We start from the raw sequence: 223790 nt of genomic DNA on the forward strand, positions 1-223790 counted from the left end.
CGGATGCAGCGCCGGCTGCACGCCGAGGGCGGCTTCCTCGTGTGGGGCTTCGGCGACTGGATCCTCGGCACCTCGCGCACCCTGCACGGCGTGGCGCGGGAAGCACCCGCCAACACCCTGGACTGGGCCCGCTTCGACAAGGTCTGGCTGGCGTGAACGGACTGCGCTCCTGGGTCGCCCGCCGTCTGCTCCTCGGAGTCCTGCAGACGGCGGCGGTCGTGCTGCTGGTCTTCGCACTCACCGAGGCCCTGCCGGGCGACGCGGCCGTCGCCTTCGCCGGGGACCAGCCCGACCCGCAGCGCATCGCGGCCGTCAGTGAGGTGATGGGGCTGGACAGGCCCGCCCACGAGCGGCTCGGCGACTGGGTGCTCGGCCTGCTGCACGGAGACCTCGGCACCTCGCTCATCTCCGGTCGGCCCGTGGCCGGTTTCCTCGCCGACGGGTACGCCCCCACGCTCCTCCTCGCCGTGGTCACCGTGGCGCTTCTCGTTCCCGTCGGCGTAGGCCTCGGCGTCCTCGCGGCCCGCCACGAAGGGCGGTGCACCGACCGTGTGATCAGCTCGGCCACCCTCGGCGTCTACGCCGTGCCCGAGTTCGCCCTCGGTGTTCTGCTGGTGGGCGTGTTCGCGCTGCGGCTCGGCTGGCTCCCGCCGACGGCCCTCGGCCACGGTCCCGTAGCGCTCACCCGGCCCGAGGTGTTCGTGCTGCCCGTCCTGGTGCTGCTGGCCCGGCCGGTCTGCTCGCTCGCACGCCTGGTCAGGGCGGGCATGATCGAGGCCCTGGCCGCCCCGTACACCGCCCAGGCGGAGCGGTACGCGATCGCCGGCGCCCGCGTCCGCTACGCCCACGCCCTGCCCAACGCCCTCGCCCCGGCCGCCCAGCAGCTCGCCCGGACGGTGGACTGGCTGCTGTGCGGTGTCGTCGTCGTGGAGGCCCTGTTCGTGATCCCGGGGCTCGGCACCGTCCTCATGAACGCCGTGGCCGACCGGGACGTCCCCGTCGTCCAGGGCCTCGCGGTCGTGTTCGGTCTTGCCGCCGTCCTGCTCAACCTCGGCGCCGACCTGGTCACCCACCGGTTCGCGCCGCGCTCGGCGGTGGCGGCGTGAAGCGGCTCGCCGGACACGGTGCGGGCGCGGTCCTGGTCGCCGTCCCCCTCGGCCTCGCGCTCGCGGGCCCCCTCCTCGCCGGGGAACCCGCGGCCCGGTCGGCCTCCTTCACCCTCGGCGCGGGCCATCCGCTCGGCACCGACTTCGTCGGACGGGACGTCCTGCGGCAGGTGCTGCTCGGCGGCCGGTCCGTGGTCCTGGTCGCCCTGGCCGCGACCGCGCTCGCGTATCTCGTCGCGCTGCCGCTCGGCCTGATCAGCGCGCTCACCCACCGCCGGTGGCTGGAGGAACTGCTCATGCGGCCGCTGGACGTCGTCCTCGCCGTGCCGTCGCTGCTGATGATCCTGCTGGTGGCCACCGCGTTCCCGCCGGGCGCGTCCGGGGTCGTACTGCTGGTGGCCCTCGTGTCCGTCCCCGACGCCGCACGGATCGTGCGCGCGGCCGCGGCCGAGGCGGCCTCCGGCCCGGCCGTCGAGGCCCTGCGCATGCAGGGGGAGAGCTGGTGGCGCATCGCGGTCGGTCACGTCGGGCGGTCCGCCCTGCGCACCCTGGCGGCCGACGCCGGGACCAGACTCACCGGAGCGCTCCACATGGTGGCGACGGCCGCCTTCCTGGGAATCGGAGTCGCCTCGGACGCCTCCGACTGGGCCGTGATGGTCGATCGCAACCGTCCCGGACTGCTCATCCAGCCATGGGCGGTCGTCGTGCCCGCCCTGCTCGTCGTCGCCCTGACCGTGGGCGCCAACCTGCTCGTCGACGCCTCCACGCAGAACCGTCCCCCGCACAGGAAGCCCCGTCGCCCATGAGCCAGGACCGCCCCACGAGCCGGAACCGCCCCACGGACCGGGACCACCCCGTGGACCACGACCACGCGCTCGCCACCGTCACGGACCTGACCGTCGAGGTCGGCACGAAGGTGCTCCTCGACCGGGTCTCGCTCCGGCTCACGGCCGGCACCGTCACCGCACTCGTCGGAGCGTCCGGCAGCGGGAAGACGACGACCGGACTCGCCCTGCTGGGGGAGTACCCGCCCGGTGCCCGGGTGACGGGGGAGGTGTCGGTCGACGGAGGTGTGGTCGGGTACGTCCCCCAGCATCCGGCCGCCGTCCTCAACCCGGTCCGCCGCACCGGCGCCCTCCTGTACGACGTGGCCCGGCAGCAGGTGCGGCAACTGCCACGCCCGCGGCGTCGCGCCGCCGCGAGGCAGCGCGTCGGCGCGGCCCTCGCCGACGCCCAGATCACCGGCGGCGAGACTCTGCTGAGGCGCCATCCGCACCAGTTGTCGGGCGGTCAGCAGCAGCGGGTCGTCCTGGCGCAGGCGCTGCTGGCCGGCGCCCGGATCCTGGTGGCCGACGAACCCACCACGGGGCAGGACGCGCTGACCAGGCGCCGTGTCGTCGGCCGGCTGCGCGCGCTCGCGACCAGGGGCATCGCCGTCCTGCTCCTGAGCCACGACCTCGACGTCGTACGCGAACTCGCCGACGAGGTGGTGGTCATGCGCGGCGGCCGCGTCGTGGAACAGGGGGCCGCCCACCGGGTGCTCGACGCGCCGGCCCGTCCGTGGACCCGGGAACTGCTCGCGGAGCCGGGGACGGAGACGTGCGCAGGTTCCCGCCCCAGCGGTCAAGTGGTGCTGTCCGTGACGGACCTGGTGGCGCATCACCGGGTCCACGGGACCCGTGAGCGGGTGCTGGACATCGGCGGCCTGAGCCTGCGGGCCGGTGAGTTCCTGGCCGTCGTAGGCCGTTCCGGGAGCGGCAAGACGACACTCGCCCGCTGCCTCGCGGGCCTCCACCGCGACCACAGCGGCCGGTTGCGGCTCGAGGGCGCTCACCTGCCCCACGGCGTGCGAGAACGCGACCGCGAGCAGATCGCGGCCGTGCAGTACGTGTTCCAGGACGCACGGGCCGCCTTCGACGGACACCGCTCCGTCCTCGACCAGGTGGCCCGCACGGCCGTGCGCCTGCGCGGCACGGGACGCGTCGAGGCCGCCGCGGAGGCGGGACGGACCCTGGCCGGCCTCGGCCTGGACGAGGCCGCGGTCCGGCGAGCGCCGGGCGGGCTGTCAGGTGGCGAGTTGCAGCGTGCCGCCCTCGCCAGGGCGCTGCTGGCCCGGCCCCGGGTGCTGATCTGCGACGAGATCACCTCCGGTCTCGATCCGGTGGCCCGGCGCTCCCTGCTGGACCTGCTCGCCGGGATCGCCCGCGACGGGGACGGCCCGGGCATCGTGCTGATCACGCACGACCTCGGCACGGCCGCACGGGCGGCGCGGATCGTGGTCATGGACGGTGGGAAGGTGGTCGAGGAGGGACCACGGGAACAGATCCTGACCGCACCTCGCCACCCCTTCACCGTCGCCCTGCTCGAAGCGGCGAGCACGCTGGGAGCGGCCGCCCGGCCCTGAAGCGGAATCCCGCACCTCCCTCCGGACGTACACTCGGCGACATGAGTCGCACCACCGTCAGTGGGAAGTGCCTGCACCAGGCACCCCCCGGTGTGCTCGCAGACCGCCGTACCGCGCTCCACGGGCACGGCTAGCGACTTTCCGAGGTCACCCAGCCGGCCCGTCCGCCGTGCTCCCGCGCCCTCCTCGCGCGCACCGCGTCGACGTCGTACCCGCTTTACGTCACCACCGCAGCTCGGCGTACCGCCGCTGCCGCGCTCCGGCGACGGCCGCAGCGCGGCCCGAGCCACCCTCGAAGGGACCATCGTGAAGCTGAGCGAACTCCTGGCCGGACAGAACCACCGCATCCTTCAGGGTGACCCCGCGGAAACACACGTCACGGCGGGAACCGCCTTCGACGCGGACCGGGCGGCGCCGGGCTCGCTGTTCATCGCGGTGCCCGGCCACCTGGAAGGCGGTCCGGGCACGGTCGCCCCCGTCCTGGCCCGTGGCGCGGCGGCGGTCATCGTGGAGGACGGTTACGTGCTGCCGGGGACCGTGGAAGGTGCCTGTGTCGTGCAGGTCCCGGACGTCCGGTCGACGGCCGCCGTCGTCACGTCCCGTTACTACGGCGAACCCGGGCGGCGCATGGACGTGGTGGCTGTCACGGGCACCAACGGCAAGACGTCGGTCTCGTACATGGTCGAGTCAGTGCTGCGCATCTCCCAGGGCGTGAGGGCCGGGGTCATCGGGACGGCCGGGAGCCGGATCGGCGACGAACTGATCCCGATGCCCCGCTCCGTGCTGACGACCCCCGAGTCCCCTGACCTCCAGTACCTCCTGGGCTGCATGCGGGACCGTGAGGTCGCCACCGTGGTGCTCGAGGCCACATCGATGGGCCTGCTGACCCACCGGGTCGACCGCACCTTCGTCGACGTGGGTGTCTTCACCAACCTGAGCCAGGACCACCTGGACGACCACGGCACGATGGACAACTACCGTGACGCCAAACTACGCCTCTTCCAGGGGCTCTGCCGGCACGCCGTGGTCAACTCCGACGACCCGGTGGGCGCTCGGATCGCGACGATGATGCCAGGCGCGGTGACCACGTACGCCCTCGACACCGAGGCCGACTACCGTGCCACCGATCTGGTCGTGGACGCTTCGGGAACCCGTTTCACGCTCCACCACGGCGGCCGGAAGTATCCCGCCGCCGTCCCGGCCCCCGGCAAGTTCTCCGTCGCGAACGCACTGGCCACGGTGGCTGCCTGCCACTTCCTCGGGCACGATCTGGCCGGGCTGGTCTCCGCGCTCGAGCGCATGCCGCAGATCCCGGGCCGCTTCGAACGCGTCACGACCGCCGGCGGCACCTCGGTCATCGTGGACTACGCGCATTCCCCGGACTCCCTTGACAAGGTGCTCGGCACCATCCGCGACTTCGCCCGGGGCAAGGTCATCACGGTCTTCGGCTGCGGCGGGGACAGGGACACCACGAAGCGGGCCGAGATGGGCAGGATCGCCGGGACGTACTCCGACCTGTGTGTCCTGACCTCGGACAATCCACGCAACGAGGACCCCGAGGCGATCCTGGACCAGGTCGCGCCGGGCATCGAGGGGACGGGCACGCCGTACGAGCGCCTGGCGGACCGCCGCCGGGCCATCGGCTTCGCGCTCTCGGCGGCGGGCCCCGAGGACGTCGTCCTGATCGCGGGGAAGGGCAGCGAGCCCTACCAGATCGTCGGTGACGCCCTGCTGCCCTTCAGCGACATGGCCACCGTGCGGGAGCTCATCACCGTCAGTGCGGCTCAGGGGCTCCCCTCCCCGCGGTAGGTGAGTGTGACGTCGTGCGCCCGGTCGCCGGACGGGGTGTACGACCACGAGGCCGTCGGGCGTTCGGGGGCCGGGATCTCCGTGCGGCGCCCCCGCCCCACCACTGCCCGTTCGAAGCGTCTGCGGGCCTGCGGTGCCCCGGCACCCGGGCCCGGTGGTGGCGACGGCCGGCCGGGAAGCGCGATCCGGCGCCCACTCACCGACGAGAACCTCCAGCCGTGCCGTCATCTCCGCGCTCTCCCGGGTCACAACCTCACTCCGTGGCGATGCGGCGGTGCTTCGTCCCTCTGTGACACGCCTTGTGTGCGGCTCACTCCGGCCACGGCGAGTCGAGGATGGTGCGGACGAAGTCGCCGCGCTCGAACCCCGGCACGTAGTGCTGGAGCACGTCGGCCTTGACGTTCCCGAACGTCGTTTCCGGCTTCGTCCTGATGCCGTCGGTGAACGCCGCGAGGATCCGCCGCTTGAAGTCCGGCCGGGGGTGGAGCGCCACGATCGCGGCGCGGTCGGCGTCCGAGACCTCCCCGTAGCCGAGGCCGAGGACGTCGTACTCCACGCCTGCGGTCACCAGAGCGACCTCAGGTTCCATGAAGGCGGGGATCCCCGGGGTCGTGTGGAGGGCGATGGCGGTCCACACCCGGCGCACGCTGTCCTCGGGAACCCCGTGGGACCGCAGGAAGCGGCGTGCCTCGTCCGCGCTGTCCACCTCGAAGCGCCGGCCGCTGGAGCGGAAGCGCCCACCGAGGCCGAGATCGTGGAACAGGGCCGCGACGTACAGCAGTTCAGGGTCGAAGGAGAGGTCTTGCTCACGCCCTCGCAGGGCACCGAACAGATAGACGCGGTGCGAGTGGTGATAGACGAGGTCATCGGTCGTGTCCCGCACCAGTTCGGTCGCCTCGACGGCGAGCTTCGTATCGGGTACGCGTACGCCGGCTACCGGGGGCTGATCGGTCGGCATGGTGTCACCGGGCTTTCTGTGCGAGTGATCCGGACTCCCTCCAGGATCGGCGACCGGCGCGCCGGGCCCCGGGCCGACAGGCCGGGCGCCACCCGAGCGATCTCGGCGACGAGAGCCTCCACTTCCTCGTCGGGGGGTCCGCCGGGCATCGCCGACCAGGGGCTGTCGGCGCGCATGACACGGGCGTGGGCGGCGTTCGTGAGGACCGGTGATCCCGGGGCGCCCCCTTGCACCCCGCCCGACGGCCCGACGCGCATCTGGGACACGTCGGCAGGGCCGTCCGGCGGGTGGGACGCGTTTCGTGCACCCTGGCGCGCCGCGGAACCTCCGCTGCTCACACCCTGAGCGCCTGCCCGGACGGCGAGGTCCGCCGAATCCCCCGGCGTCATTGGCATGGACCTGCCTTTCGAACTGCACTACAGTCCGTAGCGGCATCTGAGAGCGCTCTCAGAGCGCTCTCATGTGCTGTGGTGCTTCCTGTTCCACCCCCACGAAGCTGGAACAACAGAAGGGGCAACTCCCTTGAGACACACGACGATGGTGCGGACCGGTCTCTCCGCACTGCTCATCATCGGTACATGGGCGACGGCCGGCCTCACCCAGGCCTCCGCGGCTGACACCCCCTCGGCCACCGCCGAACCCCAGGCCTCCGCCGGAATCATCGACGCCATGCAGCGCGATCTCGGGCTGACGAGAACTCAGGCGAAGGCGCGGCTCACCGCCGAGAAGGCGGCGACGGCGCTGGAGGGTACGGCGCGGGGCGCGGCCGGAGCGGCGTACGGCGGGTCCTGGTTCGACTCCGGCAGCGGCAAGCTGACGGTCGCGGTCACCGATGCCGGGAAGGCGCGCGCCGTCCGGGCGACGGGGGCCGAGGTCCGGGTCGTCGACCACACGGCCCGCCGGCTCGACACGGTCAAGAACCGGCTGGACGCCCTCTCCGCGCCCAAGGGCGTCAGCAGCTGGCACGTCGACCCCCGGGCGAACACGGTCGTGGTGAACGTCGTCGCGTCCGCAGAAGGTGACAACGATGTCCGCGCCTTCGTCGCGAAGGCCCGCCAGGCGGGTCCCGTCACGGTGGAACGGACCGCCCAGGCCCCGCAGACGTTCGCCGCGGGCACGGTCGGCGGCGACCCGTACTACACCGGCAACGTCCGCTGTTCCATAGGCTTCTCGGTGCACGGCGGGTTCGTCACCGCGGGGCACTGCGGTCAGGCCGGCGGAGCCGTCAGGGGCTGGGACGGCTCGGCCATCGGGAACTTCCAGGGATCGTCGTTCCCCGACAACGACTACGCCTGGGTGAACGTCGGCAGCGGCTGGTGGACCGTCCCGGTGGTCCTCGGCTGGGGCACCGTGTCCGACCAGCTGGTGCGCGGCTCGAACGAGGCTCCGATCGGCGCCTCGATCTGCCGTTCGGGTTCCACCACGCACTGGCACTGCGGGAACGTCCTCGCGAAGAACGAGACCGTGAACTACAGCCAGGGCGCCGTCCGTCAGATGACCAAGACCAGCGTCTGCGCCGAACCGGGCGACTCCGGTGGCTCGTTCATCAGCGGTGACCAGGCGCAGGGCGTGACCTCCGGCGGCTGGGGCAACTGCAGTGGCGGCGGCGAGACGTGGCACCAGCCCATCAACGAGATCCTCAACCGCTACGGGCTGACCCTGCACACCGCCTGACGCGAGGACTCCGCCGGCTCCGGACGAACCGACGGAACGTGAACGGTCTGCTGCGGCAGCAGGGTGGCCCCCTGCCGCAGCAGACCCATGCGCGGGCGGCCCTCGCCGTCCGCCGCTGACGAGCGTCGGTGACGTGGCCCGGCGCAGGGCGTGGCGCCCGGTGTGAACCCTCACGGCCGCGCGGCCGTGATCCGGCCGGCGCGCGGTCGAAATGGTGCCTCCGCGCCCGGGTCCCTGCCGTGCGGCGCCTGCTGTGCGGGTCCTGGGGATGCGGACCCGCGGTCATCTCCCCGGAGCGGGTCGCTCGCTCCCGGCCCGCCCCCTCGTCCGGCCCGGCGGATCCCCGCATGCACCGGAACGGAGCCGCCCTTCCAACGCCCTTGGGCGGAGCCTCTGTTCACCAACTATTGACATGTTCTCAGCAGCAGCGCAACACTGGCAACGCCTTCGGGAGAGCGCTCTCCCACAGTATTCGCAAGGCACGTTCGCGTTCCGCGTGCTCTTCCGAGGCGCGTTCACTCACCACGGCTCCCGCCGGGCGGTGCACCCCCTGGGGCCCGCTTCCGGTGCGGCGCAGCATGCAGCTCCACTCTCCCCCCGCCGCGCACCCGATGTGCGCGGTTGCAGAGCGGCACGGAGGTCCGCATGACCGAAAGATTCAGCAGAACCACCCTGATGTCCGCCCTCGTCGTCGTCGCCGCCCTGGCCCTGGTGGTCATGGGTCTCACCGCGATCACGGACGCCGGTGCGACGGCGTCCGGTGGCGCTCCGACGACAGCCGGCCGGCCGGCTGCCCTCTCACAGGTGGCGCAGGGGGGTTCGGGACAGCACACGCAGGGCCACGTGATGGCCGCGGCCGCTCCCGTACCCTCCGGAGACGACCCCGACGGCGACGGATACATCCCGGCGAACCCGCCGGTCACCGGGGTGGTGCCGTCGACGGAGATCCCGCCTCACCGCTACTTTCACGAGTTCCAGGCGAACTGCTCGGTCAACCACACCGGATCGGTCGACCCGATCGTCTATCCGGGGCAGACGGGCAAGTCCCACAACCACACGTTCATGGGCAACACGACCACGAACGAGAACAGCACCACCGCGTCGCTCGGTGGTGGCGGAACCGTGTGCAAGGCGCCGGGTGACCGGTCCGCGTACTGGATGCCGACGCTCTACAACGGCAACCAGGAGGTGCGGCCGGTCGGACCGCAGACCATCTACTACAAGGCGGGTGTCACGGACTACCGGACGGTGCGGCCGTTCCCCAAGGGGCTGCGCTTCGTCGTCGGCAGCCCGACCCAGACGGTCGACCAGTTCCGCGACCACCCGGGCACGGTCGAGGGCTACGAGTGCGGCGAGAGCTACCACAACTTCGAGTTCCCGGCCGCCTGTCCGACGAGCAGGGACACACAACTCAACCTGCGCATGCAAGCGCCCAGTTGCTGGGACGGCAGGAACCTGGACACGCCGAACCACCAGTCCCACATGGCCTATCCGATCGTGATGGGCGCCAACCAGGACGTGTGTCCCACCAGCCACCCGGTCGCCCTGCCGATGATCGAGTTCAAGATGGCCTGGCCGGTCAACGGTGACATGTCGCAGGTGAGGCTGGCCAGCGGCACCGGCCACTCGTTCCACTACGACTTCTTCAACGCCTGGGACGACGCCACGCTGGCCGCCATGGTCCGCCACTGCGTCGTGGGCGGGCTCCAGTGCGACGCCCGGGGCTACGACCAGAACAACCCCGGCGCGGGGGCCGCGCTGAACGCGAACTACGAACTGCCCTGACCCTCCGGCCTCCTGGGACCCCCCGGTGGGCGCGGATCGTCCGCGCCCACCGGGGAGAGCGCTCTCCTAGGCCGGGCCGCCGAGTCCCGTTCCACGAGGCCGGTGCGCGGAGGCCCGGCCTGCCGCACCGTCCCGCTTCCCGCTGCCGATGCGGCCGCAGAGTCCGCGGCGGGCCACGGAATCCCGTGGCCCGCCGCGGACTTCACGTACAGGGCGCCCATCCCGGACAGCGGGGGCCTCACACAGGTCGCCGCCGGCCTGCCGGGCCGGGCGCGGACGTGCGCTGGTCAGGCGGGCCCCTCGGAATTGTCGGGGCCCTCGTCGTCGGAGCTCAGCTCCTCCGCCCGCAGTGCCAGGTCCTGGAGCACATCGGCGGAGGTCACGTCGTGCTGGCCGGAGTCGTGGATCTGCGCCAGCGCGATGAAGGCCAGGGTGAAGGCGCCGACGAGCTGCTCGACGGCCCCGCCCACCTCGCGCCCGACCAGGACCGCCATCTCCTCGACGCTGGCATCGGCCGGAATGGCGATGTGCGGCATCGTCTCGTTGAGGAGGGTCGTCACCATGCCTCCGCCCGTGTCCAGATCGCCGCTGCCCGTGTCCTCCTCGGCCTGGCGCTGCATCTCGCCCGCCTCCGTGAGGATGCCGATCACTCGCTTGAGGACTTCGCTCTGCTCCATACGCCGAGCATATGTGCCGGGACCTCACGCTCCCCACGCATCCGGAGGGCGCCCCGAACGGCGTTCCCCCGGTGCGCGGACGCACGGAGCCCCGGTCACCAGCGGTCGGGCCGCTGGGCCGGGGGCGCGGGCTCGGCCCGGGACGGGGTCACACCGAAGTGCGCGGCCTGTCGCCGGAGACCTCACGGATGAGCTCCGCGTAGCGGCGTCCGCTGCTCTTCACCGTGCGGCGCTGCGTGGCGTAGTCGACGTGGACCAGGCCGAAGCGCTTGTCGTACCCGTAGGCCCACTCGAAGTTGTCCAGCAGCGACCACGCGAAGTAGCCGGCCAGCGGGGCGCCCTTGCCGACGGCGCGGGCGCAGGCGGCCAGGTGCTCCTCCAGGTACCGGGTGCGCTCCGGGTCGTGCACGGAGCCGTCGGCCAGGACGACGTCCTGGTAGGCCGAGCCGTTCTCGGTGACGTAGATGCGCTGCGCGCCGTACTCCTCGGTGAGCCGCATGAGCAGCTGTTCCAGGCCCTCGGAGTGGACCTCCCAGTCCATGTGGGTGTGCCGCGCGCCGGGGAGGTGGATCTGCCGGGCGTGCGGCACCGGTCCGTGGGGGTCCGCGGTGACGATCTGGCGGAAGTAGTAGTTCAGCCCGATCCAGTCGAGGGGGGCCGCGATGGTCTCCAGGTCGCCTGGCCGCACGGGCAGCTCGACGCCGTACAGATCGAGCATGTCCTGCGGGTAGCCGCGGCCGTGGATCGGGTCCAGCCACCAGCGGTTGATGTGTCCGTCCGCGCGTACGGCGGCGGCCAGGTCGGCCGCTCCGGCGCTCGCGGGCTCGATCGGGCTGAGGTTGTTCACGATGCCGACCCGGGCGTCGGGCGACCGGTCGCGGATCGCCCGTACGGCCAGTCCGTGCCCGAGGTGGAGGTGGTAGGAGGCGCGCACGGCGGCCGTGAGGTCGGTGAGACCCGGGGCCATCTTGCCCTCCAGGTGGCCGATCCACGCCGAGCACAGCGGCTCGTTGAGGGTCGCCCAGTCCTTCACCCGGTCGCCGAGGCGTTCCACGACGACGGAGGCGTACGCCGCGAAGTGCTCCGCGGTCTCCCGGACGGTCCAGCCGCCCCGGTCCTGGAGCGCCTGCGGCAGGTCCCAGTGATAGAGCGTCGCGAAGGGGGTGATCCCGGCCTCCAGGAGGCCGTCCACGAGGCGGTCGTAGAAGTCGAGGCCGGCCTTGTTCACGGGTCCGTCGCCGCCGGGCACGACCCGGGGCCAGGCGACCGAGAAGCGGTAGGCGCCGGCGCCGAGCTCCTTGATGAGCCCGATGTCCTCCGGGACCCGGTGGTAGTGGTCGCACGCCACGTCGCCGTTGTCACCGTTGTCGATGGTGCCGGGCGTGTGCGAGAAGGTGTCCCAGATCGACGGGGCGCGGCCGTCCTCGGCCACCGCGCCCTCGATCTGGTACGCGGCCGTAGCGACGCCCCAGGTGAAGCCGGCCGGGAGGGCGTTGAGGTCGTTCACTGACTGCCTTTCCTTGTCGGTCACTTGACTGCTCCCGCGGTGAGCCCGGCGACGAGGTAGCGCTGCAGGAGCAGGAATCCCGCGACGACGGGCACGCTGACGACGAGCGACGCGGCCATGACCTGGTTCCAGTACACGTCGTTCTGGGTGGCGTAGCCCTGGAGACCCACCGCCAGGGTCCTCGTGGCGTCGTTCGTCATCACGGAGGCGAACAGCACCTCGCCCCAGGCCGTCATGAAGGCGTACACCGACACGGCGACGATCCCCGGCACCGCGGCCGGCACCACGACCCGGAACAGCGCGCGGATCGGGCCGCAGCCGTCCACCAGCGCCGCCTCGTCGAGGTCCTTCGGGATGGAGTCGAAGTACCCGATCAGCATCCAGATGGAGAAGGGCAGCGAGAACGTCAGGTAGGTGAGGATCAGTCCGCCCCGCGACCCGTACAGGGCCAGACCGGTGCTGTTCCCGATGTTGACGAAGATGAGGAACAGCGGCAGGAGGAAGAGGATCCCCGGGAACATCTGCGTGGAGAGCACCGTGACGGTGAACGCCCGCTTCCCGCGGAAGGTGTAGCGGCTCACCGCGTACGCCGAGAACACCGCGATGGTGACGGAGAGGGCCGTCGCGGCCCCGGCCACGATCAGCGAGTTCACGAAGTACTTCGCCAGCGGGACGGTGTCCCAGATGTCGAAGTACGGCTGGATCGTGAGATTCCTCGGGATCCACTGGAACTTCCCGGACACGTCCTGGAGCGGCTTCAGCGAGCTGCTGACCATGACGTAGACCGGCAGCAGGACGAAGCCCGCGAGGAGGGTGAGGACGATGCGGCGGGTCCAGAGGAAGGACTGGGGTGCCGCCATGGGGGACCGGACGCGTGACCGGGCGGGGCTAGGCATCAGCGCCCTTCCTTCCGCGTGAGGTGAAGAACAGGTAGACGGCCGTCACGACCAGGAGGAACAGGAGCAGCAGGACGGACATCGCCGAGCCGCTGCCGAAGTTCCAGGTGACAAATGACGACTGGTAGATGTGGATCGAGATGAGGTCGGCGTTCTCCGGCGCGGACTTCCCGAACAGGACGTACGGGGTGTTGAAGTCGTTGAACGTCCACAGGAACAGGACCAGTACCAGGACCTGGTTGACGGGCCTGAGCGAGGGGAGCGTGATCCTGCGGATCTGCTGCCAGATGCCGGCACCGTCGATCGAGGCGGCCTCGTAGAGCTCGCGCGGGATGTTCTGCAGGCCGGCCATGAGCATGAGGAAGGCGAACGGCCAGCCCTTCCAGACGGAGACGATGATCAGCGCGTAGATGCTGTTGTCACCGATCAGCCAGAAGGACGGCTGGTCGGTCAGCCCGAGCTGGTCGTGCAGGACGTGGTTCACCAGCCCGTTGTCGCGCTGGAACATGAACGCCCAGGTGATCACGGCCGCGTAGACGGGCAGGGCGTACGGGACGAGGAAGACGGCCCGCAGGAAACCCCGGCCGCGGAAGCTCTCCTGCAGCATGATCGCCGCGGTGATCCCGAACAGCCAGGCCAGGCCGACGGCGAAGAAGGTGAAGACGCAGGTGACGAGGAACGAGTGGAGCAGCGCCTCGCCGATCGGCGCGTCGAAGTCGACGGCGATCCGGTAGTTGTCGAGGCCGCTCCAGGGCGCCCCGCCCCAGTTGTTGATGAAGAACTGCGTGAGCTGACGGAAGCTCATCACGATCCCGATGAGCATCGGGATGATGTGGATCAGGAGTTCGAGAAGGACGGCGGGGAGCAGCAGGAGGTAGGGCAGTCCGCCTTGGCGGATCCGGTCGGGGATGCGCGGCAGTCTCCTGCGCGCACCCCCGGTGCCCGTGCTCCCCACCCCGTTCGGCTTGTCGACCTTGGGATCGGTGGTCACGGCGGTCATGAAGAGTGCCTCACTACTGCTGCATCGTCTGCTGCGCCTTTTCCAGGCGCGCCTTGACCGACTCGGTCGTCACGGGGGTGCCGGCCGCGGCGTCCGCGAACAGCTCCTTGACCGCCGTGCCCACCGCGGTCTCGAACTGCGACTCGTTCGGCACCTGCGGCAGCGGGGCCGCGCTGGTGGCGAGGGTGTCGCGCAGGACCTTCAGCTCCGGAGCGGAGAAGGCGGCGTCGGACTGGGCGGCCTTGACGGGCGGGATCGACCCGTACGTCTTGCAGAGGATCTTCTGCTCGGCGTCGCTGGTCATGAACTTCACGAACTTCTTGGCACCGTCGATGTTCTTGGTGTTCTTGAACACCGCCATGTTGATGCCGGCCACCATGGAGTTGGTCTGCTTGCCCGCGCCGGGGGCTCCGGACGGGACGGGGACCGGAGCGACGCCCCAGTCCTCCGGCTTCATGCCCTGGGCGGCGAAGGTGGTCGCGGCGGCCTGCCAGAGGACCATGGCCGTCCGGCCCTTGGCGAAGTCGGTCAGCGACTGGTTCTGGGCGTACTCGGCGTTGCCCGGCGCGATGATCTTGTCCTTGGCCATGAAGTCGACGTACTGCTTCACCGCGGCGACGGCGCCGTCGGACGTGAAGTCGGCCTTGCCCTGCGCGTCGAAGAAGTCGGCGCCGTGCTGCTGCCCGAGGACGAAGGTCTGGTGGATGTTGTTGGAGAGGTTGGCGCCCTCGGCGCCGAGGGCCCACTTGCCGTCCTTGGAGAGCTTCTTGCCGTCCGTGACGAGCTGCTCCCACGTGGCGGGCGGAGTGGTGATGCCCGCGTCCGCGAACATCTTCTTGTTGTAGTAGAGGGCGTACGACAGCGAGTAGAGCGGCACCGCCGCCGGGGGCTCGCCCTCCTTGCCGGCCGAGGCGACCGCCGAGTCGATGAAGCGGTCACGGCCGCCGATCGCCTCGAAGTTCTTGTCGTCCCAGGGGAGCAGCGCCCCGGTGGCCTGGAGGGAGGCCGACCACGTGTTGCCGATGTTCAGCACGTCCGGGCCCTGTCCCGACGTGGTGGCGGCGAGGATCCGGTTCAGCAGGTCCGCCCAGGGGACGACCTCCAGCTTCACCTTGATCCCGGTCTCCTTCTCGAACTTCTTCAGTTCGGGAGTGAGGATCTTCTTGTCGGCCTCGATGCTCGGACCCTGGTTGGACGCCCAGTACGTCAGGGTCTTCGGGGACTCGTTGCTGCCTCCCGCCGACGACGTCCCGCCCCCGCAGCCGGTGACTCCGGCGGCGACGGACAGGGCGAGGGTGACGGCTGCTGCGGCTCTGAGGTGACGCATGAAAGGTGGCCCCTTTCCGGGGAGGGCGGGTTCGGGAGCCGAACTGCCCTTCCGCTCTTAATTTAAGATGTGATTTAAGAGGTGAAGAAAGTGCGCGTCAAGTGCTGGGGCCGGGGTATGTTGCCGGGACGAAGGGAGCACCATGGCTGAGCGCAGCAGACGGACCGTGCGTGACCTGCGAAGGGGCAATCGGGCGAGGGTATTGCAACGGTTGTATGTCGACGGCCCCTTGAGCCGTCAGGAGCTCGGCCCCGTGACCGGGCTGAGTTCGGGATCCATCAGCAACGTGGTCGCCGAGCTGGCGTCCGAGGGCCTCCTCGAAGAGGCCGGCATCGTCGACTCCGACGGCGGGCGCCCCCGCACCCTGCTGCGCATCGCCCCGGACAGCGGGCTGTTCGTGGGCATCGACATCGGCGAGACGCGCGTGCGCGTCGAGCTGTTCGACCTGTCGCTCACGGAACTCGCCCGCACCGACCGCCTCCTCGCCCAGCACGGGTACGACGTCGAGCGCATCGTCAGCCATGTCCGTACGGGCGTGTCCGACGTCCTGCGCGACGCCGGCGCCGACCCCCGCATGCTGCTGGGCATCGGGATCGGGGTGCCCGGCATCATCGAACGGGACGCCCCGGAGGCGCTGGGCGGCCCCGGCGCCGTCGTGCACGGCCAGACCATCGGCTGGAGTGCCGTGCCCTTCGAGCGGATGCTGCGTGAGGCCGTGGACGTGCCGCCCGAGGTGCCGTTCTTCATCGACAACGGCGCCAAGACGCTGGGGCAGGCGGAGATGTGGTTCGGCGGCGGCCGGGGTGCCGGAGCCGCCGCTGTCGCACTCATCGGCTCCGGCGTGGGCGCCAGCGTGAACCGGGGGAACGTCCTCGACGAGGACCTCTCCGACGCGGCCCTGGAGTGGGGCCACACCACCGTGCAACTGCGGGGGCGGCGGTGCCGTTGCGGCTCCATCGGCTGCCTGGAGGCGTACGCGGGTGCGGAGGCGATGCGCGAGCGCTGGCAGGAGGCGGGCGGCCCGCTGCCCCCCGACGCGGACGACGAGACGGCTCTGGCCGCCCTGCTCGCCGCCGCATACCCGGACACCGCCGACGGGGTCCCGGACCCCGTCGCGGTCTCCATCCTGGACGAGACGGCGGAATGCCTCGGCGCGGCACTGGCCGACCTGGTCAACCTCTTCCTGCCCGAGCGCATCCTGCTCGGCGGCTGGGCCGGCCTGCTGATCGGCCCGCACCTCCTCCCGGACATCCGCCGGTACGCACAGGAGTACGCCCTCCGCCACGCCGTCGCCCGCACGACGATCGACCTGGGGCACCTCGGCCCGGACGCGGTCACAGTGGGGGCCGCGACCCTGCCCCTGTCCGACTTCCTGGCACGCGGCGGAACCCGCCCCGCCCCCGCACGCGTACCGCTCGCCGCCGAGGCGCCCGAGCGCGCACCCGCCTCGATGACGCGCGCCCGCGGCCGCACGGCCACGGGCTGAGCCGCGCGACGGCCGAGGCCGGGTGCCGCCCCGGGGGAGAGGCGCGGCCTACGCGGAGTCCCGTACCACCAGGACCGGTTCGAAGACGACGGAGGTGACGGGGCGGTCGGGTGCCGCCAGCCGGTCCAGCAGCAGCCCGGCCATCTCGGCCGCCATGTCCTCGACGGGCTGACGGACCGTCGTGAGCGGCGGCCTGCACGCGACGGCGGCGCTGCTGTCGTCGAAACCGATCACCGCGACGTCCTCCGGGACCCGCCTGCCGTGATCCCGCAGCACATGGCAGGCTCCCGTCGCCATGAGGTCGTTGCCGGCGAACACCCCGTCCAGGTCGGGGTGTTCGGCGAGCAGCCGCTCCATGGCGGCCTCGCCGCTCTCCTGGGTGAACTGCCCCTCGACGGCGGGCGCGGAGGCGTGGCCGTGGCGCTCCATCGTCTCCCGGAACCCCGCGAGCCGTTCCTGGGCCGCGAGTACGTTGAGCGGCCCGCTGATGGCCGCGATCCTGCGGCAGCCGCGTGCCAGCAGATGGTCCGTCGCGAGCCGGGCGCCGTCCCGATGGGCCAGATCCACATAGCTCATGCCCACCGGCCGGGCGGGGCGCGCGTACAGCACCGCGGACAGCCCCGCGTCCGCGATCAGCGCCGGCAGCGGGTCCTGTGCGTGCGTCGACACGACCAGCGCACCGTCCGCACGGCCCTGCCGCAGGTACGCCACCACCTCCTCCCTGGCGTGCGAGGTCTCGGCGAACATCAGCACCGGGTGCATCCCCCGCGGCCGGAGGTAGTTGACGACTCCCGTCACGACCCTGCCGAAGAACGGGTCGGCGAACACCTGGGCCGTGAAGGAGCCCTCCGGAGCGGGTACGGCCCCGTCCTCGTCCGGTTCGGTTCCCGCGCCCGACACCACCAGGGCGACGGCGTCCGTACGCCGGGTGACCAGGGAGCGGGCCGCGCGGTTGGGCGCGTAACCGGTGACCGACACCGCCTGCCGCACCGCCTCCTGGATGACCGGATCGACGTTGCGCACGCCGTTGACGACCCGCGAGACCGTGGCGCGCGAGACGCCGGCGGCCCTCGCGACGTCCTCCAGGGTGGGCGCGGCACCGGTCGGCCGCAGAGCATCCGTCATGGGCGCATTTATAGCACCGAGCGGACGCCCGGATAGAGCGCTCTCCGGCACGGGGGCGTGTCCGTCACGACCTCGCGATCCCGGCCGGCCGAGGGGTCGTGCGCCGGGGCGCATGCGGGGCGGGTATCCGGGTTTCGCTTGTCACCAGCCTTTGCCTGCCCATACGTTGGCCGCTTGCGACGTGTCCTACTGCCAGTGGGGGAGCCTGATCATGGCCGCGAACGGACGGCACCGCAGATACCAGCCCAGCCGCATCAACCGTGCCTCGCTCACGGTGACGGCGGGAGGAGCGGGCATCGCGCTCCCGCTGCTCACCGCCGCTTCGGCCGGCGCCGCTTCCACCGATGTGTGGGAGAAGGTGGCCGCCTGCGAGGCGACCGGCAACTGGCACATCAACACGGGCAACGGCTACTACGGGGGACTGCAGTTCACCCGGTCGACCTGGGCCGCCTACGGCGGCACGGCCTACGCCCCCCGGGCCGATCTCGCCACCAAGGACCAGCAGATCGCCATCGCGGAGAAGGTCCTCGACGGGCAGGGCCCGGGCGCCTGGCCCACGTGTTCCGTCAGCGCGGGACTGAAGCGGGGCGGCGACGCCCCCGACGTCCACCCTCAGTCGCGTCCCGGCGCCGACCGCGTCGGGACCGCGCGCGACAAGGCCGCCGGAACGGCGAAGGACGCCGCCCGGGACGCGGCGGCCAAGGCGTCGCCGACGTCCGTGCCCGGCAAGCGTGACTCGTACACGGTGGCGCAGGGGGACTCCCTCTCCGGCATAGCCGCCGAGAAGCGCGTACAGGGCGGCTGGCAGCGCCTGTACGCGGCCAACCGCGCGGTGGTCGGCTCCGATCCCGACCTGATCCTCCCGGGCCAGCGCCTGTCCCTCGACGCCGCCGGGACGGCGAGGACCGCTCCGAAGCCGGCCACGGCAGCCCCTCAGCGGAAGGCCGCGGCGGAGAAGGCGGCACCGAGGCAGAAGGCCGGCGGGAAGGCGGCGCCCGGGAGCACTGCTCCGAAGGCCGTGCGGAAGAACGCTCCGGAGCCGGCCGCGCGCAGCGAGAAGAAGACGGCCCGGCAGCACTCCGGCCTGACCGCCCCCGTGACCGCGAGGACCGGGACCCCCTACCACCAGGCGGGTTCGTGGTCGAGCGGCTACCACACGGGCGTGGACTTCCCCGTTCCCACCGGCACCTCGGTGAAGGCCGTCGCCTCGGGCACGGTCGTCTCGGCCGGCTGGGCGGGCGCGTACGGCTACGAGATCGTCATCCGGCACGGCGACGGCAGGTACAGCCAGTACGCCCACCTCTCCTCGCTCCACGTCCGCGCCGGTCAGCAGGTGGGCGGTGGCCAGCGGATCGCACGCTCGGGTTCCACCGGCAACAGCACCGGGCCGCACCTGCACTTCGAGATCCGTACCGGCCCCGGCTACGGATCCGACGTCGACCCCCTCGCCTACCTCAGGGCCGGCGGCGTCAGCGTCTGAACGGCCCCCGCCGGGTCCGCTAAGTCGCCCCGGCGGGACCGGCCACCGGCGGCGGGCCGCCGCCCGGTGAACTCGACGCGTCCGCTGCCGTGGTCCAGGGGGAGGGTCAACGGCAGGGAGAGGGCGGTGGGTGCCGGAAAGGGGTCGGGCAGATGCGTGCCCGATCGAGCCGACGGCTTCGCCGGTTCCGGCAGCTTGACCGCGGGAGGCGCACCGGCCTCCTCCGCCTCGACGGCCGTGGGCTCCGGAGCGCGGGTGCCGGTCTCCGCGGGCTCCGGGTCACGCGTTCCGGTCTCCGCCGACGCCCGGGTCCGGGTGTCGGCGGTCTCCGCCGCGCGCCCCTCCCGGCCCACCCGCTCCGTGGTCAGCAGCACCAGACCGGACGCGGCGAGCGCCCCGCAGAGCAGCGCGAGCAGGGTCCCCGTCAGGCCGTAGCGGAACTGCTCCCCGAACAGGGTGATGCCGACCACCGCGGCGACCACCGGGTTGACCACCGTGACCGTGGCGAGCGGGGCCGCGAGCCCCGCGCCCCGGTAGGCCGCCTGCGAGAGCAGCAGTCCCGCGGCGGCGAGCACCGCGATCACCAGCAGGGTCGGCAGTCCCGAACGCACCGAACCCGAGGTCCACTCCACCGCCACGGTCTTCGTGAACACCGACGCCATGCCGAAGGCGATCCCCGCACCGGTCGCCAGCACCACGCTGCGGAACATCGGCCGGTGCAGCGCCTTCGCCGCGATGAGCACCACCACCACGGCTCCCGCGGTCGCCGCCGCCAGCATGAACTGCTCCGGCCCCGCCAGCGAATGGGACCCCGCGCTCCCCGTCAGTGCCAGCAGTCCGGCCAGACCGACCGTGGCCATCACCGCACCCCGCCATGCCGTGCGGCCCGCCCTCCGGTGCACGAAGACCGCGGCCATCGGCAGCGCGAAGACGATCGTGAGCGCGCCGAGGGGCTGTACGAGGCTGAGCGGTCCGTACGCCAGTGCCACCACGTGCAGGAGCGCCCCGACGCCGTTGAGTCCCACGGCCACCCACCACGCGCGGTTGCGCAACGGTGCGTACGGACGGCTGCCGCCGGCCGAGGCCACGCGCTCCTGGACGATCGCGCCGGCCGCGTAGGCGACCGCGGAGACCAGTGACAACAGCACGGAAAGCGCGAGGGAACTCATGTACACCACGATGTCCCGTCGGAGCCGCCGCGTCGTCGTCCCTGAGGCGGCGATTCGGCGTACTGCTCCAGTAGTACGTACATCACTCCTGGGTCCTCCTCTCGACGGTAGTCCTCCTGGCCCGAGGGCTCAGAAGTTCCCGCGTGAGGTGACGCCGTGCGGCCGACCTGTGACGCAAAGTTGCTGAAATATGGGCAAATCGCCCCGGCCTGGAGCGAGGGGCGTTCGGAAGGGCGGCGCGAGAGCGCTCAGGTACTGAGCTGGAACTCGGCGCGGATGCGCTTGCCCACCGGCACGCGCTCGGCGGTCAGCCGGTCGCAGAGCGCGACGACGATCTCCATGCCGTGACCGCCCAGGCGGCCGGGATCGGGGGAGTAGAGGACCGGGAGCGCCGTGCTGGTGTCGTAGACCGTGACGCTGATGCGCCGGGCGTTCCCCTCGAGCTCCAGCAGGTAGGGGCCGTGGCTGTAGCGGTCCGCGTTGGTGATCAGCTCGCTGACCGCCAGCATCAGGTCGCTTCGCGTGTGCTCACCGAGAACGGCGAGCCACTCCGACACGAGCCGCCCCAGGAAGCGCTCGGCCAGTGCGCGGGCCTGTGCGATGCAACCCGGCTCGCCGTCGAACACCTCGGCGGTGAGCAGAACCTCGGAGGACGGTGACCCCTGACAGGCGTCGTCCGGCCGTGAAATGGCCTGTTCGTTCATGTGCTCCAGCCAGGCGCCGCAGGGGAGGTCAGGGACCTCTTCTCGCCGTTCGTCTACCCGCGTCGAGAGATCCCACTCCGGGGGATCTCTCCAGATCTTACGCACGCGGCGGGAGCCGTACCACGCTCACGAAGAAGTCGTCGATCTGGCGCACCGCGCCGATGAACTGCTCCAGGTCGACCGGCTTGGTGACATAGGCGTTGGCGTGCAGTTTGTAGCTGCGCAGGATGTCCTCCTCCGCCGAGGACGTGGTGAGGACCACAACCGGGATCAGGGCGAGTTCGGGGTCCGTCTTGATCCGCTCGAGCACCTGCCTGCCGTCGTAGCGCGGCAGGTTGAGGTCGAGGAGCACCAGGTCCGGGCGCGGGGCGTCGGCGTACTCGCCCTGGCGGTAGAGGAAGTCCAGCGCCTCCTGGCCGTCGCGCACCACGTGCAGGGTGTTGCGGATCTTGTTGTCCTCGAAGGCCTCCCGGGTCATCAGCTCGTCCCCGGGATCGTCCTCGACGAGCAGGACCTCGATGGGCTTCACGGCGTCGTTCACGGGGCGTCTCCCGACCGGGGGGTCAGTGCGGCGGGGGCCAGCAGCTCCGCCGTCGTGTGGGTGGGTGCCTCCGGAAGGACGGGCAGGGTGAAGTGGATAAGCGTGCCCTCGGAGGGTGCCGGGTCCAGCCAGATCCGGCCACCGTGGAATTCGACGATCTTACGGCAGAGGGACAGCCCGATCCCGGTGCCTTCGTACTCGTCCCTGGCGTGCAGCCGCTGGAAGATGATGAACACCTTGTCGGCGAACTCCGGCGCGATGCCGATGCCGTTGTCGGCCACCGTGAGGTGCCAGTCGTCGTCCTCCCGCACACAGCCGACGGTGATCCGGCACGGCACGTCGGGCCTGCGGAACTTGATGGCGTTGCCGATCAGGTTCTGCCAGACCATGGTGAGGGACGTGGAGTCCCCGAGCAGCTCCGGCAGCGGGTCCTCGCGGACCACGGTGGCCCCGGACTCGTCGACGGCCAGGGTCAGGTTGGACATCGCCCGGTCCAGGGAGCTCCCGAGGTCCACGGGCTTCCAGGTCTGCTGCACCCTGCCCACCCGGGAGAACGTCAGCAGGTCGTTGATCAGCACCTGCATCCGCTTGGCGCCGTCCACCGCGAAGTCGATGTACTGCCTGGCACGGTCGTCCAGCTGGGCGCTGTAGCGCTTCTCCAGCAGCTGGCAGAAGGACGCGACCTTCCGCAGCGGTTCCTGCAGGTCGTGTGAGGCGACGTAGGCGAACTGCTCCAGCTCGGAGTTGGACCGGCGCAGCTCCGCGGTCTGCTCGGCGAGCAGGGTCTCCCGCTCCTGGGACTCGTCCAGCTCGGCCACCAGACGACGGCGCATGTCCTCGGCCGCCGCGGCCACCGCCGTGACGTCCGACGGACCGCTCACCTCGATCCTGCTCGAGAAGGAGCCCGACCGCACACGGTTCGACGCGGCGGTCAGAGCGTGCAGCGGCCGGCCCACCACGCGGTGGAGCAGCAGGCTCAGGGAGACGACGGCCAGCACGAAACCGGCCAGGAGTGCGACGAGGACCCGGTCGCGCGTCGTGCGCGCCTCCCCGAGCTCGGCGCGGGCCTTGTCCCGTGCGTCGTCCAGATGGCCCTGCTGGGCGGTGTAGAGGACGCGCAGGGCGTCGAACTCCGCCTTGCTGCGCAGGATGGGGCCGGACGACGCGCCGGTGGGTCCGCTCGCGCGCACGGCGGCGATGAGCGGCTCCGCGTGCTGCGTGCGCCACTCCCGGGCGGCCCCGGCGATCCGGTCCAGGTCCTCGGCGTAGGGCTGCTGGTGGTCGATCAGGGTGCGGACCCGCTCCAGCCGCTCCCGCTCGGCCTGCCTGCCCGCCTTGTAGGGCTCCAGGAACGACTGGTCGCCGGTGAGGGCGTAGCCGCGGACCCCCGTCTCCTGGTCGAGCAGCGAGTTCTGCAGCTGGAACGACGCGGAGCGGGCGGGCTGGATACGGTCCACCAGGTCCGTGGTGCGGTCGGAGATCCGGGAGAGGACGAGCCCGCCGATGACGAGGCACGCGCAGACCACCACGACGAAACCGGCGAGGATCAGATGGACCCAGTTCTGCACCGACAGCCGCGCCATGGGTCCGGGCCGCGTGCCCGATGGCTTCCCAGTGGTCATGTAGTGGCCCTCCAGCCCAGATGGAGGACAGCGACGTCGTCCGCCAGTCCGCCGTACGGTGCCGCGCTCGCGGTGGCCTCCGCGACCAGTGAGTCCACGAACGCGCTCGGTTCCAGCGCCCCGTTCTTCGCCGCCATCGCCAGAAGTCCTTCCTCGCCCAGTCGTGACTTGGGCCCCGTACGCCCCTCGAACAGGCCGTCGGTGAACAGGACCAGCTCACTGTCGGGGGACAGGTCCAGCTCGGTGATCGTCCAGCGGCCCGCGCCGGGAAGCAGTCCGAGGGCCATGCCCATGTCGGGCTCAACCCACCCGACGTCCGTGCCGCGCCGCAGCAGCAGTCCCGGGTGCCCGGCGCGCGCGACGTACACGCGGTCCCTGCTCGGCGGGAACACCAGCGTGGTCACCGTGGCGAACACATGGGGGTCGGACCGCTCGGCGACGAGTATCTCCTCCAGGAGGCCGATCTTCTCCAGCTGGTTGACCCCGGTCAGGACGGCCGTGCGCCACGCCACGCGGAGACAGACCCCGAGGGCGGCCTCCGCGGCACCGTGGCCCGACACGTCGCCGATCACCGCGTGCACCGCGCCGTCGGCGGTCTGCACCACGTCGTAGAAGTCGCCGCTGAGCAGTCCGTGGGCGCGTCCGGCCTCGTAGCGGGCCGAGACCCGGAAACTGTCGTCGAGCAGCAGCGGAATGGGCAGCAGGGCGCGTTCGAGCCGTGCGTTCTCCTGCTCGATCAGCCTGCTCGTCCGCAAGGCGGCGGCCGACCGCTCGGCGTGCTTGCGCTGGAGGGCGTACCGGACGGCGCGGCCGAGGGCCTCGGGGTCGATCCGGCCCTTCACGAGGTAGTCCTGGGCGCCGTGCGCCACCGCGGACAGCCCGGTCCCGGACTCGGCCATGCCCGTCAGCACGACGATCGCCGCGTCGGGCGCCGACTCGACGAGCCGGCGTACGGCGTCGGGGCCGTTCACGTCCGGCAGGTGGAGATCCAGCAGGACGCAGACCGGAGTGCGGCAGGACACCAGGAACCGCCGGGCCTCGGCCAGCGTCTTGCACCACGTGAGCGGGGCGTCCAGTTCGCTGTCGCTGAGCATCTCCTCCACGAGGAGCGCGTCACCCGCGTCGTCCTCGACCAGGAGCAGGGTCGCGTCGATGTCCCAGACGGACACGTCGGCAGGGGCGAGCGCCCTCTGCTGCTCCGGGACACGTCTCGGATCGGCCACACGCGCAGAGGTGTCCAACGGCTCGCTCACACTCCACCCCCTCCGACGGACGGCTCGGGACACCCACGGCCGTTTCGGCAGGAAGCATATGTGACTGAGGCCCGGCGTCAGGCCGGGCCTCAGTCATTCGGATTCGTACGCCCCGGATCAGGCTTCGACGCTCATGCCGGCCCGCAGGCGCGTCACGATCCGGCTGAGGAGCCGGGACACGTGCATCTGGGAGACGCCCAGCTCAGCGCCGATCTGGGCCTGCGTCATCTCCAGGCCGAACCGCATCTGGACGATCCTGCGCTCACGGTCGTCCAACTGCTGCAGCAGGGGGGCCAGCGTGTGCAGGTTCTCGACGCTCTCCATGGCCGGGTCGTCCTCGCCGAGGAGGTCGGCGTACGCGCGCTGGTCGCTGCCCGACTCGCTGTCGGCGCTCGGGGTGTCCAGCGATCCGGCCGAGTAGCCGTTGGCGGCGACCAGGCCCTCGATGATCTCTTCCTCGGAGAGGTCCAGGTGCGCGGCGAGTTCGGCGACCGTCGGGTCGCGGTCGAGCTTGCCCGACAGCAGTTCCTTGGCCTTGGCCAGCTCGACGCGCAGCTCCTGGAGCCGCCGCGGCACGTGCACCGACCAGGTGGTGTCCCGGAAGAAACGCTTGATCTCGCCCACGATGTACGGCACCGCGAACGTGGCGAACTCCACCTCGCGCGACAGGTCGAACCGGTCGATGGCCTTGATCAGGCCGATGGTGCCGACCTGGATGATGTCCTCGGTGTCGTCCCCGCCCCGGTTGCGGAACCGCGAGGCGGCGAAGCGCACCAGTGAGAGATTCATCTCGATGAGGGTGTTGCGCGCGTACTGGTACTCGTGGGTCCCCTCCTCCAGGGACTGGAGCCGGTCGAAGAACAGCTTCGACATGGCCCGCGCGTCCTGCGGGGCCACCTTGCCGGCGTCCTCGATCCACGGGAGAGCGGCCGTGCCGGAACCCTTGCCCGCCTCGTCGCACTGCGTCGCCGCCATGCCGATCGCTTCGGTGGTTCGCACTGCCGTCATGGTGTCGCCCTCCCTGGAACCCGATGTGGTGATCCGCGCATGCCCGGCTTCCCGGATCTCATGCCTGCCGATCCCGAAGTTTTTCTCCCCGTTCCCATTTCTCGGGGCCGCCTGGCGCCGGTGCCGCCATCAGATGGAGGGATTCGGCACCTTTGGCGCTGATTTATGCCGCCTGATTCGCGGTGACGTGTGAGGAGCGCCTCATTCCGGGCACGAGTGGTGTTTCCGGAGAGCAGAAGGAGGGGCCGTGAGCGACGTCGGCGCGGCAGGACAGAGGACGGTCACGACGAGGATCCCGGCCCGGCTGGACCGGCTGCCCTGGTCCCGTTGGCACTGGATGATCGTCATCGGGCTCGGCACCGTCTGGATCCTCGACGGACTGGAGGTCACGGTCGTCGGGAACATCGCCAGCAGGCTCTCCGAGGAGGGCAGCGGACTGCCCATCAGCGGCGCCCAGGTGACCGGCATCGCCGCCGCGCTCTACGTGGCGGGGGCCTGCAGCGGAGCGCTGGTCTTCGGCTGGCTCACCGACCGCTACGGCCGCAAGAAGCTGTTCCTCATCACCCTCGCCGTCTATCTGGCGGCCACCGCACTCACCGCGGTCTCCTTCTCGGCCTGGTGGTTCTTCCTCTTCCGCTTCCTCACCGGCTTCGGCATCGGCGGAGAATACGCGGCCATCAACTCGGCCATCGACGAACTGATCCCGAGCAGGTACCGGGGCCGGGTCGACCTCATCATCAACGGAAGTTTCTGGCTCGGGGCGGTGGCCGGCTCCCTTCTCTCCGTGGTGGCGCTGAACACCGACATCTTCCCCAAGGACGTCGGCTGGCGGCTCACCTTCGCCCTCGGCGTCGTCCTCGGCCTCGTCATCCTGCTGGTACGCCGCCATGTGCCCGAGAGCCCGCGCTGGATGTTCATCCACGGGCGCGACGAGGAGGCGGAGAAGCTCGTCGACTCGGTGGAGCACGAGGTCGAGGACGAGACCGGTACGCGCCTGCCGCAGGCAGAGCCCGCCATCACCGTCCGGCAGCGCGAGAGCATCGGCTTCGGTCTCATCGCCCGGACGGTCTTCCGTTCCTATCCGAAGCGGGCGGTCCTCGGGCTCGCCCTCTTCGTCGGCCAGGCCTTCCTCTACAACGCCATCACCTTCGGGTTCGGATCGATCCTGGTGACGTTCTTCGACGTGTCGAGCGGAACCACCGGCTACTACTTCGCCGTCATCGCGTTCTGCAACTTCCTGGGGCCGCTCCTCCTCGGCCGCTTCTTCGACACCGTCGGGCGCAGGCCGATGATCGCGGGGACGTACATCCTGTCCGGCCTCCTGCTGTTCGGGACGGCGGGACTGTTCGGGGCCGGGGCGCTCACCGCCGTCACCATGACCGGCTGCTGGTGTCTGGTCCTGTTCGTCGCGTCCGCGGGAGCCAGTTCCGCCTACCTGACCGTCAGTGAGATCTTCCCCATGGAGACCCGGGCGATGGCCATCGCCTTCTTCTACGCGGTGGGCACGGCCGCCGGAGGCATCACGGGCCCGCTGGTCTTCGCCGACCTGACCGGCAGCGGTGTGGTGGGCGACACGGTCCTCGCGTTCTGCATCGGGGCGGCGCTCATGGTCGCGGCGGGACTGGTCGCCTCCTTCTTCGCGGTCGCCGCCGAGCAGAAGTCGCTGGAGGACATCGCGACCCCGCTGTCCGTCAGTGAGGGCAAGGGATGACGGCCGAACGGAACAAGGTCCGACTCATGGCAGACTTGACCGGGGCATTCGGCCCGTGGCGCGCCGGCCCCCGCCGGCTTCCCGCCGGACCCCCTCCCCACCGAAGCCCCGCCGAAGCCCTGCGGCGGCGCGAGTGACGAGTGACGAGTGACAGAGGAACGGCGATGACGGTGACAGAGGACAGCCCGGAGCTCGCTCCCGGTACCGACGAGTTCGGTCCCGGTGTCGACCCGGAGCGGCTGGCCGTCTGCCTGAGCGTGCTGGACGAGCTGAACACCATCGAGGTGGACCACCCCGACGCCGTCGCCGTGCGCCGGGCCACCGCCGGCATCTACCGCACCGTGAAGCAGCGCCGCCGCCAGGAGCGGCGGGCCGCGAAGACCGCGCACGACAAGGCGGTCACCGAGGCCACGGCGACCGGTTCCGCCGAACGCATCGACGACGAGACGCAGGGGGTCCTTCCCTCCTCCTCGGCCACCGCCGAGATCGCGGGCATCCTCCAGCGCCCGCGGTCCTGCTACATCTGCAAGACGCGCTACGTCGAGGTGGACGCCTTCTACCACCAGCTCTGCCAGTCGTGCGCCAAGGAGAACCGGGACCGGCGCGACGCCCGCACGGACCTCACGGGACGCCGCGCCCTGCTCACCGGTGGCCGGGCGAAGATCGGCATGTACATCGCCCTGCGGCTGCTGCGCGACGGTGCGCACACCACCATCACGACGCGCTTCCCCAACGACGCGATCCGCCGCTTCAAGGCGATGCCCGACAGCGACGACTGGATCCACCGCCTGAAGATCGTCGGCATAGACCTGCGCGACCCGGCCCAGGTCGTCGCCCTCGCCGACTCGGTCGCCGCGGAGGGCCCGCTGGACATCCTGATCAACAACGCCGCGCAGACCGTACGCCGCTCCCCGCAGGCGTACAGCGAACTGCTCGGTGCCGAGTCCGCGCCGCTGCCCGCGGGTGAGCTCCCCGCCGCCGAGGTCATCGGGACGTTCGGCAGCGGCACGGTCGACCGCGTGGCCGCCCTGCCCGCCGCGCGCCGGGAGAGCCAGGGGCTCAGCGCGCAGGACATCACGGATCTCGCGCTGGTCACCGGGTCCGCCTCCCCGGCGCGTATCGCCGCCGGCACCGCGATCGACGCGGGCGGTCTCGTCCCGGACCTGCACGACACCAACAGCTGGATCCAGACCGTCGACGAGGTCGAGCCGATCGAGCTCCTCGAGGTCCAGCTCTGCAATTCGACCGCGCCCTTCATCCTGATCAGCCGGCTGCGTCCGGCGATGGCCAGGACGGCGTCGAAGCGCGCCTACGTGGTCAACGTCTCCGCGATGGAGGGCGTGTTCGGCCGCGGTTACAAGGGCGCGGGCCACCCGCACACGAACATGGCCAAGGCGGCGCTGAACATGCTGACCCGCACCAGCGCCCAGGAGATGTTCGAGAAGGACGGCATCCTGATGACGGCCGTGGACACCGGCTGGATCACGGACGAGCGCCCGCACCCCGACAAGATGCGCCTCGCCGAGGAGGGTTTCCACGCGCCCCTCGACCTCGTCGACGGCGCGGCGCGGGTCTACGACCCGATCGTCCGCGGTGAAGAGGGCGAGGACCTGTACGGCTGCTTCCTCAAGGACTACGCGCCCGCCGGCTGGTGACCGCAGGTCCCCTCCGGCCCGCCCCGGCCCTTGGGTTCCTCCCGTTCTTCCGGCCTCTCCCGCACCCTCGGTGTCCTCTGCACCGCAGGTCACGCGGGTGGACAGGTCACACGGCGACGACCCCGCGATTGCGGGGTCGTCGCCGTTCCTGTTGGCTGAAAGTGACCCAGGCCACACGTTCTGTCGAGCGGGATGGCGCTCATTTGGTTAGTCTGAGGTGAACGGACGCCACCAAGGAACCCACAAATCTTCCTCGGCCGTCCCGGGACAGGTCTTTATGCAGGCCGACGTCCCGCCCCGTACCGGCGCCACCGCGACCGAACTGTTTCTGCCCCTGCCCCCAGAGGGCGGTCGACACGGTTCTCACAGCCGCAGCGTCGCCACCGCCCCGGGGATACGCGACACGAAGGAGTCCGCGGTGACACCTGAGATGACCAAGAGCGAGACGCGCCCGGCCGACAAGGCCCGGGAGCGGAACGGCCGGCCCGAGAAGCTCCGCAACATCGAGGTCTGGGCCCGGTCCGCCCCGATCAGGCTGGCCGGATACGAGGACGACCTCGCCGAGCCGCACATCCTGCCCGGCATCGACTGAACCCTGCGGTCGCCCCGTACGGCGCTCGGCTCCGGCCCCCGTCCTCCGGGACGGGGGCCGGAGCCCTGTCGGGCCCCGGCCGTGTTCAGCGCGTCCCGTCGTCCGGCCGGAGCGGAACCGGCCGGGCCATCGGCCGCATGAAGTCGCGTACGTAGGTCCGCTCCCACCAGCGGCCGGTGGTGCGCAGTTCCCGCAGGTCCGTGAAGCGGTAGTGGAAGACCCTGGCCCGGATGTGCGCGGGCGGCCCCTCGGGGAACGGATTGTGGCCCAGGAGCCGCAGTGTGTCGCGGTCGCCCCGCAGCAGCCGCTCGACGAACGGCTCGAACCAGGGGCGCGCGTAGGCCGGCGAGAGCGCCGCGAACCACATCATCCAGTCCAGCCGCAGGTGGTAAGGGGCGAACTGGCGAGGAAGCCTGCGCGGGTCGCCGGGTTTTCCGCGGAAGCCGTAGGCGAGCCAGCGCGTTCCCTCGTGCACCACCGGATCGCGGGTCCCCTCGACCACCACCTCCAGGCGCATCCGGCTGATGCTTCCGAAGGCCCCGTAGGTGTTGACCAGGTGCAGCGGGTCGAAGGACCGGTTCATCGCCTGACGGCGGGAGACCAGGTTGCGTGCCGGCCGGTGGCTGAGCAGCACGACCAGTGCCGTGACCCCGCACACCACCACCTCGTACCAGAGCGGTGGCGCGGCCTGGGCGGGCGGGGGACCGGCGATCGGCGACCAGTCGACCGCGGCGAGGGCGAGCACGATCGTCAGCCAGTTCAGCCACGCGAAGTTCCCTGACAGAACCAGCCACAGCTGGGTGACCACCATCAGCCCCGCTGCGCCGCTCGCCACCGGCTGGGGGGTGAACAGCAGGAAGGGAAACACGAGTTGGGTCACGTGGTTGGCCGCCACCTCCACCCGGTGGACCGGTCTCGGCAGCCGGTGGAAGAACCAGCTCAGGGGGCCGGGCATGGGCTGTGTCTCGTGATGGAAGTCCAGGCAGGTCAGCCGTCGCCAGCATTCGTCCCCCCGGATCTTGATGAGCCCCGCCCCGAACTCGACCCGGAACAGCAGCCAGCGCAGGAGCCAGAGGACCAGCACGGGGGCCGCCGTGTCCGCGTTGCCGAGGAAGACGGCGAGGAAGCCGGTCTCCAGCAGGAGCGATTCCCACCCGAAGCCGTACCAGATCTGGCCGACCTGCACGATCGACAGGTACAGCACCCAGGGCACCGCCCACAGGGCCATCGCGGCCCCCAGGGGCAGATGCGCGTCCGCCCCGGCGAGCAGGGCGAGCGAGACCGCGGCGCCCGTCCACGCGACCAGGGCGAAGAAGCGGTCGGAGTAGTGCAGGCGGAACAGCCCCGGAGCCGCGCGCCAGGAGGTGCTGCGCAGGAGATCGGGCGCGGGCAGCATGCCCCGGGCGCCGATCAGCGCCCGGAACTGACGCGCGGCTGCGACGAACGCGACCAGATACACGGCGGCCAGGGAGCGCTGGAAGACCAGCCTGCTCAGCCAGTAGCCCTCGGCGGTGAACCACTCCATCGCCCTCAGTATCCGGCGCGCGCCCTTCCGTCAGGCCAACGACACGGAGCGCCGGAGCACGTTTCCGAGCCGTCGCGCGTACCACCGCTGGGCGAGCGGCACGAGCGGACCCGCGAGCCGGGCGTACCAGAGGGCGGGCCGCGAGAAGGCCGTCACGGTGAACCAGACGGTGCCGTCGTCCGAGAGCTCCACGACGAAGCTCTCCTCGCCGCGTTCGGGGTGCCGGGCGCGGGTGCCGTAGGCGAACCCGGTGCGGTGGTCCTCGTACGCCGCCCAGACGACCTCGCAGGGGGCGGTGACGCGGAACCGCCCGATCCCCGCCGAGACCTCGACGAGGACTCCGGCCGCCGCCCGGGCCGCGGAGGCGTTCACGCCTGCCCCCGCCGCCCGGTGCATCCGCCACTCGGTGACAGCGGCACCCGCGGCCTCGAACTCCGCCCGGCCCCTGCCGACGGGAGCCCTGTGGTGCAGGTGGTGGTACCCGTCCGGGAGGGGGCTGAGCCGGGTGGCTCCGACCTCGGGGTAGGTGAGGGTGCTCATGCGGGTCCGCCTTCCGGCCGGGTGAGGGTCTGGAGCCGGCGCCGGGCGAGCAGCGCACAGAGCGCGAAGCCCAGTGCGTTGCCGAGTCCGTGCGTGGCGGCCATCCAGGTCAGGGTGGGGTGGGGGAGTCCGGTGGCCTCGCCGAGCGCCCAGCTCAGCGCGAGGACCATGGTGGCCACGAGCACCGCCGCCGACACGGCGAGCAGGACGCCGGTGGTGCGGTCGCGGCCGGGGGCGCGGGCGGTGCGCCAGGTGAGCAGGGCGACGGTCCACATGCCGGCGGTGAGGACGACCGCCCCGGCCAGCTCGGTCCCTTCGCCGGTGAAGTAGCCGAGCAGGACGAGCAGTGTGCCGGACGGGACGCTCAGGGCGGCGAAGCGGCCCGCCGGCCCGTCCTCGGCGCAGCAGACGAGTCCGGCGACGAGGGCGGCCGCGAACCCGGCGAAGTGGAAGTGCGGCACCGTCAGCGCGAGGATGCCGAGCCCGAACCCGAACAGCGCGTGGCCCGAACGCTCGGCCACGAGGGCGAGCGCGGCGACCGACGGGGTGACGAGCGCCGTGAGCAGCGCCACCTCCGCAGGTCCTGCGCGGCGTGTCCGGACCAGGCGCAGCGGGGCGTGAGCCGCGAGGACCAGCGTGCCCAGTGCGTAGCAGAGGGCGAGGGTGCCGGCGGCGCCGCCGCGCGGAAGCCACAGGGACAGGGCCCCGGGGACGGCGAAGAGGGGCCACAGGCGCCGCACGCGGTCCAGCCGGGGGTCTTCGGTGAGCCGAAGGCCGAGGGGCACGATCACCAGCATGCCCAGTATCACGACGAGACCGACCAGTACGGACACGCGCCCACCCCGCCTCGCGTCGGCGAACTGAATTGAACGTGTTCAGTTCTCTTGTCGGCGAGCATAGGGCTTGTTCTGAACACGTTCAAGTGCCGGTCGCCGGCGGAATCGGTCGAGGAATCGGGCAAACAGTGGCAGAGTGGCGCATATGGATGATCGGGCGGGTGCCCTGTCACTCCCGGACGACTGGCCCGCCCACCCGGATCTCAGCCTCGCCCTGAACCGAATGGGCAGCTTCGACTGGGACCTGGACAGCGGCCTCATGCACATGGACGAGCCCGCCCTCGACGTGTTCGACCTGACGGCCGACGAGTACGACGACGATCCGGCGACGCTCGGACAGCGCGTGCCGGCGGACGAGGCGATCCGGCTCGACGGCATGGTCTCCCAGGCGCTCAAGAGCGGCCGGAACAACTACGGCGCGTACTTCCGCCGCAAGCGGCGCGACGGAACCCTGTGCTGGACCCACACCCAGGGGTTCATCCGACGGGACGCCACCGGGCGCCCCTGCCGGATCATCGGCATCATCCGCGACGCCACCCAGGAGCTGGCCGAGTCCACGGCCCGCCGGACCGTCGACGAGGAACGCCGGCGGCGCACCAGCCTCGTCGAGGGCACCACGGCCGCCCTGGCCCACGCGCGAACGGTCCAGGACGTCACCGAGGTGCTGAAGAGTTCCAGGGGTCTCGCCAACCTCGGGGCCACCAGCCTCGTCATGGGCCTGCTGGAGAACGGCCGGATCCACCTCGTGGCCGACGGCCCCGAAGGGGCGTTCGTGCAGGGCACCCGCTACACCCGGGTGGACGAGGCGTACCCGATGAGCGAAGTGATCCGCACCCTCACCCCCCGCTTCATCGAGAGCGCCGACGACTTCGCCACCTCGTACCCGATCCTCTGGCCGCACATCAGCCACCTCGGGATCACCGCCGCCGCGTACATGCCGCTGATCGCGCAGGCGCGCCCGATCGGGGCACTCGGGCTCCTCTACGGCGACAAGGCCGGATTCACCGCCGACGAGCGGAATCTGCTCGTCGCCCTCGGCAGCTCGATCGCCCAGAGTCTCCAGCGGGCCATGCTCTACGAGCAGGAGCACGACCTCGCCGAGGGCCTCCAGCAGGCGATGCTCCCGCGCCGCATCCCGGAGGTACCGGGGGCGCAGGTCGCCGTCCGCTACCGGTCCGCCCGGCTGGGCCGCGACATCGGCGGGGACTGGTACGACATCATCGCCCTCCCCGGCGGCCGGGTCGGTGCCGTCATCGGCGACGTGCAGGGGCACGACACCCACGCGGCGGCCGTCATGGGCCAGCTCAGGATCGTGCTGCGCGCCTACGCCGCCGAGGGGCACAGTCCGGCCACGGTGATGGCGCGGGCCTCCGTCTTCCTCCACGAACTCGACACCGACCGCTTCGCCACCTGCACCTACGCCGAGGCCGACCTGACCACGGGGGTGGTCCAGCTGGTCCGGGCCGGTCACGTCGACCCCGCGCTCAGGGACGTGGACGGCAGCTGCCGCAAGCTGCCCGTGGACGGCGGACTGCCGCTGGGGCTCTCCGCGGAATTCGGGCGGCTCGAATATCCGGTCAGCACCGTCGACCTGGACCCGGGCCAGACGATGATCCTCTACACCGACGGCATGGTGGAACTCCCGGGAACCGATCTCGACGACGGCATGCGGCTCCTCGCCTCGACCGTGGCCGACGGCCCCGAGGACCTGCAGAGGCTGGCCGACCGGCTCTGCGAGGTCGTCGACGAGCGGGGCGGCGAGGACGACATGGCGGTGCTGCTCCTGCGCCGCAACGCCGCCCACGCCCCGCACCCGGGCGGCCGGCTCCAGCAGCACGTCGCGCAGAACGACCCGGAGGCCCTCAGCTCGTGCCGCCACATGATCCGTGCCGCCGTGCGCGCCTGGGGTGCCAAGGAGCGCGCCGACGAGGTCGAACTCGCCGCCGACGAGCTGATCACCAACGCGCTGATGCACACCGACGGCGGCGCGATCGTCACCATCCGGGTGCTGACCGGACCCGAACGGCGGCTCAGGGTCGACGTCGAGGACCGCTCCAGCGCGCTGCCGCGCCGCAGGGAGGCGGGGGAGTCCGGTGTCTCCGGCCGTGGCCTCATGCTCGTCGACCGACTGGCCGATGTCTGGGGAGTGGAGTCCCGGGGGAACGGCAAGTGCGTGTGGTGCGAGTTCCTCATCGAGGGGCACCGGTAGCGCCGCCGTCCGGACGCAGAAAGACTGTAACAGTACGTAACATGCTCTTGCTTGACCGTAACCGACCTGTAGGGATTGACTTCGATCCCGACGTTCCGTTGTCGACGACGCGAGGCCCCGTTGAGTACCGAGCTCCTGGCACCTCTTGATCTGGCTTTCTGGCACCTCGAAACCGACGCCCATCCGATGCATCTCGGGGCTCTGGCCGTGTTCGACCCGGTCCCCGGCGCGCAACCGCGGGAACTCCTCGAACTGCTCGGTGCCCGCGCCGCCGCCATCCCCCGGCTGCGCATGCGGGTGCGTGACGTCCTGCTGCCCGTCGGCGGCGCCGCGTGGTTCACCGACAAGGACTTCGACGTGCACCGTCACGTCAAGCGGATCGTGCTCAGCGGGGACGACTTCATGCCGCAGGCGACGCGGCTCGCGGGCGAACTCATGGAGCAACCGCTGGAACGCGGCCTGCCCCCCTGGCAGATGTACCTGCTGGACAGCGTGGGCGACGGCCCGTTCGCCGTGCTCGTCAAGCTGCACCACGCCCTCGCCGACGGCATGCGCGCCGTCGCCATCGGCGCCGGCATCTTCGACCAGATCGCGTCCGCCGCGGCCGGCCGGGGCGCGGCACGGCGCCGGCACCCGGTGCCGCCCCGCTCGTGGCTGCCCGGTCCGCAGGAGGCCGCGGGGATGGCGCTGGACCGGCTCGGCGACGTACGCCGGGCGCTGGGCGTCGGGGCCTCCGTCGTCCGTGCCAGCCGGCTCGACCTCCGCGGGTCCACGGCCCTGACCGCGCGCTCGAGTGGGACGCGCCGCCTGGCCACGGCCGAGCTCGACGCCGACACGGTGCAGCGCATCCGCCGCACCGAGGGCGGCACGGCCAACGACGTCCTGCTCGCCCTGGTCGCCGGCGCACTCCGCCGCTGGATGCTCGAACGGGGCGAGGCACTCCCGGGCGTGGACCCCCGCGCCCTCGTGCCCGTGTCGCGGCGCCGGCCGGGGGCCGCCGCGACCGGCAACAGGCTCTCCGCCTACCTTCTGGGACTACCCGTCGGGGAGCCCGACCCTCGCGAGCGTCTGCGGCTCGTGCGCACGGCGATGGACCGCAACAAGGCGGCCGGACCCCTTCGCGGGGCCGGCGCGGTCGCCGTACTGGCCGATCAGCTGCCCGCGCTCGCCCACCGGTTCGGTGCGCCGCTGGCCGGAAACGCGGCCCGGATGCTCTTCGATCTCCTCGTCACCAGCGTGCCGCTGCCGCGGTCGGCCCTCTCCCTCGGAGGCTGCCCGCTGCGCGCCGTCTACCCCATGGCGCCGCTGGCCCGTGGCCAGTCGCTCGCCGTCGCCCTCTCCACCTACGGCGGCCGGGTACAGGTCGGACTCGTGGCCGACGGCAAGGCGCTCCCCGACCTCGACCGGCTGGCCGACGCCGTGCACGAGGAACTCCGCGAGCTGCACGCGCTGCTGCCCGCGGTGCCCGCTCCCGCGTGATCGCCGGCCGCGGTGCCGGACGTGCGCCCGGACGCGCCGACGGACCCGGCACGGCGACCGGGACGTCTCCCGGGACAACGGACGGCGGACGGCCCGGCGGGCGTCCGTCCGCCCGCTGCGGCAGGCTGGGGGCATGCCCGAACTGCCCGAAGTCGAAGCCCTGCGGGACTTCCTCGACGACCACCTGGTCGGCAAGGAGATCGCCCGCGTCCTCCCGCTCGCGATCAGCGTCCTGAAGACGTACGACCCCCCGCCGGCCGATCTGGAGGGATCCACCGTCACGTCCGTGGCCCGGCACGGCAAGTTCCTCGACATCGCGGCCGGCCCGCTCCACCTGCTCATCCACCTCGCACGCGCCGGCTGGCTGCAGTGGAAGGACAGCTTCCCCGCCACACCGCCACGGCCCGGCAAAGGGCCGCTCGCGATGCGCGTCCAGCTCGCCGGTGGCGACGGGTTCGACCTGACGGAGATGGGCACCACCAAGCGCCTGGCCGTCCACCTGGTACGCGACCCGGCCGACGTCCCCGGAGTCGCACGACTCGGCCCCGACCCGCTCGCGGACTCCTTCGACCGGGACGCGTTCGCGACGCTGCTCGGCGGGGAACGCCGGCAGATCAAGGGAGCGCTGCGCGACCAGTCGCTGATCGCGGGCATCGGCAACGCCTACAGCGACGAGATCCTGCACGTCGCGAAGATGTCGCCCTTCAAACTCACCACGTCCCTCGGCGACGACGACGTCACCCACCTCTACCAGGCGATGCGCACCACGCTCCAGGAGGCCGTCGAACGCTCCCGTGGTGTCGCGGCAGGCCGGCTCAAGGCCGAGAAGAAGAGCAGCATGCGCGTCCACGGCCGCACCGGCCTGCCCTGCCCGGTCTGCGGTGACACCGTGCTGGAGGTGTCGTTCAGCGACTCCTCGCTGCAGTACTGCCCCACCTGTCAGACCGGAGGCAAACCCCTGGCCGACCGGAGACTGTCCCGCCTGCTCAAGTAGTCCTGCGGTCCTGCGGTCCTGCGGACTCCCCGGTTCCCGCGGCCTGTCCCGCGGTTCCCCCGCTCCGCGCGGTCAGCCGCGCCGGCGTGCGCGCCCCCGCCACCAAGGCCTGTGCGTCCCGGCCTTCGGAGGCACTGTTCCCGCCGGCAACCGATACGAGCAGGCCACCAGCCGGTCCACCACCTCGTCGAACTCCCGTACCTGGATCACACACACGGAACACCGCGTCAGGTGCTCCTCGAAGCGAAAGGCGTCGGCAGCCCCGAGCACCCCGAGTGCGTAGGCTCCGGCGTCGCGGTGAGGTTCGAAGGCGCGCATGCACTCAGGTACGCGACGGACCCGGGAATCACTCAAGCCGCCCCGCCCGGACCGTGCGAGTCGTCCCCGTGCGCAACGGGATCGGGCACCAGGGCACGAGCCGGGCGCTCGGCGAACCGAAAGCCCTAAACTCCGGCCTCATGCTGCGCGTACTCGCCGTCGATGACGAAGAACCCGCCCTGGAAGAGCTCCTTTACCTCCTGCGCGCCGATCCCCGCATCCGCCGCGCCGAGGGGGCCACCGGTGCGACCGAGGCGCTGCGCCGCATCGGCGGCGCCGTCGACGCGGCGCCGGACGATCCCTCGGCCATCGACGTCGTGTTTCTCGACATCCACATGGCGGGCCTGACCGGACTCGACGTGGCCCAGCTCCTGGCCGGGTTCGCCGCACCCCCGCTCATCGTCTTCGTCACCGCGCACGAGGGTTTCGCCGTGCACGCCTTCGACCTCAAGGCGGTCGACTACGTCCTCAAACCGGTCCGCCGCGAGCGCCTCGCCGAAGCCGTGCGCCGCGTCGCCGAACAGGTCGGCGAACGCTCGGCGCCCGTCCACGACACGGCGACCGACCAGGTCGCCGTGGAACTCGGCGGAGTCATCCGCTTCGTGCCCGTCGACGACATCGCGTACGCCGAGGCGCAGGGCGACTACGCGCGGCTGCACACCGCCACCGGCAGCCATCTCGTCCGTATACCGCTCACCACCCTGGAGGAACGCTGGCGCTCCCGCGGCTTCGTCCGCATCCACCGCCGCCACCTCGTGGCACTCAACCGCATCGACGAACTGCGGCTGGACGCGGGCAGCATGAGCGTCCGCATCGGATCGGCCGAACTAGCCGTCAGCCGCCGCCATACCCGCGCCCTGCGCGACCTCCTGATGCGGCAGACCGGGCGCTGACCCGGCCCGGTCCCGCACCTCCCGGACCGCCTCGAAGGGTCCAGCCCGCACGTGATCGCGCTCGTGATCACACGGAAGTGCCCGTGGGATCGCGGCACCCGCATCCGTACGACGGGGGATGGACACGGGCCTCGGCCATGACGTGAAAGCGGCGCTGCCACGGTGTTCCTCCGGCACTCCACCCGGTGACGGACGGGTCCGAAAACGCCTGGACCGCCGGCCTCACCGCGGCCATGATCCTCACGTGACCACCTACCTCGAGTCCGAGCGGCTGACCCTGCGCCCCTTGGCCGCCGCCGACGCGGACCTGCTGATCGAGCTGGACAGCGACCCGGCGGTGATGCGCTACCTGACCGGCGGCGCTCCGACTCCCCCGGAGGAGGTCCGCGACCTCGTCATCCCCAGCATCCTCGCCGGCTACGAGCGCTGGGGTCACGATCTCGGCCTGTTCGCCGCGCACGAGAAGGACGGCGCCGCGTTCGCCGGCTGGTTCTGCCTGCGTCCGCTCCGCGGCGGCCCACGCGAGGAGGCCGAACTCGGCTACCGCCTGCGTCAGGCGGTCTGGGGCAGGGGCTATGCGACGGAGGTCTCGCAGGCGCTGCTCGCGAAGGGGTTCACCGAGCTCGGGATCCGCATGGTCTGGGCCGAGACGATGACGGTGAACCGCCCTTCGCGCAACGTCATGGAGAAGCTCGGGATGACGCTCGCGGAGTGCATCCCCACCCCGGACGACATGAAGACGGTCGAGGGTTCCGAGCACGGGGGTGTGCGGTACGAGATCAGGAAGGAGCAGTGGGACCGGCGGCAGGCGTAGGCGGCGCGAGGCGCGGCGCCCAGCCGTCCGATTCGGATTCCCGCTGCCCGTCCTCTCAGCGCTCGCCGGCCCCGCTCTCACCTCGGCTCGAACCTCGGCGTCGAACCTCGGCGTCGAACTTCTGCGGCCTGCTCCCGCGCCGCCGCTGCCTCCGCCCCGGCTCTGTCCCGGTCGTCATCCGAGAACAGCGCGAATGCCGATGCGTCCAGGGCCCCGGCGATCCTCTCCCGCCGGTCAGCGAAGCCGTCGGCGTCCTCTCGCCGGCAGGCCGGTCCTCGAGGCCGGCAAGCTGCGAACGGCGAGCGGGTGGCTCCGCTGCTTCATCCCCTTGCCGAGCACGCGTCGAATACCCGGAGACGCTCTTCCCTCCGTACGACCAGGCCGTACCACCGGACCTTCCCGCGCAGGCCGCCGCAAGAGCGCTCCGACCCTCCTGGTGGCAGCCGGCCCCCGCGCCGCCTACACTCCGGCCCCATGTCCGCAGAGAGCACGCCCCGGCGCGAGGTGGTCACGGGCGAGCCCCGGCGGGTGCGTCCGCTGCCCCGTTACCGCGCGCAGTCGGAGATCGACGAGCAGACGGCGCTCGGTGGTGCGTACGTCCGCTCGCTGATGCGCAGTCAGCTCCGCGCCGGACTGACCGCCTTCGCCGTGCTCGCGCTCGTCGCCGGCACCCTGCCGCTCGTCTTCGAGGCGCTGCACAGCAACACCGTCGTCTGGGCGGTGCTCGGATTCTCCACCTACCCACCCCTCACCCTGGCCGCCTGGTGGTACGTCCGCAGGGCGGAGCGCAACGAGCGCGACTTCGCACGGCTCGTGGAAGGCCGCCCCGCACCGTGAGCGCACCCGGGCATCCGGCGGCGGTGGCCGCCGTCGCCCTCGTCGTCCTGGCCACCGTCCTCGTGGGCGGCTTCGGGCTGCGGATCTCCCGCACCACGTCCGACTTCTACGTCGCCTCGCGCACCGTGCGGCCGCGTCTCAACGCCGCGGCGATCAGCGGTGAGTACCTCTCCGCCGCGTCCTTCCTCGGCATCGCGGGCCTCGTCCTCGTGCACGGCCCCGACATGCTCTGGTACCCGGTCGGGTACACCGCCGGCTATCTGGTCCTGCTGGTCTTCGTCGCGGCGCCGCTGCGCCGCTCGGGGGCGTACACCCTGCCCGACTTCGCGGAGGGGCGGCTCGAATCGCGGCAGGTCCGCCGACTGGTGAGCGTGTTCGTCGTGGGCGCGGGCTGGGTGTACCTGGTGCCGCAGCTCCAGGGCGCCGGCCTCACCCTGAAGACCCTTACGGGCGCGCCGGGCTGGCTCGGCGACGTACTCGTCGCCTCCGTCGTCGTGGTCGCCGTCGCGGCCGGGGGGATGCGGTCGGTCACCTTCGTCCAGGTCTTCCAGTACTGGCTGAAACTCACCGCGCTCCTGGTGCCCGCCATCTTCCTCGTACTCGCCTGGCAGGGCGACGGCCGCCCCCGTGTGACCTTCGACGAACAGATCACCGTCTTCCGGGCCGACCATCCGCTCTACGCGACGTACGGGCTGATCGTGGCGACCTTCCTCGGCACGATGGGGCTGCCCCACGTCGTCGTCCGCTTCTACACCAGCCCCAACGGCCGCGACGCCCGCCGCACCACCGTCGCCGTCCTCGCCCTGGTCGGCCTGTTCTACCTGCTGCCGCCCGTCTACGGAGCCCTGGGGCGGCTGTACGCGCCCGAGCTCATGCACGGGGGCGACGCCGACGCCGCGGTCCTGCTGCTGCCCGCCCGCGTGATCGGCGGCCTCGGTGGTGATCTGCTCGGCGCCCTCCTGGCGGGCGGGGCGTTCGCGGCGTTCCTGTCCACGGCCTCCGGGCTCACCATGGCCGTCGCCGGAGTGATCACCCAGGACGTCCTGCCCTCCCGGGGTGTACGGCACTTCCGGCTGGCCACCGTCCTGGCCATCGCGGTGCCGCTGGCGGGTTCGCTGCTGGTCAGCCGGGTGCCCGTCGCCGACGCTGTGGGCATGGCCTTCGCGGTCTCCGCCTCCTCCTTCTGCCCGTTGCTCGTCCTCGGCATCTGGTGGCGCCGTCTCACCCCGCCCGGCGCCATCGCCGGACTGCTGCTCGGGGGCGGCTCGGCGCTGCTCTCCGTGGCCATCACCGTCAGCGGCGCGGTGCGTCCACCGGGCTGGCCGCACGCCCTGCTGGCCTGGCCGGCCGTCTGGTCCGTACCGGTCGGCTTCCTCGCGATGGTCCTGGTCTCCCTCGCCACCCCGGGGCGCATACCACCCGGCACCAACGCCGCCATGACCCGCTTCCACCTGCCGGAGGCGCTGACCTCGGGGCGCGGCCGGTGACCGGGGCCGGGATCGCCGTCATCGCGGTGGTGGCGCTGCTGCTGTTCGGCACGGGCTTCCTGCTGGGCCGCACCGCCCGCCCCGTACGCACCAGCGACGTGGGCACGCCCGTGGAACACGCCACCTTCGAGACGCTGCACACCGCCTCCCTCGCCGCGCCCCCGCTCCGCGCCGGGCTCACGGAGGAGAGCGCGCGCCGCTCGGCGCGAGGGCTGCGCTCGCTGCTGGGCACGGACGCGCTCTGCCTGACCGACCGGGACCGGGTGCTCGTGTGGGACGGGGAGGGCGAGCACCACGGCAAGGACGTGATGCACCACGTCGAGGGCCTGCTCTCCAGCGGCCGCGACACCGCCTTCCACACCGACTGCGGTGACGTCGACTGCCCGTTGCGCTGGGCCGTGGCCGTGCCCCTGACGGTCGACCACCGTGTCCTCGGCACCCTCGTCGCCTACGCGCCCCGGGAGTCGGCGGTCCTCGCCAGGGCCGCGGGGGAGGTGGCCCGCTGGGTCTGCGTACAGCTCGAACTCGCCGAACTCGACCGGTCGCGCACGCAGCTCATCGAGGCGGAGATCAAGGCGCTGCGGGCGCAGATCTCGCCGCACTTCATCTTCAACTCCCTGGCGGCGATAGCCTCGTTCGTCCGCACCGACCCGGAGCAGGCGCGCGAACTCCTGCTGGAGTTCGCCGACTTCACGCGCTACTCGTTCCGCCGGCACGGCGAGTTCACCACGCTGGCCGACGAGCTGCACTCGATCGACCAGTATCTCGCCCTGGTACGGGCCCGATTCGGCGAGCGGCTGTCCGTCACCCTCCAGGTGGCCCCCGAAGTGCTGCCCGTCGCCCTGCCGTTCCTGTGCCTCCAGCCTCTGGTGGAGAACGCGGTCAAGCACGGGCTGGAGGGGGCCGTCACGCACCCGCGCGCGCTCGGCGCTATCCGGCCCGGGGACGCCCCGATCCGCATCACGATCAGTGCGCTGGACGCCGGTGCGGAGGCCGAGGTGGTCATCGAGGACGACGGGGCGGGGATGGACCCCGCGCGACTGCGGCAGATCCTGCGGGGCGAGGGCGGAACCTCCAGCGGCGTCGGCCTGCTCAACGTCGACGAGCGGCTGCGCCAGGTGTACGGCGACGACTACGGGCTCGTCATCGAGACGGGCGTCGGCGCGGGGATGCGGATCACGCTGCGGCTCCCCAAGTACCGTGCCGGCGTGCACGGTTCGTGATCAGCCGACGGCCGCGCACCTGTGCGTCCGGCGTCTCAGTACAGGTGGACGGCCAGGTGGCCGAGGGGCAGCCCGAGCTGCCAGGCCGGCGTCCATACCTGCGCCTCGCCGTCCTCGGTACCCAGCGCCTCCCACGGCTGCGGGCCGATGGCGTCGAGGTCCGCGGCCAGCAGTTCGGTCTCCTCCAGCCACCGCCAGGCCGCCCGCGCCATCACGAGGTCGGGGTCGGTCCGCCCGTCGGCGGGGGTGGGGCGCTCCAGGGCCTCCAGCCTGGCGCAGACCCATCGGCGCCAGGTCACGCCGTACGCGGTGAGCAGCCGCAGCTCGTCCACCCGTACGGCGGGCAGTTCCTCGGCCGCCGCCCCGTCGGAGAGGAAGATCGTGAGCGCGAGCGCGTCGCGCCCCGCACGGAACTCCAGGGTGGTCGGCTCCATGAGGTCACCGGTCACGAGCAGTTCGTCCGCGATGTACTCCGAGTACATCCACGCCATCGGGACCGGCAGCCCGCCCCCGCCGGTTTCGTCGCAGTAATCGGGACGCATCCCGTCTCGCCTCTTTCGTCAACTCGGCACCGGCCTCACGCAGCATTGAACCGGGGGCGCGTGCCCCGCGTGGGCAGAAGGGCAGGATCCGTCGGGAGATTCGAGGTGTGATGACCGCCGACCGCGGCGACGACCCGCACGTACGGCAGTCGCTGGGCGCCTATGTGCTCGATGCCCTGGCCGCCGGCGAGAGCGCTCCGGTGGCCGCGCACCTCCAGAAGTGCGCGGCGTGCGCGGCCGCCTATGTGGAGGTCGCGGAGGCGGCGTCCCTGCTGGGGCTGGCGGACGAGGAGGACCTGCTCGAGTAGCCGGGGAGGCTCCGCGCCAGGACGCGCAGCGCGTAGTACGAACGGGACTTCACCGTGCCCGCCGGTATCCCGAGGGCCAGCGCCGTCTCGCCCACGCTGAGCCCGCGGAAGTAGATCTGCACGAGCACCGCGCGGTGCTCCGGGCTCAGCGTCCGTACCGCCTCGCGCACGTCCAGCGAACAGGCCGCGGCCTCGGCGGTGTTGTCCCGGGCGGGCGCGGTCTCCAGGACCACGTCGCTGACCTCGGCCGGCCGCGCGAGGCGGGACCGCCGCGCGTCGATGGCCAGGCGCCGTGCGACGGTGAAGAGCCACGGCCGCATCGACTCGTAGGGCGCGTCGAAGGCCTCGGGGTGCTGCCAGGCGCGTACGAGCGTCTCCTGCAGCAGGTCCTCCGCCCGCTGCCGGTCGCCGAAGGTCAGCCCGAGCAGGAAGTGGAGGAGCGCGGGCCCGTGTTCGCGCTGCATCCGGGCGAGGGCCCGTTCGTCCGTCGTCGCGGTGATCATGGTGAACGTCCCTTCCCGAAGAGGCCCCTGACGCCTCGCTCCCGCCTGGCGTATACGAGCGCATCGGGGCGCGGGGGGACAGGCGGTGCGCAGAGGCGTGCGCCGAGCGGTCGCTCGGAGCGGCGAGTGGTGCGGTGAACGGTCACGGGGCGCCGATACGGCCGATTCAGGTACTTGGTCACCTTTGTTCTTGACTCGGCGGTATGACTGTATGTGTAGTCGGGTGGCTGAAACCGTCCGAACCGGGAGTCGTGCCGATGACGAAGCGCATCCGACCGAGTGCGGCGATCGTGGTCGCAGGTCTGCTCGCCACCGCGACGGCCTGCTCCGGGCCGCCCGCGTCACCCCCCGGCTTCGCCGGTCGTCATCCCGCCGCCGCCCACGGCGCGAACGTCGCCGAGGGCACGGGAGCGGACGGCGGGCGGGCCTTCACGCTGGTCGCCGCCGGCGGCATCCTGCCGGACACCCCGCTGATCGACCGGGCGGCGCAGGACGCCGGGGGAGCGGGCTTCGACTTCCGTCCCATGCTGAAGGGAGTGGCGCCGACCGTCTCCCAGGCGGATCTGGCCATCTGCCACATGGAGACGGCGTACGGACAACAGGGCGGCCCCTACACCGGCGCACCCTCCTTCAGGTCGCCGCCCGAGGTCGCCACGGCACTGCGCGCCACCGGTTTCGACTCCTGCTCCACCGCGTCCGACCACAGCCTGGACGACGGCGCCCGGGGCATCCGGCGGACACTCGACGCCCTTGACGGGGCAGGCATCGCCCATGCCGGAACGGCCCGTTCGGCAGCGGAGGCGTCCCGTCCCGCACTGCTCAGGGCGGGCAAGGGCAAGGACGCGGCGCGAGTCGCCCACCTCGCCTACACGAACGGTGCCCCGGGTGCCGGGAAGCCGACGGGGCGGCCGTGGGAGGTCGCTCCGATCGACGGCCCGCGCATCGTCGCGGACGCGAGGAAGGCCCGCGAGGCCGGCGCGGACGTGGTGGTCGTCTCCCTCCACTGGGGCACCGAGGGTCAGGACGCACCCGACGACGCCCAGCGCACCCTCGGCCGCCGGCTGACGTCCTCCGCCACCGGCGACCGCCCCGACATCGACCTGATCCTCGGCACCACCCACGTCCCGCAGGCGTACGAGAAGGTCAACGGCACCTGGATCGCCTACGGCAGCGGCAACCAGATCGCCGGCGCCGCGGTGGGTCACGACGGGGTACCGGACCCGCGCGCCGGGGAGGGGGCCATGGGCCGCTTCACCTTCGCCCCGCCGGCCGGACCCGGGAAGCGCTGGACCGTGAGGAAGGCCGAATTCCTGCCGCAGTGGTTCGACCCGGCGGCCGGCCGGGCCGTCCGCCTCTCCCCGGCGACGGCCGAGGCGGGCCCGGGGCGCGGTGACCTGAACCGGATCCACGACCGCATCAGCCGTGTGGTGCTCAGCCGCGGCGCCGCCCAGGACGGACTCGTCGAGGGACGCTGACCGGGCGGCCGAAGCGGGCCCCGCCCGTCGCAGGAGCCGCTACGGCACCACGGTGACCGGCCAGAGCCCCGCCTTCACCAGGCGCACGGCGACGGAACCGACGAAGCGGTGCCCGGCGGACTCCGACGCACCCACCACCACGGCGTCCGCCTTCAGCTCGTCGGCCGCCGTCACGAGGCCGTTGTACGGATCACCCCGGAAGGTGTGGAACTCCCAGCGGACGTTCCATATGTCCTTGAGCCGCTCGGTCGCGCTTCTGATCTCGTGCACCAGCCCTTCCGCGACCTCCCCGGTGGCGTCGGCGACCGGTGCGCCCAGGGCGGCGCCGGCCGCCATCACCGGCTGCACGTAGACCAGGGCGAGCAGCGCGTTCTGCCGGCGTGCCAGACCCGCCGCGTACGCCGCCGCGCGCATCGAGGACTCGGAACCGTCGAGGCCCGCGACGATCACCTTGGGGCCGTCCGTGCCGCGTTCGAAGCGGTCTTCCTGCTGCTCTTCCACGGCCACGAGGTTAGCCGCTGCCCCCACGCGCGCCGCCGCCGCCTCCAGCCGAGGGGCACGCCCGCCCGGGCCACCGCGTGTGCACTGCATCCATCGGGTGCAAAACGTGACATCCCCGGTGTCGGCGCGTGGCACGGGCGTAACTCCGTGCGAGCAGTTGTTCATGAAGCATGATCAGATTCCAGCCGACCGCCGCACCCTGCTGCGCCTCGCCCTCGCGCTGGGCGCCACCGCGGCCGTGCACATGATCGCGGCGGATCCGGCGGGCACCCCGGTGCGTCCGGGCGGCGAGCCGGCGCCGGCCCCTGCGGCGGGACCCCAGGCGAGCGCCCCGGCGGCGCCGGGGGCGTACCGTCTGCGGCCCATGACCGCGAGCACCCCGGCCCGTTTCCAGCCCGCTCCGCCGCCCGTCCGCACCCGGCCGTTCGAGGAACTGCCCGAACTGGGGCACGACGCCATGGTCCTCAGCTTCGACGACGGCCCCGACCCGCGGTACACCCCGGACATCCTTGCGGTCCTGCGCCGCTACGACGTCCGCGCCATGTTCTTCGTGTGCGGGGAGATGGCGGCCGACAACCGTGATCTGCTCCGCGAGATGGCCGACGACGGCCACGTGGTCGGCAACCACTCCTGGTCGCACCCGCTGATCACGAAGCTCCCCAGGGCCGGCATCCGCAAGGAGCTGGGCAGCACGAGCGAGGTGATCGAGAGGACACTCGGCGCGGCACCGCTCTGGTACCGGGCCCCGTACGGCGCCTGGAACCGCAACTCCTTCGAGATCGGCGCCTCGATGGGCATGGAGCCGATGGCGTGGACGGTCGACACCCTGGACTGGACCGAGCCCGGTACCGACACCATCGTGCGCCGGGTCAAGAAGGGTGCGGCGCCCGGTGTCGTGATCCTCTCGCACGACGCGGGCGGCAACCGCTCCCAGAGCGTGGCGGCCCTGCGGCGGTACCTGCCCGCGCTCATCGAGAAGGGCTACCGGCCGACGGTTCCGCGGCGCGTCTGAACGCGGGGGAGGTCCGGTGCCGGAGGTGTACCGCGTCTGCGCCGGCCTCCCGGGTCCCAGGCCGGAGACGCGAGTGTCCGCCCCGTTCCCCGGGGCTCGCGGGGTACGGGACGGACGCGGGGCCCCGGCGGGCCAGCGGCCGTCGACGGGGCCGGGAGCCGGAACCCTCAGCGCGTCTCGACGAGCCGGGCGAAGACCACCACGTTGCCGTCGTAGCCGTCGGCCTTGGTGTAGCCCCCGCCGCACGTGATGACGCGCAGCTCGGCGTAGCCGGTGTCGCCGTACACCCGGGGGCCCGGGAAGTCGTTCTTGGCGAACACCTCGACGCCGTAGATCTCGAACACCGCGGTGCGGTCGTCGTAGCGGGACACCTCGATGTGCTGGCCCTTGCTGAGTGATCCGAGCCCGTAGAAGACGGCGGGCCCCGCCAGGTTGTCCACGTGGCCGACGAGGACGGAGGTTCCGCGCTGGCCGGGCGCGATGCCGTTCTGGTACCAGCCGGCGAGGTTGGGGTCCTGGGCGGGCGGTGCCTCGATCCAGCCGGCGGGGTCCAGATTGACGTCCACGATGGGGGCGTCGACCTGGATCGAGGGGATCTGTACGCGCTGGGCCGGTGCGTAGGCCAGGGGCTGCACCGGCTCGCCTCCGGCCGGGGCGGACGGCGGCGTGTCCCGCGGGCCGGCCACCGAGGCCGCGGCGGCGGGCTGCGGCGGTCCGGGTGAGGTCTCCGCGCCGTTGCGCATCAGTGCGAGCCCGGTGAGCATCACCAGGGCGATCGCGCCCCACGGTGTGTACCTGATCCGCTCGCCGCCCCACTGGTCCCGGCCCATGGTTCTCCCTTCGTCGCGACATCGCCACGCTAGGCGGGGGCATCCGGGGCGGCTATCGGAGAGGCGCGAACGGGTGGGGCCGGCTGCGTCGTCTTCTCATCGGAGTAATGAGCGGATAAAAGTTCTGACGGTCCGTGACCTGCGCGTCCGTCAGATCCAGGCAGGGGTGCGCGGCGTGTCGGTACCCGAGGTGGAGCAGTGCCGAAGTGCGCGCCTTGCGCTATGTGGTGAGGGTTCGTCATGGGATGCGTTCTCTTCGACAGATCCCGGAGAATCAGGACTCCGGGGCACGCTTCCCGCTGGAGGTTCAACGATGCGTGCTTCACGCGCTCTCGCGGTGACCGCGACCGCCTTCGCGGCGGTCGGGCTGGCCGCCCCGCTGGCCGCCGCCGGCGGCGGCCCTGGCAGCAACCCGAACAACTTCCCGACCAACGTCACCGTCAACCCGTCCTCGGTCCACCAGGGCGCCACGATGCAGGTGAGCGCGGAGGGCTGCGGCCGGTCCGGCGGCAGGGTGTGGTCGAACGCCTTTCCGACGGTGAACCTCTCCCCGGGCCGCGTCGGTTACGCCACGGCGCGCATTCGCAACGACGCGACACCGGGGCAGTACAGCCTGTCGGTTCGGTGCAACAACAGCGACAACAACTTCGGCGGCAACGGCGGGAACGGTGGGAACGGCGGGAACGGCGGCAACGGGGGTGACGGCGGCAACGGCAACGACCGCGGAAACGACCGTGGCAACGGCAACGGCAACGGCAACGGCAGCGACCGTGGCGACCGGGGCAACGAGTTCGGTAACCGCGGTGACCAGAACGACTCGGTCGCCACGGCCCGCTTCACCGTGCTCCCGTCCCGGGGCGCGCAGGGCGGCCTCGGCGGCTCCATGGGTCCCAGCTCGGTCGAGATGCAGGTGGGCGGCGGACTCGTCGCCGCGGCAGCCCTGGGTGGTGCCGTCTTCGTCGTACGCCGCCGGATGAGCAATGCGGCGATCTGACGCGTCGAACCTCCTGCCCGGCCCGATACGCCCGTCGCCCCGAGTCCTGGACCAGGACCCGGGGCGACTGTCGTGTGTTCGTTCGAACGAGGCGCCGTGCCGTCAGTGCTGACGGCCGGTGCGCCGCCTGCGCAGGACGTAGACCGCGCCGGCCGCTGCCGCCGCCACCAGGGCCGACCCGGCGGCGATCTCCGTGGGGTCCATGGTGTCGACGCTGCCACCGAGGCCGCCCAGGACTCCGGCGGGAGACGCGGTGGAGCTGGTGGTGGGCGTGGTCGTGGGGGTGGTCGAGCCCGAAATCGTCAGATTCGCCGACCGGGTGGTCGTCCCGCAGCGGAAGGTCACCTCGTAGACGGCACCTCTCCTGGCCTCCCGGTCGACCATGGCGGTCGCCGACCTGCCCCGCGGGATGGTCGTCGTGTCGAACACACCCGAGAACGCGGTCGCGTCGCTGGTGCAGCCCATGGCACCGAGGGTGACCGAGCCTCCCGGCGCGACCGTCGACGGGGTGATGGTCGGAGTGAACGAGGTGGATGTGCCGCCGGTGAGCGAATGGGCCGACGCGGCAGGTGTCATCGACAGGAAGGCGGCGGCGCCCAGCAGGGCGACGGGTGCGACACGTATCGCGCGCATGGTGAAATCCTCCGGGTCCCGAGGGGCAGCCGCGGAACGGGTTTCCGCGAGGTATGAGAAATGCACCTCGATTCCCGAAACGGTAGAAGCGCCGCATATCACCCGCGATCGGGGTCAGGCGAATGGGGCAGCCATGTCCCCCGGCCGGCGGACCGGGCCGGGGGAGCGGTGGGGTCCGGTGCGTGGCTATCCGCCCGTGGCGTGCGGGAACAGGTCGACGAACGGGGCCGTCGTCGCGGAGATGCCCCGGCCGAAGGGGGCGTCGAAGTCCCAGATCAGGAAGAGCAGGAAGGCAATGAGGACGCTGAAGAGGCCGGCCAGGAGGAGTTCGCGGAACGTTCTGCGGATCTGCAGCGTGAAGATCAGCCCGACCGTGACCAGAGCTCCCGTGATCAGGCCGAACCAGACGACCCCCGGCATGGTCGCGCCCGCGTTCTGCCCCCGTGATCCCCGGGCGTCGTCGACGGCGGCGACCTGGTCCACCAGTGGCTGGTAGGCCTGCCCCTCGTGGTCGTTGCGGGGTTTGTACTCGGTGACGTCGGCGCGCACCCGGTCGAGGAGCCTGGTGCCTTCCTCGGTGAGCGCCCCGTGGTCCGTCATGTACCTCCATTCGTCACCCACGACATGCGCGACATAGGCGTCGACGTCGCTGCGGATGCGGTCGCGGACCTCCACCGGGTAGACGGCGGAGCGGGCGCTGACCTCGTGCAGGGCCTGTGCCTCGAGGCGTACGGATTCCTGGGCGGCGCTGCGGCCCTCCCAGACGCCGGCGATGGCGAGGCCGAGCACGATCGCGTAGACGACGCCGATCATCATCGTCATGTACTCGATGACGTCGGGTGTCTCGGAGGGGTCGTCGTCCTCCGCGAGCCGGCGATTGCTGAGGACTGCGATGGTCAGGACGACGGCGCACGCCGACGCCATGGCAATGGTCAGAACAAGCCATTCCGACATGGGATCCCTTCCTGGGTCAGCGGGAGGAGCGGGGGCGCAGCACGGCCACGGCGAACACGGCCGGCGCGGTGATCAGAAGGGTGAGAGACACCAGTGACGGTCCGGACCGCGGTGTCTTGCGGGGTGGCTTGCGGTAGGCCGGCAGCGCCACCGGTGCGGGTGGGGCGGGGCGTGCGCTGGGTGGCGGCGGCGGTGCGGGCTCCGGCTTCGGCGGGGGCGGCGGTGGTGGTGCGGGCGGAGGGGGAGGTTCGGGCGCGGGCGGTGCTGGTGGAGGAGGCGGAGGGGGCGGGGGAGGCGGAGGTGGTGGAGGCGGGGGCGGAGGCGGTGGTGGAGGTGGAGGCGGGGGCGGAGGCGGTGGTGGAGGTGGAGGCGGGGGCGGTGGGGGAGGCGGCGGTTCGGGTTCCGGTTCGGGCTCGCCGATGACCGCCGTGCACCGCCCCTCACCCGAGACGGCGATGGACGATCCGTCCTCCCCCTGCCCGATGGAGGCCACCGCGCAGTCGTCACCGAAGGCGGGCGGCGGGACGGCGAGCAGCACGAGCAGGGTGGTCGCTGTCAGCCGCCATATGCGTGATCCGTACACGCCGGGGAGCATGTTCCCCGCAGCCGCCGGACACGCGGCCGACCGAGGTGATTCCCCTGATGGTGGGGACATCCGGGGATTCGTGTTTGGACCCGGCAGAAGTTTCTCGGCGATGAATTGAACATCTGGACCCCGGCCGCCCGTACCTAGGGCCACGAAAGGCGCGGACTCGCGTCCCGGACGGCAGAAGGACAACGGGAGTCGACATGAATACCTGGCGGAACGCCTCTCTCGCGGTGACCGCGGCGGCCCTCCTGGCGCTGACGACGGCGTGCGGTCAGGAGCAGGGACCCGCGTCACCCAACGGCCAGCCGGTGGGCAACGCGGCCGCCCAGGCGCCGGCCGACAGCGGTTACGGCTCGGACGGCGGCTACGGATCCGACGTGGGGGCGGACAGCGCGCCCAAGGAGGCAGGCCAACTCGCGGTGTGGGACAGCAAGAAGCTCGGCGAGGTGCTGACCGACAGCGAGGGCTTCACGCTCTACCGGTTCGACAAGGACACGGCCGAACCGCCCAAGTCGAACTGCGAGGGGGACTGCGCGAAGACGTGGCCGGTGGTGTCGGCGGGCAACGCCACGGCCGCCGCGGGGACCGATGCCGACCTCATCGGAGAGGTGACGCGTGCCGACGGCACCAAGCAGCTCACGGTCGGCGGCTGGCCGATGTACCGCTACGCCAAGGACACCGGCCCCGGTGAGACCAACGGCCAGGGCGTCGGCGGCACGTGGTTCGTCTCGGCTCCCGACGGAAAGAAGGCGGTGGCGAACGCCGACGGAGCGGATGCCGCCGAGCCGGCCGACCTCGCGGGACTTTCGGTCCGGAAGGACCCGAAACTCGGAGACATCGTGGTGGACAAGCGCGGTATGACGGTTTACCGCTTCAAGAAGGACTCGGCGTGGCCGATGAAGTCGGCCTGCACGGGTGAGTGCCTCAAGAAATGGCCGGTTGTCGCTCCCGTGTCGAAGAACGACGTCGACGGAGTCACGACGAAGGGATTCGTCACCTTCAACCGGCCCGACGGGATCAAGCAGCAGTCGATCGACTGCTGGCCGGTGTACACCTTCTCCGGCGACGCGAAGCCCGGGGACACCAACGGCCAAGGTGTCGGGGGCACATGGTACGCCGTCTCGCCCGAGGCGAAGCTCGTGGGAGCCCCGAAGTAGCCGTCGGGAGACCCTGCGGTACCGGTCCGTCGCCGCATGCGTACACACGGCGACGGACCTGCCCCACATGCCTGCGGTGTGTGACCAATAACGGATCTCTAATTTCCGTTTCCACTCGCTCTCCTGGCGGTCGATCAGTAGCCTCTGGTCAACACTGACCATGAACATGGCCGGATCGCCGTGGCGACTTGTTGGAGACATCGATGGAGCGTCCCGCCTGGGCACCGCAGGGCATTGACATCTCGGTGCCGAGCGTGTCTCGCATGTACGACTTCTATCTGGGCGGTTCGCACAATTTCGAGGTGGACAGGGAAGCGGCCCGCAAGGCCATGGAGTTCATGCCGGGTCTGCCCAAGGTCATGCAGGCGAATCGCGCGTTCATGCGCCGGGCGGTGCAGTACGCCACCGCTTCGGGTGTCAATCAGTTCCTCGACATAGGCTCCGGTATCCCGACCTTCGGCAATGTGCACGAGGTCGCCCAGGCCAGCGACCCGGAATCACGGATCGTCTACGTCGACCACGACCCGGTCGCGGTCGCACACAGCCAGGCGGTCCTGGAGGGCAACGACCGGGCGGTCGTCGTCGCGGCCGATCTCCGCTCGCCGAAGGAGATCCTGGAGAACCCGGAGATCAACGCCCTCCTCGATCTCGACAAGCCGGTGGCTCTGCTGCTGGTCGCGGTCCTCCACTTCATCGAGGACGCCGACGACCCCTACGGCGCGGTCGCGGAGCTGAGCGCGGCACTGGTCCCCGGCAGCCTGCTCGTCCTGACACACGCCTCGTACGAGGGCATCCCGCTCTCCCAGGAGGAGGCCGGCGGGACGGTCGGCGTCTACCGCACCATCCGCAGCCCCCTGGTCATGCGGACCCGCGCCGAGGGCAGCCGCTTCTTCGACGGGTACGAGATGGTCGAGCCCGGCCTGGTCTCCATGCCCGACTGGCGCCCCGAGTCCCCCGGGTCCCGCGCCCAGGAGGACCCCTTCGCCTTCTCGGGCTTCGCCGGGGTTGGACGCAAGGCGTGAGCATTCCCGCCCAGTCGTCCGGCGCGCCGGACGCGGAACCCGACGGCCCCGAAGGCCGCCTCAGAAGATTCGCCACCATCTGGAGCAGGGCGATCTTCCCCTCCACGGCGACCTCCCTGACCCGGCCGGAGTTCGAGGAGCACCTGCTGCCGCTGGCCCGGGAGCTCGACCGGGCCCTGCACGCACGCGCCTTCGACGCCACGCCGGCACACGGTGTGGGGGCGTCGCTGGTCGCCGCGCACTGCACGGACCCCGACGCGCTGAGTTCCACGCTCGGCGTCGTCGACTCCTACCTCGTGCTCTACTGCGGCGGCAACGGTCCCGTCGAGCTGTCGACGGAGGACAGCCGGGCCCGCTGCGCCCGCATCCAGCACGCCCTCGCCGGCGGCTTCAGCCAGGCACTGCGCGAGCGCACGCTCGCCGAGCAGGAGGCGATCGCCCGCTCGGCCCTCACCGCCCGCTCGCAGGCCGAACAGGCCCTGCACGCCACCGAGGCGCGCTTCCGCGCGGTCTTCAAGGACGCCGCCATAGGGATCGGCATCGCCGACCTCGACGGCAACATCCTGGAGATCAACGACACCCTCACCAAGATGTTCGGCGGCCTGGAGAACCACGTCCGCAGCCACAAGGTGAACGAGTGGGTCCACCCCGAGGACTCGCCGCACGTCTGGAAGTACTACGACGAACTCGTACGCGGCGAGCGCGAGCACTACAGCGTCGAGAAGCCCTACTACCGCAACGACGGCACGGTGCTGTGGACCAACCTCACCGTGTCCCTGCTGCGGGACGCCGAGGGCCGGCCCGAGTACCAGCTCGCCCTGATGGAGGACACGACCGAGCGGCGGCTGCTCAACCTCCGCCTGCGCTACGAGGCCACGCACGACGCGCTCACCGGGCTCCCCAACCGGACGCTGTTCTTCGAGCGTCTGGAGAAGGCGCTGGCGCCGAGGGAAGGCATGCGCTTCGGGCTCTGCTACCTCGACCTGGACGGCTTCAAGGCGATCAACGACAGTCTGGGCCACGCCGCCGGTGACCGGCTCCTGGTCGAGGTCGCCGACCGGCTGCAGAGCTGCGCGACCGCCCCCGGGGAGATGGTGGCCCGGCTCGGCGGCGACGAGTTCGTCGCCCTCACCACCGGGCCGCGCACCCAGGACGAGGTCCACGAGCTCGCGGGCCGCATCCTCTCGGCCCTCGCCACACCGGTCCGCCTCGACGGCAGGGAACTGACCGTACGGGGATCCATCGGCGTGGTCGAGGGCCCGTCGGGCGAACGCAGCGCGGCCGAGGTGCTGCGGAGCGCCGACATCACGATGTACCGGGCCAAGGCGGCGGGCGGGAACCGCTTCGCGCTCGCCGACGCCGAGTCGGACGCCCGGGCCATCACCCGGCACGGGCTCACCACGGCTCTGCCGGCGGCGCTCGACCGCGGCGAGTTCTTCATCGAGTACCAGCCGCTGGTGCACCTCGGTGACGGAAGCGTGCACGGCGCGGAGGCACTGGTCCGCTGGTGCCACCCCCAGCACGGGGTGCTCGGCCCGGACCGGTTCATCCCGCTCGCCGAGCACACCGGGCTGATCGTGCCCCTCGGCCGCTGGGTCCTGGAGGAGTCCGTACGTCAGGCGAACTTCTGGCAGGAACGTCACACCGACGGCGGCCCCCTGCGGATCAACGTCAACCTCTCACCGACACAGCTGCACCACCCCCGGCTGGTCGCCGAGACCGTGGACGTCCTGGAGCGATCGGGCCTGGAGCCGGGGGCCCTCTGCCTGGAGGTCACCGAGTCCGCGCTGATCGGCGCCGACGACGATCTGCTCAAGCCGCTGCGCCAACTGGCCGAGATGGGCGTCGACATCGCCCTGGACGACTTCGGCACCGGCTACTCGAACCTGGCGAACCTGCGCCGTCTGCCGGTGAGCGTGCTGAAGCTGGACCGTTCCTTCACCCAGGGCATGCAGCACCACCCCGCAGACCCGGTCGACCTGAAGATCGTCGAGGGCATCGTCTCGCTCGCGCACAGCCTGGACCTCGCCGTCACGGTCGAGGGGGTCGAGACCCGGGCCCAGGCGGACCAGCTGCGACAGCTGGGCTGCGACACCGCCCAGGGGTGGTACTACGCGCGTCCGGGCGCCCCGGACGCGATCCACGCGCTCCTGCTGGCCGACGCGGTCTGACGGGTCCCTCCCTCAGCCGCCGGCCGGGTCCGGCCCGCCGGCGGCCGCGGGCGCGACGGGCGGCTCCGACCCCAGCAGCATCCGCTGCAGCTCGCGGGCCGCACGCGGCGGCTCGACGTCGCTGCGGTGCGCGAGGGCGATCGTGCGCCGCAGCGACGGGGTGGCCAGCGGTGTCGTACGCAGGTCGTGGCCTGCCCGGACGGCGACCATGCGGGGCACCACCGCAATGCCGAGGCCTGCCCGGACGAAGCCCAGGACCGCGTCCATCTCGCCGCCCTCGACCGTGAACGTGGGCTCGAAACCCTCCGCGCGGCAGGCGGCGACCGTCAGCTCGCGGAGGTCGTAGCCGTGCCGGAACATCACCAGCGGTTCGTTCTCGAGGTCGGCGACCGTCACCGAGCCCTTGCGCCCCGGTGCCGGGCGGGAGGCCGACGACACCACCACGAGGTCCTCGTGCAGCAGCTCCACCGTGGTCAGTGCCGGTGAACCGGCGGGAAGCGGCAGGACGAGCAGGGCGAGGTCCAGGGCGCCGCGTGCGAGTTGCCGCACCAGGTCGTGGGAGCCCCCCTCCTCGATCAGCAACTGGATTCCGGGGTGCTCGGCGTGGAAGGCGCGGAGCACGTCCGGCAGCAGGCCCGTGCAGACGCTGGGGGTGGCGCCGAGCCTGATCCGGCCCCGGCGCAGCTGCACGAGTTCCTGCACCTCGTGCCGCGCGGTGTCCGCGTCCGCGAGGATCCTGCGGGCCAGTGGCAGCAGGGCCTCGCCGGCGTCGGTGAGCGCGATGTTCCCCCTGGCCCGGCTGAAGAGTTCCGCGCCCAGCTCGTTCTCCAGGGCCTTGATCTGCTGCGAGAGCGAGGGCTGCGACACGTGCACGTCCTCGGCGGCCCGGGTGAAGTGCCTGGCCTCGGCCACCGCGACGAAATAGGCGAGCTGCTGGAAGTGCATGAGGACGACCCTAGACGACTCCATAGGTAATGCCTATGGATATGACTGTTCTCATGACTTGGACTGATGGTGCCCTTCGGATCTAGCGTCGTGCCCATGGCATTGGCAACGCGGGCGGACCGACGGCCGTCCATGACGCGTACGCTCTGGGACTCGACCGTCGGCAAGAAGACGATCATGGCTGTGAGTGGCCTGATCATGCTCGGCTATCTGGTCGTCCACATGCTGGGCAACCTGAAGATCTTCTTCGGATCCGACGAGTTCAACCACTACGCGCACTGGCTCAGGACCATCGGCGAGCCCTTCCTGCACTACGAGTGGGCGCTCTGGATCATCCGGGTCGTGCTCGTCGCGGCCGTCGTGATGCACGCCGTCTCCGCGTACCAGCTGAGCCGCCGCGACCTCCGGGCCCGCCCGACCGCGTACGTGCACAAGAAGGCGCGGGCGAGCTATGCCACGCGCACCATGCGCTACGGCGGCGTCATCCTCGCGCTCTTCATCGTCTGGCACATCCTCGACCTGACGACCGGCACGGTGCACACCGGCGGATTCCAGCACGGCCACCCGTACCAGAACGTGATCGACACCTTCTCGACCTGGTGGGGCAACGTCGTCTACATCGTCGCCGTGACCGCCCTCGGCCTGCACGTCCAGCACGGATTCTGGAGTGCGGCACAGACCCTCGGGGTGGGCAACGCGACCAGGGACCGCGTCCTGAAGACCCTCTCCAATGCCCTCGCAGTGGTGCTGACGGCCGGTTTCGTCTCCGTGCCCGTCGCCGTGATGACCGGAGTGGTGAGCTGACATGAGCGACTACACGAACTACACGACCGGTGAGCCCGTCATCGACGCCAAGGCGCCCGGCGGCCCGGTCGCCGACCGCTGGGACACCCGCCGCTTCGAGGCGAAGCTCGTGAACCCGGCCAACCGCCGCAAGCACACCGTCATCGTCGTCGGCACCGGTCTGGCGGGCGGCTCGGCAGGTGCGACCCTGGCCGAACAGGGCTACCACGTCGTCCAGTTCTGCTTCCAGGACTCACCGAGGCGGGCCCACTCCGTCGCCGCCCAGGGCGGGATCAACGCGGCCAAGAACTACCGCAACGACGGAGACTCCGTCCACCGGCTCTTCTACGACACCGTCAAGGGCGGAGACTTCCGCGCCCGCGAGTCCAACGTCCACCGCCTCGCGGAGATCTCCGTGGAGATCATCGACCAGTGCGTCGCCCAGGGCGTCCCCTTCGCCCGTGAGTACGGGGGCCTCCTCGACAACCGCTCCTTCGGCGGAGTCCAGGTCTCCCGCACCTTCTACGCCCGCGGCCAGACGGGCCAGCAGCTCCTGCTCGGCGCCTACCAGGCACTCTCCCGGCAGATCGCGGCCGGCAACGTCGAGCTGCACTCCCGCACGGAGATGCTCGACCTGATCGTCGTCGACGGCAAGGCGCGCGGCATCGTGGCCCGCGACCTCGTCACCGGGAAGATCGACACCTACTTCGCCGACGCGGTCGTCCTGGCCAGCGGCGGCTACGGCAACGTCTTCTACCTGTCGACGAACGCGATGAACTCCAACGCCACCGCGATCTGGCGGGCCCACCGCCGCGGAGCCTACTTCGCCAACCCCTGCTTCACCCAGATCCACCCCACGTGCATCCCGCGCACCGGTGACCACCAGTCGAAGCTGACCCTCATGAGCGAGTCGCTCCGCAACGACGGACGGATCTGGGTCCCCAAGGTCAAGGGCGACGACCGCCCGGCGAACGAGATTCCCGAGGACGAGCGCGACTACTACCTGGAGCGCATCTACCCGGCCTTCGGCAACCTCGTGCCCCGCGACATCGCCTCGCGCGCCGCCAAGAACGTCTGCGACGAGGGACGGGGCGTCGGGCCCGGCGGACAGGGCGTCTACCTCGACTTCGCCGATGCCATCGCGCGGATGGGCCGGAAGGCGGTCGAGGAGAAGTACGGCAACCTCTTCGACATGTACGCCCGGATCACCGCGGAGAACCCGTACGAGACGCCCATGCGGATCTATCCGGCCGTCCACTACACGATGGGCGGGCTCTGGGTCGACTACGACCTGCAGACCACCATCCCCGGCCTCTTCGCGATCGGCGAGGCCAATTTCTCCGACCACGGCGCCAACCGGCTCGGAGCCTCGGCTCTGATGCAGGGACTCGCGGACGGCTACTTCGTCCTGCCGTCCACCATCAACGACTACCTCGCCCGCAACCCCCACGCCGACGAGATCGACGCGGGTCACCCCGCCGTCACCGAGGCCGTCGCCGAGACCGAGGACAGGCTCAACCTGCTCCTCGCCGTCGACGGGGACCGCACTCCGGACTCCTTCCACCGCGAGATCGGTGAACTCATGTGGGAGTTCTGCGGAATGGCACGGACCGAGACAGGGCTCCGCAAGGCCCTCGACCGGATCCCGCAGATCCGCGAGGAGTTCTGGCGCCGCGTCAAGGTGCCCGGCACCGGCGAGCAGTTCAACCAGTCGCTGGAGAAGGCCAACCGCGTCGTGGACTACCTGGAGCTCGCCGAGCTGATGTGCCTCGACGCGCTGCACCGGGCCGAGTCCTGCGGCGGCCACTTCCGTGAGGAGTCCCAGACCCCGGACGGTGAGGCCGCCCGCCGTGACGAGGAGTTCTCCTACGCCGCGGCCTGGGAGTTCAGCGCCTCCGGCGACGCTCCCGTCCTGCACAAGGAAGACCTCGTCTTCGAGTACGTCCACCCCACCCAGCGGAGCTACGCATGAAGCTCACCCTGCGCGTATGGCGCCAGCAGAACGCCGAGGCGCCCGGCGCCATGGCCACCTACGAAGTCGACGGCATCTCCCAGGACATGTCCTTCCTGGAGATGCTCGACACCCTCAACGAGGAACTCATCCTCGGCGGGGACGACCCCGTCGCGTTCGACCACGACTGCCGCGAGGGGATCTGCGGCGCGTGCAGCCTCGTCATCAACGGCGACGCCCACGGCCCGGAGCGGACCACCACCTGCCAGCTCCACATGCGGTCCTTCGACGACGGCGACACGATCGACATCGAGCCGTGGCGGGCCTCGGCCTTCCCCGTCGTCAAGGACCTCGTCGTCGACCGCTCCTCGTTCGACCGGATCATCCAGGCCGGCGGTTACATCTCCGCGCCCACCGGCACCGCGCCGGACGCGCACGCCACCCCGGTGCCCAAGCCGGACGCGGACTCCGCCTTCGAGCACGCCGAGTGCATCGGGTGCGGCGCCTGCGTGGCCGCCTGCCCGAACGGCTCGGCGATGCTCTTCACCTCGGCGAAGATCAACCACCTCAACGTCCTCCCGCAGGGCGCGCCCGAACGCGAGACCCGGGTCCTCGACATGGTCGCCACCATGGACGACGAGGGCTTCGGCGGCTGCACCCTCACCGGTGAGTGCGCCACGGCCTGCCCCAAGGGCATCCCGCTGCCGTCGATCACCGCGATGAACAAGGAGTGGCTGCGCGCCACCCGCAAGGTCCGCCGCTGATCCGGGCCGATCCGTCGCGGATCTGGGCTCAGCCCGGATCCGCCGCCCGGTTCCGACGGGAACCCGCATGTCGGTTCCCCGCGGGGAGCCCGTCCGTCCGCAGAGCCCTCGCCAGGTACGAGGCGGTACGGCTCCCCGCGGCGTGGGCGACCTCCCGCGGGGTGCCGGTGGCGACGATCCGGCCGCCCCGGTCCCCGCCGTCGGGTCCCAGATCGATCACATGGTCCGCGCCCGCCACCACTGCCATGTCGTGCTCCACGACGACCACGGTGTTCCCCGCGTCCACCAGGCCCTGCAACTGGCGCATCAGCACCTCGACATCGGCGGGGTGCAGCCCGGTCGTCGGCTCGTCCAGCAGGTAGAGCGTGTGTCCCCGCCGGGCGCGCTGCAGCTCGGAGGCGAGTTTGATGCGCTGCGCCTCACCGCCCGACAGCTCTGTCGCCGGCTGCCCGAGCCGCAGGTAGCCGAGTCCGACGTCGAGCAGGGCCCGCAGGCTCCGTTCGGCCGCCGGTGTCCCGGCGAGGAAACCCGCCGCCGCCTCCACCGTCAGATCGAGCACCCCGGCGATCGTCAGCCCGTTCAGGGTGACCTCGAGGGTCGGCGGGTTGTAGCGCGCGCCGTGACAGTCCGGGCAGGGCGCGTACGTGCTCGGGAGGAACAGCAGTTCCACGGAGACGAAGCCCTCGCCCTGGCAGGTCTCGCACCGCCCCCCGGCCACGTTGAACGAGAACCTGCCCGCCCGGTAACCGCGGGCCCTCGCCGTCTCCGTGGCCGCGAAGAGCTTGCGGACGACGTCGAAGAGCCCGGTGTACGTGGCGAGGTTGGACCGGGGCGTACGGCCGATGGGCTTCTGGTCGACCTGGACGAGCCGGTCCACCGCGTCCAGGCCCTCCGCCGACGCGCACCCGTGGGCGCCGGTGCCCGTGCCGTAGGAGTCTGCCTCCTCCACCGAGTCCGCCGGCCGCCGGTCGGCGAGCACCCCGGCCAGGACCTGGCCCACGAGGGTCGACTTGCCCGAGCCGGAGACGCCGGTGACCGCGGTCAGGACACGGAGAGGGAACACGGCGTCGACGCCGCGCACGTTGTTGAGGTCCACCCCGCGCAGCGTGATCCGTCCGGACGGTGTACGCGGTTCACGTACGGGTGCGGGGTCCTCGTCGAAGAGGAACCGACGCGTGGCGGACTCGGCGATCCCGGCGAGGCCGGCCGGCGGACCACTGTGCAGCACCCGGCCGCCGTGCTCGCCCGCCTGCGGACCCACGTCCACCAGCCAGTCGGCCTGCCGCACCACATCCATCTGGTGCTCCACCACGAAGACCGAGTTGCCCGCCTCCTTGAGCCGGCCGAGGACTCCGAGCAGGGCCTCCGTATCGGCGGGATGGAGGCCCGCCGACGGCTCGTCCAGGACGTAGACGACTCCGAAGAGCCCCGAACGGAGCTGCGTGGCGAGCCGCAGCCGCTGCAACTCGCCCGAGGACAGGGTGGGCGCCGTACGGTCGAGGCTGAGGTAGCCGAGGCCGAGTTCCGTGACGGGCCCGATCCGGGCCAGCAGGTCGGCGGTCAGCAGCCGGGCCGTGTCGTCGGCCCCGCCCTCGGCGAGCAGCACCTCGGTGAGGGCGGTGAGGGGGAGGGCGAAGAGGTCCGCGATGGTCCGGCCCGCGAACGTCACCGCCATGGCCTCGGGGCGCAGCCGGCCGCCCTCGCACAGGGGACAGCGCGTGCTCGTCAGGAAGCGCTCGGCCCTCGCACGCAGGGTGCGGCTCTTCGAGTCCGCGAACGTGTGCATCACATAGCGTCGGGCGCTCATGTAGGTGCCCTGGTAGGGGCGTTGGATCCGGCCCGCGTCGCGTACCGGATGGACCGTCACCACCGGCTGCTCGTCGGTGAAGAGGATCCACGCGCGGGCCTCAGGCTCCAGTTCCCGCCACGGCCGGTCGACGTCGTGTCCGAGGGCATCCAGCACGTCACGGAGGTTCTTACCCTGCCAGGCGCCCGGCCAGGCGGCGACCGCCCCCTCCCGGATGGACAACGACGGGTCGGGCACCAGTAGTTGCTCGGTGGTCCGGTGGATCCTGCCGAGGCCGTGGCACTCGGGGCACGCCCCGGCGGCGGTGTTGGGGGAGAAGGCGTCGGAGTCCAGCCGTTCAGCCCCCTGAGGGTAGTCGCCCGCACGCGAGAACAGCATCCGCAGTGAGTTGGAGAGGGTGGTGACCGTGCCCACCGAGGACCGCGAGCCCGGCGCGGACCGGCGCTGTTCCAGGGACACCGCGGGCGGCAGTCCGGTGATCTCGCCGACGTCCGGTGCTCCGACCTGGTGGATCAGCCGGCGGGCGTAGGGGGCGACCGACTCGAAGTAGCGGCGCTGGGCCTCCGCGTAGATCGTCCCGAACGCGAGGGAGGACTTCCCCGACCCCGACACACCGGTGAAGACCGCGAGCATGTCACGGGGGATGTCGACGTCCACGTCACGGAGGTTGTGCTCGCGCGCACCGCGCACCCGGACGTACGGATCATGGGGGGTGGACATCGGGGGTGCGGCTCCGTCGGTTCGATGGGCGGGGTGCGGCTCTGCCGGTGATCCTTCCGTACGCGGACACGTCGCTCGGGCCCAGGTCCGGGCCCGGACGCGGGGCCGTCGCTCGGGCCCAGGTCCAGGCCCGGACGCGGGGCCGTCGCCGACGCGGGCCGGGGGAGCTGGGGCCCGGACCGGCGCCGGATGCGGAGCGTGCCCGTCGCACCCGGCGCCGGCGGGAAGCGGATGTTCCCGTCTACACCATCGGGTCCATTCCGCGGTCGGTCAGCGCGCTTTCCTGTTCGCTCTGCTCCCGCAGGCGCCGGGCCTTGTCCTGGAGCCGCTGCCGCTGTTCCGGATCGGTGGCGCGGTCCGCGGCTTCGTTGAGCTCCTGCGCCTTGGCCCGCAGCTGCCGGACGCGGCCACCGGACTCTCCTGCACTGCTCATGATCACTCCTGGATCTGTGGGGGAGCGGACAGCATCAGAGAAGCAGCGCCCGTCCCCGTGTGCATCTCGACCGACCGCGTCAGCGGTGCGCAGGGGCCGACAAAGGACCAGTCGTACGAGGACGCCGGGAAGCGCGACGTCGAGGGTGGCTCCTCGACGAACAAGGAACAGCTGCGCAAGGCCCTCGGGCGCTGAGATCAGGAAGCCACCGCCGCGAGTTCCTCGCGGATCACGCCGAGGAAGTCGTCCAGGTCGTCCGGATCACGCGAGGTGATCAGGGCCCAGCCGCCGGCGTCGTCCCTCACCACGGGTTCGTCGACCCAACTGCCGCCGGCGTTGCGGATGTCCGTCCGGAGCGAGGCGTACGACGTGAGGGTCTTGTTCTTCAGGACGTCCGATTCGACGAGTGCCCACGGACCGTGACAGATGGCGGCCACGGGGCGTCCGGTCGTGGTGAACGACCGGACGATCTCCATGGTGGCGTCCTGCAGCCTGAGCGTGTCGGCGTTGAGGGTCCCGCCGGGCACGAGCAGCATGTCGTAGCCGTCCGGGTCCGTGTCGGACAGGGTGAACGAGGGGCGGACGGTCTCCCCGGGATCCTTGTCGCCCACGAGCGTCCGGATGGGATCCGCGGACACGGCGGCGACGTCGACGGTCGCTCCCGCGTCCCTCAGCTGTCGTACGGGCACGACGAGTTCGTCCTGCTCGACGCCGTAGTTGGTCACGATCACCAGCACGCGGCGCCCGTCGAGGTTCCGGTCCGTCATCCGTCCGTCCTTCCGTCGTTCTTCCCGGTGTGCGGGCCGTTGCCCGCGGGTGCCGGACGTGGGCCGGCACCCGGTGGCTGCCGACCGGTGGCCGGCGTCCGGCACTCCTGCGGCTACCCACGGCGCGGCGTCCCACCGCTCGCACACGAAGACCCCCGGTGGACGGGGGTCTGCGAGCGGTGGGAGCCGCAGGGTGCGGGAGCGCCGCCGGGATCCCCGGCACGGCGCTCCTGTCCAGGTGCCGCCGTCGAGCCGGAAGCTTCAGCCGTCGCCGTCGAGCCGGAAGCCGACCTTGAGACCCACCTGGTAGTGGGCGATGCGGCCGTTCTCGATGTGTCCGCGTACCTGCGTCATCTCGAACCAGTCGAGATTGTGCAAAGTTTCGGAGGCGCGTGCGACGCCGTTCCGGATCGCCGCGTCCAGGCCCTCCTCGGAGGTTCCTACGATCTCGGTGACCCGGTAGGTGTGATTGGACATCAAATGTCTCCTTTCCTGCCTCCACGGTGCCTTACTCCGTGTCGGCGCGCGAGGCGTCCGCCTCCCGGCCCGGGAAGCTCCGGGGCTTGACCAGGGCATTGGTACATACCAAACTCCGACCCACACGCCCGTGCGAGCGCCGCCCGCAGTCCCCCCATCCGGGTCCTGTCGAGCTGTCGTGCCGTTTCGCAGAAGGTGACCACCGTGAAGATCCGCAATCTGGCCGGAGCCGTCGCGCTCGTATCCACCGTGGCGCTGAGCGGCTGCGGTTACCTCCCCGGCTCGGACGCCGGCAGCAGCAAGGTGACCGTCTGGCTGATGAAGGGCAGCGCCTCCGAGGAGTTCCTCGACGGCTTCAAGGCGTCGTACGAGGCCGAGCACCCCTCTGTCGAACTGGAGTTCGTGCTCCAGGAATGGGGCGGCATCGGACCCAAGGTCCTGAAGGCGCTCGACGGTGACGACGCTCCCGATGTCATCGAGGTCGGCAACACCCAGGTCGCCCAGTACGCGGAGACCGGTGAGCTGCGCGACCTCACCCTCGAGTCGATGCGTGACCTGGGAGGGGAGGACTGGCTGCCGGGACTCGCCGAGCCGGGCAAGGTCAGCGGCGGGCAGTACGGAATCCCCTGGTACGCGGCCAACCGGGTCGTGATCTACAACAAGGACCTCTTCGCGCAGGCCGGGATAACGGCTCTCCCGGAGACCCGCGCGCAGTGGCTGGACGTCAGCGAGAAGCTGGACACCGCGAGCGAGCAGGGCATCTACCTCGCCGGACAGAACTGGTACGTCCTCGCCGGCTTCATCTGGGACGAGGGCGGGGAGCTTGCCGACGACAGCGGCGGCGACTGGCAGGGGGCACTCGACACGCCCGCCGCCCTGCGGGGCATGGACTTCTACAAGCGGCTCCAGGCCCTCGGCGACGGCCCGAAGGACGCCGACGAGCAGACACCCCCGGAGACCGACGTGTTCGCCGAGGGAGACGTGGCGCAGATCGTCTCCGTGCCCGGCAGTGCCGCCCTCATCGAGCAGCGGAACCCGGAACTCAAGGGGAAACTCGGCTACTTCCCCATCCCCGGCAAGACGGCGGACAAGCCGGGTGCCGTCTTCACCGGAGGCTCCGACCTCATCGTGCCGGACGGCGCCGACCAGCGCGGCGAGGGGGTCGAGATCGTCAAGGCGCTCGCCGGTGAGAAGTGGCAGACGGAGCTCGCCCGCGCGATGAGCTACGTCCCCAACAAGCCCTCGCTCGCCCGGGCCGTGGCCGGGCAGGAGGGGACCTCCGTCATGGCCGAGGGGGCCACCGAGGGCCGTGCCACGCCCAATTCGCCCTACTGGGCGGCAGTGGAGGCGGACAACCCGATCAAGCCCTACATGACGGCCGTGCTCCAGGGCGGCGACCCGGCCGAGGAGGCCAGGAAGGCGTCGGACCGCATCACCTCCAAGCTGATCAGCGGCTGACCGCGGGGTCCGCGACCCGGGGATTCAGCCGTCGCACATCGCGGATCCCCACGGCGGTCACGTCGAATCCAGCCGGTCACGGAAGAAGTAGGGGGCCGGGTCGTCGCACCATCCGCGAGGGCCCGGCAGCCGCCCTCGCCGATCCGTCCCCGGAGACCGCCATGACCGTGCTGCCCCTCTCCACGCCCGCGCACCCCTCCACCGCCGCACCCGCCGTCGTCCCCGCGCCCCGGCGGACCGCGGCCGACGCGGCCTCCGGATACCGCGTCGGTCTGGCCACCGGCCCGGAGGACGTACGGGCCGCGCAGCGCCTGCGCCACCTGGTGTTCGCCGGAGAGCTCGGAGCCCGGCTCGACAGCCTGGAACCGGGACTGGACGCCGACGCCTTCGACGCCCACTGCGACCACCTGCTCGTGCGGGAGAACGCCACCGGTGACGTCGTGGCCACCTACCGGCTGCTGCCCCCCGAGGGTGCCCGGCGCGCCGGCGGCCTGTACGCGGAGGGTGAGTTCGACCTCGGCAGGCTCCGGCCGATCCGTGACGACCTCGTCGAGGTGGGCAGGTCCTGCGTCCACCCCGCACACCGGGACGGTGCCGTCATCGCCCTCATCTGGGCCGGCCTCGCCCGGTACATGGAGCGCACCGGCCACAACTGGCTCGCAGGCTGCTGCTCCGTACCCCTCGCCGACGGCGGCGCGCTCGCCGCCAGGAGCTGGGACACGGTGCGGACCCACAACCTGGCGCCGGAGGAGTACTGGGTCACGCCCCACCGCCTCTGGGACGCGTCCGGTCAACCCGCCGCCGGGCCGGCGGGCCGGGCGGCCCTCCCGCCGCTGCTGCGCGGCTACCTCCGCCTCGGCGCCTGGGTCTGCGGTGCGCCGGCGCACGACCCCGACTTCGACGTCGCGGACCTGTACGTCCTGCTCTCGATGCGCCGCACCGATCCCCGCTACCTGCGCCACTTCCTCTCGCTGGCCCCGCTGCGATGAGCGTCTGGCTGCCCGCCGCGCCCTGCACCCCGGCGGAGTGCGCGCACCACGAGGACGCCCTTCGCCCGCCGATCGCCGCCGGCGGCCTGCTCGTCGCCGGCTTCGCCGTCACCCTGCTCGGTGTGCTGTGCGTGCCCGCCGCACTGCTCCTGAGGCAGCACCACCGGGACCGTCTGATCCGCCGGTGGGCGTACACGGTGGTGCGTGCCTTCGGCGTACGCGTACGCGTCACCGGGGACGCCGTCCCACCCGCGCGGGCTTCGACGGGGGAGCTCGTGGTCGCCAACCACGTCTCCTGGCTGGACATCCCGCTGCTCGCCACCGTGCTCCCCGCCCGGATGCTGGCCAAGAGCGAGATACGGTCCTGGCCGCTCCTCGGGCCGGTCGCCGCGCTCGGCGGCACGCTGTTCATCGAGCGGGACCGGCTGCGCGCCCTCCCGGGCACGGTGCGCGCGCTCGCCGGCGCGCTGGTCGCCGGATCACGGGTGGCCGTCTTCCCCGAGGGCGGCACCTGGTGCGGCCGCACCGGAGGCCGGTTCCGGCCGGCGGCCTTCCAGGCGGCGGTGGACGCAGCCGCTCCCGTCCGTCCCGTCCGGATCGCCTACCGGACCTCGCGGTCGCAGGGGGCGGCGGGCGCGGCCGCGTTCGTCGGGGACGACCCGCTCGCCGCCTCCCTGTGGCGGGTGGTGACCGCCGCCGGGCTCACCGCCGAGATCCACGTCCTGCCGCAGATCTCCTCAGTCGGCGAACCCGGCCGGCGGGCACTGGCGCGCAGGGCTCAGTCCGCGGTCGCCAACGAGAGCGCGAACCTGCCGCCCTCGTCCGTCCACCACTGATCCAGCCGCATGCCGGCGGCCGCCAGCTCGGCGCGCACGCCCTCCTCGCGGAACTTCGCCGAGACCTCCGTGCGCAGCTCCTCGCCCTCCTCGAACTGCACCACCAGGTCCAGCTCCCGGATCTTCACCGTCAGCGCCCTGCGCGCCCGCAGCCGCATCTCGATCCACTCGTGATCCGCGTCCCACACGGCGACATGGGCGAAGTCGTCCGGCGGGAAGTCCGCCCCCAGTTCGCGGTTGACCACCGTCAGGACGTTCTTGTTGAACGCGGCCGTCACCCCGGCGGCGTCGTCGTAGGCCGTCACCAGCGTCGCTTCGTCCTTGACCAGGTCCGTACCGAGCAGGAGGCCGTCACCCGGTGCCAGCCGCTCCCGCACGGAGCGCAGGAACACGGCCCGCTCGCCGGGAAGCAGGTTGCCGAGAGTCCCGCCCAGGAACACCACCAGCCGGGGGCCGGGGGTGTCGGGCAGCTCGATGGCGTGGGTGAAGTCGGCGACGAGCGCGTGCACGGAGAGGCCGGGGCGCTCGGCGAGCAGTGCCTCGGCCGCACCGGCGAGGGCGCTCTCGCTCACGTCGACGGGTACGTAGGTGTGGAGTCCGGGCAGCGCGTCCAGCAGGTGCCTGGTCTTCTCGGACGAGCCCGAGCCCAGTTCCACCAGTGTGCGGGCCCCGGAGGCGGCCGCGATCTCCCCGGCCCGGGCGATCAGGATCTCGCGTTCACAACGCGTCGGGTAGTACTCGGCCAGCCGGGTGATCTCCTCGAACAGGTCGCTGCCGTGTGCGTCGTAGAACCACTTCGGGGGCAGCGTCTTCGGGTGCGCGGTCAGACCGCTGCGCACGTCGGCGCGCAGCGCCGCGTCCGTCGCGTCCGCCGGCAGGGTGCGGGTCAGCAGGAAGGGACTCACGCAGAGGGCTCCTTGAGCGGGGTGGTGAGGACATCGGTGCGGGTCGCGGCCAGCAGGGTGCGGTCCGGGACCTCGCGCCAGCGGGGATCGTCGTCGTACGGCTCCGAGGCCACCACCGTGCGGCGGCCCGGGTCGTGGAGATACCAGAGGGAGTCGCCCCACGCGGTCCCCACGACGGTGGAACCGTCGGTGACCAGCAGGTTGAGGCGCGAGCCGGGGGCGGCGGCGGCGACATCGAGGACGGTGTCGGCGACCGCCTGTCCTATCTCGTCGCCCTGGGACGTCCGGTGCAGCACGAGCGCCCACAGCAGCGCCGAGTCGCTCCGCGCGGCCAGTGACAGCAGCCGCTCGGGAGGCAGGGCGGCCGCCAGCGGCGCCAGCGAGCCGGGCCACCCCCGCACCGCGCCGTTGTGGCTGAAGAGCAGGCGGCCCTCGGCGAAGGGCGCCGCGGCCGCCTCACCGTCCGCTCCGGCGAACGTCGCGTCGCGGACGGCGGCGAGCAGGGCGGTGCTGCGCACCACACGGGCGAGATCGGCGAACGTCTCGTCGCCCCAGACCGGTCCGGCTCGCCGGTAGCGGCCGGGGACGGGGTCCTCCTCCGCGTACCAGCCGACCCCGAAGCCGTCGGCGTTGACCGTCCCGGACCGCTGGCGCCGAGGTTCCCACGACTGGCGCACGAGCCCGTGCGAGGGCGTGACGAGTACGTCGCCGAGGGCCACCGGCGGCCCCAGATAGACGATATGACGGCACATCAGGCATCCCTCGCGGTACGGAAGCCGGAGAAGATCTGACGCCGCACGGGAAGGTCCCAGTTGCGGAACGTGCCACGGACCGCCACCGGGTCCACGGCGAACGAACCCCCGCGCAGCACCTTGTGCCCGGGGCCGAAGAACACCTCGGAGTACTCGCGGTAGGGGAACGCCACGAAGCCGGGATAGGGCAGGAAGTCGCTCGACGTCCACTCCCACACGTCGCCGACCATCTGGCCGGCGCCCACCGGGGAACGGCCGGCCGGGTACGCGCCCGCCGCGGCCGGCCGCAGATGGCGCTGGCCCAGATTGGCCCGCTCGGCGGTCGGGTCGTCGTCGCCCCAGGGGTAGCGCAGCGAACGGCCCGAGGCGGGGTCGTGGCGGGCGGCCTTCTCCCACTCCGGCTCCGTCGGCAGCCGCCGGCCGGCCCAGCGGGCGTAGGCGTCGGCCTCGTACCAGCTGACGTGGAGCACCGGCTCGTCCGCGGGTACCGGCTCGGTGACGCCGAAGCGCCTGCGCAGCCACTGGCCGGCGTCGCGGTGCCAGAACAGCGGTGCCTCCAGGCCGTGTTCGCGGACCATGTCCCAGCCTTCGGGTGCCCACCAGCGGGCGTCCGTGTAGCCGCCGTCCTCGATGAAGCGCTGATAGGCGCCACAGGTGACCGGGGCGGTGTCGATGTGGAACGCCGCCACCTCGCGTCGGTGGGCGGGCCTCTCGTTGTCCAGGGCCCACGGCTCGGTCGAGGTGCCCATGGTGAACGGGCCCCCCGCGACGAGGACCTCCGCCGGCAGGGAGACGGTGTCCGTCGGACCGGGGGGCTCCGGTGCGCTGAGCACCGCAGGCCCCGTGCGCAGCTGATGGGTGATCAGCATCGTTTCGTCGTGCTGCTGTTCGTGCTGGGCGACCATGCCGAAAGCGAAGCCCGCCTGTTCGAGCGGACGGCCCCCGCCGTGCAGGGGCGCACCGCCGAGGATGTCCAGGGCCCGGCCGCGCACATCGGCGGCGTAGGTCCGCGCCTCGGCGGGCGCCAGGAGGGGCAGGGACGGGCGGCTGGCCCGGGAGTGCTCGAAGGCGTCGTACAGCCCGTCGATCTCCGGGCGCAGGGCCTCGCGGCCTCCCACGGCCCGCAGCAGCCACAGCTCCTCCTGGTTGCCGATGTGCGCCAGGTCCCAGACCAGGGGCGACATCAGCGGGGAGTGCTGCGCGGTCAGTTCGTCGTCGTCGACGCTGTCGGTGAGCAGAGCGGTGCGCTCGCGGGCCGCGAGAAGGGCTGCCAGGGCACGCTCGCGCAGTATCTCCGCGTCGTGCTCCCGGCCGGTGGACGGAGCGGGGGTGTCGGTCATCGGACCAGGCCCTTTCCGTGAGGTGCGTGTGGGGGGTCAACCAGATCGTCGGCCGGACATCGGCCGCGGGCCGTATAGCGTTCGTCGAAGGCCGCGACCGTGTCGATGACGTGGGCGTCGGCGCCGATCCGCGGCAGCGCCTCCAGCGCCGTCGCGAAGCACGCCGCGGCGGCCGCGGCGAGTTCCGGGTCGCTCAGTCCGTCGCGGGCCGCGGCGGTCCAGAGCGGATTGCGGGGCGCCGCCGCGAGACCCGCCGTCTCGGCCAGGGGCTTCACGGTGCGGTACACCGTCTCGGCCGCCTCCGGGTCGTCGAACAGCGCGGCGGTGACGGCCAGCGGCACGAGCCATCCGTCGGTGCCGGACTGGGCGTCGATCATGCGCAGCTCCAGGTGCCCGCGAGGGCGCACCGGGGGGAACAGGGTCGTGAGGTGGTAGTCGAGGTCCGCCCGGACCGGGGGCCGCGGGCCGCCGCCCCGGATCCACTCCCTGAACGTCAGCCCGACCGGGACGCCCCACGGGGCGCCGTCCTCCCGGATGCACATCACGGGCGTGTCGAGTGCGTGGGCGGTCCAGGCGTGGCGCGGCCCGAGGCGGCTCTGCGGCGCCAGTGACCTGTGCGGGTCGAGGTCCGTCCACAGGGCCTGCCGGGTCGAGCGCCAGCCACTGCGGCGCCCCTCACGGAAGGGCGAATTGGCGAAGGCCGCCACGAGCACGGCACCCAGCAGGTGCGCGAGCTGCCAGCGCCGTCCGTACCCGAGCGGACCCGGCTCCTCCTCGCCGGCGTCCAGGCAGACCTGCACGGACGCCGAGGTGCACATCATCGCCCGGCCGGACGGCCCCGACCGGTCGAGGGCCGCTTCCATGGCCGCGTAGCGGGGCTCCTGGAGCAGGCGCCTGGGAGGCTGCCACGGGTCGACCCCGAGACCGGACAGGACCAGCCCGGCGCGGCCCAGGGTGTCGCGTACGGAGACGAGGTCGGCCGCCGTGGTGCCGACACACGCCATCAGGGAGCCGGCGGGCTGGGAGCTGAGTTCCAGCTGGCCGCCCGGCTCGAAGGTCAGAGCCGCGTCCAGCGGCGTGGCGCGCACCGCGTCGGCGGCGGCGGTCAGGCGCTCGGGTGAGAGGGCTGCCTCGGGGTGCTCACGGTCGTGGATGAGCCATTCCAACTCCACACCGACCGTCCGGGGCGGTCCCGTCTTGAAACATATGCCGCGGAGCAGATCCTCCGCCTCCTCCTCGCCGAGGGGCGTCGCGTCGACGGGCGGACCGTGCTGGCCGAGAGTGTCCGGGGGCATGCTGGGCCTCCTCTGAGGGTGCTTCCTTCCACCCAAACCCTTACCGGGGGTTCGCACAAGGGTGCCCCCGCGCCATGAAAACCGCTTGCCTCCATGCCGCCACCACGTCCAGCATGCCCCGTATGCACCACACGGGGGCGCGCCCATGAGCGCACGGTTGCGCGGTATCGCGCGCGAGACCGAGAACATCGTCCTGGCCGGGCGTTATCGCACGTCCGAGGGCCACGAGGTGTCCATCGAGCGCGCCCTGGCGGCCGCCTTGTCCGGCACGCGCCTCCACGGCCCAGGGCCGGTGCCCGTGGCCGTGGTGGATACCGACCGCGTGCCGGTCTTCGAGGTGACGGGGGAGACGAGCCTGCGGGCCGCCCGCCGGCTGACGGCCGCGTCCCCGGCCCGGGTGGCCGTGCTGAACTACGCCTCCGCGCGCAACCCGGGCGGCGGCTACCTGAACGGTGCACAGGCCCAGGAGGAGTCGCTGTGCCGCGGCTCCGCCCTCCACGCCACCCTGCTGCGCGCCCCGGAGTACTACGCCCACCACCGCGCGCAGCGCAGTGCCTTCTACTCCGACCGGGTCATCCACTCGCCCGGGGTGCCGGTCTTCCGCGACGACCGCGGGCGGCTCCTCGACACGCCCTACACCGCCGGGTTCCTCACGTCGCCCGCGCCCAACGCCGGGGTCGTCCGCCGCCGCGAGCCGGAGCTCGCCGGCCGGATACCCGCCGCACTGTCCCACCGTGCCGAACGGGTGTTCGAGGTCGCTGTCACGCGCGGCTACCGGCGCCTGGTGCTGGGCGCCTGGGGCTGCGGCGTCTTCATGAACGACCCCGGCGAGGTGGCCGGAGCGTTCCACGCGCTGCTCACCGAGGGTGGACGGTTCGCCGGTCACTTCGAGCAGATCGTCATCGGCATCCCGGACCGGGACCCGGACTCCGCGACCCGGGCGGCCTTCACCCGGACCTTCGCGGATCAGCTCCAGCCGTAACGCTCCCGCAGCCGCCCCGCGACCAGGTCGAACCTGTCCCGGTCCAGAGCGCACGCCTCGCGCCGCATCCCGTCCTCGTGCACCCGCAGCACCCGGTCCAGATCGACCCATGACGGCCGGCCGGAGCTGTCCCAGGGACCGGCGCCCAGCGCGACCCACTCGTGGTCCCGCTCGTGCTGCCTGCTGGAGAGCTGCACGGCGAGGAGCGTGCCCGCCGCCTCGCGCGCCACGACGAGGACGGGCCGGTCCTTGCCGCGGCCGTCGTTCTCCTCGAACGGCACCCAGGTCCACACGATCTCGCCGGGGTCCGGATCCCCGTCGCGATCAGGGGCGTACGAGGTGCGGACGGGGCCCGCCTCGCGGGGGTCGGCCTCCGCCGTCGCGCCCGGGCCGCTGCGGCCGGGGAAGTCGGTCGAGCCGTCGCTGCTGTAGTTGGCCTGATGGAACGTCATCACCACACCGTAGAACCTGTACGGCTCAGTCCGCGGAGCGGGTCCGCGAACCGGGCCGCAGGCTCGGTCCCATGATCACCTCATCCGTCCTCCCACGCCTGGCCCGCGCCGTCACGGCGACCGGGCTCGTGGCGGCGGGCCTTCTGCAGACGGTTCCTGCCGCCGCGTCAGCGCCGCCGCCTCCCGCCACCTCGACCTCCGGTTCAGCTTCGGAGCCGGCCGGCGGACCCGCCGAGCCGCCACCCCGTACGGTGTCGGGATGGCTCCCCTACTGGGACCAGGAGGGCGCCTACCAGGACGCCCTGCTCCACGCCGACCAACTGCACACCGTCAGCCCCTTCTGGTACCAGGCGATGTCCGCGGGCCGGATCGACTCCCACCCCGGTGCCGGCGAGCACCGCGTCATCGACGGACTGCACCGGGCGGGCATCAAGGTGATCCCGACGGTCATGGAGACGATGAAGTCCGGGGCCCTGGCGGCGATCCTCACGGACCCCGCTCGGCGCACCGAGCACGCCGACGCGCTGATGCGCACCTTCGCTACCCGCGACTACGACGGCCTCGATCTCGACTACGAATCCATCGCCACCACCGGCGACCCCACCTACGCCGCCGTGCGCGACGGCTTCACCGCCCTGGCCACGGACCTCTGCACCCGCCTGCACTCGCTCGCGAAGGAGTGCGTCGTCACGGTCTTCCCCAGGACCGCGACGACCGGACGCGTCTGGGACTACGCCGCGCTCGGGCGTGTCGCCGACCGGATCCGCATCATGGGCTACAACCTGCACTGGTCCGGCGGCGACCCCGGCCCCCTCGCCGACACCCGCTGGTACGACGACATCCTGACCCGTGCCACGGCCGTCGTCCCGGCCGGCCGCCTGGAGATGGGCCTGCCCGCCTACGGCTGGGACTGGCCGGCCGACAGCGCCAGTACGGCCGCCACGAAACACGTCACGTGGAAGCAGGCCGAAGCGCTGCGCGCCGAGCAGGGCGCCCCCTACCGCCTCGACGCAGTCTCGGGCACGCCGTACTTCACCTACGACGACGGCGACGAACTCCGCGAGGTCTTGTACCAGGACGCCCGCGGGGTCGCCACCCACCTGCCCGTGCTGCGCAAGCACGGAGTCACCGGCACGGCGCTGTGGGCGCTGAACTTCGAGGACCCGGCGATCTGGCCGGTGCTCGCCGGCCGCTGAGCCCGCTCCCGGCCGTGCCCGCGGGGGCCCGGGCCGGGAGCCGGTGCGGGCCCCGGCCGTGACGGTGGCCCCGGCACGGTCCACGAGGTGCGCGACCCCGTCCGGATGCCTAGCGTCATGCGCATGAGCCACCCGCAGAGCTACGAGATCCTGCTGTTCCCGGAACCGCAGGGATCCGCCGTCCGCGCACCGGATCCGGACACCGCCATCCGCTCCGCGGTCGTCGACGCCACGGGCGACACCGGGGAGTCCGGATACCCGCGCTACGAAGGGGAAGGCATGGCGGCGGACATCAACCCGGCGACCCACACCGTCGAGGCCCTGCTGGTCGACGGTTCGGAACTCGACTACGGGCTCACCGCCAGGATCGCGAACCGGACACGCGGCACCGGGGTCACGGGCGGGGACGACCGGGCCGGATAGCGGCGCCGCACCGAGGGCCCCCGGCCGCCGCTCCTCGTCGCGCGCGCTGCGGGCCGCGGCCGCCCATGACAAAGGCCCGGCCGCCCGGCCGGGCCCTCATCACGTCTGCCGCACGAGCGCAGGGACTACTTCTGCTCCTGCTGCTGCTCCTGCTTCTGCTCCTCCACGGACTTGCGCACCTCGTCCATGTCGAGGTTGCGCGCCTGTCCGATGACGTCCTCCAGGGCCGCCTCGGGAAGGGCGCCGGGCTGGGAGAAGACCGCGACGTTGTCGCGGACGATCATCAGCGTGGGGATGGAACGGATCTCGAAGGCCGCCGCCAGCTCCTGCTGCGCCTCCGTGTCGACCTTGGCGAACACCAGGTCGGGGTGGCGCTCGGACGCCGAGTCGTAGACCGGCGCGAACTGCCGACACGGACCACACCAGGAAGCCCAGAAGTCGATCAGCAGGAATTCGTTGTCGTTCACGACCTGATCGAAGTTTTCCTTGGTGAGCTCTACGGTGCTCATACTCTGTTACCTCTTCCTGGGACCGTTCGGACCTGTCCGGCTCAACGGTGACGTCGCCTGAGCTATTCCGCCTGCCCATGTGGCTCCGGCGCACACCCGCCACCACACTGTTCCCATGACTGAAGATGATGTTGAGAAGAGCACCGAATACGACGTCGTGGTCATCGGGGCGGGTCCCGTGGGGGAGAACGTGGCGGACCGCACCCGGGCCGCCGGGCTCAGTACCGCCGTGATCGAGGCCGAGCTGATCGGCGGGGAGTGCTCGTACTGGGCCTGCATGCCCAGCAAGGCCCTGCTGCGACCGATCGTGGCACGCGCCGACGCGCGCAGGGTGCCCGGCCTGAGCGCAGCGGTTCAGGGCCCGCTCGACGCGGACGCCGTCCTCGCGCACCGCGACGAGACGGCCGCGCACTGGAAGGACGACGGCCAGCTCGCATGGCTGGAATCCGTCGGCGCGGACGTCTACCGCGGCACGGGCCGGCTGACCGGGACCCGCCAGGTCTCCGTCACCGCCCCCGACGGGTCGGTCCGGCACCTCACCGCGCGGCACGCCGTGGCCGTCTGCACGGGCAGCCGGGCCGTCGTCCCCGACCTCCCCGGTGTCGAGGACGTCCGGCCGTGGACCAGCCGCGAGGCGACCAGCGCGAAGGAGGTGCCCGGCCGGCTCGTCGTCGTGGGCGGAGGCGTGGTCGGCGTGGAGATGGCCACCGTCTGGCAGGGGCTCGGCGCCCAGGTCACGATGCTGATCCGCGGCGAACGGCTGCTGCCGAAGATGGAACCCTTCGCGGGTGAACTCGTCGCCGCCTCCCTGGCCGAGGCCGGTGTCCGGATCATGACGGGGGTGTCGGCCACCGAGGTGCGGCGGGCGGGCCACGACGGTCCCGTCACCGTCGCGCTCGACAGCGGGGAGAGCCTGGAGACCGACGAGATCCTCTTCGCCACCGGCCGCGCCCCGCGCACCGACGACCTGGGCACCGGCTCGGTGGGGATCGAGCCCGGCTCCTGGCTCACGGTCGACGACAGCTGCCGGGTGAGGGGCAGCGACTGGCTCTACGCCGTCGGCGACGTCAACCACCGCGCCCTGCTCACCCACCAGGGCAAGTACCAGGCGCGCATCGCCGGAGCCGCGATCGCCGCCCGCGCGCAGGAGACACCCCTGCTGGAGACCGACCGCTGGGGAGCCCACGCGGCCACGGCGGATCACTCGGCCGTGCCCCAGGTCGTGTTCACCGACCCGGAGGCGGCGTCGGTCGGGCTCACCCTCGCCGAGGCGGAGGCGGCGGGCCACCGGGTCCGCGCCGTCGACTACGACCTCGCGTCCGTCGCCGGATCGGGCCTGTACGCCGCCGGCTACACGGGCCGGGCCAGGATGGTCGTCGACCTGGACCGCGGAATCCTGCTGGGCACGACCTTCGTAGGACCCGGCATCGGTGAGCTGCTGCACTCCGCGACGGTCGCCGTCGCGGGCGAGGTCCCCATCGAACGCCTGTGGCACGCGGTCCCGGCCTACCCGACGATCAGCGAGATCTGGCTCAGGCTGCTGGAGACGTTCAGGGGGTAGGAGCCGCCGGAGGCGGGCGACGGAGAGCGCGGTCCGGCACGTGGACGGGGACCGTACGCCCCTCGGCGTCCGTCGTCGCGCCCCGGTGGTCTCCGGACCCGGAGACCACCGGGGGTCCGGAACGCCACGGACGGAGCCGGCCGGATTCGAACCGGCGTCCTCGCGGTTTTGGAGACCGCGCGCGTCGACCTCTGCGCTACGGCACCGTCCACCCGACACCGTAGCCGTCCGGTGTTCCGCTGACCATCCGTCACCACCCCTGCCGCAGAGAGGTGGCGGCGCGCGATCCGTCCCCCGGCCGGCGCCGTCCCCTGTGCGCCGAGGGCCCCCTCCTCCCGGCGGAGGCGCCGGGCGGCACGCGCGCGCATGCCCCGGGTTCTTCGGGGCGGCGTCCTCGCCACGTCGCCACTGGATGCCGAAGCGGCCGCGCCTTCCCTCACCGGCCGTCGCGCTCTCCGTCGCCCCCCGTATCGACGATCCCCGTCTGGACGGCCGTCACAGGTCAGCGGCGTGGGGCGGGGCGCTGCCACCGCGGTGACCGGCCCTGGGCGTCCGCCAGGCCGCCCGCACCGAGGAGACCCGTCCCCTCGAAGGAGGTCTCCCGCTGCAACCGGGGGATCTCGCGCCTGGACAGTGCGGTGACGACCGGCGGCATGGCGGCGCGCACGAGCTGTGTCGCGCGCAGCCACGCGGGCGCGTACACGGCGGCGCGGCGGTGTTCGACGGCGTGCACGAGGCGCTCGGCCACGTATTCCACCGGGTAGACCTTGCGGGCGGGCCGGGGCATGTGCGCGCGCAGCTCCCGCAGTACGGGGTGCTCGTCCGCACCGCGGATCATGTCGGTGTCCGTCCAGTTGAGATAGGCGATGCCCACGCCGACGCCCTCATGGGCCAGCTCGGCCCTCAGCGAGTGGGCGAACGACTCCACGCCCGCCTTGGAGGCGCAGTAGGCGCTCATCATGGGCGCCGCGCCGATGGAGGCGAGGGAGGCGACCTGCAGGTAGTAGCCCCCGGTGGTCCTCAGGTGGGGCAGGAACGCCCGGGCGCTGATCGCGCTGCCGGTCAGGTTCACCTCGATCACACGCCGCCAGGTCGCCGGATCGGACTCGCCGAAGGGGCCGCCCTCCGCCAGACCGGCGTTCGCCACGACGACCGACGCGTGCCCCATGCGGTCCCTGACCTCGTCGGCGACCTGGCTCATCCGGGCGTCGTCGGTGACGTCCACCTCCCAGCACCTGGCTCCGGGGATCGTGTCCCGTACCTCGGCCAGGGTGGCTTCCTCCCGGCCGAGCAGGGCCACCCGGGCGCCTCGCCGGGCCAGTTCCCGTGCCATTCCCGCGCCCAGGCCCCTCGCCGCACCGGTGACGACGGCGACGCGGTCGTGCAGAGGACGAGCTGTGCCGGTCACATGGGCCTCCTGGACGGGTAAGGCCGCAGGGGTGCTCCGCACCGCCGGGTGAGCGGTCCCGAAGGCCGACGACCCGAGGGCCCGCATCTGCAGCACAGCCCATTCTGGACATAGGGCGCTCAAGGTGCATCCGCGCGAGGACGCGGGAGAGACGTCCGGATCGTCGCGTGCGGAGCAAGGGACGGCGTCCGGTGCGCCGGAAGCATGGGACGCGGCCCCCGAGGGCGCCCGTGCTCAGGCGCCGATGCCGTCGTCCGGGGCGCCCCTTCCGCCCCTGCGGCCGAGCGCTCGCTGTGTACGGCCGATCAGGTCGCGGGGGAATCCGGCACGCAGCGCGGCGTGGGCGGCGTTCGCCCCCGGCGCCCCGTGCACACCACCACCGGGGTGAGCGGAGGCCGACGCGAGGTAGAGGCCCTTGACCGGGGTCTCCGGCCTGCCCGTGCCCGGCGTGGGCCGGAACACCAACTGCTGGTGCATCGACGTCGTACCGCCGTTGATCGCGCCTCCGCGCAGGTTGGCGTCGAGGTCCTGCAGAGCCGGTGGCGCGAGCAGCCGCCGGGCCACGATCCGCGAGCGGAACCCCGGAGCCCACCGTTCCACCTCGGCCTCGACGCGATCGCCCATGGCCTCCCGCTCGCGCCGGTCCCAGCGGCCGGTCAGCCCGTCGTCCCCGGCGTCCCCGCCGACCCGGTGCGGCACGTGGGTGTACGCCCAGGCCGACTCCGTGCCCGCGGGCGAGCGGGTCGGGTCGGCGGTGGTCATCTGGCCGAACAGGAGGAAGGGGCGGTCCGGGACCTGCCCCATGCTGATCTGCGCGGCGAACCTCGTGAGGCCGTTCACGCCGTCGGCCAGATGCACCGTCCCCGCACCCGACGCCTCGTGCGCGGTCCAGGGCACGGGCCCGTCCAGGGCCCAGTCGACCTTGAACGTGGCGAAGTCCCACTGGAAGCGCCGCAGGTCGGCCGACAGCCGGGCGGGCAGGTGCCGGGACTCGACCAGCTCTTCGTACAGGGCCGGAGCCGACACGTCGGCGATCACCGCCCGGGACGCCGGCACCTCCTCGCCCCCGGCGGTCCGGACCCCCACGGCCCTGCCCTGACGCACCAGCACCCGCGTCACCCGCTCCCCGCAGCGCACCGCCCCGCCACGCCGCTCCAGCCGGCCGACCAGGGCCCGCGTGAGCGCACTCGCGCCACCGACCGGTACGGGAAAGCCGTAGCTCTGTCCCAGCATCGACATGAGCCAGCCGAAGCCGCCGCTGCCCGCCGCCTCCGGTGCCAGATCGGCATGCAGGGCGTTGCCCGCCAGGAGCAGCTTGCCGGCCTCGCCGCTGAACTCCTCGTCACCCAGCCGCCGTACGGGCAGGACCAGCGACCTGGCAAGCCGTAGTCCTCCCGCCGCCCGCAGCCGCACCGCGAGCCGGGCCACGGACCTGACGGGCGGGAACGGCGTGAACAGCGCTTCGACGATGTCCGGCCCGAGGCGGGTCCACACGTCGTGCAGACCGAGCCAGGAGTCCCCGTCGCCCGGTTCCAGCGCGTCCAGCCCGGCGGCGGTGTCCGCGCGCCTGCGCTCCAGGACCGCGCACCGGCCGTCCCGCATCGGGTGGGCGAGCACACGGGGTGCGTGAGCCCACCGGAGCCCTTCCCGGTGGAGCTCCAGATCCGCCAGGACCGGGGAGGCCGCGGCCAGAGGATAGAAGGAACTGCACACGTCGCTCACGTAGTCGGGATGCACCCCGCGGTCACTGCGGACCGCCCCGCCCGGCTCCGGCTGCGCCTCCAGCACCTCCACGCTCCAGCCCGCGTCCGCGAGCAGATTCGCGGCGACCAGGCCGTTGGGCCCCGCCCCGATCACCACTGCGTCCGGCACCGCGGCCTCCCTCTGCGTCTCTGCGTCGTCGCACCCCCGCCGGGCACGCGGGCAGGGCGGAGGGCGCGCGGGACGCCGGGCGGCGAGCAGCGGCCCGGCGCCGGTTCCTCCGTACGGTGTACCGGACCGGCGGGTCGTCCCCGGGTACCGGCTCCGGCAGTTCGGGAACGGGCCGCGACTGCCACCCGGTCGCCGTAGCGCGGAGTGTCGTCGAGGCGGGGCGCCGCGCGCGGGCGCGTCACGGCGGGCTGCCGTCACGACGAGTCCCTCCCCCGGCACGCCGGTCGCAGGGTGTCGGCGACGTGACCCTCGCGGCGGGCGGAGAGCCGCTGGGGCGTAGGGCACCGGCGTGGTCGCGGTGCCCTGGTGCCCGTCGGTGCGGAGGGTGCCTCAGTTCGCGCTGGACTCGTGGGCCCGGATCGCTCTGAGACCGCGCCCCAGGCTGGTGAACTCGGCATCCAGGTCGTTCCCGCGCACGAGGTAGTTGTGCACCCGACCGCCCTCCGGGCGCTCGATGGCCCGGTACAGGGTCCCGTTCACGGTGATCGTCCAGTCGTCGCCGTCCTGGGCCCACCCGACCGTCTTCTTCACTTGTGTCTCCTCCGTCGTCGTCGCCGTGGCTCGGCGGCTGTGTATTGGCATGAAGAACGGCCTGCGGCGCTCCACGGTTCCGGCTTCTCTACGCCATTCGGCTGGACCTGATGAATCGTCACCAGAGAGGCCTACAGCCCGGCTCGAGCGGTGACCGGAGGCGGGCCGTGACCGGAGGCCGTCGCCGGCATACAGGGCACGGCGCCGGGCACACGGCAGGTCCGACGTCGATGTGAGGAGTTCGTCATGGTGGTAGTAGGCATCGTTGCCGTATGCGTCGTCCTGGCCGTCCTGGCCTTCTTCGTCCCGCGGTTGTCCCGTCACCCGGAACGCGGTACACAGCGCACTCTGGGACTCGGGTCGCGCGCGGGCGGCAAGGCCCCAGGTGTGCTGGGCCGGATCTTCAGCAAGCCCTTCCGCAGCAGTTCCAAGGCTGTCGGCCACAGCGGATCGGCCGGCCGCCGCGCCCGTGGACGCATGCCCTTCTGACCGCCCGGGAGCCGGATGTCCCCCGCAGCGAAGAGCCCCGGTGCCCCAGGACCGCGATGACGGTCCCGGGGCACCGGGGCTCCTCCGCTGCCCACCCGGGACGGGCCGGGTGGGCGCAGCCTCAGACGAAGGCGCCGAGGCCGGTGATCGCGCGGCCGGTGATGAGGGTGTTGATCTCCCGCGTCCCCTCGTAGGAGTAGAGCGCCTCCGCGTCCGCGACGAAGCGGCCGATGCCGTAGTCGAGCACGATGCCGTTGCCCGCGAGCAGTTCACGGCCCCATCCGACGACCTCACGCATCCTCGTGGTGCAGTGCGCCTTGGCCATGGCCGAGTGTTCGTCGCGGAAGGTGCCCTCGTCCTCCAGCTGGGCCAGCCTCACGACCATGCCGAGACAGGACGTGGCATCGCTGAGCATGCGGACCAGGAGATCCTGGACCAGCTGGAAGCGGGCGACGGGACCGCCGAACTGTTCGCGCTCGCGGGTGTAGTCCAGGGCGATGCGGTACGCCGCCAGCATCACGCCCACCGCCTCCCAGGCCACACCGCTCCTGGTGTGCCGCAGCACGTCCGCGGTGTCCCGGAAGCCGTGAGCCTCCTGGAGCCTGTTCTCCTCCGGCACACGGCAGTCCTCCAGGACGATGTCCGCGTTCTCGACCGTGCGCAGGGCGATCTTGTTCTCGATGAGACGGGCCGAGAACCCCGGGGTCGCACGGTCGACCACGAAGCCGAGCACACGCCCCTCCCCGCCTTCCTCCCTGGCCCAGACGACGATGAGATCGGCGAACGTGGCGTTGCCGATCCACCGCTTCTCCCCGTTCAGCACCCAGGTGTCACCCTCGCGCCGTGCGGTGGTCCGCAGGCCCGCCGCGACATCCGACCCGCCCTGGGGCTCGGTCAGCGCGAACGCCCCGATCTGCTCCATCCGGCCCATGGCGGGCAGCCAGCGACGGCGCTGCTCCTCGGAGCCGCACCGGGCGATGCTGCCCATGGCCAGCCCCGCGTGCACCCCGTAGAACGTGGCCGTCGAGGCGTCGACCCGGGCCATCTCCATCGCGATGAAGCCGCTGAGCAGACTGCTCGCGGTGGTGGTGCCGCACTCCTCGTACGCCAGACCCGCGATGCCCAGCTCCCCGAAGCGCGGGATCAGATGGTGGGGGAACGAGGCCTTGCCCCACCAGGTGTCCGCGTGCGGGGCCACCTCCTCGCGCAGGAACTCCCGCACGCGATGGAGCGTCTTGCGCTCACGCTCGTCCAGCAGCGCCTCGAAACGGTACAGGTCCTCTTCCAGCATGCCGCCGGCCATCGGGTCCGCCCTTCTCACCACATGTTCTGATCCCGCTCTTTCCAGAGCGACCGCCTACCCGCTGATCCACAAGGAATACCGTCCGGGCCGCCGCGTCGAACGGCCCCGGCCCCCGCGCGCCCCGCCGCGCCACGGAAGAGGTCACGACCGGGCTGGTGTGACCGTCACACGATTGGCTCGTTTGCCCCAGTGACGGTTTCCGCCCACGGCTCGGAAGGCACCCACCCATGCCGCTCCATACCTCGCCGCTCCGCATCCTCGGCAACGGTGCGCGTCTCGACGTGAAGGAGGCAGAGGCCGCACTCGTCGAGCACTACCCGCGCCTCGTGCGTCTGGCCTACCTCACACTGCCGCCCCGCCTCGGCAGGCACCGCAGGGTGCTCGCCGCGCACGCCGTGGTGCAACGCGCGCTGTACGGGGGTGCGTCCACGACGCCCGGACAGCGAGCGGGGGCCGTCCCCGCCCCGCGCACCGCCGGCTCCGTCGGCGACGGCGGTGCTCCGCAGTCGCCCGCGTACGCCGGGGTCCGCCTCCGGGTCGTACGTTCCGCACTGGCCTTCGACTCGCGCCCCCGATGGTGGCCCGCGCGCGTACCCGCGCCCGCGACGCTCCGGCCCTCGATGCCGGTGGTACGCGGCCTCCGGCTCTTCCCCCGGGCGGGCGGGATCGAGGAGTTCACCCTGGACCGGGCGGTGGCCGAGGTGACCGGGCCCTCCCGCGCGGCCCTGGGGCTGCTGCTCCTCGAGTGCCTGTCCGACGACGAGACGCGCGCACTGCTCGGCGAGGCCGGAGTCGCCGGTCCCGCCGAGGCCGTGCGGGTGGCACGCGAGATCGCGGGAGGCGACCACGACCGGGTCCGGACCCTGCTCCGTTCGCCGGAGTTCGACCCCTGCACGGTGCAGACCCGGCCGAGTGACCTGCTGCGGCGCCGGAACCGGAGACGAGCGGGGGTCGCGGCGGTCGTCCTGTTCGCCGTGGCGGGAGGCATGGCCGTGGACGCGGCCATGGGGACCGGCCGTTCCGAGGCGCCCGCCGCCGCCCCGCGACCGGTGCCGGCCGTCGGCGCGCTGGACCCCGTCGCCCTGGCGCGGACGCCCGCCGGCCAGTGGGCCGACACCTCGCGCGTCGACTTCAGCGCGTGGGCGCCGCGCGGTGGCCGCACCGACGACGAGGCCCTGCTCGGGCGCGCCCTCGGCACCTGGGCCCGGCCTCCCGCCGGCACCGCGGTGACCCGGGCCCCGGGCACCCCGGACGTACCCCCGGCGCAGTCCCCGCGGCTGCTCTTCGCGGGTGAACTGGGCGGCGAGACCGTGGTGCTGTTCCACGACGCGGGCGTACGCGTCGTCCGTTACGCCGAGCCCCTGTCCCGGGACGGGGCCCCCGAGCTCGACTTCGCGAGGGTCGACGACGCCGACGTGACCACGGCCGCGGCGGTCGTCGTCAGCCGTTCGGGCGGCGCCGCGCGGTATCTGCTGGCGCCGTGGATCGCGGAGTCGGCGACGCGCGACCTCCTCGCCCCCGACAGTCCCGCGCGGCCGCTGGCCGTGGACGCGGACGGGGTCACGGCGGCGGTGTCCGGTCCGGCGGGCGGCGGCTCGTGCACCTCCTGGCCGGTGATGCAGCTGCGGTCGTCGGAGAAGATCGTGGAGAAGCACGCCTTCCTCGTGACGGACCTCGGCGACCTCTCGCCCGCACACCTGACCCACACACCGAAGCCCGGATCGGGCGCCCCGGCCAGGCAGCCGCGCGAGGCGACGGGTGGCGACGCACTGGTCGGCTGGGCGCGTACCGCGTGCTCGCTCCAGGGCCTCCGAGGCTCGGGGGTGCGGGCGGTCAACCACTGGCAGTTCGCCGAGCAGTCGCTTCCCGGCACCCGCGCGAGCGCGGGCTGGGTGTGCACCAGGGCCGACACCTGGCGGGGGCAGGGGCGGGTCCTCGTGCAGTTCGTCCCACCGGCGACGTCGGCCACGGCCCCGGCCGAACTCGTCGCCGACCGGCGGAACACCGCCCTGTGCAGCCGTTTCGGCCAGCACGTCGTCGCCGCCACCCACTGGAGGTCGCCGACGGGAGCCTGGTACGTGCTGGCCGCCGGCAGCCGGGCGGCGACCGGCCTCCAGGTGACGGGTTCGGTGCGAGGGGCCTCCAAGGGCCCGACCCTGGCCGTCCCCGCCCCGCGCGACGCGACGTTCCGGGCGAGCGCGAGGCTGCGGGACGGAGCGACGATGCCGGCGGTGCGCTGAAGGGCGCCCCCGTTCCCCTCCTCGTGACCGCTGCGCAAGGGCGTGCCGGCCGGTTCCGCGACGGCCGATCAGGCCAGGAACTTCCCGTCCCTCGCCACCACGATCCCGCCGTGCACGACCATGTCCCGCCGGGGCATGTCCACCACGACCTGCGGCAGGCACTCGCCCTCCACCAGGACGAAGTCGGCCGGTGAACCGGGCCGGAGATCCGCGTGAGCCAGGCCCATGACGTCCGCACCACCGTCGGCGGCGACGCGGTGGCAGTCCGTCAGTTCCTCGTCCAGCCGCACGTCCGTCACCCATCCGAGCAGATGGGCGCGGTGCAGCATGTCGGCGTCGCCGAAGGGGCTCCAGGAGTCGCGCACCCCGTCGGATCCCAGCCCCACCCGCACACCGTGCTCGCGCAGCCGGGCGACCGGCAGCACCAGGGACTCGGACGGTGCCACCGTGGTGAGGGCGATGTCCAGCTCGCCCAGATCCGCGGCGACCGCACCGAGTTCGGTGTCCGACAGGCCGGGCAGGCAGAAGACGTGGCTGACGGTGACCTTCCCGGTGAGGGACAGCGCCCGGGTGCGTTCGATGATGCCGCGCATGGCGGCGAGCCCCTTCTCCCCGCGGTCGTGCAGATGGATGTCCACGCCGATGCCGTGCCGGTCCGCGACTTCGAAGACCAGGTCCAACTGCTCGTCCAGCGCCTGGTCGAAGCCGATCGGGTCGATGCCTCCGATCATGTCCACGGCTCCGGATCGGGCGGCCTCCTCGAGAAGCTCCGCCGTGCCGGGGGTACGGATCACGCCGTGCTGCGGGAACGCCACGATCTGGACGTCCAGCGCGTGCCGCAGGCGGTCACGGGCCGTGGCCACTCCTTCGACCCCGGCCAGGCCGTAGGCCGGGGCCACGTCCACGTGGGCCCGCATCGCGCGCGTGCCGCGGGTCACGGCGTGCGCCATCAGACCGTAGGCGCGCTCATCGACGGGGCGGCGCTGACTGTGGAACAGCTCCACGTCCTGGGCCACGTAGTCGGCGATGCCGCTCGCCGGACGCCGCGACACCCACGATCCGCCCCACGTCGTCTTGTCGGGGTGGATGTGCGCGTCCACGAGGGACGGCAGCGCGATCCGGCCGCCCCCGTCGACGACCCGCGCGCCGCGCGGAGCCGGGCCGCGTGAGACCTTGCCGCCCACGACCACGAGGTCGGTGGCTTCCGCCCCGTACGGGCGCACATCGCGGAAGACCGTGGGCCTGGAGTGGCCGCCGCTGGACCCGGCCGCCGCAGCGGCGCCGGTGTGCGTCTCGGCCGCGTGTGCGGGGGCGGACGTGGCGGCGGTACCGGCCAGGGCGGCGGCGCCCGCCAGCATCGACCGGCGCGAGAAGGTACTGGCGGACGACGGCTTCGGCTGCATGGAAGCTCCTGCTGGGTGGGGAGGCGGATACAGGACGGTGATGCGCAGGCCGACGCAGACGGGACCGGCAGGACGGTCGGACAGTTGCGGTGCCGGTCGCCCCGGGCGCGTACGGGGCGTTGTGACGGTCGGAGCCGCCGGCCCGTGACGGCGGCGGGTGGTCCCGCCGCCTGAGGGTTCAGAGGGGGATGCCGGCCCGGACCACTCGCGCGGGCTTCTTGAGCAGAGCGACATCGGCCAGCGGGTCGCCGTCCAGGATGATCGCGTCGCCGGTGAAGCCGCGTGCGAGGCGGCCCACCGTGCGCTCCAGGCCGAGGAGCCGGGCGGCGCCGGTCGTGGCCGTACGGATCGCGTCGAGCGCGGGCAGTCCCGCCGCCCGCATGAGTTCGACCTCCCGCCCGATGGGGCGGACGGTGCCTCCCGACGAGTCGGTGCCCGCGGCCAGGGGGACGCCCATGCCGTGTGCGGCGAGGACGGCTCGCTCCAGCACGGGGAGGTAGGTGCGCCCTCGTTCGGCGAGGACCGGGTCCGCGGACTCCGCCAGGCCGGCGATGGCCGTGAGCGTCGGCGTGAAGTACGTGCCCCTGCGGCGCATCTCGTGGAGGGTCCGCTCGCCGACGAACGCCCCGTGTTCGAGGGAGCGGACGCCGGCCGTGACGGCGTCGTGGCAGCCCTGCTCGCTGTAGCTGTGGCAGAGGACCCCCTTGCCGCCCCGGCGGGCCGCGGCGACGATCTCGGAGAGCTGCTCATGCGAGTACACCTGGGCGAGCGGGTCCTGCTCGGGCAGTCCGGCTCGCTCGTTGACCCGCGTCTTGATCACATCGGCGCCACGGGCGAGGTTCACCCGCACGACGCGGCGCAGCGCCTCGGCGGAGCGTACGCCGTCCTTGAGCCGCGCGAGCGTGGTCAGGTCGGGGTCGGCGAGGACGGTCTCGCCGAGGTCGGGCGTGACGAACACGCCCGCTGCCGTCAGCCTGGGCGCGAGATCAGGGCTGTGGCGGGCGAGTTCCCGGACGGCGATGTCCTGGAAGAAGGTGGTCGAGCCGCTGCGCGCGCTCGTCGCGCCCTGGCGGACGGCGTCGCGGGCCTCCGCCGCGGTGCTGAGGTGGATGTGCGCGTCCACGAGACCCGGCAGGACCCAGCGGCCGTGCGCGTCCAGGGTCTCGGCGTTCCGGGGCACGGTGACGTCGCCCCGGCGGCCCACGGCCCGTACGGTCCCGTCCTCGATGACGACGACGGCGTTCTCGGTGACGTCACCTGTGGCCGGGTCGAGGAGCGTGCCGCCGTCGATGACGAGGCTTCCGCTCCGTGACGCGGTGGGGGAGGGGTGCCGGCCGGACGCCGCCGACGCCGTCCCGCCGTCCGCGGCGGCCGCCGAGCGGGCCGCGGCCACGGTGCCCGCGAGGGCGGCGGCTCCGGCGAGCACTCCGCGGCGGGTCAGCCTGCTGGGGGGCGGGGGTGTGGCTTCGACGCACACAGGAGCTCCTTGGGGGGAGTGGGTCGATGGTCCCCAGTTTGTATACCAGCGTGCGAAGAGTGGGCAAGGGTGATGCCCGTGTGGTGCGTAAATCTGCGCTTTCCGTGCGGTTGCTCTCTTCGGCTTCGGTGTCCGAAGTGCTCTTGGTATACAAAAACGTCAGGACGCGCCGAACATGGTCCGCAGGGCCACGGCCCTGCTGTCACGCACGTGCAGGAGTGTGCTCGCGGCAGCGGCCTCCGGATCGCCGGCGGAGATGTGCCGGTACATCTCCGCGTGCTGGGCCCGCATGTGCCCGGGCTCCTCGCGCAGACCGAACAGCAGGCGCAGCTGCCAGCTCAGCTGCTCCATCGTGCGGGCGAGCAGCGGGTTGCCCGCCATCGCGACCACGCCTTCGTGGAACGCGGTGTGAGCGGCCACTTCGCGCGGGCCCTCGTCCGCCGCGGCAGCCGACTCGGCCTGACGGAGGGTGGCCTCCAGCGCGACGAGCCGCGCGCCGTCTCCGGCCGCCACGGCCCGGGCGGCCAGGCGTGACGCCTGGACCGCGAGGGGCTCCCACACCTCGTAGAGATGCTCCACGTCGGCGAGCGCCAGGCGCCGGACGCGCACACCGCTGTGCGGCAGCAGTTCCAGGAGGCCTTCGGCGACCAGGGCGCGGAGCGCCTCCCGGACGGGCACACGGGACATGCTCAGCTCCTCGGCGACCTCCCGTTCGACGAGACGCGAGCCCTGCGCGTAGCGCCGGTCGACGATGCGCTGCAGGACGGCCTCGCGTGCCTGTGCGCCGAGGGAGGCGGAGGTCCCCGGGGAGGGGGTACGTGTTCCGCCGTCCGGGGCCGCCGGGCCGGTCCTGCTGCTGTCCGCCACGGTCTTCGACCTCTTCCTTCCACGGTCCTTCGCGCTCCGGTGAGGATACGTCCGTGAGGTCGGCGGTCTGCCGGCCCCAGGTGCGGCCGGTCGCGGTGGGGGAGTGCCGCGCCTCTCCGGGCGGGATCGTCCGGCGCCCCGGGTCACGGCCCCGGGGCCGGGGCGGCGGCGCCCGCCTCGGACACCGGGCTGTCCGGACCGTCGGCCGGGGCGGCGGCCCGCAGCGCCGCTTCGACCCGGCGGTTGCTGGTCATGGACGCCGTGACGGCCGTCATCGCCAGGAGCAGACCGGCGGCGGCGTAGAGCGGGGTCCGGATGTCGTACGCGGTGGCCAGCCAGCCGCCGAGGAACGCACCGACCGGGGCGGCGCACATGGCCAGCATGCGGGACGTCGAGGCGACCCTGCCCATCAGGCGGGCCGGGACGATCGCCTGCCGGAGGGAGGGTGCGAGCACCATCGTGGCGCCCATGCCGGCCCCGCAGACGGCGAGCGCCAGGCCCGCGACGTACGGGTCCGGGGCGGCGGCGAGGCCCAGGACGGCGAGGCCTTCCAGGGCTGCCGTGCAGGTCAGCGCGGTACCGGTGCCGAGCCGGCGGCCGAGGTGGGAGGCGACGCCCGCGCCGAGCAGACCGCCGGTGGCCTCCGCCGTGAGGAGCAGCCCGAAGCCGTAGGTGTCGATGCCGAGACGTTCGTGGGCGAACAGGGCGAGGACGGTCTCCACGGCGATGAAGGCGATGTTCCCGACCGCCGGGCGGAGCGCGAGCCCGAGCAGCACCCGGTCCCGGAAGACGTACGAGGCACCGGCCCGCGCCTGCCGGAGCAGCGACTCGCGGGCCTCCGGTACGGGGCGGGGCGTCGCCGGCAGCGCGCGGACGAGCAGCGCGGAGAGCAGGAACGACACCGCGTCGGCCAGCAGGGGAACCGCCCGCCCGAGCGCGAGCAGCGCACTGCCCGCGGGCGGTCCCACAAAACCGGACATGGCGGTCTGGGCCCCGCGCAGACGGGAGTTGGCGCGCTCCAGGAGCGCGGGGTCGCGGCGGAGCAGATCCGGCAGATACGCCGTGGCGGCCGTGTCGAAGAAGAGCCCGCCGAGACCGAGCAGGAAGGCGACGGCCGCGAGCAGCGGAATGCTCAGCGCGTCGAGCGCGGCGGCCATCGCCGGTACCGCGAGCAGCGCCGCACGTGCCGCGTCGGCCACCCACATCGTGCGCCGACGGTCCCAGCGGTCCACCAGCGCTCCGCCGAGCACCCCGAAGAGCAGCCACGGCAACGTGCCCGCCGCCGTGACGACGGCGAGCGCCATGGGATCCCGCGTCAGAGTCAACGCGATGAGGGGTAACGCCGCCTGGGTCACCCCGTCCCCGAGCGACGACACCGTCTGCGCGGTCCACAGCCGTCCGAACCCGGTCGGCAACTTCCCGGCTGTCCCTCTCACTTCGCCTCCCCCTCGGTCCGGTCCAGCCGAGCCGGACGGAACAGCGCGAAGACGAGCGACGCGTCCGGCAGTGACGGATCGGAGAGCGCCCAGAACTCGTCCGCGAGTGCCTCCAGCCGCTCTCCCAGCCGGGCGAACTGCTCGTCGGTGAGCCGCAGGTGCGCCATCCGCACATGCCGCTCGGCGTCCGTGGGCGCCGCCTCCAGGTCCGCGACCGCGTGCCGCATCAGCATGTCCGGCCCTCCCTCGCCCGGATCCGGCAGCGTGATCGTCCGGGCGGCCATGGCGTAGTACCGCTCGGTGACGCCGCGGACCTTCCTCGTCCGCACCACCTTCACCAGACCGGCCCGCTCCAGCAGTCGCACGTGGTAGCTGGAACTGCCCTTGGCGAGCCCCACCCTCTCGGCGATCTGCGTGATCGTCGCGGGTTCGAAGCGGATCACGGCCATGATCCGGTGGCGCGTGAGGCTGGAGACGGCGCGCAGTTGCTCGTCCGTGGTGACGTGAAACGTCTCGGGAAGGTCGTCCGTTGGCATGTGAGTAATGGTCAACGTTTCTTGACCATTGCGCAAGGGGTTTCGCGGGCCGTCCGGAATCGGCTGCACGGCACGGGAGAGCCCCCACTCGGCGCGGACGGCGGGGACCGTAGGAACGCGTCGTTTCCGCCGGCCCGTCAGGGGCCTTGACGACGACTCGGGAGTCAGCGCGGCGCGTCCGTGCGCGCAGACGTCCGCTGCTGGGCCGCGGGTGCGCGTGGAGATCGCGCACACCGAGGTCCCCCGGAGGCCGTGGCGGCCGATGCGGATCGTGCGACGCCACGGCCCGTCTTGATCACACGGGCCGGACGGGGAGCCGTCCGAGCAGTGCCGTGAAGTCGGCGCCGGGCGGCAGGGTGCCGAAGGCGAGGCCGCGATCGCCCGCCAGCCGCGACGCGCAGAAGGCGTCGGCGACGGCGTGCGGCGCGTGACGCACCAGCAGGGACCCCTGCAGCACGAGGGCCGCGCGCTCGATCACGCGGCGGGCGCGCAGCGGGGCGTCCTCGGTGAGGACGAACTCGCCCCGCAGTTCGCGCCAGGCCGTGTCGAGCCGCGCGTCGGCTCCGGCGGCCGCCTCGATCTCCGCACCGAAGGCGTGGAGGGACTCGGGCTCACGCGCGAGAGCGCGCAGCATGTCCAGGGCGTTGACGTTGCCCGAGCCCTCCCAGATGCCGTTCAGCGGGGCCTCGCGGTAGAGGCGGGGCATGCCTGACGCCTCGTCGTAACCGTTGCCGCCGAGGCATTCGAGGGCCTCCGCGACGGCCGCCGGCTGGCGCTTGCACACCCAGTACTTGCCGATCGCCGTGGCGAGTCGGAGGAAGGCGCGCTCCCCGGCATCGCCGCGCTGAGCCCGGTCCGTCGCCCCGGCCAGGCGCAGGGCCAGAGTGGTCGCCGCCTCGGACTCCAGCCCGAGATCGGCGAGGACGTTGCGCATGAGCGGCTGGTCGACGAGCTTCGCGCCGGACACCGTCCGGTGCCGGGCGTGATGAGCGGCCTGGGCCAGTGCGGCACGCGTGCCCGCCGCCGACCCCAGCACGCAGTCGAGACGGGTCATGGTGACCATGTCGATGATGGTGCGCACCCCCCTGCCCTCGTCCCCGACGAGCCAGGCCACGGTGTCGTCGAACTCCGGCTCGCTGCTGGCGTTGGAGCGGTTGCCGAGCTTGTCCTTCAGCCGTTGGATGCGGAACGTGTTGCGGCTCCCGTCCGGCAGGACGCGCGGCACCAGGAAGCACGACAGCCCGGCCGGTGCCTGTGCGAGCACCAGGAACAGGTCGTTCATCGGCGCGCTGGTGAACCACTTGTGGCCGCGCAGCCGCCAGGTGCCGTCGGGCCGTTCCGTCGCGGAGGTCGTGTTCGCGCGTACGTCGGTGCCGCCCTGCTTCTCGGTCATGCCCATTCCGGCGAGCAGTCCGCGCTTGCCCGCCGGGGCGCGCAGGCCCGCGTCGTACACACGGCTGGTCAGCAACGGCTCGTACAGTTCCGCGAGACCGGGGGCGTGGCGCAGCGCCGGGACCGCCGCGTAGGTCATGGAGACGGGGCAGCCGTGGCCCGCTTCGGCACTGCTCCACACCATGAACCCGGCCGCACGCGCCACATGTGCCCCGGGCCGGGCGTCCGCCCAGGGAGCGCCGCCGAGCCCTTCCCCGACGGCCACCTCCATCAGGGAGTGGTAGGCGGGATGGAAGTCCACCTCGTCGACCCGGTGGCCGTAACGGTCGTGGGTCCGCAGCACGGGCTCGTGGCGATTGGCCTCGTCCGCCCAGCGCTGCACCTCCTCGCTCCCGGCTCGAAGCCCCAGCCGGTGCAGATCGTCCAGACACCACTCCGCGCCCTCGCGGCGTACACCGTCGAGCAGTACGGGGTCGTCGGCGACGTCATGGCCCGTCAGGGGTGGCGGCTGGTTGGTCACCTCGTGCGTGGCCCCCGAGGGGCGGCTGTACGGGACGTCGGTCACGGACATGGGGGTCCTCCGGGGCTGGGGGCGGGTGGGTGCGGGCCGGGAACGTGCGGGGCTCCCGCGCAGCGCAGGGCCATCGCGGTGAGGTCGCAGAGCAGCTCCGTGCCGTCGTCGCCCTCCGGAGCGCCGAGCGGCACCACCAGCACTTCACCGATCGCACCGGTGAGCGCCGCCGCGGTCACGTCGGCGTTCTGGGGCGGCAGCAGGCCCTGGGCCGTGCCGTCCGCGATCACCTCGGCGAAGAGCGTGCGGTACCGGCGGCGGAACTCCAGACGCTCGGCGCCGACGGCCGGCTCCGCGGGGGCCGCGAGCAGGGCGTAGGCCAGCCCGCGGTTCTCCAGGGCGCGACGGGCGAAGACCTGGACACCCGCCGTGAGGCGTTCGACCGGGGTGCCCTCGCCGCCCAGGACCGCGCCCAGGACCTCCACCTCGCGCCGGGCCGCACGCCGGAACACCTCGACGGCCAGCGCCGCCTTCGACGGGAAGTGCTGGTACACCGAGCCGGCGGCGATTCCCGCCGCGCAGGCGACCGCGGTCACGGACGCCTGCGCCCAGCCGACCTCGGCCACGACATCGGTGGCACGGGCGACGAGCCGGTCGCGGGCGGCTTCCAGGCGATGGAGCTCGGCCGGGGTCTTGCGGTAGGCCATACAAGAAGTGAACCAGCATTCACAGCTTGCCGGCAAGGGTCACCACCAGAGCCGGCAGGGACGGTCCCCACGGCCGGCGGGGGACTGCCCCCACGGTCGGCGGGGGACGGCCCCCACGGCCGGCACGATCGGGCCCCGCCCCGGGTCCCTTCGCCGCCGGGCCCCGGAAGACCATGGGCGGGACGTGGGGGCCGTACCCGGTTCAGCCCGCCGAAGGGACGTCCACGCCCTCGGCAACGGCATCCAGACGGCCCGCCTTGGCCTCCTGGACGATCGAGCCGAACTGATCGGCGCTCATCCGGATCTGCTGACCGAAGTCGTCGGTGATCACGACCCTGCGGTCCTCCGGCGCGGTCTCGTCGACGAACAGTTGCGGGCACCCGCAGTCGCAGTTGCCGCAGAACGTCGCCAGGGGTTCCAACGCACTCGGATCCATCATGTGTTCTCCTCGCTCCGCGTCCGCCACGCAGTCGGCCGCCGGTCAGGGGCGGACGGCTGCGTGGGCCGTCGCGGTAGGCATTCCCGGAGCGGCGTCGTGCAAGCCGAGGGCGCGGATACGGCCGGGGCGCGGCCGGACGCCACCGTGCTTCAGGTGCCTCCGGTCGCACGCGGAAGGCGGAAACCGCAGGACCCGGTCGTGCGACTACCTGGGAGAGGTCTGCCCGCCCCGCCGGGTTCCCCGGTGCGATGCGGCCGGACGGGCGCACCGGTCCCGCTCAGCCGTGGGTGGGGTAGTCGGTGTAACCGACGGGCCCGCCGGTGTACATCGCGTACTTCGACCGTACGGCGTTGACGGGCGCGCCGGCACGCAGCCGTTCGACGAGGTCGGGGTTGGCCAGGAAGGGGCGGCCCAGCGCGATGAGGTCGGCGCCGGCCGCGAGCAGCCGTTCGGCCGCCTCCCTGCCCCCGTCGGCGGGGATCCGGTCCGCCGGCAGCACCGGATTGGCGATGAGGGTCCCCGGCCAGATCTCGCGGAGACGGGCGAACAGCGGCTGCTCCGGGGAGGCGAAGGCGACGTGCAGGTAGGCCAGGCCCTTGTCCGCGCTGGCCGCGAGCAGAGCCGGGTAGAGGACATCGGCGTCGGTGTCCGTGACTCCGTTGACGGCGTGGCCGGGGGAGACGCGGAGGCCGGTGCGCTCGCCGCCGACCGCGTCGGCGACGGCGGCGGTGACCTCGGTCGTGAAGCGGATGCGGTTCTCGACGCTGCCGCCGTACGCGTCGGTGCGGAGGTTGGTGTTCGGGGCCAGGAACTGGTGCAACAGGTAGCCGTTGGCGCTGTGCACCTCCACCCCGGCGAACCCGGCGTCGACGGCCCGGCGTGCCGCGGCGGCGAAGTCGTGGATCGTGGCGCGGATGTCCTCGGAGGTCATCTCCCTCGGCGTGACCGCCTCCTGACGCCCGGTCGGTGTGTGGATCGGTTCGGGCAGCGGGACCGGAGAGGGGGCGATCGGGGTGAAACCGCTGGTGTCGGGGTGGCCGACGCGTCCGCCGTGCTGGATCTGGAGGAACATCGGCCCGCCGCCGGCCGCCCGGACCGCCTCGGTGACCCGCCGCCAGCCTTCGGTGTGGGCGTCGGAGTGCAGGGCGGTGATGTTCGGGTAGGTCCGGCCCACCGGGCTGGGGGTCGACGCCTCGGCGATGATCATGCCCGCACCGGCGCGCTGGGCGTAGTACTCGGCCATCAGCGGGGTGGCGGTGCCGTCGACCTCGGCACGGTTGCGGGTCATCGGCGCCATGACCAGGCGGTTGGCCAGCTCGTGCCGGCCGAGGCGGGCGGGGGAGAGGAGGAGCGACGTCGTGGTCTCGGAGGTCATGCACGTACCGTAAAACCTGACACCGGTGTGAGAATCAAGGCGAAGGGGGTGTGTTCCGGGTCATGCGTATCGGTGAGCTGTCCCGGCGCACGGGCGTCAGCGAGCGCTCGTTGCGCTACTACGAGCAAGAGGGCCTGCTGGGGGCCGAGCGGACACCTGGAGGCCATCGGGAGTACACCGAGGCCGCGGTGGCCAGGGTCCGTCGCATCCAGGTGCTCTACGCGGCGGGGCTGTGCAGCGCCAAGATCGTGAAGCTGCTGCCCTGCATGCGCGACGGTGACGGAGGGCCCTCCGCGACGGCCGACGCCTTCCTGGTCGGCGAGCTGACCGTCGAACGCGCCCGCATCGACCGCCTGATCGAGGACCTGCGACGCTCCCGCTCGCTGCTGGACGACGTCATCGCGGCGGCCGCCGGGGGACGGGAGGAGCCGGGTCCCTGATTCCGGCCGGCGGCGCGGTGCTCCGGCTGCGACGCCCCCGATGGGCGGCGTTCCGGCAACCATGCCCCCGGCGGCGGGCCCGCATCCGCCCGGACGGGTGGGCACGTTCCCCCATGCCGTCATCCGGTCGGCGCCATCCGACGGGTACGGGCCCCTTCCGGACCGAGCCCGCGAGTCGCCCGGTTGCGGAGAGTGACTTCGGCCGGTGAGCCCCCGACGTGCAGATCGCCGGAGCGGCCCCCAACCTGGAGTGAAGCCGGGAAGAGGCCCCCGGCGGGCTGTGGCCGTCGGAAGGAGCGGAGGCGAATCGTCCCCATGGCATCCGCATCCGCATCGAAGTCCGCATCGGAACCCGACGACGACGCCGCGCTGGTCGTCGTGGGCCCGTCGGGAGCCGTGCTGGAGTGGAGCCGGGAGGCCGGAGAGCTCTTCGGCAGGACGGCCTCCGACGCGGTGGGCCGCCCGGCCTGGGAGCTGCTCGCCCCGGCGGACGGGAAGCACCGGCGCACGGGCGACGCGGAGGAGCCGGACGAACTGGTCGTGCGCCTGGTGACCCGCGGCGACGGCTCGCGCGCCTGGGGCCTGTTCAGGGCGGCTCCCGCAGCCGATGACGACCCTCTCGGACAGGCCCTGCTGAGGGCCCTGTTCACCATGTCGCCCATCGGCATGCACGTGCTGGACGCCGAGTTGCGCGTACTGCGGGTCAACATGGCGGCCGGCGGGGTGAGCGGCATCCCCGCCGAGCAGTTGATCGGGCACCGGCTCGAGGAGGTGACCCGTCTCACCAGCCCCGAGGCCACCACCGCCATGATGAAGGAGGTGCTGGCCACCGGTGAGCCCGCCCTCGACAGGATCGTGGGGGCAAACCCGCCTACCGACCCGACCCGGGAGCACCTCTACCAGGTGTCCGTTTTCCCGCTCCGCGACCCGGGCGGGCTGATCCTCGCTGTCGCGGCGTCGGTCGTCGACGTCACCGGGCGCGAACAGGCCCTGTCGCGCACCCGCGTGCTCAACGCGGCGCGCGAGGGAGTGGGACGCACCCTGGAGATGGACACGACCTGCGCGGAACTGGTCCGTGTCCTGGTACCCGACTTCGCGGACGACGCGGAGGTCGACCTCCTGGACCCGGTCATCCGCGGTGACGAACCCCCGCTCGCACCCGTCCCGCTCGAAATGCCGCTGCGCCGCATGGCCTTCGCCTCGGCCGACGAGCCGCACGAGGGCGGTTCGCCGGGGCCCTTCCGCTTTCCGGCGGCGTGGTCGCAGTCCCTCACCGACCTGCGGCCCCACCTCATCGTCCACGACCCGGAGCCCGGTTCCCTACCCTCGGAGGTCCATTCGGCGCTCATCACCCCGCTGACGCTCCGGGGCGGAGTCCTCGGGACGCTGAGCCTCCACCGGTCGGCCGGGCGCACGCCGTTCGACCAGGAGGACCTCGATCTCGCTCTGGAGCTGGCCGCACGCACCGCGCTGCACATCGACAACTCCCGCCGCTACACGCGTGAACACACCATCGCAGTCACACTCCAGCGACACCTGCTCCCGCAGGACCCTCCCCGCCGCGACGCTCTGGAGACGAGCCACTTCCACCGTCCCAGAGGAGCCGGCGGAGGGTGGTCCGACGTCATCCCCCTGTCCGGGGCGCGCGTGGCGTTCACCGTCGGCCGGGTGTCCGGAGAGGGCATCCAGTCGACCGCCGCCATGGGCCAACTGCGCACCGCCATCCACACCCTGTCGTCCCTGGACCTCGAATGCGACGAACTGCTCGCCCGGCTCAACGACACGGCCGCCCGGCTCGCCGCCGAGCGGGCGGCCGCCGACTCGGGCCGCCTTCCGCAGGAGGAGGCGCTGACCGCGTCGCTCGCGTACGGCATCTACGACCCGCTCACGCTCAGCTGCACGATCGCCCTCGCCGGACACCCGCCCCCGCTGCTCGTGCACCCCGACGGGACGACGGAGATCCCGGAGCTCCCGAGCGCCCCGGCCCTCGGCGAGGACGTCGACGGCGCGGTGTTCGCCGCGACGTCCCTCGATCTCCAGGCCGGCACCGTCATCGGGCTGGCCGCCGCGCGCGACTGGGTGCGGCGCAGGCTGACCGAATGGGGCCTCGACGCGCTGACGTTCGGCACGGAACTCATCGTCAGCGAACTCGCCACCAACGCGATCTGCTACGGAACGCCCCCGCTGCAGGTCAGGCTGGTCAACGGCCCCACGTTGACGTGCGAGGTCAGCGATTCGAGTTTCGTCGCCCCGCATCTGCGCCATGCCCGGACCACGGACGAGGGCGGGCGCGGCCTGTTCATCTGCGCGGAGCTCGCCCAGCGCTGGGGCGCCCGGTTCACGAGCAGGGGCAAGACGATCTGGACCGAGCAGGCGCCGCCCAGGCCGGGTGCACCGGCCCAGCCGTAGTCGGCGGGCGGGGGCGGGTGTGCTGCGGTCAACTCCTCCTGGGCGTACAGCGGCGAGAACGGCGGGGCCACCCTCGACCACCAGTACTACGACGACGGCGCCACGCACCACCTCTCCGTCCCGGGCAGGAAGCAGAGCGCCGGCGCCGACCTGGACCGCGACGTGTGGCGTATCAGGATCTGTGTGCCCGCCTCCGCGGGAGAAGGGGTGTCCTGGGTCTGCTCGAACCGGCGCCGACGCCGGCTCCGCGCCTCCGGGCCGGACCGCATCGCGGGACCGGGGGTGCGAGGCCCTTCCGTGGTGGCGGGCTCGCGCTCCCCTCCAGGCCGTGCCCGCAGGGTGACGGCGCGAGCCGGCGGTGATCCCGGCGGGCGAGAACGCATGCCCGCCAGGACGGATAAGAAACAGATAAGTTTCCAGGCATGGGCCGGGAGTGCCGGGGCACCCGCCTTCTCGGAGGTTGATAACTATGGTTCCCCTGCTTCTCGTCCTGCTTCTCGCCCTGGTCCTCTTCGGGGCCGGGTTCGCACTCAAGGCCCTGTGGATCGTCGCCGTGATCGTGCTCGCCGTCTGGCTGCTCGGTTTCGTCATGCGTTCCGCCGGTACCGGTGGCCGACGCGGCCGTTGGTACCGCTGGTAGCCACCACCCGTCCCCACGGCGCTGCGGGGCGGTCCCGGACCTGAGGTCTGGGACCGCCCCGCAGCCATGTGCGGTTCGCGTGAAAATGCGGTGACCGGCGCGAGGGGCGCGCACCGGCGGGGCAGAAGCACGGTGTGGCCGGGGGCCCACCGGACGCGCGGGGGAACCGCGCGCCTCCACCGGTGGGCCCCCGGCCACCTCCGCCCGGCCGCGGGCGGCTCCCTTACGATCGCCCCGTGTGCGCAAACGTCATCGTCGCGGAAGACGACGCGAAACAGGCCGAGCTGATCCGCCGCTACCTCGAACGCGAGGGGCACGCCGTCACCGTGGTGTCGGACGGCCTCGCGGCGCTGGAACAGGCCCGGCAGGGTTCGCCCGACCTGCTCGTCCTCGACGTGATGATGCCCCGGGCCGACGGGCTCGACGTGGTACGCATCCTCCGTGCCGAGAGGCGGGAGACCGCCGTCCTCATGCTGACCGCCCGGGCCACAGAGGACGACCTGCTGCTCGGGCTCGACCTCGGCGCGGACGACTACATGACGAAGCCGTACAGTCCGCGGGAACTCATGGCGCGCGTACGGACCCTCCTGCGCCGCACCCGGAGGGACGCGGAGCGCGAGAACAACGGTCACGTCCTGACGGTGGGCACGCTGGCCGTCGACCCCCTGCGCCACGAGGTCGCGGTCGACGGCCTGGGCGTCGAGTGCACGCCGGGCGAGTTCCGGCTGCTGTCGACGATGGCCGCCGAGCCGGACCGGGTGTTCACGCGTGAACAACTGCTCGCCGAACTCCACGGTTTCGACCGCTACATCAGCAGCCGCACCGTCGACGTGCACATCATGAACCTCCGCAAGAAGATCGAGCCCGCACCCAGGCGCCCCGTGCGGCTGCTCACCGTCTTCGGCGTCGGCTACAAGCTCACGGACCCGCGGAAGGGCGCCTCACGTGCCGCGTCGCTCTGACCACGCCGGCCACCATCGGCTGCCCCTGCGCAAGAGCCTGCTGGGCCGGCTGCTGGCGGTGTCGGCGCTCGTGGCGGCCTGTTCGGTGGCCGCGACGGCGTGGCTGGCCGTGCAGGGGACGTCCGGCGCCATCGAACAGGAGCAGGGGCGCAACCTCGCGGCGGACACCAGAGTCCTGGACACCCTTCTCGCCTATGCGGCCGAACACCCCGGCTGGCAAGGAGTGGGGGCCACCGTCGACCGACTCGCCGACGCGTCCGACCGGCGGATCACCCTCACGACCCAGAGCCGGGCGGTACTCGCCGACTCGGCCGGTTCCACCCCGTCCCCACCGCCGCTGCCGCCCCAGGCCTCCGCGGTCGTGGACCCGCTGTCCGTGGCCGCGGTGACACCGGGGTCCGAGGCCGGGTCGGTGACGGTCGCGGCACCCGGAGCGGACGGGGAGCCGCGCTCCACGAGCGACCGTGTCGACCCCCGGGCCGTCGGCCCGTTCCGGCTGCCCCAGGCCGAGCGCGTGTCGCTGAAGCGCGCCGCCGACGCGGCGGTGCTCTGCCTCAGCCGCTCCGGGATCGCCTCCGACGTCGTCGAGGGGCCGAGCGGGCGGCCCCGCATAGCGGTGGTGGGCAACGACCCCGACCGTACGCGCAGTACCCGGTGCTCCATGGACACGCTCGACCGCCCCACGGCCACCGAGCGCAAGGCCCTCACCGCGCTGAACGAACTCGTGGACGCGTGCCTGGACCGGCAGGGCCGCGAAGCGGTACGTCTGGACCTCGACCTCTCCTGGAACAGGGCGGGGGACCCGCGCACCGCGGCGTACAGCGAGCCGACTCCCGTGCCCGCCACCCGTGTTCCCCTCGGGCCCGACCCGACAGCGGCACCCGTGGACGACGCCGGGGAGGCACCGTCGCCGGCCGAGCGGTCCACCGCTCAGCCACGGCAGGCGGCGACGCCGATGCCCAGCCCGGCACTGCCCCCCGACAGTGAGAACGACCGCGACATCGCCTCGTGCGTCGCCATCGCGCGTCAGGAGCAGCTCAGTTCGTACGTGGCGTCTCCCGTGCTGCTGTTCATCACCGACCCCGGTGGCGGCGCGGTCCCGGGATTCGAGCTGTCGTCGGCGAACACGGCGAAGATCACCGGTGTCGCCGCGCTGGTCCTCGCGCTCACCGTCGGGGCCTCGGTGCTCGCCGGCGCCCGGCTCGTACGGCCGCTGCACGCGCTCACCGGCGCCGCGCAGCGGATGCGCGACGGGGAGGACCCGCCGCACGTGGTCGTCGCCGCCGACAACGAGATCGGCCGCCTGGCTGCCGCCTTCAACGACATGTCGGCCCACCGCGCACGCCTGGAGGAGCAGCGCAAGGTGATGGTGAGCGATGTCGCTCACGAACTGCGCACCCCGCTGAGCAACATCCGCGGGTGGCTGGAGGGGGCGCAGGACGGCATCGCCGACCCGGACGCGACCTTCGTCTCCTCGCTCCTGGAGGAGGCCGTGCAGCTCCAGCACATCATCGACGACCTCCAGGACCTGGCGGCGGCCGACGCCGGAGCGCTGCGGCTGCACCCGGAAGCGGTGCGGATCGACGACCTGCTCGCCCACGTCGTGGCCGCCCACCAGGCGCCGGCCGAAGCCGCCGGTGTGAGCCTGGACGTGGACCGGCCCGCCGGACACGACCCGGCCGCCGGACACGACCCCGCCCGCGGACACGACCCCGCCCCCGGGCTCGTCGCAGACCCGGTGAGGCTGCGTCAGGCGATCGGCAACCTGGTGACCAACGCCGTGCGCCACACCCCGGCGGGCGGACGGGTCACCCTGCGGGCTTACGGTGCCGGGAAGGCGGGCCAGGACGTGGTGGTGGAGGTCGCCGACACCGGCACGGGCATCGCACCGCAGGACCTGCCCCACGTCTTCGACCGGTTCTGGCGTGCCGAGAAGTCCCGCAACCGCCGCACCGGCGGCAGCGGCCTGGGACTGGCCATCGTCCGCAAACTCGTCGAGGCGCACGGAGGTACGGCCGCCGTCGTCAGCACCGTGGGGGAGGGCTCCGTCTTCACGCTCCGGCTTCCCGCGGCGGGCCCTGATCCGACGGACACAGCGGTCTGACAGCTTCCTGACAACTCCACTCCACCCTGAGGGGACGCTCGGCCGCCCGGCGCGCACACGTGCACGGGCACCACAGAACGCCGAGCCGGAATCGGAGTCCTTCATGTCCCTTCGTCCCATCGTGCGCACCGCCGTCCTCACCGCCGTGGCGGCCGGTGCGGTGCTGCTCCCGTCCGCCGCGGCCCTGGCCGACGGCACGCCCACCCCGGTGCCCGCCGACCCCGCCACCTCGGCGGCCCCCGCGGAGCAGGCCGCCACCCCGGTGCCCAGCCAGGCGGGCCGCGACGAAAGGCCGACCGCCGCGCCGGCCCCCCTGCCGGCCGACCGGATGCCCCGCGGTGGTGTCGACGCGGGGGAGCGCCCCGCCCAGGACGCCGCCGGTACGGCGCTCTACGGCTCGGCGGCCGGCGCGGTGCTGCTCGCGGGCGCCGGAGTCCTCGTCGTACGCCGCCGGACCGCCGCCCAGCGCAACGGCTGATCCCGCACGATGGCGCCGCTTCCTCCAGGAGCGGCGCCATCCGCCGTACGCCACCCCGCACTTCCACGCACCGGAGTAGTCATGCCCTTCCTCACCCCGCACCCGTCGCGGCGGACCGCCGTGATCGCGGCGGCCGTCTGCCTGCTGCTCGCCCCCGTCACCGCCTGCGGCGCGGCCGACGCACCGGAGCGTTCCAGGAGCGCGGACCCCCGGATCTCCCCGGAGCCGCGGTCATCGCAGCCGCGGCCCCGGGAGTCGCCGAAGGCCATGGCGCCGTCACGGCTGACCGTTCCGTCGCTCGGGATAGACAGCGACCTGCTGAGACTGGGGCTGAACGAGGACGGCACGGTGGAGGTCCCGCCGGCCGAGAAGGGCATGACGGCCGGCTGGTGGGCGGGCGGGGCCGTCCCCGGCGAGCCGGGCGCCGCCGTGCTCATCGGCCACAACGACACGCGGTTCGGCGAGGCCGTCTTCCACGACCTGCACCGGATCGACCGGGGGGCCGACATCGCCGTGTCCGACGCGGCGGGCCGGCAGACGCACTTCAGGGTCACCGGCACGCAGACGGTCAGCAAGAAGGCCTTTCCCACCGGCAAGGTCTACGGACCGACCGACGAGCGTGTCCTCCGGCTGATCACGTGCGACGGGGCCTTCGACGCCGACGGGCACCCCGTGGACAACCTCATCGTGTACGCCTCACTGCGCTGAGGCCCCTCCTCCCCACCTCCGGGTCCGCCGGCGGTGGGGTTCCGCAGACGCGGCCCGCCGGACCGTGGGCACCCCCGGCCGTTCGTGGCGGACCGGTGGAGGTCCCTCACGGGCACCGCCACCACTCTTGACGGGTACACGCATACAAGCCAAGAATGATCGCGCAGTGCGATCTGACAACGTTGTCTAAGGCTGGAGAGGCGTTCTCCCCATGAGATGGACCCACGTGACACGCAGTGCGGGGACGGTGGCCGTCACGGCCGCGCTCCTCGGCGGCGCCCTCGCCGCGCCCGCCGCGGCGGACGGAGGGGCGCACGCCGAGCGCGGCCGGCTGACCGATCTCGTCAACGCGTTCATCGGAACCGAGAACGAGGGCAACACCTATCCCGGCGCCGCCGTGCCGTTCGGCATGGTGCAGTTCTCGCCCGACACCGGCCACAACACCGGATACGACTACTCGGAGAACCACATCAGGGGCTTCTCCACCGTTCACATCTCCGGCGTGGGCTGCGGACTCGGCGGCGACCTCCCCGTACTGCCGACGACCGGCGACATCACGTCCACGGACAACGCGGCCTACGCCGCCGAGTTCAGCCACGACGACGAGAAGGCGAGCCCCGGCACCTACACCGTCGGTCTGAAGACCGGCATCAAGGCCGAACTCAGCGCCACCGAGCGCACCGGCGTGCAGCGCTACACCTTCCCCGCCACCGACAAGGCCAACGTCCTCATCAACGCGGGCCAGTCGCTGCACAGGACGGTCGGCACCCGGGTCGAGATCCTGGACAGCCGCACGGTGCGCACCGCCATCACCGGCAGCGGATTCTGCCAGGACACCAAGCCGTACACCGTCTACACGATCACCCGCTTCGACCGGCCCTTCACCACCTCGGGCACGTGGAAGGGCGAGCAGGTCACCGAGGGCTCGAAGACCTCGACGGCGGGCGGCGAGCGCAACGGTGCCTTCCTGCGCTTCGACACCACCAAGGACCGCACCGTCGAGGCGACCACGGCGATCTCGTACGTCGACGCCGAGGGGGCGGCCCTCAACCTCCGCGCCGAGGGCGGCCGTCCGTACGACAAGGTCGCACGCGCCGCGCAGGCCGCGTGGGAGGACAGGCTCGGCGACGTCAAGGCGCAGGGCGGTGGCGAGACCCTCCGCCGGACCTTCTACTCGTCCCTCTACCGCGCGTTCCTCGCACCGAACATCGGCAGCGACGTCGACGGCCGCTACACCGGCTGGGACCAGAAGACCCACCGGGCCAAGGGCTTCACCTACTACCAGAACTGGTCGCTCTGGGACACCTACCGCACCCAGGCCCAGCTGCTGTCGCTCCTCGCACCGGGCGAGTCCCGCGACATGGCGATCTCCGTCATCAAGATCGACGAGGACAGCGGCTGGCTGCCCAAGTGGGGCTACGGCACGGTCGAGACGAACATCATGACCGGCGACCCGGTCACCCCGTTCCTCACCAACGCCTACCAGCAGGGCCTGCTCAAGGGGTACGAGGAGCAGGCGTACCGGGCGCTGAAGAAGAACGCCGACGGTGTGCCCCCGGCCGGCTCCGCCCCCGTCGGCCGCGAGGCCAACAAGGAGTACCTCGCCGACGGCTTCGCCCCCTACATCAAGGGCCGCCCGCACGCGAAGCCCGGCGACTCCGACTACGACCACGGCGCGTCCGCGACCCTGGAGTACGCCCTGTCCGACGCGATGCTCGGACAGATGGCGAAGGAGCTGGGCCACGAGGAGGACGCCGAGCGGTACACCCGGCGCGCCCAGAACTACCGGAAGATCTTCGACAGTTCGACCGGATTCTTCCGGGCCCGTGACGTGGACGGCGCCTTCACCGGGCCCGCCGACCCGGCACAGAGCGAGGGCTTCCATGAGGGCACGTCCTGGCAGTACCAGTGGCTCGTGCCCCAGGACCTGCCCGGCATGGTCTCCCTGATCGGCGGCACGCAGGCCGCCAACGAGCGCCTCGACTCGTTCTTCGCCTACGACCAGCTGGTGAAGGACCCGGCGAAGACCGCCCGGGAGGTGTGGGTGAACGGGCCGTACGACTACTACAACGCGGACAAGTACAACCCGCAGAACGAGCCCGACCTGATCGCCCCGTACACCTACCTCTCCACCGGTCAGCCGTCGAAGACGACCGACGTGGTGCACGCGGCGCTCACCCTGTTCACCGACGCCCCGACGGGCATGACCGGGAACGACGACCTCGGGACGATGTCGGCGTGGAACGTCCTGTCCTCGATCGGGATCTTCCCGGTCCAGCCGGGCACCGACACCTGGGGCCTCTCCACCCCGGTCTTCGAGCGCGTGGACCTCACCCTGGACCGGCGCTACTACCCCGAGGGCCGTCTGACGGTGAAGGCCCCCGGGACCTCCGACTCGGCGCGCTACATCCGCTCGGCGCGGACCGACGGGGCGGCGTACGGGAAGACCTACCTGACCACCGAGGACATCCGCGGCACCCGCGAACTGTCCTTCGAGGTCGGCACGGCTCCCTCCGACTGGGGCACATCGGCGGATGCCGCGCCGCCCGCCCTCGACTGACCGCTCCGGCAACCAGGACCCGCCCCCGGACGAGAGGCGGGTCCTTCCGCGCTCAGGCTCCCGCGGGCCCGCCGGGATCCGGCCGTCCGTGCAGGAACGTCACCTGCGGCGCGCCCGTCAGGGGATGGACGGCGACCTCGCCGGTCACGCCGTACACCCGGTCGAGCAGCGCCGGTGTCAGCACGTCCACGGGCGTGCCCGATGCGACCACCTCGCCGTCGGCCAGGACGTACAGGCGGTCGCAGTAGCGGGCGGCGAGATTGAGGTCGTGCAGGGCGACCAGGACCGTGGCCGGAAGCCGCCGCAGCGCGCCGAGGACGGACAACTGGTGCCGGATGTCGAGGTGGTTGGTCGGCTCGTCCAGGACCAGGAGCGTGGGCTCCTGGGCGAGGGCCCGGGCGATGAGGACGCGCTGGCGCTCACCGCCCGACAGCCGGTCGAAGGGACGCGCCGCCAGTCCGGTGACGTCCACGGCGGCGAGGGCGGACGCGATCACCTCGGCGTCCTCGGCGGTGTCCCCCGCGAGCAGCCGCTTGTGCGGTGTACGCCCCATCGCCACCACCTCGCCGACCGACAGGTCGAATTCGCCCGCCGACTCCTGCGTCACCGCCGCCACCATGCGTGCCAGCCGGCGCACCGGGAGGGACCAGGCGTCCTGCCCGTCCACCCGGACCTCGCCGGTGACGGGCCGCAGGACGCGGTAGACGGCGCGCAGCAGACTGGACTTGCCGCTGCCGTTGGGGCCCACGAGGCCGATCACCTCACCGGGCCGCGCGGTCAACGAGACCTCGGTGACGAGGCGGTGGGCGCCGGCCGTGAGCGTGACCCCGTCGACGACGAGTGCGGTCGCGGTCATGCCACTCCTTCGCCGGTGCCGCGCCGCGCGTCGCGGCGCATGAGCCAGAGGAAGAACGGCCCGCCGCACAGTGCGGTGAGCACCCCGACCGGGATCTCCGTGGGCGCGGCCACCACGCGTGCGGCGATGTCCGCCCAGACGAGGAAGACCGCCCCGCCGAGCGCGGCCGTGGGCAGCACCCGGCGGTGGTCACCGCCGACGAACAGCCGGACGATGTGGGGCAGCATCAGACCGACGAAGCCGATCGGTCCCGATGCGGCGACCAGCACCCCCGTGACCAGGGACAGCAGCACGAACATCCGCGAGCGGAAGCGGGCGACGTCCAGTCCCATGGTGGTGGCCGCCTCCTCGCCCGCCAGCAGAAGGTTCAGGTTGCGCGCCTGCAGGGACAGCACGGCGATGCCCAGCAACAGGGCGGCGCCGGGCAGCCAGAGGGTCGCCCAGCTGACGCCGCCGAGACCGCCGAGGGTCCAGGCGAGCACCGCCCGGGCCTCGTTGCCCCGGTCCGTGGTCAGCAGGAGCAGGTCCAGCACCGCGGTGAGCACCGCCGCGATCGCCACACCGGACAGCACCAGGCGTACGGAGCTGATGCGGCCCCCCGTACGCGCGGTGGCGTACACCAGCAGCAGGGCGCCCAGCGCACCGGCGAACGCGGCGGCCGACAGCGACACCGGGCCGAACAAGGTCACCCCGAACACGATCACGCTCACCGCGCCCAGGGACGCCCCCGACGAGACACCCAGCAGGTAGGGCTCGGCGAGCGGGTTGCGGACGAGCGCCTGCATGGCGGTGCCCACCACCGCGAGCCCGGCGCCGGTCACCGCCCCGAGCAGGACGCGCGGGGCGCGTACGTCGAGCACGATGGTCTCGCGCGCCGGGGACCACGAGGGCGGTGACCGGTCGACGCCGATCGCGTGCGCCACGATGCCCCACACCTGACCGGGCGGCACGTGCACCGAGCCGATCGCCAGCCCCGCGGTCAGCGAGACGAGCAGCAGCGCGGTCAGGACGAGCAGGGTGAGCGCCGGCGTGCCGCGGCCCGTCACCTTCCCGGCGGGCCGTTTCCCCCCGGCCCGCCGGCCGGGAACCTCCACGGTGGGAGCGGTCACCGGAAGCTCTCGGGGTGCAGGCCGCGGGCGAGATCCCCGACCGCGTAGGCCGACCGGATCCCGACCAGGGTCGCGGTCAGCGGCAGGACGACGAACCGCTTGTTCCTGATCGCCGGCACGTCGGCGAGCGCGGGCTGGGAGAGGAGGTACTTCTCCTTCTGCTCGATGCTGTCGGAGCCCGCGTAGTCGTAGATGGCGATGGCCTCCGGCCTGCGCTCCACGACCTGCTCCCAGGAGACGTCCCCGAAGACGTCGTCCAGGTCCGCGAAGACGTTCTTCCCGCCGGCGAGCCGGATCAGTTCCGTGCCGAGGCTCTTGCCGCCCGCGGTGAACGCCGACTTGTCGCCGCTGTCGTAGACGAACACCGGCACGTCCGCCTCGCCGTCGACCGCGGAGGCGGCCTTGCCGACACGGCCCTTCAGGTCCGACACGAGCGAGTCGGCGCGCCCCGGCACACCGAAGATCGTGCCGATGGTGCGTATCTCCTCGTACGTGTCCTCCATCGTCACCTGCTTCTTGCCGCAGTACTCGCGGTTGAGGTAGGTGTCGATGCCCGCGTCGGCGAACGCCTTGCGGGAGCGGCCCTCCTTCTCGCCGAACGCGCTGCCGTAGCCGCCGTAGACGAGATCGGGCTCGGCGTCCAGGACCGTCTCGAACGACGGCTCCTCCTCGGCGAGCTCCGGGACGGCCTCGTAGGCCTTCCTCAGTTCCGGCAGTACGGACGAGTCCGGGTAGGCGGTCCCGACCATGCGGTCCCCGAGACCGAGGGCGAGCATCAGCTCCGCCGGATGCTGGTGGATGGTGACGACCCGGGCCGGAGGCCGCGTGTACGTCGTCTTCACACCGCAGTTGTCGATGGTGACCGGGAAGCCGGCGGGCGACGACGCCGCGGCCCCCGGGTCGTCACCCGGGCCGTCGGACGAGCCGCAGCCCGCCGTCAGCGCGAGCGCCGACAGAGCGAGTACGCCGGCCGCCGTGCGCAGGGCGCCGCGCCTGCGGGAGTTGAGTGCGTGAGGGAAAAGGGGCATGCCTGTGAACACGTGAAGCCTCCTGGGGAGTCCGCGCTCCTCGGATCGGGCCCGCGACAGGCCAGTGTCCTGACTCCCGGGATCGGCGCCCCCGCTCCGCCGCGCGGTGCGCGGTGGCATGCGGAGGGTCCGCGTTCCCCGGTCACAGTGGCGGGACCGTGCCGGATTCACACCGGCTTCCTGTCTCCCGTCGCGGCGATGACCAGGTGATCCTACGTTCTGCCGGGACGGGGCGGGACGGGCCCCCGTCCGCACGCTCGCGCGGGCCGCCCCGCCTCGGGTGCCCGCAGCCGCCCCGGGGCTGCCCGCCGCGCCACCGGTCGCCGGATGCCATGATGGTCCACGACAGGGCGACGGCGGCCCGAGGAAGCCGGTGCGAATCCGGCGCGGTCCCGCCACTGTGATCGGCGAGCGGATCCCGCGACGTCCACCGCCCCCCACGGGGGCGGGAAGGACGGGACGAGCCACGACCCGAGAGCCAGGAGACTCACGCGGTCGCCTCCTCGACGTACCCCGGGGCGGATCTCCCCGGAGAGAGGGGGGTTCGGCATGTCCGAGAACCCGGCCGAAGAGGTCTTCGGCAGCACCGTGCCACCACCGGTGACGGGGCGGGTGCCCTGCCGGATCGTCGTGTGCCGGGACTGCTGCTGCGGCAGCCCCAAGGTGACCGGGGACCACGCGGCGCAGACCGCGCGGCTGCGCGGCGCGGCACCGGTGCGGGTCTCCGAATGCCTCGACGTGTGCGACCAGGCCAACGTCGTCGTCGTACAGCCCTCCACCGAGGGCAGGGCCGCGGGAGCCCGGCCCGTCTGGCTGGGTCTGGTCAACGACCCGGACGCCACCGAGGACATAGCCGCCTGGGCACGTGCCGGCGGCCCCGGGGTCGCGCCCCGGCCGGCGATCCTCGATCTGTACGCCTTCGCTCCCCCTCGGCGCCGTGCGGCCACCTGAGCGGGTGCCACCGGGCCCGCCCGACGCCGCACGCGCGCCGGGCGACGCCGTGGCGAGCGCTCTGGCCGAGGTGGCGGCGCTGGGTGGCTTCTTCGCGCTGCGCACGGACGCGCCCGACGAAGGCTGGCACCCCGTCGGCGCGTCCTACGCCCGTGGTTTCGCCGACCTGGCCACGGCCGTCGCCGACCGGTACCGCACGGATCTGCGCGTCGGCGTGTCCATCGCCCAGCTCGGCCACGCGGCACGCCTCTGGTCACCCGTGCTGGCCTGCACGCTGCTCCACGGCATCGTGCCGGACCTGGACACCCTGCGCAGGGAGGACACCGGCTCGGCACTCGGGCTGCCTGCCCCCGCCGGGTGGTACGCCGACCGCCTCGCGGAACCCGAACACACCCTCGGCGCCCAGGTCATGGACCATCTGGCACGGCTGGAGGCCGGTCTGGCCGTCAGGATCGCACCACGCCTGCTGGACGGCAACGCCGCCTCCGCGCTGATGGGTTCGGCCGGCGTCCTGCTGGCCGCCCGTCCGGACATCCGGGGGCCGCTCACCCGCCTGGTGGACCGACTGCTCGGCACGGGGCGGCTCGTGGGAACGGGCTCGGTCACCGGACCGGGCCTGGGCTTCCGCCGGCGCAGCTGCTGCCTCTACTACCGGACGCCGGGCGGCTCGACGTGCGGGGACTGCTGCCTCGCCCGCTGAGCCGTGCCGCTGACGCGGACGTGGCGCCGCGAGGGCACCGGCCGGGGCGACCGCCCCGGCCGGTGCCGCCCGGTGGGTCAGGACGCGGTGAGCTCGTCCCTCACCGTGCGGGCCGCCGCGACCAGGCTTTCCAGCGACGCCCTGGTCTCCGGCCAGCCACGGGTCTTGAGACCGCAGTCCGGGTTGACCCACAGGCGCTCCGCCGGGATCGCCCGCAGTCCGGCGCGCAGAAGGTCCGCCGCCTCCCCGGCGGACGGCACGCGGGGCGAGTGGATGTCGTACACCCCGGGCCCGGCCTCGCGCGGGTATCCGTGGGCCGCGAGTTCGTGGGCGACCTGCATGTGCGAACGCGCGGCCTCCAGGCTGATGACGTCGGCGTCGAGGTCGTCGATGGCCTGCACGATGTCACCGAACTCGGCGTAGCACATGTGCGTGTGGACCTGGGTGTCCGGGCGTACCCCGCTGGTCGTCAGCCGGAACGCCTCGGTGGCCCAGCCGAGGTAGGCGGGACGGTCCGCGGCCCGCAGGGGCAGTGTCTCCCGCAGTGCCGGCTCGTCCACCTGGATGACCGAGGTGCCCGCGGCCTCCAGGTCACGGACCTCGTCGCGCAGGGCGAGCGCGACCTGGCGGGCGGTGTCCCCGAGCGGCTGGTCGTCCCGCACGAAGGACCAGGCCAGCATGGTGACCGGACCCGTGAGCATGCCCTTGACCGGACGGTCGGTGAGCGACTGGGCGTACGTCGTCCAGCCCACGGTCATCGGTCCGGGGCGGGAGATGTCGCCGGCCAGGACCGGAGGGCGGACGTAGCGGGTGCCGTAGGACTGCACCCAGCCGTGCCGGGTGGCGAGGTAACCCGTCAGCCGTTCGGCGAAGTACTGCACCATGTCGTTGCGTTCGGGCTCGCCGTGCACCAGCACGTCCAGCCCGGCCTTCTCCTGATACGTGATCACTTCCTGGATCTCGGCCCTGATGCGCTCGTCGTAGGCGGCCGCGTCGATGCGCCCCGCCCGCAGACCGGCGCGTGCGGCGCGCAGTTCGCCGGTCTGCGGGAACGAGCCGATGGTCGTCGTCGGCAGCAGGGGCAGGCCGAGCCGGGCGCGCTGGGACGCGGCCCGTTCCCCGTACGGCAGGGTGCGACGGGCGTCCGCCCCGGTCACCGCGGCCGCGCGGGCCCGCACGGCCGGATCACGGGTGACGGCGGAGGTCCGGCGGGAGGTGAGGCCCGCCCGGTTGGCCGCCAGCGCGGCCGCCACGGCCCCGGTGCCCCGGGCCAGCCCCGCGGCGAGGGTCACGATCTCCTCGGTCTTCTGCCGCGCGAAGGCCAGCCAGCGCAGCACCTGCGGATCGATTTCCCGCTCGGCGGCCGCGTCGAGCGGGACGTGCAGCAGGGAGCACGAGGACGCCACATCGACCCGGCCGGCCAGCCCCAGCAGCGTGCCGAGGGTCGACAGGGACCTCTCCAGGTCGTTGATCCAGATGTTGCGGCCGTTCACGACCCCCGCGACCAGACGCTTCCCGGGCAGTCCGCCGACGGCGGCCAGATCGTCGACCTGGACGGCGGCGGTCTCCGTGAAGTCGAGCGCGAGCCCTTCCACCGGTGCCTTGGCGAGCAGCGGGAGCGCCTCGCCGAGACGTCCGAAGTAGGAGGCGACGAGGAGCTTCGGCCGGTCGGTGAGCGAACCGAGGTCGCGGTAGGCGCGTTCGCACGCGCCGAGTTCCGCCCGGGAGCGGTCCTGGACGAGAGCCGGCTCGTCGAGTTGCACCCACTCGGCGCCGGCCGCCCGCAGGTCGGCGAGGACTTCGGCGTACACCGGCAGCAGGCGGTCCAGGAGCGTGAGCGGGTCGAAGTCCTCGGCCACACCGGGGGCCGGCTTGGCGAGGAGCAGGTAGGTGACCGGACCGACGAGTACGGGCCGGGCGGTCAGGCCCAGAGCGACGGCCTCCGTGAGCTCGGCGACCTGCCTGCCCGAGTCGGCGGTGAAGACCGTGCCGGGGCCGAGCTCCGGCACCAGATAGTGGTAGTTGGTGTCGAACCACTTGGTCATCTCGAGCGGCGCGACGTCCTGGGTGCCGCGGGCCATCGCGAAGTACCCGTCCAGCGGATCGGCGGCCACCGCCTCGCGGTGGCGGTCGGGGATCGCCCCGACCATGACGCTCGTGTCGAGCACGTGGTCGTAGAGGGAGAAGTCACCGGTCGGGACCTCGTCGATGCCGGCCCCGGCGAGCTGCAGCCAGTTGGTGCGCCGGAGCGTGGCCGCGGTGGCGCGCAGGGCGTCCGCGGTGACGGCGCCCTTCCAGTAGCCCTCGGTCGCCTTCTTCAGTTCCCGGTTCCGGCCCTGCCGGGGGTAGCCGTGCACGGTGGACCGCGCCGCCGAGGCTGTGGACTGGTTGGTCACGGAGATCTCCTTCGCGAGATGAATCCCTGAGATCCCGGAGACGGGACGAGAGCGCGAAGTGGTGACGCACCGGACGGGACGATCGCGCGCATCGGGCGCGGAGCCGCCTGGTGTGTACGCCGACCCGCCCACGAGGTCACCGGGATGTCCGCGCGCGGTCGGGCCGTGCGCGGGCAGTGGCAGGTCTTCGGACTCGCGGGCACGCCCTCGTGACATGAGGACACCTAGTGGCCGTCGCTTCCCAGGCCCGTTCACGGACCCAGTGCGTATGACGGCGGTCGTTCCCGCTCACCGCTGCGGGGCAGTCCCGGATTCCCACCGGGTTCCCTCTTACGACGCTCCCGCCTGGCGGACGGGGCGAACCAGCTGCACCCTCCACCCTACGGGCCCGCCGGGGCGGGCCGCGCATCCTTCCCGCCATTCGGACGGGGCGGGGCGCGGTGGGCGCGGACGCCTCGGCGGCCCCGCGCGCACCACGCCCCCGGACTCCCGCGCGGGCCGTGGAGCCTGCGGCGCTACCGGTCCTTCGCCAGCGCGACGAGTTCGGCGAACAGGCCTCCCGCGTGCACGAGTTCGTCGTACGTCCCCTGCTCCGTCACGCGTCCCCGGCTCATGACCAGGACGCGGTCGGCCAGGCGGGTGTTCTCCAGCTGGTGCGTGACGACGACGGTCATGCGCTCGGGGGCGATGCGTTTGATCTCCAGGAAGATCTGGTGCTCCCCGCGCGCGTCCATCTGCGAGGTCGGCTCGTCGAGGATGAGCAGCGGGGTCCGCCGGTAGAGAGCCCGCGCGCACACCAGACGCTGCCACTGACCGCCGGACAGTTCGGCCCCTCCCCACAGTTCCTTGGCCAGCAGGGTGTCGAGCCCCTGCGGCAGCTTCTCCAGCGCGTCCCGCATGCCGACGGCGTCGACGGCTTCCCACACGGGGCCGTCGTCATACGTCCTGGGCTGGCCGAGGGTGATGTTCTCGCGGGCACGCAGCGGCCAGCAGGCGAAGTTCTGGGGGACGAGGGCGGTGCGCTTCCACACGGAGTCCGGGTCGGCCCCGGCGAGATCGGTGCCGTCCCACAGGACCCGGCCCCTGTCGGCGAGGAGGATGCCGGTGACGAGTTTGGCCAGGGTCGACTTGCCGGACCCGTTCTCGCCGACGACGGCCACGATCTCGCCGCGGCGCAGCGTGAGCGAGACACCGGCGACGGCGGGTTCGCTCTTCCCGGGGTAGCGGTAGACCACCTCGTCGAGGCGGATCTCGTCCACCCGGCCGGGGACGGTCGCGGCGCCTCGCCGGGGAGCGCGCTCGGCGGCCAGGTCGAGGAAGGCGCGCATGTCCGCGAGGTACAACGAGGTGTGGAACATGGCGGCGCCGTGGATCACGAACTGCGACAGCGCGGCGAGCGCCGTCTGTACGGCGACGACCGCGGTGGCGGCGACCGGCAGGGCCACCCGCCCGGTGACGGCCAGCCAGGCGAGGACGGCCCAGGCGCAGAGGAGGAACACGCCCCCCGTCGCCCCGGCCGCGAGGGCGATCCGCAGCGCCCGCGGGGCGGCGGTGAGTGTGCGGTGGTCGATCCGCTCGGACAGGGCGCGGTACCAGTGGACCAGGTACCCGGTCATGCCGTTGGCTCGGACCTCGTCGCCGTACCGGGAGTAGGTGGCCCACCAGCGCATCATGGACCGGACGTTGCGGTCCCCGACGTTCGTGTAGTGGGTCTCGTAGTCGACCCGCGCGATCAGCACGGCGCCCACGCCGGCCGGGAGCACGGCGAGCAGGAGCAGCGGAAGCATCATCCAGTGCAGCACCGTGATGACACCGGTCGCCGCGATCATGCGGACGACGGCCGCCATGAACCGCTGGGCGTCCTGCACCATCATGCGGGTCCGGGTGACGCCGACCTCGGCGGCCTCCTGGCGGTCCGCGAAACCGTCCTCGCCGTACGCGGAGGTCTCCACCCGGCACACCGCGGAGACGAGCGCGATGTCCGCCTCGGTCGTCAGCAGCGGGGTGATCCGGGCGTCCGCGTACGAGGAGAGGGCGCCGCACACGCGACCCGTCCCGGCGGCGGCCGCCACGACGAGCAGGACGGGCACCGAGGCGTGCAGGCGTTCGGACACCGGCCCCGGACCGAGGAGGTGCGTCATGGCGCGCGCGGTACAGGCGAGGACGACCGCGGCCGCCGCGCCGGTGAGGACCTGGCAGACGACGAGCAGCGTGGCGGCGGCCCTGTCGACCGCCCACGCCCTGCGCGCGGTGTGCGCGAGGACGGCGGGGAGCCGCCCGCACATGGCCCCGAAACCTGCTTCCGCCAGCGGATTCCTCCCGTGGCGGCCCTCGAAGGTGATGGTGGCGGGCGGCGGTGGGGGAGGAGTCCCCGCGTCCGCGGCCGGAGTGTCGGTCACAGTCACCGTGCGTCTCTCCTCGAGTGGGTGCCGCACCCCAACGGCTCGGCAGTGCACGGCATAACGACGCCCCGCGGGAATCGAACGCACTCGATTCCGGACGGGCTGGAACCGTTGGGCCGCAAGGTTCCTGGTACGCGGCCGCCCACCCGGGACGGCCCCTGGGCGCCGCCGGATTGGCTGAAACGCCGGTCTCCGAAACCCCTGGGACGTACGGGTTTTCCGAGACGGACGGGGCGCGTGAGTCCTCCGTCGACAGTGCGGTGCAGTGCGGTGCGATGCGGTGCAGTGCAGTGAGGTGCGGTGCGGTGCGAGCCGCGCCCGGCCGGAGATCCCCGCGGCACCTGCAGGCTCCGCCCCCGCCCTCGCCCCTGGCCCGGTCCCCGCTCCGCGCCGCGCGGGGGACCGAGTGCGCCGGCCGTCAGCGGGCCAGTGCGGTCTCCAGCCACCGCAGGACCTCGGGTGTGACGGGGTCGGTGATGTCCGCGAACTCCTCGTGCTTCTTGAGGAACTTCGCCACGTAGGGGCAGACCGGCACGATGCGCCTGCCCGAGCTCCGTACGTCCTCCAGCGCCTCCCGCACGAGGACGGACGCGAGTCCCCGGCCGGCGAAGGCGTCGTCGATCTCGGTGTGGAAGAACACGCGCTGTCCGTCACGGTCGCGGTAGGCGGTGAGACCGGCGCGGACGCCGTCGACGCCGATCTCGTAGCGGTGCCGTTCGTCGACGCGCCGGACGGCCGGGGCGATGGCGGGCTCGTTCATCGGGTGCCTTTCGAGCGGGTCGGGTTGCCACGCGGCGCGATGGTGGCGTTGGGGAGCGCGGGGGCGGGGATGCGGGCCCCGGGATAGCCGTCGACACGGCCGAACCGGTCGGAGGCGGCCTCCCAGTCGAGGCGCGCCTCGACGATGTCCTGGTGGCTGCGGCCGACGAAGTTCCACCACATGACGATCTCCTCCCCGAACGGGGTGCCGCCCAGGAGCACGGCCCTGGCGACGGTGTCCGTCTCGTTGGCGAGGGTCACCGTGCAGGCTCCCGGGGCCAGGTATCCGAGTTCGGCGGGGCGCAGCACGGTGCCCGCGAACCGGACGTCCCCCCGGTCCACCAGCAGGCCGTGCTCGAAGGCGGGGTCCACGGCCAGGGTGGTGGTCGCGCGGGGCTGCAGGACGATCTCCGCGCCGAGCAGCGGGGTGAAGGCGGGCACGGGCGAGGTGACCCCGGCGAGGGAGCCGAGGAACACCCGGACCGAGGCCCCGTCGAGGTGGACGGGGCGCGGGGTGTGGCTGCGGAAGTCCCGGCCGGTGTGCCGGTGCTCGTCGGGAAGGGCGACCCAGAGCTGCACGCCGTGCAGGGAGGTGGTGTCCGGGGTGGAGACCTCGGTGTGGCTGATTCCGTGGCCGCCGGTCATGAGGTTCAGTTCGCCGGGGCGCACGAGGGCGTGGCTGCCCAGGCTGTCGCGGTGCTCGATCTCCCCGCTGAACAGCCAGCTCACCGTCTGCAGGCCGATGTGAGGGTGGGGGGCCACGTCCATCCCGCCCGTCACGGCGACGTCGTCGGGGCCGAAGTGGTCGACGAAGCACCAGGCGCCGATGAGTGTGCGCGCCCGCTGGGGCAGGGTGCGGCGCACCGTCATCGCCCGAGGGCCGCCCAGGGGGACGTCGCGGGCCGGGAGGACCTCGACGCGGGCCGGCTCCCCGCCGCACCGGGGGTCCGCCCCCGGTACGGCGCGATCCGTGTGGGCGCCGCTCATCGGGGGACCCCCTGTGAGCCGAGGGTGATTACATGTTCAACAATCATGCTCGATCATAAGCCGTGGCCCACGCGGGCGCGCGGCCGGTGCGAGGGACGGACCACGTCCCGGTGAGGAGTCCCTAGTGAACGGCACGGAGGCGGCCCGCGCGGCCGGGCGGGTCTACATCGACAAGCAGAGTCCCAAGGCCTACCACGCCCTGTCCGCGACGGCCGAGGCCGTGCGCACCGTCGCCGCCGAGGCAGGACTGGACCGCGTGCTGGTCGAACTGGTCAATCTCCGGGTGTCGCAGATCAACGGCTGCGCCTTCTGCCTGGACGTCCACACGAGGGCCGCTCTGCGCGTGGGAGAGACGACACAGCGCCTCGGGGTCCTCGCCGCATGGCGCGACACCGAGGTCTTCGACGCGCGGGAGCGGGCCGCCCTCGGCCTGGCGGAGGCGACCACCGCGCCGGCCGACGCCGCCTTGCAGGAGGACGCCTACGCGTCCGCGCGGGCGACGCTCTCGGACGAGGAGATATCGGCCGTGATCTGGGTCGCCCTCACCATGAACGCCTTCAACCGCGTCTCGATCATGAGCAAGCACCCCGTGCGCGCCGCCCCGAGGCACTGAGCCCCGCGGGCCGTCGGTGGAGCGGGGCCGCCCCGGGCGGCGCGCGGAACGGTGTCCCCTGGCCCTTCCCCCGGCATCCGTCCCCTGACCCTTCCCCCGGCATCCGGGTGAACTCCGAGCCGATCCTGCCGTCCGCAGGGCAGGCATAGGCCTGACCGGGATCCCCGCGGCCGGAAGTGCCGGTGGACGCGAATGCGGGCACCGGGCGAAAGGGGCTCTCCATGCTCGGTCCACGGGCGACGCCGGCCGGCACCGCCGCAGGCACCGGCTCCGGCGGCCCCCCGTACACGGCCGGTGAGGCGACCCGGGCCGTAGGCACCGTCCTGGCCGACCATCTGGCCGCCAGGCTCCGGGAGGCCGGGCAGCTGGACGCGGTCTTCGCGGAGGAGGTCGCGGCCCGGGTCGCCGGGTTCGTCCTGGACGGCGGCAAGCGTCTGCGGACGGCGTTCGTCTGGTGCGGATGGCTGGCCGCCGGGGGAACCGGCGACCCGGCGACTCCGCTGCGCGTCGCGGCGGCTCTGGAACTGCTCCAGGGCTGCGCCCTCATGCACGACGACGTCATGGACGGATCGCCCGTACGCAGGGGTGCACCGGCCGTGCACGAGGACTTCGCCCGTGTCCACCGCGCGGCCGGCATGGGCGGTCGCGCCGCCGACTTCTCGGCCACCGCCGCCGTGCTGGCCGGGGACCTGGCCCTGGTGTGGGCCGACGACCTGCTCACCGGGACGGCGCTCGGCACCCCTCACGGCGGGGTGCTGCACCAGGAGTGGCAGGCGATGCGCGGTGAGATGGTCGCCGGGCAGTACCTCGACATGAGGGCGCAGGCGACCGGGTCGTGCGACCCGGGCCAGGCCCTGAACATCGCCACGCTGAAGAGCGCGCTCTACACCGTCGAGCGGCCGCTCGCCCTCGGCGCGTCCCTGGCGGGCGCCCGCCCCCGCACCATGGGTGCCCTCCGGTCCGCCGGACGCTGCGCGGGGGTCGCCTTCCAGCTCCGCGACGACCTGCTGGGCGCCTTCGGGGACCCGGCCGTGACGGGAAAGCCCGCGGACGAGGACCTGCGGGGGCGCAAGCCCACCTATCTGCTCGCCGTCGGCCTGCGCCGGGCCGCGGAGTCGGGGGACGCGGAGTCACTGGACGCGCTCGGGCCGGAGGGCACGGCTTCCGGCCCGGACAGGGCCGACAGGATGCGCGCGGCCCTCGAACGCACGGGTGCGCGGGCGGAGGTGGAGGACGAGATCGCGGAGCTGGCTGCCGCCGGCCTGCGGCACTTCGCGGACAGCGGCGCGGACGAGCCCGCCCGGCGCGAATTCGCCGCGCTGGTGACCGGCGCCCTGGGGACCGAGCCCGCCCGTACGGGCGGCGACCGCGGAGACGGCGGTGACGGCCGAGGGGCCCGGGAGCGCCGCGAGGCCGGAGGGCGCGCTGGGATCGACGACGCCCGCGAGTTCTCCGGCATCCCCGAGACCAAGGAGACACGTGAGGTCCGTCAGATCCGCGAGATCGCCGAGATCCGCGACGAGGAGGACGCATGAGGGCCCTGCCCGGTCCCACGGACCACGTGGTCGTCGTCGGTGCAGGCCTGTCCGGACTCGCCGCCGCACTGCACCTCCTCGGCGCGGGACGCCGGGTGACCGTCGTCGAACGTGACGCCGGACCGGGCGGCCGCGCCGGACGGCTCGAACTCGGGGGCTACCGCGTGGACACCGGGCCGACGGTGCTGACCATGCCGCACCTCGCCGACGAGGCCTTCGCCGCCGTCGGGGACAGCCTCCACCGGAGGGTCGAGCTCATCGCGCTGCATCCCGCCTACCGGGCCCGCTTCGCCGACGGCAGCCAGATGGACGTCCACACCGACGGCGAAGCCATGGAGTCCGAGGTACGGCGGTTCGCCGGCCCCGCGGAGGCTGCCGGATACCGACGTCTGCGCGCCTGGCTGGAGCGCCTCTACCGCGTCCAGATGCGCCGCTTCATCGACACCAACTTCGACTCGCCGCTCCAGCTCCTGCATCCCGACCTGGCGCGGCTCGCCGCCCTGGGCGGTTTCGGCAGACTGGATCCGCAGATCGGCCGCTTCCTCTCGGACCCCCGCCTTCGCCGGGTGTTCTCCTTCCAGTCGCTGTACGCGGGAGTGGCCCCCGCCCGCGCCCTTGCCGCGTACGCCGTCATCGCCTACATGGACACCGTCGCGGGCGTCTGGTTCCCGAAGGGCGGCATGCACGCCCTTCCCCGGGCGATGGCCGACGCGGCCGCCGACGCCGGCGCGACCTTCCACTGGTCCGCCGAGGTCACCCGGCTCGAGCGCGCGGCGGGCCGGGTGAAGGCCGTCCACCTGGCCTCGGGCAAACGCATCACCTGCGACGCGGTGGTCCTGACGCCGGACCTGCCCGTCGTCCACCGCCTCCTCGGCCGGACACCGCGGCGCCCCATGCGGCTGCGGCACTCGCCGTCGGCGGTGGTCCTGCACGCCGGCACCGACCGCACCTGGCCGGAACTGGCCCACCACACCATCTCGTTCGGGGCCGCCTGGGAGAACACCTTCGACGAACTGACCCGCACCGGACGGCTCATGAGCGACCCGTCCCTCCTCATCACCCGGCCGACCACGCACGACCCGTCCCTCGCCCCGGAGGGAAGACACCTCCACTACGTCCTCGCCCCCTGCCCCAACACCACGACCGGCCCGTCGGCCGGCACCTGGCGCGGACTGGGACCGCGCTACCGCGACAGCCTCCTGGCCGAACTGGAGCGCCGGGGGCTCGACGGCTTCGAGGCGTCCATGGACCGGGAACTCCTGGTGACCCCCGTGGACTGGACGGCCCAGGGCCACGCGGCGGGCACACCGTTCTCCCTGGCCCACACCTTCGCCCAGACCGGACCCTTCCGGCCCCGCAACCTCGTGCGCGGTGACGAGAACGTCGTGCTCGCCGGATGCGGGACGACCCCCGGGGTCGGCGTGCCCACCGTCCTCGTCAGCGGCAAGCTCGCGGCTGCCCGCGTCACGGGCCTCCGCGGTGGAACCGTGACGCGCCGTCGACCCGTCACAGAAGGGCAGCGCCGATGAACCGACGTGAACTGGACGCGGCCGGGATCACCGGCCCCGCCCTGCGTGAGGCCTACAGCCGGTGCCGTGCGCTCAACGCCCGGCACGGCCGTACGTACTTCCTGGCCACCCGCCTCCTGCCGGTCGAACGCCGGTGCGCCGTGCACGCCCTGTACGGCTTCGCCCGGTGGGCCGACGACATCGTCGACGACCTGGACCGCCAGGAGCCTCCCGAGGAGCGCGACCGCCTCCTGCGGCTGCTGGAGGACGATCTGGCCCACGGACTGCGCACCGGGGGCGGGGACGAACCCGTGGTCAGGGCCGTGGCGGACACGGCCGAGCGCTACGCCATCGATCACGGGCTCTTCGCGGACTTCCTCGTGTCCATGCGCAGCGACCTGAGTGTCACGGACTATCCGACGTACGCGGACCTGCGGGCCTACATGCACGGTTCCGCCGCGGTGATCGGGCTGCAGATGCTGCCGGTGCTCGGGACGGTCGTGGACCGCGCGGAGGCCGCGCCGCACGCGGCCGCCCTCGGCGTCGCCTTCCAGCTGACGAACTTCCTGCGGGACGTGGGGGAGGACCTCGACCGGGGCCGCGTCTACCTGCCGAAGGACATGCTCGCCGCGCACGGGGTCGACCAGAACCTCCTGCGGTGGAGCCGGCGCACCGGGCGGAACGACCCGCGCATCCGGGCGGCGCTGGTCGAGGCCGACGCCATGATCCGCACCGTGTACCGCGAGGCGGAGCCGGGCATCGCCATGCTGGAACCACGGGTACGCCCCTGCATCCGCACGGCGTTCACGCTGTACGGCGGAATCCTGGACGCGATCGCCGACGGTGGTTACGCCGTGCTGCACCGGCGTGCCGCGGTCTCCCGCCGGCGGCGGGCGGCCGTCGCGGCGGCGGGACTCGCGGGCATCCTGAGGGCACGGGCCCTGACGCGCCCGCCGATGCCCGTGCCGGTCGCGGGCAAGGAGGGCGCCCCCCGATGAACGGACCGCGCACGGGCCCCGCGTGGACCCCGCCGCTGCGCCTGAGGCGCTCCCCCCGGTGGGAACGGCAGGACCCGACCTGGCGCGAGGCCAGGCCGTCGCTGATCGCCGACGCCCTCGCCCGGGCCGCGGCACGTCCCTCGGGCAACTGGTACGTCGTCGGCGCCTCCCGGGAGACGGCCGCCCGGGACCGCCCTTACGGCCGCACGGTCGCGGGCAGGGAAGTCGTCCTGTGGCGGGCCGAGGACGGCACACTGCGCGCCGGTCCCGGTGAGTGCCCCCACCTCGGTGCGCCGCTGCGCGACAGCCGGGTCGCCTGCGGGACGCTCCTGTGCCACTGGCACGGACTGGGCCTGGACGGAGGGGCGTTCGCCGGCTGGCAGCCGTACCCCGTGCACGACGACGGAGTCCTGGTGTGGGTCAGGCTCGACACCGTGGGGGGCGAACCACCGCTGGAGCAGCCGGTCGTGCCCGTGCGGCCGCGCGCCGGGAGCGCGGTGGACGCGGTGTTCACCGCCGTGGGCCGCTGCGAGCCCCAGGACGTGGTCGCCAACCGGCTCGACCCCTGGCACGGCTCGTGGTTCCATCCGTACGCCTTCGTCGGGCTGAAGGTCGTCCGCACGCCCGATGACGGCGGGGACGACGGGTTCGCCGTCGACGTCTCGTTCAAGGTGGCCGGGCGGCTGGTCGTGCCCGTGCGGGCCGTCTTCACCGCGCCCGAACCGCGCACCGTCGTCATGCACATCACGGACGGCGAGGGAGTGGGTTCGGTGGTCGAGACCCACGCCACGCCCCTCACCGCCCCGGGAGTCACCCGCCCCAGGACGGCCGTGGTCGAGGCCGTCGTCGCGGCATCCGGCCGACGGGGTTTCGCCGTCGCGCGCGCCGCGGCCCCGGCCCTGCGTCCGCTGATGCGACGGACGGCGGCCCGGCTGTGGCGCGACGACCTCGCGTACGCCGAACGCCGCTGGACGCTGCGGAGCTCCGGGCGCTTCCCCGGCTGACCCGAGCGCTGCTGGACGCCGCGGCGCACGGGGCGCTGTGCCCTGCCGCCGGGGCCTCAGCGGCGCGCGGCCGCGCGGGCCAGCGCGCCGAGCGTCCTGGAACGTCCGGCGCGGGGCACCGTCCACAGCACCTGCCCCCGGACGCCCCACCCGGCGAGCAGGTGGTTGGCGGCGAGGAACCCCGACGTCGCCGCCCGCTCCATCAGCGCGACGGGCAGGCCGGTGCGGACGAGGTCCCCCGCCAGCACCAGCCGCGGGTGCGGCGTCCGCACGGCGGGCCGCCGGTGGTAGCCGCCGACGGAGAAGACCGGGCAGTCGGAGCGCCATTCGTGCCGCGCGTCCACGATCCGGGCGTCCGCGGTCTCCGGGTAGACCTCGTGGAGACGGTCGAGGATCCGCCCCTGGACCCCCTTGCGTTCGGCCCGTTCGTCGACGGCGTAGGCGTGCAGTTCGACCACCGAGCCGCCCGTCCGCTCCGCCCAGCGCGCCGACTCGCCCTCCCACCGGTCGAGGACGCTGATGTTGTCGAGGCCGTCGTACCCGCTGGTGCCGAGGAACCCGGCACGGTCCGCGCGCACGGGCCTGTCCAGCCACAGACGGGAGACGAGGAACGGAGGCGCGGTGCGCAGTGCGGCGACGTCCGCGCGCCACCCCGTGTCCCCCAACTCCTCGGAAGCGCCGACCACGTGACGCAGTCCGCCGGTGTCCAGGGCGAGAACCACCGCCTGGTGGCGGACGGACGCCCCGTCGGTCTCGACCGCGAAGTCCCCGTCCGCGGCGGGACGTACGCGGTGGACGGGGGTGCCGGTGCGCACCTCGCCGCCGAGTCCCCGGAGGTAGCCGCCCAGCGGCTCCCAGAGCGCCTGGGGAAAGGGCTCGCGCGGCACGTCGAACAGCAGGCCCTCCGACGAGCCCAGGAAGTAGATGTGGAACATCAGCAGCAGCTCCGCGGCGGACAGCTCGCGCGGATCGGCGAAGAAGCTGCGGGAGAACACCTCGAAGGCCAGGTGGTGCGCGGCTTCGGGGAAGTTGATCCGGTGCAGGAAGTCCGATGCGCTGATCCCGTCGAAACGCTCGTACACCTCGGGGACCCGCACGTCGAGCAGCGGCAGGGCCGCCCGGGGATCCATCGCGGCGAGGTCGCGCCACCCGAAGGTTGGGCTGAGCGCGACGAATCCGAGCGCGCTCCAGGGCGGTGTCCTCGGCACCCGGGCGAAACCGTCCGTCATGCCGTCGCGGTGCCGCAGCGGGTAGTCCGGGAGCGGGGTGAGGGCGTCCAGCCCCGGATCGGTACGACGCAACAGGCCGCGCAGGTTGTAGTACTGGCGGAAGAAGGCGTGGAAGCCGCGGCTCATCGTCACCACCGACCCGTCGGCGAGCCGCACCGGCCAGCCGGCGAGCCGGCCGCCCAGGGCCGGCTCCCGCTCGTACAGGGTCACGCGGACCCCCCGCTCCGCGAGCGCCGTCGCCGCCGCGAGCCCGGCGATGCCACCGCCGATCACCGCCGTGGACGGTGCGTCGCCGGTGAACCGCCCACGGCCCGGGACCGGCAGGACGACCTCGGCCCGGCGGTCGCGCCCGTGCCGGGCCGCTCCGGGACGGCGCCCCCGGGCGCTCATGACGCCCCTGCCGCGCCCGGCCGCGTGCCGGCGAGGAAGGTGTGCACGATCCCGGACTGCCAGCCGGTGGCGGGGAGGACCCGCACGAAGGGGAATCCGGCGCGGGAGATCCGTGCCGCGAAGTCGGGGGCCGTGTCGAACGCGAGGACGCTCTGCCACAGATGGCGATAGAGCTCCCGGTCACCGGTCAGGGTGCCGGCTGGGACGATGACGCCCCGGCAGACCGCGTTCCACAGCGCCCGGTGCGCCGGTGACCCGCTGAGGCTGTACTCGTGGGCCAGCATCCGGCCCCCGGGGCGCAGCAGGGCGCGCACGGCTTCGAGGACCGTCCCCGGGTCGGTGACGTTGCGGAAGAGATAGGCGGCGAAGACCGCGTCGTACGTCCCGTCGTCGTCCGTGGTGGAGAGTTCCTCGGCGGAGCGGTGCAGGAAGCGGACGTTGGGCGGCCAGCGTTTGGAGCGGGCCCGCTCCAGCATGCCCTCGGACGCGTCGATCGCCGTGATCCGGGCGTACGGGGCGGCCCTCAGCAGCGCACGCGTCGACGCGCCCGTCCCGCATCCGGCGTCGAGCACCCGCAGGCCCCTGCCGCCGCGTTGCAGACGGAGCCGGTGCGCCGAACGCAGGAGACCGGAGCGGTAACCCGGATTCAGCCCGGTCAGCCGGTCGTAGGTGTGGGACGCGTGGTCGAAGGCGCGGGCGAGGTCGCGGTCACGCAGCAGGGTCATCGGGGCTCTCTTCGGATCGGCCGGCGGTCCGGCGGGCGAGGAAGGGCAGTTCGGCCGCGGTGCGCAGCATCGGCCCCACGGGCGTGCGCAGACCGATGCCGAACTCCTCCCACGGCGTGCTCCCGCCGTCGAGGAAGCGCAGCAACCGCTCCATGGGGACGCGGCGGAAGAGATCGGTGAAGAAGCGCGGCCCGTCGACACGCCCCGTGTCCAGGGCGCGGAGCAGGACGGCGTCCATGGCGAGGGCCCTGCGGCCGTGGGGCGCCGGCAGCACGAACGGACCGTCGCCCGCGCGGCTCAGCGCGGTGGCGATGGCGCCGCTCTGCCGCCGCACGGCCGCGAACGTGTAGCCGGTGGCCGGCCGGGTGGCGCCGCCGGCCGCCCCGATGCGGAAGACCGCGGGCCCGGTCCTGCCCGGGAAGCGCGCGTCGGTCATGGGGATGACGCCCTGCTCGGCCGACTCGACCGTCAGCGGACCGAGCCGCAGCACGTCGCCGGTGTAGTGGCGCAGGGCCCGTTCGTACGCCTCCGTCGTCAGCGGACTGCGGGAGAACTCCGTGTACTCCACCAGTGCCCGGTCCGCCGCGAGCGGCAGGACGTAGCCGAACGCGAGGCCGTGACGCGGCTGCGGGACCCGGAAGTCCATGAGGTCGGCCACGCCCGGATCGAACGCGGGAGCGGCGGTGCGCACGAACCAGCCTCGGAAGTGCTGGAGCAGCAGCGTGCGGTGCGGTGGTGCGTACGGCACGGGCCGGGAGTCGAAGACGCGTCGGGCACGCAGCGTCAGCGGACGGCCGCCGGCCGTCGTGCAGCGCACCTCCGCGCCGCACGGCACGTCGCGCACCTCGTGGGCGGTGGCACGCAGGACACGCGCACCGGGGGAGGCCCGCAGCCGCGCGTGGACCAGCGCCTCGAACGCCGCCGAGCGGACCATCCGATAGCGCAGCGGTGCCGGGTCGGCCTCGACGGTACGGCCGTCGGGCCCGCGTACCCGCAGCCGGCGCCACGAGGCGACGACCGCCTCCTCGCACGCTCCCGCACCGGCCTCCCAGTAGCACCAGGTCCGCTCCGCCGGGCGCAGCGGCCCGTCGGGTGCCTCGACCAGGGTCACACCGACACCGGCCCGGTCGAGCCGGTCCGCCAGGCAGAGCCCCGCCGCGCCGCCGCCGACGACGACGGCCTCGTCCACCCGGTCGCGGCCGGCCGGCGAAGGGCTCACCCGGTCCACCGCCCGCACCGTACCGAGCCCCGCCCGCAACCGCGCGAGGGCGGGGTCACGTGCCGGCGGTCCGGGCCGCCGCGCGGTCTGCCATCACCTCGCGTGCGGCCCTGCTGCCCGAGGCGAGCGCCCCCTGCACCGATCCGGTGGCCCGGTGGTCCCCGCAGACGTAACGCCCGGGCACGAAACGCGTCGTACGGCTCAGCGGCCAGGGCGGCAGCATGGCAGGGAGCGCCCCCTCCACGGTGTACGAGGCGACCGGGTCCCAGACGCTCGTGTCCGTGTCGTACAGCTCGGCCAGCCGGGCCCGTACCGTCGGCTCACCTCCGGCGGGCCCCGCGCCCAGGACGGACGTGGAGACCAGCGCGGTGCCCGGAGGGGCGTAGCCGGGCACGACCTCGGTGAGCACACAGCTGTTCAGGATGGCCAGACCGCCGTCGACCACCAGGGTCGGCTCGCTCAGCGGGGACCGTTCGGCCGCGTGGTAGTACGTCGTCACCGTCCTGCTGCCGGGGACGGACAGGCCGGGCAGCAGCCGCGCGGCCGCGGCGGAATCGGTGGCGACGACCACGCGCGCCGCCGCCCGTTCGCGTCCGTCCGTGAGCAGCACCCCGGAGTCCGTGATCTCCGCGACGGGCGAACCGAGCCGCAGGACGCCGTCCGGCAGCCGGGCCGCGAGCTGGGCCGGTACCGCCCCGATGCCCTGGGACGGCAGGCAGAGCGTGCCCCGGGCCATGCTGCGCCAGACCAGGTGGAGGAAGCGTGCCGAGGTCTCCAGCCCCTCCTCCAGGAACACCCCTGACAGGAACGGCCGCATCAGTTCGTCGATCGCACGGGGCGAGAGCCCCGCACGGACGAGGGCCTCCGCCGCGGTGCGGTCGGTGGTCCGGCCCAGACGCTTCACCGGGAGCAGCACGTCACGTGCGGTCAGTGAGGCCAGCGCGGCCAGGTCCCGCGCCGACAGGACGCGGCCGGGCAGCAGCTCCGCCGCGTCCCCGGGCCGCCGCGTGGGGTCCGTGATGCGCACCCGCCCCGACGGCGTCCGGGCGACGAGACCGGGGGTGAACGGGCGCAGGCGCAGTGCGCGCAGGTCGACACGGCGCTTCACCTGGGGGTACGAGGTGTTGAACACCTGGAAACCGCGGTCCAGCAGGAAGCCGTCCTTGCGGTCCGTCCGCATCCGTCCGCCCACGCCGTCGGACGCCTCCAGCAGCTCGACGCGGAGACCCGCGCGGCTGAGGTCGAGGGCGCAGGCCAGTCCCGCGAGCCCGGCGCCGACGACGAGGGCGTCCGGCGACTGCGGGTGCTGTCGGTTCGTCATCCGTGTCCTTCGGCTTGGTTCCCGTAAGGCTGACGGGTTGTCAACCCGATCACGTTCAGGGCTCCGAAGCCAGCAGCCGCCACGGGGATCCCCTCATCGTGTGACCCGTGTGCCCGCGAAGCGGCCGGGTCATCAGCCGGCCGCGCGTCTCCGCAGCGGTTCGCGGGTGCGAGGCCCGGGCCCGCCCGTACAGGTGCCGGGAGGCCGTCCCCTCAGCGCCGGCTGCGCGCCGCCGCTACGGTCTCGGACGCGTAGTCCCAGAGGCGGTCCGCCGCCTTCGGGTCGAGCGCGTGTGCCGCCACGCCTCCCGGGGTCCCTTCAGGGCCTTCGACGAGCCGCGCCTCCTGGTTGTCCTCGAAATAGCGGCCGGTGACGCCCTTCAGGAGCGGTGAGGCGGCGAGCAGCACGGACGTCGAGGCTCCCTGGTCCGGCTCCTTGTAGTAGGGCTGGGGGATGATGTCGCCCTTCTCGTCGACGGCGCCCAGCGCGCGCATGGTGTCGTCGTCGAGGTGGCGCTGGAGCCGGGTGCTGATCCACCCCGGGTTGAGGGCGTTGGCGGTGATCCCGTCGGACCCCCACCGCTGGGCGGCGCCCACCGCGAGCAGCACGTCGGCGGTCTTGGACTGGGCGTAGGCCGTCCAGCGGTCGTAGGGGCGGCGTTCGAACTGGGGGTCCTCGAAGTCGAAGGCCGCGGTGAGGTGCGCACCGGAGCTCACGATCACGATGCGCGCCGCCCCCGCCGCACGCAGATGGGGGTGCAGAGCGGTGGCCAGGGCGAAGTGGCCGAGGTGGTTGGTCGCCAGCTGCAGCTCCCAGCCCTCGCGGCTGACCCGTCGCTCGGGCACGGCCATGACGCCCGCGTTGGCGACGAGGATGTCGAGCGGACCCCGCCAGCCGCCGGCGAAGGCCTCGACCGACGCCAGGTCCGAGAGGTCGAGCGCGGCGGCCCGCACGGACCCCGGGCCGGGCAGCGCGTCGAGTTCGCGGACGGTGGCCTCGGCGGAAGCCGGGTCCCGGGTGGCGACGGTCACCTCCGCGCCCGCGGTCGTCAGGGCCCGCACGGTCTCGGTGCCGATCCCGGAGGCTCCCCCCCGTGACGACGGCGCGGAGCCCGGTGAGGCCGACGCCGTCGAGGACTTCGGCGGCTGTGGCATGGGAGTGGAACGGCGTGGTCAGTCGCTGGTGGTCTCGCACGGGAAACCCTTCCGTGTAGGAGGTGGGGAGTACCTGTCGCTTCCCGACGCTACCGACAGCGATACGGAGTATCTATGATGTGGAATCCGGCAAACATGCCTGATCGTCCAGGAACGGAGCGATGATGGACCCCTTGGAAGACGTGCTCGCGTTGCTGGACACACGGAGTCACCTGTCGTCGAACCTGGTCGCCGGAGGGCGGTGGGCCGTGAGCTTCCAAGCGCCGACCGGGGTGAAGTTCAACGCCGTACAGCGCGGCGCGTGCTCCCTGGAGGTGGAAGGCGAGCCGGAAGCGATCGCCCTGGCCGCCGGGGACTGCTACCTGCTCACCCAGCCGCGGCGGTTCACCCTGAGCAGCGACCCGGGAGCCTTCGCGGTCGACGCCGAGCACGTCTACTCCCGGACCGAGGGCGGGGTCGCACGGACGGGCGACGGCTCCGACGAGGTCCTTCTCGTGGGCGGGCGCTTCTCCTTCGGAGACCGGGCGCGGTCACTGCTGCTCGAAGGCCTGCCCGCGGTCGTGCACGTGCCGGCGGGCACCGCGGGCGCCGACACCCTCCAGTGGGCGCTCGCCCAGATCGACCGGGAACTCCGGGGAGGAGAGATGGCGTCGACCCTGGTCGCCGAGCACCTGGCCGTCGTCATGCTCGTCCACGTCCTGCGCGTGCACCTCGCCCGTGAGCCGCACGCGGTGTCGGGCTGGCTGGCGGGCCTCACCGACCCCGCGGTGGCCGCCGCCCTGACGTCCATGCACCGGCGGCCCGAGCACCGGTGGACCGTGGCCGAGCTCGCGGAAGCGGGTGCGGTCTCCAGGTCCACGCTGGCTGCACGCTTCAAGGACATGGTCGGCTGCGGGCCGCTCGACTACCTCACCCGCTGGCGCGTCGAACTCGCCTCCCGGCACCTGCGCGAGGACACCGGAACGATCGCGACCATCGCCCGCACGGTCGGCTACGGCTCCGAGAGCGCGCTCAGTACGGCCTTCAAACGGGTCACCGGTTCGTCGCCCCGGGACTACCGCACCGCCTTCCGGGCGCCCCGGGGCGGGTGAAGCGTGCCGCCCCGGCGGAGGCACTCCCCGCGCGGGCGACGCCCCCAGGGCCGCCCCGAGGGGACGGGTCAGGCCGTCAGACGGCCCAGCACCGCACGCATCGCCCGGTGCACGGCATCGCGCGACGCGTCGGTGGGATCGACCGCCTCGAAGCCGTGGTGGCCGTCCGGCACGTCCACCACCTCGACGTCCGCCCCGTGCCGCTTCGCCGAGTCCAGGAACGCCTCCACGGTGACGGCGATCCCGTCGCTCTCCAGCCCGGCGCGCACCAGCACGAGAGGCAGGTCGCCGGCGTGGGCGACCGCGTCGGCGGGGCGGAACCGGCTGCCGAAACGCCCCCAGCCCGGCAGCGGCGCCATGATCGGGTAGTTCGCCGCGAGGCAGCGCAGCCACGACGGAGGCGACGCCAGCCACTCGGCACTGAGCAGGCCGCTGCCCGAGAAGAACCACAGGGCGATCCGGTCCGCGTCCACCCGGGGATCCGAACGGACCAGCTCCACCGCCGCCGCGACATCCGCCGCGGCCCGCTCGTAGTCCGCCACATCGTGCAGGCGGTGCTCGACCGTCACGCCCATCACCCCGTGTGCGGCCGCGTAACGGGCGTACCCCGTCATGCCCGGCCACTCCCTGGGGGCCGGGGCGGCTCCCGCCGGGACCGGGCCCCCGTGCACGATCAGCACCGCCGGACGGGGGCCCGGCGCGGAGGGCAGATGGAGATCGACGTGGGCGACCCGCTCGACGGGTGCCACGGGCACGTCCAGCAGGAAGGGACGCAGATGCGCCGGAGGAGCGGCGGCGTTCGCGGGTGTCAGCCGGTGTCCCTCACCGGCGGCGGCCCGGAGCAACGTCCGTGCCAGCTCGTCCGGACTGGACAGCATCGGCCAGTGCCCGGTGGGCAGTTCGAAGAACGTCCTTCGGGGACCGGCCCACGCCTGCAGCGAGGGTTCTCCCAGATCCACCCGGCTCTGCACCAGTGCGATCCCCGCCCCGCCGGCGGTGCACAGCACCCCGGTGAGGGGGACCGGGGCGAGCGCTCCGGTCAGGCTCAGCGGCTGGAGCAGCGTGGCCATCGGCTGGGGCCCGGCCTGCTCGGTGAGCCGGTCCAGGGCCGCGTCCGGTACGCCGGCGACGCTGCCCCAGAGCTGCCACTCCTCACGCGCCGGGGGCGGGAGTTCGGCTGCCGCGGTCCCGCCCCCGGCGGACCGGCGGATCACCTCCTCACGCAACTGCGGGTCGGCGACGGCGGCGAGAGCGGGTACGCCGTCCCGGGGCAGTCCCGAGTCCAGATGGACGATCCGGGCGATCGACGCGGCGCGGCGATCGGCGGCGCCCACCACGGGATGGATGCCGTAGTCGTGGCCGACCAGGACGATCTCCGCGTGCGCACCCCGCAGGACCGAGTCGATCACCGCGACGACGTCGGCGATGTGCGACTCCAGATCGACCACCGGACCCGGCGCGGCACGGACCCCGTCGAGCCCGCCGAGCGGCACCGTACGGACGTCGGACCCCGCGGCGGTCAGCAGCGCCGCCGTGTCGTGCCACACGTGCGGTCCGGTGAACATGCCTGACACCAGGATGAACACGGTCATGATCTCTCCTCGGTACGCCGTCGTCCGCCGACCGGGTACCCCCGGCCGGCCCTCTCGCCGGTACCGTAGGAACTCCCCCTGAGGGAGGTTCAAGTGTTCTCGTCGTGGGACGGCCTGTGCGGCATCGGCGAGGTCGCGCGGCGCGCGGGGGTCAGCGTCAAGACGGTCCGCTTCTACACCGACCACGGCCTCCTGCCCGAGGCGTCCCGCAGCTCGGGCGGGCACCGCCGCTACGGCCCCGACGCGCTGGAACGGCTGCGGCTGATCCGGTCCCTGCGCACTCTGGGCCTGCCCGTCGCCACCGTGCGCCGCGTCCTCGATGACGACGACGCGGGCCGGACCGGCGGGGTGCTGGAGGACGCGGTCGCCGGGCAGTTGGCCGAGGCCGGTTCGCAACTCGCGGCCCTGCGCTGGAGAGAGGCCGCTCTTCGCGCCGTACAGGAGAGCCCGCCGTCCGAGCGCCCCGTCCGTCTGTTGCTGGTCGGAGCCGTGGCGGCGCCGCCGAACACCGCTCCCCTGGCGCGGTTCTGGCGTGCGTGGCTCCCGCCGCGCATGCCGGCCCGGTCCGTCGGCGCCTTCCTCGACGCCGCCGTCCCGCAGCCCCCCGAGGACCCCGGACCGGCCCAGGTGCTCGCCTTCGCCCGGCTGTACGCCATGGTGACCGGCCCCTGCGACGGCGGTGCGCCCACCCAGCCCCACGCGCACCGGTCCGCGGGTGCCCGCGAATCGGCCGTGCTGTACGCGGGCCTCGCCGAGGCGTACGACCTGGCGGCGGTCCAGATGCGCCGGGGCAGGGAGCCGCACGCGGGGGAGGCGCTGGAAGGGTTCGTGGACGCCTACGCGCGAGCCGGCGACGTCGCCGACACCCCGGGCTTCCGCCGCGCGCTCGCCGGGAGGCTGGCGGCCGACCCGCGTATCGACCGGTACTGGGAACTGACGGCCGAGCTGATCAGCACACACGCGGACCGGCCCGAGCCGACTCCCGGCACCGCACACGACTGGCTGCTGGCCGCGCTGGAGTCGGAGGCGGGGATGGGCGCGGCCGTCCGGCGGGGCTGAGCGGGCCGCACTCCGCCCACGGGTGCCGCCGCATGCGGTGGTGGATCGGGCGGGCACTCATGACGACGCGTCAGGCTTGTTCCGCCAGCGCCTTCACGCCGCTCCCCTTGAGGTCGTCCAGTGCCACCCGGCGGCCCGACACGGCGAGCAGGAGACCGAGCGCGGGGCCGACGGCCTCCGGCCCGGTCCCGATCGTCAGATCCGCGTCGGTCGCTGTCAGGCGTACGCGGTCCACCAACTCCTTCGCACCGCCGATCGACACCGGTGTGCGGGTCTGGAGCCGGAGCGCGGCCACGACGGCCCGCTGCGGATAGGCACGGGTGAGCCCCAGGGGCCGGCGGATGTCCTCGCCGTGGACGATCTCCTCGACGAGGCGGCTGACGAGCGGCGCCGGCGGGGTGGACGTCCGCGGCGCCGCACCGCGCAGCCGTCGCAGGGTCTCCTGCGGCGTCTCCCCGCGTTCGCGTTCCACACCGAGGGCGTTCTGCCGGTCGAAGTCGAACCGCGCCCGGGCCAGCGCGACCACGAATCCGAGGCGCGTCGTCCGGGCCGTGTCGACCAGGTGGGCCACCACGTCGTGCACGGTCCAGCCCTCGCACAGCGAGGGCTCCCGCCACCGGTCGTCGTCGAGTCCGGCCAGGTCCTGGATCAGTGCCGCACGCTCCGCGTGCACCAGGTCCCAGACGTCGTCCTTCTCCACGGCTCCTCCTTCGTCGGCGCTGCTGTCCGCCCTTGCAGACCCCGGGGAGCGCGCGAACTCATCGTCCGCCGGCCGCGGTGTCCCCGCGACCTTCGTGCCGGCCTCCGCGCGGGCGACGGCAGTGGGGGACCACCGCCGGTCCGGACCGGGCAGGGTCCCGCCCGGTGCCGACCAGGCCGCCCGGCCCCGTCGGGGCGGGGCCCGGCGGCAGCGGCACGCGACCCCTAGGATGACCCCCATGCCGGACGCCGAGCCCCGCCCCGAGCCGTTCATCCAGCAGACCGCCCCCGCGGCGCTCGACGGCCTCCGCGCGCGGCTGCGAGGCACGCGCTGGCCCGACAGTCCCGAGGACGCGGGGTGGTCGCAGGGCACCGACCTCACCTGGCTCCGCGAGCTCGTCGCCTACTGGGCCGAGGACTTCGACTGGCCCGCGCAGGAGAAGGCGCTCTCGCGGTTTCCCCGCTTCCGCGTGCCCCTGGGCGGCCTAGGGATCCACTACGTCCATGTGCGGGCGGCCGAACCCGCGCGGGACGCGATGCCTCTGATCCTCAGCCACGGGTGGCCCGACTCCTTCTGGCGCTACACCAAGGTCATTCCGCTCCTCACCGACCCCGGGGCCCACGGCGCCGACCCCGCCGACGCCTTCGACGTGGTCGTGCCGGACGTACCCGGTTTCGGATACTCCGACCGGCCTACGGACAAGGCCCTCGACTCCATCGCCGTGGCGGGTCTGTGGTCCGAGCTCATGAGCGTCCTCGGATACGCCCGCTTCGGTGCGGCCGGCGGCGACATCGGCAGCCATGTGAGCCGGTACCTGGCACTCGACCACCCCGACCGCGTCGTGGCGGTCCACCGGACCGACGGCGGCCTGCCCGTCCCCGGCGGGGACCCCGCCGGCCTCACGACGGAGGAGCGTGCCTGGGTGCGGGACGTCGCCGCCTGGGGCGCCACCGAGGGCGCCTACGCCGCCGTGCACCGCACGAAGCCGCAGACGGCGGCCGTGGGCCTGAACGACTCGCCGGCCGGCCTCGCCGCCTGGATCGTGGAGAAGCTCCAGGCGTGGAGCGACTGCGGCGGAGAGATCGAACGGTCCTTCACGAAGGACGAGATCCTGACGAACGTGATGCTCTACTGGCTCACCGGGACGATCGGCTCGTCGATGCGCATGTACCGGGCGAACGCCGCCATCCCGCCCGCTCAGCTCGCCCGCCGGGTGGAGGTGCCGTCCGGCTTCTCCCTCTTCGCCGGCGACATCGTCCGCCCTCCGCGGGCGTGGCTGGAACGTTCGACGAACCTGGTGAGCCTCACCGAGCCCGCCCGCGGCGGCCACTTCGCCGCGTTCGAGGAGCCGGAGCTCTACGCGCAGGAACTGCGCGCCTTCTTCCGCCCCTACCGGACGGCTGCCAAGGGCTGAGCGGTGCCGAGGTGACAGGGCGGTACCGATGAGGCCGCTCGCGCACGGAGACGAGAGCCGGTACACGCGGGGGTGGCCGCCTCCACACGGCCGACCGGCGCGGCACCGCCGGGTACAGCCCTCAGAACCGGACCGCTTCGGCCGGGGGCACGGAGGCGTCCATGTTGCGCTCCATCATGCGCAGTGCGGCCCGCGCCAGATCCGGGTGGATGTGGGCGACCGCGTCGTCGGGGACCGTCACGTGCAGGTGGCGGATGTGCGCGTCGAGGGCGGAGTACAGGACGCACTGCTCCGTGACCTGTCCGCAGAGCACGACGCGGTCGACCTCGAGCTGGGCCAGCAGATAACCGAGCGGTGTCTCGTAGAAGATCGAGTGTCTGGCCTTGATGACGAACAGTGAGGTGTCGTCCGGCAGCACGGGTTCCACCAGCTCGTTGTGCGGGCCGGACAGAGCGGCGTCGATGATCTCCCCGTGGTGCGAACGCCACTGCCCGAAGTTGTCGTTGACGTAGATCACGGGCACGTCGTCCCGGCGGGCACGGTCGAGAAGCTCGACGATCCGGGGCAGCGCCGTACGCACGGACGGGATGAGGATCTCGGCGTCGGGATGGTCGTAGGCGTTGATCATGTCGATCACGATGAGGGCGCTCCGGCTCATGATCCCCCATTCTCACCACACGCAGAAGGACCGTGCCACGCCGGCACGCCCACCCGGACCACCGTGCGGGGCGAGGCGACACGGACGGGGTCACTCGGTATGCGGGGCCTTTCCGGCCACGACGCCGGCCGGGAGACGGGGCGGAGAGCGCCGGAACATAACGTCGCGCCCGGTGGCGGGGGCCACGTCCGCGGGTCTGTCGTGCCGCAGCGGGGGTGTGGGCTCCCCGCACCGTACGGACCGCCCCACCGTGTCCAGGACGTGGCGCGTGCGCGGGGCATCGACGAAAGGACACACCTGGTGAAAGCCCGGATTGCACGTGCGGGAGTCGCGCTCGCCGCCGCGGCGGCGGCCCTTGTCGCGACCACGTCGGCCGCAGAGGCGAACTCCGGTTTCTCGGTCGAGAAATACGAGCAGATCCAGTTCGGCATGACCTTCGACGAGGTCTGGCAGATCGGCGGCGGCGAGCCGGCGTGCGACACCGGTGGCGTCGTGGGCGACTCCATCCTCTGCTTCACCGAGTCGAGCGACTACGCCCCCTACGGGGGCTTCGACTTCACCGACGACGGCAAGCTGTACTCCAAGCGCAACGAGTTCCTGTACAAGCCGAAGACCCCGTCCATCAGGCTGTCCCACTACAACAAGACAGCTCTGGGGATGAGCGAGGCCCAGGTGTGGGCGGTCGTTCCCAAGGACTCCTGCGTCGTGCAGGGACAGCGCTACCCCAACTGGCCCGCCACCACCGGCTTCGTCGAGAAGTACGCCTGCAAGGCGGCCACGGGGCTCTTCCCGCCCACCGCCTACTTCGACTTCACCGACGGCAAGCTGACCTACCGGAACCAGCGCAGCCTCACCTGACGGAAACGTTCCCGCACCGCCGGCGGCCGTCTCGCCGCCCCGCCTGTCCGGACGCCACCGGTGCGCGGGACGCCGCCCCGCCCGTAGTCCCGCCGGCCGGGGCGGGGCTACGGGCGGGGCGGGGGCCGCGCCGGCCCGCGTTCACCCGACGCAGAGGCAGAAGGGGTGGCCCGCCGGGTCGGCGTACACCCTGAAGCCGCGTTTCCCGCCGTGGTCGTCGACGTCCAGCGGACTCGCCCCGAGCGCCAGCACCTCCTCGTGTGCACGGTCGATGTCCGTCACGTCGAGGTCGATGTGCGCCTGCTGCGAACCGCGTCGGCCGCCGGGCCAGTCCGGCGGGGAGTGGTCCGGGGCCCTCTGGAAGGCGATGCGCGCGCCGTCCGGCGTGCGGAGGACGTACCAGTCCTCGCTGTCGTTGCCGACCTCACCGCCCAGGACCGCCCGGTAGAAGCCGGCCAGCGCCCGGGGGTCCGGGCAGTCGAGAGCGACGAGGCCGTACGTGGCGATCGGCATGGCGGGTCCTTCCGTCGGGAACGGCCGCGTGCTCCTCGCGCCCCGCCCGGGACGGGGCGGTCCTTGTTCCCGCCCGCACGCGTGAACGGCGCCTTCCCCACTGTCCGCCGGGCAATCACCGTCAGGGGGGAGCGCATTCGCCCATCATCCCGGCCGCACGAAAGGACAGCACGCCGAGCGGGGCGGTGCGGGGGAGACCCACCGAAGCGGTAAATTCGAACAATGAGTCCACTGAGCGACGTCCCCCCGACGCCGAAGGGGCAGGGGCGGCTCCTCGCCGTCAGCGACCTCCACGTCGGCATCGCGGACAACCGCCCGATCGCCGACCGGTTGCGGCCCACCTCCGACGCGGACTGGCTGATCGTCGCGGGGGACGTGGCGGAGCAGGCCGAAGAGGTCGAGAGTGCGCTGGAGACCCTGACCCGCCGATTCGCCCGTGTGGTGTGGACGCCCGGCAACCACGAACTGTGGACCGTCGACAAGGACCCGGTACGCCTGAGGGGCCGTGCGCGGTACGAGCACCTCGTCCAGGTCTGCCGGGAGCTCGGGGTCACCACACCGGAGGACCCGTACCCGCACTGGCAGGGAGCGGACGGGCCCGTCGCCGTGGCACCCGTGTTCACCCTGTACGACTACACCTTCCGGGCCCCGGGGACGTCGACCAAGGCGGAGTCCCTGGCCCGGGCGCACGAGGCCGGCGTCGTCTGCACCGACGAATACCTGCTCCACCCCGACCCCTACCAGGCCGTGGACGACTGGTGCCGGGACCGGGTGGCGCTCACCGAGGAGCGGCTGGCGGCGCACGACCCGTCCGTGCCCCTCGTCATCGCGGGACACTGGCCGCTGCTGCGCGAGCCGACCTCGGTCATGTGGTACCCGGAGTTCGCCCAGTGGTGCGGCACGGAACTCACCGCCGACTGGCACAGCCGTTTCAACGTCGCCGCGGTCGTGTACGGCCACCTCCACATCCCCCGGACCACCTGGTACGACGGCGTCCGGTTCGAGGAGGTCTCGATCGGCTACCCGAGGGAGTGGCGCGAGCGGGGCCATCCGCTCGGCCTCCTGCGGCAGATCCTCCCCTACGACGGCGGGCGGGCCCCGGTCGCGAACGGAGACCGCACGTGATCGAACGCCTCCTCCCCTCGTACGCCGCCTGCGCGGACACCCGCGAGGCGGAGGCACCGCCCGGGAGCCTGTACCCCGAGGAAGCGCGGCTCGTGGCCCGCAGCGTGGACCGCCGCAAGCAGGAGTTCGCGGCCGTACGCGTCTGCGCGCGGCGGGCGATGGCGGATCTCGGACTGCCGCCGGTTCCGGTGCTGACGGGCCACCGCGGGATGCCGCTGTGGCCCGACGGGGTGATCGGCAGCATGACGCACTGCGACGGCTACCGCGCCGCGGTCCTGGCCCGGACCTCCCGGGCCCGCGCGATCGGCATCGACGCCGAACCGAACGAACCGCTGCCGCCCGACGTCCACGAGATCGTCTCGCTGCCCTCGGAACGCGCGCGGATGCCGGGGACCGACGGGACGGGCGTCCACTGGGACCGGTTGCTCTTCAGCGCCAAGGAGAGCGTGTTCAAGACCTGGTTCCCGCTCACCCGGACCGAACTCGACTTCACCGAGGCCGACATCACCTTCCACCACGGCCCGGGTCCCGCAGCCGAGGGCACGTTCACCGCGGAACTGCTGCGCACGGCCCCCGGGATGCCCGCGTCGTACGAGGGGCGCTGGCTGGTCGCCGAAGGGCTCGCCGTCACCGCGATCGTGCTTCCGGCGGACGAGGGCGGCGCCACGCCCCTGTGAGCCCGCTCCGACGCGCGGCGGAAGCGCGGTCGCTGCCACGCCGACGCCGGTTGACCCCCTCAGCTCAGCGGGCGGCCGCACCGCAGGTTCCACCGTCCCGACCGCCCGCTCAGCTCCGTGAGGCTCAAGGGGGCGACGTCGAGCCGCCAGAAGGCTTCCGCAGGCAGTTTCAGGGCGTGGACGAGTGCGGCCCGTACGACCGCCGGCTCGACCACGGCAAGCAGCCGTCCGCCGGTGCCTTCCATGGACTCCAGTGCTCTGCCGGCCCGGGTGACCAGAGCCAGCAGGGACTCGCCGCCGTGAGGCGCCGCCGAGGGGTCGGTCAGCCAGGCGGACACGGCGTCCTGCTCCTCCGCGCCGACGTCGTCCAGGCGCCGGCCGCGCCAGCGCCCCATGTCCCAGTCGGCGAGGACCGGTTCGGCGCGGGCGTCCAGCCCGAGGGCCTCGGCCGTCCCGCGGCACCGCTGGGACGGCCCGCGCACCTGCCGGTCCGTGCCGGGTACCCCGCCGGCGGCCGCGACGGCCGCCGCCCTGCGCGCCCCCGCCGCGTCCAGAGGGGCGTCGCCCTCGAACCGGGCCTCACGCGAAGCGGCGTTGACCGCAGGTGAGATCAACATCACCCGTACCGGCATTCTCCGACTCCACCTCCCGCACGGCGGGCCCGCCCCGCAGTCGCCCCATGGGAACACAGCGGCCCGGCGGGACGACAAGCTCCCCCTGCGCCATGGCGGTGGCCGAACGGCAGGCGGTATGGTCTCGGCAACCATGACGAAGGTGTGACGGAAGCCCGGTGAGAATCCGGCACGGTCGCGCCACTGTGTACCCGCCCCGCGGCGGGAAGTCAGACCCGGCACCTCGTCAACGGCACCACGACAGGGACGCGTGTTCCCACAGGAGGTTCTGCCATGGCACACTCTGCCGCCCCCACCACCGTCGCACCGGTCATCGCGCCCATATCGCTCAAGGCCCTCGCGCCCTGGGCGGTCTTCTTCGGCATCCTGATGCTCGTGCTCCTCTACTTCGTCGGCGCGGAGCAGGGCGCCACGGCGCTCATCTCGGGCGAAGGCGTGCACGAATGGGTGCACGACGGCCGTCACCTGCTCGGTTTCCCCTGCCACTGAGGGGCGGGAAAGCAGGAGAACGCCTCATGAACTCCGTATCGGTCCGAGCCCTGCTCGTCCGCGGCATGCTGGCCGGCCTCGCGGCCGGCGTACTCGCCCTGGCTGTGGCCTACTTCCTCGGCGAGTCCCGGGTGGACGCCGCCATCGCGCTGGAGGAGGCCCACGCCCACAGCCATGAGCACGGCGGCGAGGAACTCGTCAGCCGCACCATGCAGGCCACCGGTGGACTCGCCACCGGCGTCCTGGTGTTCGGCGTCGCCGCCGGCGGGATCGCCGCACTCGTCTTCTGTTACGCACTGGGCCGCATCGGCGCCTTCGGCCCCAGGGCCACCGCCGCGCTGGTCGCGGGGGCGGCGCTGCTGACGGTGTACGTCGTGCCGTTCCTGAAGTATCCGGCGAACCCGCCCGCCGTCGGCAACCCCGACACCATCGGGCAGCGAACCGGCCTCTTCTTCCTGATGGTCGCGCTCAGTGTGCTGCTGGCCGTCGCCGCCGTCATCACGGGCAAGCGGCTCGCGCCGCGGCTCGGCGCCTGGAACGCGACGATCGCCGCTGCCGGGGGCTACGTCGTCCTGGTCGGGCTCGCCTACGCCTTCCTGCCCTCGTTCAACGAGGTGGGGGCCGACTTCCCGGCCACCCTCCTCTGGGAGTTCAGGTTGTCCACGCTCGCCGTCCAGGCGACCCTCTGGACCGCGTTCGGCCTGATCTTCGGGGTGCTCACGGAACGGCTGCTCCTGCCGCGCACCGGCTCGGCGGCCGCCTCCGCGCCGACGGCCACGGTGGGGGCCGTGAACTGACCTCCACGCCCCACGGAACGATCGACGGAACCCGCCGGAACCCCCGGCGGGTTCCGGCGTTCCGGGGTGTCTTCGCCCCGGCGACGTTCAGCGCTGCCGGGAACGGCCGCCGGGCGGGCGGCCCTCACGTCCTTCACTCCGACGGCCGAGGTGACGGGGTGTCACGCCAGTCGACGCGGTAGTGCCTCAACCGGTCGTCCACGGCCACCAGTCGCATGCCCGCCGATGTCATCACGCGGTGGGAGGCGACGTTGTCGAGATCGGCGTCGCCCTTCACGGACGACACCCCTCGCGACCGCGCGAAGGACAGCAGTGCGCCGAGCGCCTCGGCCGCGTAACCGACGCCCCGCGCCGAGGCGATGAGGCCGTATCCGATCGTGAGCCGCCCCTCGGAGTCCGGTGCGCCGTGGAAACCCGCGCCGCCGATCGCCAGACCGTCCGTGCGCCGGCGTATCTCGAACGCGCCGAAGGGGCCGGGGTCGCCGACGTTCGCGCAGGTCCGGAGGAACCGGCCCGCCGCCCTCCTGTCGCCGTCATCGGGATATCCGGGTGCCCAGTGTGCCGCCGGCGGGCCCCCCGGCCCGCTCGCGGCTATCGCCGCGGCTTCCGCCGCGTTCAGGGGGTGCAGCGCGAGCCGGGTGGTCATGAGGGATTCCATCCGGCCTGGGTATCACCGCCGGTCCGCCGCGCGCACCTCGATTTAGTCCCCGTCACGGGTGGCGGGAAGGGCGGTGCACAAGAAATCGGTAGCGTTGATACCGTAAAAATGTTAGCGTTGTTTTCCTCGCCATCGGGACCTTGCCGGCCCCTGGCGTCGTGGCCCGCCGTGCCGGCGGTATCCGTCTCTTCCCGAGGAGTACGTCATGACCGAGCAGAGCCCCGTCCCCGCGCGCAGGGTCGCTGTTGTCACCGGTGGGTCGCGGGGGATCGGCCGTGAGAGCGCCGAGAGGCTGGCGGCGGACGGGCTCGCGGTCGTCGTCGGCTATGCCGGACACGAGGCCGAGGCGCAGGCGGCGGTCGAGGCGGTGGTCGCGTCGGGCGGGCGGGCCATCGCGCACAGGGCGGATGTCGCCGACGAGGTAGCCGTGGCCGCGCTCTTCGATGCCGCCGAGGAAACCTTCGGGGGAGTGGACGTCGTCGTGCACGCGGCGGGTGTGATGTCCCTCGCCCCTCTGGCCGACTTCGACCTGGACGTCCTCGACCAGATGCACCGCACCAACATCCGCGGCACCTTCGTCGTCGGCCAGCAGGCCGCGCGCCGGCTGCGTGAAGGTGGAGCGCTCATCAACTTCTCCAGTTCCGTGCTGGCGCTGGCCCTGCCGGGATACAGCGGTTACGCCGCGTCCAAGGGTGCGGTGGAGGCGATCACGCTGATACTCGCCCGCGAACTGCGGGGCCGGGACGTCACCGTCAACGCCGTGGCTCCCGGACCCACGGCCACGGCCCTCTTCCTGGACGGCAAGGGCGACGAGGCGATCGCCAGGATGGCCGCGCAGCCGCCGCTGGAGCGGCTCGGCGTGCCGGAGGACATAGCGGAGGTGGTCTCCTTCCTGGCCGGCCCCGCCCGCTGGATCAACGGACAGGTGCTCCGCGCCAACGGCGGCATCGCCTGACGGCCGGCAGGCCGAGCCGGTGATCGACAGCCCGACCGGGCCGCGCCGTGGCCGCGGAGGGAGCGGAGGTCCACCGTGTGCCGTCGCCCCGCTCTGACCGGCCGGTGCTTGATAGCGTCCCTCCGGTGAGTACACGAGCACGCATCCTCGAAGTCGCGGCCGGGCTGGTCGCGGAGTCCCCGGACGGGGACATCTCCACGCGGGCCGTGTGCGAGGGAGCCCAGGTCGGGGCTCCCGCTCTCTACCGGCACTTCGGGGACAAGGCCGGACTCCTCTCGGCCGTCGTCGACCATGGGTTCGACGCGTATCTGGCGACCAAGCGGGAGCGGGGCGACAGCGGGGACCCCATCGAGGACCTGCGTAGCGGCTGGGACGGTCACATCGACTTCGCCCGGCAGAACCCCAACCTGTACCGCCTGATGAACTCTCCCGCGATGCGGACACCCCCGGCGTCCGCGATCGAGGCCCATCGCATCCTCACCCGGGACCTGGAGCGCGCCGCGGAGCAGGGGAAGCTGCGCGTCGCCCCCGAGGCCGCGGCCCAGATGATCATGTCCGCCACCACCGGAGTGGCGCTGATGCTGGTGGCCCGCCCGGCGACCTTCCCGGACGCGGCCACTTCGGACCGTGTGCGGGACGCCGTGCACGCCGCCGTCTTCACGGCGGACGTGCGGGCGGTCGAACCCGCGGACGCGGAGGTCCCGTCCGTCGCGGCCCAGCTCTCCGCGCTGCTGCGGCGCTCTCAGGGGTCCGGTCTCAGCACTGCCGAATCGGCGCTCATGAAGGAATGGCTCGACCGCGTGTCGAGCGGCGGGACCGAGCGCGACTGAGGGGCGGGGTCCGCGCACCTTCGACGCGTGCCCCGCCCCTCAGCGGCCGTTTGCTCCTTCACCCGCCCCGGGACTGTCGGGCGGCGGGCGGGCTCGCTCAGGCCTCCTCGAAGTCCCCCGCCATCGCCCGCGCCATCCGCAGGTGCGGCGCGGCCTCCGCCGGGCGGCCCTGGCGCTCGAGCGTGCGCCCGAGCATCAGGAGGGCGTAGTCCTCCACGGGGTTGCGCTTCAGCACCTCGCGCAGCTCCGTCTCGGCCTTGGTGAGCCGGGCGGAGTGGTAGTAGGCGCGGGCCAGCAGCAGGCGCGGCGCGACCTGCTCCGGAGCCTCCTGGACCAGCCCGCCGAGGATCCGTGCGGCCGTCAGGTATTCCTTCGCTTCGAAGAACATCTGCGCACGGTCCCAGCGCTCGGCCGGTGTGCCGAACTCGTAGTAGGTCTCGTCCACTTCTCCTCCTCGGCCATGGTGTGGTGCATCGTGCTCAACACCCGAAGGTAGTTTAATATTCCACTAAATATTCGGCGTGGGACCGGCGCCCCCACGCCTCCGTGGCCATAGGTTGTGCGCCATGAGCAATCTGGATCGTCAGGCACCCCTCTCCGTCTGCGGAGGACGGGGGTTCGTCGTGGCCGAACCCGTGCGTGAACTCCTCAGCCCGCGCCGCGTGCAGCTCGGGGAGTCCACGGAGGTACGCAGGCTGCTGCCCAACCTCGGCCGCCGCATGGTCGGGGCCTGGGCCTTCGTGGACCACTACGGGCCGGACGACATCGCCGACGAGTCCGGAATGCAGGTGCCCCCGCACCCCCACATGGGACTGCAGACGGTCAGCTGGCTGCACGAGGGCGAGGTCCTGCACCGTGACAGTCTGGGAAGCCTGCGGACCATCCGCCCGCGTGAGCTGGGCCTGATGACCTCGGGCAGGGCGATCAGCCACTCCGAGGAGAGCCCGAGATCCCACGCCAGGTACCTGCACGGAGCCCAGCTCTGGGTGGCTCTCCCCGACGCGCACCGGCACGTCGAGCCGCACTTCCAGCACCACACCGGCCTGCCCACCGTCACGGCGCCGGGCCTCACCGCGACCGTGATCCTGGGCGAACTCGACGGGACGGCCTCGCCCGGCACCGCGTACACCCCGATCGTGGGAGCCGACCTCGCGCTGGACGCGGGCGCCGAGACCCGGCTGCCGCTGGATCCGGATTTCGAGTACGCGGTGCTGTCCATGTCGGGGGAGGCCGAGGTGGACGGCGTGCCGGTGCTCCCCGGGTCGATGCTCTACCTCGGCTGCGGCCGCACCCAACTGCCGCTTCGCGCCGCCTCGGACGCCGGACTGATGCTGCTGGGCGGCGAGCCGTTCGAGGAGGAGATCGTCATGTGGTGGAACTTCGTCGGACGGTCCCACGGGGAGATCGAGGCCGCCCGCCTGGACTGGATGGAGGGCTCCCGCTTCGGTGAGGTGCTGGGCTACGACGGCGGAAGCCTGCCCGCTCCGGCTCTGCCCCCGGGCGCGCTGAAGCCCCGGGGCAGGGTGCGCTGAGCGTACGTCGCCCCGGCCCCGCAGGCATCCGGCCCTCGGTCACGCCGGCCGGGTGCCGGACGAGGAGGGGCCCAGATTCTCCTGGAGTGCGGCCGGAAGCTGCTCGGCCACCTCGTCCCCCAGCCGCTCGAACTCCTTCTTCAGCAGGGGTGTCGCCAGTCGTGCGATCCCGTGGAATTCGACGGCGGCACGATAGGTGATCCGGGTGCCGCCGGAGTCCGGTTCGAAGTGCAGGTCGTCCGTCGACGTCGCCGTCCTGTTGCGCCCGACGAACGTGAGCCGGTCGTCGTCCATCCGCGTCAGTTCGTAGCGGAGCTCGGTGCGGCGTCCGCGGAACGACGATTCGTTCAGCCACGTGGTGCCCACCGCCACCGGGGCACCTGCATCGACCCGCCGACAGCTGATCGTGCCCGGATCCCACTGTTCGGTGTGGGAGAAGTCGGCCAGGTAGGCCACGATCTCGTCGCACGTCCGGTTCGAGTGCATGACGCGTTCGACCTTGATCACAGCGGCTCCCGGGGGTCACATCGTGCTCCGTGCCCGCGCTGGGCACGAAAGACCTCCTTCCCCGTACGCGGTGATCGGACGCAGGTTCATCCGCTCCGACGAGTGGCGGACGCCCCGCGCGGTGAGGACCATGAGATGACCACTGCCGGTTCCGTCGCAGCCGCGTCCGCAGGGGAGGCGGTCGAGGGGGCGACCTCGCGCGCAGGCCGGCAGAGTCCCGAGGAGCGTCGATGGCCGTACTTCCGAATGCGCTGGAGGCGCTGCGCCGACGCGCCGGCGGGCTGCTGTTCGAGCGCGTGGCGGGCCCGGAAGGCCCCCGTAACCGGGACGCCATCCACCACACGCCGGGCCCGCGCTGGTTCCCGCCGGACAGTCCGGTGCGCCGCGTGCACGGGGACAGCGCGATGTTCGTCGGCGGACTGTCCGCACTGCTCCTGCAGTCCCTCCAACCGCAGGCCATGGCTGCCGTGGCCGCCCACTCCGGATTCAGGGGCGACCCCTGGGGGCGGCTCCAGCGCACGAGCACCTTTCTCGCCACCACGACGTACGGCACCGCCGACAGCGCACAGGCCGCATGCGAGCGCGTCAGGGCCGTGCACGCGCGCATCCGGGGCGTGACCGACGAGGGTGTGCCGTACCGGGCCTCGGACCCTCATCTGCTGGAGTGGGTGCACATCGCGGAGACCCACAGTTTCCTCCAGGCCCACCAGACCTTCGGCGCCCATCCGCTCACCGACGACGAATGCTCCCGCTACGTGGCCGAGATGGCGCGCATCGCCGAGGCCCTGGGCGTGACGTCGCCGCCCCGGTCGGCAGAGGCGCTGAGGGCGCGCCTGGAGACGTACCGGGCGGAACTGCGAGGCACGCCGCAAGCGCGTGAGACCACCCGTTACCTGCTGCTGCGGCCGCCGATCCCGGTCTTCGCGATGCCGTTCTACGGGGCTCTGGCAGCCAACGCGGTCGCCCTCCTGCCCCGGTGGGCGACCGGCGAACTGGGCCTTCCGCGCTGGGGGCCGGGGGAGCGGTGGGTGCTGCAACCGGTGGGGCGAGCGGCCACCGGCCTGATCGGGTGGGCCATGCGCGGGCCCGAGGACGTGCAACGGGCCTGAACACCCCGCAACCGTCCGGCCTCCCCGGTCCCTCCGCACCGGCCGCGAGCGGACTGTACGGCCTGACGTCGAGCGGCGGGGTGAGACGGGGGCGCGCGCGGTCACGGGGCGTGGCCGTCCTCGTCCACGGGGCCCTCCTCGTCCGTGGGGAGCAGGAAGAGTTCGTCCTCGTAGCACCAGGCCCACGTGTCACCGGAACGCAGGGACCGGGCCAAGGGGTGGCCGGAGGTCCGGGCATGGCCGTAGGCATGCTGACCGGCCGAACTGTCGCTGCATCCCACGTGCCCGCAGGTGAGGCAGTGCAGCAGGCTCCCGAACGGGGCGCCGGCAGGGCAGTCGTCGCAGGCCGGGGCGGTCTCCGGCTCGGGCAGGTGCTCGTCGGCATCCTCGTGCGCACAGCTCCTGCGGTCCAGCGCGCCCGCGTCCGGCGCGACTCTCCATGCGGCCATCGGCCCGTTCCTCTCGTCGCTGCGGGGCGTCTGCGAGCGCCCCGGCCGCCGACGCCACGGACATGCTGCCCGATCGCGCGGGCGAACGATCGGGGCGGCGTGCAGGGGTCCACCGTTCGAGGGGGCCGGTACCGGTCGACAGCGTGTCAGCGTAGACGGGCGGGCGGGCCTGCGCAGGGTAGGACGCAGTCCGCCGCCCTCCGTGGGGCGGCACCCACACGTCTGGAGACATCATGTTCAAGCTGGGAAGTGCGGCGGTCCTCACCGCCGCCGCGGGCGCCCTGGTTCTGGCCGGCCCGGGTGTGGCCAGCGCCGACGCCGGTGCGCAGGGCGTCGCCGTCGGTTCGCCGGGCGTGCTGTCCGGCAACGTCGTGCAGCTGCCCATCCACATCCCGATCAACGCGTGCGGCAACTCGGTGAACATCATCGGTCTGCTGAACCCGACCGCCGGCAACACGTGCATCAACGGTGACTTCGGCGGCGAGAGCTTCGACGAGCACGGCGACGGCAAGGGTGAGCACCACAGCGACGGCAAGGGCGGCCACCACGGCCACTCCGAAGGCCACGGCGAATAACTCCTCCTGAGCCGCCCTCACCCCGTCCGGCTGAAGTGAACGGGGCACTTCAGCCGGACAGGGTGACGTCATCGGGCGTGCCCGGCGCCCCGCCCCGCACAGCCCGTCAGCGGGCTGCCGCGCCCCCCACGAAGGCGTTCATTCCCCCGCGTGCCTCTCGGGGCCGCCTTCCCCACGGGCGGCGTCCAGCTCGGCGGCGCCCCTCGTCCAGCGTTCGCGGCGCTGTGCCGGGGACTGGTCCCACCACGGGGTGCCGCGTTCGCCGAGTGCCACCTTCGCCGTGTGCACCCGGCTCCGGGCCGCTCCCTCGGCCGCCCCGTCCCCCGCGCGGCGCGCCGCGCCCACCGCCCGCCGGGCCGACATGAGGTGGCGGCGCAGGACGGCGGCGACGTCCTCGGGAATCGCGGGATCCGTCGCCCGCCATCGACGGCCGTTCACCACGATGTACCGGCCGTCGGGCGTCCGTTCCGGCTGCGTCGGGGGTTCCATCAGGCCATGCTGCCCCGTACCGGCCGGTGGCGCCGCGCGGCCACGCGTACCGCACGTGCGAGCGGTGCGCCAGGTGCCTCACTCGTCGATCGACGCGCCGAAGCGCGTCCGTGCCGGGTGCGGCGAGTGATCCCCCGCCGTACGACCACGAACCGGTGCTGACGGTCCCCTCGGTGGAAGCGGCCGGCCACCAGACCACTCCGTCCGACGTGTTCTCGCCCGGCGCGGCGGCCAGGAGTTCCGAACAGACGTCGGCGTCCGTGACGGCGAGGCGGACCTGCGCCCCCGGCGGTCACCCTTCTCCGCGGTACCCGGTACGCCGTGGATACCTGGCACACGGCGAAGGTTGCCGCCCGGCCGGCGTTCTGCGGCAAGCGGTGACGGAAGGGATCGGTGGCAGCCCTCCCCGGCCCGAGCGGTCACGACCGTGAAGGCCTGCGGGGAGCACCCGCGTCCTGACACGGGTGCTCCCCGCAGGCGGGGGCGTCCGCGTGCCACGTCACGCGGACGCCCCCGGATCCTGCCGCGTCAGCCACGCCGTCCGGCGTACCTGTGCGCCACCACGACGCCGGTCAGGGTCACCACGCCGGCGGCAGCGGCCCAGGCCTGCCAGTCGCCGGGGGAGTTCGGGCCGGCTGCTGCGGCGCCGCCACCACCGCCGTGCACGGCGGCCGGTGTGGAATCCGCGGTGCTGAACGTCTGGGTCTTCAGCGCCAGGTCCTTGGCGTCGGCGCTGCCCCAGGCGTAGACGACGTTGCTGGTACCCGCCTTGAGGTTCAGGTCGGCAGGGCCGATGGCCACGGTGTCGGTCCCGGCGAGCGTGACGTCGGTGCTGACCTTGCCCGCATCGACCTCTGTGGTCATCTCGTCAGGGTTCACCAGCCCCTTGAAGACGGGCTGACCGCCCGCCCGCACGTCGACGGCGGGCGCCGCGGCGACATGACGCACCGTCAGCCGCGCCTTCCCGTCGTCCACCTTCGACACGTCGTTGACGAACGCGGTCAGTTCGGGTGTGCCGTCCGCGGACAGGTGCGCGGCGATGGTCGCGTTCGCGTCCGCCGGCACCTCGATCTTCTTCTCGATGGCAGGTGTGCCGTCCGGGCCTTGACCTGCCTGGAATACCTGGATGTCGTACGTGCCCGGGTCGAGCGCCTGCGGTTTCGTCACGGTGCCGGGCTTGAAGTCACCGAGCAGCCGGTCGCCGTTGGCGTAGACGTCGACGGTCATGCCGGGCACTCCGTGGAACACGGACACCATGGCCTGGTCCGCGGCCCGGGTGTCGGGGGACGCCATGGCGGGCGCGGTGAGGCCCAGGGTCAGGGCTCCGGCGCCGATGGCCGCTGCGGCTATGGCGAGGGGGGTCCGGGTGGTCATGGGGATCATTCCTTCGATCGGACTCTCCGCCGGGTGCGGAGTCGCGGTCCCGCGTCGGTCGCGGGTGCCGTCGCGCACCGGTGCTGGCCGTGCCGTCCGCTCGGGGGGGGGGGGGGGGGGGGGGCGGGAGTCGAGGGCGGCTGCCGTGTGAAGGTGCCGGCCCGGCGGTCCCGTCGGCCGTGCGTCGTCGCGCCTCGCGCGGTGCCGCGGAGCCGGCCGGTCGCGCCCCGGTGCGCGGCGGGCATCTCGTACTCCCCAGTCTCGGGAGGCGAAACGACGCGGACAACATGCGTCGTTTGTGCGTCGTATCCTGGTGATGTGAGCGGCCACGCGAACGGCACGGACCGCGGTCACCTTCGGGAACCGCGGGACGGCGGTGGTCTGTCCACCGGGGAAGTGGCACGTCGGCTCGGAGTGGCACCCACCACCGTCCGCTCGTGGGACCGCCGGTACGGCCTCGGGCCACCCGGACACAGCGACGGCAGGCACCGCCGCTGGACCGCCGCCGACGTGGCCCGGCTGGAGCGGATGTGCGCCCTCGCGGCCACCGGGGTGCCCCCGGCGGAAGCCGCTCGCCAGGCGCGCGGAGAAACATCGCCACAGCCACAGCCACAGCCGCCGTCGCCGGAGCGCGAGGGCGGCACGGCCCCGGCGGCCGGCTCCCTGGCGACACCCCCGCACCGAGGCCGCAGCAAGGCGGGCAGCGGGCTTCGGCTGGGGGACGTGCGGCGCGAGTGCAGAGGCGTCGCCCGCGCGGCGCTGCGCCTCGACGCGGCCGCCCTGGACGCCCTGATGGCCGCCGCGATCGAGGAACACGGCCTGGTCACCGCCTGGTCGGAGGTGATCATGCCGGCCCTGCAGGCGGCCGGCAGCAAGTGGGAGGGTTCCGGCGAGAGATACGTCGAGGTCGAGCACTTCCTGTCCTGGCACGTCTCCGGTGCGCTGCGACGCCACGTCCCGCCCGCGGCCCCCGGGCGCTCCGGAGCCGTCACGGTCCTGGCGTGCGTGCCGGGGGAGCACCACACCCTGCCGCTGGAGGTCCTGGTCGCCGCCCTCGCCGAACGCGGCCTCCCGGTCCGGATGTTCGGAGGCGCCCTGCCGGTGGAGTCGCTGGTCAGCGCGGTGCGCAGGACCGGACCCGCTGCGGTCGGACTGTGGTCCCAGTCGCGCGGCACGGCGAGCCGCCCCCTGGCGCAGCACGTGGCCGCCATGGAGTGGGGCGTGCGCGGTGCCCGCAGGAAGCCCGTGGTCCTGACCCTCGGGCCGGGCTGGGCGGGCCGGCCCGTACCGGGGCTGCCGCACCCGCACGGTCTCGCGGAGGCCGTCGCCGTGGTGGAGGACGTCGTGCGCCGATGAGCGCCGGGCTCAGATGGCGCCGTGGGGCCGGGACATGCCGCGTGGGGCGGATACGGTGGTCGCGTCACATCGGCGCGGCCCCGTCGCCAGCGTCGAGCCGGCCCACGAGGAGAGGTGTCAGGCGTGCGGGTGAGCATGACGTCCGAGGCGGCCCGGCCGGGGCGTGTGAACGAGGACTTCACCGGCGCCGTGCCTGGGGCGGCGGTGCTGGTCGACGGCGCCGGGATCCCGGGGACCGAGGCCGTCTGCCGCCATGGCGTGGCCTGGTACGCGGGACTCCTGGGAGGCAGCCTCCTCGGCCTGCTGTCCCGCGGTCCCGAGCACAGCCTCGCCGCACTTCTCGCGGAAGCCGTCGATCGGGTCACGGACGCCCACCGCGACACCTGCGACGTCGGCGCTCCCACCGCTCCCTCGGCTGCCGTGGCCGTCGTGCGCACGGCCGCCGGATACGTCGACCACCTGGTGCTGGGCGACGCGTTCCTCGTCGTCGACGTGCCGGGTGGCGATCCGGCGGTGGTGTCGGACCCCCGGGAGGAGGCCGTCTGCCGACCGTACCGGTCCGCGCTCGCGACCCTCCCCGAAGGCGGCGACGCCTACCGCCGCGTGCTCGGTGAGATGCGCGCGAACCGGAACCGGCGGGGAGGGTTCTGGGTGGCCAAGGACGATCCCCGCGCGGCGGACGAGGCGGTCACGGGGAGCCGCCCGCTCTCCGAGGTCACCGGAGTGGCCCTGCTCAGCAACGGCGCGGCGCGGATCGTCGACCCGTTCGGGCTCGCCGACTGGCCGGAGGTCCTCGCCACCCTGGCGTCGCGGGGCCCGCAGGACATCGTCCGCAGGGTCCGGCAAGCGGAGGCACGCCGCGCGGTGCGCGCGGACGACGCGACGGTCGCGTACTGCACCGGACTCGGCGGGGCCTGACCATCCCGGCGGGCCACCCGGTCCCGTGTCCCGGTGTCCCGCGCCGGCCGGGCCGCCGGTTGCGCAACGGCGAAGCGCTGCCGACGGGGCGGGGGAAGCGGTGCTCAGTCCTCCGTCAGCATGCCCTCGCGCAGTTTCGCGACGATACGGCTCAGCAGCCGGGAGACGTGCATCTGCGAGAGTCCCAGATGTCCGCCGATCTCGGCCTGCGTCATCTCCTGGCCGAAACGCATGCCGACGATCGCGCGCTCCCGCTCGTCCAGCGTCTCCAGCAGGGGAGCGAGGCTCTGGAGGTTGTCGACCAGTTCCATGCCGGGATCGCAGTCGCCCGTGAGGTCGCTCTGTGTCCGGCCCGCTGCTCCGGGGCCCTCGTGCTCGGCGCCGTCGACGGGGAGGTCGAGCGAGCCGGCGGTGTAGCCGTTCGACGCGATGAGACCCTCGACGACCTCCTCCTCGCTGATCGCGAGATGCTCCGCCAGTTCGCCGACCGTGGCGTCCCGGTCGAGGGCGGTGGCGAGGTGCTCCTTGGCCTTGGCCAGCGTGACGCGCAGCTCCTGAAGCCGCCTGGGGACGTGGACCGACCACGTGGTGTCACGGAAGAAGCGCTTGATCTCCCCGACGATGTAGGGAATGGCGAAGGAGGTGAACTCCACTTCGCGGGCCAGCTCGAACCGGTCGATGGCCTTGATCAGGCCGATGGTCCCCACCTGCAGGATGTCCTCCATCTGGCCGTCGCCGCGACTGCGGTAGCGGCCGGCGGCGAACTGGACCAGGGAGAGGTTCATCTCGATCAGGGTGTTGCGGGCGTACTGGTACTCCGCGGTGCCCTCGTCCAGGACTTGCAGCCGGTCGAAGAACAGCCTGTTCAGCGCGCGGGCGTCCTTCGGCGCGACCCTCCGTGGATCGGGGATCTCCGGGAGCGCCGTCGGTGCACCGCTCTTCGCCATCGGTGCCTGTAGGGATGTCGACATGATGGTCGTACTCCTTCGGCCGGCAGCGTCTGCGAACCCGCACGCGCAGGGTTCGCCTACCCGGGCCCATGCGGCTCACACCCCGATCGAGACAAAAGCCCCTGCGCCGCCGCTTTCTGAGGCGGGGACATCTCCGGGACCGCTGTCCGGGGGATCAGCCGGCCGCCGCGCCGCCCCCGCTCCAGCCCGCCCGCACCGCCCGTGGCGACGCGCCGAGTTCGCGGCGGCACACCTTGTTGAACGCCTGGAGGTCCGGGATGCCCACCGAAGCGGCGACCGCCGGGATGGAGAGGGTCGACTCCCGGAGCAGATGACCGGCTCGCTCGAGCCGGCGGCGCCTGATGTAGGCGACGAGCGTGTCGCCCCGCTCCGCCCTGAAGAGCCTGGTGAGGTGGTTGTGCGAGACACCGGCGGCCCGGGCGATCTCCGGGACGGTCAACGGCTGCGCCAGCCGCGTCTCTATGTAGGCGACCGCGCCCGTGACCGCGGGATGGGGGACGACGCGGGGCACGACCGGTGGCAGCCGGGCCACCCGCCACAACGCCGCCCAGATCTCGGCCGACGCCTGGGCGGGCTCGGCGGCGGCCACGGCCGCCGCCGCCCGGCGCAGGAGCTCCGACAACGCGGTGGCGTGAGGGCCCGCGTCCTGCATCACCGGCACCCGCCTGGGCTTTCCCGCCCCCGGGAGCGACAGATGGGCGAAGAGGTGCTCCGAACGCCCGAGATAGCGGAACTCGACGGTCGTGTCCGGCGGTACGAGACTCACGTGACCCGGCCTGATGGCGTGGACCTCACCGTCCACGGTCAACCGGCCCGTGTATCCGTACAGATGGAGCTGCCACAGGCCGGGCAGACGGAACACGTCGCGCGCGGAGGCCGTGCCGTGCACGCCGACCCCTACCGCGGCGACCTCGGGCGGCTGGGCCAGGTGGATCGACGGCACGGTGAGAATTTACCAGCAGTGGTGACGGAGACCCACGCGTCGAACGGCCCCCGACTCCTAGCGTGAGCGGCGGGGCGGAACAAGCGGACGCACGACGTCAGCCGGCGCCGGGCGGAGGGGACGTACCAGATGGCCATGCAGAAGTGGTTCGAGGAAGCCAGGCTGGGGATCTTCGTGCACTGGGGGATCTACGCCGTGGACGGGGTGGCCGAATCCTGGTCCTTCTACGACGGGACGGTCACCCACGAGCAGTACATGAACCAGCTGGACGGGTTCACGGCCTCCCGGTACGACCCGCACGCGTGGGCCGGACTCTTCGCGCGCGCCGGCGCCGGATACGCCGTGCTCACGGCCAAGCACCACGACGGGGTGGCGCTCTACGACACCCGCCACTCGGACCTCTCGGTGGTGCGGCGCACCCCCGCGGGCCGGGACCTCGTCGCCGGGTACGCGGACGCGCTCCGCGAACGCGGGCTCAAAGTGGGCCTCTACTTCTCCCACTCCGACTGGTCCCACCCCGATTACGCCACGGTCCGGCACCCCGCGCCGCTGGAGGTGCCCGTCAACGACTCCCGCTTCAGCACACCACCGGAGGGCCGGGAGGACCCGGAGCGCTGGTCCCGGTACCTCGGTTTCCGCGCCGCCCAGGTCCGTGAGGTCGCCGAACTCTTCCGCCCCGACCTGCTCTGGTTCGACGGCGAGTGGGAGCGCACCGAGGAGCAGTGGCAGATGGACGCGCTCGCGCGGGACGTCGTCTCCCTGTTGCCGCAGACCGTCCTCAACGCACGGCTGACCGGTCACGGCGACTACGCGACACCGGAACAGGGCCTGCCCGTCGAGGCCCCGGAAGGGCCGTGGGAACTGTGCCTGACCGTCAACGACTCCTGGGGCCACCAGCACGCCGACGACAACCACAAGTCGGTGGGCCAGCTGATCCGTTACTTCACGGAGACGATCGGGATGGGGGGCAACCTGCTGCTGGCCGTCGGCCCCAGGGAGGACGGCACGATCCCGCAGGCGCAGGCCGACCGGCTGCTCGGCCTCGGGACGTGGATCACCCGGCACGCCGAGGCGGTCCACGGGACGGCGGCGGGCCTGCCGCCGGGTCACCACTACGGACCGAGCACCCTGTCCGCGGACGGCAGGACCCTGTACCTGGTCTGCTTCGGAACCCCGCACGAGACCGTCTCGGTGCGCGGGCTGAGCACGCCGGTGAAGCGCGTGACGGTGCTGGGCACCGGTGACGTGCTCGCGCACCGGGTGACGGGAGGACTCGGGCATGTCCCCGGAGTGCTCTGGATCGACGCGCCCACCGGCAGTCAGGTGGATCCGCACGCGACGGTGCTGGCCGTCGAACTCGGCGCGGACCTCGACGTGTACCGGGGCAAGGGTCGCATGTAGACGGCAGTGCGCAGCCCGGACGGGCGGGGCCCTCTCAGGCCGCGCGCCGGCCGGTGCGGAGCGGGCGCCCCCCTGCCAGGCCGCCGGGGTCCAGGCCCAGCGACACGGCGGCCGTCGCGCCGACGTCCGCCAGACTGTCCGCGTCCGGCAGCAGTTCGACCCCGTCCGCCCCCGGGCGGTGGATGAGCACGGGGACGTACTCCCGGGTGTGGTGGGAGTGGCCGATCGCCGGGTCGTTGCCGTGGTCGCCGGTCACGATCAGCCGGTCGCCCGGCCCGGCGAGCAGTGCGACGAGCGCCGCGAGCCCGGCGTCCACCTGTTCCAGCAGACGCCCGTAGCGCCCGGTGTCCTGCTGGTGTCCCGCGAGGTCCGTCTCCTGGACGTTGGCGACGACGAGCGCGTCGCCCCCCGCGCGCACGGCGTCCAGCGTGTGCGCCAGTACGTCGGCCGTGTCCACCGCCGGGTGGCGCCGTGCCGGACCGCACACCAGGATGTCGGCCGCCTTCCCGGCCAGGGTCACCGGGATGCCCGCGCGCGCGGCCAGTTCGGGCAGCTGGCGGGTGTGGTCGAGGGGTGCGCCCAGATGCCGTACCTGGAGGCCCGGGTTGCGGTAGAACCCCGTCGCTGGGGTGTCCAGGCCCACCGTCTCCCCGTCTCCCGGGCGGACGTACGAGGGGAGCGGACCGTCCGCGTGTCCGCCGACCGCGATGACCCGGGCGACGGGAGCCACGGCCCGCACGGTGCGCGCGATCGCGAGGATGCCGCCGGGCCCGTCGAAGGCGAGGTCGTCGAGGCGGCCGGAGGCGTTCCAGTTGATCCCCGGGTCGGCCTCCAGGTTGTCGTGCACCAGGACCGTGCCGTCGACGACGAGCAGCGGCCGTCCGTCCAGCCGCTCGGCGCGGTGCCCCGCCGCCGTGAGAGCCTCGGTCACCTCGTCGATGTGGTCGGCGAGCCGCGCCACCGTCACCCTGCTGAAGTCGGCGCCCATCATGGTCTGGTGGCCCGCGAAGGTGTCGGCCCCGGGGTAGCCGAGTGCGGCCCGGCCCGCGGCCACCGGCAGGTGGGTGCGGCGCGCCAGGTCCGGATGCGGGTGGACCAGACCGAGCCCCAGCGCCCCGAGCACCGGCAGCCGCAACGGCCGGCCCAGCGCGGTGCGCGCGTGGTCGAGCACGTGTCCGCAGGTGTCGGCGGCGAGGTCCCCGGGGCGCAGGGTGCCCGCGTCGGGCATGGCGCCGACGCCGAATCCGTCGACGACGACGATGACGGTCTTGGCCATGAGGTGCTCCTTACAGGGCTCGGCCCTGGGCGTCGTACAGGCCGTTCAGCCGGGGGGTGCCGGACGAGAGTCCGGAGACCACGGCGACGGTCGAACGCGTGACGAAGATCTGGGTGCGGAAGGCCAGCAGCGCGGTGTCCCCGACACGTACGTCCGCCCCGTCGGCGGGTGCGTCGAGCAGCCGGTAGTAGTCGATGTTCTCGGCGGGCGCCCCCTGCACGCCCAGGCGTGTGCCGGTACGCGGCAGATGAGCGCCGCGGATATGCGAACGGGCGTAGAAGCCGCCGCCGTACACCGCCGGACGGCCGTCCGCCAGCGTGTGGGCGACCTCGGTGACGTACACGTAGGCCGGCTTCTCGGGCTGCGCCGGGTCGAGGGCGTGCAGCGGGGTCGTGCCGGTGAGGGCGTGACCCGGTTCGCCGTGGGTGGCACCGAGTCGGGCCAGCAGCGGCAGTGAGGCCATCGAGGTCGCGCTGGGGGCGCTGATCTTCAGGCTGCGGTGACCGCGCGAGGCCAGGAGGTCACGGGCCTTCAGCACCTGGTCGAAGGTCGCCGTGGCGGCCGGCACGCCCGTCGCCGGATCGCACAGGACGCAGGGGAAGCCGGTGAGCCCGGCGATACGGATGCCGTCCAGCGCCTCGGCGGCGGCGGCGAACCCGTCCAGCCGGTCGAGCGGCACACCCCCCTCCTGGCCGGGATAGACCGTGCCGCCCGCGCCCTCGACCCGGATCAGGACGTCCTGGACGAAGCCCAGTTCCCGGGCGGTGTCCGACACGGCCCGGGCGTTGGCCAGATCGAAGACCGTCACGGCCTCGGGGCGCCAGGCCAGCACCTCGGGCAGTGCGCGCCGGGGGACCTGGACGAGGTGGCCGACGTTTCCGGGCAGCGCGCCGGCGGCGTGCAGGAGGCGGGCCTCGGCGGCGTCGATGGCGGCGGAGCGCGGGATGTGGCGGGCGACGGCGCGGATCAGTTCCGGGTTGCGGCCGAGCTGCTTGACGACGAACCAGAGCCCGATGCCGAGGCGTTCGGCCTCGGCCGCCAGCAGCGCCGCGTTCGCCTCGACGGCGTCCAGGTCCATCACGTAGGTGTCCGGCGGGATCTCGCCGTCCCGGTGGAGGGCGGCCGCGGCGTCGACGAGCCCCGGATTGCGGGTGAGGAGGGTGTCGAGGAACACGGTCAGTCGACCTCCGGGGCGGCCAGTGCGGCGAGCGAGTCGCGCAGGATGCCGATGACGAGGTCGGCGCCCGCCCGCATCGGGTTGATGCGCACGGTCCAGTCGGCGAGCTCGGGGGAGTCATCGAGGGCCGAGCTGGACATGCGGTAGAAGAGGGGGGCGATCTCGTAGCGGGAGTTGGAGCCGACGGGGTAGGGGGCCGCTCCGAACCGGGCCGCCACGGCCGGCAGCTCGCGGGCGACGGGACGGTCGAGCCTGACGAGCAGGCAGCGGTCCTGGGCGTTGGCGATGCGCACCTCTGCCACGCCGTCCACCTCGCCCGCCGCCAGGCGCTTCGCCACTTCGGCGCCCACACGGGACTGCACCGACCACATGACCGGTACGTGGGTGAGGGCACGCAGGGCGTCGAGCGCCTGGTGGCCCTGGACCTGACCCCCTCCGGAGTAGTTGTCGCGGCGCACGTCCGCGATCAGGTCGGCCGCCCCGACGACGAGTCCGACCCCCTCCGGCCCGTGCAGCTTGAAGAGGGAGAAGCACGAGGCGTCGGCGCCCAGTTCCACCCCGGCCGCGGGGGTGCGCATGACGGCGTAGTTGTCGTCGACGATCGTGCGGACCCCGGCCTCCCGGCAGGCGGCGATCACCTCGGCCGGCTCGTAGGAGTCGGCGAGCCGCTGCCGGGTGTGCTGGATGTAGGCCCAGCGGAAGATCCCCGACGACAGGGCCTCGCGGAGCTCCTGGGGGTCGTTGAAGTCCGCCTCGACGGTGCGTACGCCGATGCCCCCGAGCGTCACCTCGGTCGTGCGGTAGACCGGCGCCCTGTGGATGAGCAGCGGATCACCCGCCCGGACCGCCGCGTTGAGGGCCGCCCGGATCGCCCCCGTGCCGGCGCCCTGGACGAAGGCCGCGTCCTCGGCGCCGAAGAAGTCGGCGAGTACGGCCTCGACGCGGGCGGTGCTGCGGGGGCGGCCCAGCCCGGGGACCACTCCGGCGTCGGCCGCGAAGAGTTCATGGCCCTCGAAGTGGGCGGCCGTGGCCTCGATCAGCCGGAACTGTGTCGCGACGGCGTCCTCGAGGGGGACCGTCGCCAGGGGGAACGTCGGGGGAAGTGCCGGGTCCATCTCAGTGCTCCTCGCCGGTCAGGAAACGCAGGGGGTTGCGGCGGGTCAGCAGATCCACCAGGTCGTCGTCTGCGCCCGCCGCCCTGAGCTGCGGGAGGAAGGTCCGGAACAGGTGCCCGTAGCCCTGACCGCCCTCGTCCCGGAGGTATCCGTGCCGGGAGATGTCGCAGCTGAGGAGCACCCGGTCGGCGTGACCCGCCTCCAGCAGGGCCAGCAGCAGCCGCAGCCGGGTCCGGTCGCTGCCGTAGGACGACTTGCCCACGGTGTCGAAGGCGACGTACGCCCCGCTCGCGGCAAGCTCCCGGTGGACCTCCGGTTCGTCCAGCAGGTCCTGGTGGCCGATGCCGACGCGATGGGCGGGCAGGCCCTCACCGGTGAGCAGTTCCAGCTGGGCCAGGCCGCCCCGGCCGAGCTGCGCGTGCGTCGCGACGGAGAGCCCGGTGGCCCGCGCCGCCCTCGCCGCGGCCCGGAGCACCTTGGCCTCGGGGGCCGTCGGGACGTCACCGTGGCTGCCGATCTCGCCCAGGACACCGGGCCGGACGCCGGCCGGGCCGATCCCGTCCTCGATCTCGCGGACGAGCATCCCGGCGAGCGCGTCCACGTCGTGCCCGTCGATCTCGGGAGTGTGGAACGGCTCGTAGTACCAGCCGGTCGCGGCGACCACCGCGACCTGGGCCTCCTCCGCGATCCTCCGCAGGGTGCCGACATCGCGGCCCATCCCGCGGCAGGTCAGTTCGATGACGAGGGAGAGGCCGAACTCCTCCCGGAGAGCGGACAGTTCGGCCGTGACGGCCGGGGAGTGGTGCTGCGCGTCGAGGACGGCCGCGCCGTCGCCCCGGTGGTCGAGGTCGAGGACGAGGTGCTCGTGGGCGAGGACGGGGCCGCGCACGGAGCCGGGCGGCAGTTCTCCGGTGACGGTGCGCAGGGTGGGCGCTGCGGGGCGGTTCATCGTGGGGGGATCTCTCTTTCGCGTACGGCCCGGGCTCCGGTCGCGGGGCGGCTCAGCCCTTGACCGGTGTGAACAGGTCGAGCCAGTACAGGACGTTCAGCAGGACGCCGCCGATGATGACGGCCGCGGGAGCCGCCGCCATCCTCACGACCGGCCGGCCCATGGATTCGTTCAGCAGGTAGAGCCCGCCCACCAGGAGGATGCCGAGCCCGCCGCCCATGGCGTTCGCGGCCATCAGCGACCCGAAGAGGATCGCGAGCTGCAGGGTGTCCCCGATGGCGCTGCGCAGGTGCTCCGAGGAGTCCCGGACACTCGGAAGCCTGCCGAGGACCTTGCCGATCCAGGTGAGGGCCAGCACCTCGGCGGCGAAGACGAGCGCGCCGACGATCGCGGCGAGCCACGGGCTCGGCATCAGGTAGCCGATCGGGTACACCAGCGTGAATCCGGCGATGCCGTACGCGCCGGAGGCCAGGGCGGTCGTGGCGATCAGCGGGATGAAGCCGAACACCCGGTAGAAGTCGACCTGGGCGGCCTCGGAGTAGTGCCCCTTGGCGATCAGGAAACTCGTCGCCTCGCCGCCGCCGAATATGTGCATCTGGGCGAGCACGCACACCCCGGCCCCGAGCACCATGAACAGCGGCAGGAACCTGCGCAGACGGGCCGCGCTCGCGCTGAACAGCGACATCATCGGGTCGTCGTCCGCGAGGACGGGTTCGGTGGTGCCCGCCTCCCGGTCGGCACGTCGCTGCCGGAGGTCCTTGGAGACGGCCAGCCCGATCAGCAGCAGCACGCCGGCCGCCATGGCCAGCGCTCCGGCGAACATGTTCGGCCACAGCTTCATGGTCGTGACGACGAGGGCGACTTCGAGGGCTCCCGCGATGCCGCCCCACCTGCGTCCGAACTGCTTCGTGATGGCGAGCACCGGGAACAGCGTGAACAGGAAGAGGATCGGCGTCGACATCTGCTGCATCGCCGTCAGGAAGTCGACCGGAAGGTCATGAGCGGCGTCGTTCGCGCCGTTCAGCCCGAAGACCACCACCGCTCCCCACGCGGCGCCGAGGATCGGGGCGATCCACTTCCTCGGTGCCAGCATGCCGAGGATGTCCGTGGGCAGGAAGACCAGCCACGGGTTCAGCACACCGGTGGAGAGCGCCATCGGGGCGCCGAGCCCGAAGATGAATCCGGCGGAGAGCCCGAAGGACACGGCCGTCGTCGCACTGCGGGTGGTGCGGCCCTGGACGAAGTCCAGCAGGAAGGGACGCACCCCGTCGTTGAAGACGGCCAGGGCCATGTGCGAGATGAAGGCGGTCAGCGCACAGAGGGCTATGACGGTCAGCTGCTGGGCCAGTGTGAAGTCGAGGCCGGCGCCGGCGGCGAGTGTGGTGCTCACGAGTCACTCCTTGGAGCCCGGGAAGATGGGGGAGGGGCGGCGGTCAGCCGCGGGCGGCGATGGCGCGGGCCAGGAGCGGGGCGATGACGTCGATCTGGTCCATCGAGAAGCCGAAGACCTTCTTGCCGTCCGCCAGCAGGGCGCCGACCTCCTCCTCGGTCGGCACGCTCCGCCCGAAGGTGTGGCAGGCGGCGCTGCCCATGAGGCCGACGAGCACACCGAGGGAGGCTCCGGCCCCCGTGTGGCAGGTACCGAGGAAGTAGTCGGCCTGGCCGGCCCTGAGCTTCATCGCGGCGTCCATGTCGCTCGACTGGACGACATCGAGCGAGTCGATGCCGAGGCCGCTGATGGTCTTGGTGACCTCGACCTTGCCGACGCCTCCGGTGAGGATCTTCGTCATGGCTGTCCTTCTCTCGATTCGGTCTCTTCGTCTCGTTGCGGGCGCGGCTGCGGGCTCGGTGGCCCGCGTGTCCGCTCAGTCGGCGGGTACGGAGCCGGACCGGCCGCCGAGTACCGCCAGGTGCATGCCGAGGAAGTTGACCTCGGATTCGGGCAGCGCCGCGCCCAGGTCCCGTTCGGCGCGGGCCGACACGGCACGGGCGCGCGCGACGGCCCCGGGGTGTCCGGCCAGCTCGGAGGCGACCTGGTCGTCGGTGAGGAACTGCTCGATCGGCTCCCCGCCGAGGAGACGTCCGAGCGCCATCATCAGATGGCTGGTCAGCATGCCGGCCGACGCCTCGGTGACGACGTGCCCCTCGTCCTCCAGCGAGGACAGTTCGGCGGCGACGAAGTCGACCACCTCGGGTGGGACCTGTCCGCCTTCGCGGAAGAGCCGGATCCGCAGGGCGAGCTGGTCGTCCATGATGATCCTCCTAAAATCGACAGAAACCAGGATTCTGTATTCTCGTTTCGGCCGCGACCACCGCACCGCGGTCGTCGCGGCCGGCCCTCAGTACGAGGGGATGCGATCACCCTTCAGCACGTCGCTCTGCAGCCTGGTCACCAGGGACAGATCGAGCGTGTCGCGGATCGTGGCGAGCGCCTTCGCGCCGTCGGTCCGGCAGATGATGGCCGCGCTGGAATTGCGCAGCGCCAGCTCCCGCGTGACCTCGTCTCCGAGTGGCCGCACCTCGACACCCGGGCCGATCCGGTGCTGCGCCTCGTCCAGGTTCCAGACGGTCGCGTCCACCTCGTCGCGGGCGAAGAGGTCGTGCAGCTGCATGTAGGAGGCCTCCCGCCACTCGATGTCCTCCCGGCCGGCGAAGGCGCGCTCCACGAGCATCCGCAGGTCCTCCGAGGTGTGGTCGACGGCCACCCTTAGTCCGGGTGCGTCCAGGTCGACGCCGTGGCGTACGAGCATGCCGTGAGCGCCGACGTAGGTGGCGGGTCCGAGGTCGGCCATCAGTTCCACGGGGTGCCGGCCGATCAGCTGGTCGGCGGCGAAGCGCGAGAGGACCACCAGGTCCACCTTGCCTTCCAGCAGCGCGGCGGTCCGGGCCCCGGCCCCGCGCATGAACGTGACCGCGAACGGGGCGCCCGCCTCCTCGAAGGCGCCGCGCAGCCCCGTGGCCAGGCCCTCGTAGCGGCGGGAGTAGGGCAGGGGCATGGCCGCGAGCAGGGTGCCCAGGCCCGAGAGCCGCCACAGGACCGTACGGTCGGAGTGGGCCAGGAAGGTGCCGAGGTGGCCGCGCGCGGTCGTCGAGATCGCGCCGGACTCCTCCAGCAGCTGGAGGGCCGCCTGGACGGTGCCGTTTCCGCAGCCCAGTTCCTCCGCGAAGTCGCGCACGCGGGGCAGGCGGGTGTCCGGCTCGTGATGCAGGAGCAGGACCGCGAGCTGCCGGGCGGCGAGGCCGTTGCGCGAGAGGAAGCGGGCGTCGAAGTCGTTCACGGACCACACAGTAAACAGGATTCTGGATACTGACAAGGATCGGATCGGACTCCGCCGGCACGGGGAGGCGGGGTGTCCGTAGCGGTCCGAACTGCCGGGCCGGCGTCGCCCGGCGGGCGGTCCGCCCGGCCCCGGGTCCTGTCACCCGGCGGGGGCCGTCCGCTCCGCCTCGATGCGGCGCAGGCGCTCGGCGTCGCGGGTGCGGGGGCAGGTCGTGCACGCGTCCTCGGGGCGGATCGTGTAGTAGAGGCAACAGCCCGCGCGGTCCCGGGTCGGGTGCGGGGTGCCCGCGGCGTCGGTGAGCCACCGGAAGCCGGCGCCGGCCGGGAAGGGGGCGACGGGGCCCGGCAGCAGCCTTCCGGCCGCGGCCACCGCCTTCCCCTCCTCCCCCAGCATGCGGCCCACGTACCAGATGCCCGAGACGAGGTCGTCCTCGACCATGCCCCACAGGGCCCGGGGGCCACGGCGCACCCGGGGGGCCAGTGCCGCGCACAGGGGACGGACCAGGTCGGCGACGGCCGTGCGCAGCACCTCGCCGAGTGCCGCCTCGCCGGACACCGCCCGTACGCCGGGCAGCCCTTCCGCCGGGTCGCCCGGCAGGCAGGCGAAGGCGCCGGGCACCACCTGGTAGCGGTCCTCCCGCCGGCCGATCCGCACGTCCTTCGGCCGCGTCAGCGGTACCCGGCCGGCCAGGTACCACGGCCCGCTCAGCAGCAGGCACACCGACCAGAGGCAGTTGTGCAGAAGCCGGGAGGCGACCACGTCCGGCCGGGCCCGGTGGTCGTGCTGGTCCATGATGCGGGCCTCCTCCTCCCTCAGGAAGTCCTCCAGGAGGCCCGGCCTGCCCGCCAGTTCGGCGATGTCCACCCAGTTCTGCCCTGCGGGGGTGCCGGGGCCCGCCACCTCCACGTCCAGCGACGGGCACGCGGCGTCGAGGCGCCGGTACGTCGAGGCGAGGAGTGCTGCGGAGCTCACGGCGGTCCGGAGGGGTGCCGGTGCCGGGGCGAGGGTCACGGGGACTCCTGGGGTGGTGCGCGGGCGCGGCCTGGTCCGTCGGCGGACAAGTCCGGTCCGGCCCAAGTGGCTAAGGGGAGGCTCACCTTACTATCCGTCAGGCGGTGGTCGAACCCGCGCGCGGGCCGTGTCGCGCGGTTGGTGGAATTAGGGATGCCTAACCTAAGCTCCTCCTCAACTCGCGTCGGACCAGCGCCGGAAGTGACCGCTCATGCAGACGTACGTGCTCGCCCTCAATCCGACCGACTCGGTCGTCGGTGGCTTCCTTCCGGCCGCTGCGCGGCTCGGCCTGTCCGTGACCCTCCTCACCGACCGGCCCGAGGCTTACGGACCGGCCGCCGCTCTCGGGCCGGACGTCGAGGTGGCCCGCTGCGACGTACGCGACCACCGCGCGGTGATCACCCACATCTCCCGTCGGGGCGGACCCGCCGCGGTCTTCACCAACAGCGACCACCTCCAGACGCAGGCCGCCCTGGCGGCCGACTTCTTCGGGCTGCCCGGGAAGGACTGGCGGGCCGCCCTGCGCACCAAGGACAAGGCCCTGATGCGCCGTCACCTGGCGGCCGCGGGAGTGGACCGTGTCCTGGCCGTCGAGATCCTGCCCGGTCAGCCGCCGGAGGAGTGCGCCGAAGCAGGGGGAGTGACCTACCCCTGTGTCGTGAAACCGCGTGAGGGCGTCGCGAGCGAGGACGTCGTGCGGGCGGACAGCCCGTCCGAGCTGCGGCGCGCGTGCGCGGACATCCGCGGACGCCGCCCGGACGACGCGCTGGTCGTCGAGGAGTTCCTGCCCGGGGAGCTGTACACCATGGAGACCCTGGGTGACGGCCGGACCCTGCACGTCCTGGGCGGCTTCCGCACCAGACTCTCGCCGCCGCCCCACTTCGTCGAGGAGCGGCTGACATACGTCCCCGCCCATCCCGACCCCGTGCGGACGCAGATCCTCGACGTGCTCGACGCGCTCGGTGCGGGATTCGGCGCCTGCCACACGGAGTTCGTGGTCCACGAGGGCCGGGCGCGCGTCATAGAGGTGAACTACCGCGCCATCGGGGACCACTGCGACCTCCTCCTGGCCGAACTGCTGGACATTCCGCTGTTCGAGCTCATCCTCACCACCCACCTCGGGGACCGGCTTCCCGGGAACCTGGGGGCCCGCACGGACAGGGCCGCCCGCGTCGACTCCCCGTGTGCCGGCCGTGCGGGGGTGCTGACCTCGGCTCCCGGGCCCGCCGACCGGACGGAGGGCGGCGTGCGGCTCGCCTACCGCCCCCTGCGCGCGACCGGCGAACGCCACCCGCTGCACCGCACCAACCGCGACTACCTCGGCATCCTGCGCACCATCGGCCCGGACCAGGACGCGGTGGACCGCGCGGCCGACACGTTCCTCGCCGCCCAGCGGTGGGAGATCACCCCGTGAACACCCCTCAGACCGGCCCGCGCGACGGCCGCCCGTCTCCGGGAGCCGGCGCCCGCCGCCCGCCAGCTCCTCCGCGTCCTGGGGGCCCTGCTGCGCGAAGACGTCGCAGGGCTGCGCAGTCGCAGCGTGGTCCTCGACCGCACCGACGGTCCGTGGCTGCGGCTTCCCGCCGGCCCCGGCCACGCGCTTCTCCTTCCCGTGCGCGCCGACGGCTACCAGGGCGTCTGGGCGGCCCGGCTGCCCCTCCTCCGTACGGAACCCGACGGAGCCGACCTGACCACGACCGACGACGTGCTCGCCGCCCTGTCCCGGCTCGCCGCCCCCGAGGACGCGCCCGGGTACGCGGCCTTCGCCGAGGAGTGCCGCAGCGATCTGGAGGCACGTGAACTGCACGCCGCCACCGAGGACACGGTCCGGGCCCGGCTGACCGCCGTCCACGGGGCTCTGCCCGCCCACTGGAGCGGGCACTCCGGGACCCTCGCCCTCGACACCGTCGCCGCGAGGACCGACCATCCCGTGCACCCCGTGCCGCGGGGCCGCAAAGGGATCGGCGAGCGCGAGATCCGCGCCTACGCACCCGAATTCCACCCTTCCTTCCGCCTCCGGTGGATCTCCCTGCCGGCCGCGCGCGTCACGTCCGCCGAGGACGCGGTGCCCGGCGAGCACCGGGGTCCCGCCGCCCCGATCGCGAAGACCCCGCACGGCACGGCCGGTTCACGCCCGTACGACCTCTGGCCCACGCCGGCGGAACTCGGACTGCCCGCACGCCACCACGTGGGCCACGTCCTGCTCCCCGTCCACCCGCTCACCGCCGCCGGGCCCCTCCGCGACGCCCTCGACGCGACCGGTCTGACCCCGCACGCGCTCCTCGCCGGACGACCCGCGCTCGACGTCGTCCCGACCCTGTCCATGCGCACCGTCGCACTCACCGGCCATCCGGAGACCCATCTCAAACTGCCGCTCGCCACCGCGACCCTGGGCCTGCTCAACCGGCGTACGGTCACCCCCGCCTCGCTGCTCGACGGCGCGGCCGGGCAGCGCCTCCTCGAAGGTGTCCTGTGCCGCGAGCCCCGGTTCGCCGGGCGTGTCCTGCTCGCCGACGAAAGCCGCTACGCCCACGCCGGTCACGAACTCCTGGCGATGCTGCGGCGCACCCAGCCTGCCGGACTCGACGACGCGACCGTCCTCCCGCTCGCCGCGCTGGGGGCTCTCGCCCCCGACGGCCGCACGGTCGGCGGGCATCTCGCCGACCGCTTCCACGGCGGCGACCAAGTGGCCCTCGCGGACGCCGTCCTGACACTCCTGCTGGACTGGCAGACGACGCTGTTCGGGCACGGCATCGCCCTTGAGTCCCACCAGCAGAACCTCTCCCTCGTCATGGGCGGTGGCACGGACGGCCCCCGCCTGCTCCTGAAGGACAACGACGGCCCACGCGTCAACACCCGGCGGCTGGCGGAGGCGTGGGGAGTCCCGGAACCGACCGCCGAAGGGCTCGGCTTCGCCGACCGGCGGATCTGCGTGGGCGAGGACGGGCCGGTGGCCGACCTGTTCACCGCCATCACCGTCCACCTCTGCGCGGGCTCCCTGGCCTTCGGGCTCGCGGCACAGGGCGCGGCGCCCCTGGACAGGATGCTGCGACTCGTACGCGACCGGCTCGCCGAGGCCATCGACCGGACGGCCCGGACCAGGCCCGGGGCGGCGGCCGTGCTCCGCGCCCGGGTGCTCGACGCGCCCGAACTGCCCGTGAAGGCCATGGTCACCGCCGGCACTCTGCTGACCAAGGCCGGTCCGGCGCCACCGACATCAACAAGCACTACACCACCGGCCCCAACTACCTCTTGCGGAAGGCATGAACCCCGATGCCCAGCACCACCACGGACCGCACCCCTGCCCCCGTACTCGCGCACCCGCCGGACGCCGACGAAGCCGTCGGGCACACCATCCTCAACTGCCTGCTGCGCGAGGCGACCGCGGCGGAGGACCGCACCCTCGACGGTGAGCGGCTGGTCGTGCGCCTTCCGCACCAGGGCCTCCTGCTGGGCGTCGGCGTGCGCCGCCGCTCGCTGCTGGGCGCCCACCGCTTCACCGGCCCCGTCAGCGCCGCCGGCGGACCGGCCGGCCAGGTGTGGGAGACGATCGGCTGGCAGCGGCTCGCCGAACTGGTGCATGCCGAACTCACCCTGCGCACCGGTGTGGAGAACGACGAGTTCCTGGGCCAGGTGGCAGCCGGCCACCGCGCCGTCTCCAGCGCCCTCGCCCGCAGAGCGGCCCGTGCCGCGGGCGCGCCCGCGGCCCCGGAAGCCGACGGGCGCCACCCCGGAGTGCTCCTCCCCGGGGCCTGCGCACAGGCGACGGCGCGGCCCGGACCACCTCCTGACCGGGCGCGCGGTCACTCCGGCGGCGGGGACCTGCCGGAGGCGTCGCTCGCCGCGTATCTGGCGTCCGAGCAGTCACTGCTGCTCGGCCATCGCCACCACCCCACCCCCAAGGCGCACGGCGCCGACCCGGACACCTGGACCGCCTACGCCCCCGAGGAAGGAGCCCGCTTCCCGCTGCGGCTGCTCGCCGTCCGCGAGGGGCTCGTCGCCGAGGAGAGCGCCGAGGCCGGGGGATCGGCCCCCCTCGACCGGGCCGGGGACGCGCCGCCCGGCTACCGGCTGCTGCCCGCGCACCCCTGGCAGTACCGGCTGCTCGGGGAGCACCCCCTTCTGCGGGACGCCCTCGCCCGCGGGGACGTGCTCGACCTGGGCACGGCGGGGAGCCGGGTGGTGCCCACCGCATCCGTGCGCACGGTCCACGACGGGCACGTCTTCCTGAAGTTCAGCCTGGACGTGCGCATCACCAACTGCGTGCGCAAGAACGCCCATTACGAACTCACCGGCGCCGTCGCCCTGACCCGGCTGCTCGAACCCGTGCTCGCCGATCTGTCCGTACGCCATCCCTCGGCCGGCGTGCTCCGGGAGCCCGCCTACCGGTCCCTGGCCCTGCCCGGAGCCGGCGGGCCTCCCGACCGCGCGCTGCTCGAAGGCCTCGGCGTCATCGTCAGGGAGGGCCTCGGCCGCCACACCCCCGCGGGCACGACCCCGCTGCTGGCCGCCGCGATGGCCGACGAGTACCCACTCGGCCCGGGAAGGGTCTCCGAACTGCTCGCGGGGGCGGGACCGGGCGAGGCCGCACGCTGGTGGCGCCGCTACACGGAGCTGCTGATGCCGCCGGTCCTGACCGCGTTCTTCCGGCACGGTGTGGTCCTCGAACCCCACCTGCAGAACGTCGTGGTGTGCGTGGACGGTGCCGGTGTCCCCGCGCGGGTGCTGTTCCGCGACCTCGAAGGCACCAAACTCCTGGCCTCGCACCACGCCTCCGCACTCGACGCGCTCCCGCGCGAGGTCGCCGGCCCGCTGACCTACGACCAGGAACGCGGCTGGGACAGGGTCGCCTACTGCCTGTTCGTGAACCACCTCGCGGAGATCCTCGCCGCCGTGGCCGACCTCCATCCCGCGGCCGAACCCGCCCTCTGGCAGCAGGTGCGCGCCACCCTGACGCGGAGCGCCGACGCCCTGGGCGGACCGGCGGAACTGCGCCGGCTGCTCGCCGGGGCGCCGCTGCCCGCCAAGGCCAACCTGCTCACCCGGTGGAGCCGCTCGGCGGACCGCGACGCCGGGTACGTCCGCCTGAGCTCCCCGTTCGCCCCGAGCCCGGCCGGCCGGCCCCGCTCCCACTGACCCGCCCCGCCATCCCCTCCCGTACACCCGCGGGCGGGCCCTTCGACGAATGGACCACCGGTGCCCCCTTCCCTGCTCACCGAGGCCGTGCGGGCCGAGGTGCTGAGGCTCGCGCCCGGCGAACTCCCCTGTTACGTACACGATCTGCGGTCGCTCCGCGCTCATGCGGCCGCCGTGCGGGAAGCCCTCCCGCCGGCGGTGGAGCTGTACTACGCGGCGAAGGCCAACCCCGCACCTCAGGTCCTCACCGCCCTCACCCCGTGGACCGACGGCTTCGAGGTGTCCTCGGGCGGCGAACTCGCCCATGTCCGGGCCACCGTGCCGGGACGGCCGCTGGCGTTCTCCGGGCCCGGCAAGACCCCCGCTGAACTCGCGGCCGCCCTGGACGCCGGAGTGGAGCGGGTGCACGCCGAAAGCCTGCACGAGGTGCGGATGCTCATGGCCCTCGCCGCCAAGGGCCACATGCCGGGCCGGAGGCCGGTCCGGGTGCTGCTGCGCATCGATCCGCCCGTGCCCGACGGGGTGCTGGCGGGCAGCGCCCTCACGATGGGCGGCCGTCCCGCGCCCTTCGGCATGGCGCCGGGTGACGCGGCGGAGGCCCTGCGCCTGCTCACCGGAACGGACCGCACGGCGATCGAACCCGTGGGTGTGCACGCGCACCTCGCCAGTGGCCTGCCCGCGGACGCGCTGCTGCGCGTGGCCGGGGCCGTCGTCGACGCGGCTCGCGAACTGTTCCGCGGACACGGAGTGCGGCTGGACGAGGTCACGGTGGGAGGCGGCATGGCCGTGGACTACACCCGGCCCGCCGAGCGGTTCGACTGGGCCGCCTACGGTGCGGGGCTGGGCGCCCTGGCCCGCCTCCACCCGGGGACACGCCTGCGCGTCGAGCCCGGACGGGCCCTCACGGCGTACTGCGGGTGGTACGTGACCGAGGTGCTGGACGTGAAGCGCAGCCACGGCGAGGACGTCGCGGTGGTCCGCGGCGGCACGCACCACTTCCGGACGCCCGCGGCGAAGGGGCACGACCAGCCCGCCGAGGTGGTGCCGGTCGGCACCTGGCCCCACCCGTGGCCCCGCCCGGTGGCGACGGGCGATCGCGTGACGGTCGCCGGGCAGCTCTGTACGCCGAAGGACGTGCTTTCCCGGGGCCTGACGGCGCGCGGGCTGCGGGCGGGGGACCGGGTGGCCTTCGCCCTCGCGGGGGCGTACGCCTGGAACATCTCCCACCGTGACTTCCTGATGCACCCGCCGCCGGTCTTCCGCTTCCTCGGCGCGGCGGGGACGGAAGCACCTCCGGAGTGCTAACTTAGGTAAGCCTTACCTGAGGAGATGACATGACCGTCGCCCCTGCCCGTACCGCGGAGCTCTCGCACGCCGAGCGGATCCGCTCCGTCGTCGCGGCCGCCACCTCGCTCGGCCTGACCACCGCCGGCGCGTCCTACGACCTCGTCGCCATGCACGTGGTCGACGACAGGCGGCTCGTGCTCCGCGTGCCCGACGACACCCCACTCGCCGTGGAGATGGTGTGCGCACCGCACGGGAAGCTGGGCGCGCTGGCCGAGTTCACGGACGTCTCGCCCGTCCGGGCCTGTGACCGGATCCGTGCCCGGGTCATGCTGTCGGGCGAACTCACCCCCTCCGGCACCCGGCAGGACAACGTCATGATCCTGACCCTGGACCTCGCGCGGGCCGGCATCCGGCGGAACGGCCGGGTGGACCACGTGCACCCCGACGAGGTGTTCGCCGCCGGCCCGGACGCGCTCGCCCTGGAGGAGGCGGCCATGCTCGGCCACCTGGACGACGACCACCACGACGTCGTCACCCGGCTCGCCCGGCTGGCCGCCCCCGAGGTCCGCAGAGGGGTGGTCGACGTGCGCCCCTACGCCCTGGACCGCTACGGCTTCACCCTCCGCTACGAGTACGCCCAGGGGCACCGCGACGCGCGCCTGCTCTTCCCGGTCCCGGTCCGCGACGCCTCGGAGGTCGGGGTGCAGGTGGAGGCCCTGCTCCTCCGGGCTCGGCACCGCAGGGGCGGCGCCACCCACCTGTGACCGGGGTGTGGCTGCCGGTCCTGTGGCGCGGCACCCTCAGGCGCCGGCCGGGGCGGACGTGCGCCGGCTCTCCGGCAGCTGGCGGTCCAGCACACCTGCCAGATACACGGCGTCCTGTGGGTCATCGGCCCGGAACGTGAAGGCCCGGAACAGGCGCACCGACTCGACTGCCGCGCCCTCGCGCGCGAGTACGAAGACGAGCGTGAGGAACGCGGCCCGGGCGTTTCCGTCGTCGAAGGGATGGAAGAAGCAGACGTCGAGGAAGGCCCGCGCCGCGCGGGCGGCCAAGGGAAGTGGACGTCCGCCGTCCGCCGTGCTCCCGGCGAGACAGGCGTCCAGACGGTCCCGGGTGCCGGCGTCGATGCCGTACCGCTCCCGGCCCCCCTTGGCGAAAGCGGGAAGGGTGCGGAACGGGGGCGGCTCGGGTGTGGCGAGCACGCGTCGCTGCCAGGCGCGAAGGAGCTCGAAGTCGAGGGTGGCGCCCCTCGCCGCGTCGGCCCGCACCAGGGCCAGCGCCGCGAGCATGCCGTCCGCGCGCGCGGGGTCCACGGCGGCGTCGAAGGTCCGTATGTCCTCGGCTGCGCCGTCCCGGGACGGAGGGGCGGGGCCGTCCGTGCGGGTGTCCGGTGCCGCCGGCCACGGCACGGTGCCACGCACCGTGAGCCACTCCCGCAGATGGTCCGGCCGGCGCGCGGTCGGCCGCTCGCCGTCATCGGACCGCAGAGACAGGGAGAGCCGCTCCGCGACGTCCGTGACCAACGCCGTGTCAGGGCCGGTCCAGCTCAGGAATCGTCCTCCGATCGCCTTGTCGACCAGTTCCCCAGCGACATCGGGTGCGACACCCCAGTGGGTGAGGAACCAGGTCAGCACCTGACGGCAGTGTCCGTACCAGCCGCTGCCGCAGCCGGTGCGGTCGGTGACCTGGATGATGAGGTTTCGGGCGGCGCACTCCCACAGGATCCGCTGGTCCTCGACGTCGGCCAGGACCAGGGGATACGCCTCGAACCGCCCCGCGAGACTCTCCAGCCAGTCGCGCCACTCGGTCACGGCCGCGACGACACGGTCCAGCGTCTCGTCCGGGGTGCTGACGGAGTCCCGCGGGCAGCACCAGTGCGAGACCGGCCCCCCACCGACGTCGCCTTCGTCGTTCGACCAGCGCCACCCCGCCACCCAGCGGCCGTAGTGCAGGACGAGTGCCCGGGACATGGCGTCGGCCCAGGGCTGGGCCTTGTCCCGGGTCCAGGCCGTCATCACCGCGTCGGCGAAAGGGACACGAGGGCGTACGGGAACGCGCCCGGCCGGGCCGAGTACGTGCACCACCTCTTCCACCGATGAGCTGTCGAAGGGGTGGAGGGCCGGATCCACCTCGTGCCAGTCGAGCGCGTAGGGGGCCAGTTGGGACATCACCGCGTCAGCCTGCGGTGCCGGAGGGTTCCGTGCAAGCGGATTCGGCCGCGACCTCCAGCCCGGTCCCGCATCCCCGGTTCCTCCTCCGTGAGCCGCCACGCCGCGAAGCGCCGCGTGGTCCGGGGAAGCGTGCGACGGGGCGTGCATGCTGGTGACCGGGCCGGTGTCGCCGGGCCGGTGTCGGGGCGGGGCGTCCCCGGGGGCCCGCGCGACCACGAAGCGACATGACGAGGGGTCAGGTGCCGGAGGACCAGGAGGACCCACGCGCGGCGCAGCCGTCCGGGCCGGACGCGAGCGTGCTCGCGGACCGGCTGAAGGAGCGCATCTACGCGACGATCACGATGATCGCCGTGGTCGTGGGGCTGTCGTTCAGCGACGCCGGTGCCACGGGGGCGTTCGCCACGGTTCTGACCACGGCGTTCGGGCTGTGGCTCGCGGCCCTCGTCGCCGACCAGCAGGCGCACCGCACCGTGCACCGCCACCTCGCCACGGGCCGTGAACTCCGCAGGATGCTCTACGTCAGCAGCCCCCTGCTCTCCTGTGCGGTGGGCCCCGCGGTCATGATCGGGCTCGCGGCCCTCGACGCGCTGTCCTTGTCCGCCGCCCTGCTGACCGCCGCCGGCATCGGCGTCGTGTCGCTCTTCGCGTGGGGGTGCGCGGGCGGGCTGCGCCTGGGCGGCGGCGTGCTGTTGGCGTTGCTGGCGGGGCTGCTCGACGCGGCGATCGGTGTGGCGGTCGCCCTCGTCAAGGCTTCCGCCGGGCACTGACGGGGCGGCGCCCGCCCGGGAGGCGGCCCGTCTCGACGCGCCGCGCGGTCTGCGGGCGCGACACCGTGGAGCACCTGCACCAGCACGTCCGCACCACGTCCTCGCCGCCCCCGGAGCCAGGTGGCCCCGTGCCCGCGAGGACGGTCCGGATCGGCCGCGTACCGCTTCGGACCAGGCTGTACGCTGCGGGGATGCAGCCGTCCGCCTCATCACCCTCCGCGCGGTCGGGCCGCCCGGCCGCCCCCGCCCAGCGCGGGCTCCTGACGGAACGGATCGCGCGGGAACTCGAGCACGACATCCGCTCCGGTGACATCCCCGTGGGGACGAAGCTGCCCTCGGAGCGCGAGCTCGCCGGACAGTTCGGCGCCAGCAGGAACGTCGTCCGTGAGGTGCTGAGGCGACTGGAGGCGCAGCACCTGATCGAGGTCGCGCCGGGACGCGGGTCGTTCGTGCGCGAGCAGAGCCCGGGGCAGGCCAGGGGCTACGACGCGCTGTACAGGGCCGGCCGGCCGACCGTCCGCCAACTGATCGAGGCGCGGCTGCCGCTGGAGGTCGAGACGGTCCGCCTGGCGACCGAGCGCGCCACGGACGAGGACATCCAGGCCATGAGGTCCGCGCGGGACGCCCTGGCGTCGGCGAGCGACGTGGTCGTGAAGGCCAGGGCCGACATGGCGTTCCACGACGCGATCGCGGAGGCGAGCGGGAACCCGGTCCTGAGGATCATGCTCTCGTCCATCAGCGGGATGATGTTCGAGATGATGCTCCGCTCCAACTCCGATCCGTCGATCGGCGAGCCCGGAGTGCCGCATCACCCCGAGATCTTCGAGGCGATCGAGGCCCGCGACACGGAGCTGGCCTGCACACGCATGCGGGAGCACCTCATGCTCGGGCTGCGGACGTACGGGAAGGACCTCGACGTCCAGGTCGACGTCATGGCGCGCAACCACATCGAGGCGCTGCTGGACGAGACCGGCGGCAGCCGTTACGGCGGCGCCAGGGCGGGCGAATAGCCCGCAGCGTTCCCGGAACGGCGGTCGTGCGGCGCGGGGTCGCGGGCCGCACGGCCGGACGCCTCCGCGCGGTCGTCCGCAGATCCGGCAGGCCGAAGGGCTGGTCGGCGCGGTCCTCTCCTGTTAACGTCCCTCTGGTTCAACTGGTCCTACCAGTTGAACCAGTAGCAAACGCCTCGCGGCGGACAGCACACCCGCGGGGCGGGCACCACGGACGACAGCGCAGAGAGACGAGGACGGCGATGTCCACGAGCAGTCAGCTCCTCAGCCGGCGCTCCTTCGGCAGGCTGGCGGCGGCAGTCGCGGGAGCCGCCGGGACGGGGGCGCTCGGTGCGTGCACGAGCCGGGGCGGGACGCCCCCGGCCGGCACACCGTTGCGGATCATGGCGATCAACCACGTCTGGTCCCAGGCGATCCGCCGGCGGACGAAGGAGTTCGAGGAGCGCATCGGGCGACGCGTCTCCATGACGCTGCTCACCGCCGACCAACTGGCGAGCAGTTACAACGTGAAGCTCAACGCGTCGGGCACCGACGTGGACGTCATGATGGTCAGGGCGCTGCAGGAGCAACTGCTCTTCGCCCACAACGGCTGGCTGGCCGACCTGAGCGACCGCGTCGCCCAGGACGACGCGTTCGCCTGGCCGGACTTCCAGAAGGCCCCGCGCGAGGCATCCGTGACGGCCGGCAAGGTCCTCAGCGTCCCGGTCGTGACCGAGCGCCCCGCGCTGTACTACCGCAAGGACCTGTTGGAGGACTTCGGCGGCCCGCCACGCACCCTCGAGGCGCTGATGTCGACCGCCCGGGAGCTCGCCGACGCGAAGAAGGGCTTCTACGGGTTCGTCGGCCGGGGGCAGCGCAGCGGCGCCGTGTCCCAGTGGTCGAGCTTCCTCTACTCGCACGGCGGCGACTTCGTCGTGCGCGGCAGGTCGGGCATCGGGACCCCGGAGGCCCTCGCCGCCTACGAGTACTACGGCCGGCTCCTGGCCACGACCGGACCGCCGGGCGCCACCAACATGAGCCTCGAACAGGCCATGCCGATCTTCGCGCAGGGAAAGGCCGCGCTCTACGTCGACGCCGACGCGATCTACAGCAGCTTCCTCGACCCCGAGGTCTCGGCGGTCCGCGAGACCGTCGGCTTCGCCCCCTTCCCGGCCGGACCGGCCGGCGCCAGGCCGCACAACATCCCGTCCTGGAGCCTGGGGATCAGCACCTACTCCCTCCTGCGCGACGACGCCTGGGAGTTCATCAGGTGGGCGGCCGGCCCCGAGATGACCGCCGCCCTCCAGAAGGACGGGATACCGGGCGCCCGTTCCTCGGTGTGGTCCGACCCGGACTCCCTCGCGTCCTTCCCGCCCGATCTCGCCGAGGCCATGCGCCTCAACGCCGCGCGCGGCGTGGGCCACGACAGGCCCCGCGTCCTGCAGGTCGGCAGGGCCCGGGACATCGTCGGGCGCCCGCTCGTCGCGGGCATCCTCGGCGACGACGTACGGCCCGTCGCGCGGGACGCCGACGCGGAGTTCGCCGATTTCCTCGTCCGCGACAACCGCCACAAGGAGTCCTGATGTCCGCCACAGAGGTCTCCCGGGCCCGTCCCGCCGCCGCACCCGGCGCCGGTCCCGCCCGCGAGAGGCGAACCCGCACGTTCGAACAGGCCAACCGGCGGCTGAAGTGGACCATGCTCACCCCCGCGCTGCTCTTCGTCGGCCTGATGATCGTCTTCCCGCTCGCCTACACGATCGACCTCAGCCTGACCGACGCCTTCGGCGCGGTGAACGCGGAGAAGAAGCACGTCGGTCTCCGCAACTTCGCCGACGCGCTGGGCGACACCCGGAGGTTCTGGCCCGCCGCGCGGCGCACGGTGGTCTTCACGCTCGGCGCCGTGCTCCTGGAGACGGCGCTCGGCCTCGCCCTGGCCATGCTCATGCGCAAGCCGTTCCGGGGCATGCGATGGGTGCGTACGGTCCTGATCATCCCGCTGCTCACCACCCCGGTGGCGATCGGCATCCTCTGGCTGCTGATCCTCGACCCGACCAACGGCATCGCCAACCACCTCCTCGCCGGCATCGGGCTGCCGAGGCAGGAGTTCCTCGGCTCGGTCGGCCAGTCGCTGCCCACGCTCATGCTCATCGACGTGTGGCAGTGGACGCCCATGATGACCCTGCTGCTGCTCGCCGGGCTCACCACGCTGCCCGAGGAGCCGGAGGAGGCCGCCCGCGTCGACGGCGCGAACGGCTGGCAGCGCTTCCGGCACGTCGTCCTGCCGATGCTCGGTCCGGCCCTCGCCACCGCCCTGGTGCTGCGGGCCGTCGACGCGCTCAAGACCTTCGACATCCTCTACGCGACCAAGGGCCCGGGGGGCGGCTCGGACTTCGAGGTGGAGACCCTCAACGTCTACGCCTACGGGCTGACCTTCGACTACCAGGAGTACGGTTCGGCCGCCGCGGTCCTGGTCCTGTTCACCCTGTTCATCGTCGGCGTCGTGGTGCTGCTGCGCCGCCGGGGCGGAAGGAAGACCGCATGAGCGCCACCGTCACCCCCGCGCCCCTCACCGCACGGCCGGCGGCGCCCGTCCCCGCCCGCGTGCGCCGGCGAGCGGTCCGGTCGTGGCTCCGGGGCGCGGCCATCACGGTCGTGACCGTCGTGTTCGCGCTGCCCCTGGTGTGGATGGCCGCCGCCGCGTTCAAGACGAACGTGCAGGTGACCGACCCGACCGTCGGCCTATGGTTCCGCCCCACCCTGGAGAACTTCCGCAGCGTCCTCGAAGCCGGCCAGATCCTGCGGTCGATGGGCAACTCCCTGCTGGTCGGGGCCGTCTCCACAGTCCTGGCGGCCCTCATCGCCGTACCTGCCGCCTGGGCGGTGGGACGGTTCACCATGCACCGGACGGGATCGCTCATCCTCGTCGCGCGCATCGTGCCGGCCGTATCGCTGCTCGTCCCCTGGTACTACCTGTTCGCGCAGATGGGGCTGGTCGGCTCCTACACCGTGCTGATCCTGAGCCAGATGTTCGTCTCCGTGCCGCTCATCATGTGGATCATGATCAGTTTCTTCGCGGGGCTGCCCGTCGAACTGGAGGAAGCCGCGCGGACCGACGGACTGAGCGCCTTCGGTGCCTTCCGACGCATCGCGCTGCCCCTTGCCGCCCCCGGGACCGCGACCGCGTCGCTCCTCGCCTTCGTCTTCAGCTGGAACAACTTCATGTTCGCGCTGATCTTCGCCGACGACCGCACGCAGACGGTCCCGGTGACCCTCTTCAACTACATCTCGTACGCGAGCACCGACTGGGGCGGCCTGATGGCCGCCACGACGCTCATCACCCTCCCCGTCGTCCTGGCCGCCGTCCTCGGACAGAAGTACCTGGTGGCGGGCCTCACGTCGGGCGCCACCAAGGGCTGAACGGCCCGCCATCGCCGCACTAGCAAGAAAGTGTCTCCATGAAGATCGTCGACGCGCAGGTCCTGGTCACCAACCCCGGCCGCAACTTCGTCACCCTCAAGCTGACGACCGACGAAGGTCTCACCGGCCTCGGTGACGCCACGCTGAACGGCCGCGAACTCGCGGTGGTCAGCTACCTCCAGGACCACGTCGTCCCCCTCCTCGCGGGCCTCGACCCGCATCGCGTCGAGGACACCTGGCAGTCGCTCTACCGGGGCGCCTACTGGCGGCGCGGACCGGTGACGATGGCGGCGATCGCCGCGGTCGACGTCGCCCTGTGGGACATCAAGGCGAAGGCCGCGGGGCTCCCGCTCTACCAGTTGCTCGGCGGCGCCAGCCGCGACCGCGTGGCCACCTACGGGCACGCCAACGGCCGCGACATACCGGAACTCCTCGACTCGGTGCGGGCCCGCCTCGCCGAGGGATACCCGGCAGTGCGCGTCCAGTCCGGGATTCCCGGCCTGAAGGCGGTCTACGGCGTGTCGAGCACGGACGACCACGGCTCACCGGTCCTCCACCAGCAGGCCCGGCCGCTGGTGGAGGACTGGGACACCGAGGCCTACCTCCGCCACACGCCGACCGTGTTCGAGGCGGTGCGCGCCGAGTTCGGCCCCGAGCTTCCCCTTCTGCACGACGCACACCACCGGCTCACCCCGCTCCAGGCCGCCCGGCTCGGCAAGGACCTGGAACCGTACCGCCTCTTCTGGCTGGAGGACTGCACGCCCGCCGAGAACCAGGAGGCGCTGCGCGTCGTCCGCCGGCACACCACCACACCGCTCGCCATCGGCGAGGTCTTCAACACGGTGTACGACTACCAGACCCTCATCACCGAGCAGCTGATCGACTACGTGCGGTCCGCGGTCACGCACTTCGGCGGTGTCAGCCCGCTGCGCAAGCTCTTCGACTTCGCCGCGCAGTACCAGATCAAGAGCGCCGTCCACGGGCCGGAGGACATCTCACCGGTGGGCATGGCCGCCGCCGTGCATCTCGACCTGGCCGTGCACAACTTCGGCATCCAGGAGTACTCGGGCCACACCCCGCTCACCGATGAGGTGTTCCGCCACGCCTACACCTTCACCGACGGCCACCTCCACCCCGGCCAGGCGCCCGGCATCGGTGTGGAACTCGACGAGGAGCTCGCGGCCGCGCACCCCTACGAAGCGGCGTACCTCCCGGTCAACCGGCTCCAGGACGGGACGGTGCACGACTGGTGAGCGGCTGCGGAAACCCCGTCGACCCGGATGCCGCGTCAGAGGGATCCTACGGTCATGGAGTTCTTCTGCTACCACCGTGACCGGCCGGGTTCCCTGCCGCGGCGCCTCGAACTCGTCGAAGAACACTGGTCCTACATGGACCGCTTTGCGAAGGAGATGATCGCCAGGGGCCCGACCCTCGCAGCCGACGGTGAGACACCCACCGGCAGCGTGCACCTCGTCGACCTGCCCGATCCGGCCGCCGCCCGCGCGTTCGCCTTCGACGAGCCGAACCACCAGGCCGGCGTCCACCGCGACGTGATGCTGCGACGATGGCGGAACACACTGGGGCGCACCATGGGGGACTTCCCCGGCGGCCGGGACGACGGCAACCGGTACCTCGTGCTCGGCTTCGGCGCGGGCCCGGCCGCCGATCTCGCGCTTCCGTCCGACCGCGAGGGGCTGATCGCCTACGGGCCCCTGCTGTCCGACGACGGCGGCACCTGGCTGGGCACGGCGGCTCTGGTCCGGGCGCCGGACCCGGACGCGGCGCGCGCCGTCCTCACACCGGAGCGGTACGCCGCCGTCGAGGTGCACGGCTGGCGGGCAGGCGGGCGCCCGTCCTGACCGGGTGGCGACGCCGAGTGGCGGGCAGGTGGGCGGCGCGGGTGGCGTCGGTCCTGCGACCGCTCGGCGTGCTCGCGCCGGTCAACCACCCGCGCCGCGCCCGTGGTTCACACGGCGAGGTCCCCTGTCACGTCAACGCCCGGGTGAGCCAGACGACTTCGCCGTTCGCCTCCGTGGACACACGGTCCCGCTCGAAGCCGAGCTTCTCCAGGACGCGGAGCGACGGCGTGTTCCACGCTCCGACGGTCGACCAGAGCCGCTTCCGCCCGGTCGCCACAGCGGCATCGAGCACCGCGGCGGCCGCCTCGGTGGCGTAGCCACGCCCATGCGCGTGCCGGAACAACTCGTACGCGATTTCGGGCTCCTCCAGGGTGGAGCGGCCGATGACCAGCCCGCAGTAACCGATGAAATCCCCCTCGGCGCGACGCTGTACGGGCAGCAGGGCGATCCCGGTGGTCTCCGTCGCCGTGAGCAGTTCCGTGATCGCCGTCCGGATGTGCTCGACCGTCGGCGTCCCGTCGCCGCGTTCGGAGAGGAGGCCGCAGAAGTCGGCGGCGTCCGACTCGTCCCAGGGCCGCAGAACCAGGCGCTCGGTCTCGAGGTGGAAGGGCATCGTCTCGTACGGGGTCATGGGTCCACCCTGCCGTACGGGCCGGCGGGAACCACGGCCCGGGGAGCGGGGGCCCCGCCGGGATCGTGATCACGTGACAGCCCGGACGCGCGGGTCCACGGCGACGGACGGCCCGCCCATCCCCCCTCGGCGGCGGACCGTCCCGAGGCCGTGAAAGGCTCAGGAGCGGTACCGGAGCACGCCAGATCCGCCTCCGGGGCCCCGACCCCTGGAGTTCGCGTGACCGTCCCCGCCCTGTCCCCGTCTTCCGGCCGCCGCCGCGCGGCGGCGGGCCTCGTCTGCGTTCTCGTCGCGCTCGTGCAGACCGGGTGCGCGGCGACGGACGACCGGGCCCACGGCGCCGCGTCCGAGCGGCCCGCGTCCCCCGTCGTCGCGCGCCCGGCGGCCGGCATGGCCTTCGACTACCAGATCGGCGGCGGCTATGCGCCTCCGTCCGGGGTGGAGGCGGTGTCCCGCGACCGCGAGGACGAGCCCGCCGACGGCCTCTACAACGTCTGCTACGTCAACGCCTTCCAGACCCAGCCCGGCGAACTGAAGCGGTGGGAGAAGACCGACCCCGACCTGCTCCTGCGGGACGGTGACGGTGAGCCGGTGATCGACGAAGGCTGGGGCGAGGTACTCCTCGACACCTCGACGGCCGCCAAGCGGACCAGACTCGCGGAGATCGTCGGCGCGTGGATCGACGGTTGCGCGGAGAGCGGCTTCCAGGCCGTGGAGCCCGACAACCTCGACTCGTACGAACGCTCCCAGGGGAAGCTGACTCGAAGTCACAACGCGGCCTTCGCCACCATGCTGGCGGAGCGGGCGCACGCGTCCGGTCTCGCCATCGGGCAGAAGAACACGACGGACCTGCTTCCGCGGAGCTCCGCCATCGGATTCGACTTCGCGGTGACGGAGGAGTGCGCCCAGTTCGACGAGTGCGACGCCTATGCCGAGGCGTACGACGGCCGTGTCTTCGCCGTCGAGTACGAAGGTGAGGGCGACATCGGCTTCGACGAGAGCTGCTCGGCCTGGCAGGACCGCGTTTCCCTGGTGCTCCGCGACCTCGACGTCCTGCCGGCCACCGAGAAGGGTTACGTCTACCGCTCCTGCTGAGCGCACCATCGGAGGGGGACCACCCTCACCGGGATCACGGACCCGGAGCAGCAGCGGGTCGTCCGCACCGCCGAGGCGGGAGCGGTGCCGCACGAGGGCCTGCGTATCGCTCGCCTCCCGGGCCGCCGGCAGGGACCGCGCGGCCCTCACGCCGAGGGCGACGCCGGGCGGCGGGGGAGGACCGGCCCGGAACCCCCTGACCAGGCCCGGCGGCCCCCTGAGCGGCGGCGGGACGGGAATCCCGGGGCGCCTGAGGCGTTGACACGGGAGTGAGTACTGCCTTCGCACCGATCCGGATCTCCGTCCTCGACCGCTCGCGCACCCGCGAGGGGTACGACGCCGCCGAGGCGCTGCGCGACACCGTCGCACTGGCCAGAACGGCCGAGGAACTCGGCTACCACCGGTTCTGGGTCTCCGAGCACCACAGTGTGCCCGGAGTGGCCGGCTCGGCACCGACGGTGCTCGCCGCCGCGGTGGCCGCGGCCACCACCACGATCCGGGTGGGCACCGGCGGGGTGATGCTCCCGAACCACCAGCCGTTCGTCGTCGCCGAGCAGTTCGGGGTGCTCGCCTCGCTCTTTCCGGGACGGATCGACATGGGGCTCGGACGTTCCGTCGGATTCACCGACGGGATCCGCCGCGCCCTGGGAAGGGGCAAGGAGGACGCGCGGGACTTCGGTGCCCGGCTGGCCGAGTTGCTGGGCTGGATGGACGGAAGCCAGCAGGCCCACCCCCAGGTCCACGCCCACCCCGCCGAGGGGCTGCGGGTTCCCCCGTTCGTCCTGGCCATCGGCGAGGGCGCCGAGATCGCCGCAGCGGCCGGGCTGCCCCTCGTGGTGGGCGACCTCAGGAACCGCGACAAGCTGATGCGCGCCGTCGACGGGTACCGCGGTGGTTTCCGGCCCTCCGCATGGTCTTCCGCGCCGTACGTGGTCGTGTCCGGCACCGTCGCCGTCGCGGGGACGGACGAGGAGGCCGGGAGGCTGCTGGTGCCGGAGGCCTGGTCCATGGCTCACGCGCGGACCAGGGGATCCTTCCCTCCGTTGCTGCCGGCCGAGCGGATCGACGCGCTGGCCATGACGGAGAAGGAGCGCGGACTGTTCGAGGAGGGCCTGCGCGGTCACCTGGCGGGGACGGAGGAGACGGTGTCGGCGGGTCTGGAGCGGGCCGTCGAGGAGACGGGCGCCGACGAACTGCTGGTCACGACGAGTACGTACGACCGCGAAGCCCTGGTGGACTCGATGCGCCGACTCGCCCGGCTGGCGGGCCTGCGGGCGTGAGGGCTGATGGCCGACGAGCGTGCCCGGCGTGTCGGGACGCTCACCCGCCGCCGGGGTGGCCGAACAGGAGGTCGTAGCCCGGCGGAAGTTGCAGCAGCAGGCGCTCCAGGAGTTCCTCGCCCGCGGCGTCCCCTGCCACGCTGAGCACGGCGCTCGTGTCCCAGGCGGCCGTCTGCTCGGTGGCCCCGTCGATCCAGGCGGCGGCGGCGCGCACGAAGCGCTCGGAACTGAGCGGTTCCGCGGCCTGCAGCGGGTTCAGCAGGATGAGCGCGAAGGTCTCCGGCAACTTCGCCGCCAGCTCGTTGCGCTCCTCGCCGACGACGTGTGCGCCCAGCAGCGCAAGCACCACGCGTGACGCCCGCTCCGCCTCCCGCGCCGAGCGGTACGCCCCGCGTTCCTGGACGGCTTCCAGGAACGCCTGCCATCTCATGTACGTCACCGGGCCCCCTTCGCGGAGCACGGGCGGAGAGCGGGGCGGGGGAGGGGAAGCCCGTGCCCCGCCCTCCGCGTATCCACCGCATCTCACCTCATTCCGGTACTAGCACGCTGTGGCGCCGTCGGCAACCGGGGAGGCCGTCGGGTCCACGGCGATGGGACGACAGGGGGCACGCCGTCCTACTGGATGGGGTAGATGTCCCCACTGGCCATGTCGCTGATCTGCTCACTCTGCGATTCGAGACGCCGCGCCTTCTCCTGCAGGCGCTGACGCTCACCGGCGTCCGGGGTCTGCTCGGCCGCGTTCTCGAGTTCCTTCGCCTTGTCGTGCATCTGCCGTGCACGGTCCCGAAGGTCGTCCGACTCACTCATGATCACTCCCTGGCGGTGTGCGGGCGGGACACCTCCACCGAACCAGGCACCCGGGGGTGCGCGCATCTCAGCGGGACCGCCGGAAACGCGGAGTGACCGAGCAGGAGCTACTCGAAGCGGGAGAGGTCGCCGGCCCCGCGGCGCACGATCTCCAGTTCCCCTGAGGAGAAATCGATGACGGTGGTGGGTTCGGTACCGCAGTCGCCGGAGTCGAGCACGACGTCCACGACGTGGTCGAGGCGCTCCTTGATCTCCCAGCCCTGCGTCAGCGGTTCCTCCTCGTCGGGCAGGAGCAGGGTGCTGGACAGCAGCGGCTCGCCGAGTTCGGCGAGGAGTGCCTGGGTCACGGCGTGATCGGGGATCCGGACACCGACGGTCTTCTTCTTGGGGTGCAGCAACTGCCGGGGCACCTCTTTGGTGGCCGGCAGGATGAAGGTGTAACTACCGGGCGTCGCCGCCTTGATGGAGCGGAAGACGTCGTTGTCCACCTGGACGAACTGCCCCAGCTGTGCGAAGTTCTGGCACACGAGCGTGAAGTGGTGCCGGTCGTCGAGGTTGCGGATGGACCGGATGCGGCCGATCCCGTCCCGGCTTCCGAGCTGACAGCCCAGGGCGTAGCAGGAGTCGGTCGGATACGCGACGAGGGCGCCGGAGCGGATGCTGTCGGCCACGCTGTTGATGGTGCGGCGTTGGGGATTCTCGGGGTGCACATCGAAGTACTTCGCCATCCGACGAGTCTACGGGTTCCAGACGCCCGCGTTCCGCTTGCGGCAGGGGCACGTCGTGGTCGGATACACCGGACCCGGGGGAGCCGTCCGATCCGAGCGGACGGCGTGGGAAAGAAGGCGGACCCACTCCTTTCCACTCTCAACTTATAGCGCACAGGGGGCCTTGCGGCAAGGCCCCCCCCATGCCGCAGAATCATCCGCCGATCCCCGGCAACCTGCGGAAACGGGTGTGGTGAATGCGTCTTTCGTCGTCGGCGTGCGGCTCCTCGGGGGCCGAGGAGGCCGTCTGCCCCGCATCGCGGCCGCGCCGGTCCGGATGCCCCTGCTCGCATGCCTCACGAGCGACCCCTCGGATCGGAGAGAACGACGTGAACCCCGTGACCACCAGTGCGTTCGACCTTCCCCAGCGCCTTGCCCGGAAGGCCGGCCCCGAACTGATCGCCGGCGACGAAGAGCACTTCGCCGCCATCGCGGAATGTCTGGAGCAGTCGATCGACGAGTTGTCCGACCGCCTCGCTGCCGAGCGGAGGGCGCCGGGCGGTGCGGGACGGCAGGCGATGGACCGCGACGCGGAGATCCACCGGCTCACCGCCCGCCTGCGCGCACTGCGGCGGTTCGGTCTCGACCTCTGCCTCGGACACATGGCCGCGGCGGACGGGACCGGACCCGTCTACGTCGGACGTCTCGGCCTCAAGGACGATGCGGGGCGGCGGCTGCTCATCGACTGGCGCTCACCGGCCGCCGAGCCGTTCTTCGGGGCCACCCACGCCAACCCGATGGGACTGGCGAGCCGTCGCCGGTACCGCTGGAGCGGCGGGCGGATCAGCGACTACTGGGACGAGGTGTTCACGGCGGACGGCCTCACCGGGCATGCGGCACTCGACGACCAGTCCGCCTTCATCGCCACCCTGGCCGGCAGCAGGTCGGCGCGGATGCGGGACGTCCTCGGGACCATCCAGGCCGACCAGGACGCCATCATCCGCACGGGGTCCCGCGGCGCGCTCGTCGTCGACGGGGGCCCGGGCACGGGGAAGACGGTCGTCGCCCTGCACCGCTCGGCCTACCTCCTGCACGCCGATCCCCGCCTCGGCCACCGCAGCGGCGGCCTGCTGTTCGTCGGCCCGCACCAGCCCTACCTGGGATACGTGGCGGACGTCCTGCCGAGCCTGGGGGAGGAGGGCGTACGGACCTGCACCCTCCGGGACCTCGTGCCCGAGGGGGCGGCAGCGGCGGACGAGCCCGATCCCGAGGTGGCCCGGCTGAAGTCCTCCGCGGACCTCGTGCACGCGATCGACGCGGCCGTCCGGTTCTACGAGGAGCCTCCGTCCGAGGGCATGGAGGTCGGGACCCACTGGTCGGACATCTGGCTGAGCGCGGACGACTGGGCCCTGGCGTTCGACGCGGCGGGACCGGGCGCCCCGCACAACGAGGCACGCGACCGGATCCGGGAGGAACTCGTCACGATCCTGGCGGACAAGCACGACGGCGACGCGCCACAGGACCAGCTGCGGAGGTCGCTGGAGCGGAACAGGGACCTGGCCGCGGCCTTCGACCGCGCGTGGCCGCTGCTCGACGCGGCCGAGCTGGTCGGCGACCTGTGGTCGGTGCCCGCCTATCTGCGCACGTGTGCGCCCTGGCTCGCCCCCGACGAGGTACGCCGGTTGCAGAGGGCGGACGCCCAGGCGTGGACGGTGTCCGACCTGCCGCTCCTCGACGCCGCGCGGCAGCGGCTAGGAGACCCGGAGGCATCCCTGCGCGGCAGACGGCACAGGGCGTCCCTGGACGCCGAGAGGGAGCGTATGGCCCAGGTCGTCGACGCCCTGCTCGAAGCGGACGACGACGGGGAGGGGCTGGTGACGATGCTGAACGGGCAGGACATGAAGGACACCCTCGTCGACGGAACCGTCCCGTACGGCGCCGAGTCCGACCCGCTCGCCGGCCCGTTCGCGCACATCGTCGTCGACGAGGCACAGGAACTGACCGACGCCGAGTGGCAGATGCTCCTGCTGCGCTGCCCCTCCCGGAGCTTCACCATCGTCGGTGACCGCGCCCAGGCCAGGCGCGGTTTCACGGAGACCTGGCAGGACCGGCTCGGACGGATCGGGCTCGACCGGATCACCATGGCGTCGCTGAGCATCAACTACCGGACTCCGCGGGAGATCATGCGGGAGGCGGAGCCCGTCGTCCGGGCCGTCCTCCCGGACGCGAACGTGCCGACGTCGGTCCGCAGCGGCGGGCTCCCGGTCGTCCACGGGGCGGTCGCCGACCTGGGGGCGCTGCTCGACGCCTGGCTGACCGGCAACACCGAAGGCACCGCCTGCGTCATCGGTGACCCGTCCTTCAGGCCGATGTCCCGCGTCCGGTCGCTGACGCCGGAACTGTCGAAGGGACTCGAGTTCGACCTGGTCGTACTCGTCGACCCCGAGGCGTTCGGCGAGGGCACCGGAGGAGCGGTCGACCGCTACGTGGCCATGACCCGGGCCACCCGCCAACTCGTCGTCCTCACGAGTTCCTGAGGTCCCGGGCGGGCGGGTCCGCCCGCCCGAACTCGGTTCGGCCGAGCGGCTGTTGCGCGCGGCCCGGCAGGACGAAGGCCCGTGCCCCCGGAACTCCTGGCTGGAGTTCCGGGGGCACGGGCCTTGGAGTGGCCGGTCAGGCTCCCGAGGCGTCCAGCATGGCCCCGCGCTCGACCACCTTGATGCGCTCACGGCCCTGCTCGGCGCCGAGCGCCTGCTCGTGGGCGTCGAGGCGGTGCCAGCCCTCCTTGGTGGTGTAGCGCACGCCGCGCTGCTCCAGGAAGTCCGCGACCGCGTCGGTCTCGGGCCGGACGGGGGCGGGCAGGCGGCCGGCGGCGTGGTCCTCCAGCAGGCAGGCCACCGTCTCGTTGGCGTCACCCTTGGTGTGCCCGATCAGGCCGATCGGACCGCGCTTGATCCAGCCGGTCACGTACACCGAGGACATCGGCTCGCCGCCGGCCAGCACACGTCCGGCGGCGTGCGGGACGGTGCCGGACACCACGTCGAAGGGCAGCTTCGGGAGCTCCTCCGAGTAGTAGCCCACCGCGCGGTAGACGCTCTGCACGTCCCAGTCGGTGAAGCGGCCGGTGCCCTTGACGTTGCCCGTGCCGTCGAGCTCGGTGCGCTCGGTGCGCAGGCCGACGACGCTGCCGTCCTCGCCCAGGACCTCGACGGGGGACTCGAAGAAGTGCAGGAACAGCTTGTGCGGGCGGTCGCCGACGTCCCGGATCGCCCAGTTCTCCAGGGTGGAGGCCACCATGTTGGCCTGCTTGTTCTCCCGGCGGGTGGCGATCGAACCGTCGTCGTAGTCGATGTCCTCGGGGTTGACGATGACCTCGATGTTCGGGGAGTGGTCCAGCTCGCGCAGCTCCATCGGGCTGAACTTCGCCTGGGCCGGTCCGCGTCGTCCGAAGACGTGCACCTCCAGGGCCTTGTTCGCCTTGAGGCCGTCGTACACGTTGGCGGGAATCTCGGTCGGGAGCAGTTCGTCCGCCGTCTTGGCGAGGATGCGCGCGACGTCCAGGGCGACGTTGCCGACGCCGAGCACGGCGACCTTCTCGGCCTCCAGCGGCCAGGTGCGCGGAACCTCCGGGTGGCCGTCGTACCAGGCCACGAAGTCGGCGGCGCCGTAGGACCCGCCGAGCTCGATGCCCGGTATGTCGAGCGCGCGGTCGGCGTCGGCGCCGGTGGAGAAGATCACGGCATCGTAGAAGGACCGCAGGTCGTCCAGGCCGATGTCGTTGGGGTAGTCGACGTTGCCGAACAGCCGCAGCTGCGGCTTGTCCAGGACCTGGTGCAGCGCCTTGACGATGCCCTTGATCCGCGGGTGGTCGGGGGCCACTCCGTACCGGATCAGGCCGAAGGGGGCGGGCATGCGTTCGAAGAGGTCGATCGATACGCCCGGCTCCTGGGCGACCTCGGATTTGAGAAGCGCGTCCGCAGCGTAGATTCCGGCGGGACCGGCTCCGACGATGGCGACGCGGACGGGGCGTGTCATGGAGTGATGTTCCTTTGGGCGGCGGTCGCGGGCAGAGAGCAGCGGGGTAAGGGTTGACTTACTCCGCTGCTCTCCACGGTATGCCCTGTTCTCCAGCCCTCCTGGAGCGGGGCATGAGTATTCCCAGGAAATAAAGGGACGTAGGCGTACGAAGTGGACTCATTTTTGTGGGCAGATTCCGCTCGCGGCGTCTCGTGCGGCTCCAGAGGCTGAGACGGAACGCGGTGCGGGGTGGGCCGGCCGGTGTCCCTGCGTGCCACTGGTGCGGGGCGGAGACATGATGGGGGCACGACGCAGCACTCCGACGAGAGGAACAGGTGCCATGCCGATCGAGGGCGAGTACGAGCCGAGCCCGACCACATGGGTCCGTGAGCAGGTCGAGCTCATCGAGAGCTCCGGCGGGACGCAGGGCACCACCCTGCGCGGCATGCCCGTCATCCTTCTCACGACGCGTGGTGCCAAGAGTGGCAAGGTCCGCAAGTCACCGCTGATGCGGGTCGAGCACGACGGCCGGTACGCCGTCGTCGCCTCCCTCGGCGGCGCCCCCAAGCACCCCGTCTGGTACTACAACGTCCTCGCCGATCCGAAGGTCGAACTGAGGGACGGCACCGTTCAGCAGGACATGGTGGCCCGCGAGGTGTCGGGGGACGAGAAGGCGCTGTGGTGGGACCGGGCCGTCGAGGCCTTCCCCGACTACGCCGAATACCAGAGGAAGACCGACCGCGAGATCCCGGTCTTCGTCCTCACTCCGGCGGAGCACGGCTGACGCGACCGGCGACGGTCGCCGGTGGACCGGCCGGTACTCCGTGAACGGCGGGGGCCGGCCGGTCCCCGGTCCCCGTGCCCCTCGCCGTGGGGGAGACCTGTGCGGGGAGGGCGGGCGACCTCACCGCCGGGAAATCGTGTTGCCCGGCCCGCTCGCACCTGCGAGGCTCCCGGGATGCCCGACACGGAACCCCGCAGCTCGCAACAGGTGGCCTCCCTCTTCTCGGGGGGACGGCTCACGGCGATCCCCCGCAGGACCGCGCGGCGCGAGCAGTTGCTGGTGCACCTCGCGCAGACGCTGTTCGAGCGGGACCGCGTCCATACCGAGCGAGAGGTCAACGAGGCCCTGCTGACCGTGCACGAGGACTGCTCCGCCCTGCGCCGTCACCTGGTGGTGGCCGGGCTGCTGGAGCGCACCAGGGACGGCGCGAGCTACCGGCGGGCGTGCTGACCGTTCACAGCCCCCCGCCCCTGCCGGCCGGCGGTCCGAGGCCCGGGATCCGCCCGGCGGGCGGGCGTTCCGCCGGGCGCGGTCAGTTGACGACGTCCGGGTCGGGGCCGGTCCGCATGCCGCGGTCCAGGCCGGCGACGGCGTCCATGTCGGCGTCCGGGAGCGCGAAGTCGAACACGTCGATGTTCTGCCGGATGCGCGCGGGTGTGACCGACTTGGGGATCACGATGTTCCCGAGCTGCAGGTGCCAGCGCAGGACGATCTGTGCGGGTGTCCTTCCGTGGCGCTCGGCGAGCGAGGTGATCACTTCGTCGTCGAGCAGCGCCCCCTGCGCCAGCGGGCTCCACGCCTCGGTGGCGATGCCGGCCTCGGCGTGGACGGCGCGGAGTTCGCTCTGCTGGAGCCCGGGGTGCAGCTCGACCTGGTTGACGGCGGGCACGAGCGAGCTCTCCTCGCGCAAGCGGTGCAGGTGCGCGGGCTGGAAGTTGGAGACGCCCGCCGCCCGTATCCGGCCGTCGGTGTGCAGCTTCTCCAGGGCGCGCCAGGTGTCGGTGTAGAGGTCGCGGGCCGGTGTCGGCCAGTGGATGAGGTAGAGGTCCACGTGGTCGAGGCCGAGTTCGGTCAGCGAGGCGTCGAAGGCGGCGAGCGTGGCGTCGTAACCCTGGTCCGCGTTCCAGAGCTTCGTCGTGACGAACAGTTCTTCGCGGGGCAGTCCGGACTCGGCCAGGGCCCGGCCGACGCCCGCCTCGTTGCCGTAGGCGGTGGCCGTGTCGATGGAGCGGTATCCCGCCTCCAGGGCTGCGGCGACCGCCGCGGTGGTCTCGTCGTCGGGTACCTGGAAGACGCCGAAGCCGAGCTGCGGAATCGTGACGCCGTTGTTGAGGGTGACGGTGGGGACCGTGGGCATGGGTGGTACCTCTCGTAGCGCTGGGAAAACTGCTCCGCGTGCGGCGGTTACAGGCGTCGACAATAGTTGCGTACGCGGGTTAATGGCAAACGCCTGCCATTCGGGGTGGAAGTCCGTCGGGCATCCGCCGCCGCGCGTGACCGGTTCGCCGTGCCGGCGCCTCCGCCGCCGGTCTCCCCGGCCCCCTCGTCGCGACGTCCCGCCCGCACGGCGAGGATCGTCCGTGCGCAGCTCGCGAGGCCCGCCACCGGCCGGGCCGCGTCGATGTGCTGGACTGTCCGGGAACAACCCGATACAGGAGTCCCCTTGAGCAGCTATCGCCAGCCCGGCCTCGTCCTCACGGACCGCCGGTTCACGGTTCCCCTCGACCACGACGATCCGGGCGGCGAGGCGATCGAGCTCTTCGCCCGCGAGGTCGTCGCCGCCGGGAAGTCGGGTGCGGACCTGCCCTGGCTGGTCTACCTGGAGGGCGGCCCGGGGTTCGGTGCCCGCCGTTTCGTCGGTGACGAGGCGTGGCTGGGCCGGGCGGTGCGGGAGTTCCGAGTGCTGCTCCTGGACCAGCGGGGTACGGGCCTCTCCACCCCGGTGAACCGGCAGACCCTCCCCTCGCGGGGCGGCCCGCGCGAACAGGCCGCCCATCTCGCCCACTTCCGTGCCGACAGCATCGTCCGCGACTGCGAGCTGATCCGCCCCCGGCTCACGGGCGGGGCTCCGTGGACGGTCCTCGGGCAGTCCTACGGCGGGTTCTGTGCCGTGCACTACCTGTCCGCGGCCCCGGAAGGGCTCGACACCGTCCTGATCACCGGCGGACTGCCGTCGCTGGACGCACACGCCGACGACGTCTACCGGGCCGCCTATCCGCGCATCGAGCGCAAGGTCGCCGCGCACTACGCCCGTTACCCGCAGGACGTAGCCCGCGCCCGCGCGATCGCCGCACACCTCGCGGAGCACCGCCCCGACAGCGCGGGCCACCTGCTGACTCCCGAAGGCTTCCAGTCGCTGGGCATCATGCTCGGCGGCGGCAACGGCAGCCATCAGCTGCACTACCTCCTGGAGAACGCCTTCGTCGACGGAGCCCACGGGCGTGAGCTCTCCGACGCCTTCCAAGAGGCCATGCGCACCGCCACCTCGTTCGCCGCACACCCGCTGTACGCCCTCATGCACGAGCCGATCTACGGACAGGGCCCTCGGCCCACGGGGTGGGCGGCCGAACGCGTCCGCGCCGAGTTCCCGCAGTTCGACGCAGGTGCCGCCCTCGCGGGGGACGGGCCGGTGCTGTTCACCGGAGAGAGCGTCCACCCGTGGCACTTCGACGTCGATCCCGCGCTGCGGCCGCTGCGCGAGACGGCCGAACTGCTGGCGGCCCGCACCGACTGGCCCGTCCTGTACGACACCGAGCGGCTCGCGGCCAACCAGGTGCCGGTGGCCGCCGCCGTCTACCACGACGACATGTACGTCGACACGGAGCACGCGCTGCGCACGGCGTCCTCGATCCGCGGCCTGCGCACATGGGTGACCAGCGAGTTCGAGCACGACGGGGTGAGGGCGGGCGGGCCGCGCGTGCTCGACCGCCTCCTCGCGCTCGTGAGGGGCGAGAGCGACCGCTAGGGCCTGCGGCCCGGGGACCCACGGGCCCCGGGCCGTCCGGGCTCAGCCCTGCAGGGCGTCCAGGGTCGCGATCAGGCCGGCCTCCGCCTGCGGCGCACGGTTGTGCGGGAGCTTCCCCAGGACCGCCGCCATGCCGCAGGTGTTGCTCGCCGCGGAGTAGACCAGACCGGCGCCGACTCCGGCCGACAGCCAGCGCGCCGCGGGAAGGCGCCGGCCGGCGAGCAGGCCGGCCACCACCAGCGAGCCGGCGGCGAGTCGCACCTGGCGCTCCATGGGCCACGTCGTCCGGGCTCCCGCCGGGCGGTCGAGAGCGCGTCCTTCGCCCTCCCAGGCCGAGGTGCCGCCGGTCAGCGCGGCGGCGTCGATGTCGGCGTCGGCGAGGATCTCGCAGGCGCGGACGGACCGTACCCCGGACGCGCACACCACCAGCAGTGAGCCCCGGGCCGCGACCGACTTCAGGGCGGGCAGCGCCTCCGCGAGCCGGTCGAGCGGGATGTTCAGCGCGCCCGGCACGTGTCCCGAGGCGTACTCGCCGGGAGCCCGTACGTCGATGACGGTGAACTCCTCCAGACGGGCCGCGGCCTGGGCGGGGGAGAGGGATGCGGGGCTGATCACGGGCGGATCTCCTTTCGGTCGCCGGAATGGCCGGGGGCTCGCTCGTCCCGGCTCTCCAGACGGCAAGAATACCCCTGGGGGTATTTTCTCCCGCTCGGCACGGCTCGGTGCGAGGCGCGTCCGACCGGGGCGACTCCAGGGCCCCTGCCCCGAACCGCTCCCGGGATGCATGGATCCGTGATCGCTTCCCGGATAGCCTTCGCGGCATGACACAGCAGCAGCTGGAACCCATGCCCGCGGACTGGCAGCGGGCCCTGGCGGTGGTCGCCCACCCCGACGACCTGGAATACGGCTGCGCAGCCGCGGTGGCCGGATGGACCGACGGGGGGAAGGAGGTCACCTACCTCCTGGCCAGTCGCGGCGAGGCCGGGATCGACACCATCGCCCCCGAGGAGTGTGCGCCGTTGCGCGAACGGGAACAGCGGGCGAGCGCCGCCGCCGTGGGTGTCGACGGTGTGGAGTTCCTGGACCACCGGGACGGCGTCATCGAGTACGGCACGGCTCTGCGCCGCGACATCGCCGCGGCCATCCGCCGGTACCGGCCCGAACTGCTCATCACGCTCAACCACCGCGACACCTGGGGTGGCGTGGCGTGGAACACCCCCGACCACCGCGCGGTCGGCCGGGCCACCCTGGACGCCGCGGCCGACGCGGGCAACCGCTGGATCTTCCCCGAGCTCCGCGAGCGCGGGCTCGAGCCGTGGGACGGCGTGCGCTGGGTCGCCGTGGCCGGCACCGACCGGCCCACCCACGCGGTCGACGCGACTCCGGGGTTCGAGCGTGCCGTCCAGTCCCTCCTCGCCCACCGCACCTACATCGAGGTGCTGACCGACGAGGAGCCGGAGGCGTACTGCCGCAGGTTCCTGGCCGGCGCCACCGAGGGCGCGGCCGAGCGCTTCGGCGGCCGCCCGGCCGTCGCGTTCGAGGTCTTCAGCCGCTGAGCCGGGCCGGAGGGCTTGCGCGGTGGCCGCGGGTGGACGCCCGCTCGTACCGGCGCGAGGCGAGCAGACCGCCCACCCCCGGTATCAGCGCGCACAGCTTCGTCTCACCGTCCGCCCCCGGGGCGCGGACGGTGAGGAGGACGACGAGGAGGTACGCGCAGCCGTGGACGGGCCCGGCCAGGGCGGACACGTCGGGCAGATGGACCGTCGCCAGGTTGGTGAGGAGCACCGTCAGGGAGGCGAGTTCCGCGTGGGCGGCGATCCGGAGCGGGCGCGGCACGTGGTCACACTCCGGTGGTCGAGCCGGGACGGACGATCATGAGTACCGTGACCGTCGCCCACAGGAGGTTGAACAGCCCGGTGTGCATGCCGAGCCGTCGAGTCGCGCCCGGTGATGCCGGAGAGCCGGGGCCGGCCAGCGCCTCCTGCCGCGGAAGGACGAGCGCGACCAGCACCACCGCCGCCAGTGCGGTGAGGATCATCGAGGCGATCAGCCAGCCGTCGCGCAGGACGCCCAGGCTCGCGGCGGTCGCCAGACCGAACACGGGGACGGCCACGCCGACCCCGGCGTAGACACGGCAGATGCGGTGGAGCGCCTGTACGACGGCCGACGCGCGTGCGTCCCCGGGATCGGCGAGCGCACGCCGGGCGGCGGGCGGGAACATGCTGGCCGCCACGGTCACGGGGCCGACGGCGACGATGGCCGCCAGGACGTGGACGGCGAGGAGGAAGGTGGTCACGGGAGGCGGGGTTCCGTTCCTTGGGCCGGGATGGGTCGGACGGTGATCACGCGGCGGGCCGCCACACGACGCCCCGCCGTTCGTGGGCGAACAGTCGCTCCACGCGCAGGGCGATCGCGGGACCGAGTTCACGCTCCAGCAGATGGAGTCCGAGGTCGAGGCCCGACGTCACGCCCCCGGCGGTCACCAGATCGCCGTCGTCCACCACCCGCGCCTCCACCGGGCGGGCGCCCGCGTCCGCGAGCGCGCCCATGCCGTCGTGATGGGTCACTGCGGGGCGGCCCCCGATCAGCCCGGCCATGGCCAGGAGCAGCGAGCCCCCGCACACGGTCGCCACGCACAGCTCCGGCCGGCCCACGCACGCCGCGAGCAGGGGCGGCAGTCCCGTGCCCAGGGCCCGCGCCAGGACGGCCGGAACGCTGTCCTCCTCGGCCTGACCGGGCCCGTCCGGCATCCGGCCGGCAGCGCCGGGGAGCACGACCAGGCCCGCACGCGCCGGGTCGAGCGGGCCGGTGGCGCGGAGGGACAGCGGCGGGATCCCGCTCGGCACGTCGCGCGGGCCCTCCGCCGACACCAGCTGCACGGTCAGGGCTCCGTCGGCCGCGACGCCCCCGGCGTGCAGCACCTCGTACGGCGCGACCACGTCCAACGGGTCGAAGCCGTCGAACAGGACGATCTGGGCGAGCATCCGGCATCTGTCCTCTCGGTGGGCGGCCGGACCCCGTGGTCCGGCCGGGAACGACGCTACGGCGCCCGTCCGGCCTGCGGCACTGGCGAAAACGACACCTTCCAACGGATTCTCGCCACACCTGCCGGAGCGCTCCGACCTGGCCCTACGTGGCTCTCGCGGGTGAGGGGGCCGATGCGGGGCTCCGGCCGGAAGCAGGCATCTGATGGGATGGCGCCATGCACACCGTGGCCGTACTCGCGCTGGACGGCGTCATCGCCTTCGACCTGTCCACGCCCATCGAGGTCTTCTCGCGCACCAGGCTTCCCGACGGCCGGCCCGCCTACCGGGTACGCGTCTGCGCCGCCACCGAGGAGGTCGACGCCGGGGCGTTCGTGCTCCGCGCCCCGCACGGACTCGACGCGCTGGCCGAGGCCGACACGATCATCGTCCCGGGCTGCGCGGACCCGTCGCGGCCGGTCCCGCCCGGCACGCTCGACGCCCTGAGGGCCGCCGCCTCGGACGGGACCCGGATCGCCTCGATCTGCGCGGGTGCTCTCGTCCTGGCCGCCACCGGGCTGCTCGACGGGCTGCGGGCCACGACCCACTGGATGGCCACCGGACTCCTGGCCGCGAGACATCCGGAGGTCGACGTGGACCCCGACGTGCTGTACGTCGACAACGGCCAGTTCCTGACCTCGGCCGGCGCCGCCGCGGGGCTCGACCTCTGCCTCCACATGATCCGTCGCGACCACGGCTCGGCGGTCGCCGCCGACGCGGCGCGCCTGTCGGTGATGCCCCTGGAACGCGAGGGCGGCCAGGCGCAGTTCATCGTCCACACCCAGCCGCCCGCACCAGGGGGTGCGGAACTGGAGCCGTTGTTGCGGTGGCTGGAGGACAACGCCGGGCGCGAGCTCACGCTCGACGACATCGCCGGCCGGGCCGGGATGAGCACGCGCACGCTGAACCGCCGCTTCAGGGAGCAGCTGGGCACCACGCCGCTGCAGTGGCTGCACCGGGCGCGTATCCGCCGGGCGCAGCACCTCCTGGAGACGACGCCCCACGCCGTCGACCGCATCGCCGTGCAGGTGGGTTTCGGTTCGCCGACGGCCTTCCGGGACCGCTTCAAGCGCGTGGTGGGGACGAGCCCGTACGCGTACCGGCGCGCTTTCCGTGGAGCCTCCCGACCTGCCTGATTGACAAAGGCGTTTGCCGAATCTGCAATGGACGCATGAAGGAACAGAACCAGGAAGACACCGAACTGGACGCCGTGCTCACCGGCGTCGGGCCCCGGCTGCGGCGACTGCGCAAGGACCGCGGGGTGACGCTCGCCGCCCTGTCCGAGGCGACGGGGATCTCGGTCTCCACCCTGTCCCGTCTCGAATCCGGCGGAAGGCGGCCCAGCCTGGAACTGCTGCTCCCGATCGCCCGGGCCCACGAGGTGCCGCTCGACGACCTCGTGGGGGCGCCGCCGGTCGGCGATCCGAGGGTACGGGCGAAGCCGATCGTCCAGGGCGCCAAGACCTCCCTGCCGCTCACCGGCAGGCCCGGCGGCCTCCAGGCCTACAAGGTGATCCAGGAGGCCCCCTGTACCGAGGTGCCCGAGCAGCGGACCCACGAGGGCTACGAGTGGCTGTACGTGCTCAACGGCCGGCTCCGGCTCAAGCTCGCCGAGCACGACCTCGTGCTGGTTCCGGGGGAGGCCGCCGAATTCGACACGCGGCTGCCGCACTGGTTCGGCCCCGCGGGCGACGAGCCGGTCGAGTTCCTCAGCCTCTTCGGGCCGCAGGGGGAGCGGATGCACGTGAGGGCCAAGCCGAAGCGGCAGTGACGCGGGGCGTCCCGGTGGGGGCAGGGGTGTTCCCAGGCGGGCAAGCGACCGCTTAGTATGCGCCGGAGCAGTGGTAATGCCGACAGTGTTGTGGAGGCCCCTCATGCAGGCATGGCGAGTGCACCGGAACGGCGAGCCGAGCGAGGTGATGGAGCTCGAGGAGACGGACCGGCCCGTGCCCGGCGACGGCCAGGTGCTGGTCGAGGTACGCGCGGCGAACATCAACTTCCCCGACGCGCTCCTGTGCCGGGGCCAGTACCAGGTGCGACCCCCGCTGCCCTTCACCCCGGGCGTGGAGGTCTGCGGCACGACCGAGGACGGCCGCCGGGTGCTCGCCACCCCCGCCCTTCCCCGAGGCGGCTTCGCCGACTACGTCGTCGCCGACGAGGCGGCCCTGCTCCCCGCGCCCGCCGCCCTCGACGACGCCGAGGCGGCCGCACTGCACATCGGCTACCAGACCGGCTGGTTCGGACTGCACCGGCGCGCGAACCTGCGGGCCGGTGAGACGCTGCTGGTGCACGCGGCGGCCGGCGGGGTCGGCAGCGCCGCCGTCCAGCTGGGCAAGGCGGCCGGAGCCACCGTCATCGGCGTGGCCGGCGGCCCCGAAAAGGCGGCGATCGCCCGCGAGCTCGGCTGCGACCTGGTCATCGACCGCAGGAGCGAGGACATCGTCGCGGCCGTGAAGGAGGCCACGGGGGGACGCGGCGCGGACGTCGTCTACGACCCCGTCGGCGGGGACGCCTACGCCAAGTCCGTCAAGTGCGTCGCCTTCGAGGGCCGGGTCGTCGTCGTCGGCTTCGCGAGCGGCTCCATCCCCGCACCCGCCCTCAACCACGCCCTGGTGAAGAACTACTCGATCATGGGCCTCCACTGGGGCCTGTACAACACCAAGGACCCCGCCGCGGTCCGCGCCTGCCACGACGAACTCACCAAGCTCGCCGAACAGGGCGCCGTCCGGCCACTGATCAGCGAACGCGTCCCGATGGCCGAGGCGGCGCGGGCCGTGCAGCGGGTCGCGGACGGCACCAGCACCGGCCGCATCGTCGTCATGCCGGCAGGAGGAGCCCGATGAGCGCGACCGTGGACGCGGCCGAGGTCCGCCGTCTCACCCGGGAACTGCTGGCGGCCCACCCGCCGGCCACCACCGGCCGGACCGACTTCCTGGAGGCGCGCTTCGACGCCGGACTGGCATGGGTGCACTACCCCGTCGGCCTCGGTGGGCTCGACGCCCCGCGCTCCCTGCAGCCCGTCGTCGACGCCGGACTCGCCGCCGCCGGGGCCCCCGACAACGATCCGCGCCGCATCGGCATCGGACTCGGCATGGCCGCCCCGACGATCCTGGGCTTCGGTACCGACGAGCAGAAGCAGCGCTTCCTGCGCCCGCTGTGGGTCGGTGACGAGGTGTGGTGCCAGCTCTTCAGCGAGCCCGGCGCGGGTTCCGACCTCGCCGCGCTCGCGACCCGGGCCGTCCGTGCCGAGGACGGGACGGGGGACTGGGTGGTCGACGGGCAGAAGGTCTGGACCTCCAGTGCCCACGTGGCCCGCTGGGCGATCCTGATCGCCCGTACCGACCCCGACGTCCCCAAGCACCGCGGCATCAGCTACTTCATCTGCGACATGACCGACCCGGGTGTCGAGGTGCGACCCCTGCGACAGATCACCGGCGAGGCCGAGTTCAACGAGGTCTTCCTCACCGGCGTACGCATTCCCGACAACAGGCGGCTGGGACCGGTCGGCGAGGGCTGGAAGGTCGCGCAGACGACCCTCATGAACGAGCGCGTCTCGATCGGTGGAGCCCGCATCCCCCGCGAGGGCGGCATGATCGGCACCGTCGCCAGGACCTGGCGCGAACAGCCCGCGCTGCGCACCCACGACCTCCACCAGCGGATGCTCACGCTGTGGGTCGAGGCCGAGGTGGCCAGGCTCACCGGTGAGCGCCTGCGCCAGCAGCTCGTCGCCGGCCAGCCCGGCCCCGAGGGGTCGGGCATGAAGCTGGCGTTCGCCCGCCTCAACCAGGAGATCAGCGGACTGGAGGTCGAACTTCTGGGTGACGAGGGTCTGTTGTACAGCGACTGGACCATGCGGCGCCCCGAGCTGGTCGACTTCACCGGACGCGACGCCGGCTACCGCTACCTGCGTTCGAAGGGGAACTCCATCGAAGGCGGTACGAGCGAGGTCCTGCTCAACATCGTCGCCGAACGCGTGCTCGGTCTCCCCGTCGAACCGCGCAACGACAAGGACGCAGCCTGGAAGGATCTCGCCCGATGACCCCACAGACCGAAGCCCACGCGCCGGACCTGCTCTACTCCGAGACCGAGGAGGACCTGCGGTCGGCGGTCCGCTCGCTGCTCGCGGACCGGGCCGACGCGCCGACGGTGATCGCGTCGGTCGAGTCCGGCACGCCGTACGACCAGCGGCTGTGGGATTCGCTCGCCGCCGGGATCGGGGCCGCGGGGCTGCTGGTGCCCGAGAAGCTCGGCGGGCAGGGCGCGGGCCATCGCGAGGCCGCCGTGGTCGTCGAGGAGCTGGGCCGGAGTGTCGTACCCGCCCCGTTTCTGACCAGTGCGGTGGTCGCCACCGACGTGCTCCTCGCCCTCGGCGCCGACGACGGGCCGGCCGGTGAGCTCCTCGACGGCCTCGCGGCCGGGCGCAAGGTCGCGGTCCTCGCCGTGCCGTTCGCCACGGCACCGGCCGACGGCGCCGCCGCACTGGCGGGCACGCTCGACCGGACCGTGACCGGTGTGGCCGACGCGGTTGCCGCCGACGTCCTGCTGGTGCCCACCGGCGAGGGGCTGTACGCCGTGGAGACCGGCGGTGACGGTGTCACCGTCCAGCCGCTCGTCGCCCTCGACCTGACCCGGCCGCTCGCGACGGTCACCCTGAGCGGGGTCACCGGCACACGGCTCGCGGAACCGGGTCCCGCCGCCGCGGCCGTGACGAGGGGACTGCTGTCGGGCGCCGGGCTGCTCGCGTCCGAGCAGCTCGGCCTGGCCGAGTGGTGCCTGACCGAGACGGTCCGGTACACCCGGGAGCGCCACCAGTTCAACAGGCCGGTCGGCTCGTTCCAGTCGCTCAAGCACCGGATGGCCCAGCTCTGGCTGCAGGTCGTCTCCGCGCGCGCCGCCGCACGCAACGCCGCCGACGCGCTGGCGGCCGGAAGCCCGGACGCCCCGCTCGCCGTCGCGGTCGCGCAGGCGTACTGCTCGAAGGTCGCCGTGCACGCCGCGGAGGAGTGCGTGCAGCTGCACGGCGGGATCGGGATGACCTGGGAGCATCCCGCGCACCTGTATCTCAAGCGGGCCAAGGCCGACTCGATCGCCTACGGCTCCGCCGGACGGCACCGCGACGCCGTGGCCGAGCTGATGGAGCTTCCGGCGCCGTAGGCGATCCGGGCGGGAAGGCATGGCCTGGCGTCCTCCCGCCCGGTCGGGCGTGGCCTGGCGTCCTCCCGCCCGGTCGGGCGTGGCCACGCCTCTCCCGCCGGGTCGCACCGAGGGGGTGGCGGCGGGAACCGGCAGGGGTGGAGCAGCCGGCGGGAGGGCGACGGACCGCCCAACACTTGGCAGGTACCTGCCTGACAGGGTGCCCGCGCGGCCATACTCGTCGCGTTCCCCGCCCGACCGCTTCAGGAGACCCCATGGCACACCTGACCCGTCGCAGCGTCGTCAGCACCGCTCTCGCCACCGCCGCCGCAGGCGTGTTCGTCCCCGCGCAAGCGGCGGCCGCGGCGCCGGCCCCGCCCCGCGGCCCCCGCCCGCTCGCCCGCGCCCACGCGCACAACGACTACCTGCATCCACGGCCGCTCCACGACGCGCTCGCGCAGGGATTCACGAGCGTCGAGGCGGACATCTTCCTCGTCGACGGTGAACTGCTCGTCGCCCACGAGGCAGGGAGCCTCGACCCCGCGCGCACCCTCACCGGCCTCTACCTCGACCCCCTCGCGGCCCGGGTACGCGCCCACCACGGATCCGTCCACGCCGGATACCGCGACCCGCTCCAGCTTCTGATCGACATCAAGACCGAGGGCGCCGCCACCTACCTGGCGCTCGACCGCGTCCTTCGGAGCTACCGGCACATCCTCAGCCACTACGCCGCCGGACGTGTCCGGTCGGGAGCCGTCACCCCCCTCGTCTCCGGCGACCGCGCCGCCCGCGTCCCGATGGAGGCGCAGACCGACCGGTACGCCTTCTACGACGGCAGGCCGGACGATCTCGGCACGCAGGCTCCCGCCTCCTTCATCCCGCTCATCAGCGGCAACTGGACTCAGAGCTTCACATGGCCCGGGACGGGCCCCTTCCCCGCAGCCGAGAGGGACAGGCTTCGCACCTTCGTGTCGACGGCCCACGCCGCCGGTCAGCGGGTCCGCTTCTGGGGCACCCCGGACGCCCCGGGACCGGAGCGTGAGGCTGTCTGGACGGAACTCGTCGCCGCCGGCGTCGACCACCTCAACAGCGACGATCTGGAAGGGCTCGCGTCCTTCCTCCGCCGGCGAGGGGGCAGCGGCCGCCGGAGCGGCTGACGGGCCCGGCCGCCCAGCCCGGTCACCGTGCGTGAACACCCGTTCGGCGGACACGCCGGTCCGCCGAACGGCCCCCGCGCTGCGCCACACTGGCCGCCGAATGCCGCAGTCGCGGCGCGGCGGAGGAGGTTGGCCATGGCCATTTCGATCTCACTGGTACTGCTCATGCTGATCCTCGCAGTGATCTTCCTGCGCAACGGCGGGCTCAAGGTGTCGCACGCGATCGTCTGCGCCCTCCTCGGCTTCTTCCTCGCCGGGACGAGCATGGCTCCCACCATCCACGAGGGGATCAGCGCCACCGCCGACGTGGTGGGCGGTCTGAGGCCCTGACCACCGCGCCGCCCCGGTGCGGGAGAATGGCGTTCCGATCAGGACGGAGCACCACGCGGGACCGGTTCAGGGCGATACGGTCGTCCCCAGGGCCCCTGCGCGCGCTTCGTCGACATGGCTTGGACCTGACCGCTCCACGCCACGTACTGGAGAACGCCGCAATGTCATTCCCGCCCCCCGGACGGCACTCGGGCGCCGCCCACCACGAGTACTGCAACAACGCCCTGTGCTGCCGCTGCCAGCAGCGGCAGTGGACGACGAAGCTCGGCGACGAGCGCCTCTGCGGCCCTTGCGCCGCCTGCTGCCGTGACTGCGGCCGGGCGCCCGCCCCGCACGTGGACGGGCTCGACGACGGGCTCTGCGCGGAGTGCCGCGGCCGGTGCGGCCGGTGCGGGCGTGCCCTGCCCACCGCGGGGCCGTGCACCTGCCGGAAGTGGCGCGAGCGGGCGGCCGGCGACCCGGTCGCGTACATCCTCCAGGCGCTTCCGCAACCGCTGGTCCAGGCGCTCGGCCACCGCCATCCCCGTACCGTCCACGACCTGATCCACCAGGAACTCGCCGGACGGACCCCCGACCAGCTCCTGGAGCGGCTCGAACGCCGGTGGAACGTCCGCTGGTCGCACGCCCTCCACGAGAAGGACGAGGACGGGCGCCGCCGCTGGGCCCCCCAGGAGATCGCCGAGGCGCTCGTGGGCCCGAGCCGCTGCACGAACCCGCAGTGCGAGGACGGCTATCTGATCACCACCGATACGCCGTGCGACCGGTGCCTGCGGCCCACCCACCGCTTCGTCACGTCGGTCGCCGACCGCACGGCCACCTCCGAGCACGCGCGGGCGACCGCCGCCCGGATCAGGCGCGCCCTGGTCGAGGGCCGTTCCACGAAACCCGGCAAGCGGCGACCGCACGGCTGAACCGGCCGGCGCTCAGCTCCTGGCCGCCGCACCGCGGACCAGAGCCGCCGCCACCAGGGCCGGATCCCGGTCGCCCGCCAGACGCGCCAGTTTCTCCGGGCTGGTGGGCAGCCCGAGCCGTTCGGCACCGCGCAGGGCCTTGGGGTCGAAGTAGGGCGCGAACTCGGGCCACACCGTCTGCACCTCACGCAGGAAGATGTCGGCGCCCGCGGGACCGATCCCCGGGAAGCGCCTGAGCCCCGCGGACAGGGCATCCCGGTCGCCGTCTGCCTCCCGGCGCAGGTGCCGGAGGTCTCCGCCGTGGTCGTCGAGCACGAGCACGGCCTCGTCCTCCAGCTGCGTGGCCGTGCGCTCGTCGTAGCGGCGGTAGCCACCCTCGCCCAGTGCGTCCACGCGCTCCTGCCAGGTGGCTCCGGCCATGCGGCGCGGGGTGCTCAGCCGGTGCGCGAAGAGGGCCCGAGCAGCGGCCACCGCGATCCCCGCACGGATCCGGGCGCTCAGCAGGTGACTCAGCACGAGCAGCTGATAGAGCGGCTGGGGCTTGTCGCGCAGGCGCACGCCCGCCTCGTCCGCGTACGTCGTGCCGTGCCGCTCCAGCAGCTCGTCGAGCGGGCGGCGAGAGGTCACGCGAACCCGAAGATGCGGGCGATGAAGTACCCGGCGAAGACCGCCGAGCCCAACAGCACGATCGCGGCCCAGAAGACGGGGTGCTCCCAGATGCCGCCGTCCGGGCGCTCCACGTGTGCTTCGCTTATGCAGCCCTCGGCGGGAGGGGTCTCCCCGGGCGGCGTGAGTGAAATAGCCATGCATCCACCATCCCCCCGACGGGCCCGGAGCGCGCGGCCGCAGCCGATGGACGCACGCGTGCGTCCGTACGGAGTCCGGCGGGGCCCATAAGCGCTGGGGAGGCCCGGATCGGGGCACCGTGAAGGAATGCCTGCCGTTTCCCCGCCCGCGCCCGTCGTCAAACTCGTCAAGCGGACCACCGAGCCGGCCGCGACACAGACGCTGCGGTCGACGGCGGCGGCCGTCATCGCCTTCGCGGTGGCCGAGTGGGTCCTCCCCGACCCCCATCCCTCGCCGCTCACCGCACCCCTCACCGCCCTGCTCGTGGTCCAGGTGACGCTCTACGCCACGCTCACCACCGGCATCCGGCGTGTGAACGCCGTCGTCGTCGGGGTGCTGATCGCCAGCGCGTTCAGTTCCCTCGTCGGCCTGAGCTGGTGGAGCCTCGGGCTGACCATCTTCAGCGCCCTGCTGATCGGACGGGTGGTACGCGTCAACGAGTTCGTCCCCGAGGTGGCGATCAGCGCGATGCTGGTCCTCGGCGTCGCGCAGGTCGCCAACACGGCGTGGGAGCGGGTGCTGGAGACACTGATCGGCGCAGGCGTCGGTCTCCTCTTCAACCTCCTGTTCGCCCCACCCGTCTGGGTCGAGTCCGCCGGCGCGTCCATCGGAGGCCTCGGACAGCGGATGGGCAGCATGTTCCGGGCCCTGGGCGACGAGGTGAGCGGCAACCACCCGGTCGGGGAGGCCGCCGCACGCCTGCACGAGGCCCGCCGCCTGGACCACGACATCGTGGAGGTCGACGCGTCGCTGCGGCAGGCCGAGGACAGCCTGACCCTCAACCCCCGGGTCAGGCAGGGACTGCTCTACCGCGTCGTGCTGCGCACCGGTCTCGACACGCTGGAGATCTGCGCGGTGGTCCTCCGCGTCCTGACGCGCACCCTGACGGACCTGGCCAAGGCCCGCCAGGACGAGTCGCTGTTCCCCGAGGACGTCGCGGCCTGCCTCAGGGAACTGTTCACCCACATGTCCGACGCCATCGAGGGCTTCGCCGAACTGATCACCACATCGATCGCCGAGAGCGGCGAAGAGGCCGAGGACCGCCTCGCCGACGCACTCGCCCACAGCCGTCGGGCGCGCGACCGGGTGGCGGACCTCCTGCTCGAGGACGTACAGGAGCACCCCCGGCAGTGGCAGCTGCACGGCGCGCTGCTCGCCGAGGTGGACCGCATCCTGGACGAACTCGACATCGACAAGCGGACGGAACGCCTGGCCGAGGAGCTGGACCGCCGCTCCGCGGAGATGCACGAGCACCACCGCCGGCTGCGAGCGCTCTCCCGACGGCTGCGGGGGGCCGCACCCTCACGGATCAGGGCGGGTGACTGACCGGCGGGCCCCGGTCAGTCCGCCGGATCACCCTCCGGCCGGACATCCGCCGGTTTCGTGCGACGCCGGTGGCTCGTGTCGCACCACGGGTACATCCGGCTGCGCCGGCACATGCAGACCGCGACGACGAACCGGTCCGAGACCGCGACCGAGCCGTCCGCGCACGTGACCTCGACCGGCCCCTCGACCAGCAGGGGCCCGTCGTCCTCCAGGGAGATCCGCCGCGGACGTTCAGGGCTGCTCGGCACGGATCACCACCAGTTCCTCGGTCGTGTCGGCGTCGCCCATCAGCCCCGTACGCCGCAGCCACCGCAGACGGGACCGCAGGACGGGCCCGAGGGGTACGTGGGCGCGGTCGCTGACGTGGGCCCGCAGTCCCGCGTCCTCCAGCCGGCGCACCGTGACGGCGCTGTCGCACAGCCCGGAGTGCACCATCAGGAGCCGGCCACCGGGGCGCAGCGCCGCGGGGGCCGTGGCACAGACGCGGTCGAGGACCGCCCGGCCGTCCAGGCCGGCGTCCCAGGCGCGTGCCGCGCTGTGGCCGGAGGGCGGGCCGACGGGGGACGGCACATAGGGCGGGTTGCAGACCACGAGGTCGTAGGACCGGCCCGGCAGCGCCGAGAGCAGGTCGCTGCGCTGCACCGTGATGCGGTGGTGGCGCAGGAGCGCGTTGAGCCTGGCCGTCATCACCGACCGCCACGCGATGTCCACGGCCGTCACCCGCGCACCGAGCTGCGCGGCGTGCAGAGCCAGCGCGCCGCTGCCCGTCCCGAGGTCGAGCACTTCGGCGCCGGGGTGTATCCCCTCCCGGTCGAGTGCCGCGACGAGCAGCCGGGTGTCGTGCTGGGGTGCGTACACCCCCGGAAGTGTCATCAACCGGACAGGACGGGTGGCCTCGGCCGTGTCTGCGGACATCTGTGTCTCCCTTCGCTGCTGCGTGCGGGGTCGGTGCGGAGCGGAACGCCGGGTCAGGCCTGCCAGTCGGCCAGCAGCCGTTCCCCGAGCCGGTCCTCCAGGAACGAGGTTGCGGTGATGCCGAAGGCGATGTCGGGCGCCAGGCCCGGTTCGTCCGCGAGCAGGCCGCCGATCACGTCGCGGCGTACCACCTGCTCGTGCACCGCGTCGGCCTCGACGTGCTCGGTGTAGAAGAACTCCGCCGCGGATCCGGCCCCCGTGCGCTTCATCGCGTGGGCGAGGCGCCGTGACGCGGGGGAGGAGGTGATCTCCACGGCCGCGAAGTGCCCGACGAGCGCCCCGCGCAGCCGTCGGTGCAGGCCGAACAGCGACATCATGTTGACCAGCGCCAGCATGGGCGCGCGGCCTTCGTCGAGGTAGGTGCCGTAAGCGGTGTCCAGATCCAGGTCGTCCATCAGGTCGGCGAACAGCCGGGCATGGACGCGGTCCGCCCGGCCCGCCCCGAACTCGTCGTACTCGACGGCCGCCATGCCCGCCTTGGCCCGCCCCGAGAGCCGGGGCAGGACCCAGGCGTGCGGGTCGGCCTCCTTGAGGTGGTAGAGGGACCGCTGGGTCGCGTAGTCCCGGAGGTGGCGCAGCTCGCCCCGGTCCTGGAGGAACCAGGAGACACCGCTCCCGCGGACCGGTTCCACCAGAAGTCCGTCCAGCAGGTCGTCGAGACCCGTTGCCTCCGTGGCGTCGCGCCGCAGGGCCGTCAGGAAACGGTCCTCCAGTGCTGCGCGGACCGCGAGCAGCGGCGGATCCCACTCCATCTCGGGGCGCACACCATGGAACCCCCGGTAGTGCAACTCGTAGGAGACGTACAGGGCGAGCTGGAGGTCGTCGCCGTACGGATCGGCGTCCTGGGCCGAGGCCGCGTCCGGCAGGGGCGAGCCGTCGCGCAGACAGCCGATCACCCCTTGGGAGAGGGGACCCCGGGTGCGCGGAAGACAAGGGCCTGTGCGGATACCTGACATGGGTTTCCTCCTGCCCCCTCATGCCCCGGAGTCACACGGACGACCGAGATCGACTGTACGCCGAACGGCGGTGACCGGCCCGTCCTGACCGTCGCACCGGGCCGCCCCGCGGCTCCCGGGGGAAGGGCTCTCAGGCGCTCGCCCCGCCCCGTGTCCCGCCCCTCGTCCAGTCCAGCAGGCGCTCGGCGGACCAGGTGGTGACGACCCGGTCCGCCGGCACCTCGCACTCCTCGGCGCGCGCACAGCCGTACGGCTGCCAGTCGAGCTGCCCCGGGGCGTGGGCGTCGGTGTCGATGGAGAAGAGGGCGCCCGAGGCGACCGCCTTCCGGAGGAGCCGGCGCGGGGGATCGAGCCGCTCCGGGCGGCAGTTGATCTCCACGGCCGTCCCGGACTCCGCACACGCGGCGAACACCCGGTCGGCGTCGAACCCCGACTCGGGACGCTTCTTCCCGCCCAGGAGCCGTCCCGTGCAGTGACCGAGGATGTCCGCGTGGGGGTTGCGTACGGCCGTGAGCATCCGCTCCGTCATCGTCGCGGCGTCCATCCGCAGCTTGGAATGCACCGAGACGACCACCACGTCGAGCCGTTCCAGCACCTCGGGGTCCTGGTCGAGCGAGCCGTCCGCGAGGATGTCGCACTCGATGCCGGTGAGCAGACGGAAGGGCGCCCACTGCTCGTTGAGCGCCGCCACGACGGACAACTGCCGCAGGAGCCGCTCGGTCGTCAGCCCGTTGGCCACGGTCAGCCGGGGCGAGTGGTCGGTGAGCACGGCCCACTCATGGCCCAGATCCCGTGCCGTACGCCCCATCTCCGGGATGGGGCTGCCACCGTCGGACCAGTCCGAGTGCAGGTGGCAGTCACCCCGGATCGCGGCGAGGAGACTCTCACCGCCGGACACCAGCGGCCCCGACGACTCGACCTCCAGCCGTTCGAGGTAGCGGGGCGTCACCCCGTCCAGCGCCTCCTTGATCACCTGGGCGGTCTTGGGGCCGATCCCCCGGACGGCCCCCAGCGATCCGTGCGCCGCCCGCTCGGCCACCTCGTCCCCGCCGAGCGAGGCGACGGCGTCCGAAGCCGTGCGGAAGGCCTTCACCCGGTACGTCGCCGCCTGCGACCGCTCCAGCAGGAACGCGATCCGGCGCAGGGCCGTCCCGGGATCCATGGTCACGGCCTCGCGGTGTGGTGGGGGTGCCCGTGCGTGCGCCGGGCCTCCTTCATCCCTGCCTCGTACAGATGGCGCCGGCCTCCCGCGAGTTCCTCGCGCACCCGCCGCTCGACGTCTGCGAACGGCCGGTAGTAGGTGTCGTCGTACTCCTCGACGACCTGGAAGGTCCAGCGGCCCGGCAGGACGTTGCGACCCAGGATCTCCCGCTCCACCAGATCGGCCTGCTCGGTGTGGCCCCCCATTCGGAGCAGTTCCACGACCCGGTCGAGCGTCAGGTCCGCGCCGCCCGTCAGCTGGTGGAAGTCGTACAACCGGCCTCGGGCACGCTCCACCGTCTCCAGTGCCTCCGACAGCGCTCCCAGCGCCTCGACCGCGGCGTCGTCGACCCCGTGCGGCCGTACGTGCTCGTCGTCGGGCCCGGTCGGTTCAGGGGTGTCACTCATGTCTACGACTCTGCACGCCCCCGCGGGGATGCGACCCGCCGGGACGCCGAAAGAGTGAGTGCCCTGGCGCGCGTCGCCGCCCGCGCCGAGATGCGGTGCATCCCGATCTGACCAGACTGGATCCCATGGCAGAGACTCGTCGCGCCCGCTCCGGGAGCCCCGCGAAAAAGACAGCCCCCCGCGCCTCGTCCCGGCGCGGCCCCGAGCATGCCGCCCGTGCGGCCTGCGAAAGCCTGGAACGGCTGATCTCGCACGCGGCCGAGGGCGTGTCCGCCGTCCGCAGGAACGACGACGGCTGGTGTGTGGTCGTCGACGTGCTCGAAGTACCCCGCATCCCGGACACCACGAGCTTGCTGGCCTCCTACGAGGTGCAGATCGACGAACGGGGCGAGCTCATGGAGTACAGCAGGGTCCGCCGCTACAGGCGGGGCTCCGCCGACGAGTGACCCGCTCCGCCCCCCTCACCCGGAAGGACGCCAGATGACCACCATGTACGCCGACGAAGTCGCCCCGTGCCCGCCGAGGGCCGGCACCCTCTACGACGTCCTGGAACTCATCCTCGACCGCGGCATGGTCATCGACGTGTTCATCAGGGTGTCGCTGGTCGGCATCGAGATCCTCAAGATAGACGCGCGCATCGTGGTCGCGAGCGTGGACACCTATCTCCGCTTCGCCGAGGCCTGCAACCGGCTCGACCTGGAGCGTGACTCCGGCAGCACCACCATCCCCGAACTGCTCGGCGGAGGTGTCGCCAAGTCCGTCGGCAAGCGCAAGGTCCGCAAGGCGGCGGAGTCCGTGGGCGACTCGGTCCGCAAGGCGGTGGGCGGCGGTGACGACGATGACGACGACTCGCAGGAGGAGCGTCCGAGGAAGCGCCGGGCACCCGCACGTGACAGTTCGAGCCGGCGTCGGCGTGCGGAGGTGTGAGGCGTGACGTCCAGCGGTGTGTACGTGTACGCGATCATCCCCGCGAAAGCCGCGCTCCCGCCCGGCACGGCGGGCGTGGGCGGCCCGCCGGCACCGGTACGGCTGGTCGGAGAAGGGAAGGTCAGGGCGGTCGTGAGCGACGCGCCGCCCCAACTGCGCGCCCGAAGAAGAGACTTGATGGCGCACCAAGACCTGCTGTTGCGGCTCTCCGGCAACGGCCCGGTCCTGCCCATGCGGTTCGGGGTGATCGCGCCGGACGAGGATTCCCTGCGGCACTCGCTGGGCCGATCCCAGGCGGAACACCTGGCGACGCTCGCGCGTCTCGACGGCGCGGTCGAGTTCAACCTCAAGGCGCTGCCCGCGCAGGACGCCCTGGCCGCGGTCGTGGCCGAGGAGAAGACGGTGCGGCGACTGCGCGAGGAGGTCCGCAGGCGCCCGGATTACGAGGCGAACGTCCGGCTGGGCGAGGCGGTCGCCACCGCTCTGTCACGCAGGGCGGCCGATGCGGGGGCGAAGCTCCTGCGTGAACTCACTCCCAAGGCCCGTGCGGTGGCCCCTGGCCCGGACGTGCACGGGTGCGTCCTGAATGTGTCCTTCCTCGTCGACCGGGGCGAGAGCGATGCCTTCGGCACGGCCGTGCGGCGGTTCGCCGACGCACACCGTGAGCGCGTCGATCTCCGGATCGCGGGGCCGCTGCCCTGCTACAGCTTCGTCCCTTCCCGCGCTTCACGGCCCTCGGCGGCGGGGGTGGTCTGACATGGGACTCGTCTCCGGACTCCTGCTGCTGCCGCTGGCACCGGTCCGCGGTGTGGTCTGGGTCGCCGAGAAGGCGTACGAGGCGGCGGACCGCGAGTTGCATGACCCGGGCGTCATCCGAGCGCAACTTGCCTCACTCAACCAGGAGTTGGAGGACGGCGGGATCAGCCTGGAGGTGTTCGAGCGGGAAGAGGAGAAGCTGCTCGACCGGCTGCACGCCGCAGGAATCCGCTCCGTGCCGAACCATCGAAGGTGACTCACTCATGGAAGACCAGACGAAGGCCACACTCGCGGCAGCCCTGGTGGGCGGTTACGTACTCGGCCGGACCAAGAAGGGCCGGCTCGCGCTGTCCATCGCGACCTACCTGGCCGGACGGCGTTTCGGCCTGGAGCCGCGCCAGCTAGCCGCCGAAGGGGTACGCAGGCTGAGCGAAGTCCCACAGTTCGCCGAGCTCCAGGAACAGTTGCGTGGCGACGTGCTCGAGTCCGGCAAGAAGGCGCTTACAGCGGCAGCGGACCGGGGCATGAACTCCCTGGCCGACGCCCTCAGCGACCGGACCGCGCGGCTCGGCGAGCGGGGTGTCGAGGACGACGAGGGTGAGGAAGACGAGGAGTACGAGGAGGAAGAAGGCGAGCCCGGGGACGAGGAAGAGGGCGAGCCCGAGGAGGAGGAGTACGACGAGGAGCCGGAGGACGAGGAGTACGACGAGGACGAGGACGAGGAAGAGGAAGAGCCCGAGGACGAGGAAGAGGAGTACGGCGAGGAGCCTGAGGAGGAGGAAGAGGAGCCCGAGGAGGACGAGGAGGACTACGAGGGCGCCGAAGAAGAGGAGGAGCCGGAGGAGTCGGCACCGAGCAAGCGACGCAGGAGCCCCAGCAGGGCGGCTGCGAAGAAGGCGGCACCTGCGAAGAAGTCCGCTCCTGCGAAGAAGGCGGCACCTGCGAAGAAGTCCGCTCCTGCGAAGAAGGCGGCACCTGCGAAGAAGTCCGCTCCTGCGAAGAAGGCGGCACCTGCGAAGAAGTCCGCTGCGAAGAAGTCCGCACCTGCGAAGAAGACCGCTGCGAAGAAGTCCGCACCTTCGAAGACGGCGGCTGCCAAGAAGGCCACGCCCGCGAAGAAGGCCACCGGCAAGAAGGCACCGGCGAAGGGGACGACCGCAAAGAAGTCCGCCCCCGCGAAGAAGGCTGCCAAGAAGCCGGCCGCGAAGAAGGCTGCGCCCGCGAAGAAGGCTGCAAGCAAGAAAACCGCTTCAGCCAAGAAGACATCGTCATCGAAGCGAGCCGCGTCCCGCGGCGGACGGCGGAGGTAGGCAGCCATGGCCAGGACGGACAAGGAAGAGCCCGAGGCGGAAGAGTCGGGCATGGACCGCCTCCGCGGGGAGTTCACGAACTTCCTCGGCGCACAGACGGACAAGCTCGCGCAGAAGGCCGGCGACAAGCTGACGGGTCTCACGGAGCAGTTCACCGATATGGCCGAGAACGGTGGGGGCCTGCCGTCGGTCGCCTCCCGCGTCCTCAAGGGCGAATCACCGGTGAAGGCGTTCGTCGGCGAGAAGGCGGGGAGTGTCAAGGACAAAGTCATGGACAAGGCCAAGGACGCGTTCGGCGGGGGCAAGGGCAAGAGCCAGTCCGGCGGCGGCAAGTCCATGAACATCATCGAGGTCCTCGACGTCGGTGTGCCTCTGCGGACCGCCTACGACCACTGGACGCGTTACGACAAGTTCGGCAGCTTCACCAAGGGCGTCCAGTCGGTCTCCATGGACGAGGAGATGGAGAGCGACTGGAAGGTGAAGATCGGCCCTTCCTCGCGCAGCTTCAAGGCCACGGTCCAGGAACAGGTGCCCGACGACCGCATCGTGTGGACCTCCGAGGGATCCAAGGGCTCCACGCGTGGCTGCGTGAGTTTCCACGAACTCGCACCGAGCCTCACCCGGATCGTCCTGGTCGTGGAGTACTACCCCTCCGGATTCTTCGAGAAGACCGGCAATCTGTGGCGGGTGCAGGGCCGTCGTATGCGACTCGACTTCAAGCACTTCCAGCGTTTCGTGACGCTCACCGACGAAGAGCCCGAGGGCTGGCGCGGTGAGATCCGCGAGGGCGAGGTCGTGCAGTCGCACGAAGAGGCCATGGAGGAAGAAGAGGCGGAGAACGAGGACGCCGAGTCCGACGAATCCGAACTCGAGGACGACGACTCGGAGTACGAGGACGAGGAAGACCCCGGGGAAGAGGACGACGAGGAGTACGAGGAGGAGCCCGCGGACGACGAAGACGCGGACGACGAAGACGAGGACGACGAAGACGCGGAGGACGAAGAAGCGGAGGACGAAGAAGCGGAGGAGGAGCCCGAGGAGGAGGAGGAGAGCGCCCCCAGGAAGCGGCGCGGACGGCGGGCGTCGCGGTGACCGATCTCGATGTCGGACGGGACGCCTACGCCATCCCAGGACCTCCGAACACCAATCTCGCCGACATCCTCGAGCGGGTCCTGGACAAAGGCATCGTCATCGCGGGCGACATCAAGATCGACCTTCTGGACATCGAGCTGCTCACCATCCGGCTCCGCCTTTTCGTCGCGTCCGTGGACACCGCGAAGAAGGCGGGAATCGACTGGTGGGAGACGGATCCGGCGCTGAGTTCGCGCGCCGCCCGCAACTCTCTGCAAGACGAGAACCGTGAATTGCGTGAGCGGCTGGAAGCTCTCGAGTCGAAGAAGGACGAGATGCCGGCGGACGACCGATGAGCAAGGAGGACAGAGCCACATGACGGATCGGGGTCCCGAGCCCATCGACAGCCTGACTTCGGACGACGCCGAAGCATCGGACGACAGTGCCCTCTACGTATTCGCGGTGTGCCGTTCACCGGCTACCGAGGTTCTCACCGGTCTGCCAGGCGTCGCCGGGGGCGGCCCGCTCCGTCACATGCCCTTCGGTGAGCTCACCGCGGTCGTCCAGACCGTCCGGGCCGCCGACTTCACGGACGAGGTGTGGCAGGCACGCATGTCCGACCGTGCCGAGCTCGAAGCGTACGCGCGTGCTCATCACCAGGTGGTTTCGGCGGCCGCTGACTCCTGTCCGACCGTCCCACTTCCGCTGGCCACGCTGTACCACAACGAGGAACGGGCCCGGCACGCTCTCGTAGCCGAGACCCCACGGTTCCGCGCCGCCCTGGAGCGGACAGCCGGTCGCTCCGAATGGGGTGTGAAAGTCTATGCGGCCGGCCTCCCGGCAGCGGCCGGGAATGCCGCTCCCCGAAGCGCGGCGGTTTCCGGAGGACTCATCAACCGTCCGGCGCCCGGGGCCGGCCTCGCCTATCTGGAACGCAAGCGCAGCGTGCAGGCACAGCGCGAACAGCGCCACGAGGAGTCCCTCCGCCTCGCCGACTCGGTGGACTCCGCGTTCCACGGTGTCGCCGCCGCGGGGCGCCGGCTGAGGCCGCACGGACCGGGGCTGGGGGAGGACGGGGGAGTCCAGGTCCTCAACGCCACCTACCTGGTGGACGGGCACCGGGCGACCGAGGTCGATCAGCTGGCGCGAGCGCTGCGGCGGGCCACCGGGGCGCGGATCGAGATCTCGGGGCCGTGGGTGCCCTACTCATTCGTCGGTGAGGTGTAGAGATGCCCCATGACGTCGTGCCCTGGGACAACCCCGAACCGCTTAGCGGCCCCATCGGTGTGCCGCTGGTCGACCTGCTGGACCGGGTGCTGGCGACGGGTGTGGTGATCAGCGGTGACCTCGTCATCGCGATCGCGGACGTGCCGCTGGTGCGGCTCTCCCTGCACGCCCTGCTGTCCTCCGTGAACGAACGCGTGCCGGCGCCCTGGGCGGACGGAGGGCCGCTGTGACGGACTCCCGCATCGACGTCGACTCCGACCGGCTCGGCAGGGATCTCGTCGCACTCGTGCTGACCGTGGTCGAACTGCTGCGGCAGCTGATGGAACGCCAGGCGATCCGCCGCATCGACCAGGGCGACCTGTCCGAGAGCCAGGTGGACGAGATCGGGACCACGCTCATGATGCTCGACCAGCGCATGGCCGAGCTCTGCGAGCAGCATGGAGTGCGCCCCGAGGACCTCAACCTCGACCTCGGCCCCCTGGGGACCCTGCTGCCCCGCGACTGACCTCGCAGCCGACGGGAATCGCACTCGAGGCCTCCAGCCAGGCCCGTGGCGGTGCGTCAGGACCCGCCGGCGTTCGAATGGCGGACCTGTCCGACCCGTTTTAACGTCAACGAGTGAACGATTCCGAGCAATGCCGACTCGTATGGCACGGAGCGCTATGACACATTCCGGACCGAATTCCGCAACCGTCGCCGAATCCCCTCAGCGGGGGCACGGCAACGGAATCGCGCTGCTCGTCATCGCCTCGTGTCAGCTGATGGTCGTTCTCGACATCACCATCGTGAACATCGCTCTGCCCCACATCCAGAGTTCGCTCGGCTTCTCGACCGAGAACCTCTCGTGGGTCGTGAACGCCTACACCCTCACCTTCGGCGGGCTACTGCTGCTCGGCGGACGCCTGGGCGACATTCTCGGCCGCCGCCGGGTCTTCATCTTCGGCGTCCTTCTGTTCGTACTGGCCTCTCTCCTCGGCGGCCTCTCGCAGGACGCCTGGCAACTGCTCGCCTCGCGCGCACTGCAGGGCGTGGGAGGCGCGATCGCCTCGCCGACGGCCCTCTCCCTCATCACCACGACCTTCCGTGAAGGGCCCGAGCGCAACCGTGCGTTCGGCGTGTTCGCGGCCGTCTCGGCGGGCGGGAGTGCCATCGGGCTGCTCGCGGGCGGCGTGCTGGTGGAGTGGCTCGACTGGCGGTGGGTCTTCTTCGTGAACGTCCCCATCGGCCTGCTGATCGCGGTCGCGACCCCGCGGTACATCAAGGAGTCCGAACGCCATCCGGGCAACTTCGACATCCTCGGCGCGCTCACCTCCACGCTCGGCATGGTGCTGCTCGTGTACGGCTTCATCAGGGCGTCGGAGGACGGCTGGACCGACTCCCTGACCATCGGAGCCTTCGCCGGGGCCGTGGTCTTCCTCCTGATCTTCCTGGCGGTGGAGAGCCGGTCGAGACAGCCGATCACACCCCTGCACATGTTCCGCGACCGTAACCGCGCCGGCACCTACGGCATGATGCTCTGCCTGTCCGCGGCCATCTTCGGGATGTTCTTCTTCCTGACGCTCTTCGTGCAGAACATCCTCGACTTCAGCCCGCTGCGGGCGGGTCTGGCGTTCCTGCCGGTGAGCGTGATCATCGCCATCAGCGCGGGTATCGCCTCCCAACTGCTGCCGAAGTGGGGGCCCAAACCCTTCCTGGTGGTGGGCGCGATCTTCGCCGCCGCCGGACTCGGATGGCTGACCCTGACCGATGTCGACAGCACCTACCTGGGCAGTATTCTGGGGCCCCTCCTGGTCTTCGGCTTCGGCATGGGCATGCAGTTCGTGTCGCTCACACTGATGGCGGTCTCCGGTGTCGCGCCCCGGGAAGCGGGCGCGGCCTCGGGGGTGCTCAACGCCACGCAGCAGGTGGGCGGATCGCTCGGGCTCTCCATCCTGGTCACCGTGTTCGGTACCGCCAGTCGCAACGAGGCCAAGGACCAGCTCCCCAAGTTCCTGGCGGAGTCGACCCCGGCCCAGCAACAGCGGTTCCGCAGGACGGAGCAGCTTCCTTCGCCCTGGGGCGACCAGGTGCTCGCGTCGGGCGTCTCCCAGGCCTTCGTGGTGGCTGCCGTCTTCTCGGCCGTGGCCGCGGTCATCGCCCTGCTGGTCATCCAGGTGCGTGCCTCCGACCTCGAACGCCTGCGGGGCGGCGGGGACATGGGGCCGGCCATGGCGGACGAGGCCGATGCGGCGGCGGGAGGAGCGGCACCCGGCGGTGGTTCCGGCCACGGTGAGCCGGACGGCGGAGGCGACGGACCGTCGATGCGGAAGAGGGACGGGGACGAAGGCTCCCCGCCACCTGGCTAGCATCCCCTTCGGACCGCCGGACCGCCGGACCGCCGGACCGCCGGATCTCCGGATCGGCGCTTACCCGTTCCCCGGATCTCCGGTCGTCCAGCCGGCGGAGGGGCTGCCCCGTCGACGTCAGCGGCCGTTGCCGGGAGCTCGCTCGACGAGGCGCATGTAGCGCTCCCAGTCCCAGTCCGCGCCCGGATCCGTGTGGTCGCTGCCCGGTACTTCGTGGTGGCCGATGACGTGCGCGCGGTCCCTGGGCAGGCCGTAGCGGTCGCATATGTCCGCGGTGAGGTGCGCCGACCGCTCGTACATCACCTGGGTGAAGTAGGAAGGCCGGTCCACCCAGCCCTCGTGCTCGATGCCGATGCTGCGGGTGTTGTAGTCCCAGTTCCCCGCGTGCCAGGCGATGTCCCGTTCGCGCACGCACTGGGCCACGAAGCCGTCCCCCGAGCGCACCACGTAGTGGGCGGACACGTGGCTGGCCGGGCCCGCGAAGATGCCGACGGTCTCGGTGAACGCCTGCTGCGCGACATGGATGACGACCCGGTCGACCCGATGGTCCGAAGGCCTGTTCGCGGACGTGCGGTTGGCCGGGGACGCGGGAAACCACTGCGCCTGCGGGTAGTCCGCGGCCGCCGTCGGCACGGCCCCCGCGCGGACCGACGCCGGGAGGAACGCCGCCGTGGCGGTGACCGCGGCGCCCTGAAGGATCCTTCTGCGCCGCATCGGTGCTCCTGTGGTGGGATTGATCATGGTGTACGGCTGGAAGACGCGCCCTCCCGGCTCACGGTTCCCCGCACCCGGAGGACGCGTCCGCGCCAGTGGGCCCGGGCTCAGCCGGAGGTCACCGCCGCCAGGGCCGCCGCGGGGTCCGTGTCCGCGGGCCCCGTCGCTGTCCAGCGGCCCCGCACCTTGCGGTACGGCCACCAGCGTCCGTCGCGGCCGTAGCGCAACTGAACTCCCGAACCCTGCACGGTCCAGCGGTTGTTCACCCTGCGGAAGTCCGGAGCACCCTCGTCCTCCCACCCCGCGGCGAGTTGCCTCTCCGCCCGCGCCAGGTCCTCCGGACCGGGCTGCCACGCCTCGTCGTGGACCGACAGAGCCGCGCTCCCGCCGTGATGCCAGGCCCGCACGGCGTCGTCGAGACCGGACGCCTGCCTGCCCGAGGCGGACACCAGGCGCTCCCTCACGGCGGGTGGCGCGGGCGGGTCTCCGGCCGCCATGCGCACGGCGTCCTCGGCGGGAGTCAGCTCCGCCACCGGAGCGCGGAGTGCGTGACCTGCGGCGAGCGCGTCCACCAGCATGGCCAGGGCTCGCGCGGCGCTGTCCGCCGCGAGGAAGGCCAGCGCGTCCGGGTCGACGTCCCCGCCGGGCGCCGTCCCGGTGTCCAGCGACGGTGGCGTACCCGGTTCCTCCGGCGGATCCGGCGGCGGGGGGAGAGGCGGCAGGATGTCACGTGCGGCGAAGACCTCGTCGGCCCGCACCCCTTGCGCCGGCCCGCCGGAGAACTCCTCGACGTCCCTCCCGGGACCCACCGCACCGGCGGCACGCGCCATGCTCCGGGCCTGCAGCTCGTCGAGCAGCCGCCGCTCGCCGCGCCCCCGCAGGAGCAGCAGTACGAAGGGGTCCTGATCCAGGAGCCGCGCCACCTGGTAGCACAGGGCAGCCGAGTGCGGGCAGTGGTCCCAGGCCTCACAGCCGCACTCCGGGTCCAGGTCGCCGATACCCGGCAGCAGCTCGACCCCGGCGGCGGCCGCGTCCTCCACCAGGTGCGGCGGCATCTCACGGTCGAGCAGCGCCGCGATGTGCCCGGACCGCTCGGTGGCCATGTCCAGGAACCGCTCCCATTCCTCGTCGCCGAGCTCCTGGAGCAGCACATCACTCCGGTACGCCGTGGAGTCGCGGTCCTGCACCACGGCGGTCAGCCGGCCGGGCCGCACGGACACCGCGCCCACCCGGCCCTCCCGTGCCAGCCTGCGGCCCTTCTTGAGCTGCGCCCCGTCCAGCGCCGTGTCCTCCAGCGCCTTCAGCCACGCCCGTCCCCACCAGGACGCGGCGAAACCGCGGCCCTGCGTGGGCGGCAGACCGGCGAACGTACGCTCCGGCTCGGAACTCCCACTCATCGTGCGCCCCCTCGCAGCTCGACCAGGTCGGCCAGCTCGGCATCGGTCAGTTCCGTCAGCGCGGCCTCGCCGCCGCCGAGCACCGCGTCCGCGAGCCCCTGCTTGCGGGCCAGCATGGCGGCGATCCGGTCCTCGATCGTCCCCTCGGCGATCAGCCGGTGCACCTGCACGGGCTGGGTCTGCCCGATCCGGTACGCCCGGTCGGTGGCCTGCGCCTCGACCGCAGGGTTCCACCAGCGGTCGAAATGCACGACGTGGCCGGCCCGGGTCAGGTTGAGGCCCGTGCCGGCGGCCTTCAGCGACAGCAGGAACACCGGTGCCGCGCCGGCCTGGAAGCGGTTCACCATGGCTTCCCGCTCCGCGACCGGGGTTCCCCCGTGCAGGAACTGGGTCGGCACCCCCCTGGCCGCCAGGTGCTGTTCCAGCAAGCGCGCCATCCGGACGTACTGGGTGAACACCAGCACGCTCGCCCCCTCGGAGAGGATCGTGTCGAGGAGTTCGTCGAGGAGCTCCACCTTTCCGGACCGGTCCACGATCCGGGGTTGCTCCTCCTTGAGGTACTGCGCCGGGTGGTTGCAGATCTGCTTCAGCGCGGTCAGCAGTTTCACGATCAGCCCGCGCCGCGCGAAGCCGTCCGCACCGGAGATCTCGGCGAGCGTCTCGCGGACCACCGCCTCGTACAGCCCGGCCTGCTCCGGCGTGAGGGACACGGCGCGGTCGGTCTCCGTCTTGGGAGGCAGCTCGGGGGCGATGCCCGGGTCGGACTTGCGGCGGCGCAGCAGGAACGGCCGGACCAGCGCGGCGAGCCTCTCGGTGGCCGCGGGGTCGTCACCTCTCTCGACCGCGCTCGCGTACCGGTCGCGGAACGTGCCGAGCTTCCCGAGCAGTCCCGGCGTCGTCCAGTCGAGGATCGCCCAGAGCTCGGACAGGTTGTTCTCCACCGGGGTCCCGGTGAGCGCGACGCGCGCACCCGCACCGATGGTCCGCAGTTGCCTGGCGGTCGCCGAGCGGGGGTTCTTGACGTGCTGCGCCTCGTCGGCGACGACCATGCCCCAGGAGGCCTGTGCCAGCCGGGCGGCGTCCAGACGCATGGTGCCGTACGTGGTCAGGACGAACTCGCCGGCGGCGACGCCGTCCAGCGAGCGCGAGGGACCGTGGAAACGCCGGACGGGAGTGCCCGGGGCGAACCGCTCGATCTCCCGCTGCCAGTTGCCCATCAGGGAGGTGGGACAGACGACGAGCGTGGGCCCCGCGGTCGTCCCCGCCTCCTGCCGGTGCAGGTGCAGCGCGATGAGCGTGATGGTCTTGCCCAGCCCCATGTCGTCCGCCAGGCAGCAGCCGAGGCCGAGCGAACTCATCGTCACCAGCCAGTTCAGGCCGCGCAGCTGGTAGTCGCGCAGGTCGGCGTCGAGCGCGGCCGGCTGACCCACCACCTGCGCCGTGGACGACTCGGGGTCCGCGATGCGCGCCCGCAGCTCTTCCAGCCAGCCCGTCGCGGACACCTGGACCCGGCGTCCCTCGACGTCCGTGGCACCCGTCAGCACGGCGCTCAGGGCGTCGACCGGAGTGACCTTGCGGTCCCGGGTCCGCCGCGCGAGACGTGCCTCCTCCGGGTCGATCAGCACCCAGCGGTCCCGCAGCCTGACCAGGGGCCTGCCGGCCTCCGCGAGCCGGTCGAGCTCCTCCCGCGTCACCTTCTGATCGCCCAGCGCGAACCACCAGTCGAACGCCAGCAGGGCCTCGGGAGACAGGAAGGACGGAGCCGCCGCGCGGGGCCCGGCTTCCGCCGCCCCGTCGTCGCCCGTGCCGTCCTCAGCCGTGCCGGCCTCAGCGGGGCCGATCACCGCCCGTGCTGTGAGCCTCCGCTCCAGGTTCCTCGGCCAGTGCACCTGTACGCCGGTCGCGGCGAGCGCCCGGGCGGCCGGACCCAGCAACTCCGCGACCTCCTCGTCCCCCGGCTCGACCGCGTCCGGCACCGCGGCGGACAGGAGCGGCGCCAGCGGCTGCCACGCGCGCGCCGCCCGGCGCAGGGCGAGCAGGGCGTCCATACGGGCGCGCGGGCCGAGAAGTGACGCGGCGTGGGAGCGGCCCGCCCACACGTCCGCGGCGTCGGCGACGAGAGAGGGGTCCCGGACGCCGTGTACCTGCAGGACGACACGGAAGGACGGCGCCTCGCCGGAGCCGTCCTCCCCGGCTTCCGCTTCGGCGAGCCCCGAGATCTCGACCCGCAACGAGAGGCGCACACCGGCATCGTGTCCGGCCGCCACGTCGGCGGCCCACAGCCGCAGCCCGGGCAGGTGCCGGGCCTCCCGCGCGGCGAACGCCGGCGAACCCGCGACCGCCCGGGCGGCCGGACTCCGGGGGAGCCCGTCCACCACCGCGTCGAGGAACGCCCGCAGCAGTGACTCCGGTTCGGGCAGCAGGAGCGGATCGGCCGCCGCGTCCAGGGGAACCGCGTGGGCGTCGGGTGGCATCGAAGCCGCCAGGACCCTGATCCGTTCCATGTCCTGGGCCGTCAGGGGGCCGGCACGCCAGGAGTCGTGGTCGGTTGCGCTCAGCCCCGGCAGCAGGAGCCCGCGCGCGACCAGTTGGAGTGCGAGCACGCCCGCTGCGCCCCAGAAGGCGGCGGACGGAGAGGCCTCGGCACCGACCCGCGCGCGCGTCAGGACCGGCAGCGCGTCCTTCACCGGCACGAGCAGCGCCGGGACCACGTCGGGGCGGACGTCACCGCCGACGACGGTCAGTTCCCCGGGACGGCCCGGACCGTCGGGAGGGGTGCCACCGTCCGGGTCCCAGAACGCGATCAGCCCGGTACGGGCCGGGTCCGCGGGGAGGAAGACCGCGGAGCAGCGGGACAGTTCGGTGATCTCGTCGAGTGTTGCCGCGGAGAGCCTGTGCACAGCGATCGCAAATTCCTCAAATTTGACTAGTGAGCCTGGGGCCGCCGAGGGTACCCCACCCGAGGCCGGTGCCGGGAGAAGTGCCTGGTGCCCCCGCCGGGTCATGCCCGCCGAGCCGCGGGGTGCAGCTCTCCCCACCACCGGACACGGGGGATTCCCCCCGCACTGCCGGGGTGATGGCGCCATAGCCGCCACAGGCCTGCTCTTCGTACGTTTTACCAGGTCAGAGCAGATGCCCAGAAACCGGAGACGTCATGCCCCAGGCGGTAGCAGCCACCGTTGCGCCAGACCCCCGAGCCGAAGCGGGCAGTCCGGCGGACCCGCCGGCCGCAGGCAGTGATTTCGCGCCGCTCCTCAGGACGGTGAAAGGCCAGGGCCTCCTGGAACGGCGGACCGGCTGGTACGCCAGGGGGATCGCCGTGAACCTGGCAGCCCTCGGAGCGGTGATCTCCGGCATGGTGCTCCTGGGTGACACCTGGTGGAACGTCGTCCTCGCGCTGCCGCTGGCCGTCCTGTGGACCCGTACCGCCTTCTTCGGGCATGACGCGGGGCACGCCCAGATATCAGGCGACCGCAAGGCCGCACGGATCATCGGACTCGTGCACGCGAACCTGTTCCTGGGCATGAACGAGGCCTGGTGGAACGACAAACACGTACGCCACCACGCGAACCCCAACCACGTCGACAAGGACCCCGACGTCGGCGTCGGCGCCCTCGTGTGGACCCGGAAGCAGGCCGCGCAGCGCCAGGGACTGGCCCGCCGGCTCACCCGGAACCAGGCACGCCTCTTCTTCCCGATGCTGCTGCTCGAAGGCATCGCCCTCAAGATCTACGGCTTCCAGTTCCTGCGGCGCCAGCCCCTCCGGGAGCGGGTCCTCTCCGGTGCTCTGCTCGCCGGCCACCTCGCCCTGTACGCCGCACTGCTGCTGAGCACGATGTCCCCCGGCAAGGCCGTCGTCTTCGCCCTCGCGCACCACGCGCTCTTCGGACTCCACCTGGGCATGGCGTTCGCCCCGAACCACAAGGGCATGGAGATGCCCGACCCCGACGGCGACCGGTGGAGTCACCTGCAGCGCCAGGTCCTCACCTCGCGCAACGTGCGCGGCGCCGTGCTCACCGACTGGTTCCTCGGCGGCCTGAACTACCAGATAGAGCACCATCTCTTCCCGAGCATGCCCCGGCCCCACCTGCGACTTGCCCAGCCCTTGGTGAAGGCCCACTGTGAGTCCATCGGCATGCCCTACACGGAGACCGGCCTCGTCGAGTCCTACCGGCAGGCCCTGCGGCACATGCACGAGGTCGGGGAGCCGCTGCGCTGATTCCGGCACCTGTGCCCAGGACCCGGAACCGACGGGGACGCACACGCGTTCACACATCAGGAGCGGCTCCGGCCGCGAAGGAGGCACGGATCATGTCGAACGGTGCAAAGATCGCCATCGGGGGAGTCGTCGCGGCAGTCGTCCTGATTCCGTTCATCGGTTTCTGGTGGTCGCTGCTGGTGCTCATCGGGGTGCCCACCGTGGGCTACCTGATGCTCGATCCGTCGCAGAGGCGCAGGCTCCGCAGGATCGGTCGCAAGGAGATAGGACGCTGAACACCAAGGTCGAGGCAGTAAGCAGCAACGGCGTGTACTCGTTCACCAAGCCGAACAGGGACAGCATCACGCTGCTGGCCGGGCTCGGAGTGCAGGGCGACGTACACGCCGGAGTCACGGTCAAACACCGCTCGCGCGTCGCACAGGATCCGACCCAGCCCAATCTGCGCCAGGTCCACTTCATCCACCAAGAGCTCTTCGGCGAACTGCGGGAGGCCGGGTTCGAGGTCGCCCCGGGCGACCTCGGGGAGAACGTCACCACCAGCGGGATCGATCTGCTCGCGCTTCCGGTGGGGACGCTGCTCCGGCTCGGCGAAGAGGCTGTCGTCGAGGTGACGGGGCTGCGTAACCCCTGCCTGCAGATCGACATCTTCCGGGACGGACTCCTCAAGCAGGTCGTCGGCCGGGCTGACGACGGCACCGTGGTCCGCAAGGCGGGGATCATGGGGATCGTCGTGACGGGCGGGACCGTGCGGCCCGGCGACGAGATCCACGCGGAACTCCCCGCCGAACCGCACCGACCGCTGGAGCGCGTCTAGCACTGCCCGGCGGCTCCGGGCGGGGCGCGGTCCAGCGGCCACGCGGTGGGCAGCGCGACAGCGATCAGGAGCGCGCTCGTCCGGAGCGGCCCGAGGTCCCCGGCCGTCGTGCCGAGCGTGGTCGCGGCCGGTGAAGGCGCCCGCATTGAGTGCCGCGGTCGCATACGAGCCGGCCATCATGGGAGCTTGTGCTGCTTCGTGGAGGACACGCGTGACGAGTGTGCTACCCAGAGCGAAGGACAGTGCGCCCAGCAGGAACACGAGGGTGCACATCAGGGCGGGCCTGTCGGCCGGCACGGCCGGCGCCCGTCCCTTCTTGTCGGGCGCGACCAGCGTGGCGGCGGCGGTCAGTGCGACGGCGAGGAACCCTGCGTTCGCGAGTGCGGTGACGACTCGGGTCGCGAGCAGGACCGGGAAGCCGGTGGTGACGGCACCCGCGGCGTGAGCTGCCGCGAAGGTGAGAACGCATGCGAGAAGGCTTGAGCGCCTGGGCCGGTTCCGGGCGAGAGGCGCCACGAATGGGGGCGCCTACGGCCATGCCGATCGCGAAGGCCGGGGTGAGTGCGCCGGCGGTCCCGATGCTGACGTCGAGATCCGAGGCGATGTCCGGCAACAGACCGGCGAGCATGAACTCCGAGGTACCCATGGCGACCACCGCCACGGCAAGCAGGTACAGCGGGAGAGGCGTCGAAGGCTCCGGGTGAGGAGAAGCGCGAGAGGAAGGTCATCTCGTCACCGCGGCCGGCCCCACAGGCACACTCGTCGCATCGCGCATCGCGGACCACGATGCAACGGCAGGGCTACGAGCTCAGGACCTCTGGGGGCTGACGGCGTGACCGAAAGCCCCCACCTCATCCGACTCGGGACTCGACATGGCTCGCACGCCACCCGACCGGCATCCGTCGGAGCATCAGGGTTTCACCGGCAGTGGCCTGCACCGGCATCGTCGTGTCCCGCTCCGTCTAGTGGCGAGGAGACAAGGCGGCGCGGACCAGAACGCGTGCCGCCTCGATGCTCTCCGGGAGGCTGTCGAGCGGGAGGGGCTGCGTGGCGAGAGCGCCCTCGTGCAGCACGAGAAGCCGGGTGGCCAGGGCAGCCGGGCGCGAACAGCCCGCCGCGGTGGCGAGTTCGGTGAACACTTCCAGCAGCCAGAGTTTCTGGTTCGCCGCGATGCGGTACGCGGGATGCGAAGGATCCGGGAGTTCGGCCAGCGCGTTGATGAAGGCGCATCCGCGGGTGTTCGTCCCGCTCCAGGTCCGCAGCGCCTCGAAGGGCGCGGTGACCTTCTCGGCGGGGGAGTCGACGGCATCGACGGTGGCACGGACCAGCGTTCGCCAGCGCTGGTCGCGCTCCGCGAGGTAAACGCCGACGAGGTGGTCCTTCGAGCCGAACCGGTTGTACAGGGTCCGCTTGGTCACCCCGGAGTGTTCGGCGATCAGATCCACGCCGACCGCCGTGATTCCCCGGTTGTAGAACAACTCCTCCGCGGCGGCCACGATGCGCCTGCCCGCCGGCGTCATGGGCCGCGCCTCCTCCACCGTGAACCCCTTCACTGATCGGTGTACCGTGGGTGGTGATGTTCACCGATCAGTATACCTGGCGGAAGGTCTCATCGATGAGTGCGTCCCAGTCCATGCGAGCGGTGCGGATCACCCGGCACGGAGGGCCGGACGTCCTTGAACCGGCGGAGGTGGCCGTCCCCGCCCCACGAGCCGGAGAAGTGCTGGTCGAGGTCAGCGCCGTAGCCCTCAACAACACCGATCTGTGGACCCGGGAGGGTGCCTACGGCGTTCCGGGAGACCCGGAGGCGCGGTCGGGCTGGCGCGGCCCGATCACCTTTCCGCGTATCCAGGGCGCCGACGTGGCCGGCCGCGTCGTGGCCGTCGGGCCCGGGGTGGAGGTGAGCCTGACGGGACGCCGCGTGGTCGTCGACCCCGCGACGTACGACTCCGAAGGGCCGGACGCCAATCCGGTGGGCTTGATGGGGAGCGAACGCGACGGCGGCTACGCCGAGTACGTGACGGCGGCGGCGGAGCGCGTCCACGACGTCACCGCATCCCCCCTCACGGACGACCAGCTCGCGGCACTGCCCACCGCCTACGGCACCGCGCTGGGCATGATCGAGCGGGGCCGGCTGCGGAAAGGGGAATCCGTCCTGGTCTCCGGAGCGTCGGGCGGCGTGGGCCTCGCGCTGGTGCAGATCGCCCGTGCGCGCGGAGCGAAGGTGCTCGCCATCAGCAGCGGACCCAAGGTCGACGCAGTGCGCGAAGCAGGCGCGCACGCGGTCGTCGACCGCGCGGCAGACATCGCCGAGCAGGTCCGTGCCGCCGCCCCCGAGGGCATCGACGTCGCACTCGACGTCGTGGCCGGCGGGCTGGTGAGCGAGGGGCTTCCGCTGTTGCGCGAAGGGGGCCGGTGGGTCATCGCCGGTGCACTCGGCG

The 223790-nt window shown here is 72.5% G+C and carries 212 protein-coding genes, 1 tRNA gene, 6 pseudogenes and 3 riboswitches (2 of these 222 only partly in view); of the genes and pseudogenes, 115 read left to right on the plus strand and 104 right to left on the minus strand.

Features of this window, described 5'->3' with window-relative positions; all coding sequences use genetic code 11:
* The 5 genes from OHT61_RS28940 to OHT61_RS28960 all read left to right on the plus strand — a co-directional run.
* Positions 1-156 carry the end of an ABC transporter substrate-binding protein gene (locus OHT61_RS28940; RefSeq protein WP_329042238.1) on the plus strand. Its footprint begins 1440 nt before the window's first position, so the window shows 156 of its 1596 coding nt (coding positions 1441-1596); its start codon lies beyond the left edge, outside the window; the stop codon is at positions 154-156.
* Positions 153-1106, plus strand: a complete 954-nt coding sequence (locus OHT61_RS28945; RefSeq protein ID WP_329042239.1) for an ABC transporter permease — start codon at positions 153-155, stop codon at positions 1104-1106. Before OHT61_RS28940 ends, OHT61_RS28945 begins: the two co-directional genes overlap by 4 nt.
* Positions 1103-1912, plus strand: coding sequence for an ABC transporter permease subunit (locus OHT61_RS28950; protein WP_329042241.1), 810 nt, complete (start codon positions 1103-1105; stop codon positions 1910-1912). The genes OHT61_RS28945 and OHT61_RS28950 overlap by 4 nt, the downstream gene beginning before the upstream one ends.
* On the plus strand, positions 1909-3510 hold the full coding sequence (locus OHT61_RS28955) for an ABC transporter ATP-binding protein (RefSeq protein WP_329042242.1): 1602 nt from the start codon (positions 1909-1911) through the stop codon (positions 3508-3510). Before OHT61_RS28950 ends, OHT61_RS28955 begins: the two co-directional genes overlap by 4 nt.
* Positions 3511-3816: 306 nt before the next feature.
* Complete coding sequence (locus OHT61_RS28960) at positions 3817-5319, plus strand: UDP-N-acetylmuramoyl-L-alanyl-D-glutamate--2,6-diaminopimelate ligase (protein WP_329042244.1); 1503 nt, start codon at positions 3817-3819, stop codon at positions 5317-5319.
* A 310-nt stretch (positions 5320-5629) separates the two neighbouring features.
* Here the strand turns inward: OHT61_RS28960 and OHT61_RS28965 are convergent, their stop codons facing one another.
* Positions 5630-6277: an HD domain-containing protein gene (locus OHT61_RS28965; protein ID WP_329042245.1), complete on the minus strand. Its 648-nt coding sequence runs from the start codon at positions 6275-6277 to the stop codon at positions 5630-5632.
* Positions 6278-6814: 537 nt separating this feature from the next.
* On the opposite strand from OHT61_RS28965, the gene OHT61_RS28970 reads away from it, so the two are divergent.
* On the plus strand, positions 6815-7951 hold the full coding sequence (locus OHT61_RS28970; protein ID WP_329043421.1) for a S1 family peptidase: 1137 nt from the start codon (positions 6815-6817) through the stop codon (positions 7949-7951).
* Positions 7952-8596: 645 nt separating this feature from the next.
* Positions 8597-9736: a DUF1996 domain-containing protein gene (locus tag OHT61_RS28975; RefSeq protein WP_329042247.1), complete on the plus strand. Its 1140-nt coding sequence runs from the start codon at positions 8597-8599 to the stop codon at positions 9734-9736.
* Positions 9737-10023: 287 nt separating this feature from the next.
* Here the strand turns inward: OHT61_RS28975 and OHT61_RS28980 are convergent, their stop codons facing one another.
* The 5 genes from OHT61_RS28980 to OHT61_RS29000 form a co-directional block, all read right to left on the minus strand.
* A complete protein-coding gene (locus tag OHT61_RS28980) occupies positions 10024-10413 on the minus strand; it encodes a hypothetical protein (RefSeq protein ID WP_329042248.1) in 390 nt (129 codons plus the stop codon).
* Between the two features lie 148 nt (positions 10414-10561).
* Positions 10562-11920: a GH1 family beta-glucosidase gene (locus OHT61_RS28985; RefSeq protein WP_329042249.1), complete on the minus strand. Its 1359-nt coding sequence runs from the start codon at positions 11918-11920 to the stop codon at positions 10562-10564.
* Between the two features lie 20 nt (positions 11921-11940).
* The gene (locus OHT61_RS28990) at positions 11941-12780 is read right to left on the minus strand and encodes a carbohydrate ABC transporter permease (protein WP_329043423.1); all 840 of its coding nucleotides are present in this window, start codon (positions 12778-12780) and stop codon (positions 11941-11943) included.
* Between the two features lie 28 nt (positions 12781-12808).
* Complete coding sequence (locus OHT61_RS28995; RefSeq protein WP_329042251.1) at positions 12809-13816, minus strand: carbohydrate ABC transporter permease; 1008 nt, start codon at positions 13814-13816, stop codon at positions 12809-12811.
* A 13-nt stretch (positions 13817-13829) separates the two neighbouring features.
* Complete coding sequence (locus OHT61_RS29000) at positions 13830-15143, minus strand: ABC transporter substrate-binding protein (RefSeq protein ID WP_329042252.1); 1314 nt, start codon at positions 15141-15143, stop codon at positions 13830-13832.
* Between the two features lie 142 nt (positions 15144-15285).
* Here OHT61_RS29000 and OHT61_RS29005 point away from each other — a divergent pair, with 142 nt between their 5' ends.
* Entirely contained in the window at positions 15286-16629 is a 1344-nt protein-coding gene (locus tag OHT61_RS29005; RefSeq protein WP_329042253.1) for an ROK family transcriptional regulator, read from the plus strand.
* Positions 16630-16677: 48 nt separating this feature from the next.
* Here OHT61_RS29005 and OHT61_RS29010 read toward each other — a convergent pair whose 3' ends face one another.
* Entirely contained in the window at positions 16678-17754 is a 1077-nt protein-coding gene (locus OHT61_RS29010) for a LacI family DNA-binding transcriptional regulator (RefSeq protein WP_329042254.1), read from the minus strand.
* Between the two features lie 211 nt (positions 17755-17965).
* Between OHT61_RS29010 and OHT61_RS29015 the strand changes: the two genes are divergently transcribed.
* Positions 17966-19234 carry a transglycosylase family protein gene (locus tag OHT61_RS29015; RefSeq protein ID WP_329042256.1) on the plus strand — a complete coding sequence of 423 codons (1269 nt, stop codon included), beginning with the start codon at positions 17966-17968 and terminating at the stop codon, positions 19232-19234.
* On the opposite strand, the gene OHT61_RS29020 is transcribed toward OHT61_RS29015, so the two are convergent.
* The 6 genes from OHT61_RS29020 to OHT61_RS29045 all read right to left on the minus strand — a co-directional run bounded on the left by OHT61_RS29020 (position 19204) and on the right by OHT61_RS29045 (position 25531).
* Positions 19204-20403: a DMT family transporter gene (locus tag OHT61_RS29020; RefSeq protein WP_329042257.1), complete on the minus strand. Its 1200-nt coding sequence runs from the start codon at positions 20401-20403 to the stop codon at positions 19204-19206. The genes OHT61_RS29015 and OHT61_RS29020 overlap by 31 nt on opposite strands.
* 248 nt (positions 20404-20651) lie before the next feature.
* Positions 20652-21107: an ATP-binding protein gene (locus OHT61_RS29025; protein WP_329042258.1), complete on the minus strand. Its 456-nt coding sequence runs from the start codon at positions 21105-21107 to the stop codon at positions 20652-20654.
* Between the two features lie 97 nt (positions 21108-21204).
* Positions 21205-21648, minus strand: a complete 444-nt coding sequence (locus tag OHT61_RS29030; RefSeq protein ID WP_327112058.1) for a response regulator — start codon at positions 21646-21648, stop codon at positions 21205-21207.
* Complete coding sequence (locus tag OHT61_RS29035) at positions 21645-23270, minus strand: sensor histidine kinase (RefSeq protein WP_329042260.1); 1626 nt, start codon at positions 23268-23270, stop codon at positions 21645-21647. The genes OHT61_RS29030 and OHT61_RS29035 overlap by 4 nt, the downstream gene beginning before the upstream one ends.
* A complete protein-coding gene (locus tag OHT61_RS29040; protein WP_443049569.1) occupies positions 23267-24523 on the minus strand; it encodes a PP2C family protein-serine/threonine phosphatase in 1257 nt (418 codons plus the stop codon). Before OHT61_RS29040 ends, OHT61_RS29035 begins: the two co-directional genes overlap by 4 nt.
* A gap of 117 nt (positions 24524-24640) precedes the next feature.
* Positions 24641-25531, minus strand: coding sequence for an RNA polymerase sigma factor SigF (locus tag OHT61_RS29045; protein WP_443049570.1), 891 nt, complete (start codon positions 25529-25531; stop codon positions 24641-24643).
* A 247-nt stretch (positions 25532-25778) separates the two neighbouring features.
* Here OHT61_RS29045 and OHT61_RS29050 point away from each other — a divergent pair, with 247 nt between their 5' ends.
* The 3 genes from OHT61_RS29050 (at position 25779) to OHT61_RS29060 (ending at position 29489) form a co-directional block, all read left to right on the plus strand.
* Positions 25779-27242: an MFS transporter gene (locus OHT61_RS29050; protein WP_329042261.1), complete on the plus strand. Its 1464-nt coding sequence runs from the start codon at positions 25779-25781 to the stop codon at positions 27240-27242.
* Positions 27243-27406: 164 nt separating this feature from the next.
* On the plus strand, positions 27407-28897 hold the full coding sequence (locus tag OHT61_RS29055; protein ID WP_329042263.1) for an SDR family NAD(P)-dependent oxidoreductase: 1491 nt from the start codon (positions 27407-27409) through the stop codon (positions 28895-28897).
* A 418-nt stretch (positions 28898-29315) separates the two neighbouring features.
* Complete coding sequence (locus tag OHT61_RS29060; protein ID WP_329043465.1) at positions 29316-29489, plus strand: hypothetical protein; 174 nt, start codon at positions 29316-29318, stop codon at positions 29487-29489.
* Positions 29490-29574: 85 nt separating this feature from the next.
* Here OHT61_RS29060 and OHT61_RS29065 read toward each other — a convergent pair whose 3' ends face one another.
* Genes OHT61_RS29065 through OHT61_RS29075 form a run of 3 tightly spaced genes read right to left on the minus strand, consistent with a single transcriptional unit; the run spans position 29575 to position 32387 of the window.
* Entirely contained in the window at positions 29575-31014 is a 1440-nt protein-coding gene (locus tag OHT61_RS29065) for a lipase maturation factor family protein (RefSeq protein ID WP_329042264.1), read from the minus strand.
* A 30-nt stretch (positions 31015-31044) separates the two neighbouring features.
* The gene (locus OHT61_RS29070; RefSeq protein ID WP_329042266.1) at positions 31045-31554 is read right to left on the minus strand and encodes a DUF1990 family protein; all 510 of its coding nucleotides are present in this window, start codon (positions 31552-31554) and stop codon (positions 31045-31047) included.
* Positions 31551-32387 carry a YndJ family protein gene (locus OHT61_RS29075; protein ID WP_329042267.1) on the minus strand — a complete coding sequence of 279 codons (837 nt, stop codon included), beginning with the start codon at positions 32385-32387 and terminating at the stop codon, positions 31551-31553. The genes OHT61_RS29070 and OHT61_RS29075 overlap by 4 nt, the downstream gene beginning before the upstream one ends.
* A gap of 148 nt (positions 32388-32535) precedes the next feature.
* Between OHT61_RS29075 and OHT61_RS29080 the strand changes: the two genes are divergently transcribed.
* From OHT61_RS29080 to OHT61_RS29115, 8 genes are all read left to right on the plus strand, one after another.
* Complete coding sequence (locus OHT61_RS29080) at positions 32536-34599, plus strand: SpoIIE family protein phosphatase (RefSeq protein WP_329042269.1); 2064 nt, start codon at positions 32536-32538, stop codon at positions 34597-34599.
* 120 nt (positions 34600-34719) lie between these two features.
* The gene (locus OHT61_RS29085) at positions 34720-36078 is read left to right on the plus strand and encodes a wax ester/triacylglycerol synthase family O-acyltransferase (RefSeq protein ID WP_329042270.1); all 1359 of its coding nucleotides are present in this window, start codon (positions 34720-34722) and stop codon (positions 36076-36078) included.
* 133 nt (positions 36079-36211) lie between these two features.
* Entirely contained in the window at positions 36212-37072 is an 861-nt protein-coding gene (locus tag OHT61_RS29090; RefSeq protein ID WP_329042272.1) for an Fpg/Nei family DNA glycosylase, read from the plus strand.
* A gap of 458 nt (positions 37073-37530) precedes the next feature.
* Positions 37531-38283: a LytR/AlgR family response regulator transcription factor gene (locus OHT61_RS29095; protein ID WP_329042274.1), complete on the plus strand. Its 753-nt coding sequence runs from the start codon at positions 37531-37533 to the stop codon at positions 38281-38283.
* A gap of 244 nt (positions 38284-38527) precedes the next feature.
* Complete coding sequence (locus OHT61_RS29100; RefSeq protein WP_329042276.1) at positions 38528-39097, plus strand: GNAT family N-acetyltransferase; 570 nt, start codon at positions 38528-38530, stop codon at positions 39095-39097.
* 474 nt (positions 39098-39571) lie between these two features.
* Complete coding sequence (locus OHT61_RS29105) at positions 39572-39934, plus strand: hypothetical protein (RefSeq protein WP_329042278.1); 363 nt, start codon at positions 39572-39574, stop codon at positions 39932-39934.
* Positions 39931-41421, plus strand: a complete 1491-nt coding sequence (locus OHT61_RS29110; protein ID WP_329042279.1) for a sodium/solute symporter — start codon at positions 39931-39933, stop codon at positions 41419-41421. The genes OHT61_RS29105 and OHT61_RS29110 overlap by 4 nt, the downstream gene beginning before the upstream one ends.
* Positions 41418-42644, plus strand: a complete 1227-nt coding sequence (locus tag OHT61_RS29115; RefSeq protein ID WP_329042281.1) for a sensor histidine kinase — start codon at positions 41418-41420, stop codon at positions 42642-42644. Before OHT61_RS29110 ends, OHT61_RS29115 begins: the two co-directional genes overlap by 4 nt.
* Before the next feature lie 35 nt (positions 42645-42679).
* On the opposite strand, the gene OHT61_RS29120 is transcribed toward OHT61_RS29115, so the two are convergent.
* On the minus strand, positions 42680-43186 hold the full coding sequence (locus OHT61_RS29120) for a hypothetical protein (protein ID WP_329042282.1): 507 nt from the start codon (positions 43184-43186) through the stop codon (positions 42680-42682).
* Between the two features lie 110 nt (positions 43187-43296).
* Between OHT61_RS29120 and OHT61_RS29125 the strand changes: the two genes are divergently transcribed.
* Complete coding sequence (locus OHT61_RS29125) at positions 43297-43494, plus strand: zf-HC2 domain-containing protein (RefSeq protein ID WP_329042283.1); 198 nt, start codon at positions 43297-43299, stop codon at positions 43492-43494.
* Here OHT61_RS29125 and OHT61_RS29130 read toward each other — a convergent pair.
* The gene (locus OHT61_RS29130; RefSeq protein WP_329042284.1) at positions 43428-43997 is read right to left on the minus strand and encodes a sigma-70 family RNA polymerase sigma factor; all 570 of its coding nucleotides are present in this window, start codon (positions 43995-43997) and stop codon (positions 43428-43430) included. The genes OHT61_RS29125 and OHT61_RS29130 overlap by 67 nt on opposite strands.
* Before the next feature lie 257 nt (positions 43998-44254).
* Between OHT61_RS29130 and OHT61_RS29135 the strand changes: the two genes are divergently transcribed.
* Positions 44255-45472, plus strand: a complete 1218-nt coding sequence (locus OHT61_RS29135; RefSeq protein WP_329042285.1) for a CapA family protein — start codon at positions 44255-44257, stop codon at positions 45470-45472.
* Between the two features lie 39 nt (positions 45473-45511).
* Here the strand turns inward: OHT61_RS29135 and OHT61_RS29140 are convergent, their stop codons facing one another.
* The gene (locus OHT61_RS29140) at positions 45512-45973 is read right to left on the minus strand and encodes a universal stress protein (protein ID WP_329042286.1); all 462 of its coding nucleotides are present in this window, start codon (positions 45971-45973) and stop codon (positions 45512-45514) included.
* Positions 45974-46136: 163 nt separating this feature from the next.
* Between OHT61_RS29140 and OHT61_RS29145 the strand changes: the two genes are divergently transcribed.
* Positions 46137-46985 (plus strand): polysaccharide deacetylase family protein, encoded by an 849-nt coding sequence (locus OHT61_RS29145; protein ID WP_329042287.1) that lies wholly within the window; start codon positions 46137-46139, stop codon positions 46983-46985.
* A 167-nt stretch (positions 46986-47152) separates the two neighbouring features.
* Here OHT61_RS29145 and OHT61_RS29150 read toward each other — a convergent pair whose 3' ends face one another.
* Positions 47153-47815 (minus strand): class F sortase, encoded by a 663-nt coding sequence (locus OHT61_RS29150; protein WP_329042288.1) that lies wholly within the window; start codon positions 47813-47815, stop codon positions 47153-47155.
* Between the two features lie 337 nt (positions 47816-48152).
* Here OHT61_RS29150 and OHT61_RS29155 point away from each other — a divergent pair, with 337 nt between their 5' ends.
* Positions 48153-48809 (plus strand): hypothetical protein, encoded by a 657-nt coding sequence (locus tag OHT61_RS29155; protein ID WP_443049638.1) that lies wholly within the window; start codon positions 48153-48155, stop codon positions 48807-48809.
* A gap of 102 nt (positions 48810-48911) precedes the next feature.
* On the opposite strand, the gene OHT61_RS29160 is transcribed toward OHT61_RS29155, so the two are convergent.
* On the minus strand, positions 48912-49442 hold the full coding sequence (locus tag OHT61_RS29160; RefSeq protein ID WP_329042290.1) for a hypothetical protein: 531 nt from the start codon (positions 49440-49442) through the stop codon (positions 48912-48914).
* Between the two features lie 186 nt (positions 49443-49628).
* Positions 49629-50396, minus strand: a complete 768-nt coding sequence (locus OHT61_RS29165; protein ID WP_329042291.1) for a bestrophin-like domain — start codon at positions 50394-50396, stop codon at positions 49629-49631.
* A 171-nt stretch (positions 50397-50567) separates the two neighbouring features.
* On the opposite strand from OHT61_RS29165, the gene OHT61_RS29170 reads away from it, so the two are divergent.
* From OHT61_RS29170 to OHT61_RS29185, 4 genes are all read left to right on the plus strand, one after another.
* Positions 50568-50819 (plus strand): hypothetical protein, encoded by a 252-nt coding sequence (locus OHT61_RS29170; RefSeq protein WP_329042292.1) that lies wholly within the window; start codon positions 50568-50570, stop codon positions 50817-50819.
* 366 nt (positions 50820-51185) lie between these two features.
* A complete protein-coding gene (locus OHT61_RS29175) occupies positions 51186-52142 on the plus strand; it encodes an SCO0930 family lipoprotein (RefSeq protein WP_329042293.1) in 957 nt (318 codons plus the stop codon).
* Positions 52143-52345: 203 nt separating this feature from the next.
* On the plus strand, positions 52346-53164 hold the full coding sequence (locus OHT61_RS29180) for an SAM-dependent methyltransferase (protein WP_329042295.1): 819 nt from the start codon (positions 52346-52348) through the stop codon (positions 53162-53164).
* Entirely contained in the window at positions 53161-55335 is a 2175-nt protein-coding gene (locus tag OHT61_RS29185; RefSeq protein WP_329042297.1) for a putative bifunctional diguanylate cyclase/phosphodiesterase, read from the plus strand. The genes OHT61_RS29180 and OHT61_RS29185 overlap by 4 nt, the downstream gene beginning before the upstream one ends.
* Before the next feature lie 12 nt (positions 55336-55347).
* Here the strand turns inward: OHT61_RS29185 and OHT61_RS29190 are convergent, their stop codons facing one another.
* Positions 55348-56280 (minus strand): LysR family transcriptional regulator, encoded by a 933-nt coding sequence (locus OHT61_RS29190; protein ID WP_329043427.1) that lies wholly within the window; start codon positions 56278-56280, stop codon positions 55348-55350.
* A gap of 96 nt (positions 56281-56376) precedes the next feature.
* Between OHT61_RS29190 and OHT61_RS29195 the strand changes: the two genes are divergently transcribed.
* The 3 genes from OHT61_RS29195 to OHT61_RS29205 are packed head-to-tail and all read left to right on the plus strand — an operon-like array spanning position 56377 to position 59778.
* On the plus strand, positions 56377-57084 hold the full coding sequence (locus OHT61_RS29195; RefSeq protein WP_329042298.1) for a succinate dehydrogenase cytochrome b subunit: 708 nt from the start codon (positions 56377-56379) through the stop codon (positions 57082-57084).
* A 1-nt stretch (position 57085) separates the two neighbouring features.
* Positions 57086-59035 carry a fumarate reductase/succinate dehydrogenase flavoprotein subunit gene (locus OHT61_RS29200; protein ID WP_329042299.1) on the plus strand — a complete coding sequence of 650 codons (1950 nt, stop codon included), beginning with the start codon at positions 57086-57088 and terminating at the stop codon, positions 59033-59035.
* Positions 59032-59778 carry a succinate dehydrogenase/fumarate reductase iron-sulfur subunit gene (locus OHT61_RS29205; protein ID WP_329042300.1) on the plus strand — a complete coding sequence of 249 codons (747 nt, stop codon included), beginning with the start codon at positions 59032-59034 and terminating at the stop codon, positions 59776-59778. The genes OHT61_RS29200 and OHT61_RS29205 overlap by 4 nt, the downstream gene beginning before the upstream one ends.
* A gap of 28 nt (positions 59779-59806) precedes the next feature.
* Here the strand turns inward: OHT61_RS29205 and OHT61_RS29210 are convergent, their stop codons facing one another.
* Both OHT61_RS29210 and OHT61_RS29215 read right to left on the minus strand, forming a co-directional pair.
* Positions 59807-62305: an excinuclease ABC subunit UvrA gene (locus OHT61_RS29210; protein ID WP_329042302.1), complete on the minus strand. Its 2499-nt coding sequence runs from the start codon at positions 62303-62305 to the stop codon at positions 59807-59809.
* A 241-nt stretch (positions 62306-62546) separates the two neighbouring features.
* Positions 62547-62738, minus strand: a complete 192-nt coding sequence (locus OHT61_RS29215; protein ID WP_329042303.1) for a DUF6381 family protein — start codon at positions 62736-62738, stop codon at positions 62547-62549.
* Positions 62739-62822: 84 nt separating this feature from the next.
* Here OHT61_RS29215 and OHT61_RS29220 point away from each other — a divergent pair.
* Positions 62823-62933, plus strand: a pseudogene (locus OHT61_RS29220) (plasmid stabilization protein); the annotation flags it as partial.
* A gap of 2 nt (positions 62934-62935) precedes the next feature.
* On the opposite strand, the gene OHT61_RS29225 reads toward OHT61_RS29220, so the two are convergent.
* Both OHT61_RS29225 and OHT61_RS29230 read right to left on the minus strand, forming a co-directional pair.
* Positions 62936-63505 (minus strand): type 1 glutamine amidotransferase domain-containing protein, encoded by a 570-nt coding sequence (locus tag OHT61_RS29225; protein WP_329042304.1) that lies wholly within the window; start codon positions 63503-63505, stop codon positions 62936-62938.
* A gap of 261 nt (positions 63506-63766) precedes the next feature.
* The gene (locus OHT61_RS29230; RefSeq protein WP_327111993.1) at positions 63767-63982 is read right to left on the minus strand and encodes a dodecin; all 216 of its coding nucleotides are present in this window, start codon (positions 63980-63982) and stop codon (positions 63767-63769) included.
* Between the two features lie 204 nt (positions 63983-64186).
* Between OHT61_RS29230 and OHT61_RS29235 the strand changes: the two genes are divergently transcribed.
* The 3 genes from OHT61_RS29235 (at position 64187) to OHT61_RS29245 (ending at position 67265) form a co-directional block, all read left to right on the plus strand.
* Positions 64187-65440: an extracellular solute-binding protein gene (locus OHT61_RS29235; RefSeq protein ID WP_329042305.1), complete on the plus strand. Its 1254-nt coding sequence runs from the start codon at positions 64187-64189 to the stop codon at positions 65438-65440.
* 161 nt (positions 65441-65601) lie between these two features.
* Positions 65602-66429, plus strand: a complete 828-nt coding sequence (locus tag OHT61_RS29240) for a GNAT family N-acetyltransferase (RefSeq protein ID WP_329042306.1) — start codon at positions 65602-65604, stop codon at positions 66427-66429.
* Positions 66426-67265: a lysophospholipid acyltransferase family protein gene (locus tag OHT61_RS29245; protein ID WP_329042307.1), complete on the plus strand. Its 840-nt coding sequence runs from the start codon at positions 66426-66428 to the stop codon at positions 67263-67265. Before OHT61_RS29240 ends, OHT61_RS29245 begins: the two co-directional genes overlap by 4 nt.
* Here OHT61_RS29245 and egtD read toward each other — a convergent pair.
* Genes egtD through egtA form a run of 4 tightly spaced genes read right to left on the minus strand, consistent with a single transcriptional unit; the run spans position 67208 to position 71557 of the window.
* The gene (egtD, locus tag OHT61_RS29250) at positions 67208-68170 is read right to left on the minus strand and encodes an L-histidine N(alpha)-methyltransferase (RefSeq protein WP_329042309.1); all 963 of its coding nucleotides are present in this window, start codon (positions 68168-68170) and stop codon (positions 67208-67210) included. The genes OHT61_RS29245 and egtD overlap by 58 nt on opposite strands.
* Positions 68167-68922: an ergothioneine biosynthesis protein EgtC gene (egtC, locus tag OHT61_RS29255; RefSeq protein WP_329042311.1), complete on the minus strand. Its 756-nt coding sequence runs from the start codon at positions 68920-68922 to the stop codon at positions 68167-68169. The genes egtD and egtC overlap by 4 nt, the downstream gene beginning before the upstream one ends.
* Entirely contained in the window at positions 68922-70262 is a 1341-nt protein-coding gene (gene egtB, locus OHT61_RS29260) for an ergothioneine biosynthesis protein EgtB (RefSeq protein ID WP_329042313.1), read from the minus strand. The genes egtC and egtB overlap by 1 nt, the downstream gene beginning before the upstream one ends.
* Positions 70259-71557 carry an ergothioneine biosynthesis glutamate--cysteine ligase EgtA gene (egtA, locus tag OHT61_RS29265; RefSeq protein ID WP_329042314.1) on the minus strand — a complete coding sequence of 433 codons (1299 nt, stop codon included), beginning with the start codon at positions 71555-71557 and terminating at the stop codon, positions 70259-70261. The genes egtB and egtA overlap by 4 nt, the downstream gene beginning before the upstream one ends.
* Before the next feature lie 145 nt (positions 71558-71702).
* On the opposite strand from egtA, the gene OHT61_RS29270 reads away from it, so the two are divergent.
* Positions 71703-72539 (plus strand): TIGR02452 family protein, encoded by an 837-nt coding sequence (locus tag OHT61_RS29270; protein WP_329042316.1) that lies wholly within the window; start codon positions 71703-71705, stop codon positions 72537-72539.
* On the opposite strand, the gene OHT61_RS29275 is transcribed toward OHT61_RS29270, so the two are convergent.
* Positions 72524-72991: a type II toxin-antitoxin system PemK/MazF family toxin gene (locus tag OHT61_RS29275; protein ID WP_329042318.1), complete on the minus strand. Its 468-nt coding sequence runs from the start codon at positions 72989-72991 to the stop codon at positions 72524-72526. The two genes, OHT61_RS29270 and OHT61_RS29275, sit on opposite strands and share 16 nt — an antisense overlap.
* A gap of 71 nt (positions 72992-73062) precedes the next feature.
* Between OHT61_RS29275 and OHT61_RS29280 the strand changes: the two genes are divergently transcribed.
* Together OHT61_RS29280 and OHT61_RS29285 are read left to right on the plus strand one after the other, a co-directional pair.
* Complete coding sequence (locus tag OHT61_RS29280) at positions 73063-74187, plus strand: glycosyl hydrolase family 18 protein (protein WP_329042319.1); 1125 nt, start codon at positions 73063-73065, stop codon at positions 74185-74187.
* 123 nt (positions 74188-74310) lie between these two features.
* Positions 74311-74610, plus strand: a complete 300-nt coding sequence (locus OHT61_RS29285) for a hypothetical protein (protein ID WP_329042321.1) — start codon at positions 74311-74313, stop codon at positions 74608-74610.
* A 125-nt stretch (positions 74611-74735) separates the two neighbouring features.
* Here the strand turns inward: OHT61_RS29285 and trxA are convergent, their stop codons facing one another.
* On the minus strand, positions 74736-75119 hold the full coding sequence (trxA, locus tag OHT61_RS29290; RefSeq protein ID WP_329042322.1) for a thioredoxin: 384 nt from the start codon (positions 75117-75119) through the stop codon (positions 74736-74738).
* A 115-nt stretch (positions 75120-75234) separates the two neighbouring features.
* Between trxA and OHT61_RS29295 the strand changes: the two genes are divergently transcribed.
* Entirely contained in the window at positions 75235-76680 is a 1446-nt protein-coding gene (locus OHT61_RS29295; protein WP_329042323.1) for a dihydrolipoyl dehydrogenase family protein, read from the plus strand.
* Positions 76681-76811: 131 nt separating this feature from the next.
* On the opposite strand, the gene OHT61_RS29300 is transcribed toward OHT61_RS29295, so the two are convergent.
* The 4 genes from OHT61_RS29300 to OHT61_RS29315 all read right to left on the minus strand — a co-directional run bounded on the left by OHT61_RS29300 (position 76812) and on the right by OHT61_RS29315 (position 80551).
* Positions 76812-76886: transfer RNA gene (locus OHT61_RS29300), tRNA-Trp, on the minus strand.
* Between the two features lie 296 nt (positions 76887-77182).
* Positions 77183-78088 carry an SDR family oxidoreductase gene (locus tag OHT61_RS29305; protein WP_329042325.1) on the minus strand — a complete coding sequence of 302 codons (906 nt, stop codon included), beginning with the start codon at positions 78086-78088 and terminating at the stop codon, positions 77183-77185.
* Positions 78089-78322: 234 nt separating this feature from the next.
* The gene (locus OHT61_RS29310) at positions 78323-79960 is read right to left on the minus strand and encodes a phytoene desaturase family protein (RefSeq protein WP_329042327.1); all 1638 of its coding nucleotides are present in this window, start codon (positions 79958-79960) and stop codon (positions 78323-78325) included.
* Positions 79961-80350: 390 nt separating this feature from the next.
* A complete protein-coding gene (locus OHT61_RS29315) occupies positions 80351-80551 on the minus strand; it encodes a hypothetical protein (protein WP_329042329.1) in 201 nt (66 codons plus the stop codon).
* Between the two features lie 246 nt (positions 80552-80797).
* Here OHT61_RS29315 and OHT61_RS29320 point away from each other — a divergent pair, with 246 nt between their 5' ends.
* The gene (locus OHT61_RS29320; protein WP_327111959.1) at positions 80798-81040 is read left to right on the plus strand and encodes a DUF6411 family protein; all 243 of its coding nucleotides are present in this window, start codon (positions 80798-80800) and stop codon (positions 81038-81040) included.
* A 121-nt stretch (positions 81041-81161) separates the two neighbouring features.
* Here the strand turns inward: OHT61_RS29320 and OHT61_RS29325 are convergent, their stop codons facing one another.
* Complete coding sequence (locus tag OHT61_RS29325) at positions 81162-82343, minus strand: acyl-CoA dehydrogenase family protein (protein ID WP_329042330.1); 1182 nt, start codon at positions 82341-82343, stop codon at positions 81162-81164.
* Between the two features lie 227 nt (positions 82344-82570).
* Here OHT61_RS29325 and OHT61_RS29330 point away from each other — a divergent pair, with 227 nt between their 5' ends.
* Positions 82571-84583 carry a hypothetical protein gene (locus OHT61_RS29330; protein ID WP_329042331.1) on the plus strand — a complete coding sequence of 671 codons (2013 nt, stop codon included), beginning with the start codon at positions 82571-82573 and terminating at the stop codon, positions 84581-84583.
* Positions 84584-84651: 68 nt separating this feature from the next.
* Here the strand turns inward: OHT61_RS29330 and OHT61_RS29335 are convergent, their stop codons facing one another.
* From OHT61_RS29335 to OHT61_RS29375, 9 genes are all read right to left on the minus strand, one after another.
* Positions 84652-85986, minus strand: a complete 1335-nt coding sequence (locus tag OHT61_RS29335) for an amidohydrolase family protein (protein ID WP_329042332.1) — start codon at positions 85984-85986, stop codon at positions 84652-84654.
* A 178-nt stretch (positions 85987-86164) separates the two neighbouring features.
* Complete coding sequence (locus tag OHT61_RS29340; RefSeq protein ID WP_329042333.1) at positions 86165-87463, minus strand: amidohydrolase family protein; 1299 nt, start codon at positions 87461-87463, stop codon at positions 86165-86167.
* 159 nt (positions 87464-87622) lie between these two features.
* On the minus strand, positions 87623-88330 hold the full coding sequence (locus OHT61_RS29345; RefSeq protein ID WP_329042334.1) for a GntR family transcriptional regulator: 708 nt from the start codon (positions 88328-88330) through the stop codon (positions 87623-87625).
* Positions 88331-88473: 143 nt separating this feature from the next.
* Positions 88474-89745 carry an MFS transporter gene (locus OHT61_RS29350; protein ID WP_329043429.1) on the minus strand — a complete coding sequence of 424 codons (1272 nt, stop codon included), beginning with the start codon at positions 89743-89745 and terminating at the stop codon, positions 88474-88476.
* A gap of 17 nt (positions 89746-89762) precedes the next feature.
* Positions 89763-90302, minus strand: a complete 540-nt coding sequence (locus OHT61_RS29355; RefSeq protein ID WP_329042335.1) for an ArsR/SmtB family transcription factor — start codon at positions 90300-90302, stop codon at positions 89763-89765.
* 295 nt (positions 90303-90597) lie between these two features.
* Complete coding sequence (locus tag OHT61_RS29360) at positions 90598-92265, minus strand: acyl-CoA dehydrogenase family protein (protein WP_329042336.1); 1668 nt, start codon at positions 92263-92265, stop codon at positions 90598-90600.
* Positions 92256-92912: a TetR/AcrR family transcriptional regulator gene (locus tag OHT61_RS29365; RefSeq protein ID WP_329042337.1), complete on the minus strand. Its 657-nt coding sequence runs from the start codon at positions 92910-92912 to the stop codon at positions 92256-92258. The genes OHT61_RS29360 and OHT61_RS29365 overlap by 10 nt, the downstream gene beginning before the upstream one ends.
* 202 nt (positions 92913-93114) lie before the next feature.
* Complete coding sequence (locus OHT61_RS29370) at positions 93115-93351, minus strand: hypothetical protein (RefSeq protein WP_329042338.1); 237 nt, start codon at positions 93349-93351, stop codon at positions 93115-93117.
* A gap of 277 nt (positions 93352-93628) precedes the next feature.
* Positions 93629-94726: an alkene reductase gene (locus OHT61_RS29375; RefSeq protein ID WP_329042339.1), complete on the minus strand. Its 1098-nt coding sequence runs from the start codon at positions 94724-94726 to the stop codon at positions 93629-93631.
* A 62-nt stretch (positions 94727-94788) separates the two neighbouring features.
* Between OHT61_RS29375 and OHT61_RS29380 the strand changes: the two genes are divergently transcribed.
* The 8 genes from OHT61_RS29380 (at position 94789) to OHT61_RS29415 (ending at position 105027) form a co-directional block, all read left to right on the plus strand.
* Positions 94789-95166: a MerR family transcriptional regulator gene (locus tag OHT61_RS29380; RefSeq protein ID WP_329042341.1), complete on the plus strand. Its 378-nt coding sequence runs from the start codon at positions 94789-94791 to the stop codon at positions 95164-95166.
* Between the two features lie 315 nt (positions 95167-95481).
* Positions 95482-97575, plus strand: coding sequence for a SpoIIE family protein phosphatase (locus OHT61_RS29385; protein ID WP_329042343.1), 2094 nt, complete (start codon positions 95482-95484; stop codon positions 97573-97575).
* 469 nt (positions 97576-98044) lie between these two features.
* Positions 98045-98215: a hydrophobic protein gene (locus tag OHT61_RS29390; protein ID WP_327111949.1), complete on the plus strand. Its 171-nt coding sequence runs from the start codon at positions 98045-98047 to the stop codon at positions 98213-98215.
* A 236-nt stretch (positions 98216-98451) separates the two neighbouring features.
* Entirely contained in the window at positions 98452-99177 is a 726-nt protein-coding gene (locus OHT61_RS29395) for a response regulator transcription factor (RefSeq protein WP_329042344.1), read from the plus strand.
* A complete protein-coding gene (locus OHT61_RS29400; protein ID WP_329042345.1) occupies positions 99161-101281 on the plus strand; it encodes a sensor histidine kinase in 2121 nt (706 codons plus the stop codon). The genes OHT61_RS29395 and OHT61_RS29400 overlap by 17 nt, the downstream gene beginning before the upstream one ends.
* 103 nt (positions 101282-101384) lie before the next feature.
* The gene (locus OHT61_RS29405) at positions 101385-101759 is read left to right on the plus strand and encodes a hypothetical protein (RefSeq protein ID WP_329042346.1); all 375 of its coding nucleotides are present in this window, start codon (positions 101385-101387) and stop codon (positions 101757-101759) included.
* Between the two features lie 81 nt (positions 101760-101840).
* Positions 101841-102467 carry a class F sortase gene (locus tag OHT61_RS29410; RefSeq protein WP_329042348.1) on the plus strand — a complete coding sequence of 209 codons (627 nt, stop codon included), beginning with the start codon at positions 101841-101843 and terminating at the stop codon, positions 102465-102467.
* A gap of 211 nt (positions 102468-102678) precedes the next feature.
* Positions 102679-105027, plus strand: a complete 2349-nt coding sequence (locus tag OHT61_RS29415; RefSeq protein WP_329042349.1) for a GH92 family glycosyl hydrolase — start codon at positions 102679-102681, stop codon at positions 105025-105027.
* A gap of 52 nt (positions 105028-105079) precedes the next feature.
* Here the strand turns inward: OHT61_RS29415 and OHT61_RS29420 are convergent.
* The 3 genes and pseudogenes from OHT61_RS29420 to OHT61_RS29430 all read right to left on the minus strand — a co-directional run.
* Positions 105080-105784 (minus strand): annotated as a pseudogene (locus tag OHT61_RS29420) (ABC transporter ATP-binding protein); the annotation flags it as partial.
* A gap of 95 nt (positions 105785-105879) precedes the next feature.
* Positions 105880-106992, minus strand: coding sequence for a FecCD family ABC transporter permease (locus OHT61_RS29425; RefSeq protein ID WP_443049572.1), 1113 nt, complete (start codon positions 106990-106992; stop codon positions 105880-105882).
* A complete protein-coding gene (locus tag OHT61_RS29430) occupies positions 106989-108020 on the minus strand; it encodes an ABC transporter substrate-binding protein (RefSeq protein ID WP_329042353.1) in 1032 nt (343 codons plus the stop codon). The genes OHT61_RS29425 and OHT61_RS29430 overlap by 4 nt, the downstream gene beginning before the upstream one ends.
* A gap of 42 nt (positions 108021-108062) precedes the next feature.
* A riboswitch (cobalamin riboswitch) is annotated at positions 108063-108240 on the minus strand.
* Positions 108241-108384: 144 nt separating this feature from the next.
* Positions 108385-108508, plus strand: a riboswitch (cobalamin riboswitch).
* Between the two features lie 61 nt (positions 108509-108569).
* Here OHT61_RS29430 and OHT61_RS29435 point away from each other — a divergent pair.
* Together OHT61_RS29435 and OHT61_RS29440 are read left to right on the plus strand one after the other, a co-directional pair.
* Positions 108570-108971: a (2Fe-2S) ferredoxin domain-containing protein gene (locus OHT61_RS29435; protein ID WP_329042354.1), complete on the plus strand. Its 402-nt coding sequence runs from the start codon at positions 108570-108572 to the stop codon at positions 108969-108971.
* 49 nt (positions 108972-109020) lie between these two features.
* Positions 109021-109671, plus strand: coding sequence for a (2Fe-2S)-binding protein (locus tag OHT61_RS29440; RefSeq protein ID WP_329042356.1), 651 nt, complete (start codon positions 109021-109023; stop codon positions 109669-109671).
* A gap of 77 nt (positions 109672-109748) precedes the next feature.
* Here OHT61_RS29440 and metE read toward each other — a convergent pair whose 3' ends face one another.
* From metE to OHT61_RS29460, 4 genes are all read right to left on the minus strand, one after another.
* Positions 109749-112067: a 5-methyltetrahydropteroyltriglutamate--homocysteine S-methyltransferase gene (gene metE / locus OHT61_RS29445; RefSeq protein WP_329042357.1), complete on the minus strand. Its 2319-nt coding sequence runs from the start codon at positions 112065-112067 to the stop codon at positions 109749-109751.
* 177 nt (positions 112068-112244) lie between these two features.
* Positions 112245-112432, minus strand: a riboswitch (cobalamin riboswitch).
* Positions 112433-112582: 150 nt separating this feature from the next.
* Positions 112583-114472 carry an ABC transporter ATP-binding protein gene (locus OHT61_RS29450; RefSeq protein ID WP_329042359.1) on the minus strand — a complete coding sequence of 630 codons (1890 nt, stop codon included), beginning with the start codon at positions 114470-114472 and terminating at the stop codon, positions 112583-112585.
* 415 nt (positions 114473-114887) lie between these two features.
* Positions 114888-115229, minus strand: a complete 342-nt coding sequence (locus tag OHT61_RS29455; RefSeq protein WP_329042360.1) for a GNAT family N-acetyltransferase — start codon at positions 115227-115229, stop codon at positions 114888-114890.
* The gene (locus tag OHT61_RS29460; RefSeq protein WP_329042361.1) at positions 115226-116215 is read right to left on the minus strand and encodes a pirin family protein; all 990 of its coding nucleotides are present in this window, start codon (positions 116213-116215) and stop codon (positions 115226-115228) included. The genes OHT61_RS29455 and OHT61_RS29460 overlap by 4 nt, the downstream gene beginning before the upstream one ends.
* Positions 116216-116339: 124 nt before the next feature.
* Between OHT61_RS29460 and OHT61_RS29465 the strand changes: the two genes are divergently transcribed.
* The 5 genes from OHT61_RS29465 (at position 116340) to OHT61_RS29485 (ending at position 121873) form a co-directional block, all read left to right on the plus strand.
* Positions 116340-116828, plus strand: coding sequence for a carboxymuconolactone decarboxylase family protein (locus OHT61_RS29465; protein ID WP_329042362.1), 489 nt, complete (start codon positions 116340-116342; stop codon positions 116826-116828).
* A 221-nt stretch (positions 116829-117049) separates the two neighbouring features.
* Entirely contained in the window at positions 117050-118363 is a 1314-nt protein-coding gene (locus OHT61_RS29470) for a polyprenyl synthetase family protein (protein WP_329042363.1), read from the plus strand.
* Positions 118360-119892 (plus strand): phytoene desaturase family protein, encoded by a 1533-nt coding sequence (gene crtI, locus OHT61_RS29475; protein WP_329042364.1) that lies wholly within the window; start codon positions 118360-118362, stop codon positions 119890-119892. Before OHT61_RS29470 ends, crtI begins: the two co-directional genes overlap by 4 nt.
* Positions 119889-120869 (plus strand): phytoene/squalene synthase family protein, encoded by a 981-nt coding sequence (locus OHT61_RS29480; RefSeq protein ID WP_329042365.1) that lies wholly within the window; start codon positions 119889-119891, stop codon positions 120867-120869. Before crtI ends, OHT61_RS29480 begins: the two co-directional genes overlap by 4 nt.
* Positions 120866-121873, plus strand: a complete 1008-nt coding sequence (locus OHT61_RS29485) for a DUF5914 domain-containing protein (RefSeq protein ID WP_329042366.1) — start codon at positions 120866-120868, stop codon at positions 121871-121873. Before OHT61_RS29480 ends, OHT61_RS29485 begins: the two co-directional genes overlap by 4 nt.
* A gap of 56 nt (positions 121874-121929) precedes the next feature.
* Here the strand turns inward: OHT61_RS29485 and OHT61_RS29490 are convergent, their stop codons facing one another.
* The 5 genes and pseudogenes from OHT61_RS29490 to OHT61_RS29510 form a co-directional block, all read right to left on the minus strand.
* Positions 121930-123492, minus strand: a complete 1563-nt coding sequence (locus OHT61_RS29490; protein WP_329042367.1) for an FAD-dependent oxidoreductase — start codon at positions 123490-123492, stop codon at positions 121930-121932.
* Positions 123489-124217 (minus strand): class I SAM-dependent methyltransferase, encoded by a 729-nt coding sequence (locus OHT61_RS29495; protein ID WP_329042368.1) that lies wholly within the window; start codon positions 124215-124217, stop codon positions 123489-123491. The genes OHT61_RS29490 and OHT61_RS29495 overlap by 4 nt, the downstream gene beginning before the upstream one ends.
* Complete coding sequence (locus OHT61_RS29500; protein ID WP_329042369.1) at positions 124201-125436, minus strand: lycopene cyclase family protein; 1236 nt, start codon at positions 125434-125436, stop codon at positions 124201-124203. The genes OHT61_RS29495 and OHT61_RS29500 overlap by 17 nt, the downstream gene beginning before the upstream one ends.
* Before the next feature lie 55 nt (positions 125437-125491).
* Positions 125492-126757, minus strand: coding sequence for an NAD(P)/FAD-dependent oxidoreductase (locus OHT61_RS29505; protein ID WP_329042370.1), 1266 nt, complete (start codon positions 126755-126757; stop codon positions 125492-125494).
* Between the two features lie 212 nt (positions 126758-126969).
* Positions 126970-127933, minus strand: a pseudogene (locus OHT61_RS29510) (SDR family NAD(P)-dependent oxidoreductase).
* Between the two features lie 142 nt (positions 127934-128075).
* Here OHT61_RS29510 and OHT61_RS29515 point away from each other — a divergent pair.
* Positions 128076-129002 carry a cupin domain-containing protein gene (locus OHT61_RS29515; protein WP_443049639.1) on the plus strand — a complete coding sequence of 309 codons (927 nt, stop codon included), beginning with the start codon at positions 128076-128078 and terminating at the stop codon, positions 129000-129002.
* Positions 129003-129070: 68 nt separating this feature from the next.
* Here the strand turns inward: OHT61_RS29515 and OHT61_RS29520 are convergent, their stop codons facing one another.
* A complete protein-coding gene (locus OHT61_RS29520) occupies positions 129071-130594 on the minus strand; it encodes an alpha/beta fold hydrolase (protein ID WP_329042373.1) in 1524 nt (507 codons plus the stop codon).
* A gap of 93 nt (positions 130595-130687) precedes the next feature.
* On the opposite strand from OHT61_RS29520, the gene OHT61_RS29525 reads away from it, so the two are divergent.
* Positions 130688-131653, plus strand: coding sequence for a MerR family transcriptional regulator (locus OHT61_RS29525; RefSeq protein WP_329042375.1), 966 nt, complete (start codon positions 130688-130690; stop codon positions 131651-131653).
* Between the two features lie 70 nt (positions 131654-131723).
* Here the strand turns inward: OHT61_RS29525 and OHT61_RS29530 are convergent, their stop codons facing one another.
* Complete coding sequence (locus tag OHT61_RS29530) at positions 131724-132353, minus strand: maleylpyruvate isomerase family mycothiol-dependent enzyme (RefSeq protein WP_329042376.1); 630 nt, start codon at positions 132351-132353, stop codon at positions 131724-131726.
* A 238-nt stretch (positions 132354-132591) separates the two neighbouring features.
* On the opposite strand from OHT61_RS29530, the gene OHT61_RS29535 reads away from it, so the two are divergent.
* The gene (locus tag OHT61_RS29535) at positions 132592-133767 is read left to right on the plus strand and encodes an epoxide hydrolase family protein (RefSeq protein ID WP_329042377.1); all 1176 of its coding nucleotides are present in this window, start codon (positions 132592-132594) and stop codon (positions 133765-133767) included.
* Positions 133768-133888: 121 nt separating this feature from the next.
* Here OHT61_RS29535 and OHT61_RS29540 read toward each other — a convergent pair whose 3' ends face one another.
* Positions 133889-134425, minus strand: a complete 537-nt coding sequence (locus OHT61_RS29540) for an isochorismatase family cysteine hydrolase (RefSeq protein ID WP_329042379.1) — start codon at positions 134423-134425, stop codon at positions 133889-133891.
* Between the two features lie 300 nt (positions 134426-134725).
* On the opposite strand from OHT61_RS29540, the gene OHT61_RS29545 reads away from it, so the two are divergent.
* The gene (locus OHT61_RS29545) at positions 134726-135283 is read left to right on the plus strand and encodes a BLIP family protein (protein WP_329042380.1); all 558 of its coding nucleotides are present in this window, start codon (positions 134726-134728) and stop codon (positions 135281-135283) included.
* Between the two features lie 141 nt (positions 135284-135424).
* Here OHT61_RS29545 and OHT61_RS29550 read toward each other — a convergent pair whose 3' ends face one another.
* Positions 135425-135796, minus strand: coding sequence for a VOC family protein (locus tag OHT61_RS29550; RefSeq protein WP_329042381.1), 372 nt, complete (start codon positions 135794-135796; stop codon positions 135425-135427).
* 222 nt (positions 135797-136018) lie between these two features.
* Here OHT61_RS29550 and OHT61_RS29555 point away from each other — a divergent pair, with 222 nt between their 5' ends.
* Positions 136019-136921 carry a metallophosphoesterase family protein gene (locus tag OHT61_RS29555; protein ID WP_329042382.1) on the plus strand — a complete coding sequence of 301 codons (903 nt, stop codon included), beginning with the start codon at positions 136019-136021 and terminating at the stop codon, positions 136919-136921.
* A complete protein-coding gene (locus OHT61_RS29560; RefSeq protein WP_329042384.1) occupies positions 136918-137598 on the plus strand; it encodes a 4'-phosphopantetheinyl transferase family protein in 681 nt (226 codons plus the stop codon). Before OHT61_RS29555 ends, OHT61_RS29560 begins: the two co-directional genes overlap by 4 nt.
* A 59-nt stretch (positions 137599-137657) precedes the next feature.
* Here OHT61_RS29560 and OHT61_RS29565 read toward each other — a convergent pair whose 3' ends face one another.
* Positions 137658-138230: a histidine phosphatase family protein gene (locus OHT61_RS29565; RefSeq protein WP_329042386.1), complete on the minus strand. Its 573-nt coding sequence runs from the start codon at positions 138228-138230 to the stop codon at positions 137658-137660.
* 273 nt (positions 138231-138503) lie between these two features.
* On the opposite strand from OHT61_RS29565, the gene OHT61_RS29570 reads away from it, so the two are divergent.
* Together OHT61_RS29570 and OHT61_RS29575 are read left to right on the plus strand one after the other, a co-directional pair.
* Positions 138504-138719, plus strand: a complete 216-nt coding sequence (locus OHT61_RS29570) for a CbtB domain-containing protein (protein ID WP_329042387.1) — start codon at positions 138504-138506, stop codon at positions 138717-138719.
* A gap of 26 nt (positions 138720-138745) precedes the next feature.
* Complete coding sequence (locus tag OHT61_RS29575; RefSeq protein WP_329042388.1) at positions 138746-139516, plus strand: CbtA family protein; 771 nt, start codon at positions 138746-138748, stop codon at positions 139514-139516.
* 133 nt (positions 139517-139649) lie between these two features.
* On the opposite strand, the gene OHT61_RS29580 is transcribed toward OHT61_RS29575, so the two are convergent.
* Positions 139650-140162, minus strand: coding sequence for a GNAT family N-acetyltransferase (locus tag OHT61_RS29580; RefSeq protein WP_329042389.1), 513 nt, complete (start codon positions 140160-140162; stop codon positions 139650-139652).
* A gap of 217 nt (positions 140163-140379) precedes the next feature.
* Here OHT61_RS29580 and OHT61_RS29585 point away from each other — a divergent pair, with 217 nt between their 5' ends.
* Both OHT61_RS29585 and OHT61_RS29590 read left to right on the plus strand, forming a co-directional pair.
* The gene (locus tag OHT61_RS29585) at positions 140380-141129 is read left to right on the plus strand and encodes an SDR family oxidoreductase (protein WP_329042390.1); all 750 of its coding nucleotides are present in this window, start codon (positions 140380-140382) and stop codon (positions 141127-141129) included.
* A 125-nt stretch (positions 141130-141254) separates the two neighbouring features.
* On the plus strand, positions 141255-141959 hold the full coding sequence (locus tag OHT61_RS29590; protein ID WP_329042391.1) for a TetR/AcrR family transcriptional regulator: 705 nt from the start codon (positions 141255-141257) through the stop codon (positions 141957-141959).
* Positions 141960-142056: 97 nt separating this feature from the next.
* Here the strand turns inward: OHT61_RS29590 and OHT61_RS29595 are convergent, their stop codons facing one another.
* Positions 142057-142404 carry a tetratricopeptide repeat protein gene (locus OHT61_RS29595; RefSeq protein WP_329042392.1) on the minus strand — a complete coding sequence of 116 codons (348 nt, stop codon included), beginning with the start codon at positions 142402-142404 and terminating at the stop codon, positions 142057-142059.
* A gap of 121 nt (positions 142405-142525) precedes the next feature.
* Between OHT61_RS29595 and OHT61_RS29600 the strand changes: the two genes are divergently transcribed.
* A complete protein-coding gene (locus tag OHT61_RS29600; RefSeq protein ID WP_329042393.1) occupies positions 142526-143491 on the plus strand; it encodes a pirin family protein in 966 nt (321 codons plus the stop codon).
* Positions 143492-143530: 39 nt separating this feature from the next.
* Here the strand turns inward: OHT61_RS29600 and OHT61_RS29605 are convergent, their stop codons facing one another.
* Positions 143531-143998: an SRPBCC family protein gene (locus OHT61_RS29605; RefSeq protein WP_329042394.1), complete on the minus strand. Its 468-nt coding sequence runs from the start codon at positions 143996-143998 to the stop codon at positions 143531-143533.
* Between the two features lie 230 nt (positions 143999-144228).
* Here OHT61_RS29605 and OHT61_RS29610 point away from each other — a divergent pair, with 230 nt between their 5' ends.
* Positions 144229-145107: an oxygenase MpaB family protein gene (locus OHT61_RS29610; RefSeq protein ID WP_329042395.1), complete on the plus strand. Its 879-nt coding sequence runs from the start codon at positions 144229-144231 to the stop codon at positions 145105-145107.
* A gap of 101 nt (positions 145108-145208) precedes the next feature.
* On the opposite strand, the gene OHT61_RS29615 is transcribed toward OHT61_RS29610, so the two are convergent.
* A complete protein-coding gene (locus OHT61_RS29615; protein WP_329042397.1) occupies positions 145209-145556 on the minus strand; it encodes a UBP-type zinc finger domain-containing protein in 348 nt (115 codons plus the stop codon).
* 233 nt (positions 145557-145789) lie between these two features.
* On the opposite strand from OHT61_RS29615, the gene OHT61_RS29620 reads away from it, so the two are divergent.
* A complete protein-coding gene (locus OHT61_RS29620; RefSeq protein ID WP_329042399.1) occupies positions 145790-146131 on the plus strand; it encodes a chaplin in 342 nt (113 codons plus the stop codon).
* Between the two features lie 138 nt (positions 146132-146269).
* Here OHT61_RS29620 and OHT61_RS29625 read toward each other — a convergent pair whose 3' ends face one another.
* The gene (locus tag OHT61_RS29625; protein ID WP_329042401.1) at positions 146270-146620 is read right to left on the minus strand and encodes a hypothetical protein; all 351 of its coding nucleotides are present in this window, start codon (positions 146618-146620) and stop codon (positions 146270-146272) included.
* A gap of 528 nt (positions 146621-147148) precedes the next feature.
* Positions 147149-147994 (minus strand): DUF4397 domain-containing protein, encoded by an 846-nt coding sequence (locus OHT61_RS29630; RefSeq protein ID WP_329042403.1) that lies wholly within the window; start codon positions 147992-147994, stop codon positions 147149-147151.
* Between the two features lie 318 nt (positions 147995-148312).
* Between OHT61_RS29630 and OHT61_RS29635 the strand changes: the two genes are divergently transcribed.
* Positions 148313-149350: a MerR family transcriptional regulator gene (locus OHT61_RS29635; RefSeq protein ID WP_329042404.1), complete on the plus strand. Its 1038-nt coding sequence runs from the start codon at positions 148313-148315 to the stop codon at positions 149348-149350.
* Between the two features lie 123 nt (positions 149351-149473).
* Positions 149474-150268, plus strand: coding sequence for an integrase (locus OHT61_RS29640; RefSeq protein WP_329042405.1), 795 nt, complete (start codon positions 149474-149476; stop codon positions 150266-150268).
* Positions 150269-150372: 104 nt separating this feature from the next.
* Here the strand turns inward: OHT61_RS29640 and OHT61_RS29645 are convergent, their stop codons facing one another.
* Positions 150373-151239 carry a SigB/SigF/SigG family RNA polymerase sigma factor gene (locus OHT61_RS29645; protein ID WP_443049579.1) on the minus strand — a complete coding sequence of 289 codons (867 nt, stop codon included), beginning with the start codon at positions 151237-151239 and terminating at the stop codon, positions 150373-150375.
* Between the two features lie 154 nt (positions 151240-151393).
* Positions 151394-152182, minus strand: coding sequence for a helix-turn-helix transcriptional regulator (locus tag OHT61_RS29650; protein WP_329042407.1), 789 nt, complete (start codon positions 152180-152182; stop codon positions 151394-151396).
* 123 nt (positions 152183-152305) lie between these two features.
* On the opposite strand from OHT61_RS29650, the pseudogene OHT61_RS29655 reads away from it, so the two are divergent.
* A pseudogene (locus OHT61_RS29655) lies at positions 152306-153583 on the plus strand (alpha-L-fucosidase); the annotation flags it as partial.
* Positions 153584-153617: 34 nt separating this feature from the next.
* On the opposite strand, the gene OHT61_RS29660 reads toward OHT61_RS29655, so the two are convergent.
* The 9 genes from OHT61_RS29660 to OHT61_RS29700 all read right to left on the minus strand — a co-directional run bounded on the left by OHT61_RS29660 (position 153618) and on the right by OHT61_RS29700 (position 162392).
* Entirely contained in the window at positions 153618-154859 is a 1242-nt protein-coding gene (locus OHT61_RS29660) for a phosphopentomutase (protein WP_329042408.1), read from the minus strand.
* Positions 154860-154869: 10 nt separating this feature from the next.
* Positions 154870-156033, minus strand: a complete 1164-nt coding sequence (locus tag OHT61_RS29665; protein ID WP_329042409.1) for an alanine racemase — start codon at positions 156031-156033, stop codon at positions 154870-154872.
* Between the two features lie 2 nt (positions 156034-156035).
* The gene (locus OHT61_RS29670; protein WP_329042410.1) at positions 156036-157151 is read right to left on the minus strand and encodes an aminotransferase class V-fold PLP-dependent enzyme; all 1116 of its coding nucleotides are present in this window, start codon (positions 157149-157151) and stop codon (positions 156036-156038) included.
* A 1-nt stretch (position 157152) separates the two neighbouring features.
* Positions 157153-158100, minus strand: coding sequence for a phosphotriesterase family protein (locus OHT61_RS29675; protein WP_329042412.1), 948 nt, complete (start codon positions 158098-158100; stop codon positions 157153-157155).
* A gap of 52 nt (positions 158101-158152) precedes the next feature.
* Positions 158153-159490, minus strand: a complete 1338-nt coding sequence (locus OHT61_RS29680; RefSeq protein WP_329042413.1) for a YhfT family protein — start codon at positions 159488-159490, stop codon at positions 158153-158155.
* A 43-nt stretch (positions 159491-159533) separates the two neighbouring features.
* Complete coding sequence (locus OHT61_RS29685) at positions 159534-159890, minus strand: DUF2620 domain-containing protein (RefSeq protein WP_329042415.1); 357 nt, start codon at positions 159888-159890, stop codon at positions 159534-159536.
* A 75-nt stretch (positions 159891-159965) separates the two neighbouring features.
* Positions 159966-160352, minus strand: coding sequence for a transcriptional antiterminator (locus OHT61_RS29690; RefSeq protein WP_329042416.1), 387 nt, complete (start codon positions 160350-160352; stop codon positions 159966-159968).
* Between the two features lie 87 nt (positions 160353-160439).
* Positions 160440-161378 carry a GntR family transcriptional regulator YhfZ gene (gene yhfZ, locus OHT61_RS29695; protein WP_329042417.1) on the minus strand — a complete coding sequence of 313 codons (939 nt, stop codon included), beginning with the start codon at positions 161376-161378 and terminating at the stop codon, positions 160440-160442.
* Between the two features lie 141 nt (positions 161379-161519).
* Positions 161520-162392 (minus strand): (2Fe-2S)-binding protein, encoded by an 873-nt coding sequence (locus tag OHT61_RS29700; protein ID WP_329042418.1) that lies wholly within the window; start codon positions 162390-162392, stop codon positions 161520-161522.
* A 211-nt stretch (positions 162393-162603) separates the two neighbouring features.
* On the opposite strand from OHT61_RS29700, the gene OHT61_RS29705 reads away from it, so the two are divergent.
* The 5 genes and pseudogenes from OHT61_RS29705 to OHT61_RS29725 all read left to right on the plus strand — a co-directional run bounded on the left by OHT61_RS29705 (position 162604) and on the right by OHT61_RS29725 (position 169579).
* A complete protein-coding gene (locus tag OHT61_RS29705) occupies positions 162604-163806 on the plus strand; it encodes an ATP-grasp domain-containing protein (protein ID WP_329042420.1) in 1203 nt (400 codons plus the stop codon).
* Between the two features lie 78 nt (positions 163807-163884).
* Positions 163885-165659, plus strand: a pseudogene (locus OHT61_RS29710) (IucA/IucC family protein).
* Positions 165660-165665: 6 nt separating this feature from the next.
* Positions 165666-167528, plus strand: a complete 1863-nt coding sequence (locus OHT61_RS29715) for an IucA/IucC family protein (protein WP_329042421.1) — start codon at positions 165666-165668, stop codon at positions 167526-167528.
* Positions 167529-167588: 60 nt separating this feature from the next.
* A complete protein-coding gene (locus tag OHT61_RS29720; RefSeq protein WP_329042422.1) occupies positions 167589-168833 on the plus strand; it encodes a type III PLP-dependent enzyme in 1245 nt (414 codons plus the stop codon).
* A gap of 29 nt (positions 168834-168862) precedes the next feature.
* Complete coding sequence (locus OHT61_RS29725) at positions 168863-169579, plus strand: DUF2470 domain-containing protein (protein WP_329042424.1); 717 nt, start codon at positions 168863-168865, stop codon at positions 169577-169579.
* A 36-nt stretch (positions 169580-169615) separates the two neighbouring features.
* On the opposite strand, the gene OHT61_RS29730 is transcribed toward OHT61_RS29725, so the two are convergent.
* Positions 169616-170983 (minus strand): cell filamentation protein Fic, encoded by a 1368-nt coding sequence (locus tag OHT61_RS29730; RefSeq protein WP_329043433.1) that lies wholly within the window; start codon positions 170981-170983, stop codon positions 169616-169618.
* Positions 170984-171210: 227 nt separating this feature from the next.
* On the opposite strand from OHT61_RS29730, the gene OHT61_RS29735 reads away from it, so the two are divergent.
* The 7 genes from OHT61_RS29735 to OHT61_RS29765 all read left to right on the plus strand — a co-directional run bounded on the left by OHT61_RS29735 (position 171211) and on the right by OHT61_RS29765 (position 178018).
* A complete protein-coding gene (locus tag OHT61_RS29735; protein WP_329042425.1) occupies positions 171211-171753 on the plus strand; it encodes a hypothetical protein in 543 nt (180 codons plus the stop codon).
* Between the two features lie 191 nt (positions 171754-171944).
* Entirely contained in the window at positions 171945-172763 is an 819-nt protein-coding gene (locus tag OHT61_RS29740; protein WP_329042426.1) for a FadR/GntR family transcriptional regulator, read from the plus strand.
* Positions 172764-173005: 242 nt separating this feature from the next.
* Entirely contained in the window at positions 173006-174325 is a 1320-nt protein-coding gene (locus tag OHT61_RS29745) for an ABC transporter substrate-binding protein (protein WP_329042428.1), read from the plus strand.
* Positions 174325-175284 (plus strand): carbohydrate ABC transporter permease, encoded by a 960-nt coding sequence (locus OHT61_RS29750; RefSeq protein WP_329042430.1) that lies wholly within the window; start codon positions 174325-174327, stop codon positions 175282-175284. Before OHT61_RS29745 ends, OHT61_RS29750 begins: the two co-directional genes overlap by 1 nt.
* Entirely contained in the window at positions 175281-176159 is an 879-nt protein-coding gene (locus OHT61_RS29755) for a carbohydrate ABC transporter permease (RefSeq protein ID WP_329042431.1), read from the plus strand. The genes OHT61_RS29750 and OHT61_RS29755 overlap by 4 nt, the downstream gene beginning before the upstream one ends.
* Positions 176160-176197: 38 nt before the next feature.
* On the plus strand, positions 176198-177412 hold the full coding sequence (gene manD / locus OHT61_RS29760; RefSeq protein ID WP_329042432.1) for a D-mannonate dehydratase ManD: 1215 nt from the start codon (positions 176198-176200) through the stop codon (positions 177410-177412).
* A gap of 54 nt (positions 177413-177466) precedes the next feature.
* Complete coding sequence (locus OHT61_RS29765) at positions 177467-178018, plus strand: YciI family protein (protein WP_329042433.1); 552 nt, start codon at positions 177467-177469, stop codon at positions 178016-178018.
* Positions 178019-178145: 127 nt separating this feature from the next.
* Here the strand turns inward: OHT61_RS29765 and OHT61_RS29770 are convergent, their stop codons facing one another.
* Positions 178146-178649 carry a GNAT family N-acetyltransferase gene (locus OHT61_RS29770; RefSeq protein WP_329042434.1) on the minus strand — a complete coding sequence of 168 codons (504 nt, stop codon included), beginning with the start codon at positions 178647-178649 and terminating at the stop codon, positions 178146-178148.
* 219 nt (positions 178650-178868) lie between these two features.
* On the opposite strand from OHT61_RS29770, the gene OHT61_RS29775 reads away from it, so the two are divergent.
* Both OHT61_RS29775 and OHT61_RS29780 read left to right on the plus strand, forming a co-directional pair.
* A complete protein-coding gene (locus OHT61_RS29775; RefSeq protein ID WP_329042435.1) occupies positions 178869-179744 on the plus strand; it encodes an endo alpha-1,4 polygalactosaminidase in 876 nt (291 codons plus the stop codon).
* A gap of 269 nt (positions 179745-180013) precedes the next feature.
* Positions 180014-181024 carry an MsnO8 family LLM class oxidoreductase gene (locus tag OHT61_RS29780; protein ID WP_329042436.1) on the plus strand — a complete coding sequence of 337 codons (1011 nt, stop codon included), beginning with the start codon at positions 180014-180016 and terminating at the stop codon, positions 181022-181024.
* A 40-nt stretch (positions 181025-181064) separates the two neighbouring features.
* On the opposite strand, the gene OHT61_RS29785 is transcribed toward OHT61_RS29780, so the two are convergent.
* From OHT61_RS29785 to OHT61_RS29795, 3 genes are all read right to left on the minus strand, one after another.
* Positions 181065-181454, minus strand: coding sequence for a DUF2267 domain-containing protein (locus tag OHT61_RS29785; protein ID WP_329043434.1), 390 nt, complete (start codon positions 181452-181454; stop codon positions 181065-181067).
* A gap of 185 nt (positions 181455-181639) precedes the next feature.
* Positions 181640-181831, minus strand: coding sequence for a DUF6381 family protein (locus tag OHT61_RS29790; RefSeq protein ID WP_329042437.1), 192 nt, complete (start codon positions 181829-181831; stop codon positions 181640-181642).
* A gap of 107 nt (positions 181832-181938) precedes the next feature.
* Complete coding sequence (locus OHT61_RS29795) at positions 181939-182559, minus strand: L-threonylcarbamoyladenylate synthase (RefSeq protein WP_329042439.1); 621 nt, start codon at positions 182557-182559, stop codon at positions 181939-181941.
* 368 nt (positions 182560-182927) lie between these two features.
* Between OHT61_RS29795 and helR the strand changes: the two genes are divergently transcribed.
* Positions 182928-185075, plus strand: coding sequence for an RNA polymerase recycling motor ATPase HelR (gene helR, locus OHT61_RS29800; protein ID WP_329042440.1), 2148 nt, complete (start codon positions 182928-182930; stop codon positions 185073-185075).
* A 136-nt stretch (positions 185076-185211) separates the two neighbouring features.
* Here helR and OHT61_RS29805 read toward each other — a convergent pair whose 3' ends face one another.
* Positions 185212-186573 (minus strand): FAD-dependent oxidoreductase, encoded by a 1362-nt coding sequence (locus tag OHT61_RS29805; protein WP_329042442.1) that lies wholly within the window; start codon positions 186571-186573, stop codon positions 185212-185214.
* A 322-nt stretch (positions 186574-186895) separates the two neighbouring features.
* Between OHT61_RS29805 and OHT61_RS29810 the strand changes: the two genes are divergently transcribed.
* Together OHT61_RS29810 and OHT61_RS29815 are read left to right on the plus strand one after the other, a co-directional pair.
* A complete protein-coding gene (locus OHT61_RS29810) occupies positions 186896-187339 on the plus strand; it encodes a nitroreductase family deazaflavin-dependent oxidoreductase (protein WP_329042444.1) in 444 nt (147 codons plus the stop codon).
* A 174-nt stretch (positions 187340-187513) separates the two neighbouring features.
* The gene (locus OHT61_RS29815) at positions 187514-187789 is read left to right on the plus strand and encodes a DUF2087 domain-containing protein (protein ID WP_329042446.1); all 276 of its coding nucleotides are present in this window, start codon (positions 187514-187516) and stop codon (positions 187787-187789) included.
* 82 nt (positions 187790-187871) lie between these two features.
* Here OHT61_RS29815 and OHT61_RS29820 read toward each other — a convergent pair whose 3' ends face one another.
* The gene (locus OHT61_RS29820) at positions 187872-188696 is read right to left on the minus strand and encodes an aldo/keto reductase (RefSeq protein WP_329042447.1); all 825 of its coding nucleotides are present in this window, start codon (positions 188694-188696) and stop codon (positions 187872-187874) included.
* Positions 188697-189002: 306 nt separating this feature from the next.
* On the opposite strand from OHT61_RS29820, the gene OHT61_RS29825 reads away from it, so the two are divergent.
* Positions 189003-190304, plus strand: coding sequence for an alpha/beta fold hydrolase (locus OHT61_RS29825; RefSeq protein ID WP_329042448.1), 1302 nt, complete (start codon positions 189003-189005; stop codon positions 190302-190304).
* A 42-nt stretch (positions 190305-190346) separates the two neighbouring features.
* On the opposite strand, the gene OHT61_RS29830 is transcribed toward OHT61_RS29825, so the two are convergent.
* Positions 190347-190919 (minus strand): rhodanese-like domain-containing protein, encoded by a 573-nt coding sequence (locus tag OHT61_RS29830; RefSeq protein WP_329042450.1) that lies wholly within the window; start codon positions 190917-190919, stop codon positions 190347-190349.
* A gap of 206 nt (positions 190920-191125) precedes the next feature.
* Here OHT61_RS29830 and OHT61_RS29835 point away from each other — a divergent pair, with 206 nt between their 5' ends.
* A complete protein-coding gene (locus tag OHT61_RS29835) occupies positions 191126-191860 on the plus strand; it encodes a PIG-L deacetylase family protein (RefSeq protein ID WP_329042452.1) in 735 nt (244 codons plus the stop codon).
* Here OHT61_RS29835 and OHT61_RS29840 read toward each other — a convergent pair.
* Genes OHT61_RS29840 through OHT61_RS29850 form a run of 3 tightly spaced genes read right to left on the minus strand, consistent with a single transcriptional unit; the run spans position 191850 to position 193288 of the window.
* A complete protein-coding gene (locus OHT61_RS29840) occupies positions 191850-192140 on the minus strand; it encodes a DUF3817 domain-containing protein (RefSeq protein ID WP_329042454.1) in 291 nt (96 codons plus the stop codon). The two genes, OHT61_RS29835 and OHT61_RS29840, sit on opposite strands and share 11 nt — an antisense overlap.
* Before the next feature lie 4 nt (positions 192141-192144).
* On the minus strand, positions 192145-192600 hold the full coding sequence (locus tag OHT61_RS29845) for a hypothetical protein (RefSeq protein ID WP_329042456.1): 456 nt from the start codon (positions 192598-192600) through the stop codon (positions 192145-192147).
* A gap of 46 nt (positions 192601-192646) precedes the next feature.
* A complete protein-coding gene (locus tag OHT61_RS29850; RefSeq protein WP_329042458.1) occupies positions 192647-193288 on the minus strand; it encodes a DJ-1/PfpI family protein in 642 nt (213 codons plus the stop codon).
* A gap of 218 nt (positions 193289-193506) precedes the next feature.
* Between OHT61_RS29850 and OHT61_RS29855 the strand changes: the two genes are divergently transcribed.
* From OHT61_RS29855 to OHT61_RS29890, 8 genes are all read left to right on the plus strand, one after another.
* Positions 193507-194463, plus strand: a complete 957-nt coding sequence (locus OHT61_RS29855; RefSeq protein WP_329042460.1) for a GlxA family transcriptional regulator — start codon at positions 193507-193509, stop codon at positions 194461-194463.
* Positions 194464-194498: 35 nt separating this feature from the next.
* The gene (locus tag OHT61_RS29860; RefSeq protein ID WP_329042462.1) at positions 194499-195098 is read left to right on the plus strand and encodes a helix-turn-helix domain-containing protein; all 600 of its coding nucleotides are present in this window, start codon (positions 194499-194501) and stop codon (positions 195096-195098) included.
* A gap of 103 nt (positions 195099-195201) precedes the next feature.
* On the plus strand, positions 195202-196170 hold the full coding sequence (locus OHT61_RS29865; RefSeq protein WP_329042464.1) for an NADPH:quinone oxidoreductase family protein: 969 nt from the start codon (positions 195202-195204) through the stop codon (positions 196168-196170).
* On the plus strand, positions 196167-197366 hold the full coding sequence (locus OHT61_RS29870; protein WP_329042465.1) for an acyl-CoA dehydrogenase family protein: 1200 nt from the start codon (positions 196167-196169) through the stop codon (positions 197364-197366). The genes OHT61_RS29865 and OHT61_RS29870 overlap by 4 nt, the downstream gene beginning before the upstream one ends.
* Positions 197363-198481, plus strand: a complete 1119-nt coding sequence (locus OHT61_RS29875; RefSeq protein ID WP_329042466.1) for an acyl-CoA dehydrogenase family protein — start codon at positions 197363-197365, stop codon at positions 198479-198481. Before OHT61_RS29870 ends, OHT61_RS29875 begins: the two co-directional genes overlap by 4 nt.
* Before the next feature lie 254 nt (positions 198482-198735).
* Positions 198736-199617 (plus strand): phosphatidylinositol-specific phospholipase C/glycerophosphodiester phosphodiesterase family protein, encoded by an 882-nt coding sequence (locus OHT61_RS29880; RefSeq protein WP_329042467.1) that lies wholly within the window; start codon positions 198736-198738, stop codon positions 199615-199617.
* Between the two features lie 135 nt (positions 199618-199752).
* Positions 199753-199947 carry a hypothetical protein gene (locus OHT61_RS29885; protein ID WP_329042469.1) on the plus strand — a complete coding sequence of 65 codons (195 nt, stop codon included), beginning with the start codon at positions 199753-199755 and terminating at the stop codon, positions 199945-199947.
* Between the two features lie 161 nt (positions 199948-200108).
* On the plus strand, positions 200109-200858 hold the full coding sequence (locus tag OHT61_RS29890; RefSeq protein ID WP_329042471.1) for a hypothetical protein: 750 nt from the start codon (positions 200109-200111) through the stop codon (positions 200856-200858).
* 12 nt (positions 200859-200870) lie between these two features.
* Here the strand turns inward: OHT61_RS29890 and OHT61_RS29895 are convergent, their stop codons facing one another.
* Positions 200871-201485 (minus strand): endonuclease, encoded by a 615-nt coding sequence (locus tag OHT61_RS29895; protein WP_329042472.1) that lies wholly within the window; start codon positions 201483-201485, stop codon positions 200871-200873.
* Positions 201482-201664: a DUF6480 family protein gene (locus OHT61_RS29900; protein WP_329042473.1), complete on the minus strand. Its 183-nt coding sequence runs from the start codon at positions 201662-201664 to the stop codon at positions 201482-201484. The genes OHT61_RS29895 and OHT61_RS29900 overlap by 4 nt, the downstream gene beginning before the upstream one ends.
* A gap of 127 nt (positions 201665-201791) precedes the next feature.
* On the opposite strand from OHT61_RS29900, the gene OHT61_RS29905 reads away from it, so the two are divergent.
* A complete protein-coding gene (locus tag OHT61_RS29905; RefSeq protein WP_329042475.1) occupies positions 201792-203030 on the plus strand; it encodes an aromatic acid exporter family protein in 1239 nt (412 codons plus the stop codon).
* A gap of 14 nt (positions 203031-203044) precedes the next feature.
* On the opposite strand, the gene OHT61_RS29910 is transcribed toward OHT61_RS29905, so the two are convergent.
* From OHT61_RS29910 to OHT61_RS29930, 5 genes are all read right to left on the minus strand, one after another.
* Positions 203045-203278 (minus strand): CDGSH iron-sulfur domain-containing protein, encoded by a 234-nt coding sequence (locus tag OHT61_RS29910; RefSeq protein ID WP_329042477.1) that lies wholly within the window; start codon positions 203276-203278, stop codon positions 203045-203047.
* Positions 203262-203945 (minus strand): HemK2/MTQ2 family protein methyltransferase, encoded by a 684-nt coding sequence (locus OHT61_RS29915; RefSeq protein WP_329042479.1) that lies wholly within the window; start codon positions 203943-203945, stop codon positions 203262-203264. Before OHT61_RS29915 ends, OHT61_RS29910 begins: the two co-directional genes overlap by 17 nt.
* A 53-nt stretch (positions 203946-203998) precedes the next feature.
* Positions 203999-204961, minus strand: a complete 963-nt coding sequence (locus tag OHT61_RS29920) for an iron-containing redox enzyme family protein (RefSeq protein WP_329042480.1) — start codon at positions 204959-204961, stop codon at positions 203999-204001.
* A 130-nt stretch (positions 204962-205091) separates the two neighbouring features.
* Complete coding sequence (locus OHT61_RS29925) at positions 205092-206123, minus strand: PHP domain-containing protein (protein WP_329043435.1); 1032 nt, start codon at positions 206121-206123, stop codon at positions 205092-205094.
* A 2-nt stretch (positions 206124-206125) separates the two neighbouring features.
* A complete protein-coding gene (locus OHT61_RS29930; RefSeq protein WP_329042481.1) occupies positions 206126-206569 on the minus strand; it encodes a hypothetical protein in 444 nt (147 codons plus the stop codon).
* Positions 206570-206694: 125 nt separating this feature from the next.
* On the opposite strand from OHT61_RS29930, the gene OHT61_RS29935 reads away from it, so the two are divergent.
* The 11 genes from OHT61_RS29935 (at position 206695) to OHT61_RS29985 (ending at position 214205) form a co-directional block, all read left to right on the plus strand.
* On the plus strand, positions 206695-207015 hold the full coding sequence (locus OHT61_RS29935) for a gas vesicle protein GvpO (protein ID WP_329042482.1): 321 nt from the start codon (positions 206695-206697) through the stop codon (positions 207013-207015).
* Between the two features lie 34 nt (positions 207016-207049).
* Positions 207050-207496: a gas vesicle protein GvpJ gene (gene gvpJ, locus OHT61_RS29940; RefSeq protein ID WP_329042484.1), complete on the plus strand. Its 447-nt coding sequence runs from the start codon at positions 207050-207052 to the stop codon at positions 207494-207496.
* Positions 207497-207499: 3 nt separating this feature from the next.
* Positions 207500-208252, plus strand: a complete 753-nt coding sequence (locus tag OHT61_RS29945; protein ID WP_329042486.1) for a GvpL/GvpF family gas vesicle protein — start codon at positions 207500-207502, stop codon at positions 208250-208252.
* Position 208253: 1 nt separating this feature from the next.
* Positions 208254-208508, plus strand: a complete 255-nt coding sequence (locus OHT61_RS29950; protein WP_329042487.1) for a gas vesicle protein GvpG — start codon at positions 208254-208256, stop codon at positions 208506-208508.
* Positions 208509-208515: 7 nt separating this feature from the next.
* The gene (locus OHT61_RS29955) at positions 208516-209562 is read left to right on the plus strand and encodes a histone protein (RefSeq protein WP_329042489.1); all 1047 of its coding nucleotides are present in this window, start codon (positions 208516-208518) and stop codon (positions 209560-209562) included.
* 6 nt (positions 209563-209568) lie between these two features.
* Positions 209569-210654, plus strand: a complete 1086-nt coding sequence (locus OHT61_RS29960; protein ID WP_329042490.1) for an SRPBCC family protein — start codon at positions 209569-209571, stop codon at positions 210652-210654.
* Positions 210651-210989 (plus strand): gas vesicle protein, encoded by a 339-nt coding sequence (locus OHT61_RS29965; RefSeq protein ID WP_329042491.1) that lies wholly within the window; start codon positions 210651-210653, stop codon positions 210987-210989. Before OHT61_RS29960 ends, OHT61_RS29965 begins: the two co-directional genes overlap by 4 nt.
* A 19-nt stretch (positions 210990-211008) precedes the next feature.
* The gene (locus OHT61_RS29970) at positions 211009-211860 is read left to right on the plus strand and encodes a GvpL/GvpF family gas vesicle protein (protein WP_329042492.1); all 852 of its coding nucleotides are present in this window, start codon (positions 211009-211011) and stop codon (positions 211858-211860) included.
* Between the two features lie 2 nt (positions 211861-211862).
* Positions 211863-212090, plus strand: a complete 228-nt coding sequence (locus OHT61_RS29975) for a gas vesicle protein (protein ID WP_329042494.1) — start codon at positions 211863-211865, stop codon at positions 212088-212090.
* Positions 212087-212365 carry a gas vesicle protein K gene (locus OHT61_RS29980; protein WP_327111762.1) on the plus strand — a complete coding sequence of 93 codons (279 nt, stop codon included), beginning with the start codon at positions 212087-212089 and terminating at the stop codon, positions 212363-212365. Before OHT61_RS29975 ends, OHT61_RS29980 begins: the two co-directional genes overlap by 4 nt.
* A gap of 157 nt (positions 212366-212522) precedes the next feature.
* Entirely contained in the window at positions 212523-214205 is a 1683-nt protein-coding gene (locus OHT61_RS29985; RefSeq protein WP_329042497.1) for an MFS transporter, read from the plus strand.
* A gap of 117 nt (positions 214206-214322) precedes the next feature.
* On the opposite strand, the gene OHT61_RS29990 is transcribed toward OHT61_RS29985, so the two are convergent.
* The 3 genes from OHT61_RS29990 to OHT61_RS30000 form a co-directional block, all read right to left on the minus strand.
* Positions 214323-214919, minus strand: a complete 597-nt coding sequence (locus OHT61_RS29990) for an N-acetylmuramoyl-L-alanine amidase (RefSeq protein ID WP_329042499.1) — start codon at positions 214917-214919, stop codon at positions 214323-214325.
* A 107-nt stretch (positions 214920-215026) separates the two neighbouring features.
* Complete coding sequence (locus OHT61_RS29995; RefSeq protein WP_329042502.1) at positions 215027-216316, minus strand: SWIM zinc finger family protein; 1290 nt, start codon at positions 216314-216316, stop codon at positions 215027-215029.
* The gene (locus OHT61_RS30000) at positions 216313-219216 is read right to left on the minus strand and encodes a DEAD/DEAH box helicase (RefSeq protein ID WP_329042504.1); all 2904 of its coding nucleotides are present in this window, start codon (positions 219214-219216) and stop codon (positions 216313-216315) included. Before OHT61_RS30000 ends, OHT61_RS29995 begins: the two co-directional genes overlap by 4 nt.
* Positions 219217-219470: 254 nt before the next feature.
* On the opposite strand from OHT61_RS30000, the gene OHT61_RS30005 reads away from it, so the two are divergent.
* From OHT61_RS30005 to OHT61_RS30015, 3 genes are all read left to right on the plus strand, one after another.
* Complete coding sequence (locus tag OHT61_RS30005) at positions 219471-220535, plus strand: fatty acid desaturase family protein (RefSeq protein ID WP_329042507.1); 1065 nt, start codon at positions 219471-219473, stop codon at positions 220533-220535.
* A gap of 92 nt (positions 220536-220627) precedes the next feature.
* Positions 220628-220810, plus strand: a complete 183-nt coding sequence (locus OHT61_RS30010) for a hypothetical protein (protein WP_327111752.1) — start codon at positions 220628-220630, stop codon at positions 220808-220810.
* 32 nt (positions 220811-220842) lie between these two features.
* Positions 220843-221349 (plus strand): MOSC domain-containing protein, encoded by a 507-nt coding sequence (locus tag OHT61_RS30015; RefSeq protein ID WP_443049582.1) that lies wholly within the window; start codon positions 220843-220845, stop codon positions 221347-221349.
* On the opposite strand, the pseudogene OHT61_RS30020 reads toward OHT61_RS30015, so the two are convergent.
* Together OHT61_RS30020 and OHT61_RS30025 are read right to left on the minus strand one after the other, a co-directional pair.
* A pseudogene (locus tag OHT61_RS30020) lies at positions 221346-221995 on the minus strand (MFS transporter). The gene OHT61_RS30015 and the pseudogene OHT61_RS30020 sit on opposite strands and share 4 nt — an antisense overlap.
* A 316-nt stretch (positions 221996-222311) precedes the next feature.
* Entirely contained in the window at positions 222312-222869 is a 558-nt protein-coding gene (locus OHT61_RS30025) for a TetR/AcrR family transcriptional regulator (RefSeq protein ID WP_329042509.1), read from the minus strand.
* A 95-nt stretch (positions 222870-222964) separates the two neighbouring features.
* Between OHT61_RS30025 and OHT61_RS30030 the strand changes: the two genes are divergently transcribed.
* Positions 222965-223790: the 5' portion of a zinc-binding dehydrogenase gene (locus OHT61_RS30030; RefSeq protein ID WP_329042510.1), read on the plus strand. It continues 224 nt past the right edge of the window; 826 of the gene's 1050 nt are visible here — the first part of the coding sequence; its start codon is at positions 222965-222967; its stop codon lies off the right edge, out of view.

Source organism: Streptomyces sp. NBC_00178, from assembly GCF_036206005.1.
Classification (GTDB): domain Bacteria; phylum Actinomycetota; class Actinomycetes; order Streptomycetales; family Streptomycetaceae; genus Streptomyces.

Excerpts from the sequence above, each read along its gene's own strand:
- OHT61_RS28955 (WP_329042242.1), top strand. The coding sequence starts at position 1,909 with ATGAGCCAGGACCGCCCCACGAGCCGGAACCGCCCCACGGACCGGGAC.
- OHT61_RS28965 (WP_329042245.1), bottom strand. The coding sequence starts at position 6,277 with ATGCCGACCGATCAGCCCCCGGTAGCCGGCGTACGCGTACCCGATACG.
- OHT61_RS28970 (WP_329043421.1), top strand. The coding sequence starts at position 6,815 with ATGGTGCGGACCGGTCTCTCCGCACTGCTCATCATCGGTACATGGGCG.
- OHT61_RS28975 (WP_329042247.1), top strand. The coding sequence starts at position 8,597 with ATGACCGAAAGATTCAGCAGAACCACCCTGATGTCCGCCCTCGTCGTC.
- OHT61_RS28980 (WP_329042248.1), bottom strand. The coding sequence starts at position 10,413 with ATGGAGCAGAGCGAAGTCCTCAAGCGAGTGATCGGCATCCTCACGGAG.
- OHT61_RS28990 (WP_329043423.1), bottom strand. The coding sequence starts at position 12,780 with ATGGCGGCACCCCAGTCCTTCCTCTGGACCCGCCGCATCGTCCTCACC.
- OHT61_RS28995 (WP_329042251.1), bottom strand. The coding sequence starts at position 13,816 with ATGACCGCCGTGACCACCGATCCCAAGGTCGACAAGCCGAACGGGGTG.
- OHT61_RS29000 (WP_329042252.1), bottom strand. The coding sequence starts at position 15,143 with ATGCGTCACCTCAGAGCCGCAGCAGCCGTCACCCTCGCCCTGTCCGTC.
- OHT61_RS29005 (WP_329042253.1), top strand. The coding sequence starts at position 15,286 with ATGGCTGAGCGCAGCAGACGGACCGTGCGTGACCTGCGAAGGGGCAAT.
- OHT61_RS29010 (WP_329042254.1), bottom strand. The coding sequence starts at position 17,754 with ATGACGGATGCTCTGCGGCCGACCGGTGCCGCGCCCACCCTGGAGGAC.
- OHT61_RS29015 (WP_329042256.1), top strand. The coding sequence starts at position 17,966 with ATGGCCGCGAACGGACGGCACCGCAGATACCAGCCCAGCCGCATCAAC.
- OHT61_RS29020 (WP_329042257.1), bottom strand. The coding sequence starts at position 20,403 with ATGAGTTCCCTCGCGCTTTCCGTGCTGTTGTCACTGGTCTCCGCGGTC.
- OHT61_RS29025 (WP_329042258.1), bottom strand. The coding sequence starts at position 21,107 with ATGAACGAACAGGCCATTTCACGGCCGGACGACGCCTGTCAGGGGTCA.
- OHT61_RS29035 (WP_329042260.1), bottom strand. The coding sequence starts at position 23,270 with ATGACCACTGGGAAGCCATCGGGCACGCGGCCCGGACCCATGGCGCGG.
- OHT61_RS29045 (WP_443049570.1), bottom strand. The coding sequence starts at position 25,531 with ATGACGGCAGTGCGAACCACCGAAGCGATCGGCATGGCGGCGACGCAG.
- OHT61_RS29055 (WP_329042263.1), top strand. The coding sequence starts at position 27,407 with ATGACGGTGACAGAGGACAGCCCGGAGCTCGCTCCCGGTACCGACGAG.
- OHT61_RS29065 (WP_329042264.1), bottom strand. The coding sequence starts at position 31,014 with ATGGAGTGGTTCACCGCCGAGGGCTACTGGCTGAGCAGGCTGGTCTTC.
- OHT61_RS29070 (WP_329042266.1), bottom strand. The coding sequence starts at position 31,554 with ATGAGCACCCTCACCTACCCCGAGGTCGGAGCCACCCGGCTCAGCCCC.
- OHT61_RS29080 (WP_329042269.1), top strand. The coding sequence starts at position 32,536 with ATGGATGATCGGGCGGGTGCCCTGTCACTCCCGGACGACTGGCCCGCC.
- OHT61_RS29090 (WP_329042272.1), top strand. The coding sequence starts at position 36,212 with ATGCCCGAACTGCCCGAAGTCGAAGCCCTGCGGGACTTCCTCGACGAC.
- OHT61_RS29095 (WP_329042274.1), top strand. The coding sequence starts at position 37,531 with ATGCTGCGCGTACTCGCCGTCGATGACGAAGAACCCGCCCTGGAAGAG.
- OHT61_RS29105 (WP_329042278.1), top strand. The coding sequence starts at position 39,572 with ATGTCCGCAGAGAGCACGCCCCGGCGCGAGGTGGTCACGGGCGAGCCC.
- OHT61_RS29120 (WP_329042282.1), bottom strand. The coding sequence starts at position 43,186 with ATGCGTCCCGATTACTGCGACGAAACCGGCGGGGGCGGGCTGCCGGTC.
- OHT61_RS29125 (WP_329042283.1), top strand. The coding sequence starts at position 43,297 with ATGACCGCCGACCGCGGCGACGACCCGCACGTACGGCAGTCGCTGGGC.
- OHT61_RS29130 (WP_329042284.1), bottom strand. The coding sequence starts at position 43,997 with ATGATCACCGCGACGACGGACGAACGGGCCCTCGCCCGGATGCAGCGC.
- OHT61_RS29135 (WP_329042285.1), top strand. The coding sequence starts at position 44,255 with ATGACGAAGCGCATCCGACCGAGTGCGGCGATCGTGGTCGCAGGTCTG.
- OHT61_RS29145 (WP_329042287.1), top strand. The coding sequence starts at position 46,137 with ATGAAGCATGATCAGATTCCAGCCGACCGCCGCACCCTGCTGCGCCTC.
- OHT61_RS29150 (WP_329042288.1), bottom strand. The coding sequence starts at position 47,815 with ATGGGCCGGGACCAGTGGGGCGGCGAGCGGATCAGGTACACACCGTGG.
- OHT61_RS29160 (WP_329042290.1), bottom strand. The coding sequence starts at position 49,442 with ATGCGCGCGATACGTGTCGCACCCGTCGCCCTGCTGGGCGCCGCCGCC.
- OHT61_RS29165 (WP_329042291.1), bottom strand. The coding sequence starts at position 50,396 with ATGTCGGAATGGCTTGTTCTGACCATTGCCATGGCGTCGGCGTGCGCC.
- OHT61_RS29175 (WP_329042293.1), top strand. The coding sequence starts at position 51,186 with ATGAATACCTGGCGGAACGCCTCTCTCGCGGTGACCGCGGCGGCCCTC.
- OHT61_RS29180 (WP_329042295.1), top strand. The coding sequence starts at position 52,346 with ATGGAGCGTCCCGCCTGGGCACCGCAGGGCATTGACATCTCGGTGCCG.
- OHT61_RS29190 (WP_329043427.1), bottom strand. The coding sequence starts at position 56,280 with ATGCACTTCCAGCAGCTCGCCTATTTCGTCGCGGTGGCCGAGGCCAGG.
- OHT61_RS29195 (WP_329042298.1), top strand. The coding sequence starts at position 56,377 with ATGGCATTGGCAACGCGGGCGGACCGACGGCCGTCCATGACGCGTACG.
- OHT61_RS29200 (WP_329042299.1), top strand. The coding sequence starts at position 57,086 with ATGAGCGACTACACGAACTACACGACCGGTGAGCCCGTCATCGACGCC.
- OHT61_RS29205 (WP_329042300.1), top strand. The coding sequence starts at position 59,032 with ATGAAGCTCACCCTGCGCGTATGGCGCCAGCAGAACGCCGAGGCGCCC.
- OHT61_RS29210 (WP_329042302.1), bottom strand. The coding sequence starts at position 62,305 with ATGTCCACCCCCCATGATCCGTACGTCCGGGTGCGCGGTGCGCGCGAG.
- OHT61_RS29215 (WP_329042303.1), bottom strand. The coding sequence starts at position 62,738 with ATGAGCAGTGCAGGAGAGTCCGGTGGCCGCGTCCGGCAGCTGCGGGCC.
- OHT61_RS29225 (WP_329042304.1), bottom strand. The coding sequence starts at position 63,505 with ATGACGGACCGGAACCTCGACGGGCGCCGCGTGCTGGTGATCGTGACC.
- OHT61_RS29230 (WP_327111993.1), bottom strand. The coding sequence starts at position 63,982 with ATGTCCAATCACACCTACCGGGTCACCGAGATCGTAGGAACCTCCGAG.
- OHT61_RS29240 (WP_329042306.1), top strand. The coding sequence starts at position 65,602 with ATGACCGTGCTGCCCCTCTCCACGCCCGCGCACCCCTCCACCGCCGCA.
- OHT61_RS29245 (WP_329042307.1), top strand. The coding sequence starts at position 66,426 with ATGAGCGTCTGGCTGCCCGCCGCGCCCTGCACCCCGGCGGAGTGCGCG.
- egtC (WP_329042311.1), bottom strand. The coding sequence starts at position 68,922 with ATGTGCCGTCATATCGTCTATCTGGGGCCGCCGGTGGCCCTCGGCGAC.
- egtB (WP_329042313.1), bottom strand. The coding sequence starts at position 70,262 with ATGACCGACACCCCCGCTCCGTCCACCGGCCGGGAGCACGACGCGGAG.
- egtA (WP_329042314.1), bottom strand. The coding sequence starts at position 71,557 with ATGCCCCCGGACACTCTCGGCCAGCACGGTCCGCCCGTCGACGCGACG.
- OHT61_RS29270 (WP_329042316.1), top strand. The coding sequence starts at position 71,703 with ATGAGCGCACGGTTGCGCGGTATCGCGCGCGAGACCGAGAACATCGTC.
- OHT61_RS29275 (WP_329042318.1), bottom strand. The coding sequence starts at position 72,991 with ATGACGTTCCATCAGGCCAACTACAGCAGCGACGGCTCGACCGACTTC.
- OHT61_RS29280 (WP_329042319.1), top strand. The coding sequence starts at position 73,063 with ATGATCACCTCATCCGTCCTCCCACGCCTGGCCCGCGCCGTCACGGCG.
- OHT61_RS29285 (WP_329042321.1), top strand. The coding sequence starts at position 74,311 with ATGAGCCACCCGCAGAGCTACGAGATCCTGCTGTTCCCGGAACCGCAG.
- trxA (WP_329042322.1), bottom strand. The coding sequence starts at position 75,119 with ATGAGCACCGTAGAGCTCACCAAGGAAAACTTCGATCAGGTCGTGAAC.
- OHT61_RS29295 (WP_329042323.1), top strand. The coding sequence starts at position 75,235 with ATGACTGAAGATGATGTTGAGAAGAGCACCGAATACGACGTCGTGGTC.
- OHT61_RS29320 (WP_327111959.1), top strand. The coding sequence starts at position 80,798 with ATGGTGGTAGTAGGCATCGTTGCCGTATGCGTCGTCCTGGCCGTCCTG.
- OHT61_RS29325 (WP_329042330.1), bottom strand. The coding sequence starts at position 82,343 with ATGGCCGGCGGCATGCTGGAAGAGGACCTGTACCGTTTCGAGGCGCTG.
- OHT61_RS29330 (WP_329042331.1), top strand. The coding sequence starts at position 82,571 with ATGCCGCTCCATACCTCGCCGCTCCGCATCCTCGGCAACGGTGCGCGT.
- OHT61_RS29335 (WP_329042332.1), bottom strand. The coding sequence starts at position 85,986 with ATGCAGCCGAAGCCGTCGTCCGCCAGTACCTTCTCGCGCCGGTCGATG.
- OHT61_RS29355 (WP_329042335.1), bottom strand. The coding sequence starts at position 90,302 with ATGCCAACGGACGACCTTCCCGAGACGTTTCACGTCACCACGGACGAG.
- OHT61_RS29360 (WP_329042336.1), bottom strand. The coding sequence starts at position 92,265 with ATGTCCGTGACCGACGTCCCGTACAGCCGCCCCTCGGGGGCCACGCAC.
- OHT61_RS29365 (WP_329042337.1), bottom strand. The coding sequence starts at position 92,912 with ATGGCCTACCGCAAGACCCCGGCCGAGCTCCATCGCCTGGAAGCCGCC.
- OHT61_RS29370 (WP_329042338.1), bottom strand. The coding sequence starts at position 93,351 with ATGATGGATCCGAGTGCGTTGGAACCCCTGGCGACGTTCTGCGGCAAC.
- OHT61_RS29375 (WP_329042339.1), bottom strand. The coding sequence starts at position 94,726 with ATGACCTCCGAGACCACGACGTCGCTCCTCCTCTCCCCCGCCCGCCTC.
- OHT61_RS29380 (WP_329042341.1), top strand. The coding sequence starts at position 94,789 with ATGCGTATCGGTGAGCTGTCCCGGCGCACGGGCGTCAGCGAGCGCTCG.
- OHT61_RS29385 (WP_329042343.1), top strand. The coding sequence starts at position 95,482 with ATGGCATCCGCATCCGCATCGAAGTCCGCATCGGAACCCGACGACGAC.
- OHT61_RS29390 (WP_327111949.1), top strand. The coding sequence starts at position 98,045 with ATGGTTCCCCTGCTTCTCGTCCTGCTTCTCGCCCTGGTCCTCTTCGGG.
- OHT61_RS29405 (WP_329042346.1), top strand. The coding sequence starts at position 101,385 with ATGTCCCTTCGTCCCATCGTGCGCACCGCCGTCCTCACCGCCGTGGCG.
- OHT61_RS29410 (WP_329042348.1), top strand. The coding sequence starts at position 101,841 with ATGCCCTTCCTCACCCCGCACCCGTCGCGGCGGACCGCCGTGATCGCG.
- OHT61_RS29415 (WP_329042349.1), top strand. The coding sequence starts at position 102,679 with ATGAGATGGACCCACGTGACACGCAGTGCGGGGACGGTGGCCGTCACG.
- OHT61_RS29430 (WP_329042353.1), bottom strand. The coding sequence starts at position 108,020 with ATGCCCCTTTTCCCTCACGCACTCAACTCCCGCAGGCGCGGCGCCCTG.
- OHT61_RS29435 (WP_329042354.1), top strand. The coding sequence starts at position 108,570 with ATGTCCGAGAACCCGGCCGAAGAGGTCTTCGGCAGCACCGTGCCACCA.
- OHT61_RS29455 (WP_329042360.1), bottom strand. The coding sequence starts at position 115,229 with ATGAACGAGCCCGCCATCGCCCCGGCCGTCCGGCGCGTCGACGAACGG.
- OHT61_RS29460 (WP_329042361.1), bottom strand. The coding sequence starts at position 116,215 with ATGAGCGGCGCCCACACGGATCGCGCCGTACCGGGGGCGGACCCCCGG.
- OHT61_RS29470 (WP_329042363.1), top strand. The coding sequence starts at position 117,050 with ATGCTCGGTCCACGGGCGACGCCGGCCGGCACCGCCGCAGGCACCGGC.
- crtI (WP_329042364.1), top strand. The coding sequence starts at position 118,360 with ATGAGGGCCCTGCCCGGTCCCACGGACCACGTGGTCGTCGTCGGTGCA.
- OHT61_RS29480 (WP_329042365.1), top strand. The coding sequence starts at position 119,889 with ATGAACCGACGTGAACTGGACGCGGCCGGGATCACCGGCCCCGCCCTG.
- OHT61_RS29485 (WP_329042366.1), top strand. The coding sequence starts at position 120,866 with ATGAACGGACCGCGCACGGGCCCCGCGTGGACCCCGCCGCTGCGCCTG.
- OHT61_RS29490 (WP_329042367.1), bottom strand. The coding sequence starts at position 123,492 with ATGAGCGCCCGGGGGCGCCGTCCCGGAGCGGCCCGGCACGGGCGCGAC.
- OHT61_RS29495 (WP_329042368.1), bottom strand. The coding sequence starts at position 124,217 with ATGACCCTGCTGCGTGACCGCGACCTCGCCCGCGCCTTCGACCACGCG.
- OHT61_RS29505 (WP_329042370.1), bottom strand. The coding sequence starts at position 126,757 with ATGACGAACCGACAGCACCCGCAGTCGCCGGACGCCCTCGTCGTCGGC.
- OHT61_RS29515 (WP_443049639.1), top strand. The coding sequence starts at position 128,076 with ATGGACCCCTTGGAAGACGTGCTCGCGTTGCTGGACACACGGAGTCAC.
- OHT61_RS29520 (WP_329042373.1), bottom strand. The coding sequence starts at position 130,594 with ATGACCGTGTTCATCCTGGTGTCAGGCATGTTCACCGGACCGCACGTG.
- OHT61_RS29535 (WP_329042377.1), top strand. The coding sequence starts at position 132,592 with ATGCCGGACGCCGAGCCCCGCCCCGAGCCGTTCATCCAGCAGACCGCC.
- OHT61_RS29540 (WP_329042379.1), bottom strand. The coding sequence starts at position 134,425 with ATGAGCCGGAGCGCCCTCATCGTGATCGACATGATCAACGCCTACGAC.
- OHT61_RS29550 (WP_329042381.1), bottom strand. The coding sequence starts at position 135,796 with ATGCCGATCGCCACGTACGGCCTCGTCGCTCTCGACTGCCCGGACCCC.
- OHT61_RS29555 (WP_329042382.1), top strand. The coding sequence starts at position 136,019 with ATGAGTCCACTGAGCGACGTCCCCCCGACGCCGAAGGGGCAGGGGCGG.
- OHT61_RS29565 (WP_329042386.1), bottom strand. The coding sequence starts at position 138,230 with ATGCCGGTACGGGTGATGTTGATCTCACCTGCGGTCAACGCCGCTTCG.
- OHT61_RS29570 (WP_329042387.1), top strand. The coding sequence starts at position 138,504 with ATGGCACACTCTGCCGCCCCCACCACCGTCGCACCGGTCATCGCGCCC.
- OHT61_RS29575 (WP_329042388.1), top strand. The coding sequence starts at position 138,746 with ATGAACTCCGTATCGGTCCGAGCCCTGCTCGTCCGCGGCATGCTGGCC.
- OHT61_RS29580 (WP_329042389.1), bottom strand. The coding sequence starts at position 140,162 with ATGACCACCCGGCTCGCGCTGCACCCCCTGAACGCGGCGGAAGCCGCG.
- OHT61_RS29585 (WP_329042390.1), top strand. The coding sequence starts at position 140,380 with ATGACCGAGCAGAGCCCCGTCCCCGCGCGCAGGGTCGCTGTTGTCACC.
- OHT61_RS29600 (WP_329042393.1), top strand. The coding sequence starts at position 142,526 with ATGAGCAATCTGGATCGTCAGGCACCCCTCTCCGTCTGCGGAGGACGG.
- OHT61_RS29610 (WP_329042395.1), top strand. The coding sequence starts at position 144,229 with ATGGCCGTACTTCCGAATGCGCTGGAGGCGCTGCGCCGACGCGCCGGC.
- OHT61_RS29615 (WP_329042397.1), bottom strand. The coding sequence starts at position 145,556 with ATGGCCGCATGGAGAGTCGCGCCGGACGCGGGCGCGCTGGACCGCAGG.
- OHT61_RS29620 (WP_329042399.1), top strand. The coding sequence starts at position 145,790 with ATGTTCAAGCTGGGAAGTGCGGCGGTCCTCACCGCCGCCGCGGGCGCC.
- OHT61_RS29625 (WP_329042401.1), bottom strand. The coding sequence starts at position 146,620 with ATGGAACCCCCGACGCAGCCGGAACGGACGCCCGACGGCCGGTACATC.
- OHT61_RS29630 (WP_329042403.1), bottom strand. The coding sequence starts at position 147,994 with ATGACCACCCGGACCCCCCTCGCCATAGCCGCAGCGGCCATCGGCGCC.
- OHT61_RS29645 (WP_443049579.1), bottom strand. The coding sequence starts at position 151,239 with ATGTCGACATCCCTACAGGCACCGATGGCGAAGAGCGGTGCACCGACG.
- OHT61_RS29660 (WP_329042408.1), bottom strand. The coding sequence starts at position 154,859 with ATGGCCAAGACCGTCATCGTCGTCGTCGACGGATTCGGCGTCGGCGCC.
- OHT61_RS29670 (WP_329042410.1), bottom strand. The coding sequence starts at position 157,151 with ATGGACCCGGCACTTCCCCCGACGTTCCCCCTGGCGACGGTCCCCCTC.
- OHT61_RS29675 (WP_329042412.1), bottom strand. The coding sequence starts at position 158,100 with ATGAACCGCCCCGCAGCGCCCACCCTGCGCACCGTCACCGGAGAACTG.
- OHT61_RS29685 (WP_329042415.1), bottom strand. The coding sequence starts at position 159,890 with ATGACGAAGATCCTCACCGGAGGCGTCGGCAAGGTCGAGGTCACCAAG.
- OHT61_RS29690 (WP_329042416.1), bottom strand. The coding sequence starts at position 160,352 with ATGGACGACCAGCTCGCCCTGCGGATCCGGCTCTTCCGCGAAGGCGGA.
- OHT61_RS29705 (WP_329042420.1), top strand. The coding sequence starts at position 162,604 with ATGCAGACGTACGTGCTCGCCCTCAATCCGACCGACTCGGTCGTCGGT.
- OHT61_RS29715 (WP_329042421.1), top strand. The coding sequence starts at position 165,666 with ATGCCCAGCACCACCACGGACCGCACCCCTGCCCCCGTACTCGCGCAC.
- OHT61_RS29725 (WP_329042424.1), top strand. The coding sequence starts at position 168,863 with ATGACCGTCGCCCCTGCCCGTACCGCGGAGCTCTCGCACGCCGAGCGG.
- OHT61_RS29730 (WP_329043433.1), bottom strand. The coding sequence starts at position 170,983 with ATGTCCCAACTGGCCCCCTACGCGCTCGACTGGCACGAGGTGGATCCG.
- OHT61_RS29735 (WP_329042425.1), top strand. The coding sequence starts at position 171,211 with ATGACGAGGGGTCAGGTGCCGGAGGACCAGGAGGACCCACGCGCGGCG.
- OHT61_RS29740 (WP_329042426.1), top strand. The coding sequence starts at position 171,945 with ATGCAGCCGTCCGCCTCATCACCCTCCGCGCGGTCGGGCCGCCCGGCC.
- OHT61_RS29745 (WP_329042428.1), top strand. The coding sequence starts at position 173,006 with ATGTCCACGAGCAGTCAGCTCCTCAGCCGGCGCTCCTTCGGCAGGCTG.
- OHT61_RS29750 (WP_329042430.1), top strand. The coding sequence starts at position 174,325 with ATGTCCGCCACAGAGGTCTCCCGGGCCCGTCCCGCCGCCGCACCCGGC.
- OHT61_RS29755 (WP_329042431.1), top strand. The coding sequence starts at position 175,281 with ATGAGCGCCACCGTCACCCCCGCGCCCCTCACCGCACGGCCGGCGGCG.
- manD (WP_329042432.1), top strand. The coding sequence starts at position 176,198 with ATGAAGATCGTCGACGCGCAGGTCCTGGTCACCAACCCCGGCCGCAAC.
- OHT61_RS29765 (WP_329042433.1), top strand. The coding sequence starts at position 177,467 with ATGGAGTTCTTCTGCTACCACCGTGACCGGCCGGGTTCCCTGCCGCGG.
- OHT61_RS29770 (WP_329042434.1), bottom strand. The coding sequence starts at position 178,649 with ATGACCCCGTACGAGACGATGCCCTTCCACCTCGAGACCGAGCGCCTG.
- OHT61_RS29785 (WP_329043434.1), bottom strand. The coding sequence starts at position 181,454 with ATGAGATGGCAGGCGTTCCTGGAAGCCGTCCAGGAACGCGGGGCGTAC.
- OHT61_RS29790 (WP_329042437.1), bottom strand. The coding sequence starts at position 181,831 with ATGAGTGAGTCGGACGACCTTCGGGACCGTGCACGGCAGATGCACGAC.
- OHT61_RS29795 (WP_329042439.1), bottom strand. The coding sequence starts at position 182,559 with ATGGCGAAGTACTTCGATGTGCACCCCGAGAATCCCCAACGCCGCACC.
- OHT61_RS29805 (WP_329042442.1), bottom strand. The coding sequence starts at position 186,573 with ATGACACGCCCCGTCCGCGTCGCCATCGTCGGAGCCGGTCCCGCCGGA.
- OHT61_RS29810 (WP_329042444.1), top strand. The coding sequence starts at position 186,896 with ATGCCGATCGAGGGCGAGTACGAGCCGAGCCCGACCACATGGGTCCGT.
- OHT61_RS29815 (WP_329042446.1), top strand. The coding sequence starts at position 187,514 with ATGCCCGACACGGAACCCCGCAGCTCGCAACAGGTGGCCTCCCTCTTC.
- OHT61_RS29820 (WP_329042447.1), bottom strand. The coding sequence starts at position 188,696 with ATGCCCACGGTCCCCACCGTCACCCTCAACAACGGCGTCACGATTCCG.
- OHT61_RS29835 (WP_329042452.1), top strand. The coding sequence starts at position 191,126 with ATGACACAGCAGCAGCTGGAACCCATGCCCGCGGACTGGCAGCGGGCC.
- OHT61_RS29850 (WP_329042458.1), bottom strand. The coding sequence starts at position 193,288 with ATGCTCGCCCAGATCGTCCTGTTCGACGGCTTCGACCCGTTGGACGTG.
- OHT61_RS29855 (WP_329042460.1), top strand. The coding sequence starts at position 193,507 with ATGCACACCGTGGCCGTACTCGCGCTGGACGGCGTCATCGCCTTCGAC.
- OHT61_RS29860 (WP_329042462.1), top strand. The coding sequence starts at position 194,499 with ATGAAGGAACAGAACCAGGAAGACACCGAACTGGACGCCGTGCTCACC.
- OHT61_RS29865 (WP_329042464.1), top strand. The coding sequence starts at position 195,202 with ATGCAGGCATGGCGAGTGCACCGGAACGGCGAGCCGAGCGAGGTGATG.
- OHT61_RS29870 (WP_329042465.1), top strand. The coding sequence starts at position 196,167 with ATGAGCGCGACCGTGGACGCGGCCGAGGTCCGCCGTCTCACCCGGGAA.
- OHT61_RS29875 (WP_329042466.1), top strand. The coding sequence starts at position 197,363 with ATGACCCCACAGACCGAAGCCCACGCGCCGGACCTGCTCTACTCCGAG.
- OHT61_RS29880 (WP_329042467.1), top strand. The coding sequence starts at position 198,736 with ATGGCACACCTGACCCGTCGCAGCGTCGTCAGCACCGCTCTCGCCACC.
- OHT61_RS29885 (WP_329042469.1), top strand. The coding sequence starts at position 199,753 with ATGGCCATTTCGATCTCACTGGTACTGCTCATGCTGATCCTCGCAGTG.
- OHT61_RS29890 (WP_329042471.1), top strand. The coding sequence starts at position 200,109 with ATGTCATTCCCGCCCCCCGGACGGCACTCGGGCGCCGCCCACCACGAG.
- OHT61_RS29900 (WP_329042473.1), bottom strand. The coding sequence starts at position 201,664 with ATGGCTATTTCACTCACGCCGCCCGGGGAGACCCCTCCCGCCGAGGGC.
- OHT61_RS29905 (WP_329042475.1), top strand. The coding sequence starts at position 201,792 with ATGCCTGCCGTTTCCCCGCCCGCGCCCGTCGTCAAACTCGTCAAGCGG.
- OHT61_RS29915 (WP_329042479.1), bottom strand. The coding sequence starts at position 203,945 with ATGTCCGCAGACACGGCCGAGGCCACCCGTCCTGTCCGGTTGATGACA.
- OHT61_RS29920 (WP_329042480.1), bottom strand. The coding sequence starts at position 204,961 with ATGTCAGGTATCCGCACAGGCCCTTGTCTTCCGCGCACCCGGGGTCCC.
- OHT61_RS29925 (WP_329043435.1), bottom strand. The coding sequence starts at position 206,123 with ATGGATCCCGGGACGGCCCTGCGCCGGATCGCGTTCCTGCTGGAGCGG.
- OHT61_RS29930 (WP_329042481.1), bottom strand. The coding sequence starts at position 206,569 with ATGAGTGACACCCCTGAACCGACCGGGCCCGACGACGAGCACGTACGG.
- OHT61_RS29935 (WP_329042482.1), top strand. The coding sequence starts at position 206,695 with ATGGCAGAGACTCGTCGCGCCCGCTCCGGGAGCCCCGCGAAAAAGACA.
- gvpJ (WP_329042484.1), top strand. The coding sequence starts at position 207,050 with ATGACCACCATGTACGCCGACGAAGTCGCCCCGTGCCCGCCGAGGGCC.
- OHT61_RS29950 (WP_329042487.1), top strand. The coding sequence starts at position 208,254 with ATGGGACTCGTCTCCGGACTCCTGCTGCTGCCGCTGGCACCGGTCCGC.
- OHT61_RS29955 (WP_329042489.1), top strand. The coding sequence starts at position 208,516 with ATGGAAGACCAGACGAAGGCCACACTCGCGGCAGCCCTGGTGGGCGGT.
- OHT61_RS29960 (WP_329042490.1), top strand. The coding sequence starts at position 209,569 with ATGGCCAGGACGGACAAGGAAGAGCCCGAGGCGGAAGAGTCGGGCATG.
- OHT61_RS29970 (WP_329042492.1), top strand. The coding sequence starts at position 211,009 with ATGACGGATCGGGGTCCCGAGCCCATCGACAGCCTGACTTCGGACGAC.
- OHT61_RS29975 (WP_329042494.1), top strand. The coding sequence starts at position 211,863 with ATGCCCCATGACGTCGTGCCCTGGGACAACCCCGAACCGCTTAGCGGC.
- OHT61_RS29985 (WP_329042497.1), top strand. The coding sequence starts at position 212,523 with ATGACACATTCCGGACCGAATTCCGCAACCGTCGCCGAATCCCCTCAG.
- OHT61_RS29990 (WP_329042499.1), bottom strand. The coding sequence starts at position 214,919 with ATGCGGCGCAGAAGGATCCTTCAGGGCGCCGCGGTCACCGCCACGGCG.
- OHT61_RS29995 (WP_329042502.1), bottom strand. The coding sequence starts at position 216,316 with ATGAGTGGGAGTTCCGAGCCGGAGCGTACGTTCGCCGGTCTGCCGCCC.
- OHT61_RS30005 (WP_329042507.1), top strand. The coding sequence starts at position 219,471 with ATGCCCCAGGCGGTAGCAGCCACCGTTGCGCCAGACCCCCGAGCCGAA.
- OHT61_RS30010 (WP_327111752.1), top strand. The coding sequence starts at position 220,628 with ATGTCGAACGGTGCAAAGATCGCCATCGGGGGAGTCGTCGCGGCAGTC.
- OHT61_RS30025 (WP_329042509.1), bottom strand. The coding sequence starts at position 222,869 with ATGACGCCGGCGGGCAGGCGCATCGTGGCCGCCGCGGAGGAGTTGTTC.